The sequence below is a fragment of the Streptomyces sp. NPDC049541 genome, assembly GCF_044465725.1.
Taxonomy (GTDB): domain Bacteria; phylum Actinomycetota; class Actinomycetes; order Streptomycetales; family Streptomycetaceae; genus Streptomyces.
Map to the genome: position 1 here is coordinate 1 of NZ_JBITLY010000001.1, position 226334 is coordinate 226334.

202 protein-coding genes, 4 tRNA genes, 1 other RNA gene and 5 pseudogenes (1 of these 212 running past the window's edge) are annotated in these 226334 nt (G+C 68.5%); 117 read left to right on the plus strand and 95 right to left on the minus strand.

What is annotated here, in order from left to right; all coding sequences use genetic code 11:
* Positions 1 to 978: 978 nt before the first annotated feature.
* Complete coding sequence (locus ACIBW9_RS00005; RefSeq protein WP_398949583.1) at positions 979 to 1470, minus strand: MarR family winged helix-turn-helix transcriptional regulator; 492 nt, start codon at positions 1468 to 1470, stop codon at positions 979 to 981.
* 123 nt (positions 1471 to 1593) lie between these two features.
* On the opposite strand from ACIBW9_RS00005, the gene ACIBW9_RS00010 reads away from it, so the two are divergent.
* Positions 1594 to 2007, plus strand: a complete 414-nt coding sequence (locus tag ACIBW9_RS00010) for an organic hydroperoxide resistance protein (protein ID WP_123965485.1) — start codon at positions 1594 to 1596, stop codon at positions 2005 to 2007.
* Positions 2008 to 2020: 13 nt separating this feature from the next.
* Here the strand turns inward: ACIBW9_RS00010 and ACIBW9_RS00015 are convergent, their stop codons facing one another.
* The 7 genes from ACIBW9_RS00015 to ACIBW9_RS00045 form a co-directional block, all read right to left on the minus strand.
* The gene (locus tag ACIBW9_RS00015; RefSeq protein WP_398949585.1) at positions 2021 to 4252 is read right to left on the minus strand and encodes a CDP-glycerol glycerophosphotransferase family protein; all 2232 of its coding nucleotides are present in this window, start codon (positions 4250 to 4252) and stop codon (positions 2021 to 2023) included.
* 5 nt (positions 4253 to 4257) lie between these two features.
* On the minus strand, positions 4258 to 6456 hold the full coding sequence (locus tag ACIBW9_RS00020; protein WP_398949587.1) for a CDP-glycerol glycerophosphotransferase family protein: 2199 nt from the start codon (positions 6454 to 6456) through the stop codon (positions 4258 to 4260).
* 152 nt (positions 6457 to 6608) lie between these two features.
* Complete coding sequence (locus tag ACIBW9_RS00025; RefSeq protein WP_398949589.1) at positions 6609 to 8816, minus strand: CDP-glycerol glycerophosphotransferase family protein; 2208 nt, start codon at positions 8814 to 8816, stop codon at positions 6609 to 6611.
* Positions 8817 to 8973: 157 nt separating this feature from the next.
* On the minus strand, positions 8974 to 9885 hold the full coding sequence (locus ACIBW9_RS00030) for a carbohydrate ABC transporter permease (protein WP_398949591.1): 912 nt from the start codon (positions 9883 to 9885) through the stop codon (positions 8974 to 8976).
* Complete coding sequence (locus ACIBW9_RS00035; RefSeq protein ID WP_398949593.1) at positions 9882 to 11222, minus strand: carbohydrate ABC transporter permease; 1341 nt, start codon at positions 11220 to 11222, stop codon at positions 9882 to 9884. The genes ACIBW9_RS00030 and ACIBW9_RS00035 overlap by 4 nt, the downstream gene beginning before the upstream one ends.
* A gap of 7 nt (positions 11223 to 11229) precedes the next feature.
* Positions 11230 to 12609: an ABC transporter substrate-binding protein gene (locus ACIBW9_RS00040; protein ID WP_398949595.1), complete on the minus strand. Its 1380-nt coding sequence runs from the start codon at positions 12607 to 12609 to the stop codon at positions 11230 to 11232.
* A gap of 267 nt (positions 12610 to 12876) precedes the next feature.
* A complete protein-coding gene (locus tag ACIBW9_RS00045; protein WP_398952012.1) occupies positions 12877 to 16320 on the minus strand; it encodes an FHA domain-containing protein in 3444 nt (1147 codons plus the stop codon).
* A gap of 369 nt (positions 16321 to 16689) precedes the next feature.
* On the opposite strand from ACIBW9_RS00045, the gene ACIBW9_RS00050 reads away from it, so the two are divergent.
* The 4 genes from ACIBW9_RS00050 (at position 16690) to ACIBW9_RS00065 (ending at position 22077) form a co-directional block, all read left to right on the plus strand.
* Positions 16690 to 18330, plus strand: coding sequence for a serine/threonine-protein kinase (locus tag ACIBW9_RS00050; protein WP_398949597.1), 1641 nt, complete (start codon positions 16690 to 16692; stop codon positions 18328 to 18330).
* A 179-nt stretch (positions 18331 to 18509) separates the two neighbouring features.
* The gene (locus ACIBW9_RS00055; protein WP_398949599.1) at positions 18510 to 19751 is read left to right on the plus strand and encodes a serine/threonine-protein kinase; all 1242 of its coding nucleotides are present in this window, start codon (positions 18510 to 18512) and stop codon (positions 19749 to 19751) included.
* A gap of 87 nt (positions 19752 to 19838) precedes the next feature.
* The gene (gene prfB / locus ACIBW9_RS00060) at positions 19839 to 20945 is read left to right on the plus strand and encodes a peptide chain release factor 2 (RefSeq protein ID WP_398949601.1); all 1107 of its coding nucleotides are present in this window, start codon (positions 19839 to 19841) and stop codon (positions 20943 to 20945) included.
* 340 nt (positions 20946 to 21285) lie between these two features.
* The gene (locus tag ACIBW9_RS00065) at positions 21286 to 22077 is read left to right on the plus strand and encodes a hypothetical protein (protein ID WP_398949603.1); all 792 of its coding nucleotides are present in this window, start codon (positions 21286 to 21288) and stop codon (positions 22075 to 22077) included.
* Positions 22078 to 22182: 105 nt separating this feature from the next.
* On the opposite strand, the gene ACIBW9_RS00070 is transcribed toward ACIBW9_RS00065, so the two are convergent.
* Positions 22183 to 22374, minus strand: a complete 192-nt coding sequence (locus ACIBW9_RS00070; RefSeq protein WP_016438128.1) for a hypothetical protein — start codon at positions 22372 to 22374, stop codon at positions 22183 to 22185.
* 306 nt (positions 22375 to 22680) lie between these two features.
* On the opposite strand from ACIBW9_RS00070, the gene ftsE reads away from it, so the two are divergent.
* From ftsE to ACIBW9_RS00110, 8 genes are all read left to right on the plus strand, one after another.
* Positions 22681 to 23370 carry a cell division ATP-binding protein FtsE gene (gene ftsE / locus ACIBW9_RS00075; protein ID WP_030943440.1) on the plus strand — a complete coding sequence of 230 codons (690 nt, stop codon included), beginning with the start codon at positions 22681 to 22683 and terminating at the stop codon, positions 23368 to 23370.
* Positions 23371 to 23404: 34 nt separating this feature from the next.
* The gene (ftsX, locus tag ACIBW9_RS00080; protein ID WP_398949605.1) at positions 23405 to 24325 is read left to right on the plus strand and encodes a permease-like cell division protein FtsX; all 921 of its coding nucleotides are present in this window, start codon (positions 23405 to 23407) and stop codon (positions 24323 to 24325) included.
* Positions 24326 to 24392: 67 nt separating this feature from the next.
* Positions 24393 to 25571 (plus strand): S41 family peptidase, encoded by a 1179-nt coding sequence (locus ACIBW9_RS00085; protein ID WP_398949607.1) that lies wholly within the window; start codon positions 24393 to 24395, stop codon positions 25569 to 25571.
* A gap of 69 nt (positions 25572 to 25640) precedes the next feature.
* Positions 25641 to 26183 carry an SsrA-binding protein SmpB gene (gene smpB, locus ACIBW9_RS00090; protein ID WP_344402999.1) on the plus strand — a complete coding sequence of 181 codons (543 nt, stop codon included), beginning with the start codon at positions 25641 to 25643 and terminating at the stop codon, positions 26181 to 26183.
* Positions 26184 to 26290: 107 nt separating this feature from the next.
* Positions 26291 to 26685: a transfer-messenger RNA gene (gene ssrA, locus ACIBW9_RS00095) on the plus strand.
* Between the two features lie 161 nt (positions 26686 to 26846).
* A complete protein-coding gene (locus ACIBW9_RS00100; protein ID WP_398949609.1) occupies positions 26847 to 28196 on the plus strand; it encodes a hypothetical protein in 1350 nt (449 codons plus the stop codon).
* Positions 28197 to 28272: 76 nt separating this feature from the next.
* Entirely contained in the window at positions 28273 to 28746 is a 474-nt protein-coding gene (locus tag ACIBW9_RS00105; protein WP_398949611.1) for a hypothetical protein, read from the plus strand.
* Between the two features lie 89 nt (positions 28747 to 28835).
* Positions 28836 to 29822, plus strand: a complete 987-nt coding sequence (locus ACIBW9_RS00110; RefSeq protein WP_398949613.1) for an alpha/beta hydrolase family esterase — start codon at positions 28836 to 28838, stop codon at positions 29820 to 29822.
* On the opposite strand, the gene ACIBW9_RS00115 is transcribed toward ACIBW9_RS00110, so the two are convergent.
* From ACIBW9_RS00115 to ACIBW9_RS00145, 7 genes are all read right to left on the minus strand, one after another.
* Positions 29809 to 32718: a glycoside hydrolase family 3 C-terminal domain-containing protein gene (locus ACIBW9_RS00115; protein ID WP_398949615.1), complete on the minus strand. Its 2910-nt coding sequence runs from the start codon at positions 32716 to 32718 to the stop codon at positions 29809 to 29811. The genes ACIBW9_RS00110 and ACIBW9_RS00115 overlap by 14 nt on opposite strands.
* 40 nt (positions 32719 to 32758) lie before the next feature.
* Entirely contained in the window at positions 32759 to 33766 is a 1008-nt protein-coding gene (locus tag ACIBW9_RS00120; protein ID WP_398949617.1) for a LacI family DNA-binding transcriptional regulator, read from the minus strand.
* Entirely contained in the window at positions 33766 to 36015 is a 2250-nt protein-coding gene (gene yicI / locus ACIBW9_RS00125) for an alpha-xylosidase (RefSeq protein WP_398949619.1), read from the minus strand. The genes ACIBW9_RS00120 and yicI overlap by 1 nt, the downstream gene beginning before the upstream one ends.
* A gap of 11 nt (positions 36016 to 36026) precedes the next feature.
* Positions 36027 to 36851: a carbohydrate ABC transporter permease gene (locus tag ACIBW9_RS00130; RefSeq protein ID WP_398949621.1), complete on the minus strand. Its 825-nt coding sequence runs from the start codon at positions 36849 to 36851 to the stop codon at positions 36027 to 36029.
* Positions 36848 to 37807 (minus strand): carbohydrate ABC transporter permease, encoded by a 960-nt coding sequence (locus tag ACIBW9_RS00135; protein ID WP_398949623.1) that lies wholly within the window; start codon positions 37805 to 37807, stop codon positions 36848 to 36850. Before ACIBW9_RS00135 ends, ACIBW9_RS00130 begins: the two co-directional genes overlap by 4 nt.
* Positions 37804 to 39099 carry an ABC transporter substrate-binding protein gene (locus tag ACIBW9_RS00140; RefSeq protein ID WP_398949625.1) on the minus strand — a complete coding sequence of 432 codons (1296 nt, stop codon included), beginning with the start codon at positions 39097 to 39099 and terminating at the stop codon, positions 37804 to 37806. The genes ACIBW9_RS00135 and ACIBW9_RS00140 overlap by 4 nt, the downstream gene beginning before the upstream one ends.
* Before the next feature lie 237 nt (positions 39100 to 39336).
* Positions 39337 to 40605, minus strand: a complete 1269-nt coding sequence (locus tag ACIBW9_RS00145) for an MFS transporter (protein WP_398949627.1) — start codon at positions 40603 to 40605, stop codon at positions 39337 to 39339.
* A 96-nt stretch (positions 40606 to 40701) separates the two neighbouring features.
* On the opposite strand from ACIBW9_RS00145, the gene ACIBW9_RS00150 reads away from it, so the two are divergent.
* Positions 40702 to 41685, plus strand: coding sequence for a LysR family transcriptional regulator (locus ACIBW9_RS00150; RefSeq protein WP_398949629.1), 984 nt, complete (start codon positions 40702 to 40704; stop codon positions 41683 to 41685).
* Between the two features lie 94 nt (positions 41686 to 41779).
* Here the strand turns inward: ACIBW9_RS00150 and ACIBW9_RS00155 are convergent, their stop codons facing one another.
* The 3 genes from ACIBW9_RS00155 to ACIBW9_RS00165 are packed head-to-tail and all read right to left on the minus strand — an operon-like array spanning position 41780 to position 44242.
* Positions 41780 to 42595, minus strand: a complete 816-nt coding sequence (locus ACIBW9_RS00155) for an ABC transporter permease (RefSeq protein ID WP_398949631.1) — start codon at positions 42593 to 42595, stop codon at positions 41780 to 41782.
* On the minus strand, positions 42592 to 43539 hold the full coding sequence (locus ACIBW9_RS00160) for an ATP-binding cassette domain-containing protein (RefSeq protein ID WP_398949633.1): 948 nt from the start codon (positions 43537 to 43539) through the stop codon (positions 42592 to 42594). The genes ACIBW9_RS00155 and ACIBW9_RS00160 overlap by 4 nt, the downstream gene beginning before the upstream one ends.
* 37 nt (positions 43540 to 43576) lie before the next feature.
* Positions 43577 to 44242: a DUF4097 family beta strand repeat-containing protein gene (locus ACIBW9_RS00165; protein ID WP_398949635.1), complete on the minus strand. Its 666-nt coding sequence runs from the start codon at positions 44240 to 44242 to the stop codon at positions 43577 to 43579.
* Positions 44243 to 44490: 248 nt separating this feature from the next.
* Here ACIBW9_RS00165 and ACIBW9_RS00170 point away from each other — a divergent pair, with 248 nt between their 5' ends.
* Positions 44491 to 45243 (plus strand): helix-turn-helix domain-containing protein, encoded by a 753-nt coding sequence (locus tag ACIBW9_RS00170; RefSeq protein WP_398952016.1) that lies wholly within the window; start codon positions 44491 to 44493, stop codon positions 45241 to 45243.
* Positions 45244 to 45296: 53 nt separating this feature from the next.
* Here ACIBW9_RS00170 and ACIBW9_RS00175 read toward each other — a convergent pair.
* Positions 45297 to 46409, minus strand: a pseudogene (locus tag ACIBW9_RS00175) (hypothetical protein); the annotation flags it as partial.
* A 568-nt stretch (positions 46410 to 46977) separates the two neighbouring features.
* On the opposite strand from ACIBW9_RS00175, the gene ACIBW9_RS00180 reads away from it, so the two are divergent.
* On the plus strand, positions 46978 to 47343 hold the full coding sequence (locus ACIBW9_RS00180) for a hypothetical protein (protein WP_398949637.1): 366 nt from the start codon (positions 46978 to 46980) through the stop codon (positions 47341 to 47343).
* A gap of 657 nt (positions 47344 to 48000) precedes the next feature.
* Here the strand turns inward: ACIBW9_RS00180 and ACIBW9_RS00185 are convergent.
* Complete coding sequence (locus ACIBW9_RS00185) at positions 48001 to 48321, minus strand: hypothetical protein (RefSeq protein WP_398949639.1); 321 nt, start codon at positions 48319 to 48321, stop codon at positions 48001 to 48003.
* Positions 48322 to 48440: 119 nt separating this feature from the next.
* Between ACIBW9_RS00185 and ACIBW9_RS00190 the strand changes: the two genes are divergently transcribed.
* Positions 48441 to 49055, plus strand: coding sequence for a Uma2 family endonuclease (locus tag ACIBW9_RS00190; RefSeq protein ID WP_398949641.1), 615 nt, complete (start codon positions 48441 to 48443; stop codon positions 49053 to 49055).
* Between the two features lie 47 nt (positions 49056 to 49102).
* Here the strand turns inward: ACIBW9_RS00190 and ACIBW9_RS00195 are convergent, their stop codons facing one another.
* Both ACIBW9_RS00195 and ACIBW9_RS00200 read right to left on the minus strand, forming a co-directional pair.
* Positions 49103 to 49420 carry a helix-turn-helix domain-containing protein gene (locus ACIBW9_RS00195; RefSeq protein WP_398949643.1) on the minus strand — a complete coding sequence of 106 codons (318 nt, stop codon included), beginning with the start codon at positions 49418 to 49420 and terminating at the stop codon, positions 49103 to 49105.
* On the minus strand, positions 49417 to 49803 hold the full coding sequence (locus ACIBW9_RS00200) for a type II toxin-antitoxin system RelE/ParE family toxin (protein WP_398949645.1): 387 nt from the start codon (positions 49801 to 49803) through the stop codon (positions 49417 to 49419). Before ACIBW9_RS00200 ends, ACIBW9_RS00195 begins: the two co-directional genes overlap by 4 nt.
* Before the next feature lie 325 nt (positions 49804 to 50128).
* Between ACIBW9_RS00200 and ACIBW9_RS00205 the strand changes: the two genes are divergently transcribed.
* Both ACIBW9_RS00205 and ACIBW9_RS00210 read left to right on the plus strand, forming a co-directional pair.
* The gene (locus tag ACIBW9_RS00205; RefSeq protein WP_398949647.1) at positions 50129 to 51508 is read left to right on the plus strand and encodes a nitrate/nitrite transporter; all 1380 of its coding nucleotides are present in this window, start codon (positions 50129 to 50131) and stop codon (positions 51506 to 51508) included.
* A 116-nt stretch (positions 51509 to 51624) separates the two neighbouring features.
* Positions 51625 to 52785 carry a uroporphyrinogen-III synthase gene (locus ACIBW9_RS00210; RefSeq protein WP_398949649.1) on the plus strand — a complete coding sequence of 387 codons (1161 nt, stop codon included), beginning with the start codon at positions 51625 to 51627 and terminating at the stop codon, positions 52783 to 52785.
* A 62-nt stretch (positions 52786 to 52847) separates the two neighbouring features.
* Here the strand turns inward: ACIBW9_RS00210 and ACIBW9_RS00215 are convergent, their stop codons facing one another.
* The gene (locus tag ACIBW9_RS00215) at positions 52848 to 53378 is read right to left on the minus strand and encodes a DUF1772 domain-containing protein (RefSeq protein ID WP_398949651.1); all 531 of its coding nucleotides are present in this window, start codon (positions 53376 to 53378) and stop codon (positions 52848 to 52850) included.
* Between the two features lie 176 nt (positions 53379 to 53554).
* Here ACIBW9_RS00215 and ACIBW9_RS00220 point away from each other — a divergent pair, with 176 nt between their 5' ends.
* The 6 genes from ACIBW9_RS00220 (at position 53555) to ACIBW9_RS00245 (ending at position 60648) form a co-directional block, all read left to right on the plus strand.
* A complete protein-coding gene (locus ACIBW9_RS00220) occupies positions 53555 to 54154 on the plus strand; it encodes a CGNR zinc finger domain-containing protein (protein WP_398949653.1) in 600 nt (199 codons plus the stop codon).
* Between the two features lie 317 nt (positions 54155 to 54471).
* On the plus strand, positions 54472 to 54993 hold the full coding sequence (locus ACIBW9_RS00225; RefSeq protein ID WP_010039908.1) for a sigma-70 family RNA polymerase sigma factor: 522 nt from the start codon (positions 54472 to 54474) through the stop codon (positions 54991 to 54993).
* 47 nt (positions 54994 to 55040) lie between these two features.
* Positions 55041 to 55814, plus strand: a complete 774-nt coding sequence (locus ACIBW9_RS00230) for an anti-sigma factor family protein (RefSeq protein ID WP_398949655.1) — start codon at positions 55041 to 55043, stop codon at positions 55812 to 55814.
* Between the two features lie 92 nt (positions 55815 to 55906).
* Positions 55907 to 58285, plus strand: coding sequence for a HelD family protein (locus ACIBW9_RS00235; RefSeq protein WP_398949657.1), 2379 nt, complete (start codon positions 55907 to 55909; stop codon positions 58283 to 58285).
* A gap of 324 nt (positions 58286 to 58609) precedes the next feature.
* Positions 58610 to 60022 (plus strand): NAD-dependent malic enzyme, encoded by a 1413-nt coding sequence (locus ACIBW9_RS00240; protein ID WP_398949659.1) that lies wholly within the window; start codon positions 58610 to 58612, stop codon positions 60020 to 60022.
* A 344-nt stretch (positions 60023 to 60366) separates the two neighbouring features.
* Positions 60367 to 60648 carry an HU family DNA-binding protein gene (locus ACIBW9_RS00245; RefSeq protein ID WP_007382399.1) on the plus strand — a complete coding sequence of 94 codons (282 nt, stop codon included), beginning with the start codon at positions 60367 to 60369 and terminating at the stop codon, positions 60646 to 60648.
* Positions 60649 to 61000: 352 nt separating this feature from the next.
* Here ACIBW9_RS00245 and murA read toward each other — a convergent pair whose 3' ends face one another.
* Positions 61001 to 62341 carry a UDP-N-acetylglucosamine 1-carboxyvinyltransferase gene (murA, locus tag ACIBW9_RS00250; protein ID WP_398949661.1) on the minus strand — a complete coding sequence of 447 codons (1341 nt, stop codon included), beginning with the start codon at positions 62339 to 62341 and terminating at the stop codon, positions 61001 to 61003.
* 252 nt (positions 62342 to 62593) lie between these two features.
* Here murA and ACIBW9_RS00255 point away from each other — a divergent pair, with 252 nt between their 5' ends.
* From ACIBW9_RS00255 to ACIBW9_RS00290, 8 genes and pseudogenes are all read left to right on the plus strand, one after another.
* Positions 62594 to 63166 carry a YqgE/AlgH family protein gene (locus tag ACIBW9_RS00255; protein WP_266955832.1) on the plus strand — a complete coding sequence of 191 codons (573 nt, stop codon included), beginning with the start codon at positions 62594 to 62596 and terminating at the stop codon, positions 63164 to 63166.
* 30 nt (positions 63167 to 63196) lie between these two features.
* On the plus strand, positions 63197 to 63478 hold the full coding sequence (locus tag ACIBW9_RS00260) for a DUF3039 domain-containing protein (protein ID WP_078912757.1): 282 nt from the start codon (positions 63197 to 63199) through the stop codon (positions 63476 to 63478).
* A 141-nt stretch (positions 63479 to 63619) separates the two neighbouring features.
* The gene (locus ACIBW9_RS00265) at positions 63620 to 65269 is read left to right on the plus strand and encodes a beta-N-acetylhexosaminidase (RefSeq protein ID WP_398949663.1); all 1650 of its coding nucleotides are present in this window, start codon (positions 63620 to 63622) and stop codon (positions 65267 to 65269) included.
* Between the two features lie 245 nt (positions 65270 to 65514).
* Positions 65515 to 66408, plus strand: a complete 894-nt coding sequence (locus tag ACIBW9_RS00270) for an FAD binding domain-containing protein (protein ID WP_398949665.1) — start codon at positions 65515 to 65517, stop codon at positions 66406 to 66408.
* Positions 66405 to 68138, plus strand: coding sequence for a 2Fe-2S iron-sulfur cluster-binding protein (locus tag ACIBW9_RS00275; protein ID WP_398949667.1), 1734 nt, complete (start codon positions 66405 to 66407; stop codon positions 68136 to 68138). Before ACIBW9_RS00270 ends, ACIBW9_RS00275 begins: the two co-directional genes overlap by 4 nt.
* The gene (locus ACIBW9_RS00280; protein ID WP_398949669.1) at positions 68135 to 70444 is read left to right on the plus strand and encodes a xanthine dehydrogenase family protein molybdopterin-binding subunit; all 2310 of its coding nucleotides are present in this window, start codon (positions 68135 to 68137) and stop codon (positions 70442 to 70444) included. Before ACIBW9_RS00275 ends, ACIBW9_RS00280 begins: the two co-directional genes overlap by 4 nt.
* Positions 70445 to 70525: 81 nt before the next feature.
* Positions 70526 to 70914: pseudogene (locus ACIBW9_RS00285) on the plus strand (phosphotransferase).
* Positions 70915 to 71085: 171 nt separating this feature from the next.
* Positions 71086 to 72261: an SUKH-4 family immunity protein gene (locus tag ACIBW9_RS00290; protein ID WP_398949671.1), complete on the plus strand. Its 1176-nt coding sequence runs from the start codon at positions 71086 to 71088 to the stop codon at positions 72259 to 72261.
* 93 nt (positions 72262 to 72354) lie between these two features.
* Here the strand turns inward: ACIBW9_RS00290 and ACIBW9_RS00295 are convergent.
* Positions 72355 to 72426: transfer RNA gene (locus ACIBW9_RS00295), tRNA-Cys, on the minus strand.
* A 231-nt stretch (positions 72427 to 72657) separates the two neighbouring features.
* Between ACIBW9_RS00295 and ACIBW9_RS00300 the strand changes: the two genes are divergently transcribed.
* From ACIBW9_RS00300 to dapE, 5 genes are all read left to right on the plus strand, one after another.
* On the plus strand, positions 72658 to 72858 hold the full coding sequence (locus ACIBW9_RS00300) for a ribbon-helix-helix protein, CopG family (protein ID WP_048821776.1): 201 nt from the start codon (positions 72658 to 72660) through the stop codon (positions 72856 to 72858).
* Positions 72855 to 73235, plus strand: a complete 381-nt coding sequence (locus tag ACIBW9_RS00305) for a type II toxin-antitoxin system death-on-curing family toxin (protein ID WP_398949673.1) — start codon at positions 72855 to 72857, stop codon at positions 73233 to 73235. Before ACIBW9_RS00300 ends, ACIBW9_RS00305 begins: the two co-directional genes overlap by 4 nt.
* A 125-nt stretch (positions 73236 to 73360) precedes the next feature.
* The gene (locus ACIBW9_RS00310) at positions 73361 to 75163 is read left to right on the plus strand and encodes a DEAD/DEAH box helicase (RefSeq protein WP_398949675.1); all 1803 of its coding nucleotides are present in this window, start codon (positions 73361 to 73363) and stop codon (positions 75161 to 75163) included.
* 300 nt (positions 75164 to 75463) lie between these two features.
* Positions 75464 to 76105, plus strand: a complete 642-nt coding sequence (locus tag ACIBW9_RS00315) for an IclR family transcriptional regulator (RefSeq protein ID WP_398949677.1) — start codon at positions 75464 to 75466, stop codon at positions 76103 to 76105.
* Positions 76106 to 76230: 125 nt separating this feature from the next.
* Complete coding sequence (dapE, locus tag ACIBW9_RS00320; RefSeq protein WP_398949679.1) at positions 76231 to 77331, plus strand: succinyl-diaminopimelate desuccinylase; 1101 nt, start codon at positions 76231 to 76233, stop codon at positions 77329 to 77331.
* Here the strand turns inward: dapE and ACIBW9_RS00325 are convergent.
* Entirely contained in the window at positions 77303 to 78853 is a 1551-nt protein-coding gene (locus ACIBW9_RS00325; protein WP_398949681.1) for a PucR family transcriptional regulator, read from the minus strand. The genes dapE and ACIBW9_RS00325 overlap by 29 nt on opposite strands.
* 122 nt (positions 78854 to 78975) lie before the next feature.
* Between ACIBW9_RS00325 and ACIBW9_RS00330 the strand changes: the two genes are divergently transcribed.
* From ACIBW9_RS00330 to ACIBW9_RS00340, 3 genes are read left to right on the plus strand one after another with little or no spacing between them, the layout of a single operon-like run.
* The gene (locus ACIBW9_RS00330) at positions 78976 to 79746 is read left to right on the plus strand and encodes a chorismate synthase (protein ID WP_398949683.1); all 771 of its coding nucleotides are present in this window, start codon (positions 78976 to 78978) and stop codon (positions 79744 to 79746) included.
* Positions 79743 to 80873 (plus strand): o-succinylbenzoate synthase, encoded by a 1131-nt coding sequence (gene menC / locus ACIBW9_RS00335; RefSeq protein WP_398949685.1) that lies wholly within the window; start codon positions 79743 to 79745, stop codon positions 80871 to 80873. Before ACIBW9_RS00330 ends, menC begins: the two co-directional genes overlap by 4 nt.
* A 21-nt stretch (positions 80874 to 80894) precedes the next feature.
* Positions 80895 to 81686: a PDZ domain-containing protein gene (locus ACIBW9_RS00340; protein ID WP_398949687.1), complete on the plus strand. Its 792-nt coding sequence runs from the start codon at positions 80895 to 80897 to the stop codon at positions 81684 to 81686.
* Between the two features lies 1 nt (position 81687).
* On the opposite strand, the gene ACIBW9_RS00345 is transcribed toward ACIBW9_RS00340, so the two are convergent.
* The 7 genes from ACIBW9_RS00345 to ACIBW9_RS00375 all read right to left on the minus strand — a co-directional run bounded on the left by ACIBW9_RS00345 (position 81688) and on the right by ACIBW9_RS00375 (position 86592).
* Positions 81688 to 82125, minus strand: coding sequence for a type II toxin-antitoxin system VapC family toxin (locus ACIBW9_RS00345; protein ID WP_398949689.1), 438 nt, complete (start codon positions 82123 to 82125; stop codon positions 81688 to 81690).
* On the minus strand, positions 82122 to 82364 hold the full coding sequence (locus ACIBW9_RS00350; protein ID WP_398949691.1) for a hypothetical protein: 243 nt from the start codon (positions 82362 to 82364) through the stop codon (positions 82122 to 82124). The genes ACIBW9_RS00345 and ACIBW9_RS00350 overlap by 4 nt, the downstream gene beginning before the upstream one ends.
* Before the next feature lie 65 nt (positions 82365 to 82429).
* Positions 82430 to 83392 carry a glycine betaine ABC transporter substrate-binding protein gene (locus ACIBW9_RS00355; protein WP_398949693.1) on the minus strand — a complete coding sequence of 321 codons (963 nt, stop codon included), beginning with the start codon at positions 83390 to 83392 and terminating at the stop codon, positions 82430 to 82432.
* The gene (locus tag ACIBW9_RS00360) at positions 83389 to 84219 is read right to left on the minus strand and encodes an ABC transporter permease (protein WP_398949695.1); all 831 of its coding nucleotides are present in this window, start codon (positions 84217 to 84219) and stop codon (positions 83389 to 83391) included. The genes ACIBW9_RS00355 and ACIBW9_RS00360 overlap by 4 nt, the downstream gene beginning before the upstream one ends.
* Positions 84216 to 85451 (minus strand): betaine/proline/choline family ABC transporter ATP-binding protein, encoded by a 1236-nt coding sequence (locus tag ACIBW9_RS00365; protein ID WP_398949697.1) that lies wholly within the window; start codon positions 85449 to 85451, stop codon positions 84216 to 84218. Before ACIBW9_RS00365 ends, ACIBW9_RS00360 begins: the two co-directional genes overlap by 4 nt.
* Positions 85444 to 86091, minus strand: coding sequence for an ABC transporter permease (locus ACIBW9_RS00370; protein WP_398949699.1), 648 nt, complete (start codon positions 86089 to 86091; stop codon positions 85444 to 85446). The genes ACIBW9_RS00365 and ACIBW9_RS00370 overlap by 8 nt, the downstream gene beginning before the upstream one ends.
* 21 nt (positions 86092 to 86112) lie before the next feature.
* Entirely contained in the window at positions 86113 to 86592 is a 480-nt protein-coding gene (locus ACIBW9_RS00375) for an Lrp/AsnC family transcriptional regulator (RefSeq protein WP_389071306.1), read from the minus strand.
* A gap of 128 nt (positions 86593 to 86720) precedes the next feature.
* On the opposite strand from ACIBW9_RS00375, the gene hppD reads away from it, so the two are divergent.
* Genes hppD through nthA form a run of 4 tightly spaced genes read left to right on the plus strand, consistent with a single transcriptional unit; the run spans position 86721 to position 89015 of the window.
* Complete coding sequence (gene hppD / locus ACIBW9_RS00380) at positions 86721 to 87866, plus strand: 4-hydroxyphenylpyruvate dioxygenase (RefSeq protein ID WP_398949702.1); 1146 nt, start codon at positions 86721 to 86723, stop codon at positions 87864 to 87866.
* Positions 87867 to 87879: 13 nt separating this feature from the next.
* Positions 87880 to 88161 carry a hypothetical protein gene (locus ACIBW9_RS00385; RefSeq protein ID WP_398949704.1) on the plus strand — a complete coding sequence of 94 codons (282 nt, stop codon included), beginning with the start codon at positions 87880 to 87882 and terminating at the stop codon, positions 88159 to 88161.
* Complete coding sequence (locus tag ACIBW9_RS00390; RefSeq protein ID WP_398949705.1) at positions 88154 to 88444, plus strand: SH3-like domain-containing protein; 291 nt, start codon at positions 88154 to 88156, stop codon at positions 88442 to 88444. Before ACIBW9_RS00385 ends, ACIBW9_RS00390 begins: the two co-directional genes overlap by 8 nt.
* Positions 88434 to 89015, plus strand: coding sequence for a nitrile hydratase subunit alpha (gene nthA / locus ACIBW9_RS00395; RefSeq protein WP_398949707.1), 582 nt, complete (start codon positions 88434 to 88436; stop codon positions 89013 to 89015). The genes ACIBW9_RS00390 and nthA overlap by 11 nt, the downstream gene beginning before the upstream one ends.
* A 196-nt stretch (positions 89016 to 89211) precedes the next feature.
* Here nthA and ACIBW9_RS00400 read toward each other — a convergent pair whose 3' ends face one another.
* Positions 89212 to 90645, minus strand: a complete 1434-nt coding sequence (locus tag ACIBW9_RS00400) for a tetratricopeptide repeat protein (protein WP_398949709.1) — start codon at positions 90643 to 90645, stop codon at positions 89212 to 89214.
* Between the two features lie 101 nt (positions 90646 to 90746).
* On the opposite strand from ACIBW9_RS00400, the gene ACIBW9_RS00405 reads away from it, so the two are divergent.
* Complete coding sequence (locus ACIBW9_RS00405; RefSeq protein ID WP_398949710.1) at positions 90747 to 92153, plus strand: FAD-binding oxidoreductase; 1407 nt, start codon at positions 90747 to 90749, stop codon at positions 92151 to 92153.
* A 13-nt stretch (positions 92154 to 92166) separates the two neighbouring features.
* On the opposite strand, the gene ACIBW9_RS00410 is transcribed toward ACIBW9_RS00405, so the two are convergent.
* Entirely contained in the window at positions 92167 to 92580 is a 414-nt protein-coding gene (locus ACIBW9_RS00410) for an SsgA family sporulation/cell division regulator (RefSeq protein ID WP_351476044.1), read from the minus strand.
* A 372-nt stretch (positions 92581 to 92952) separates the two neighbouring features.
* Between ACIBW9_RS00410 and ACIBW9_RS00415 the strand changes: the two genes are divergently transcribed.
* Both ACIBW9_RS00415 and ACIBW9_RS00420 read left to right on the plus strand, forming a co-directional pair.
* A complete protein-coding gene (locus ACIBW9_RS00415; protein ID WP_398949713.1) occupies positions 92953 to 94401 on the plus strand; it encodes an RDD family protein in 1449 nt (482 codons plus the stop codon).
* An 89-nt stretch (positions 94402 to 94490) separates the two neighbouring features.
* A complete protein-coding gene (locus tag ACIBW9_RS00420; protein WP_398949715.1) occupies positions 94491 to 95093 on the plus strand; it encodes an RDD family protein in 603 nt (200 codons plus the stop codon).
* A gap of 9 nt (positions 95094 to 95102) precedes the next feature.
* On the opposite strand, the gene ACIBW9_RS00425 is transcribed toward ACIBW9_RS00420, so the two are convergent.
* A complete protein-coding gene (locus tag ACIBW9_RS00425; protein ID WP_398949717.1) occupies positions 95103 to 95390 on the minus strand; it encodes a hypothetical protein in 288 nt (95 codons plus the stop codon).
* Between the two features lie 333 nt (positions 95391 to 95723).
* Between ACIBW9_RS00425 and ACIBW9_RS00430 the strand changes: the two genes are divergently transcribed.
* Entirely contained in the window at positions 95724 to 98075 is a 2352-nt protein-coding gene (locus ACIBW9_RS00430; RefSeq protein ID WP_398949719.1) for an immune inhibitor A domain-containing protein, read from the plus strand.
* A gap of 133 nt (positions 98076 to 98208) precedes the next feature.
* A complete protein-coding gene (locus ACIBW9_RS00435; protein WP_398949721.1) occupies positions 98209 to 98553 on the plus strand; it encodes a hypothetical protein in 345 nt (114 codons plus the stop codon).
* A 102-nt stretch (positions 98554 to 98655) separates the two neighbouring features.
* Here ACIBW9_RS00435 and ACIBW9_RS00440 read toward each other — a convergent pair whose 3' ends face one another.
* Both ACIBW9_RS00440 and ACIBW9_RS00445 read right to left on the minus strand, forming a co-directional pair.
* Positions 98656 to 99246, minus strand: a complete 591-nt coding sequence (locus tag ACIBW9_RS00440; RefSeq protein ID WP_398949723.1) for an isochorismatase family protein — start codon at positions 99244 to 99246, stop codon at positions 98656 to 98658.
* Positions 99247 to 99373: 127 nt separating this feature from the next.
* A complete protein-coding gene (locus ACIBW9_RS00445; RefSeq protein WP_398949725.1) occupies positions 99374 to 100720 on the minus strand; it encodes a nicotinate phosphoribosyltransferase in 1347 nt (448 codons plus the stop codon).
* A 139-nt stretch (positions 100721 to 100859) separates the two neighbouring features.
* On the opposite strand from ACIBW9_RS00445, the gene clpS reads away from it, so the two are divergent.
* The 7 genes from clpS to ACIBW9_RS00480 all read left to right on the plus strand — a co-directional run bounded on the left by clpS (position 100860) and on the right by ACIBW9_RS00480 (position 105612).
* A complete protein-coding gene (gene clpS, locus ACIBW9_RS00450; protein ID WP_030943626.1) occupies positions 100860 to 101177 on the plus strand; it encodes an ATP-dependent Clp protease adapter ClpS in 318 nt (105 codons plus the stop codon).
* Between the two features lie 12 nt (positions 101178 to 101189).
* The gene (locus ACIBW9_RS00455) at positions 101190 to 101792 is read left to right on the plus strand and encodes a DUF2017 domain-containing protein (RefSeq protein ID WP_398949727.1); all 603 of its coding nucleotides are present in this window, start codon (positions 101190 to 101192) and stop codon (positions 101790 to 101792) included.
* Positions 101793 to 102134: 342 nt separating this feature from the next.
* On the plus strand, positions 102135 to 103568 hold the full coding sequence (locus tag ACIBW9_RS00460; protein ID WP_398949729.1) for an amino acid permease: 1434 nt from the start codon (positions 102135 to 102137) through the stop codon (positions 103566 to 103568).
* Positions 103569 to 103668: 100 nt separating this feature from the next.
* Positions 103669 to 104091 (plus strand): Mov34/MPN/PAD-1 family protein, encoded by a 423-nt coding sequence (locus tag ACIBW9_RS00465; protein WP_037710631.1) that lies wholly within the window; start codon positions 103669 to 103671, stop codon positions 104089 to 104091.
* A gap of 79 nt (positions 104092 to 104170) precedes the next feature.
* Positions 104171 to 104272 (plus strand): putative leader peptide, encoded by a 102-nt coding sequence (locus ACIBW9_RS00470; protein ID WP_311736770.1) that lies wholly within the window; start codon positions 104171 to 104173, stop codon positions 104270 to 104272.
* A gap of 105 nt (positions 104273 to 104377) precedes the next feature.
* Entirely contained in the window at positions 104378 to 104656 is a 279-nt protein-coding gene (locus ACIBW9_RS00475) for a MoaD/ThiS family protein (RefSeq protein ID WP_115907918.1), read from the plus strand.
* Between the two features lie 5 nt (positions 104657 to 104661).
* Complete coding sequence (locus ACIBW9_RS00480; protein ID WP_115907919.1) at positions 104662 to 105612, plus strand: cysteine synthase; 951 nt, start codon at positions 104662 to 104664, stop codon at positions 105610 to 105612.
* A 42-nt stretch (positions 105613 to 105654) separates the two neighbouring features.
* Here the strand turns inward: ACIBW9_RS00480 and ACIBW9_RS00485 are convergent, their stop codons facing one another.
* A complete protein-coding gene (locus tag ACIBW9_RS00485) occupies positions 105655 to 106107 on the minus strand; it encodes a type II toxin-antitoxin system PemK/MazF family toxin (protein WP_344402861.1) in 453 nt (150 codons plus the stop codon).
* A 234-nt stretch (positions 106108 to 106341) separates the two neighbouring features.
* Between ACIBW9_RS00485 and ACIBW9_RS00490 the strand changes: the two genes are divergently transcribed.
* Positions 106342 to 107094: an MBL fold metallo-hydrolase gene (locus ACIBW9_RS00490; RefSeq protein ID WP_398949733.1), complete on the plus strand. Its 753-nt coding sequence runs from the start codon at positions 106342 to 106344 to the stop codon at positions 107092 to 107094.
* A gap of 83 nt (positions 107095 to 107177) precedes the next feature.
* Here ACIBW9_RS00490 and ACIBW9_RS00495 read toward each other — a convergent pair whose 3' ends face one another.
* Complete coding sequence (locus ACIBW9_RS00495; RefSeq protein ID WP_398949735.1) at positions 107178 to 108443, minus strand: PTS transporter subunit EIIC; 1266 nt, start codon at positions 108441 to 108443, stop codon at positions 107178 to 107180.
* 159 nt (positions 108444 to 108602) lie between these two features.
* Here ACIBW9_RS00495 and ACIBW9_RS00500 point away from each other — a divergent pair, with 159 nt between their 5' ends.
* The 4 genes from ACIBW9_RS00500 to rdgB all read left to right on the plus strand — a co-directional run bounded on the left by ACIBW9_RS00500 (position 108603) and on the right by rdgB (position 110983).
* Positions 108603 to 108944 carry a glucose PTS transporter subunit EIIB gene (locus tag ACIBW9_RS00500; protein WP_398952019.1) on the plus strand — a complete coding sequence of 114 codons (342 nt, stop codon included), beginning with the start codon at positions 108603 to 108605 and terminating at the stop codon, positions 108942 to 108944.
* A 105-nt stretch (positions 108945 to 109049) separates the two neighbouring features.
* Positions 109050 to 109787: a ribonuclease PH gene (rph, locus tag ACIBW9_RS00505; protein ID WP_398949737.1), complete on the plus strand. Its 738-nt coding sequence runs from the start codon at positions 109050 to 109052 to the stop codon at positions 109785 to 109787.
* Positions 109788 to 109928: 141 nt separating this feature from the next.
* Positions 109929 to 110330 (plus strand): hypothetical protein, encoded by a 402-nt coding sequence (locus tag ACIBW9_RS00510; RefSeq protein WP_398949739.1) that lies wholly within the window; start codon positions 109929 to 109931, stop codon positions 110328 to 110330.
* A 50-nt stretch (positions 110331 to 110380) separates the two neighbouring features.
* Positions 110381 to 110983 carry an RdgB/HAM1 family non-canonical purine NTP pyrophosphatase gene (rdgB, locus tag ACIBW9_RS00515; RefSeq protein WP_398949741.1) on the plus strand — a complete coding sequence of 201 codons (603 nt, stop codon included), beginning with the start codon at positions 110381 to 110383 and terminating at the stop codon, positions 110981 to 110983.
* A 49-nt stretch (positions 110984 to 111032) separates the two neighbouring features.
* Here rdgB and ACIBW9_RS00520 read toward each other — a convergent pair.
* From ACIBW9_RS00520 to bcp, 3 genes and pseudogenes are all read right to left on the minus strand, one after another.
* A tRNA-Leu gene (locus tag ACIBW9_RS00520) sits at positions 111033 to 111116 on the minus strand.
* A 45-nt stretch (positions 111117 to 111161) separates the two neighbouring features.
* Positions 111162 to 111813: pseudogene (locus tag ACIBW9_RS00525) on the minus strand (HNH endonuclease).
* Positions 111814 to 111902: 89 nt separating this feature from the next.
* Complete coding sequence (gene bcp, locus ACIBW9_RS00530; RefSeq protein ID WP_398949743.1) at positions 111903 to 112370, minus strand: thioredoxin-dependent thiol peroxidase; 468 nt, start codon at positions 112368 to 112370, stop codon at positions 111903 to 111905.
* 108 nt (positions 112371 to 112478) lie between these two features.
* Here bcp and ACIBW9_RS00535 point away from each other — a divergent pair, with 108 nt between their 5' ends.
* Together ACIBW9_RS00535 and ACIBW9_RS00540 are read left to right on the plus strand one after the other, a co-directional pair.
* Positions 112479 to 112808 carry a DUF3618 domain-containing protein gene (locus ACIBW9_RS00535; RefSeq protein WP_390699771.1) on the plus strand — a complete coding sequence of 110 codons (330 nt, stop codon included), beginning with the start codon at positions 112479 to 112481 and terminating at the stop codon, positions 112806 to 112808.
* Between the two features lie 54 nt (positions 112809 to 112862).
* Entirely contained in the window at positions 112863 to 113219 is a 357-nt protein-coding gene (locus ACIBW9_RS00540) for a co-chaperone GroES (protein ID WP_266955698.1), read from the plus strand.
* Positions 113220 to 113277: 58 nt separating this feature from the next.
* Here ACIBW9_RS00540 and ACIBW9_RS00545 read toward each other — a convergent pair whose 3' ends face one another.
* Positions 113278 to 115686 (minus strand): transglycosylase domain-containing protein, encoded by a 2409-nt coding sequence (locus tag ACIBW9_RS00545; RefSeq protein ID WP_398949746.1) that lies wholly within the window; start codon positions 115684 to 115686, stop codon positions 113278 to 113280.
* A gap of 203 nt (positions 115687 to 115889) precedes the next feature.
* Between ACIBW9_RS00545 and ACIBW9_RS00550 the strand changes: the two genes are divergently transcribed.
* From ACIBW9_RS00550 to ACIBW9_RS00565, 4 genes are read left to right on the plus strand one after another with little or no spacing between them, the layout of a single operon-like run.
* Positions 115890 to 116690, plus strand: coding sequence for an ABC transporter permease (locus ACIBW9_RS00550; RefSeq protein WP_398949748.1), 801 nt, complete (start codon positions 115890 to 115892; stop codon positions 116688 to 116690).
* Between the two features lie 49 nt (positions 116691 to 116739).
* Positions 116740 to 117504 carry an ABC transporter permease gene (locus tag ACIBW9_RS00555; protein ID WP_398952021.1) on the plus strand — a complete coding sequence of 255 codons (765 nt, stop codon included), beginning with the start codon at positions 116740 to 116742 and terminating at the stop codon, positions 117502 to 117504.
* Between the two features lie 21 nt (positions 117505 to 117525).
* Positions 117526 to 118539: an ATP-binding cassette domain-containing protein gene (locus ACIBW9_RS00560; RefSeq protein WP_398952024.1), complete on the plus strand. Its 1014-nt coding sequence runs from the start codon at positions 117526 to 117528 to the stop codon at positions 118537 to 118539.
* A gap of 33 nt (positions 118540 to 118572) precedes the next feature.
* On the plus strand, positions 118573 to 119406 hold the full coding sequence (locus ACIBW9_RS00565) for a DUF1707 domain-containing protein (RefSeq protein ID WP_398949750.1): 834 nt from the start codon (positions 118573 to 118575) through the stop codon (positions 119404 to 119406).
* Positions 119407 to 119575: 169 nt separating this feature from the next.
* Here ACIBW9_RS00565 and ACIBW9_RS00570 read toward each other — a convergent pair whose 3' ends face one another.
* Positions 119576 to 120940, minus strand: a complete 1365-nt coding sequence (locus ACIBW9_RS00570) for an SGNH/GDSL hydrolase family protein (protein WP_398949752.1) — start codon at positions 120938 to 120940, stop codon at positions 119576 to 119578.
* A 219-nt stretch (positions 120941 to 121159) separates the two neighbouring features.
* On the opposite strand from ACIBW9_RS00570, the gene ACIBW9_RS00575 reads away from it, so the two are divergent.
* Both ACIBW9_RS00575 and ACIBW9_RS00580 read left to right on the plus strand, forming a co-directional pair.
* The gene (locus ACIBW9_RS00575) at positions 121160 to 122467 is read left to right on the plus strand and encodes a DUF445 domain-containing protein (RefSeq protein WP_398949754.1); all 1308 of its coding nucleotides are present in this window, start codon (positions 121160 to 121162) and stop codon (positions 122465 to 122467) included.
* Between the two features lie 97 nt (positions 122468 to 122564).
* Positions 122565 to 124103, plus strand: coding sequence for an MFS transporter (locus ACIBW9_RS00580; protein WP_398949756.1), 1539 nt, complete (start codon positions 122565 to 122567; stop codon positions 124101 to 124103).
* A gap of 2 nt (positions 124104 to 124105) precedes the next feature.
* On the opposite strand, the gene ACIBW9_RS00585 is transcribed toward ACIBW9_RS00580, so the two are convergent.
* The 3 genes from ACIBW9_RS00585 to ACIBW9_RS00595 all read right to left on the minus strand — a co-directional run bounded on the left by ACIBW9_RS00585 (position 124106) and on the right by ACIBW9_RS00595 (position 127708).
* On the minus strand, positions 124106 to 125572 hold the full coding sequence (locus tag ACIBW9_RS00585) for an alginate lyase family protein (RefSeq protein ID WP_398949758.1): 1467 nt from the start codon (positions 125570 to 125572) through the stop codon (positions 124106 to 124108).
* A 73-nt stretch (positions 125573 to 125645) separates the two neighbouring features.
* On the minus strand, positions 125646 to 127172 hold the full coding sequence (locus ACIBW9_RS00590) for a protein kinase (RefSeq protein ID WP_398949760.1): 1527 nt from the start codon (positions 127170 to 127172) through the stop codon (positions 125646 to 125648).
* A 113-nt stretch (positions 127173 to 127285) separates the two neighbouring features.
* Entirely contained in the window at positions 127286 to 127708 is a 423-nt protein-coding gene (locus ACIBW9_RS00595) for a MarR family winged helix-turn-helix transcriptional regulator (RefSeq protein ID WP_398949762.1), read from the minus strand.
* Positions 127709 to 127770: 62 nt separating this feature from the next.
* On the opposite strand from ACIBW9_RS00595, the gene ACIBW9_RS00600 reads away from it, so the two are divergent.
* From ACIBW9_RS00600 to ACIBW9_RS00615, 4 genes are all read left to right on the plus strand, one after another.
* Positions 127771 to 128508: an alpha/beta fold hydrolase gene (locus ACIBW9_RS00600; RefSeq protein ID WP_398949764.1), complete on the plus strand. Its 738-nt coding sequence runs from the start codon at positions 127771 to 127773 to the stop codon at positions 128506 to 128508.
* A gap of 50 nt (positions 128509 to 128558) precedes the next feature.
* The gene (locus ACIBW9_RS00605) at positions 128559 to 128861 is read left to right on the plus strand and encodes a hypothetical protein (protein WP_398949766.1); all 303 of its coding nucleotides are present in this window, start codon (positions 128559 to 128561) and stop codon (positions 128859 to 128861) included.
* A 796-nt stretch (positions 128862 to 129657) separates the two neighbouring features.
* A complete protein-coding gene (locus tag ACIBW9_RS00610) occupies positions 129658 to 133383 on the plus strand; it encodes a helix-turn-helix domain-containing protein (protein WP_398949768.1) in 3726 nt (1241 codons plus the stop codon).
* Positions 133384 to 133669: 286 nt separating this feature from the next.
* Positions 133670 to 134386: a ribosome-inactivating family protein gene (locus tag ACIBW9_RS00615; protein ID WP_398949770.1), complete on the plus strand. Its 717-nt coding sequence runs from the start codon at positions 133670 to 133672 to the stop codon at positions 134384 to 134386.
* A gap of 83 nt (positions 134387 to 134469) precedes the next feature.
* Here ACIBW9_RS00615 and ACIBW9_RS00620 read toward each other — a convergent pair whose 3' ends face one another.
* The 6 genes from ACIBW9_RS00620 to ACIBW9_RS00645 all read right to left on the minus strand — a co-directional run bounded on the left by ACIBW9_RS00620 (position 134470) and on the right by ACIBW9_RS00645 (position 141317).
* On the minus strand, positions 134470 to 135876 hold the full coding sequence (locus tag ACIBW9_RS00620) for an amidohydrolase family protein (RefSeq protein ID WP_398949772.1): 1407 nt from the start codon (positions 135874 to 135876) through the stop codon (positions 134470 to 134472).
* Positions 135877 to 136267: 391 nt separating this feature from the next.
* Positions 136268 to 137044, minus strand: coding sequence for a polysaccharide deacetylase family protein (locus ACIBW9_RS00625; protein WP_398949774.1), 777 nt, complete (start codon positions 137042 to 137044; stop codon positions 136268 to 136270).
* Positions 137045 to 137567: 523 nt separating this feature from the next.
* On the minus strand, positions 137568 to 138992 hold the full coding sequence (locus tag ACIBW9_RS00630) for a non-reducing end alpha-L-arabinofuranosidase family hydrolase (RefSeq protein ID WP_398949776.1): 1425 nt from the start codon (positions 138990 to 138992) through the stop codon (positions 137568 to 137570).
* A gap of 808 nt (positions 138993 to 139800) precedes the next feature.
* On the minus strand, positions 139801 to 140097 hold the full coding sequence (locus ACIBW9_RS00635) for a DUF6247 family protein (protein WP_398949778.1): 297 nt from the start codon (positions 140095 to 140097) through the stop codon (positions 139801 to 139803).
* 137 nt (positions 140098 to 140234) lie between these two features.
* A complete protein-coding gene (locus ACIBW9_RS00640; protein ID WP_398949780.1) occupies positions 140235 to 140471 on the minus strand; it encodes a DUF397 domain-containing protein in 237 nt (78 codons plus the stop codon).
* The gene (locus ACIBW9_RS00645) at positions 140472 to 141317 is read right to left on the minus strand and encodes a helix-turn-helix domain-containing protein (RefSeq protein WP_398949782.1); all 846 of its coding nucleotides are present in this window, start codon (positions 141315 to 141317) and stop codon (positions 140472 to 140474) included. It abuts the gene before it with no gap.
* Positions 141318 to 141536: 219 nt separating this feature from the next.
* Between ACIBW9_RS00645 and ACIBW9_RS00650 the strand changes: the two genes are divergently transcribed.
* Complete coding sequence (locus ACIBW9_RS00650) at positions 141537 to 142169, plus strand: ATP-binding protein (RefSeq protein ID WP_398949784.1); 633 nt, start codon at positions 141537 to 141539, stop codon at positions 142167 to 142169.
* On the opposite strand, the gene ACIBW9_RS00655 is transcribed toward ACIBW9_RS00650, so the two are convergent.
* Positions 142166 to 142861 carry an HNH endonuclease gene (locus ACIBW9_RS00655; RefSeq protein ID WP_398949786.1) on the minus strand — a complete coding sequence of 232 codons (696 nt, stop codon included), beginning with the start codon at positions 142859 to 142861 and terminating at the stop codon, positions 142166 to 142168. The two genes, ACIBW9_RS00650 and ACIBW9_RS00655, sit on opposite strands and share 4 nt — an antisense overlap.
* A gap of 215 nt (positions 142862 to 143076) precedes the next feature.
* On the opposite strand from ACIBW9_RS00655, the gene ACIBW9_RS00660 reads away from it, so the two are divergent.
* Entirely contained in the window at positions 143077 to 144243 is a 1167-nt protein-coding gene (locus ACIBW9_RS00660) for a DNA cytosine methyltransferase (protein WP_398949788.1), read from the plus strand.
* On the opposite strand, the gene ACIBW9_RS00665 is transcribed toward ACIBW9_RS00660, so the two are convergent.
* From ACIBW9_RS00665 to ACIBW9_RS00685, 5 genes are read right to left on the minus strand one after another with little or no spacing between them, the layout of a single operon-like run.
* Complete coding sequence (locus ACIBW9_RS00665; protein ID WP_398949790.1) at positions 144240 to 144710, minus strand: very short patch repair endonuclease; 471 nt, start codon at positions 144708 to 144710, stop codon at positions 144240 to 144242. The genes ACIBW9_RS00660 and ACIBW9_RS00665 overlap by 4 nt on opposite strands.
* Positions 144711 to 144733: 23 nt before the next feature.
* Positions 144734 to 145708, minus strand: coding sequence for a hypothetical protein (locus ACIBW9_RS00670; RefSeq protein ID WP_398949792.1), 975 nt, complete (start codon positions 145706 to 145708; stop codon positions 144734 to 144736).
* 45 nt (positions 145709 to 145753) lie between these two features.
* Complete coding sequence (locus ACIBW9_RS00675; protein WP_398949795.1) at positions 145754 to 146722, minus strand: NaeI family type II restriction endonuclease; 969 nt, start codon at positions 146720 to 146722, stop codon at positions 145754 to 145756.
* A gap of 17 nt (positions 146723 to 146739) precedes the next feature.
* Entirely contained in the window at positions 146740 to 149733 is a 2994-nt protein-coding gene (locus ACIBW9_RS00680; RefSeq protein ID WP_398949797.1) for a Z1 domain-containing protein, read from the minus strand.
* A 51-nt stretch (positions 149734 to 149784) separates the two neighbouring features.
* On the minus strand, positions 149785 to 151338 hold the full coding sequence (locus ACIBW9_RS00685) for an ATP-binding protein (protein ID WP_398949799.1): 1554 nt from the start codon (positions 151336 to 151338) through the stop codon (positions 149785 to 149787).
* A 302-nt stretch (positions 151339 to 151640) separates the two neighbouring features.
* Between ACIBW9_RS00685 and ACIBW9_RS00690 the strand changes: the two genes are divergently transcribed.
* On the plus strand, positions 151641 to 151814 hold the full coding sequence (locus tag ACIBW9_RS00690; protein WP_398952028.1) for a winged helix-turn-helix transcriptional regulator: 174 nt from the start codon (positions 151641 to 151643) through the stop codon (positions 151812 to 151814).
* Positions 151815 to 151848: 34 nt separating this feature from the next.
* Here the strand turns inward: ACIBW9_RS00690 and ACIBW9_RS00695 are convergent, their stop codons facing one another.
* The 3 genes from ACIBW9_RS00695 to ACIBW9_RS00705 form a co-directional block, all read right to left on the minus strand.
* A complete protein-coding gene (locus tag ACIBW9_RS00695; RefSeq protein WP_398949801.1) occupies positions 151849 to 152859 on the minus strand; it encodes a hypothetical protein in 1011 nt (336 codons plus the stop codon).
* 62 nt (positions 152860 to 152921) lie between these two features.
* The gene (locus tag ACIBW9_RS00700; protein WP_398949803.1) at positions 152922 to 154079 is read right to left on the minus strand and encodes an MFS transporter; all 1158 of its coding nucleotides are present in this window, start codon (positions 154077 to 154079) and stop codon (positions 152922 to 152924) included.
* A 29-nt stretch (positions 154080 to 154108) separates the two neighbouring features.
* Positions 154109 to 155581, minus strand: coding sequence for a beta-1,6-galactanase (locus ACIBW9_RS00705; protein ID WP_398949805.1), 1473 nt, complete (start codon positions 155579 to 155581; stop codon positions 154109 to 154111).
* Between the two features lie 247 nt (positions 155582 to 155828).
* Here ACIBW9_RS00705 and ACIBW9_RS00710 point away from each other — a divergent pair, with 247 nt between their 5' ends.
* Positions 155829 to 156605 carry a class E sortase gene (locus tag ACIBW9_RS00710; RefSeq protein ID WP_398949807.1) on the plus strand — a complete coding sequence of 259 codons (777 nt, stop codon included), beginning with the start codon at positions 155829 to 155831 and terminating at the stop codon, positions 156603 to 156605.
* 228 nt (positions 156606 to 156833) lie between these two features.
* Positions 156834 to 156953, plus strand: a pseudogene (locus ACIBW9_RS00715) (hypothetical protein); the annotation flags it as partial.
* A 112-nt stretch (positions 156954 to 157065) separates the two neighbouring features.
* Here the strand turns inward: ACIBW9_RS00715 and ACIBW9_RS00720 are convergent.
* The 6 genes from ACIBW9_RS00720 to ACIBW9_RS00745 form a co-directional block, all read right to left on the minus strand.
* Positions 157066 to 157746, minus strand: coding sequence for a hypothetical protein (locus ACIBW9_RS00720; protein ID WP_398952139.1), 681 nt, complete (start codon positions 157744 to 157746; stop codon positions 157066 to 157068).
* 60 nt (positions 157747 to 157806) lie between these two features.
* A complete protein-coding gene (locus ACIBW9_RS00725; RefSeq protein ID WP_398949809.1) occupies positions 157807 to 160008 on the minus strand; it encodes a glycoside hydrolase domain-containing protein in 2202 nt (733 codons plus the stop codon).
* Between the two features lie 63 nt (positions 160009 to 160071).
* On the minus strand, positions 160072 to 160719 hold the full coding sequence (locus tag ACIBW9_RS00730) for an RICIN domain-containing protein (RefSeq protein ID WP_398949811.1): 648 nt from the start codon (positions 160717 to 160719) through the stop codon (positions 160072 to 160074).
* 91 nt (positions 160720 to 160810) lie between these two features.
* Positions 160811 to 161212 carry a hypothetical protein gene (locus ACIBW9_RS00735; protein WP_398949813.1) on the minus strand — a complete coding sequence of 134 codons (402 nt, stop codon included), beginning with the start codon at positions 161210 to 161212 and terminating at the stop codon, positions 160811 to 160813.
* Positions 161213 to 161268: 56 nt separating this feature from the next.
* Complete coding sequence (locus tag ACIBW9_RS00740; protein ID WP_398949815.1) at positions 161269 to 161691, minus strand: hypothetical protein; 423 nt, start codon at positions 161689 to 161691, stop codon at positions 161269 to 161271.
* 194 nt (positions 161692 to 161885) lie between these two features.
* Complete coding sequence (locus ACIBW9_RS00745; protein ID WP_398949817.1) at positions 161886 to 163331, minus strand: MFS transporter; 1446 nt, start codon at positions 163329 to 163331, stop codon at positions 161886 to 161888.
* A 69-nt stretch (positions 163332 to 163400) separates the two neighbouring features.
* Between ACIBW9_RS00745 and ACIBW9_RS00750 the strand changes: the two genes are divergently transcribed.
* The 4 genes from ACIBW9_RS00750 (at position 163401) to ACIBW9_RS00765 (ending at position 166114) form a co-directional block, all read left to right on the plus strand.
* Positions 163401 to 163940, plus strand: a complete 540-nt coding sequence (locus ACIBW9_RS00750) for a winged helix-turn-helix transcriptional regulator (RefSeq protein WP_398949819.1) — start codon at positions 163401 to 163403, stop codon at positions 163938 to 163940.
* Positions 163941 to 163998: 58 nt separating this feature from the next.
* A complete protein-coding gene (locus ACIBW9_RS00755; protein WP_398949821.1) occupies positions 163999 to 164316 on the plus strand; it encodes a DUF6412 domain-containing protein in 318 nt (105 codons plus the stop codon).
* Positions 164317 to 164406: 90 nt separating this feature from the next.
* Positions 164407 to 165129, plus strand: coding sequence for a YidC/Oxa1 family membrane protein insertase (locus ACIBW9_RS00760; RefSeq protein WP_398949823.1), 723 nt, complete (start codon positions 164407 to 164409; stop codon positions 165127 to 165129).
* A 127-nt stretch (positions 165130 to 165256) separates the two neighbouring features.
* Positions 165257 to 166114: a fumarylacetoacetate hydrolase family protein gene (locus ACIBW9_RS00765; protein ID WP_398949826.1), complete on the plus strand. Its 858-nt coding sequence runs from the start codon at positions 165257 to 165259 to the stop codon at positions 166112 to 166114.
* A gap of 118 nt (positions 166115 to 166232) precedes the next feature.
* Here the strand turns inward: ACIBW9_RS00765 and ACIBW9_RS00770 are convergent, their stop codons facing one another.
* Positions 166233 to 166739 (minus strand): heme-degrading domain-containing protein, encoded by a 507-nt coding sequence (locus ACIBW9_RS00770; RefSeq protein ID WP_398949828.1) that lies wholly within the window; start codon positions 166737 to 166739, stop codon positions 166233 to 166235.
* Positions 166736 to 167809, minus strand: coding sequence for a Gfo/Idh/MocA family oxidoreductase (locus ACIBW9_RS00775; protein WP_398949830.1), 1074 nt, complete (start codon positions 167807 to 167809; stop codon positions 166736 to 166738). Before ACIBW9_RS00775 ends, ACIBW9_RS00770 begins: the two co-directional genes overlap by 4 nt.
* A 110-nt stretch (positions 167810 to 167919) precedes the next feature.
* On the opposite strand from ACIBW9_RS00775, the gene ACIBW9_RS00780 reads away from it, so the two are divergent.
* The 6 genes from ACIBW9_RS00780 (at position 167920) to ACIBW9_RS00805 (ending at position 174441) form a co-directional block, all read left to right on the plus strand.
* Positions 167920 to 169020: an ROK family protein gene (locus ACIBW9_RS00780; RefSeq protein WP_398952031.1), complete on the plus strand. Its 1101-nt coding sequence runs from the start codon at positions 167920 to 167922 to the stop codon at positions 169018 to 169020.
* Between the two features lie 515 nt (positions 169021 to 169535).
* Positions 169536 to 170270: a hypothetical protein gene (locus ACIBW9_RS00785; protein WP_398952032.1), complete on the plus strand. Its 735-nt coding sequence runs from the start codon at positions 169536 to 169538 to the stop codon at positions 170268 to 170270.
* An 85-nt stretch (positions 170271 to 170355) separates the two neighbouring features.
* A complete protein-coding gene (locus ACIBW9_RS00790; RefSeq protein WP_344402802.1) occupies positions 170356 to 171135 on the plus strand; it encodes an HAD-IIA family hydrolase in 780 nt (259 codons plus the stop codon).
* Between the two features lie 100 nt (positions 171136 to 171235).
* On the plus strand, positions 171236 to 171802 hold the full coding sequence (locus tag ACIBW9_RS00795; protein WP_398949832.1) for a hypothetical protein: 567 nt from the start codon (positions 171236 to 171238) through the stop codon (positions 171800 to 171802).
* A gap of 4 nt (positions 171803 to 171806) precedes the next feature.
* Positions 171807 to 172472 (plus strand): class F sortase, encoded by a 666-nt coding sequence (locus ACIBW9_RS00800; protein ID WP_398949834.1) that lies wholly within the window; start codon positions 171807 to 171809, stop codon positions 172470 to 172472.
* Positions 172473 to 173427: 955 nt separating this feature from the next.
* The gene (locus ACIBW9_RS00805) at positions 173428 to 174441 is read left to right on the plus strand and encodes a glycoside hydrolase family 6 protein (RefSeq protein ID WP_398949836.1); all 1014 of its coding nucleotides are present in this window, start codon (positions 173428 to 173430) and stop codon (positions 174439 to 174441) included.
* An 88-nt stretch (positions 174442 to 174529) separates the two neighbouring features.
* Here ACIBW9_RS00805 and ACIBW9_RS00810 read toward each other — a convergent pair whose 3' ends face one another.
* The 3 genes from ACIBW9_RS00810 to ACIBW9_RS00820 all read right to left on the minus strand — a co-directional run bounded on the left by ACIBW9_RS00810 (position 174530) and on the right by ACIBW9_RS00820 (position 179213).
* Positions 174530 to 176467, minus strand: a complete 1938-nt coding sequence (locus tag ACIBW9_RS00810; protein ID WP_398949838.1) for a galactose oxidase-like domain-containing protein — start codon at positions 176465 to 176467, stop codon at positions 174530 to 174532.
* Positions 176464 to 178467, minus strand: a complete 2004-nt coding sequence (locus ACIBW9_RS00815) for a glycosyltransferase family 2 protein (RefSeq protein WP_398949840.1) — start codon at positions 178465 to 178467, stop codon at positions 176464 to 176466. The genes ACIBW9_RS00810 and ACIBW9_RS00815 overlap by 4 nt, the downstream gene beginning before the upstream one ends.
* A gap of 672 nt (positions 178468 to 179139) precedes the next feature.
* Positions 179140 to 179213, minus strand: a tRNA-Lys gene (locus ACIBW9_RS00820).
* 187 nt (positions 179214 to 179400) lie between these two features.
* Between ACIBW9_RS00820 and ACIBW9_RS00825 the strand changes: the two genes are divergently transcribed.
* The 9 genes from ACIBW9_RS00825 to ACIBW9_RS00865 all read left to right on the plus strand — a co-directional run bounded on the left by ACIBW9_RS00825 (position 179401) and on the right by ACIBW9_RS00865 (position 191289).
* Positions 179401 to 180702: a peptidoglycan-binding protein gene (locus ACIBW9_RS00825; RefSeq protein ID WP_398949842.1), complete on the plus strand. Its 1302-nt coding sequence runs from the start codon at positions 179401 to 179403 to the stop codon at positions 180700 to 180702.
* Between the two features lie 106 nt (positions 180703 to 180808).
* Positions 180809 to 181921 (plus strand): SPFH domain-containing protein, encoded by a 1113-nt coding sequence (locus ACIBW9_RS00830; protein WP_398949844.1) that lies wholly within the window; start codon positions 180809 to 180811, stop codon positions 181919 to 181921.
* Between the two features lie 112 nt (positions 181922 to 182033).
* A complete protein-coding gene (locus tag ACIBW9_RS00835; protein WP_398949846.1) occupies positions 182034 to 182639 on the plus strand; it encodes a lytic polysaccharide monooxygenase in 606 nt (201 codons plus the stop codon).
* 90 nt (positions 182640 to 182729) lie between these two features.
* Entirely contained in the window at positions 182730 to 183245 is a 516-nt protein-coding gene (locus ACIBW9_RS00840) for a DUF3592 domain-containing protein (protein ID WP_398949848.1), read from the plus strand.
* A 40-nt stretch (positions 183246 to 183285) separates the two neighbouring features.
* Positions 183286 to 184971 (plus strand): long-chain-fatty-acid--CoA ligase, encoded by a 1686-nt coding sequence (locus ACIBW9_RS00845; protein ID WP_398949850.1) that lies wholly within the window; start codon positions 183286 to 183288, stop codon positions 184969 to 184971.
* Positions 184972 to 185315: 344 nt separating this feature from the next.
* Complete coding sequence (locus ACIBW9_RS00850) at positions 185316 to 186521, plus strand: J domain-containing protein (protein WP_398949852.1); 1206 nt, start codon at positions 185316 to 185318, stop codon at positions 186519 to 186521.
* A gap of 973 nt (positions 186522 to 187494) precedes the next feature.
* On the plus strand, positions 187495 to 189384 hold the full coding sequence (locus tag ACIBW9_RS00855) for a GDSL-type esterase/lipase family protein (protein ID WP_398949854.1): 1890 nt from the start codon (positions 187495 to 187497) through the stop codon (positions 189382 to 189384).
* A gap of 440 nt (positions 189385 to 189824) precedes the next feature.
* A complete protein-coding gene (locus tag ACIBW9_RS00860) occupies positions 189825 to 190679 on the plus strand; it encodes a hypothetical protein (RefSeq protein WP_398949856.1) in 855 nt (284 codons plus the stop codon).
* 97 nt (positions 190680 to 190776) lie between these two features.
* Positions 190777 to 191289, plus strand: a complete 513-nt coding sequence (locus tag ACIBW9_RS00865; protein WP_398952035.1) for a DUF4282 domain-containing protein — start codon at positions 190777 to 190779, stop codon at positions 191287 to 191289.
* A gap of 122 nt (positions 191290 to 191411) precedes the next feature.
* Here the strand turns inward: ACIBW9_RS00865 and ACIBW9_RS00870 are convergent, their stop codons facing one another.
* Positions 191412 to 192164 carry a hypothetical protein gene (locus ACIBW9_RS00870; protein ID WP_398949858.1) on the minus strand — a complete coding sequence of 251 codons (753 nt, stop codon included), beginning with the start codon at positions 192162 to 192164 and terminating at the stop codon, positions 191412 to 191414.
* A gap of 263 nt (positions 192165 to 192427) precedes the next feature.
* On the opposite strand from ACIBW9_RS00870, the gene ACIBW9_RS00875 reads away from it, so the two are divergent.
* The 10 genes from ACIBW9_RS00875 (at position 192428) to ACIBW9_RS00920 (ending at position 200878) form a co-directional block, all read left to right on the plus strand.
* A complete protein-coding gene (locus ACIBW9_RS00875; RefSeq protein ID WP_398949860.1) occupies positions 192428 to 192703 on the plus strand; it encodes a hypothetical protein in 276 nt (91 codons plus the stop codon).
* Between the two features lie 6 nt (positions 192704 to 192709).
* The gene (locus ACIBW9_RS00880; protein ID WP_398949862.1) at positions 192710 to 192859 is read left to right on the plus strand and encodes a hypothetical protein; all 150 of its coding nucleotides are present in this window, start codon (positions 192710 to 192712) and stop codon (positions 192857 to 192859) included.
* 314 nt (positions 192860 to 193173) lie between these two features.
* Positions 193174 to 195462 (plus strand): type IV secretion system DNA-binding domain-containing protein, encoded by a 2289-nt coding sequence (locus ACIBW9_RS00885; protein ID WP_398949864.1) that lies wholly within the window; start codon positions 193174 to 193176, stop codon positions 195460 to 195462.
* 148 nt (positions 195463 to 195610) lie between these two features.
* Positions 195611 to 196432, plus strand: coding sequence for a replication-relaxation family protein (locus tag ACIBW9_RS00890; RefSeq protein WP_398949866.1), 822 nt, complete (start codon positions 195611 to 195613; stop codon positions 196430 to 196432).
* Between the two features lie 119 nt (positions 196433 to 196551).
* Complete coding sequence (locus ACIBW9_RS00895; protein ID WP_398949868.1) at positions 196552 to 196815, plus strand: hypothetical protein; 264 nt, start codon at positions 196552 to 196554, stop codon at positions 196813 to 196815.
* A gap of 138 nt (positions 196816 to 196953) precedes the next feature.
* Positions 196954 to 197541 (plus strand): hypothetical protein, encoded by a 588-nt coding sequence (locus tag ACIBW9_RS00900; protein ID WP_398949870.1) that lies wholly within the window; start codon positions 196954 to 196956, stop codon positions 197539 to 197541.
* A 114-nt stretch (positions 197542 to 197655) separates the two neighbouring features.
* Entirely contained in the window at positions 197656 to 197838 is a 183-nt protein-coding gene (locus ACIBW9_RS00905; protein ID WP_398949872.1) for a hypothetical protein, read from the plus strand.
* Positions 197839 to 197932: 94 nt separating this feature from the next.
* Complete coding sequence (locus ACIBW9_RS00910; RefSeq protein WP_398949874.1) at positions 197933 to 198916, plus strand: DUF932 domain-containing protein; 984 nt, start codon at positions 197933 to 197935, stop codon at positions 198914 to 198916.
* Between the two features lie 82 nt (positions 198917 to 198998).
* Positions 198999 to 199199 (plus strand): hypothetical protein, encoded by a 201-nt coding sequence (locus ACIBW9_RS00915; RefSeq protein WP_398949875.1) that lies wholly within the window; start codon positions 198999 to 199001, stop codon positions 199197 to 199199.
* Positions 199200 to 199303: 104 nt separating this feature from the next.
* Positions 199304 to 200878, plus strand: a complete 1575-nt coding sequence (locus ACIBW9_RS00920; protein ID WP_398952038.1) for a recombinase family protein — start codon at positions 199304 to 199306, stop codon at positions 200876 to 200878.
* Between the two features lie 243 nt (positions 200879 to 201121).
* On the opposite strand, the gene ACIBW9_RS00925 is transcribed toward ACIBW9_RS00920, so the two are convergent.
* From ACIBW9_RS00925 to ACIBW9_RS00965, 9 genes are all read right to left on the minus strand, one after another.
* Positions 201122 to 202174 (minus strand): hypothetical protein, encoded by a 1053-nt coding sequence (locus ACIBW9_RS00925; protein ID WP_398949877.1) that lies wholly within the window; start codon positions 202172 to 202174, stop codon positions 201122 to 201124.
* Between the two features lie 113 nt (positions 202175 to 202287).
* Complete coding sequence (locus ACIBW9_RS00930) at positions 202288 to 202917, minus strand: RDD family protein (protein ID WP_398949879.1); 630 nt, start codon at positions 202915 to 202917, stop codon at positions 202288 to 202290.
* Positions 202918 to 203100: 183 nt separating this feature from the next.
* On the minus strand, positions 203101 to 203616 hold the full coding sequence (locus ACIBW9_RS00935) for a peptidoglycan-binding protein (RefSeq protein ID WP_398949881.1): 516 nt from the start codon (positions 203614 to 203616) through the stop codon (positions 203101 to 203103).
* 362 nt (positions 203617 to 203978) lie between these two features.
* Complete coding sequence (locus tag ACIBW9_RS00940) at positions 203979 to 205661, minus strand: protein kinase (RefSeq protein WP_398949883.1); 1683 nt, start codon at positions 205659 to 205661, stop codon at positions 203979 to 203981.
* 403 nt (positions 205662 to 206064) lie between these two features.
* Complete coding sequence (locus tag ACIBW9_RS00945) at positions 206065 to 208422, minus strand: FHA domain-containing protein (RefSeq protein WP_398949886.1); 2358 nt, start codon at positions 208420 to 208422, stop codon at positions 206065 to 206067.
* A 300-nt stretch (positions 208423 to 208722) separates the two neighbouring features.
* A complete protein-coding gene (locus ACIBW9_RS00950) occupies positions 208723 to 210564 on the minus strand; it encodes a protein kinase (RefSeq protein WP_398949888.1) in 1842 nt (613 codons plus the stop codon).
* A gap of 371 nt (positions 210565 to 210935) precedes the next feature.
* Positions 210936 to 211460 carry a hypothetical protein gene (locus ACIBW9_RS00955; protein ID WP_398949890.1) on the minus strand — a complete coding sequence of 175 codons (525 nt, stop codon included), beginning with the start codon at positions 211458 to 211460 and terminating at the stop codon, positions 210936 to 210938.
* Positions 211461 to 211771: 311 nt separating this feature from the next.
* Entirely contained in the window at positions 211772 to 211981 is a 210-nt protein-coding gene (locus tag ACIBW9_RS00960; protein WP_398949892.1) for an acyl-CoA carboxylase subunit epsilon, read from the minus strand.
* A 406-nt stretch (positions 211982 to 212387) separates the two neighbouring features.
* Entirely contained in the window at positions 212388 to 212807 is a 420-nt protein-coding gene (locus ACIBW9_RS00965; RefSeq protein ID WP_398949894.1) for an NPCBM/NEW2 domain-containing protein, read from the minus strand.
* Positions 212808 to 213884: 1077 nt separating this feature from the next.
* Between ACIBW9_RS00965 and ACIBW9_RS00970 the strand changes: the two genes are divergently transcribed.
* Positions 213885 to 214040, plus strand: a complete 156-nt coding sequence (locus ACIBW9_RS00970; protein WP_398952041.1) for a sigma factor-like helix-turn-helix DNA-binding protein — start codon at positions 213885 to 213887, stop codon at positions 214038 to 214040.
* 231 nt (positions 214041 to 214271) lie between these two features.
* On the opposite strand, the gene ACIBW9_RS00975 is transcribed toward ACIBW9_RS00970, so the two are convergent.
* From ACIBW9_RS00975 to ACIBW9_RS00990, 4 genes are all read right to left on the minus strand, one after another.
* Positions 214272 to 215141 (minus strand): GNAT family N-acetyltransferase, encoded by an 870-nt coding sequence (locus ACIBW9_RS00975; RefSeq protein WP_398949896.1) that lies wholly within the window; start codon positions 215139 to 215141, stop codon positions 214272 to 214274.
* Between the two features lie 82 nt (positions 215142 to 215223).
* The gene (locus ACIBW9_RS00980; RefSeq protein WP_398949899.1) at positions 215224 to 215391 is read right to left on the minus strand and encodes a hypothetical protein; all 168 of its coding nucleotides are present in this window, start codon (positions 215389 to 215391) and stop codon (positions 215224 to 215226) included.
* Positions 215388 to 216515: a radical SAM protein gene (locus ACIBW9_RS00985; protein WP_398949901.1), complete on the minus strand. Its 1128-nt coding sequence runs from the start codon at positions 216513 to 216515 to the stop codon at positions 215388 to 215390. Before ACIBW9_RS00985 ends, ACIBW9_RS00980 begins: the two co-directional genes overlap by 4 nt.
* 439 nt (positions 216516 to 216954) lie before the next feature.
* The gene (locus ACIBW9_RS00990) at positions 216955 to 217314 is read right to left on the minus strand and encodes a hypothetical protein (RefSeq protein ID WP_398949903.1); all 360 of its coding nucleotides are present in this window, start codon (positions 217312 to 217314) and stop codon (positions 216955 to 216957) included.
* Positions 217315 to 217505: 191 nt separating this feature from the next.
* Here ACIBW9_RS00990 and ACIBW9_RS00995 point away from each other — a divergent pair, with 191 nt between their 5' ends.
* From ACIBW9_RS00995 to ACIBW9_RS01010, 4 genes are read left to right on the plus strand one after another with little or no spacing between them, the layout of a single operon-like run.
* The gene (locus ACIBW9_RS00995) at positions 217506 to 217913 is read left to right on the plus strand and encodes a hypothetical protein (RefSeq protein WP_398949905.1); all 408 of its coding nucleotides are present in this window, start codon (positions 217506 to 217508) and stop codon (positions 217911 to 217913) included.
* The gene (locus tag ACIBW9_RS01000) at positions 217885 to 218409 is read left to right on the plus strand and encodes a DUF6879 family protein (RefSeq protein WP_398949907.1); all 525 of its coding nucleotides are present in this window, start codon (positions 217885 to 217887) and stop codon (positions 218407 to 218409) included. The genes ACIBW9_RS00995 and ACIBW9_RS01000 overlap by 29 nt, the downstream gene beginning before the upstream one ends.
* A gap of 7 nt (positions 218410 to 218416) precedes the next feature.
* A complete protein-coding gene (locus ACIBW9_RS01005) occupies positions 218417 to 219271 on the plus strand; it encodes a helix-turn-helix domain-containing protein (protein WP_398949910.1) in 855 nt (284 codons plus the stop codon).
* Positions 219272 to 219280: 9 nt separating this feature from the next.
* Positions 219281 to 219463: a DUF397 domain-containing protein gene (locus tag ACIBW9_RS01010; RefSeq protein WP_398949912.1), complete on the plus strand. Its 183-nt coding sequence runs from the start codon at positions 219281 to 219283 to the stop codon at positions 219461 to 219463.
* Between the two features lie 213 nt (positions 219464 to 219676).
* On the opposite strand, the gene ACIBW9_RS01015 is transcribed toward ACIBW9_RS01010, so the two are convergent.
* Positions 219677 to 220678 (minus strand): hypothetical protein, encoded by a 1002-nt coding sequence (locus ACIBW9_RS01015; protein WP_398949914.1) that lies wholly within the window; start codon positions 220676 to 220678, stop codon positions 219677 to 219679.
* A gap of 91 nt (positions 220679 to 220769) precedes the next feature.
* Between ACIBW9_RS01015 and ACIBW9_RS01020 the strand changes: the two genes are divergently transcribed.
* Positions 220770 to 221084 carry a hypothetical protein gene (locus ACIBW9_RS01020; protein WP_398949916.1) on the plus strand — a complete coding sequence of 105 codons (315 nt, stop codon included), beginning with the start codon at positions 220770 to 220772 and terminating at the stop codon, positions 221082 to 221084.
* A gap of 37 nt (positions 221085 to 221121) precedes the next feature.
* Positions 221122 to 221508 (plus strand): hypothetical protein, encoded by a 387-nt coding sequence (locus tag ACIBW9_RS01025; protein WP_398949918.1) that lies wholly within the window; start codon positions 221122 to 221124, stop codon positions 221506 to 221508.
* Positions 221509 to 221557: 49 nt separating this feature from the next.
* Here the strand turns inward: ACIBW9_RS01025 and ACIBW9_RS01030 are convergent, their stop codons facing one another.
* Positions 221558 to 221776: a hypothetical protein gene (locus ACIBW9_RS01030; protein ID WP_398949920.1), complete on the minus strand. Its 219-nt coding sequence runs from the start codon at positions 221774 to 221776 to the stop codon at positions 221558 to 221560.
* A gap of 359 nt (positions 221777 to 222135) precedes the next feature.
* On the minus strand, positions 222136 to 222336 hold the full coding sequence (locus ACIBW9_RS01035) for a hypothetical protein (protein WP_398949922.1): 201 nt from the start codon (positions 222334 to 222336) through the stop codon (positions 222136 to 222138).
* Between the two features lie 149 nt (positions 222337 to 222485).
* Between ACIBW9_RS01035 and ACIBW9_RS01040 the strand changes: the two genes are divergently transcribed.
* On the plus strand, positions 222486 to 223193 hold the full coding sequence (locus tag ACIBW9_RS01040; RefSeq protein ID WP_398949924.1) for a hypothetical protein: 708 nt from the start codon (positions 222486 to 222488) through the stop codon (positions 223191 to 223193).
* Positions 223194 to 223204: 11 nt separating this feature from the next.
* A pseudogene (locus ACIBW9_RS01045) lies at positions 223205 to 224533 on the plus strand (peptidoglycan-binding protein); the annotation flags it as partial.
* A 356-nt stretch (positions 224534 to 224889) separates the two neighbouring features.
* On the opposite strand, the gene ACIBW9_RS01050 reads toward ACIBW9_RS01045, so the two are convergent.
* The 3 genes from ACIBW9_RS01050 to ehuA all read right to left on the minus strand — a co-directional run.
* Positions 224890 to 224963: transfer RNA gene (locus tag ACIBW9_RS01050), tRNA-Lys, on the minus strand.
* A 105-nt stretch (positions 224964 to 225068) separates the two neighbouring features.
* Entirely contained in the window at positions 225069 to 225827 is a 759-nt protein-coding gene (locus tag ACIBW9_RS01055) for an IclR family transcriptional regulator (RefSeq protein ID WP_398949926.1), read from the minus strand.
* 370 nt (positions 225828 to 226197) lie between these two features.
* Positions 226198 to 226334, minus strand: partial view of an ectoine/hydroxyectoine ABC transporter ATP-binding protein EhuA gene (gene ehuA / locus ACIBW9_RS01060; protein WP_398952042.1) — the 3' end only. The gene runs 634 nt beyond the window's last position; only the last 137 of its 771 coding nucleotides appear in the window; the start codon falls outside the window, past its right edge; it ends in the stop codon at positions 226198 to 226200.

Consider the following 226334-nt stretch of genomic DNA (forward strand, 5'->3'; position numbering starts at 1 on the left):
ACTGGTGGGGGTCCTTCTGCTGCCCTTGGTGTGGGTGTCGCACGAGCAGGCGGGGCAGGTGGGCTGGCTGGTGACACCCGGGTGGGACCAGGCGGGACTGCTGGTGCGGGACTTCGCCTTCGCCCCGGACGGGGCGGTGTTCTGGGTGGCCGTCGCGCTGATGGTGCTGGGGCTCGGGGCGGGCCGCCTCGCGGCGGTGGCGCTCCCGCTGCTCGTGCTGCCTCCCGCGCTCCTGATCGCCGTGTCGCAGATCCGGCCGCTGTTCCACGAGCGGTATGTGCTGTACGCGTTGGCCGGGGCCCCCTTGCTGGTCGCCGCCGGCGCCGAGTGGGTGGCCGGGGCGGTGGGGCGCCTGCGGCTGGGCGGTCGTGGTGTGCCCACCCTCCCCCGCTCTCGGCTTCGCTCGAGCGGGGGGACCCCCCTCGCCCTGCGGAACGACTGCCCACCCGACGACGTGCGGAGCGGCCACCCGCACCACGACGACCGCCGGTGGAGCAGTCACCGCCTGCCCTACGGCCGGCTCGGCACCCTCACCGGTGTGCTGGCCGTCGCCCTCGCGTTCGTCCAGTGCCTCCCTCTCTACCGGCAGGACCGCTCCCCGGCGCACCGCCCCGAGAACCTCGGTGCCGTCGCCGCGCGGGCGGCCCGCGACATCCGTCCCGGCGATCCGGTGCTGTTCCTGCCGTCGAACTGGCGGCTGACGGCGCTGGCCTATCCGAGGGCGTTCCGCCGGGCGCGGGACATCGCGCTGCGGGAGTCCGGGCCCCGGTCCGGGACGCTGAGCGGTGTCGAGACCACCCCCCAGGAACTGCGGCGCAAGCTGGCGGGTGTGGACCGTGTCTGGGTCGTCGCCCAGTCGAGGCTGCTGAGCTCGGGGCTGTTGCCGGCCGACCCGACCGAGCGCGTCAAACTCGCCGTCGTGGAGGAGCAGTTCACCGCCCGCGAGAGATACGTCAGCGGCCGGGTGACCTTCCTCCTCTACGTCCGCCGCTCCGCCGCCTCGGCCTCCGCCGCCGTGGCCGCGTCCAGCCCCCGGGTGAGCTCGTCGAGCCGGGACCGCAGCTCCCGGATCTCCTCCACGTCGAATCCCGTCGCCGCGACGATCCGGCGCGGTACCTGAACCGCCTGTTCGCGCAGGGCGGCGCCCTCCTCGGTCAGCCGGACCTCCACCGAGCGCTCGTCGCGGGCGCTGCGCTCACGCCGTACCAGACCGGCCGTCTCCAGCCGCTTGAGCAGCGGGGACAGGGTGCCGGAGTCGAGCCGCAGATGCTCGCCCAGCTTCTTGACCGGCAGCTCGCCGTGCTCCCACAGCAGCAGCATCACCAGGTACTGCGGATAGGTGAGCCCGAGGTCCTTGAGGATCACCCGGTAGATGCCGCCGAAGGCGCGCGAGGCGGCGTTCAGCGAGAAGCAGATCTGCTGGTCCAGGCGGAGCCAGTCGGTGGTCGGGGTGTCGGGCGCGGTCGTCATGTGTCCAGGATAGCTCTTGCGAGCCATTTAGTTGTGCGCAATTGAATTGTGTGCTCTACTCGTGGTCGTGAGGCGGCCGCCCAAAGGGCCGCCGGAACACGACTCCGAGAGGGATGGTCATCCATGGACGCGCTCTACACCGCTGTCGCCACCGCCACCCACGGCCGCGACGGTCGCGCCTTCACCAACGACGGCAAGGTCGACGTCAAGCTGGCCCCGCCGGTGGAGCTCGGCGGCAACGGCGAGGGCACCAACCCCGAGCAGCTGTTCGCCGCCGGGTACGCGGCCTGCTTCGGCAGCGCCCTCGGCCTCGTCGGCCGCCAGGCGAAGGTCGACGTCAGCGATGCCGCGGTCACCGCCGAGGTGGGCATAGGCAAGCAGGGCGAGGGCTTCGGGCTCAAGGTCACCCTCCGCATCGAGCTGCCGGACACCGTGGACGAGGCGACCGGCCGCAAGCTGGTCGAGACCGCCCACCAGGTGTGCCCCTACTCCAACGCGACCCGCGGCAACGTCGACGTCGACCTCGTGATCGAGTAAGACCCGCCGGCCGTCAGCTCAGCGAGTGCGCCCGCTCCGTCGCGGGAGCGGGCACCGCCGGGGCCCCCTGTGGCTCCGGCATCTTCTCGCCCAGCAGCACCGTCCGTACCACCCGCTCGGCGGCCCGCCCGTCGTCGAACTCGCAGAACCGCTCACGGAAGGCGGCCCTGAGGCCCGCCGACTCCTCGTCCCGCCAGGTGTCCGAGGCGAACAGCCAGGCCAGCTCCCGGTAGGAGCGCGACACATGGCCCGGCGCCTCGGCGGTGATGTCGAAGTAGGCGCCCCGGCTCGCCGCGTACGCACCCCAGTCGTCGGCGTGGACCACGATCGGCCGGTCCAGGTTGGCGTAGTCGAACATCAGGGCCGAGTAGTCGGTGACCAGCACGTCGGAGGCGAGCATCAGATCCTCGACGTGCGGTTCGTCCGTGGCGTCGACGAGCACGCCGCGTGCGTGCAGATCGGCGAGGCCGAGCCCGCGCGCCGTTCCGGTGGCGAGGGTGGGGTGCAGCCGTACGACGAGGGTGTGCCCGGCACCGAGGTCCGCGGCGAACCGCGCCAGGTCGATCCGGTCGACGTGCCCGCCCCGGCGGTAGTCGCGGCGGGTCGGCGCATACAGCACGACCGTGTCCCCGGCCGGGATGCCGAGCCGCGCACGGACGGCCGCACCGTGCTCCGCCGGCTGCTCGACGAGCACGTCGTTGCGCGGACTGCCGGTCCGCAGCGAAGTGAAGTGGCAGGGGTACGCCCGGTCCCACACCAGCTCGGAGTGCCGGTTGGCGACCAGGCTCAGATCCCAGCGGTCGGCGCGGTGCAGCATCTTCGGCACACTGAAGCCGTGCCGGGCACCGGGCTTGGTCAGCAGGTCGGCGCCCATGTACTTGAGCGGCGTGCCCTGGTGGGTGTGCACATGGATCTGACCGGGCCGTTTGGCCAGGGAGCCCGGCCAGTTGACGTTGTTCACCCAGTACGTGGCCCGCGCCATGACCGCGTGGTACTCCCGCGACCCCGGCGTCACATGGTCGGTGCCGGGCGGCAGCGAGTCCACCGCGTCCTCCCGGACCACCCACACCCCGCGGATGTGCGGCGCGAGCTCGCGGGCCTTGGCGTGGATCGCGGCCGGGTCGCCGTGCACACCCGCGTGGTGGGTGGCCGAGTAGACGGCCAGACGGGGATCGAGTGGGAGCCTCGACTGGGCGGCGTACCAGGTGCGTTGGGCCGCCGCCGATGCCTTGCCCACCGTACGACGCCTGCCCGCCCCGGCGATCCTGCGCAGACCGCGGACCCCGCGCAGGGCCGCGTACGACAGATAGGGCGAGCCCGCCAGGAGCCGCATCTCGGTGCCGCGCGGGCCGTCCGGCGGAGTGAAGTCCTCGGGGCAGTGACGGCGGTGGAAGGAACGCATCTCGCGGTAGAAGGCGGAGCGGTCCGACGCCGTCACCCGGTCCTCGCGGGCGAGCACGAACAGCATGTGGTCCAGGGCCCGTTCGAAGAGCAGGGGCCGCGCCCAGGCGAGGTCCTCGCGCTCCTGAAGGAACGCGAACAGGCCCTCGTACTGCGGAAAGATGTCGAAGTGCCTGCGCCCCGGCGTCTTGGTGATCGCGCCCTGCCTGCGCTGCCGGTACTCGACGCCGATCCGGTTCAGACAGGCGATGCGGTCGGCCAGCACCATCGAGCGGTAGGTGACGGGCGCGTCCTCGTACAGGCCGGACGCGTACTGCAGCCCGTGCTCCTGGAAGAAGGCCCTGCGGTACGCCTTGTTCCAGGCGACCAGGAACAGCTGGACGTACTCGGGGCTCTCGCGGAGGCTGAAGACGTCCTGGCCGGCGGCGGCCAGCAGGGCGGAGGCGTCGCTCGGGCCGCCCCGCCCCCACCAGTGGGTGCGTACATGGTCGAAGACCAGGATGTCCGGGTCCTCGGCCGACTTCAGCCGGTCGGCGACCGCGGCAAGCAGGCCCGGCGTGTAGAAGTCGTCGCTGTCGAGGAAGAGGACGTAGTCGCCGCGCGCCTCGGCCAGCCCGGCGTTGCGGGCCCGGCCGAGACCGACGTTCTCGGGCAGGTGCAGCACACGCACCCGCTCGTCGCGTGCCGCGTACTCGTCGAGGATCGCGCCGCAGCCGTCGGGCGAGCGGTCGTCGACGGCGATCACCTCGAAGTCGGGGTGCGACTGCCCGAGCACCGAGTCGATGCACTCGCGCAGGAAGCCCTGCACCTTGTAGACGGGGACGATGATGCTGAAGCGGGGCACGGGTTTCAGTTCCTCACAAGGGCGGGGACCGGGGCCGGGGTGCGCTCGGCGAGCGGGATCACGGGCGGGATCGACTCGGGCGGTTCACCCAGCAGCACCCGGCGTACGACGCGCTCGGCGGCGCGCCCGTCGTCGAACTGGCAGAACCGCTCACGGAAGGCGGCCCGTGCCGCCGTCGACTCCGCTCCCGCCCAGGAGCCGTCGCGGAAGACCCGGGCCAGTTCCTCGGGTGTGCGGGCGACCGGCCCCGGCGGGTGTTCCATCAGGTCGAAGTAGACGCCCCGGGTCTCCCGGTAGACGTCCCAGTCGTCGGCGTACACCACGACGGGCCGGTCCAGGTTGGCGTAGTCGAACATGATCGACGAGTAGTCGGTGATCAGGGCGTCCGCGGCCAGGCACACGTCCTCGGAGGAGCGGTGCGCGGTCACGTCGATGATCCGGCCGGTGCTCCGCGCCGTGCCCCGGTCGTAGAAGTAGTGGGCGCGCAGCAGCACGACCACGTCCTCGCCCACCTCCTCGCAGAAGGCCTCCAGGTCCAGGCCCGTCTCGAAGCCCGTGCGGTAGTCGCGGTGCGTGGGCGCGTACAGGACGGCCGTCTTCCCCTCGGGGACCCCCAGCCCCCGCCGGATGCGGGCCACGTCGTCCGCCGTAGCCGTGTAGTACACGTCGTTGCGCGGATAGCCGTACTCGAGCGTCTCGTGCGCGCCGGGGAAGGCCCGCTCCCACATCTCGGTGGAGTGGCGGTTGGAGGTGAGGTTGTAGTCCCAGCGGTCGATACGGGCCAGCAGCTTGGTGAAGCTGCCGGTCGCCGCGGCCACCACGGGATAGGTCGCCTGGTCGACGCCCATCTTCTTCAGCGGGGTGCCGTGCTGGGTCGACAGATGGACGCTGCCGGGGCGCTTGACGACGGCGTCCGCGAAGTTGGCGTTGTTGACCAGGTACTTGGCGGCGGCCAGCACGTCCCAGTACTTGGTGCTGCCGATGACCGCGTACTCGATGCCCTCCGGCATGGTGTGTTCCTGGTCCGGCTCGACCAGGAACACCGAGCGCAGATGCGGGGCGAGTTCGAGGGCCTTGGCGTGGATCGCGGCCGGGTTGCAGGCATAGCCGCGGCCCCAGTAGGCGCAGTAGACGACCAGGTTGGGGTCGAGCGGACGGCGCAGATTGCGCGCGTACCGCAGCCGGGTGCGGACCATGTGGGGGCGCGGCAGCCGCTCGGCCGCCTTCACCGCCGCCTGGTTGGCCTCCCGCAGGGCACGGAACGCCGAGTACGCCCCGGCCGCCAGCAGCCGGTGCTGCAGGCCGAGGCTGCCGGGCGGCGTCCTGTGGCCGACGGGGCGGTGCCGGCGGTACAGCGTGCTCGCCAGCCGGAAGAAGGCGCGGCGCCTGCCGGACAGCCGCCTGGGATGGGCGGCGGTCTTCAGGACGGCCGCGAAGAGCTGCTCGAACAACGCGTTCAACCGGTCGCCGGGCAGATCCAGTTCGGCGGCGCGGGTGAGGACCAGGTCGGTCTGGGCGAGCAGTTCGAGGTGGTGCTCGCCGGGCAGGGCGAGCCGGTTGCCCTGTCTGCGCACCAGATGCCGTACGACGACCTGGCGCAGCACCGCGGCCTTCTCGGCCGCCAGCGCGACCAGCCCGCCGAAGCCGACATCGGTGAAGTGGCCGTCGGGGAAGCCGATGCACTGCTCGACCAGGAAGGCCCTGCGGTAGGCCGCGCTCCACGCCGGCAGCTGCACGCCCGTCAGCTCGGGCACCTGGTCGGGGGAGAAGGCGCCCGCCGGTGTCCTCGGCAGGAGCAGCGCGGCCGGATTGGTCGGCTCGCCCTCCCACCAGGGCACCCGCTCGTGCTCCAGGTACAGGACGTCCACGTCACCCGTCTCGGCCAGGCGTGCGTCGAGCGCCGCCAGCGCCCCGGGGACGAGGGCGTCGTCGCAGTCGAGGAACAGCAGATAGGTGCCGGTCGCCGCCCGCATCCCGGTGTTGCGCGCCCCGGACAGACCGGCCGTGGGCGGCGAGTGCACCGTGGTCACCCGGGAGTCCCGCTCGGCGTACCCGTCGACGACGTCTGCCGCGGGCGTGCCGGGGCCGTCGCAGACCGGGATCAGCTCGAAGTCGCCGAAGGACTGCGCGAGCACGGAGTCCAGCGCCTGGGACAGCCGGCCTGCCACCCCATGGGACGGGACGATGATGCTGAAGCGGGGCATGCTGCTCTTTCTGTCGATGTGCGTGCGGGGACCCGGGGTGCGTCTCAGCCGAGGCGTCCCGGCCGGCCTGTGGGACGCCAGGTGGAGGGCCGGCTCGGTGTGGGCCGCGACGGGCTGGAGGGCATGCGAACTCCCCGGAGTGAGAACGGCGTTCAGAGGCTGTCGGTGACGGTCAGCGGGCCGCCGGGTTGCGGCACGGTCGGCTGCGGGGAGCGCGTGAGGGCCGCGGCCGCGGAGGGCACGGGGTGGCGCTCGGCGAACGGCGTCACCGGCGGCAGGTCGGTTTCGCCCAGGACGACCCGGCGTACGACCCGCTCGGCGGCGCGTCCGTCGTCGTACGGGCAGAAGCGTTCGCGGAACGCGGTCCGCAGCTGCGTGGAGCGGGAGCCGCACCAGTGGCCGGTGGCGAAGATGTCGATCAACTCGTCCTCGCTGCGGGCGAGGGCGCCCGGCGGGAAGGCCCGCACGTCGAAGTAGGTGCCGCGGACCGCCTCGTACGCCGCCCGGTCCTCGTCGGCCGAGTGGAGCACGATCGGGCGGTCCAGGCCCGCGTAGTCGAACATCAGCGAGGAGTAGTCGGTGAGCAGGACGTCCGAGGCCAGGCAGAGGGACTCGACACCGGGGTAGCCGGTCACGTCGATGATCCGGGCGCCCTTCGGGACGGGGCCGTGGGTGCGGGCGAGGACGACGTAGCGGGGGCCCAGGCGGCGCAGGAGGCGCTCCAGGTCCAGGGGGGAGCGCTGGGTGCGGCAGTGGTCGCGGCGGGCGGGGGCGTACAGGATCGCGACGCTGTCCTCGGGGATGCCGAGGGACTCACGGAGCCGGATGACGTCGTTCGAGGTGGCCTTCTGGAACACGTCGCTGCGCGGGGAGCCGTATTCGAGCGTGGTGTAGCCGCCCGGGTAGACCCGCTCCCAGGTGAGGGTGGAGTGGCGGTTCGCCGACAGGACGTAGTCCCATTTGTCGACGTCGTCGAGGAGCCCTTCGAAGTCCAGGCCGCGCGCCGCGGCCGGGCGTTCCTGGAGGTCCAGGCCCGCGTGCCCGAGGGGGGTGCCCTCCAGGGTCTGGACCAGGATCTGGTGGCGGCGCTTGACCAGGCGGGGCTCGAAGCCGGTGTCGCTGACCAGGTACTTGGAACGGGCCAGGGCCGTCCAGTAGGCGGCCGTGTCGGGCCGGGGGAGCCAGGTCGTGCGGATGTGCGGCGCGAAGGTGCGGAAGGCCTCCTCCAGGGCGCCCGGGTTGCAGCCGTTGTCGTGGCCGTCGTACGCGGTGAAGGCGGCGCGGTCGGCGCGCAGGGGCAGCCGGAGCTGGATGCGGTAGTGCAGGCGCAGTGCCGTCGCCCTTGCGGTGCGCAGGAGTTTGACGGAGAGCTTGACCGTCCTGCGGTGCAGGGCCGCCGCCAGCTGCAGCGATCGGTAGGTGCGGTGCAGGCCCCAGCGGATCAGGGTGTGGCGCAGGCGGGAGCCCAGCGGGAGGGGCGGTCCTGGGGCGCGGTAACGGCGGTAGTGGGCGCGGGCCCTGCGCAGGAACTCGGCGCCCGAACCCCGGGGGAGGCGGTCGCGGTGGGAGAACACCTTCGTCAGGTGGTTGATCATGCGGTGGAACAACAGCGGCCGCCACCGGGCGAGTTGGGGGTGGGCGTCGAGGAACGCGAAGACCCGGTCGTACTGTTCGAAGAGGTCGAAGTGCTTACGGCTGGTGGTGGAGAGGATGCTGCCCTGGCGGCGCTGCCGGTAGTGCACGCACACCCGGTCGAGGGTCGTGATGGACTCCGCGGCCATCAGCACCGGGAACGTCCACGGGGTGTCCTCGTAGTAGCCGGGCGGGAAGGTGAAGCCCTCGCGCTCGACGAACTCCCGCCGGTACGCCTTGTTCCAGGCCACCATCAGCACCTTCAGCAGGCCCGGGCGGTCCTCCAGGCGGAAGGGCGCCGTGCCCTGCTCGGTGAGCTCGTCGGCGACGACGTTGCGGACGGTCTCGCCGGACCAATAGATGCGCGCGTAGTCGTAGACCACCACGTCCGGCTCGCCCGTCTCCTTGAGGCGGTCGGCGATGGCGCGCAGGGCGTGCGGGGTGAGGGTGTCGTCGCCGTCCAGGAAGACCAGGTAGTCGCCGCTCGCCCGCGCGAGGCCCGCGTTGCGCGCAGCGCCCAGGCCCTGGTTCTCGGTCAGGTGCAGGGGCTGCACACGCGGGTCGCGGGCCGCGAACTCGTCGATGATCGCGCCGCTCGCGTCCGGGGAGCAGTCGTCGACGGCGATCAGTTCCAGATCGGGATACGACTGCGACAGCACCGATTCCAGGCATTCCTGCAGATATGCCTGAACCTTGAACGCGGGGACGATGACACTGAACCTGGGCAAGGCACATCCATGGGGTCGGCGCGGACGACGGGGCCTTGCCCGGGAACGGCCGATGGAGTGACTTGGTTACGCCGACTGCGGCATACGGGGGACCGTGGGTGAACGGAAGGGGGCGGGACCGTAACGTCCCACCCCCTGCGGCGCGTTGTCCCCCGGACTATTTGACGGCGCCCGCCATGACACCCGAGACGAACTGCCGCTGGAACGCGAAGAACACGACCAGCGGGATCACCATCGAGATGAACGCGCCGGGGGCCAGGACGTCGACGTTGTTGCCGAACTGGCGTACCTGCGTCTGCAGGGCGACCGTGATCGGCTGGCTGTCGGCATTGGTGAACACCAGCGCCACCAGCATGTCGTTCCACACCCACAGGAACTGGAAGATGGCCAGGCTCGCGATCGCCGGACCGCCGAGCGGCATCACGACCCGGAAGAACAGGCGCAGTTCACCCGCCCCGTCCAGACGGGCCGCCTCCAGCAGCTCTCTGGGGATCTCCGCGAAGAAGTTCCGCAGCAGGAACACCGCGAAGGGCAGACCGAAGCCGACGTGAAACAGGATCACCCCGAAGATCGACCCGAACAGCCCGATCTTGCCGAACAGTTCGGCGATCGGGATCAGGGCCACCTGCACGGGCACGACGAGCAGGCCGACCACGGCCAGGAACCACCAGTCGCGGCCGGGGAACTCCATCCAGGCGAACGCGTAGCCCGCGAGGGAGCCGATCACGACGACGAGAATCGTCGCCGGCAGGGTGATCAGCGCCGTGTTCACCAGGGAGTTGGTGATGTCGCTGTTCTCCAGCAGCTTCTGGTAGCTGTCGAAGGTGAGCGAGGAGGGCTCGGAGAAGACGTTCCACCAGCCGTTCGCGCCGATGTCCTCCGGGGCCCGCAGCGAGGAGACGAGCAGACCGAAGGTCGGCACCAGCCAGAACAGGCCGACGACGATGAGGAACACCCGCAGCAGACCGCCACTGACCCCTTCGGTGAGCCGCGAGCCCAGCGACCTCTTCGCCCTGACGACCGTGACGGGCGGGGCCGTCTTCCTGAGACGTCCGGCATGCGTCGTCATCGCCGCACCTCCCGCTTCAGCCGGCGAACGTTGAACCACATCACCGGAATCACCAGCAACAGCAGGAACACGGCGATGGCGCTTGCGATACCCGGCTGGTCCTCGGAGAAGCCCTTGCGGTACAGCTCCAGGGCAAGCACGTTCGCGTCGTCCTGGGAGGAGTTCGGGGCGATGATGAAGACCAGGTCGAAGATCTTCAGCACATTGATCATCAGGGTGACCGTGACGACCGCGAGGACGGGCGCCAGCAGCGGCACCGTGACCCTTCTGAACACCTGCCACTCGCTCGCCCCGTCGACCCGGGCGGCCTCCAGGAGTTCACGCGGCATCCCCGCGAGCCCGGCCGCGATCAGCACCATCGCGAAGCCCGCCCACATCCAGATGTACGACCCGATGATGGCCGGCGTGACCAGCGACGGGCCCAGCCAGTCCAGGCCGTTGTACGGCTCCTTGAAGTTGCTCGCCGGCAGCCGCAGCTGCGCTCCGTCGGCCTTGGCGGGCAGCGTGAAGGTGCCGTCGTCGGCGGCCTTGGTGGACGCGACCACCTTGCCGTCCTTGACGGCCTCGATCCGCATGCCCGAGTAGCCCAGCTCGGACGGGTCGACCCCGCCGAGCCTGCCGACGCCCTTGCCGCGTGTGAAGTCCTGCCAGGTCGTGCCGGTGATCTTCCCCGGCTCCGGCTTCGCCCGTACGGCCTTCTTGGCGCCGTCGGGCATCTGGTCGGGGGCGACGCCGACGAGCGGCAGCGCGACCGAATCCCCGGTGTGGACCGTCGCCTTGGTGATGAAGCCGCCGCCTTGAGCCGTCAGCGGCGACTGACGGCCCGGATGTGCCTTGGGGAACGCCGAGGACTGGGCGAACGTGTCGTGGACGCCCACCCACACCGCGTTGGCGACGCCCTTGTCCGGGTCCTGGTCGTACACCAGGCGGAAGATGATGCCCGCGGCCAGCATCGAGATCGCCATCGGCATGAAGACGACCAGCTTGAACGCCGTGCCCCAGCGCACGCGTTCGGTCAGGACCGCGAAGATCAGGCCCAGTGCGGTCGAGATCGTCGGCGCGAACACCACCCAGATGATGTTGTTCTTCAGGGCGGTGCGGATGCCGTCGTCGGTGAACAGGGCCTTGTAGTTGTCGAAGCCGGCAAAACCGTCGCCGGAGGAGTTGTAGAAGCTGCGGACGACCGAGTACCCGATCGGGTAGACCACGAGCGCGCCGAGCAGCACCAGCGCGGGCAGCAGGAACATCGCTGCCACGGTCTTCCGGGTGCCGGTCACGCTCTTGCGCTTCGGGGCGGCAGGGGTGGGTGGCACCCCTGCCGTCGTGGCCGACGTCATGGCCGGATCAGCTCCCGCTGCCGTATGCCGCTGCCGCGTCCTTCTCCAGCTTCGCCTGCGTACCCGCGACGTCCGTCGGATTCTTCAGGAAGTCCTGGAGGTCCTTCCACTCACCCTTGCCGGGCGTGCCGCCGAAGGCCTGCGGGGCCTGGTCGGACATGTCGAAGCGGAAGTCGTCGCCCGAGTCGATCAGCGCCTTGGCGATCGTCTGCTGGACCGCGTTCGGATACGCCGAGTTCGGCACGTTCTTGTTCGGCGAGAGGTAACCGCCCAGCTTCGCCTGGATGGTCGCCGCGTCCGGGGAGGCCAGGAACTTCGCCAGCGCCTGCGCGCCCTTGGAGTCCTTGAAGATCACCGCCGCGTCACCGCCGGTCACCACCGGTGCGGTGGCACCGACGGTCGGGAACGGGAACACCTTCGCGTCCGTGCCGATCTTCGCCTTGGTCTGCGCGATGTTGACCTGGACGAAGTCGCCCTCATACACCATCGCCGACTTCGGCTGGTCGCCACCGGTGAAGGTGTTGGTGACGGAGTCGGTGAACGAGGTCTGCAGCGCGCCGCTCGCGCCGCCCGCGACGTAGTCCTTCTTGCCCCAGATCTGGGCGAGGGTCGTGAGCGCCTGCTTGACGGACGGATCCGTCCACTTGATCTTGTGCTGGGCGAGCTGGTCGTACTTCTCCGGGCCGGCCTGCGACAGATAGACGTTCTCGAACCAGTCGGTCCCCGGCCAGCCGTCGGCGCCGGCCACGGAGAAGGGGGTGACACCGGAGTCGTAGATCGTCTGCGCGGTGGTCAGCAGGTCCTTCCAGGTCTTGGGCTCCTTCGCGCCCGCGTTCGCGAAGACCTTGGCGTTGTACCAGATCAGCGACTTGTTGGCGGCCTTGTAGTAGACGCCGTACTGCTTCCCGCCCACCTTCCCGATGTCCTGCCAGCCCTGCGAGTAGTTCTTGGCCAGCTCCGACTGGACGTCGGCGTTCACCGGCTTGGCCCAGCCCTTGTCCACGGCCTGCTTGATGGCGCCGGGCTGCGGAAGCATCGCGACGTCCGGCGGCTTGCCGCCCGCGATCTTCGAGCCGAGGAAGTTGATGATCGGGTCCTGGGCGGGCACGAAGGTGACCTTGGCCCCCGTGCGCTTCTCGAACTCCGAGAGCACCGCCTTGAAGTTCTTCTGCTCGGCGCCGGTCCACACGGCGGCGACCTCGAGACTCACGCCGTTCAGTTTGGGGAGCGTGACGGTGGCGCCGGTCTCCTTGCCGCCTCCGCCGCCGTTGTCCTTCTTGTCGCTGCCGCCGCACCCCGTGAGTGCCAGCGCGAGTGCCGCCGCCAGGAGGGCGGCCGCGGATTTGGCGGCCCTGCGTGTCCGGTTCTTGCTGCTCGTGCTGCGCATCACTGCCCCGTTCTCCGTTCTTCGTCGAACGTCGAGCGCTGTCCCGTGTGATCTGGTCTACGCCTGCGGGAATGGGTCGGCAAGTGTGCGTCCGCTGTCAACCGGGGGATCGTGACCGCCTCGTGACCAGGCGTCCGGCGTTGGTGTGACCGCCCACTGGGGGCTGCCGCCCCCAGGCCCCCGCTGTCGGCCTGAACGGCCTCGTCCTCAAACGCCGGACGGGCTGGGATGACCGACCGCGGCTGAAAAGGACTGGCCAAACAGGACTTACAGCAGCGAAGGAACCTCCGTCGCCGAGACCTCCCGTGCCGCCCGTTCCAGGGCGCTGGCCAGGAGGGCCAGGTCCGTCGGGCCGTTGCCGAGTTCTCGTACGGGTCTGCGGGTCGGGGGGTCGCCCATGCGCTGCCAGTCCAGGGGGACGACCGTGGGGCGGAGGGTGGCCGTACGGGGGATGCGGCCCGTGACGCGGCCGCCCTGGAAGGGGGTCGTCCGGCCGTCGGGGCGGGTCAGGGCGCCGCGACCCGGCGCCGGGTCGTCAGGGCCGGTGCCCGGGGCGTCGAGGGTCACCCGGAGGGTGGCCTTCCGGGCCGGTTCCGTGTCCGCCGTACGGCCGCCCGGGGCGGTTGCGGCCACCAGGTGGACGCCGAGGCGCTCGCCCTCGCGGGCCACCGCCTCCAGCGCCCGCATGACGGAACCCGCGGCCGGGCGGCCGGGCGAGCCGAGAGCGGGGGAGACCAGGGCGTCCAGGTCGTCCACGACCACCACCAGCCGGGGGAGGGGCGGTGCGGCTTCCGTCTGGCGGCGCGCCGCCCCCGGACGCAGCCGTATGGTCGAGCTGGGCGGGGAGTCCAGGTCGCCGGTCGCGGTCGTACCGGTCGCCCGCTGGGCCACCATGCGGCCCGACAGCTCCCGGCCCGTGTGCCACTCGGCGAAGGTGGAGCGGCCGAGCAGCTCGGCGCGGCGCTTCAGCTCGGCGCTCAGGGACTGCGCGAACTCCCGCATCCGGACGGGGTCGTTGGCGGTGAGGTGGGTCGTGACGTGCGGGACGTCCGTACAGACCCGCAGGCCGTCGCCGCTTCCGGAGGTGGTAGCCCCGGCGCTCACGCTGTCCCGGCCGTCCATCAGGACGATGCCCAGCCGGTCGGGGCGCTCGGCCGCGGCCAGGGAGGCGACCACGGCCCGCAGCAGCTCCGTGCGACCGCTGCCCGCGGGGCCCTCGATCAGCAGGTGCGGGCCGTCGGCGGCGAGGTCAGCGCCGACCGGACCGCGCGGACCGGCGCCGAGCACGGCCCAGGCCCGCCCGCCGAGCGCCTGTGCGTCGTCCGCCGCATCCGCCCAACGCGCCATCAGCGACGCCGGGGTGGCCCTCGCGAGCCCCAGCTCGTCCAGCAGCCGCGCCGCCTGGGGCAACGGCACGGACACGCGTGCGTGCCGCTCGGTCCCGGAACCGTCCGTCCTGAGCGGCGCCAGCGCCCGCGCGAACCGCTCGGCCCAGGCGAGCGAGACGGCGTCCACGGCGGCCACCGTGCCGGGGCCTATGGGGCCGGGGTGCGGGTGGGCGGTGGCCGTGGTCACAGGCGCGGGCACGGGCCTGGGCATGGTGTGGGTGTCGGCCGGTGACACCGCATCCGCGTGGACGGCCGGGTCCGCCGGCGCCGGCGGACGGTCCACGGCCCCGCCGCCGGGAGCACCGGAACCGGTCCGCGCCACCCGCATCAGTCGCAGCGCCGTCGCCACGTCCCCGCTCAGCAGCGCGACCGCGCCGCAGTCCCGGAAGGCCGGAGCCACCGCGCACGCCGCCTCGTACGTCTCCGTCACCGGTGACGCGGGCGAGGCCGACACCGTCTCGGCGAGGCAGACGACATGTATCCCGGCCCGCGGTCCCTCCAGCGCCAGCCGCGCCACGGCCTCCCGCACCGCGGCGCCTCCGGGGTCGCCGTCCACGACCACCACGGTGTACGGCCCGGGGAAGCCGTCCGGCTCCTCCGCGCCCTCGTCCGTCCGGGCCCAGGAGGGCCTGCGGGCCTGGGAAGGGACGTCGGGACCGCGGAGCGCCGACCGAGTGCCGTGCCGTGCCTCCGTCTGCTGGTCCTCCAGGCGCCGCAGCAGCTCGTCGGTGCGGGCCGTGACCTGTTCGCGGTCGTAGGCGAGGAGGAGGCGGCAGTCCTGGCCGTGGCCGGGGCGCAGATGGGGGAGCCAGCCGAGCCAGGACCATTCCGCGGTGCGCTCCTCCAGGGGGCGGGAGCGGTCCGCGGCGATCAGGACGATCTCCAGGGCTTCGGGCGAGTGCAGCGCGGCGAGCTGGGCCAGCACCGCGCGGGCCAGCCCGGACAGCCGGGTGCGGGGACCGGCCAGGCCCAGCGCCCCGGCCTCGCGCAGATCCGCGGTCACCGGCACCGCGGGCAGCAGCCCGGAGCCGTCGGGCGCCGCCCGGTCCGCCGTGCCGAGCCGCACCGTGAGCGCCTCCGGGTGCCCCGGCCCGCGCTCCCACAGCCGGGGGCCGGGGCCGAGCGCCGTCAGCAGCAGCGCCGCCGGGTCGGGCCAGGTCTCCGGGAGCTGGGGGGCGGCGGTGCGGGGTGCGGGCCCCGCCGTCGGGTCCTGGACGTCGTCCTCGTCGTACGCCTCATGCTCGGCCATGGCCTGCTCGCCGCGGCCGCCGGCCAGCCGTCGTGCCCATGCGGAGAGCCCCCCGCGCCTGCGCAGGCCCGGTGGCACGTCGGTCCCGCGGAGCGGGGTCCCCTTGCGGCGGCCGGTCTCGGGGGCGTCCGTGCCCTCCGGTGAGTCCCATACGGCCGCGCCGAAGTGGCCTGCGTGAGTGTCGCCGCCCGCTGCGGACGGTCCCGGGGCCCTCATCTCCATCCGCGGTGCGCCGCCCTGCTCGGGCACCAGCGGGGGTTCGGCCGAGCCGTGTCCCTGGGCGGAGGGCATGCCGCGCGAGGGCGTGGCGGAGGGGTCGCCGCCGTCGGCCACGCGTGCGTGAAGCGTCGCTTCGGGCACCCGGGTACCGCTCCCAGGGGCCGCCGGCTCCCGCTCGCCGACGGAGGCCACCCGGACGTGACCTTCCCCGTCCGGAGCCGTCGGCACCCGGGCGCCCGGTCCCCCGGCCGGAGCAACCCGCAGCGCCGATTCGCCGATACGGAGCAGGGCGCCCGGGGTGAAGCGCACCGGGCGGGTGCTCAGGCGGGTGCCGTCCAGGGTCGTGCCGTTCGTGGAGTCGAGGTCGGCGACCGAGACCTGGCCGTCCGCGGCGACCGTGACCGCGCAGTGGAGGCGGGAGACATCGGGGTCGTCGAGCGGGACGTCGGCGTCGGCGGAGCGTCCGATGCGGATCTCGCCGCCGTGCAGGAGGTGCACGCCGCCCGCGTCCGGGCCTGCGACGACATGCAGCTGGGTCGGGGCGTCGTCCAGCTCGGGGTGCGGCTCAGGCTCGGCGGGGGCGCCCAGGGAGAGCACCGCGCCGTCGATCAACGGGGGCTCGCCGAGCGTGCTGCGGCGGTCGTCCAGGCGCTCCGCGCCCGCGTACAGCACCACCGCGCCGCCGGAGGAGGCCGAGGCGCTCGCGTCGCCCGCGACCGCCGAGGCCAGCGCCGACGCCACCGCGGCCAGCGCCGTACCGGCGGGCGCCGTGACCAGTACGTCACAGCTCGCCGTGCGGCCCCGCGCGCGGTCGGGCGGGCCCAGGGGGTCTACGACGGTCAGCCGGATCTGCATCGCCGTCAGCGGTCCCTTCTGCGCGGGTCTGCGCGGGCGCGGACTGCCCCCACCCCACACGAGCACATCGGCCAGTACTGGTACTCGAGGCATCCTCGCACCTGCCACTGACAACGCGCCCGCCGCTCGGGGGCAAGTGATCTTGATTGGTCGGCTCTGCCCGCAAAAGTGCCTGACAGGTGACCTACCGGCGATCGCTTGAGATCGGTCACGTCTGCTTCGGGCAACCGGCGGACCGAGTCGAGCGTCTTTCCTTCGAACATGCACGGGGAGGCGTACGTAAGACGCTGGGACGGCGACAGGTCAGTGCCGCGCACAGCGGCACTACAGTGGGTCGGAACGGTAAGCAAGCAGCAGGGAGCACATGACGTGCGGCCGGTAGGCAGCAAGTACCTGCTCGAGGAGCCGCTCGGGCGCGGCGCCACGGGCACCGTCTGGCGGGCCCGCCAGCGGGAGACCGCGGGGGCCGAGGCCGCCGTGCCCGGTCAGCCCGGCGAGACCGTCGCGATCAAGGTCCTGAAGGAAGAGCTCGCCGGCGACGCGGACATCGTGATGCGCTTCCTCAGAGAGCGCTCCGTGCTGCTGCGCCTGACCCACCCGAACATCGTCCGGGTCCGCGACCTGGTCGTGGAGGGCGATCTGCTGGCGCTGGTCATGGATCTCGTCGAGGGTCCCGACCTGCACCGCTACCTGCGCGAGAACGGCCCCTTCAGCCCGGTGGCCGCATCCCTTCTCACCGCCCAGATCGCCGACGCGCTCGCCGCCAGCCACGCCGACGGCGTCGTGCACCGCGATCTGAAGCCCGCCAACGTCCTGCTCAAGCAGGACGGCGGCCAGATGCACCCGATGCTCACCGACTTCGGCATCGCCCGCCTGGCCGACTCCCCGGGCCTGACCCGCACGCACGAGTTCGTCGGCACGCCCGCGTACGTCGCACCGGAGTCCGCCGAGGGCCGTCCGCAGACCTCCGCCGTCGACATCTACGGCGCCGGCATCCTGATGTACGAGCTGGTCACCGGCCGTCCCCCGTTCGGCGGCGGCTCGGCCCTTGAAGTGCTGCACCAGCACCTGAGCGCCGAGCCGCGCCGCCCGTCCACGATTCCCGACCCGCTCTGGACGGTCATAGAGCGCTGTCTGCGCAAGAACCCGGAGGAACGGCCCAGCGCCGAGAACCTCGCCCGCGCCCTGCGCGTCGTCGCCGAGGGCGTCGGTGTGCACGCGAACGCCGCGCAGATCGCCGCCGCGGAGGCCGTCGGCGCCCTGCTGGCCCCCGACCCGACGCCGGCCGCCGTCCCCGGCTCGTCCGACCCCACACAGGTCCTGCAGCACGGAGCGGGCGCGTACGACCCGAACGCGGCGACCAGCTTCCTGCCCCACACCGGCGGCGCACCGGGCGCCGCCGACCCCACCGCCGTACTCCCGAACACGGGGGCCGCGGACCCGACCGCCGTCATGCCGCCGATGCCCCAGGGGCAGCCCGGGCAGCAGCCCGAGCAGCCGCACCCCTGGCAGAACCAGCTGCGCGCCGCCCGCGACCGCAACGAGCAGACGCAGGTCCAGTACCTCGACCCCGACGAGGACCCGCTGCGCCGCCGCCCCCAGCGGCAGGCCGCCCGCCCGCAGCAGCAGCGCCCCCGGCAGCAGCGACCGCAACAGGCGTACGGCTATCCGCAGCAGCAACAGCCGCAGCAGTACGCCCCGCCGCAGCACCAGCAGCCCCAGCGGTACGCGCCTCCGCAGCAGCCGCAGCAGCCCGCGCGTGAGCCTCGCCGGTCGCGAGAGCCCAGCCCCAACCGGATGAAGATCCCCGGGCTCGGCTGTCTGAAGGGCTGCCTGTTCACGATCGTCATCCTGTTCGTCGCGGGCTGGCTGGTCTGGGAGCTGAGCCCGCTCCAGGAGTGGATCGGCACGACCAAGAGCTACTGGCAGCAGCTGTCCGACATGTTCAGCACCGTGAGCGGCTGGATCGGGAAACTCGGCGACCTCGTCGGCAGCAAAGGCGGCAAGTGAGCAGCGAGCTTGGTGATTTGTCGACACCTGGCGGGTGATTTCCGTCTCTGCGGTGAAGGTTGGCTCCTCGGACGCGTAGTTTTGTCGGCTGGGGGTCTGGGGGCCCGCGGCGTCAGCCGCTGTTGTCAGCGCCCCCAGGAAGGCGCAGCAGCGACACAACGCGTCCCGTAGGAGCAGTCTTGGCACGGAAGATCGGCAGCCGGTACACCGCGAACCAGATCCTGGGGCGGGGCAGCGCCGGCACGGTGTGGCTGGGCGAGGGGCCCGAGGGGCCCGTCGCCATCAAGCTGCTGCGCGAGGATCTCGCGTCCGACCAGGAACTCGTCGGCCGTTTCGTGCAGGAGCGCACGGCGCTGCTCGGTCTCGACCACCCGAACGTCGTCTCCGTACGTGACCTGGTGGTCGACGGCAACGACCTCGCGCTGGTCATGGACTTGGTCCGCGGCACCGACCTGCGCACCCGTCTCGACCGCGAACGCCGGCTCGCGCCCGCGGCGGCGGTGGCGATAGTGGCCGACGTCGCGGACGGCCTGGCTGCCGCGCACGCGGCGGGCGTCGTGCACCGTGACGTCAAGCCGGAGAACGTCCTGCTCGACATGCAGGGCCCGCTCGGGCCCGGCGGCTCCCACCCCGCCCTGCTGACCGACTTCGGCGTCGCGAAGCTGATCGACTCCCCGCGCCGCACCCGCGCCACGAAGATCATCGGCACCCCGGACTATCTGGCCCCGGAGATCGTGGAGGGCCTGCCCCCGCGCGCGGCCGTCGACATCTACGCCCTCGCGACCGTCCTCTACGAGCTGCTGGCGGGCTTCACCCCGTTCGGCGGCGGGCATCCCGGAGCCGTGCTGCGCCGTCACGTCACGGAGACGGTGGTCCCGCTCCCGGGGATCCCGGACGAGCTCTGGCAGCTCCTCGTGCAGTGCCTGGCCAAGGCACCGGCCTCCCGGCTGCGCGCCTCGGAACTGGGCGCCCGGCTGCGGGAACTGCTGCCGCTGGTCGCCGGGATGCCGCCACTGGACGTGGACGAGCCGGACATGGAGCCGACGGACGAGCCGGAGCCGGCGGCCGGGGAGTCGGTCGCCCCGGCCCGCGAACGGGTACGGCGCGGCGCGGTCCCGCTGGTACCGGGCGCGAAGCCGGCCGACTCCAACCGGGACACCCACACGTCGATGAGGGTCCCGGCCCCGGACGAGCTGGCCGGCGGTGCCCGCGGCACCGCCCGGGTACCCCGCGCGACGGGCGCACCGCGGCCGGGTTCCGCCCGGCACCGCGCCGTGACGCGCCGTCGCCGGATGGTGCTGGGGACGGCCGCGGCGCTGCTGGTGGCGGCGGCCGGGGTGGGTACGTGGCTGGCGACGTCGGGTGACGACGCGGGCGCGACTCCGCAGGACTCGAAGCACTCGGCACCGGCGTCGCCGTGACCAGGGTGGTTCGCCTGCCCGCGGTTGCTGGTGCCGCGGTGCTGTAGCCGGACACTCACCGCTTGGCGGAGCCGTTACGCTGGAGGCGTGGCAGTCGTCGATGTATCCGAAGAGCTCAAGTCCCTCTCCTCGACCATGGAGTCGATCGAGGCCGTTCTGGACCTCGACAAGCTGAGGGCAGACATCGCCGTGCTCGAGGAGCAGGCGGCCGCGCCGTCCCTGTGGGACAACCCGGACGAGGCGCAGAAGATCACCAGCAAGCTGAGCCATCTGCAGGCCGAGGTCAGGAAGGCCGAGGCGCTGCGGGGGCGGATCGACGATCTCGCCGTGCTCTTCGAGATGGCCGACGAGGAGGACGACCCGGACACCCGCGCCGAGGCCGAGTCCGAGCTCGCCGCCGTCCGGAAGGCGCTGGACGAGATGGAGGTCCGCACGCTCCTGAGCGGTGAGTACGACTCCCGTGAGGCGCTCGTCAACATCCGCGCCGAGGCCGGTGGCGTGGACGCCGCCGACTTCGCCGAGAAGCTGCAGCGGATGTATCTGCGCTGGGCGGAGCAGAAGGGCTACAAGACCGAGCTCATCGAGACCTCGTACGCGGAAGAGGCCGGCATCAAGTCGACCACCTTCGCCGTGCAGGTGCCGTACGCCTACGGCACCCTCTCGGTCGAGCAGGGCACCCACCGGCTCGTGCGCATCTCGCCCTTCGACAACCAGGGGCGGCGCCAGACCTCCTTCGCGGGCGTCGAGGTGCTTCCCGTGGTCGAGCAGACCGACCACATCGAGATCGACGAGTCCGAGCTGCGCGTGGACGTGTACCGGTCCTCGGGCCCCGGCGGCCAGGGCGTCAACACCACCGACTCCGCGGTGCGCCTCACCCACCTCCCCACCGGCATCGTCGTCTCCTGTCAGAACGAGCGGTCGCAGATCCAGAACAAGGCCACCGCGATGAACGTCCTGCAGGCCAAGCTCCTCGAGCGCCGCCGCCAGGAGGAGCAGGCCAAGATGGATGCCCTGAAGGGCGACGGCGGCAACTCCTGGGGCAACCAGATGCGTTCGTACGTCCTGCACCCGTACCAGATGGTCAAGGACCTGCGCACCGACTTCGAAGTCGGAAACCCCGAGGCCGTGTTCAACGGTGAGATCGACGGGTTCCTCGAGGCCGGAATTCGCTGGCGCAAGCAGCAGGAGAAGTAGCCGAGCGAAGTAACTTTGTCGACTTGCCAACTGCCGCCCCATGGGCGGCAGTTGCTGTTTGTCTGGGTTTTACATCACACTCACAGGTTCCAACTCGCTGTAAACGGCCCGCAAGTGGACATTGCGCACGCAACGCCCTTGACGTTGCTTTGAAAAATGGGAAGGGTAAAGCGCGGCATGCGTATCTCTGGGGCGCATGTGAACCGGGGGAATGTACAGGGTAGTTACCTCCGTCGATCACGGCCCCCGAGCGCCGCCTCAATGACGATGAGCTACTGGGGGTAGCAACCTTATGACGAAGAAGACGCGGCTCCGCGTCGCGCGGGTAGCCGCTGGCGCAGTGATCGCTGCCGGTGCCTCGCTGACCGCCGCCGGTGCCGCTTCCGCGGTGGGTATCGACGTGAACGTGGCCGGTGTCAACGTGGGTGTCAACACCGGCGGCGACGACACCGGGGGTACGGGCGGCGGCCCGTGCGACATTGTTGTCGACCCGACCTGCGACCCCGGCGGCACCACGGGTGGCAGCACGACCGGCGGTGCGACCACCGGTGGCGACACCACGGGCGGCGCGACGACCGGTGGCGACACCACGGGTGGTGCGACGACCGGTGGCGACACCACGGGCGGCGCGACGACCGGTGGCGACACCGCGGGCGGCGCGACGACCGGCGGTGACACCACGGGTGGCGTGATCGGTGGCGTGATCGGTGGCGGCACCACGGGCGGTGACACCACGGGCGGTGACACGACCGGTGGCAGCACCACCGGCGGCGACACGACCGGTGGCAGCACCACGGGCGGCGACACCACCGGCGGTGGCAACGGCACCTCGGGCGGCTCCGGCAACTCCGGGGGTTCCGGCACCGGTCACGGGCACAACGGTGGTGGCAACTCCAACACCAACCCCGACGGCAACACCGGCACCTCCCCCCAGGATCAGGGGACCTCGGTCCTCACGGACACCGGCTCGAACACCGAGACCCAGACCAAGGGCAACGGTCAGCAGCTCGCCGAGACCGGTGCCGGCCAGACGACCTTCCTGATCGTCGGTGCCGCCACCATGATCGCCGGTGGCGTCGGCTTCCGCCTTCTGCCGCGCCTCGTGGGCGGCCGTGGCGGTGCGGCTGCCTGACGGTAGCCGTGTGCACACGGGATGTGTGCAACGACGTACGACGAGGGGCCCGGAGCGTGCATCGCTCCGGGCCCCTCGGGCGTCTCGGTGCCCCTGTGACGCGCTCTACGCGGTTTGGTGCGCCAGTAGCGCGACCGCGGCGATCAGCACTGCCAGCAGTGCGATCAGGGCCATGGGGTTGAGCCCCGCGAAGAAGTTCTCCTGCTGCAGCCGCTCGCGGTTCGCACGGCACACGGGGCACCGGCCCTCGCTCACGGGCGCCGCGCAGTTTGCGCACACCAGCCGGTCGTACGTCATGCGCTCGCCCTCCTTGCGAATACGTTCCACTGGGAGAACGGTTTGTCGTTGCCGAACGTTCCCCTCTCTACTGTGCCAGGTTCCTCCGGAGGTCGCGCGGTTCGCTCCCAGAGGGGTGCGTGGGCTTCGTCTCGCGGCTGCGGGCCGGTGGGGGCTTGTCGCGCAGTTCCCCGCGCCCCTTGAGGGGGCTGCCCTACTCGGCACAAATAGGCACAAGGTCCACCCAACCGCAACCGTAGCCTGCGCTTGTGCACCCGACTCGCGTATGGTCACGCTCATCTACCCCCGGCGACCCGTGGTGCATCCGTGATCCGATTCGACAACGTCTCCAAGGTCTACCCCAAGCAGACCCGTCCTGCACTCAGGGATGTGTCCCTGGAAGTGGAGAAGGGCGAGTTCGTGTTCCTCGTGGGGTCCTCGGGCTCCGGAAAGTCCACCTTTCTGCGGCTGATCCTCCGCGAGGAGCGGTGCAGCCACGGTCAGGTGCACGTTCTGGGCAAGGACCTCGCGCGCCTGTCCAACTGGAAGGTGCCGCAGATGCGCCGCCAGTTGGGGACGGTGTTCCAGGACTTCCGGCTGCTGCCGAACAAGACGGTGGCGGAGAACGTCGCCTTCGCGCAGGAGGTCATCGGCAAGTCGAAGGGCGAGATCCGCAAGTCCGTGCCGCAGGTGCTCGACCTGGTGGGCCTGGGCGGTAAAGAGGATCGGATGCCCGGTGAGTTGTCCGGTGGTGAACAGCAGCGCGTGGCCATCGCGCGCGCCTTCGTCAACCGGCCCAAACTGCTCATCGCGGACGAGCCGACCGGCAACCTCGACCCGCAGACCTCCGTCGGCATCATGAAGCTGCTCGACCGGATCAACCGGACCGGCACCACCGTGGTGATGGCGACGCACGACCAGAACATCGTGGACCAGATGCGCAAGCGCGTCATCGAGCTGGAGAAGGGCCGCCTCGTCCGCGACCAGGCACGCGGCGTCTACGGCTACCAGCACTGACCGCCACGTCCACGGAAAGGCTCAACCAGTCGCCATGCGCGCACAGTTCGTACTCTCCGAGATCGGTGTCGGTCTCCGCCGCAACCTGACCATGACCTTCGCGGTCATCGTCTCCGTCGCCCTGTCCCTGGCCCTGTTCGGCGGGTCGCTCCTGATGAGCGACCAGGTCAGCACGATGAAGGGCTACTGGTACGACAAGGTCAACGTCTCGATCTTCCTCTGCAACAAGAGCGACGCCGAGTCCGACCCCAACTGCGCCAAGGGTGCGGTCACCGACGACCAGAAGAAGGGGATCCTCTCCGACCTGGAGAAGATGACCACGGTCGTCCAGAAGGTCACCTACGAGTCGCAGGACGATGCGTACAAGCACTACAAGCAGCAGTTCGGCGACTCCCCGCTGGCCAGTTCCCTCACGCCGGACCAGATGCAGGAGTCGTACCGGATCAAGCTGAAGAACCCGGAGAAGTACCAGGTCATCGCGACCGCCTTCGACGGGCGTGACGGTGTGCAGTCCGTGCAGGACCAAAAGGGCATTCTGGATAATCTCTTCGGGCTGCTCAACGGCATGAACTGGGCCGCGCGGGCCGTGATGGCGCTGATGCTCGTGGTCGCGCTGATGCTGATCGTCAACACCGTGCGGGTGTCCGCGTTCAGCCGGCGGCGCGAGACCGGGATCATGCGCCTGGTCGGGGCCTCGGGCTTCTACATCCAGGCGCCGTTCATCATGGAGGCGGCGGTCGCCGGGCTCATCGGCGGGACGGTCGCCTGCGGGTTCCTGGTGGTCGCGCGGTACTTCATCATCGACCACGGTCTGGACCTGTCCCACAAGCTGAATCTGATCAACTTCATCGGCTGGGACGCGGTGTTGACCAAGCTGCCGCTCATCCTCGCCACGAGTCTGCTGATGCCTGCGCTTGCCGCGTTCTTCGCGCTGCGCAAGTACCTGAAGGTGTGACGCATGCCAAGAGGGCCGTACGGTCAACCGGCCGTGCGGCCCTTCGCGTTGTCCTAGACTCACCGGCATGTCAGGTCGTGACCTGTTCTGCCAGCCCCGCCGCATTCGCCGCGGGGCCGTCCTGACATTGGTCTTCGCGAGCGTGCTCGTCGCGGGTGCGGCGACCGGTTCCTTCTCCGAGAGCGACCGGAAATCCCCGTCCGGCGCGGCCCGTTCGACCGTGCCCGTCGGCCATCACGAGGACGTGGCGAAGGCGGCGGCGGAGGCCCTGGCCGACGGCAAGTCCCCGATGGAGGCCGCGGAGCGCGCGGTCAGCCGCAGCGGCGACCGCTGGGGTGCCGTCTACTCCGAGGGCGAGTACCAGGAGTTCGAGGAGGCCCTCGACGGCCAGTACACCGGCGTCGGACTGTGGGCCAGGCGCGAGCGGGACGGCCGTATCGAGGTGACCAGGGTGGCCGCCGACTCGCCCGCGGCAGCCGCCGGGATCCGCAAGGGAGACCGGCTGCGCAGCATCGACGGCGAGAGGGTCGACGGGCAGCCCGTCACCGAGGTCGTGTCGTTACTGCGCGGCGACGCCACCGACGCGGCCGCCGGGACGGCGGTGCGGCTGGGCCTGCAGCGCGGCACGCGCGCGTGGATCGAGACCCTGCGCCGCGCCCATCTGTCCACCGATTCGGTCACCGTTCGAAAGCTCGCCGACGGGGTCACCGTGATCAGGATCGCCGCGTTCACCAAGGGCTCCGGCGACTCCGTCCGCACCGCCGTACGGCACGCCCCCGCAGGCGCCGGGGTCATCCTCGACCTGCGCGGCAACTCCGGCGGCCTGGTCACCGAGGCCGTGACCTGCGCCTCCGCCTTCCTCGACGGCGGTCTCGTCGCCACGTACGACGTCAACGGCGAGCAGCAGGCCCTGCATGCCGCCCCCGGCGGCGACACCACCAGACCCCTGGTCGCGCTCGTCGACGGCGGGACGATGAGCGCGGCCGAGCTGCTCACCGGTGCCCTCCAGGACCGCGGTCGCGCGGTCGTCGTGGGCTCCCGCACCTTCGGCAAGGGCTCGGTCCAGATGCCGCGACAGCTCCCCGGCGGCTCCGTCGCCGAACTGACCGTCGGGCACTACCGCACGCCTTCCGGCCGCAGCGTCGACGGCCGGGGCATCACGCCGGACCTGGACGTCACCGCGCCCGGCCAGGCGGCCGTCGAGCGGGCCGAGACCGTGCTCGACGGACTGGGCGACGCCGACTAGACAGCCGTTAAAGGGCTGGCCCCCACACCCCCGCGTAGTGCGAAAATGGACGGCACTATGAGCAAGGGAATGTACGTACCGAAGGAGTCCCAGCCCAAGCAGGGCGGGGCGGCCGCGAAGGCCAGGGACGGCGAGAAGGGCGGCAAGCGCAAGATCGTCGCCCAGAACAAGAAGGCCCGGCACGACTACGCGATCGTCGACACCTACGAGGCCGGCCTCGTGCTGACCGGCACCGAGGTCAAGTCGCTGCGCGAAGGTCGGACCTCGCTGACCGACGGCTTCGTCCAGATCGACCGGGGCGAGGCGTGGCTGCACAACGCCCACATCCCGGAGTACCACCAGGGCAGCTGGACCAACCACTCCGCGCGCCGCAAGCGCAAGCTGCTGCTGCACCGCGAGGAGATCGACAAGCTGGAGTCCAAGGCGCAGGAGACGGGTCACACGATCGTGCCCCTCGCCCTGTACTTCAAGGACGGCCGCGCGAAGGCCGAGATCGCCCTCGCGCGAGGCAAGAAGGAGTACGACAAGCGCCAGACCCTGCGGGAGAAGCAGGACCGGCGGGAGTCGGACCGGGCGATCGCGGCGGCGAAGCGCAGGCAGCGCGGCGTGTAGCCGGTAGGTCGCCGGGAATACGGTGGCATCCGCCGTGGTTGGTTCTGTACGATGGCATCAACACCGGCTGAACCCGGTGTGAGCTGTGAGCATTGAAAACACAACATGGGGATGATCGGTTTCGACAGCGGCTGTCGAAGCAGGGGAAGCGTGTCGAGGAAGCGGCAATGATCTCGTAAACCATATGTCGCAAAAAATAATCGCCAATTCCAAGAGCGATTCTCCCGAGCTTTTCGCTCTCGCTGCCTGATCAGGTAGTGATCGAATAGCTCCTTAATGGGAGTGTCAGCCCGGGGCTGTTCCCGACCCGGATCCTGGCATCAGCTAGGGGACTAAACCTTGATCCCGGTCACGGGGTGAAGAGGGAAACCAAACAGTGACTGGGCCCGTCGGCGACTTGTTCGCGTGATCGCCGGGGCCGAGAAAATCACAGCGAACTGCACACGGAGAAGCCCTGATTCCGCACCGTTGGACGCGGGTTCGATTCCCGCCATCTCCACTCATCCCATGTGGGCTAGGCCCCGTCGCTTCCGAGCGGCGGGGCCTTTGTCGTGTGCACCTTCACAGATCCCACACACGTGCCATAGGGTGATCGCCGCGCCCGGCGGAGCCCGACCACTCCGCTCTCGTGCGCGTCGAACTGCGACCGGGGGGAACCAGATCGTGCGGGAGCAGCTCTGCCCCTACTTCGAGACGTACGACTCCGACTTCGGGCTCAGCGGCCTCACCGAGTTGTTCGCTCTGTCGACGCCGCCGGGCACGGAGGAGAAGGCGCTCGGACTCGTCACGGAGAAGCTCGCCGCGTACGACGGTGAGACGCCCGTCGACATGCCGGGCATCGACCGGCTCAGCGAGGACGAACGCCACATCCTCGGGTTCGACGTGTTCCACGAGGACTTCGGGTATGCCGAGGAACTCCGCAGGGACCTGGGCAAGCTCCTGGACTCCCCGCTCTCCGACGAGGTGCTCGGTGCCGTGTGGCTCGCCGCCACGGGAGGCATGTGGGATCCGCAGGCGCACGGAATCGGCGTGCGCGACTGGCTCGCGCGGATGGACGCGACCTGCGCGGCCCGTCCGCCCCGGGCGGTGGCGGGCCGTGAACCGGGTCCGTCGTGGTCGTTCTGGCGGCTGCCGGCCGTCACCACCGTCCGGGAGGCGATCCTCGCGGAGATCCGGGCGTCCGCCGGTGAACTCCCCGGTCTGGCGCCGGCGCTCGACGAGGTCGCCGCCCGGGCCGACCTCGATCTCGGGTTCCGGCTCTATCTGCGGGCGCTCAAGACGGCAGCCGTGCCGGTCCCGGAGGAGCGCTGCAACAGGCTCTGCGACCTCAGCGAACCGTTCGGATATCCCTTCCCGGTCGTCTACGAGGGGCTCACCGTCGTGTGGCGGCCCCTGGAGGTCGCGCGGCGCCTCTTCGAAGGGGACTTCGGGTTCTCCGGGCTCGCCGGGGAGTTCCACCCGCAGTGGGAGCGGGACGTGCCGGCGCCCGAACTTCTCCACCGGACCGTCGTCGCCGACGGCTATCGCATCCCCGGCGTCCAGGCGCTGGTGCTGTGGGAGGACACCACCCGGCTGCTCCGTTCCCCGCTGTCCGGCGACACCCTCACCACGCTCTGGGTCGCCGCCTCGCACACGGACCCCGGCCGCTTCGGAACCGACGGGCCCGGCTGGCTGCGCCGCATCGCCGAGGAGTGCCGGGAGCGGCTGGCCGAGGTCGCCCCCGAGCACACCCCCGCCCTGCCCCCGGTCCGGGCGGACCTTGCGGACGTGGTCCTGCGTGAACTCCGGGAAGCCGCACCCTTGTTGGAGCCCGAGCAGGCGACCGCCCTGGAGCAGGTCGTCGTCCAGGTCGACCCCGACCTCGGCTTCCGGCTGCTGCTGAGGGTCCTGCACACGGCGTCCGGATCACTCACCAAGCGGCAGTACGCCCGCTGCCGGGCCCTCGGCGAACGCTTCGGCCACGGCGAGGATCACGTGTCCGATGCGATCGAGTACCTCGTCCAGGACGAGTGACCGCCCGACCCGCCCCGCCACGCACCTCTGCACGGTCGTACGACCTCACCCCACCCCACGAAGGACCCACCCACGCATGTTCCTGATCCGTCTCCTGCCCAAGCTGCCCCGCGAGATCTGCCTCGCCGTCATCGGGCTCATCGGCGGTGTCTTCCTCGCCGGCCACGGCATCGTCCAGGCTCACGCCGAACTCACCGGCATGCCCGGGACCGTCCAGGTCAGCGAATGCCGGCGCGCCACCGGAGCGTGGAGCGACCTCTGGGAGGACGGATGGGCCTGTGCCGGGGCGTTCGAGTCCGACGACCACAGTGTGCGGATCCCCGCGGTCGGCATCGACGGCATCCTGACGTCCCCTCCCGACAAGCCCCTCGCCGCCCGCGTCGACGGAGCCTCCGCCCGCACCGCGACCCAGGACAGCTCCGGCCGGTGGAAGTGGCCCGCCCTCACCGGCGTCGTCGTACTCGCCTTCACCGCCTGGCGGATCCGCTCCATCCGCGGCCTGCTGCGCGAGCGCCGAGCCAGCGCGGCCGTGAACCCGGTCCCGGCCTGAGGCCCGCCACGGCGTCCCACAACCGCGGTGCCCGATGTGGTGCCGCACCACATGTCGACGGACCGTTCACGCTTCTACGGTCCATCCCCATGACCCAGACCAGAGCCGCACGTCACCTCACCGTCCTCGCGACCCTCCTCGTCGCCCTGATCGCCGCCTTCCTCACCCCGGGCAGGGCGTCCGCCGCCTCCCTCCAGGAAGTCACCGGCTTCGGCTCCAACCCCGGCGCCCTGCGCATGTTCCGCTACGTCCCCGACGGGCTGCCCGCCGGGCGGCCCGTCGTCGTCGCCCTGCACGGCTGCACACAGGACGCATCCGGGTACGGCACCGGCAGCGGCTGGCTCCAGCTCGCCGACCGGTGGGGGTTCTCCGTCGTGCTGCCGCAGCAGCAGAGCGGCAACAACGCCTCGAACTGCTTCGACTGGTTCCAGAGCGGGGACATCGAGCGCGGCCAGGGCGAGGCCGCGAGCGTCGCGCAGATGGTGGACCGGCAGCTCGCCGACGTCGGCGGCGACTCCTCGCGCGTGTACGTCACCGGGCTGTCCGCCGGCGGTGGCATGACCGCCGTGATGATGGCGGACTACCCGGAGAAGTTCGCCGCGGGCGGGATCGTCGCCGGGCTGCCGTACGGATGCGCGCAGGCCGCCGGATCGCCGTATGTCTGCATGTACGTCGGTGCCACGCAGACGGCGAAGCAGTGGGGCGACCGGGTGCGTGCCGCCCGGCCGGGCTACACCGGTCCCTGGCCCACGCTCACCGTCTTCCAGGGAACGGCCGACTACACCGTCAAGCCCGTCAACATGACCGACCTGATGAAGCAGTGGACCGATGTGCACGGGGCCGACCAGACCGCGGACCTCAGCGACACCGTCGCCGGCTATCCCCACCAGGTCTTCCGGGACCCGGCCGGGAACACCGTCGTCGAGACGTACAGCATCACCGGCATGGGGCACGGGCAGCCGGTCGACCCCGGCAGCGGCACCGCGCAGTGCGGTGCCGCCGGGGCCTACCTCCTCGATGTGAACCTGTGCGCCGCCTACCGGCTCGGGCTCGCCTGGGGCCTCAGCGCAGGGTGAACGTCGACAGGCGCACGCCCTTGCTCAGGACCAGATAGACATCCGTACGGCCCTTCGTCGCGCCCGACAGCTTCGCGGTCACCGTCGTGTAGTCGTACGGCGACGAGGTGCCCGCGAAGTGCGCGGTGCCGACGAGGGTGCCGGTCGGTGAGCCGAGCCGTACCTCCACCGTGCCGGACGACGTCCCGGCCACCCGTGCGGCGAACTCGCCCGCGCCCGGGACGGGTCGTGTGTCCGCGAACTTCAGCCACGCGCCGTCGGAGGCCGCCGACACCGCCGTACCGCTCGCCTTGGACTCGTCGACGAGATCGATGCCGGTGGAGTAGTCGTCGAAGTTCTCCGCGCGGGTCGTCTTCGACAGGTCGCGGGGCGGGATGGTCTCGCCCTTCACCTGCCAGGCGGCCCGGGCACGGATGTCTGCCGACGACGAGCCCACCAGGACGTCGTAAGTTCCGCTCTCCACCACCCACTTGGAGCGGGTGACGTCCCAGTGCGCCAGGTCCGAAGGCCGTACCTGCAGCCGGACCGTCCTCGATTCACCCGGCTTCAGCGACACCCGCTGGAAGGACTTGAGCTGCTTGAGCGGCTGTTTGTCGCGGGAGGTGCGCTGGTGGGTGTAGAGCTGGACGACCTCCGCGCCCGCCCGGCTGCCGGTGTTGGTGACCCGCACCTCGTAGCCGTCGCCCACCCGCCGCAGACCTGAGTACGCGAACGTCGTGTACGACAGGCCGTAACCGAACGGATAGAGCGCCTGCCCGGTGAAGTACTGGTAGGTGCGGTCGGACTTGATGATGTCGTAGTCGAGGATCGGCGGGAGGTCGGCGTCCGACCGGTACCAGGTCTGGGTGAGGCGGCCCGACGGGTTGGCGTCGCCGTAGAGGAGGTCGGCGAGGGCGTTGCCGGTCTCCTGGCCCGCGTGGGTGGTCCACAGCAGCGCGGGGACCTCCTTCTGCAAGGATCCCAGCGTGGTCGGGTAGCTGTTCTCGACGATCACGACCGTGTGCGGGTTGGCCGCCCGCACCGCCTTGACCAGGGCTTCCTGGGTCGGAGCCAGGGCCAGGTCCGTGCGGTCGTGGCCCTCGCGGCCGTTGATCGACGGGTTGGAGCCGACCACCACGACGGCCTGGTCCTTGCCCTTGACCGCGGCGACCGCCTCCTCGACCCCGCTGCGGACCAGGTCCTTCGTGTAGTGGGCGGCCTGGTCCTTGGTGACCAGGCCGAGGGTGCCGTCCGTGCCCGTCGGGCCCAGGTAGACCGGGTTCGACCACCAGGACTCGCCGGTCTCGTAGCCGGCGTAGCGGAGCAGGTACGTGCCGTCGTCCTGGCGCTCCAGCTTGAACTGCTGCTGTACGTACCAGCCGTTCGGCTGATTCTGGTCGTTGACGAAGGTCGACCAGTTGTAGCCGACGTACTTGCCGTTCGCGGCGGAGCGCAGGGTCACGATGCCGGAGCCCCAGTCGAAGACGTCGAACTGGGACCCCGTACCGGAGTCCGCCGTCTCCTTCAGGGGTGCGCCCGCCTCGCCCGTCCCCGCCGTCACGTACTTTCCGGTCGCCGTGTCCTTCAGGGCGATCCGGTCCACGCCCTCGGCGCTCGCGACCGAGGTGCCCAGCTTGGACTCGATGCCGTCCTTCGGGGTGACGGCGTAGGGGAGGGTGCCGGAGTACCAGTCCGTGTAGAGGGTGTCGGCGAGCGGCCCGACGACGGCGGCACTGCCCGTCTTCTTCAGCGGCAGCGCGCCGTCGTTCTTCAGCAGGACCGCCGACTCGGTGGCCGCCTTGCGCGCCAGGGCGCGGTGGGCGGGGCTGTCGATGACGGACGCGTCGATGGAGCCGTACTTCCCGCCGCCGGGGTCGAACTCGCCGAGGCGGACGCGGACGCTCAGCACGTCTCCCGCGGCCTTGTCGACGTCCGACTCCTTCAACAGGCCGGTGGACAGCGCCGACTTGATCGCTGTGGTCGTCGGACCGGAGTCGGTGTCGTTGTCGGTGAAGCTGTCGATGCCCGCCTTCAGCGCCGCCGCGTCGGCCTCGGTCAGGGTGCCGTAGTACTTCTGGCTGCCGACCAGGTTGCCGGGCGCATAGGCGTCCGTGACATTGAGCAGCCGCTCGGGGGTCCAGGTGCGGACGGTGTCGTCGAGGGCCGGATTCACCGTGTTCGGGCGGCCGTTGACCAGGTTGTACGAGGACATCACGCCCGTCGCCGCGTTCGCCTCGATCGCGGGCCTGAAGGCCTGCTCGTCGTACTCCTTCAGCACGCGCGGCCGCAGTTCCGAGCTCGTGGTGTCGCGGTGCTCCTCGTTGTTGTTGGCGAGGAAGTGCTTGATCGTCGGGGCCGTCTTGAGGTGGTCCGGGTCGCCTCCCGTCAGGCCCGTGCCGTACGCCGTGGAGATCGCGCCGGTCAGATACGGGTCCTCGGAGTAGCCCTCCTCGTTGCGGCCCCAGCGCGGGTCGCGCAGCAGGTTGACCACGGGGGCCCACAGGTTGAGGCCCCAGCCCGCGGGGCGGGTCTGCTGGAAGCCGCGTGCCTCGTCGCCGACCGCCGAGCCGACCTGGCGGAGCAGGGCCGGGTCCCAGGTGGAGGCAAGGCCCACGGCCTGCGGAAACACGGTCGTCTTGCCGAGCCAGGCCACACCGTGCAGGGCCTCGGTGCCGGTGCGGAAGGACTGGATGCCGAGGCGGGGGATGGCCGGCTCGTACTGGTGGAGGAGGGAGATCTTCTCGTCGAGGGTGAGGCGGGAGAGGAGGTCGGAGACTCGGGCGTCCACCGACAGGTTCGGGTCGCGGAAGGGGTAGGCCGGATCGTCGGCGTGGGCGGGGACGGTGGCGCCCAGACCCGCGATCAGGGTCAGGGCCGCCAGCAGCGTGGTTCTCTGTTTTCTTCGCTTGCCCTTCATGTCGGCTCCTTCAAGTAGGGCCTTGCACAGGTGAGTTGGTTCAGGCACTGCGTGGCATGGTGCTCGCCCGCTCCGTCAGCCGCGGCGGCAGCAGCGTGGCCTCGGGCACGGCGCTGCCGCCGAGCTTCTTCATCAGGAGCTCCACCGCGCGCTCGCCCACCTCGGCGGAGGGCAGGGCGACGGAGGTGACGGGGACACGGACGGACTCGGCGAGTTCGTCCGGGCAGATGGCGGTGACGGAGAGGTCGCCGGGCACCCGCAGGCCCAGCTGCTCGAAGGCCTCGATGAGCGGTTCGAGGATCGGCTCGTTGTGGACGACGACCCCGGTCAACGCGGGGTGTTCGCGCAGCAGCTGCTCGGCCACCAGTCGGGCGGCCGCGGGCGAGGCCTCGCAGGGGTGCACGGAGGAGGACAGTCCGCTGCGGTCGGCGGCGGCCGTGAAGCCCTGCACCACCCGCTGGGCGAACGCGGTCTGCCGCACGTACACCTCCGGCGGCGACCCGACCAGCGCCACCACCCGGTGCCCGAACCGCGCCAGATGCTCCACGCACGCCTCACCGGCCGCCTTGAAGTCGAGGTCGATGCAGGTCAGACCCTCGGAGTCGGCCGGGAAGCCGATCAGCACGGACGGCCGTTCCAGCGAGCGCAGCAACGGCAGACGCGGCTCACGGAGCTGGACGTCCATCACGATCAGTGCGTCCACCAGCGCTGTGTCCGCCACCCGCCTGAGCCCCTCCTCGCCCTCCTCCTGCGTCAGCAGCAGCACGTCGTGGTCGTGCTTGCGGGCCGTCGTCACCACCGACACCGCGAACTGCATCACCACCGGGACGTGGATGCCCGCCCGTAAGGGGATCACGAGGGCCAGGACGTTCGACCTGCTGCTGGCCAGGGCGCGGGCTCCGGCGTGCGGCCGGTAGCCCAGCTCGCGGGCGGCCGCCTCGACCCGCTGCCGGGTCTCCTCGGAGATCGGGCGCTTGCCGCTGAGCGCGTACGACACGGTGCTGGGGGAGACCCCGGCGTGCCGCGCCACATCGGTGATCTTCACCATCAGCGCAGCTCCAGGGAGAGGAACCCGGTGCCGGCCTGCGCCCGCGCCGTCCGCTCCCCGGCGGCCAGGCTCCACTCCGCCACCGGCTCACTGCACGAGGCCCGCAGTGTGTCCCCTTCGCGTACGACGGTGAAGGTCACGTCCCCCACCTGCACCGTCACCTGCGCGCCCCGCTCCAGGCCGTAGGCCCGCAGGGTGACCCCGTCGGCATGGTCGTAGTCAGGGCGGTCGGCCACGGCGCCCAGCGGGATCACCGTCCCCGGCCGTACCAGCAGGGGCACGCTCAGGAAGCCGTGGCGTTCGCGCACCCAGCGCGGCCCGGTCACCGTCCGCCCGCTCAGGAAGTGCGTCCACGTGCCCTCGGGCACGTAGTAGGACACATCCCCCTCGTCGTCGAAGACCGGCGCGACCAGCAGAGCCGGCCCGAGCATGTACTGCCGCTCCAGATGCGCGCACCCCGGATCGTCCGGGAACTCCAGCACCATCGCCCGCATCATGGGCACGCCCTCGGTGTGGGCGGTGCGCGCGGCCTCGTACAGATACGGCATGAGCTGCAGCTTCAGCCGGGTGAACTGGCGCAGCACGTCCACCGACTCCTCGTCGAACAGCCAGGGCACGCGGTAGGAGGAGCTGCCGTGCAGCCGGCTGTGGGAGGACAGCAGTCCGAAGGCCAGCCACCGCTTGAACAGGGCGGGGGTCGGGGTGCCCTCGAAGCCGCCGATGTCATGGCTCCAGTAGCCGAAGCCGGACAGGCCGAGCGAGAGCCCGCCGCGCAGCGACTCGGCCATCGACTCGTACGTCGCCTCGCAGTCGCCGCCCCAGTGCACCGGGAACTTCTGGCTGCCGGTCGTCGCCGAGCGCGCGAAGAGCACGGCCTCGCCCTCGCCGCGGTGCTTGCGCAGCACGTCGAAGACGGTGCGGTTGTAGAGGTACGTGTAGTAGTTGTGCATCCGCTCCGGATCGGAGCCGTCGGACCACGCCACGTCGACGGGCACCCGCTCGCCGAAGTCGGTCTTGAAGCAGTCGACGCCCTGCGCGAGCAGCGCCTCCAGCTTCGAGGCGTACCAGTCGCGGGCGGCCGGGCTGGTGAAGTCGACCAGCGCCATGCCCGGCTGCCACATGTCCCACTGCCAGACGCTCCCGTCGGGCCGTCTCAGCAGATGGCCGAGTGCCTTGCCCTCCGCGAAGAGAGGGGAGCGCTGGGCGATGTACGGGTTGATCCAGACGCAGACGCGCAGGCCACGCGCCTTCAGCCGGGCCAGCATGCCCTCCGGGTCGGGGAAGACCCGCGGGTCCCACTGGAAGTCGCACCACTGGAACTCGCGCATCCAGAAGCAGTCGAAGTGGAAGACGGACAGCGGGAGTTCACGCTCCCGCATGCCCTCGATGAAGGACGTCACCGTCTCCTCGTCGTACGAGGTCGTGAAGGACGTCGACAGCCACAGGCCGAAGGACCAGGCGGGCGGCAGGGCGGGGCGGCCGGTGAGGGCCGTGTACTTGCGGAGGATCTCCTTGGGGCTGGGGCCGTAGATGACGTAGTACGTCAGCTCCTGGGTCTCGGCGCTGAACTGGACCCGGGACACCGCCTCCGAGCCGACCTCGAAGGACACCTTGCCCGGGTGGTCGACGAAGACGCCGTAGCCCGCGTCCGTCAGATAGAACGGGACGTTCTTGTAGGCCTGCTCGGTGGCGGTGCCGCCGTCGGCGTTCCAGATGTCGACGACCTGGCCGTTCTTGACGAGCGGGCCGAAGCGCTCGCCGAGGCCGTAGACGGACGTACCGACCCCGAGGCCCAGCTGTTCCCGCAGGTAGTGCGCCCCCTCCGCGTTCCGCATGATGCCCATGCCCTTGGGGCCGCTGGAGGTGAGGGTGCGGCCGTCGGCGAGGAAGTCGACGTGCCAGGAGCCGGTACGGGCCACTCGGACCGACAGGGCGCCGGAGGTGAGGGTCGCGTGCTCGTCGTCGTATCCGACCTGCGGCATGAACTCGTGCTGGACGAGGTCGAATTCGGGGCCGCGCGGCTGCTCGCCCTCGAAGTGGGTGAAGGTGAGGCCGATGACGTCGGGCATCGGCGTGTGCGCGCTGATCGTCACGACCGGTCCCTTCAGCAGGTCGCCGCGGTGGCGGATGGGCTGGGTCGGCGCATGGATCTCCAGCGAGCCGTCCGTGGCGGTGACGTCGAGGACCTCGACGGGGTGGGCCGCGGTGACTCCCTCGCGCAGCAGCCAGTAACCATCGGTGAACTTCACGTGGGGGGTCCTTACTTGACAGCACCTACGGCGATGCCGCGGGTGAGGGTCCGCTGGAAGACGAGGAAGAACACGATCGCCGGGAGGACGCCGAGCAGGGCCGCCGCGTTGGTCATCGTGGCGTCCATCAGGCGCTGGCCCTGGAGGACGCCGAGGGCCACCGACACCGTCTGGTTGTCGTTGGAGATCAGCATGACCAGGGGGAGCAGGAACTCGTTCCAGGTCCAGATGAAGAAGAAGACCAGGAGCACGCCGATGGTCGGCCGGCTGACCGGCACGACGATCCGCCACAGCACCTGCCACTTGTTCGCACCGTCGATACGGGCCGCCTCGATGATCTCGCGCGGGAACTGGCCCAGCACCGACGAGAGCAGATACGTGCCGAAGGCCGCCTGGATCACCGTGAAGACGATGATCACGCTCAGCCTGGTGTCGTACAGGCCGGCTTGCTTGGCCAGGTAGTAGATCGGGTAGACCAGCGCCTCCTGCGGCAGCACGTTGGCGAGCACGAAGAAGGCCAGGACCCAGGTGCGGCCCTTGATCCGGCCGATCCCGATGGCGTACGCGTTCAGGACGGACAGGATCACCGCGAGCACCGCCACCGAGCCGCTGATCAGCACCGAGTTGACCAGCTTCTGGCCGAAGTCGACGCGCTGCCAGAAGCTCTTCAGGCCGTCCAGGTACAGGCCCTCGGGCACACTGAGCGGGCCGTGCTGGGAGTACTCGGCCGGCGACTTGAACGCGTTGACGGCGACGATCAGGAACGGGACCACCATGAACAGGGCGGCGATGCACAGCGCGATCAGCACCGGGTAGCGGCGCAGGGCGGTCGTCATGCGCGGTCCCCTTCCTCGTCGCGGGTCTGGAGCTTCAGGAGGACGAGGGCGAGCACCAGGATGATCACCGTGAGGATCGTGGAGATCGCCGCGCCGTAGCCGACCTGGGTCTTCTCGAAGAACGTGGAGAAGGAGAAGTAGGACGGGACGTCCGTCGCGCCGCCCGGGCCGCCCTTGGTCAGCACGTACACAGCACCGAACACCTTGAGCGCGGCGATCGTGCACCAGGTCAGGACGACGTAGATCTCCGGGCGGATCTGCGGCAGCGTGATGTGCCAGAAGCGGCGCCACCAGCCCGCGCCGTCCAGCTCGGCCGCCTCGTACAGCTGCGGGTCGACGCGCTGCAGGCCCGCCATGAACACCACCAGCGGGAAGCCGATCTGCACCCAGACCATCACCCCCATGACGCTGTACAGCGCGATGTCGGGATCGCCGAGCCAGTCCTGCTGCCAGCTGCCGAGACCGACCGCCTTCAGCAGCTCGTTCAGGGAGCCGTTGTCGGGGGCGAGGATCCAGCTCCAGACGATCCCGGCGACCGCGATCGGCAGCACCTGCGGGAGGTAGAAGCAGGCGCGCAGCACCGCGGCCCACCTGGATCCGAAGTGCTTGCCGATGTAGTCGAACAGCGCGGCCGCCAGGACGAGACCGATCATCGTCGGTACGGCCGCCATGGCGACGACCATGAACAGGCTGTGCCGGAACGACGCCCAGAACTCCGCATCGTCCATCAGTTCGCGGTAGTTGGCGAGCCCGGTCCACTTGGGGCTGCCGATGCCCTGCCACTGGGTGAAGCTGACGCCCGTGTTCATCAGGAACGGGACGAGGATGATCGCCGTGAAGGCCAGGATGCCGGGGAGCAGGAACAGGGCGTACGAGTCGCGGGTACGGGGGCGGCGCGGGCCTGCGTCCGGGGGCTTGCCGACGGCCCGCGCACCCCGTTCGACGGTCACCGTCATTTCGTCGGCGCGCCCTTGTCGTAGGCCTGCTGCAGTGCGCTGAGGTAGGCGTCCGGTTTCTCGCTGCCCGTCATCAGCTTCTGCGTCTCGGAGACGAGGACATCGTAGAAGCCGTTCACCGGCCAGTCCGGGTAGAAGGCCAGGCCGTCACGCCCGCTGAGGGTGTTGAAGTTGGCGATGAGCTGCTTGGACTTCGGGTCCGTGATGGCGGAGGTGTCGGCCGCGACCGGGATGCCGCCCTTGTTGCCGAGCAGGTTCTGGATCTTCTTCGACATGGTGATGTCGATGAAGTCGTAGGCCAGGTCCTTGTTCCTGGCGTTCTTGGGGACGACCCAGATGTTCCCGCCGGAGCCCAGGGTCAGGTTCGAGCCGGGCCACAGGCTGGTGTCCCAGTCGAACTTGGCCTCCTGCTGGAAGCGGCCGTACCACCAGCTGCCGGAGAACAGGATCGGCGCCTTGCCCTGGATCCAGGAGACGCCCGCGTCCTCGGCCTTGGTGCTGGTGGACTTCTTGCTGATGTAGCCCTTCTTCACCCAGTCGGCGAAGGTGTTCGCCGCGTAGGTCCAGGCCGTGTCGTGGAAGTCGGTCTTGCCCTTGTACAGCTCGTACTTGTCGACCCAGGAGCGGTCGGCCTTGGAGAGGGCCAGCTGGTAGAGGTACTGCTGGGCCATGTACTCGGCGCCCGCGTTGGCGAGCGGGGTGACGCCCTTGGCGACGAACTTGTCCATGGCGGCCGTCAGTTCGTCGAACGTCTTCGGCTCGGTGATCCCGTACTTCTTGAAGAGGTCCTTGTTGTAGAAGACCATCGTGTACTCGGCGTAGTTGGGCACGCCGTACCAGTTGCCGGAGCCCATCACGCCGTTCGTGTCGTACATGCTGGTCGTGCGGACGCCCGCACTGAGCTTCTTGTCCCAGCCGCGCTTGGTGGCCTCGGCCGTCAGATCGGTCAGCAGGCCCTGTTTCGCGAGGACGCCCGCGGTCGCGTTGCCCTTGTTGTACTCCATGATGTCGGGCACGTCCGAGGAGTTCAGGATCATGGGCGCCGTCTTCTGGATCTGTTCGAAGCCCTTCTCCTCGAACTTCACCTTCACGCCCGGGTGCTTCGCCTCGAACTCCTTGATCGCCTCGTTCCAGGCCACGCCCATTGCGCTGTCGGGGCCCTCGTAGTGCCAGAGCTTCAGCGTCTTGGCGTCTGAGGATCCACTGTCCGAGCCGCCGCATGCGGTGACCAGCAGCGATCCACCGAGGAGCGCGGCCGTGACCGTCATCACACGCCTTCGTGCCGTCAACATCCCGTGCCTCCAGGAGAGCCGGATGGGTATCGAGGCGTCACGCGGCGAACGGATCCGTGAATCCGGGGTCGTCGAATCGATTCGATGCGTGACGTCGAAGCGCTTCGACGGGCGAAGGTATGTGCACCCGGAGGGTGCGTCAATGGCTTGCGCGAGAAATGCTCCGCGGGGTGGCGGTGACGGGTCGTCGATTGTCTGCGGCGTCGTCGTGGTTTGTCGCGCAGTTCCCCGCGCCCCTTACGGGGCGCGGTGTGCACCGGCGATCAACAGTGCCGCGGCCGCTGCCGTCACCGGTACTCCGAATCCCGCCGTCGGAGACAGGTGGTCCACCAACTGGCCGCCGGTTGCCGAGCCGCAGGCTATTCCGCCGAGCAGGCCGGTCACTGCGAGGGTCATGCCCTCGTTGAGGTGGGCCTCGGGGGTGCGCTGTTGGACCAGCGTCATCGTCGTGACCATGGTCGGGGCGGTCGCCATGCCCGCGACCAGCAGCGCACCGGCCAGCAGCGGGAGCGAGCCGGTGAGGGCGGCGGCGAGGAGGGGGAGGGTCATCAGGGCGGTCATCGCGGCGATGCACCACGGCAGGCGGGCATCGGCGGGACCGGTCGGCTTGAGGGCTCCGTACAGCAGGCCCGCCGCGCACGAACCGGCTGCCTGCAGCGCGAGCACGAGGCCCGCTGCCGAGCGGTGTCCCTGTGCGTCCGCGAACGCGATCGTGACGACCTCCATGGAGCCGAACACCGCGCCCATCGCCAGGCAGACGGCGAGCAGCGGGGGCATGCCCGGCGCGCGGAACGGGGATCTGGCGCGTGCCTGGCGCCGTACCGGCGGCTCGGTCGAGCGCTGCGCGGTGAACAGCAGCATGCCGGTCAGCAGCAGCACAGCCCCGACCAGCGTGCCCGCCTCCGGGAAGAACGTCCCGCACAGGAAGGCCGCGAGGACCGGGCCCAGCATGAAGCAGATCTCGTCGGCGGCCTGTTCGAAGGAGTTCGCGGTGTGCAGCGCACCGTCGTCGCCCTTCAGCAGGTGGGCCCAGCGGGCGCGGGACAGGCCGCCGATGTTCGGGGTCGTCGCGGTGGCGGCGTAGCAGGCGAACAGGGTCCAGGCGGGGGCGTCGAAGTGCACGCAGAGCAGGAGGGCGAGGGAGCCGAGCGCGGCGATCACCGTGGCGGGTACGCCGATCCGGGCCTGGCCGTACCGGTCGACGAGCCGCGCGGTCCACGGCGCCACCACGGCCGTCGTCGCGAGGCCGGTCGCGGTGACGGCGCCGGCCAGGGCGTACGAACCACGCGCACCCGCGAGCATCACGACCGCGCTCACGCTGAACATGCCCATGGGGAGCCGGGCCAGCAGATTCCCGAACGTGAAGGCACGGGCGCCCCGGGTGGCGAAGAGGCGGCGGTAGGGACCGGGCGGGCGGTTGCGGGTACGGGGGCTGAAGTCGACGGCGACGAGGGTGTCGGCGGTGACGGTGAACAATGGGGCCCTGTGCGGAGTCGGTTGCGGCATGGGCACTACGGTCGCCCGGAGGCGATCAAGGGGTCCAACACCTTCTCCGCACTTATTCACGCACCTGTGTGGTAAGTCCTGTTGTAGGTTCACCGGATGCCCGCGCCCAGCCGTCTCGACCCCCGCCTCCTGCGCGCCTTCCTCGCCGTCGCCGAGGAACTGCACTTCACACGCGCCGCCGTCCGGCTCTACGTCGCCCAACAGGCGCTCAGCCGGGATGTGCGGCGTCTGGAGCGGGAGTTGGGGGCCGAGCTGTTCGTGCGCAGCACCCGGCAGGTGACGCTCACGGCCGACGGCGAGCGGCTGGTGCCGTACGCGCGTCGGGTGCTTCAGGCGCAGGACGAGCTGCTGGCCGCGTTCGGGCAGGCCAGGCCGCTGCTGGTCGACCTCAACTACCGGGGCGCGGCCACCGCGCGCCGTGTCCTGCACCGGGCCCGCGAACTCGCCCCCGACCACGAGTTGATGGCGCGTTACGAGAGCGGGCTGACCGGCGCGGCGGAAGAGCTGCTCGCCGGGCGGCTGGACGCGTCGTTCGGCCGTTTCGCAGGCCTGGATCCGGTGCTGCGGGCCCGGCTGGAGCACCAGCCCGTGCGCTACGAGCCGATGGCGGTCGTGCTGCCCGAGGACCACCGGCTGGCGGCCCTGGACGCGGTGCCGCTCGCCGCGCTGGCGGGGGAGACGGTGTACGCGGGGGCGGGAAATCCGCGGACACCGGAGTGGACGGATCTCGCCCGCCGGCTGTTCGACGGCCGGGGCATCGAGATCGCGCCGCCGGTTCCGCTGGCCGTGGGGGAGGAGGAGTTCGAGCGGATCATGGCCAAGACGCGCAACCCGATCCTCGCCGTGGTGGATTTTCCCGCCATGCCCGGGAGGGTGCTGCGGCCCCTGATCGATCCTGTGCCGCTGTCGCCGGTGTCACTTGTGTGGCGGAAGGGGCTGGTGCACCCGGCATTCGATGCGCTTCGACGGGCGGCGGCCGAACTCTCGGCGGAGGAGGCGTGGCTGCGGGTGCCTTCTGATGGATGGTTTCCCGCCGTCGACGCAGACGTCATGCCCGCCGGGGCCCGGCGGAAGCGCTGACCGGACACGAACGGGCGGCGCACTCCGACCTGTTGTCGGTGTACGCCGCCCTGGGGTGGGACGGTGTGCGGGGTGGCCCGCGGTGTCATGGCGGTTACTTCGGGTCGCTGTTGAACTTCGACGCCGACCAGAAGTAGCCGAGGACCGCGAGGCCGACGCACCAGACGATGGCGAGCCAGCCGTTGTGGCCGACCGGGGTGCCGAGGAGGAGGCCGCGCAGGGTCTCGATGGCGGGAGTGAAGGGCTGGTACTCGGCGATCGGCTGGAACCAGCCCGGCATGGTGTGCAGGGGGACGAAGGTGCTGGAGATGAGCGGAAGGAAGATCAGCGGCATCGCGTTGTTGCCGGCGGCCTCGGCGCTCGGGCTGACCAGGCCCATCCCGACCGCGATCCAGGTGAGCGCCAGGGCGAACAGCGCGATCAGGCCGAAGGCCGCGAGCCAGTCGAGGACGGTGGCGTCGGTGGAGCGGAAGCCGATGGCCACGGCGACCGCGCCGACCAGGACCACGCTCGTCACGCACTTCAGGACGCTGCCGATGACGTGCCCGATGAGCACCGAGCCGCGGTGGATGGCCATGGTGCGGAAGCGGGCGATGATGCCCTCGGTCATGTCCGTGGAGACGGACACCGCGGTGCCGATCGTGGTGGAGCCGACGGTCATCAGCAGCAGGCCCGGCACGAGGTAGGCGATGTAGTCGGAGCGGTCGGCGCCGCCGCCGAGGCCCGCGCTCATCGCGTCACCGAAGATGTAGACGAAGAGCAGCAACAGCATGACCGGGGTGAGCAGCAGGTTCAGCGTGAGCGACGGGTAGCGCCGGGCGTGCAGCAGGTTGCGGCGCAGCATCGTGGACGAGTCGCGCACGGCGAGGGAGATCCGGGCCGGGCGGACGGCAACGGTGGGGGTGCTCATCGCAGGGCCTCCTCGGGCCGGGTGCTGCTGGTCAGGGCGAAGAAGACGTCGTCGAGGTCGGGGGTGTGCACGGTCAGCTCGTCGGCCTCGACGCCGGCCGAGTCCAGCCAGTCGAGGATGGAGCGCAGTTCGCGCTGGCTGCCGTCGCTGGGGATCTGCAGGGCGAGGGCCTCGTCGTCCCGGGCCGCCGTACCGAGGGCGGAGGCGGCGCTCTGGTACGCGGCCGGGTCGGTGAAGCGGAGCCGGACGTGGCCGCCGGGGACGATCCGCTTGAGCTGGGCGGCGGTGCCTTCGGCGGCGATCTTGCCGTCGTGGAGGACGGCGATACGGTCGGCGAGCTCGTCGGCCTCCTCCAGGTACTGGGTGGTGAGGAAGACGGTCACGCCGTCGTCTGTGACGAGGTCGCGGATGATCTGCCACATGGTGTGGCGTGAGCGGGGGTCGAGCCCGGTGGTCGGCTCGTCGAGGAAGATGATCCGCGGACTGCCGACCAGGGTCATGGCGATGTCGAGGCGGCGCTTCATACCGCCTGAGTAGGTGGAGGCGGGCTTCTTCGCGGCCTCCGTGAGGTCGAAGCGCTCCAGCAGTTCGGCGGTGACCTGCCGCCCCTCGCGCCTGGAGAGGTGGTGCAGGTCCGCCATCAGGAGCATGTTCTCCTCGCCGGTGATCAGGTTGTCGACGGCGGAGAACTGCCCGGTGACGCCGATCGTGGCGCGCACGGCCTGCGCGTCGGTGGCGAGGTTGTGCCCGCCGACGCACAGGTCGCCGGCGTCGGCGCTGATCAGAGTGGACAGGATCTTGACTGCGGTGGTCTTGCCGGCGCCGTTGGGGCCGAGCAGTGAGAAGATCGTTCCTTCCGTGACGGCCAGGTCGATGCCGTCCAGGACGGTCTTGTCGCCGTAGGACTTGCGCAGCCCGGTCGCCGCGATGGCCAGGTCGGTCATGGGGAGTGCTCCTTCAAGGGCTGAGAGGCCGCGAGCGTCAGAGGCTGCGGGCGGTGATGTCGCCGGAGGTGGTGGTGGCGCGGATGTCGAGCTCGGCGGTGCCGTCGTTCTTGAGGGTGTTGCTGATACGGCCCTGGCCGGTGCCGGCGTCCAGGACGGCGGAGACTCCGGCGGCGGCGCCGACCGAGATGTCGCCGGACTGGGTGCGCAGCGTCACCGTGCCGCGCACGGCCTCGGTGATCCGGATGTCACCGCGTGCGGTGCTGATCTCGGCGGGTCCGCCCAGCCGGCCGACCTCGACATCGCCGTCGACCGCGGTGAGGCGCAGGCTCGCGGCCTCGTCGATCTTGACCTGGCGGTAGGCGCCTTCGAAGACGACGTCACCGAGCCGGCCGACGGTCCGCAGCTCGGCGCTGCCCGCCTTCGCCTCGATCCGGGAGCCGGCGGGCAGCTGGACGGTGACCTCGACGGCTCCGGAGGGGCCGAGGTACTGGTTCTTCACCGGCTTCGCCGCGATCCGCAGGACACCGTCGCGGTAGTCGGCCTCCAGCTGCTCGGCCGCCTTCACATCGCGGTTCCTGGAGGCGTCGGCGGGCCGGATCTCGACGGTGGTGTCGGTCCGGTCGGCGGCGATGAACTCGACGCGTCCGGCGGGGACGTCGAGGACGGCGGAGACGGCGACGGGGGTGTCGAACTTCTGCATCGTGCTCTCCTCGTGTGCAGCGGGCGCTCGGCCGGCTCGTTTTTTCTGATGATGGAAAAGCTACGTTGCGTTCGAGGATCAGGCAACAGACCCGTTGCGCAGAAACGCAGTAACTGCAGGTTGCGGCAGGTAAATCGTTGCAACGGTTCAGAATTTAACGCAACGTCCGCTCCCCTCTTCGTTGCAATGGATTGAGAATGAACGCTAGAGTGGGAGGCGCCGAACAGGCCTGTACGAAGGAGAAGACGATGCCGGGAGGCAGACTCACCCAGCAGGACCGCCAGCAGATCGCGCTGGGACTGGCCGACGGACTCGCCTACGCGGAGATCGCCCGACGCCTGGACCGCCCGACCTCGACCATCACGCGCGAGGTGCTGCGCAACGGCGGGCCCACCGCCTACCGCGCTGAGATCGCCCACCGCGCGACGGCACACCGCGCCCACCGCCGCAGGCGGACCGCGCCCCGCAGTGCGCAGGCGTCCCCCCAGCCCTACGGGCGCGATGCCGAGGCGGTGCGCGCGTACGAGGAGACGCTCACCACCGTCTTCGTGCAGTCGGGCACGCCGCAGATGATGGCCCGGGTGCTGGCCGCCGTCTGCCTCAGCGACGCGGGCAGCCTCACAGCCGCCGAACTCGTCGAGCGGCTCAAGGTCAGCCCGGCGTCCATCTCCAAGGCGGTCGCGTTCCTCGAGGAACAGGGCATGGTCCGGCGGGAACGCGACGCACGCCGCCGGGACCGCTACGTCGTCGACTCCGACGTCTGGTACCAGTCGATGATGGCCAGCGTCCGCAGCACCGCCCAGGTCGCCGAGACCGCACGGCAGGGCGTAGCCATCCTCGGCCCCGGCACCCCGGCCGCCGTCCGCCTGGAGAACATCGCCCGCTTCCTCGACTTCGTCTCGGAAGCCATCGCCCGCGCCGCGAATCAGGCCCGGGACGTCCTCCATGTGCGGCCCGAAACGGGGGCGGACGGCAGCGCGGAGCCGAGCCCGGATCGCTGACGGACAACAGGTCGTCCGCCGCGCTGCCGGTTACCGCACCGGCGGTCTATGGGTCAGCCGATGGCGATCCGCTTTTGCCAGTAGTCGTTGGGTCCGACCGCCTCCGTGCCGGTAGCGGTGACCGACGTCCTGCCGCCCGCGTGGAAGCGGATCGAGCCGTCCGCGCGTACGGACCAGATGTCGGGGATGCCGTCCTTGTTGGCATCGGGTGTGCCGTACAGGAACGGCTTGTCGCTGCTGGACCAGCCGGAGGCGCCGTACTCCGAGTCCAGACCACCGGACGAATTGGCCGCCGAGGCAAGGGAGTTGATGTCCACTCCGCCCGCGCTCGCCGCCATGCCCTTGCGCAGCAGGAGGCGGCCGGAGGCGTCCGAGCGATAGACCAGGTCGGCGAGTCCGTCGCCCGAGACGTCCTGGGCGAGGACGATGTCGCGGTCCTTCCAGGAGGAGGCCGACAGGCGGATCGCCTGGTCGACCGTCGCGCCGTGGTAGCCGGTGAAGGCCCACAGTTCGTCGTCGGTTCCGGCGGAGTTCTTGACCGTGGCGAAGAAGTCCGTACGGCCGTCGCGGGTGATGTCGCCCGCCGCCACGATTTGCGTGAAGGAGGCGGGGCTGGGTGCGCCGGACGGCAGGAGGATCTCCCGGCGGCGGTCGGTGTTGACCGCGCCGTAGCCGTCGCCGGGGTAGACCCACAAGCGGTCTTCGACCCGGACCACGAGGTCCTGGAGGCCGTCGCCGCCGTAGATGTCACCGTTGTGGGAGATCAGCGCGTCCTTGAAGTGTCCGTTGGAAGCAGCTACGTAAGGCGGCAGGTCGTCGCCGTTGGGGTCCTTGTCAGGGTTGGCGCGGTAGGCGCCCGGCATGGAGTAGTCGAGGTCGCCGGTGCCCTTGGTCAGGTCGTCCTTGTCCGCTTGGGACGGGTAGAGGGCGAGATTGCCGGCCTCCGTGACCGCCATCAGGTCGGGGAGCTGGTCACCCGTGAAGTCGCCGGGTTTGTCGGCCTGGTCGCGCGGGGTGACGTAGAAGAAGTACTTGGTCGGCTCCGACACGTTGTCCGCGCTGTCGACCGCACGGACGTAGAGCACGTTGGGCCCGGCAGCCGGAGGCTTCGCGTTTGTGATGGCCGCGCTGACGCTGGTGGACGTTCCCGCCGTGCGGGTCATACTGCCCGTGGGTTCAAGGCGCCGCGCATGCGCGGCGCGGCGCCCGCCCGGTCCGCGCGCCGCCGCTCCTGCCTTCGTCCCGCTCCGGCGCCCGGCCCGAACGGGCGCCGGAGCGCAGCAAGTTGCGTCACACCGAAAAGACTCATGGGGCTCCGCCCCACACCCCGGCCCTCTCTCGGAGGGGGCCGGGGCTTGTGTTTGTCTGCAGGTACGTCGTAGTGCGGAAAGGTGGGTCGCGGGGTGGGTCCCTCCTCGGCCGGCCACCGGAGGCGTACCAGGAACCTCCAGGGGCCGCCAAGGCCAAGCGCAAGCGTCACGATGTGAGCCTTGGCGGCCCCTGGAGAACCCTGGTACGGCGAAGCTGCCCGACCGAGGAGGGACCCACCCCGCTCTGGCTGGACTCATGCGGAGGTTCGGTCTCAACTACTCAGCCGAGCCCGAGTGGTTGACGGCAACGCTGACGGCAACCGGGGCGGACATCAGCGCACACCAGCAGACGGCGACGGACTGACAACTCGCGGCCGACCTGCGAAAACCCAGCTCGGAAGAGCATGTCCTCCACACGTACTATGTGCTGACGGGGGAGACTCCGGTCCTCGTTCACAACAGCAACTGCGGCATTCATGCATCTGTCGCCTACCAGGACTGGGCGACGAAGGGCGCTCACATCCATGTTGGAAACATGGAGGTTCGGATCTTCCCGAACGACAAGGGAGGAATCGGAGCCGAGCCAATTCGCCTGAGAAATGGAACCGCGAGTGCGAAGGATGTTCAGAAGGTTCTCGACGAAATCCACTCCAACCCCAGCCTCCGGGCCGACATCATCCAGAAGGCCACCAGAGTGAGAGAAGACATGAACGCCGGGGCGTACGGGATGCAGCAGAATCGCGCGGCTGAAATGCACTTCCTCATCAAGAACTTGGAGAAGATGGGATGAGCGCTCTCCGGTTCTGCGCCGATGTCCTGGAGCAAGGTTTGGTCTGCGGCGTAGGGATTGATTCCCGCCCCGCGGATTGGGACGAGGCGCTCGGTGTCGACTACCTGCAAGACGTCAGGAAGGGCAGGATGCGCCGTGACTTCGGGCTTGTTGAGCTCTCGTTCCTGAGGCTCTCCGGGGAGTGGCTGTGTACTGAAATTAGCATTCAAGTGCACCGGCTCAATTCAACTCCCGACCCAGTGATCCCGGGTGCCATCGAGAGCCTCTATGGAGAATTCGAAAGTCGAGTTTCTCTGGACTCTTTGTCTGGCTTGATAGCTCGCGAAGGAGTTCACTTGGCATCCATTGAGGATCAGTCTCGGGATTGGTATTCGAGATTTACTGCGGAGGAGTCGTCCGCCATCGTTCATGTCGTTTCTGGGTCGAATGGCCCGGTTGGCGACTTGAATGCAGGAGACGTCTGGTCGATTTCCATCTCACGTGACTACGCCCGGTGGCGACTTCCCGTCTCGTAGAGGGCATCTTGATGGGAGGCTCTGCTGAATCGTGCGCTCGCACGGTTCCCGGGGCAAGGTATGCGCCAGCAAATATGAAGCCTCGTCAGGCGACGCCTGGCGGGGCTTCTGCGTGGGGTGACGGCAGTAGTTGATGGCAACGTCAGCGCACGGGGGCGGCGCAGGGTGGCGGTTCGTCGCCGTCGACCGTCCCAGTGGCTTCCGGGCCGATGAGCGCGGTGCCAAGGGCATCGATGGCGTTCCGCTGGAGGCGGAGCCTGACGTGGGCGTAGACGGTGGCGGTGACGCCGATGTGGGCGTGGCCGAGGAGTTTCTTGATGACGGCGAGTTCGACAGCCTGTTCCAGAGGGTAGCGGTCGAGTGCCTGAGTTCGTGGTGGCGGAGGGCCGGAGCCCGCCCGCCGATGTCCAGGGCCCAGCTCGCGGTCCATCGCGCTGTCCGACTCCGAGCTCCGAAGCTTCACCAGCGGATTTGCCGACGGCCCCGGCGACCGCCGTGGCATCACTCGTTGAGGTGAGCCGGCCACCATTTTCCTTGGGTACGCTGAACCGACAGTCGAGACTCCGTCCCATGGGAGCACCGATGAGCGCCGCATCCGACGACGGGCCGGCCGACGAGCCCGCGTACCGCTGGCCCGTCCCGCCCCCCGGGGGCTGGACCGCGGACGACCTCGACCGGATTCCGGGCCTCCCGCCGCACACGGAGTTGATCGACGGGAGTCTCGTCTTCATGAGTCCGCAGACCGCATTCCACGTTCGGTGCATGCGCCTGCTTGAGCACACTCTTCTCGGACAGGCGCCGGATCACCTGGATGTCATGCGGGAGATGACGGTCAAGCTGGATGCGAAGAACCGGCCCGAGCCGGACATCCTGGTTCTCCCGCTGGAGGCGACCACCGGACCCGACCAGACCTGGTACAAGCCCGAGGACGTCATCCTCGCCGTCGAAGTCGTCTCCGACGACTCCCGCGAACGCGACCGTGAGGTCAAGCCCCGCAAGTACGCGGCGGCAGGTGTGCCGCACTTCTGGCGGGTCGAGCAGGACGACGACAAGGGATACCCCGTCGTGTACGTCTATGAGCTCGACCCCGCCACGAAGTCCTACGGCCTGACCGGCATCTTCCACGACAGGCTCAAGGTCTCCGTGCCCTTCGACATCGAGATCGACCTGACGGCCGTAGACCGCCGCGGTCGGTGAGTGTCGGTGACTTCGCACCCCTACCCGTAGCCGTGGGGGACGTGGATCTAGGCGACTACGACCCGGGTCCCGTTGAAGTTGGCCACGATCTCCAACTCCCCGCCCAGGGCTGCGACGTAAGCCGCGACCGTTCCCAATTCTGTTGACGCCGTCCTGCCGCGCTCGATGGCGGAGACCCGCTCCTGCCTCACATGCATGCGATCGGCGATCTCGCGTTGTGTGAGCCCGAGTTGCCGACGCATCTCAGCCAGTCGGTGGGCTCGTGCCTCGGCCACCATGCGGCGGGCTCCGGCAGCGATTTCGTCAAGGTCGTCGGGGTCGAAGATCTCGTGCTTGACCTCGTCCCAGGAGTGGAAACTGGTCACTTCTGTGTCCCCTTCTCATGGCGCCGGGCCAGATGAACCAGCCACAAGGCATAGCGTTCTTCGGCGAGCGGGATCGCGTGCCGGTACCACTCTGTCCATTGTCCGGACTTGTCACCCGCAACCAGCAGGACGGCGTTGCGCTCCGGGTCGAAAGCGAACAAGACGCGAATTTCTGTGCTTCCGCCGGACCCAGGGCGCAGTTCTTTGAGGTGGTGCAGGGAGGAACCCTTGATCCGATCCACCAGAGGCCGTCCGAGGTCAGGGCCTTCTTCCGTCAGTGCCTCGATCGCCTGACCCACAAGCCGTGCTGTGGTGCGGTCGTCCTTGCGGAGTGCGTGCAGCCAGTCGCGCACCTCCCCTGTCATTTCAAGACGCCAGGTCATGGGTGACCTTCGTGTAGTACGTAGCCATACTAGTACCCTGAAGTACTGACGGCATCGGGGCGTGAAAAGTCGATCCGAGTCACCCGGTGGGGTGATCCGTACCGGGACGTGTCAGCGACCCTTCACAGAGACCTCTCCGTGATGCGGAGCTCTTCGTAACGCACGGCCGCAGAACCTCTCATCCCCGCTCCGCCCGGGGTGAGAGCAAAGTTCCTTTCCGGTCACCCAGTGCCACAGGCCGGAAACGCTGCCTCCCTACCTTCGGGACTCATCACCGCTCAGCTGCCCCAAGCACGACCGAGCCCCGGAGCACCGTGGAGGCGTCATGACAGCCCCTAGCACAGCCCCCGCACCCAGCAGGGGAGGCCGCTGGATCCAGCAGTGGGATCCCGAGGACGAGACCTTCTGGAACGAGACCGGAGAGAAGGTCGCCAAGCGGAACCTCTACTTCTCCGTCCTCTCCGAGCACATCGGGTTCTCGATCTGGACCCTGTGGTCCGTGCTCGTGCTGTTCATGGGCCCGGAGTACGGGCTCACCCCGGCCGACAAGTTCCTGCTGACCTCGATGGTCACCCTGGTCGGCGCGGTCGTCCGCGTCCCCTACACCTTCGCCGTCGCCATCTTCGGCGGCCGGAACTGGACGATCGTCTCGGCCAGCCTGCTGCTCATCCCGACGATCGCCGCGTTCGCGGTGATGAAGCCGGGCACGTCCTTCGACACCTTCCTCTGGATCGGTCTGCTGGCCGGCATCGGCGGCGGCAACTTCGCCTCCTCGATGACCAACATCAACGCCTTCTTCCCGCTCCGTAAGAAGGGGTGGGCGCTCGGCCTCAACGCGGGCGGCGGCAACATCGGCGTGGCGGCGATCCAGCTCGTGGCCCTCGCGGTCATCGGCGCGAGCGGCGGGCCGCGCGTGCTGCTCGGGATCTACATCCCGCTGATCGTGGTCGCCGCCGTCCTCGCCGCCCTGTTCATGGACAACATCGAGAACGTCAAGAACGACACGGGCGCCGCCAAGGACGCCGTGAAGGACGCCCACACCTGGATCATGTCCGTCCTCTACATCGGGACGTTCGGCTCCTTCATCGGCTACAGCTTCGCCTTCGGGCAGGTGCTGACGAACCAGTTCGGCCGTACGCCGCTGCAGGCCACCTACCTCACCTTCATGGGCCCGCTGCTCGGCTCGCTGATCCGTCCGTTGGGCGGCTGGCTCGCCGACAAGTACGGCGGCGCGAAGATCACGCTCTACAACTACATCGCCATGGGCGCTGCGACCGCCGTCCTGGTCGTCGCCAGCATGCAGAAGTCGCTGCCGCTGTTCGTCGTCGCCTTCGTGGTGCTGTTCTCGCTCGCCGGCATCGGCAACGGATCCACGTTCAAGATGATCCCCGGCATCTTCCAGACGAAGGCCCTCGCCAAGGGGCTGGAAGGTGAGGAGGCGGCCAAGTACGGACGCCGGCTCTCCGGCGCCTCCATGGGCCTCATCGGTGCGGTCGGCGCGCTCGGCGGCGTCGGCATCAACCTGGCCTTCCGGCAGTCCTTCCTCTCCTACGGCTCCGGCACCGGCGCATTCGTCGCCTTCCTCGGCTACTACGCCCTCTGCTTCGGGGTCACCTGGGCCGTATACCTTCGCCGCCCGGCCACCGCGACGCAGTCCGAAGCCGCCACAGAGGCGAAGCCGCAGCTCAGCTACGCCGAGGTGTGACGTAACACCAGCGACATGAAGCCGAACCGAGCCTGTCACGCACCGTTGACAGGCTCGTTCGGCATGTAGGTACCGCACTACTGCATGTACGACGACTCGAGTTCGGGACGAGAGCCATGTACGAGGAACAGCAGCGACCAGACCCGGGCCGGCAAAGCCCCCTGGCCGGATTCACGGTGGGCGTGACCGCCGCCCGCCGTGCCGACGAGCTGGGCGCGCTGCTGCAGCGACGGGGAGCCGCCGTCCTGCATGCACCCGCCCTGCGCATCGTGCCGCTCGCCGACGACAGCGAACTGCTGGCGGCGACGAAGGACCTGATCGGCCAGGCGCCGGACGTGGTGGTGGCCACGACCGCCATCGGCTTCCGCGGGTGGGTCGAGGCCGCCGAGGGGTGGGGGCTCGGCGAGCCGCTCCTCGACCGGCTGCGGCACGTGGAACTGCTCGCGCGCGGGCCCAAGGTCAAGGGCGCGATACGGGCCGCCGGGCTGACCGAGGAGTGGTCGCCGTCGAGCGAGTCCATGGCCGAGGTGCTGGACCGGCTGCTCGAGCAGGGCGTCGACGGGCGCCGGATCGCCGTACAGCTGCACGGCGAGCCGCTGCCCGGGTTCGTGGAGTCGCTGCGGGCCGCGGGAGCGGAGGTCGTCGGGGTTCCGGTGTACCGGTGGATGCCGCCGGAGGACCTGGCGCCGCTGGACCGGCTGCTGGACGCGGCCGTCTCCCGGGGCCTGGACGCGATCACCTTCACCAGCGCGCCCGCCGCCGTGTCGCTGCTGAACCGGGCCGAGGAGCGCGGGCTGTTGCCCGAGCTGCTCGCCGCGCTCCACCACGACGTCCTGCCGGCCTGCGTCGGCCCGGTCACCGCCCTGCCGCTGCAGGCCCACGGCGTCGACACGGTCCAGCCCGAACGCTTCCGGCTCGGTCCGCTCGTCCAACTGCTGTGCCAGGAGCTGCCGAACCGGGCGCGGTCCCTGCCCATCGCCGGGCACCGGGTGGAGATCCGTGGCCATGCGGTCCTCGTCGACGGCGATCTCAAGCCCGTACCGCCCGCCGGGATGTCGCTGCTGCGGGCGCTGTCGCGGCGGCCGGGGTGGGTGGTGGCCCGGGCCGAGCTGCTGCGGGCGCTGCCCGGTGCCGGGCGGGACGAGCATGCGGTGGAGACCGCCATGGCTCGGCTGCGGACGGCTCTCGGTGCGCCGAAGTTGATCCAGACGGTGGTGAAGCGGGGGTACCGGCTGGCGTTGGATCCCGCCGCTGACGCGAAGTATGCGGACGTGTGACCTGCGGGCGTGTCTGGGGGGCTCCGCCCCCAGACCCCCGATCGGCCTGAACGGCCTCGTCCTCAAACTCCCCCACTCTCGGCTTCGCTCGAGCGGGGGGACCCCCACGACGGGCTGAAAGCCGTCCTGCCGTAGAGCATGAGCGCCCGCACCAAGCACCCCACCGCCACCGTCGACACAACCGCCCGCACCACATTCCACGCCACCCACACATGCTCGAAGTGCGCCCGTGCCGCCGTCGGATCCTTCATGTTCGCCAGGTCGTTGTTGAGCGGGATGTTGACGGCGACCGTGGTGAGGAAGCCGAGCGCGTAGGCCGCCAGGGCCGCCCACACCCACCAGCGGTACGGCTGCCCGCGCAGCTGCCACGAGGACACCGCCGCCAGCAGCGCCCCCATGAAACTGAGGAAGAACACCGGGTTCTGGATGACGTCGTTGATGTTCCGCATGACCTCGACGTAGACCCGGTCCTCGCTGCGGGCCAACGCCGGCATCACACAGCACGCGAAGATGTAGTAGACGCCTGCGATCAGGCCCATCGCGACCGTGGCCGCACCCAGTACGAATCCCGTGCTCCTGCTGTGGGGTGTCATGCCCTCCAGTCAACGGACGGCTGCGCGCCCGGAACATCGCCGAGAAGCGCAGCCGCATAAGCAGGCGTCCACCCCACCGCAGGTACGAGGGGTTCCGGCCGCGCGAGCGGGAAGGCACTGTAAGAGGGATCGGTTGCTTCAGCCCTCAGGTTCCCGAGCCAGGCGGTGACAGGCACATGGCACTGGGTACGGCCACGGTCGCGTACGAGCTGCGGTTCGACGCCGGGCGGATCTGTCTCGACCTCCTCGCCACCACCCACCCCGAGGAGCGGTTCGACTCCCTCGAGGTGCTGTGCGCCTGGATCACCGGGGCCGGACTGGTCCCCGCGACCACCCCGCTGGCCCACGCCGACCCGTCCTGGCTGACCCGCTTCCGTGAACTGCGCGGACAGATCGGGCAGTTGGTGCACGCAGGACTCGCGCCGGCACTGCTCAGGCCGTCGTACGACATCGCGCTCGCCCGTGTGAACGAGATCGCCCGTGTCTCACCTCCCGCCCCGCGCGCCGTGCGTGGCGAGGACGGCTCGCTCGTACGCGAGTTGGACGGTCCGCCCGAGTGCGCGGCGCTGCTCGCCGCGATCGCCCGGGACGCCGTGGAGCTCCTCACGGACCCCGTCGCGCGGGCGGGACTGCGGCAGTGCGAGGGGGACAACTGTCCGATCGTCTACGTGGATTCGTCCCGGGGGCGCAGGAGGCGCTGGTGCTCCAGTGAGGTCTGTGGGAACCGGGAAAGGGTGGCCCGGCACCGTCGGCGGGCGGCTATGGCGCGCGCCTGACGTCCGGTATGCGGCTTCTGTGGAGGAGCCGTCGAAGTGATTTCGATTACACACCGTTTACCTCATCCGTGACATGGGCAGCGGTTGCGATCTCGCCAATGTGGCGGAAATGTAAAGATCACGAGGTGGGAATGTGCTCCCATGTCCACCTCGTCACGTCACTCAGAAGAAAACTGTCATCTCACGTTGAACATGACCTGGCCCACATCCGTACCCGTGGAGGAGCGACCGACTGGGGGAACCCCCGGACATCGGAGGTGGGCGTGCGCAAGGATTCCGTCGTGGCCAATGAACGTGGATCGAGGGCCCGACATCGCATGTCCCAGCCCTCGGAACCTGATGAGGAGCTGATGCGTGCGCTCTATCGCGAGCACGCCGGACCTCTCCTTGCATACGTACTGCGCCTGGTCGCCGGAGACCGGCAACGCGCCGAGGACGTGGTCCAGGAGACATTGATCCGTGCCTGGAAGAACGCCGGTCAGCTCAATCGGGCGACCGGATCTGTACGCCCCTGGCTGGTGACGGTCGCGCGCCGCATCGTCATCGACGGCCACCGCAGCCGGCAGGCCCGGCCGCAGGAGGTCGATCCGTCGCCGCTGGAGGTCATCCCCGCGGAGGACGAGATCGACAAGGCGCTGTGGTTGATGACGCTGTCGGACGCGCTGGACGACCTGACCCCGGCTCACCGGGAGGTGCTCGTCGAGACGTATTTCAAGGGGCGTACCGTCAACGAGGCCGCCGAGACGCTGGGCATTCCCAGCGGCACGGTGCGGTCCCGGGTGTTCTATGCCCTGCGGTCGATGAAGCTGGCACTGGAGGAGCGGGGGGTGACGGCGTGATGAGTGTTTACGGGGGAAACCAGGGATTCGGTACAGGTGGTTCGGGTATGTCTGGCTCCATGATGGGATCTCCGGGCCCGAGCGAACACGAGACGGTCGGCGCCTACGCTCTCGGCATCCTCGACGACGCCGAGGCAACCGCTTTCGAGGCACACCTCGCGACCTGTGAGTGGTGCGCCCAGCAGCTCGACGAGCTGGCCGGGATGGAACCGATGCTCGCCGCCCTCGCGGATCTGCCGGGGACCGGTTCGCCCGCGATCGGGGAGTCCCTGTCCGCCAGGCCCAGCCCGCGGCTCGCGGAGAAGCTGGTCGACGAGGTCGCCGAGCGCCGGGCGCAGAAGCGCCGCAAGGGCTTCTACCTGGTGGCGGCCGCGGCAGCGCTGATCATCGGTGGCCCGCTGGGTGTCATGGCGGTCAACGGCGGCGGTGACTCGGGTACGACCGCCACACCGCTGGCGGCCGGAGCCAAGGCTGCCTTCGGCACCATCTCCGACAAGGTCTCGGCCACGGACGCGTCCACCAAGGTCAAGGCGACCGTGGCGATGGAGCAGAAGGACTGGGGCACCTGGGGTGTCGTCGAGCTCAGCAACGTCAAGGGCCCGCTGAAGTGCTCGCTCATCGCCGTCGGCAAGAACGGCGAGCGCGAGACCATGTCCTCCTGGTCGGTCCCCAAGTGGGGCTACGGCATCCCGAACGGCAAGACACCGGAGGCGAAGGAACCGCTCTACGCCCAGGGTGGCGCGGCCCTCAAGCCCAATGAGATCGACCACTTCGAGGTCATGACCTTCCAGGGCAAGAAGCTCGTCCAGGTCGACGCGTAGTTCTCGTGGAGATCGACGCGTAGCTTACGTAGCTTTGCCGGGTCCCCTTCGCGTACGGTTGACGGCTGCCATGCACGTCAGAAGGGGGCCCGGTGGCCGCTCAGGCTCAACCCGAAACCGCCGTCGGCTCGGATCACGACTCCGTACGCGACCGAGAGATCAGCGTCGAACAGGAACACCTCGACCGGGTGTACCGGCGACTCGAGGAGAAGATCCACGAGGCCGAGTTCCTGATGAACGACGCGGCCAAGCGCGGTCAGGTCGGCACGCCCGGCGCCCTCGCCGAGCGGGACGCACAGGTCTTCCGGGCCGGAATCCATCTCAACCGGCTCAACAACGAGTTCGAGGACTTCCTCTTCGGGCGCATCGACCTGCTGCTCGGCAAGGACGGCAAGAAGGGGCCCGACGGCGCCTACACCGCCGTAGAACCCGCCGAGGGTGCCGTGCGGGACGACGACACCGCCGACATCGCCGAGACCCTGCACATCGGCCGGATCGGGGTCCTGGACTCCGAGTACGCGCCGCTCGTCATCGACTGGCGGGCACCCGCCGCCGCCCCCTTCTACCGCTCCACCCCCGTCGACCCCGGGCGGGTGGTGCGCCGCCGTGTCATCCGCTCCAAGGGCCGCAAGGTGCTCGGCGTCGAGGACGACCTGATGCGCCCCGAGCTCAAGGCCTTCCTCGACGGCAACGAGCTGCCCGTCATCGGCGACGGCGCCCTGATGGCCGCCCTCGGCCAGGCCCGCAGCCACACCATGCGGGACATCGTCGCCTCCATCCAGGCCGAACAGGACCTGGTCATCCGCGCCCCGGCCGCCTCCGTGACGTATGTCGAGGGCGGTCCGGGCACCGGCAAGACGGCCGTGGCACTCCACCGCGCCGCCTACCTCCTCTACCAGGACCGCCGCCGGTACGCGGGCGGCATCCTGATCGTCTCCCCGACCCCCCTGCTCGTCGCCTACACCGAGGGTGTCCTGCCCTCCCTCGGCGAGGAGGGCCAGGTCGCCATCCGCGCGATCGGCTCGCTCGTCGACGGTGCGGAGGCCACGCTCTACGACTCCCCGTCCACGGCCCGTGCCAAGGGCTCGTACCGCATGCTCAAGGTGCTGCGGAAGGCGGCGCGCGGGGCATTGGAGCTGGGGCCGGCCGCCGACCCCGGACGCGCCGCCGCCGGCCAGCTCGCCTTCGGCGAGGACGCCACGGACACGTCCGCAGCCCCCGCCGGCCCGCCCACCCGCCTGCGGGTCGTGGCCTTCGGCCGCCGTCTGGAGTTGGAGGCCGCCGAGCTGAACCGTATCCGCCAGGCCGTGCTCGGCGGCACCGCGCCCGTGAACCTGCTGCGCCCCCGCGCCCGCAAACTGCTCCTCGACGCCCTGTGGGCGCAGTCCGGCGCGGCCGGCCGCCACACCGACCCGGAGCTGGCCGCCGAACTGCGGTCCTCCTTCGACGAGGACGTGTCGGGCGAGGACAGCTTCCTCACCTTCCTGGACGCCTGGTGGCCCGAGCTCACGCCCAAGGCGGTCCTCGCCGCCATGGCCGACGAGCGGCGCCTCGGCCGCTGGGCCCGCCGGATCCTCAACCCGGGCGAGGTCCGCAGGGTCGCCCGCTCGCTGCGCCGCGAGGGCCACTCGGTGCACGACATCGCCATGCTCGACGAGCTCCAGTCGATCCTCGGCACCCCGGCCCGCCCCAGGAAGAAGCGCGAACTGGACCCGCTCGACCAGCTCACCGGCCTCGAGGAGCTGATGCCGGTGCGTGAGGAGTCCCAGCGCGAGCGCGCCGAGCGGCTCGCCCAGGAGCGCACCGAGTACGCCCACGTCATCGTCGACGAGGCCCAGGACCTCACCCCGATGCAGTGGCGCATGGTCGGCCGCCGCGGCCGGCACGCCACCTGGACCGTCGTCGGCGACCCGGCCCAGTCCTCCTGGTCCGACGTCGACGAGGCCGCTGAGGCCAGGGACGAGGCCCTCGGCACCCGCCCCCGCCGCCGCTTCGAGCTCACCGTCAACTACCGCAACCCGGCCGAGATCGCCGAGCTCGCCTCCAAGGTCCTGGCCCTCGCCATGCCGGGCGCGAAGTCACCGTCGGCCGTACGGTCGACCGGCGTGAAGCCCCGCTTCACCGTCGTACGCGACTCCCTCGCCCAGTCCGTCCGCGAGGAGGCCGCCCGTCTCCTCGACCGCGTCGAGGGCACGGTCGGCGTCGTCGTCGCCATGCAGCGCCGCGAGGAGGCCGCCCGCTGGCTCGCAGGGCTCGGCGACCGGGTGGTGGCCCTCGGCAGCCTGGAGGCGAAGGGCCTGGAGTACGACGCGACGGTCGTCGTCTCGCCCGCGGAGATCGCCGACGAGTCCCCGGCCGGCCTGCGGGTGCTGTACGTCGCCCTCACCCGCGCGACCCAGCAGCTGACCATCGTCTCGACCGACCGCGACGACCCGGACACGAACGCCGTCCCCGACCTGCTCCGGGACTAGGGGCTGCTCCATCGAAGTTAAGAACCGGATGAACTCTCGGCACGGGAATGGCCTTACGGGATCTGTTTGTTAGCCTTGGTGTGGCACCGGCCCGATCCAAGCCCCCGGGCCCAACCTTCGTCGCTACGAGCGACCACTTGCCGCGAGGCGAGCATGGCGGGCCGGTGTCACTGAGCTGCGAGAGGCCCGCGTCACCCTGTGACGCGGGCCTCTTTTGCCATGAACAAAACGATCGCAATCCGGAGCGGCTAACGCCTACTCGGCAGTAGGTGCGACCATCGGACGGCATACCCAGCGTCACGGTGAAAGCAGAGGAAGTCGGCCATGGCAACGGCGCCCAGCGTCTCCTACTCCATTACGGTCCGGTTGGAGGTGCCCGCGAGCGGAACCGCGGTCTCCCAGATCACCACCGCCGTAGAGTCCCACGGAGGCTCGGTGACCGGCCTCGACGTGACCGCCTCCGGCCACGAGAAACTCCGCATCGACGTCACCATCGCGGCGAGTTCCACGGCCCACGCCGACGAGATCGTCCAGCAGCTGCGCGGTATCGAGGGCGTGACCCTCGGCAAGGTCTCCGACCGTACGTTCCTGATGCACCTCGGCGGCAAGATCGAGATGGCGTCGAAGCACCCCATCCGCAACCGTGACGACCTCTCCATGATCTACACGCCGGGTGTGGCCCGCGTCTGCATGGCGATCGCCGAGAACCCCGAGGACGCCCGCCGCCTCACCATCAAGCGCAACTCCGTTGCGGTCGTGACGGACGGCTCGGCCGTGCTGGGCCTCGGCAACATCGGCCCCAAGGCCGCCCTGCCGGTCATGGAGGGCAAGGCGGCCCTCTTCAAGCGGTTCGCCGGCATCGACGCCTGGCCGCTGTGCCTCGACACCCAGGACACCGACGCGATCGTCGAGATCGTGAAGGCGATCGCCCCGGGCTTCGCCGGCATCAACCTCGAGGACATCTCCGCGCCCCGCTGCTTCGAGATCGAGGCCCGGCTCCGCGAGGCCCTCGACATCCCTGTCTTCCACGACGACCAGCACGGCACCGCGATCGTCGTCCTCGCCGCCCTGACGAACGCACTCCGCGTCACCGGCAAGGCAATTGAGAACATCCGGGTCGTGATGTCCGGCGCCGGCGCGGCCGGTACGGCCATCCTCAAGCTGCTGCTCGCCGCGGGCGTCAAGAACGCCGTCGTCGCCGACATCCACGGCGTCGTGCACACCGGCCGCGAGGACCTGCGGGAGGCCGCGGTCGACTCGCCGCTGCGCTGGATCGCCGACAACACCAACCCTGAGGGCCTCACCGGCACCCTCAAGGAGGCCGTGCGCGGCGCCGACGTCTTCATCGGCGTCTCCGCCCCGAACGTCCTCGACGGCGACGACGTGGCCGCCATGGCCGACGGTGCCATCGTGTTCGCGCTCGCGAACCCCGACCCCGAGGTGGACCCTGCAATCGCCCGGCAGACGGCGGCCGTTGTGGCCACCGGCCGCTCCGACTTCCCGAACCAGATCAACAACGTGCTGGTCTTCCCGGGCGTCTTCCGCGGTCTGCTCGACGCCCAGTCCCGCACGGTCAACACCGAGATGATGCTGGCCGCCGCAACCGCTCTCGCGGACGTGGTGACCGAGGACGAGCTCAACCCGAACTACATCATCCCGAGCGTCTTCAACGACAAGGTCGCGGGCGCGGTGGCCGGTGCGGTGCGGGAGGCGGCGAAGGCCGCGGCGGCGTCGTAAGGGCTTGCAAGGGCTTTTCCGGGGGCTGTGAGGATCGCCACGGCAAGGCCTTGCACCGGCGCGTCGTGGAACCTGACCCTCCTGGTCGCCGTTTATCGTGTCGGCCAGGCTCAGGCCCTCTTTTCGTGTGACTCCCAAGGGTGTTCTCACGACTCCTGCGGGTGCCGGATTGGCTTTCGCGCCGCAGGTAGGGGCAGGATGCGTCCCTGGGCGCGAGGGGTCTGACCACGGACCCGGGCCCGGGGCCTCTCCGAGGACCCTGGCAGCATCGGCTTCACCGTGCCCGATATGCGGCTCCGCCGCGTGGCACGCCTCAACGGCAAGAAGAACACGGGAGTAACAACATGAACCGCAGTGAGCTGGTGGCCGCGCTGGCCGACCGCGCCGAGGTGACCCGCAAGGACGCCGACGCCGTGCTGGCCGCGTTCGCCGAGACCGTCGGCGAGATCGTCGCCAAGGGCGACGAGAAGGTCACCATCCCCGGCTTCCTGACCTTCGAGCGCACCCACCGTGCCGCTCGCACCGCGCGCAACCCGCAGACCGGCGACCCGATCCAGATCCCGGCCGGTTACAGCGTCAAGGTCTCCGCGGGCTCCAAGCTCAAGGAAGCCGCCAAGGGCAAGTAAGCGCTCCGCTGCGAGCGCCGGGCAACTGCAGGCCTTCTCTCGGCTGACGGGACCGCCGTGGCTGGTCGCGCCCGCGCGGCGGTAGCCGCATGCAGAGGCAGCCCCGCGCCCCTTTCGGGGCGCTCCACAACGCCGATGGGGCGGTCACCCGGACTTGGGTGACCGCCCCATCAGCGTTCGTACGACTGTGGTTCAGCCGAGCGCCTTGCCCGGCAGTTCCACCTTCGCGCCGAGCTCCACGAGCTTCTCCATGCTGTGTCTATCCGGGGGCTGTGACATAGCGGCTCCGCCGCGGGCCCCCGGACCCCAGGCTGGAAGCGGTGTTGCCCCTGGGCCAGTCGGCAGGCTGAGGTCAGCCGAGCGCCTTGCCCGGCAGTTCCACCTTCGCGCCGAGCTCCACGAGCTTCTCCATGAAGTTCTCGTAGCCGCGGTTGATGAGGTCGATGCCGTGGACCCGGGACGTGCCCTGGGCCGCCAGCGCGGCGATGAGGTACGAGAAGCCGCCGCGGAGGTCGGGGATGACCAGGTCGGCGCCCTGGAGCTTCGTCGGGCCGGAGACGACGGCCGAGTGCAGGAAGTTGCGCTGGCCGAAGCGGCAGTCGGAGCTGCCCAGGCACTCGCGGTACAGCTGGATGTGAGCGCCCATCTGGTTCAGGGCGGACGTGAAGCCGAGACGGGACTCGTAGACCGTCTCGTGGATGATCGACAGGCCGGTGGCCTGCGTGAGGGCGACCACCAGCGGCTGCTGCCAGTCCGTCTGGAAGCCCGGGTGCACGTCCGTTTCGAGCGCGATGGACTTCAACTGGCCGCCGGGGTGCCAGAAACGGATGCCCTCGTCGTCGATCTCGAAGGCCCCGCCCACCTTCCGGTAGGTGTTCAGGAACGTCATCATCGAGCGCTGCTGGGCGCCGCGGACATAGATGTTGCCCTCGGTCGCCAGCGCCGCGGACGCCCAGGAGGCGGCCTCCAGGCGGTCCGGGAGCGCGCGGTGGTTGTAGCCGCCGAGCCGGTCCACACCCGTGATGCGGATGGTGCGGTCGGTGTCCATCGCGATGATGGCGCCCATCTTCTGCAGGACGCAGATCAGGTCCTCGATCTCCGGCTCCACGGCCGCGTTCGAGAGTTCCGTGACGCCCTCCGCGAGGACGGCCGTCAGCAGCACCTGCTCGGTCGCGCCCACGGACGGGTACGGCAGCCGGATCTTCGTGCCGCGCAGCCGCTGCGGTGCCTCCAGGTACTGTCCGTCCGCCCGCTTCTCGATGCGCGCGCCGAACTGCCGCAGCACCTCGAAGTGGAAGTCGATCGGCCGACCGCCGATGTCGCAGCCGCCGAGACCCGGGATGAACGCGTGTCCGAGGCGGTGCAGCAGCGGACCGCAGAACAGGATCGGGATACGGCTGGAACCCGCGTGCGCGTCGATGTCCGCGACGTTCGCGCTTTCCACATGGGACGGGTCCATCACCAGCTCGCCGGGCTCCTCACCCGGACGGACCGTCACGCCGTGCAGCTGCAGCAGTCCGCGTACGACACGAACGTCCCGGATGTCCGGAACATTGCGCAGTCGACTCGGTTCACTGCCCAGCAGGGCGGCGACCATTGCCTTCGGTACGAGGTTCTTCGCACCGCGGACACGGATCTCGCCCTCCAGCGGGGTTCCGCCGTGGACAAGCAGGACATCGTCGTTGACGGTCATGTATCTCGCGTTCCGATGAGTGGGGCAGGGGCCAGAAGGGAAAGGGTAATCGCCGCCCACCCCCCTTCTGTAAGCCCAAGGGCGGCCCGGCTACGTCATAGCTGTGTCACAACACGAACCGTTCCCTGGTGGGCACATGCGGTCACCGGCCCTCCCGTGCGCCCGGGGTGCTTCATTCCTCCCTGAGCTGCATTCACCCGGTAACCGCCATTGCCTCCCCACGCGGAGGCAAGATGCGGGATCATGTCTGCCATGACCGAGGTGTCCTCGCTCACAGGGCGGTTGCTCGTGGCAACGCCCGCCCTGGCGGACCCGAACTTCGACCGTGCGGTGGTGCTCCTTCTCGACCACGACGAGGAGGGCTCCCTCGGTGTCGTCCTCAACCGGCCCACCCCGGTGGACGTCGGCGACATCCTGGAGGGCTGGGCGGATCTCGCGGGTGAACCCGGAGTCGTCTTCCAGGGCGGCCCGGTGTCCCTCGACTCGGCCCTCGGGGTCGCCGTCATCCCGGGCGGCGCGACCGTCGACGGGGCGCCGCTGGGCTGGCGCAGAGTGCACGGGGCGATCGGTCTGGTCGACCTGGAGGCGCCGCCCGAGCTGCTCGCCTCGGCCCTGGGCTCCCTGCGGATCTTCGCCGGATACGCCGGCTGGGGCCCCGGCCAGCTGGAGGACGAACTGGTCGAGGGCGCCTGGTACGTCGTCGAGTCCGAGCCCGGCGACGTCTCCTCGCCGTCCCCGGAGAGACTCTGGCGCGAGGTGCTGCGCCGCCAGCGCAACGAGCTGGCGATGGTGGCCACGTATCCGGACGACCCGTCGCTCAACTGATCCGTGTGACCTTCAGTACCCTTGGCACTTATGAGCACTCTTGAGCCCGAGCGCGGGACTGGTACGGGGACCCTCGTAGAGCCGACGCCACAGGTGTCCCACGGCGACGGCGACCACGAGCGCTTCGCCCACTACGTCCAGAAGGACAAGATCATGGCGAGCGCCCTCGACGGGACCCCCGTCGTGGCGCTGTGCGGCAAGGTGTGGGTGCCCGGCCGCGACCCGAAGAAGTACCCCGTGTGTCCCATGTGCAAGGAGATCTACGAGTCCATGGGCGCCGGCGGCGACAAGGGCAAGGACGGCGACAAGTAGTCCTGCCTTCGGCCCGAGGCGGGTGGTCCCGCCTCCGGCTCCGGCTCGGCGAGGCCCCGGGGCGCGTTACGGCGCGTCTGCGGGGCCTCGGTCCGTGTGCATGAGGCCCCGGCCGGCCGGCCGCTTCCCGCAAGGACCCACGTGACTTCACAGACGGAACTGATTCCCGCGCCGCGCAGCCTCGTCACCGGTGCCGGTGAGGTGCGGCTGAAGGCCGGTTCACGGCTTTACGCCGGTACGGCGACGGAGGGCGTCGGCCGCTGGCTGCGCACCGTCCTGTGGCAGGCCACCGGGCTGCCCCTGCCGGAGGGGCGGGACCTCGACGACGCACACGGCGACGGCATCGCGCTGCGGCTCGATCCGGGGCTCCCTCCCGAGGGGTACCGCCTCGTCAGCGACCGGAACGGCGTCCTCGTCGAGGGCGGCAGCGCGGCCGGTGTCTTCTGGGGCGCCCAGACCCTGCGGCAGCTCCTCGGCCCCGACGCCTACCGCAGGGCCCCGCTCGACCGCGACCGCACCTGGGCCGTGCCGCACCTCACGGTCGAGGACTCCCCCCGCTTCCGCTGGCGCGGTCTCATGCTCGACGTCGCCCGGCACTTCATGCCCAAGGAAGGCGTCCTGCGCCACCTCGACCTGATGGCCGCGCACAAACTCAACGTCTTCCACTTCCATCTGACGGACGACCAGGGCTGGCGCGTCGAGATCAAGAGGTACCCCCGGCTGACCGAGATCGGCTCCTGGCGGGGGCGCACGAAATTCGGCCACCGGGCCTCACCGCTGTGGGAGGAGAAGCCGCACGGTGGCTTCTACACCCAGGACGACATCCGCGAGATCGTCTCCTACGCCGCCGAGCGGCATATCACCGTCGTCCCCGAAATCGACGTACCCGGCCACTCGCAGGCCGCCATCGCCGCATACCCGGAACTCGGCAACACCGACGTCATCACTGCCTCCTCCACGGGGGACACCGCCCTCTCCGTCTGGGACGACTGGGGAATCTCTGCCAACGTACTCGCCCCCACTGACAACACCCTGCGGTTCTACGAGGGGGTGTTCGAGGAACTCCTCGCACTGTTCCCGTCGGAGTTCGTCCACGTCGGCGGCGACGAATGCCTCAAGGACCAGTGGCGGCACTCGCCGGCCGCGCAGGCCCGCATCAAGGAACTCGGGCTCGCGGACGAGGACGGGTTGCAGGCCTGGTTCATCGGCCACTTCGACAAGTGGCTGACCGCGCGCGGGCGCAGGCTCATCGGCTGGGACGAGATCCTGGAGGGCGGGCTCGCGCCGGGCGCGGCCGTGTCCTCGTGGCGCGGGTACCAGGGCGGGGTCGCCGCGGCCCGGGCCGGCCACGACGTGGTCATGTGCCCCGAGCAGTACGTGTACTTGGACCACCGCCAGGCGGCGGGCGAGGACGAACCGGTGCCCATCGGCTACGTGCGCACCCTGGAGGACGTCTACCGGTTCGAGCCCGTTCCACCGGAGTTGACCTCCGCGCAGGCGGAACATGTGCTCGGCACGCAGGCCAATGTGTGGACCGAGGTGATGGAGGACCCCGCCCGGGTGGACTACCAGACGTACCCGCGGCTTTCGGCCTTCTCGGAGGTGGCCTGGAGTGCGCTCCCCGCCCCGGCGGAACGGGACTTCGCCGGCTTCGAGCGGCGGATGGCCGTCCACTACCGGCGACTTGACGCCCTGGGCGTGGGCTATCGGCCGCCCACCGGGCCACTGCCCTGGCAGAAGCGTCCCGGCGTGCTCGGACGGCCGCTGGACGGGGCTCCCCCGAACAGGTGAGTGAGCTCCCGAACAGGTAAGGCAAAAACGTCGTAAGCATCACCGAAGAGTGGCAATTCGTGCGCACCGGTGATGCCGTACGAAAACGGACCATCTCCCTGGTGAAGTGGGCGAATGCCTCCTAGCGGACCCCCGTCTTCGGGGCTTGCGAAGATGTGCCAGAGTTGCCACGTCCGCCCTGTCAGCACGTACCGTACGGCAGCACAGGTGGGACCAGGTGGGGCAGCGGGAAGGGGCAGCCGGTTTTGACCACGCACGCACCGCAGGCGGCGCAGGCCGTCACGCTGCCCACGACGCTGGACGAGGCCGTGGCGGCACTCACCGCCGTGCCCGCCGCCGTCCCGGTGGCCGGCGGCACCGACCTCATGGCAGCCGTCAACTCGGGGCAGCTCAGGCCCGCCGCACTGGTCGGTCTCGGCAGGATCAGCGAGATCCGCGGCTGGCAGTACCAGGACGGACACGCCCTGCTCGGCGCCGGGCTCACGCACGCGCGCATGGGGCGCCCGGACTTCGCGGCCCTGATCCCGGCGCTCGCCGCCGCCGCGCGCGCCGCGGGCCCGCCGCAGATCCGCAACGCGGGCACCCTGGGCGGCAACATCGCATCCGCGTCCCCCACCGGGGACGCGCTGCCGGTGCTGGCCGCCCTGGAGGCGACACTGATCATCGCGGGCCCGGGCGGAGCCCGCCGGGAGATCCCGGTGTCGCACCTGCTGGCCGCGGTCGACATGCTGCGCGCCGGCGAACTCATCGGGTACGTGCGCGTGCCGCTGCTGCACGCGCCGCAGGTCTTCCTGAAGGCGACCGGCCGGACCGGCCCCGGACGCGCGGTCGCGTCCGTCGCGCTCGTCCTCGACCCCGCCCGGCGCGGAGTCAGGTGCGCCGTCGGAGCCATAGCGCCGATGCCGCTCAGGCCCCTGGACGCCGAGCAGTGGGTGGCCCGGCTCATCGACTGGGACAACGGCCGGACGATCGTCCCGGAGGCGCTGACCGCCTTCGGGGAGTACGTCGCGGCGGCCTGCATCCCCGACCCCGTTCCCGAACCGGACGGCACCGTCCCACAGCTTCCGCCCGCCGTACTGCATCTGCGGCGCACCGTCGCCGCGCTGGCCCGACGAGCACTGGGGAGGGCGCTGTCGTGACCGACGACCAGCACGGAGAGGGCACACCCCACGGCGGCGGCCGCTGGGACCCGCTGCCCCAGGGCGACTACGACGACGGCGCCACCGCCTTCGTGAAACTCCCCGAAGGGGGCATCGACGCCCTCCTGGCCTCCGCCGACAGTCCCCTCGCGGCGCCCGGCCACGGCTATGTGCCCCCGCCGATAACGGCCGATCCCGGCGCGGGCGCGGGGACCGACCCGGCGGCGACCGGCACCTGGCACGTGCCCGCCGACGGCGCCCGATGGCCCGACCCCAACGCCGTGCCGCAGGACACCACGGGTGACCGGTTCTCGTACAACCCGGCAGCCACCCAGCAGTGGAACTTCGAGGAGACGGCGACCCAGGAGCCCGCCCCCGCGCCGGGCCACGATGTGACCGGGCAGTGGTCGATCCCCGTGGCCGGGGGCGACCTTCCGGACGAATCGGGTGAGTTCACCACGTCGTCCCTGGTCCAGCAGTGGGGCGGCACTCCGCCGGCCACGCTCCCGGGCGGCGCCCCCGCCCCCTGGGCGACGGAGGCCGCGGGACAGCCCTGGGGGCAGCCGCAGACCGAGGAGCCGGCGGCGCCCGAGGAGGGCCCCGGGCAGGCGTACGAGCAGCCCCCGGCCCACACCGGCGGCCGGTCCGCCGAGCACGCCGGCGCCGGGCACGCACCCGTGGAGCCGGACGCGGCCGCGCACGAGTCGGAGAACGCGCGGGCGCACCACCCCGAGCAGTCCGGCCCCCAGGCCGACGAATACGGCGCTCCGTCCGCCGACGCCCACTCGGAGACCCCCGCCGACGCAGCCGCCTCACAACCCGCGCACGGGCCGGGTGAGGCCGCCGGGGCGGCAGACAGTGCCCAGGGGGCCGCAGAGGCGCCTGAGGGGGCCGTGGAGCCCCTCACGGAGCCCGCGGCGGATGCCGGGCCGGACGGCGCCGGACCGTCCGCGCCGACGACGGCCGAACCCGCCGCCTCCAACGCACCCGACGCTGCGGACACTTCGGGCAATTCGGTCGACCCGGACGCGGCCGACGGCTCCGACGCCGAAACCGCCGACGAGGCCCAGCCGCCCCCCGGTGAGGAGCATCCCCTCGCCTCCTACGTCCTGCGCGTCAACGGCGTCGAGCGCCCCGTCTCCGACGCCTGGATCGGCGAATCGCTGCTCTACGTGCTGCGCGAGCGGCTCGGTCTCGCGGGCGCCAAGGACGGCTGCTCCCAGGGCGAGTGCGGGGCCTGCAACGTCCAGGTCGACGGACGCCTCGTGGCCTCCTGCCTGGTGCCCGCCGTGACCGCTGCCGGCAGCGAGGTCCGCACCGTCGAGGGCCTCGCCGTCGACGGACAGCCCTCGGACGTGCAGCGGGCGCTCGCCCGGTGCGGCGCCGTGCAGTGCGGTTTCTGCGTGCCCGGCATGGCGATGACCGTGCACGACCTGCTGGAGGGCAACCCGGCGCCGACCGAGCTGGAGACCCGCCAGGCCCTGTGCGGCAACCTGTGCCGCTGCTCCGGCTACCGGGGCGTCGTGGAGGCCGTCCAGGAGGTCGTCGCCGAACGCGAGGCGCACTCCGAAGCTGACGCCTCCGAACAGGACGGCGACGCGGCACGTATCCCTCACCAGGCGGGCCCCGGAGCCGGCGGTGTCAACGCGTCGGCGTTCGAGTCACCCGGGTTCCCCGCGCCGTCGGGACCCCATGACCAGGCGTACGGACAGGACGGAGGCCAGGCGTGAGCAACGAAGCCGCCACCGCGACCACCGCCGCGGAGGCCGCACCCGCTCCCGAGCAACTGCCGCACGGCCTCGGCGCCTCCCTGCCGGCCGCCGACACCCGCGCCAAGACCGAGGGCACGTTCCCGTACGCGGCGGACCTGTGGGCCGAGGGCCTGCTGTGGGCCGCCGTACTGCGCTCCCCGCACCCGCACGCGCGCATCGTGTCCATCGACACCTCCCACGCGCGTGAGATGCCGGGCGTACGGGCCGTCGTCACCCACGAGGACGTTCCGGGCACCGCCCGATACGGGCGCCGCAGCGCCGACCGGCCCGTGTTCGCCTCCGAGGTCGTGCGCCACCACGGCGAGCCCATCGCAGCCGTCGCCGCCGACCACCCGGACACCGCGCGGATGGCCGCCGCGGCCGTCATCGTCGAGTACGAAGTACTCGACCCGGTGACCGACCCCGAGCTGGCCTTCGAGGCCGAGCCGCTGCACCCCGACGGCAACCTGATCCGGCACATCCCGCTGCGGCACGGCGATCCGGACGCGGCCGGCGAGATCGTCGTCGAGGGCCAGTACCGCATCGGCCGCCAGGATCCGGCCCCCATCGGCGCCGAGGCCGGCCTCGCCGTGCCCCGCCCCGACGGCGGCGTCGAGCTCTACCTCGCCTCCACCGACCCGCACGCGGACCGCGACACCGCCGCCGCCTGCTACGGCCTCGAACCCGAACGCGTCAAGATCGTCGTCACCGGGGTCCCCGGCGCCACGGCCGACCGCGAGGACCAGGGCTTCCAACTCCCGCTGGGCCTGCTGGCGTTGAAGACCGGCTGCCCGGTGAAACTCACCGCGACGCGCGAAGAGTCCTTCCTGGGGCACGCGCACCGCCACCCGACTCTGCTGCGCTACCGGCACCACGCCGACGCCGAGGGCAGGCTGGTGAAGGTCGAGGCGCAGATCCTCCTCGACGCGGGCGCGTACGCCGACACGTCCTCCGAGGCCCTCGCGGCCGCCGTCGGCTTCGCCTGCGGCCCCTATGTCGTCCCGAACGCCTTCATCGAGGGCTGGGCCGTACGCACCAACAACCCGCCCTCCGGCCATGTGCGCGGCGAGGGCGCGATGCAGGTGTGCGCCGCGTACGAGGCCCAGATGGACAAGCTGGCGAAGAAGCTGGGCATGGACCCTGCGGAACTGCGCCTGCGCAACGTGATGGCCACCGGGGACGTACTCCCGACCGGCCAGACGGTGACCTGCCCGGCCCCGGTGGCGGAGCTGCTGCAGGCCGTCCGCGACTTCCCGCTCCCCCCGCTGCCCAAGGACACCCCCGAGGACGAGTGGCTGCTGCCCGGCGGCCCCGAGGGCGCGGGCGAACCGGGCGCGGTGCGGCGGGGCGTGGGCTACGGCCTGGGCATGGTGCACATGCTCGGCGCGGAGGGTGCCGACGAGGTCTCCACCGCGACGGTCAAGGTCCAGGACGGCGTGGCGACCGTGCTCTGCGCGGCCGTGGAGACCGGCCAGGGGTTCACCACGCTGGCCCGCCAGATCGTCCAGGAGACCCTCGGCATCGACGAGGTGCACGTCGCGCCCGTCGACACCGACCAGCCGCCCGCCGGCGCGGGCTGCCGCGGTCGGCACACCTGGGTGTCCGGCGGTGCGGTGGAGCGCGCGGCCAAGATGGTCCGCACCCAGCTGCTGCAGCCCCTGGCGCACAAGTTCGGCATGTCCACCGAGCTGCTCCAGATCACCGACGGCAAGATCACCTCGTACGACGGTGTCCTGTCGACCACCGTCACCGAGGCGATGGACGGCAAGGAACTGTGGGCCACGGCCCAGTGCCGACCCCACCCGACGGAGCCGCTGAACGAGGCCGGTCAGGGCGATGCCTTCGTCGGCATGGCGTTCTGCGCGATCCGCGCGGTCGTCGACGTCGACATCGAACTCGGCTCGGTACGGGTCGTGGAGCTGGCGCTCGCCCAGGACGTCGGCCGGGTCCTCAACCCGGCCCAGCTGGCCGCCCGTATCGAGGCGGGCGTGACGCAGGGAGTGGGCATCGCGTTGACGGAGAACCTGCGCACCGCGCGCGGGTTGATCCGCCACCCCGACCTGACGGGGTACGCCCTGCCGACCGCCCTGGACGCCCCGGACATCCGGATCGTCAAGCTCGTCGAGGAACGCGACGTGGTCGCCCCCTTCGGCGCGAAGGCCGTCAGCGCGGTCCCGGTGGTCACCTCCCCGGCCGCCATCGCCTCCGCCGTACGGGCCGCCACGGGCCGCCCGGTGAACCGGCTGCCGATAAGACCGCAGGCCGCCGTGGTGACCGACCGGTGACCTTGCCGGGTGGCGTGTCCTTCGCGTGAGGGGCGTCGTCCGCATCACCGGCGATGGGGTACCTCCCATGCCCTTTAGGCAGTGGGGGAGGCGTCCGGCAAGTCGACCGTGGCGCAGGCGCTGGCGAGCGGCTGCCGCGGGCAGCACATGTGCGTGGTGATGTCTTCCGCCGCATGATCGTGTCCGGGCGCGAGGAGTACGTCCCCAGGACGTGGTGCCGGGCCGGGAACTGACCTCGTACGTCGTCTGGTGCACACGCGGCCCCTGGACGTCGTCGTACTGGCTCCGAGTCCCGAGGCCGTGGCGGCGCGGGCGAAGACGGGCTACGGCGCGTGGACGGTCGAGGACCTGGACGGGGCGCTGCGTGCGGGCACCCCCGGCTCGGACCGTGGCTGGACAGCTCGGAGCTGACGGTGGGGGAGACGGTGGACGCGATCCTCGCGGGGCGGGAACGGGCGAGGGTGCGCTGAGCGTCCTGTGGTCCGGGGCGTTGTCAGTGGCGGGGCGTACTGTTCTGAGCAGTGGGAGCGGCTGCCGGAGTCGTCCGGCGCAAGGGCGCATGCCCGGTCGCGCCCCACACGGGGACTGTGAGCAGACACATGCGCCGAGGCACATGTGACGAAGCACATGCGGGGGAAGCAATGAGCACGACCGGTGCCGCCACGGCGGTGATCACGCTGACCGAGGACCAACTCGATCCGTACGTCACGCACGGGGCGACGCGCCGCTGGCTGACGGGGCCCGGACTGCCCGGCGACAGCGGCCTGTTCACCTTCGAGGAGCTGGTCCGGGAGGGCCTGCGGACGGTCGGGGACTCCACCGGCGACCCCGACGGCCGCCTGGCGGCGGAGCTGCGGGACCAACTGGTCATAGGGGCGCTGCTCGACCCCCGGGGCCTGGAGACGGAGTCGGTGCTGCTGGACGGCGCGACGGGGGAGGTCGCGACGACGTACTTCCTGCACGACCGTCCCGACCTGATGGACAGCCGCCCGCTGGCACCGTCGCTCGGCACGCTGGTGCGGTTCGCGACGGCGGCGGACGAACTGGCGGGGCTGCGCGGCCAGTTCGCGTCCTACGCCGGCCGTTTCGGCCCGAAGGCGGCGGCGGAGGCGTCACGCCATCTGCTGGCCGTGTTCGAGGAGGGCACGGACGGCGAGGTGCCGCCGTTCTGGAAGATGGCGGCCCTGATCCGCCCCCTGTCCCTGGTAGCGGGTCCTGGAACGGCCTCCGGACTTGCTCTCGACCTCCCGACCCGCCTCCTGGACGGGGAGTTCGGCCACGGCAAGGTGTGGCGCTTCGAGGACGTCGACTTCCCCTCGACCCTCACGCACGAGCCGACCCGCCGCTTCCTGCGCGACACGGGCCTGCCGGAGGACGGCGTGTTCTTCCACCTCGACACGGACGTCCCCCTGCCGACCCTTGCCGAGCATTACGCCTACCAGGGCCCGGACGGTTTCGATCCCGCCCGGCTGCCGCACCGGGCCTCCCACCTGATACGGCTGGGCAACCTCATCGAGGACAACAGCCTGGTGGTGGACGGCGAAACGGGCGCGGTCCTCAACTGGAGCGAGTCCGAAGCCACCCTGTACCCACTGAACACGGACGTCTCCACCCTGGCCTTCACCCTCTGGCTCCTGCACCGCGAGAGGTCCATCGACGAGGACCTGGCGGGCGAACTGACGACGGATGCCTACGACCAACTGGCCTCGACGATGATCCACACCCTGTCGGCCATCGACCCGACCACCCTGACGACGGAGCCGGGCCGGCACTACTGGACGGAGGCGTTCCAGGACGAGGCGGGCGGGGTCCTGTGACCGCGAGGGGGAGTTCGGGACAGGCGGCCGGAACACGCTGAGGGCGGCACCCTCAGCGGGTGCCGCCCTTTGGTTGCCTCGTCGAGGCCATTGAGGCCGTGGCGGGAATTGAACCCACGTACCTCGCTTTGCAGGCGAGTCCCTAAGCCACTCGGGCACACGGCCGGGTCGATGCGGAGCGCCTGGCTCCGTTCCGAACTCGGTGAAACGACCGTACGGCGGGGCCGGGAGGGGGCTCAAGGGAAACACGGGGGCTGCAACGGGACTGCCATACGGCGTTCATGAAAGGGCGGCGGCCGACGGGGCCGGGGCGCATCCGGTGGCGTTCGCGGCTCAGGGCTGCGTGCCCAGGCTGAGCGGTACCAGTCTGGCCCCAAGGGGTGGTACTGTTTTGGTATGGCTATGAACCTGCGTCTCCGCGACGACCAGACGGAAGCCCTGAAGCTGCGCGCTGAAGAGGAGGGAACCAGCATGCACGCCATACTGCTGAGGGCCGTGGACGACTACTTGGCCAGGACGGCTCACGAGGCGCTGGTTCGCAAGGCCGCCAAGGAGCAGACGGCCAAGTGGGCCGAGCTGCTGGAGCGGCTCAAGTGACGTATGTCTATCTGTCGGCCGAGGACGTCCTGGCCATCGCCGAGCTCGCCGTCGATGACCAGAACGTTGTCGTACGCGACGCCGGTCTGCTGGAGTCGGCCGTGCATCGCCCCTCGGCCGCCATGTTCGGGCAGGAGGCGTACACCGATCTCTTCGACAAGGCCGCGGCGCTCCTGCAGTCACTCGCGATCAATCACCCCTTCGTCGACGGCAACAAGCGCACAGCGTGGACGTCCTGCGTTGTCTTCCTGGCGATGAACGACGTGCAACTACGACCGGACATCGATGCCGCCGAGCGTCTGGTCATCGGCGTGGCCACGGGCAGCCTGGACGAGGTCAAGGTCATCGCCGAGGCGCTGCAGAGCTTGGCCGAGTAGCCGATGTGACGTGAGTCCCACCCGCGGGCGTCGCGGCCTCGTCCGCGCGTTGACCCCGTCGGCCCGCCGGTAGGGTGGCCCGGTTGTCATACCCAGCCGAGCCGCCCGACCACCCCACGGAGACCGTGACTACCACCGCCGCCAGCTCTGCCTCGCACTCCCACCATCTCTCTCCCGCCTTCCCCGGCCGCGCCCCCTGGGGCACCGCCAGCAAGCTGCGTGCCTGGCAGCAGGGGGCGATGGAGAAGTACGTCCAGGAGCAGCCCCGCGACTTCCTCGCCGTGGCCACCCCCGGCGCCGGCAAGACGACCTTCGCGCTGACGCTCGCCTCCTGGCTGCTGCACCATCACGTCGTGCAGCAGGTGACCGTGGTCGCGCCGACCGAGCATCTGAAGAAGCAGTGGGCGGAAGCGGCGGCGCGCATAGGCATCAAGCTGGACCCCGAGTACAGCGCGGGCCCGCTCGGCAAGGACTACCAGGGCGTGGCCGTCACGTACGCCGGTGTCGGTGTGCGGCCCATGCTGCACCGGAATCGGGTGGAGCAGCGCAAGACGCTGGTCATCCTCGACGAGATCCATCACGCCGGTGACTCCAAGTCCTGGGGCGAGGCCTGCCTTGAGGCCTTCGAGCCGGCCACGCGGCGGCTCGCGCTCACCGGTACGCCCTTCCGCTCCGACACCAATCCCATCCCCTTCGTGACGTACGAGGAGGGCAACGACGGGATCCGGCGGTCCGCCGCCGACTACACCTACGGCTATGGGAACGCGCTCGCCGACCATGTCGTACGGCCCGTCATCTTCCTCTCCTACAGCGGCAACATGCGCTGGCGCACCAAGGCCGGTGACGAGATCGCCGCCCGGCTCGGCGAGCCCATGACCAAGGACGCGATCAGCCAGGCCTGGCGCACCGCCCTCGACCCGCGCGGCGAGTGGATGCCCAGCGTGCTGCGCGCCGCCGACCAGCGGCTGACCGAGGTCCGTAAGGCCATCCCGGACGCGGGCGCGCTCGTCATCGCCTCCGACCAGGACTCCGCACGGGCCTACGCCAAGCTGATCCGCGAGATCACCGGCAACAAGGCGACCCTCGTCCTCTCCGACGACGCCGGCGCCTCGAAGCGGATCGACGAGTTCAGCGGGAGCAACGACCGCTGGATGGTCGCCGTCAGGATGGTGTCGGAAGGCGTCGACGTGCCACGCCTCGCGGTCGGTGTGTACGCCACCACCATCTCCACCCCTCTCTTCTTCGCCCAGGCCGTCGGGCGCTTCGTGCGTTCGCGGCGGCGCGGCGAGACGGCGTCCGTCTTCCTCCCCACCGTCCCCGACCTCCTCACCTTCGCCAACGAGATGGAGGTCGAGCGCGACCACGCCCTCGACAAGCCGAAGAAGGAGGGCGAGGAGGACCCGTACGCCGAGTCCGAGAAGGAGATGGAGGAGGCGAACAAGGAGCAGGACGAGGACACCGGTGAGCAGGAGGAGTTCTCCTTCGAGGCACTGGAGTCCGACGCCGTCTTCGACCGGGTGCTCTACGACGGCGCCGAGTTCGGCATGCAGGCCCACCCGGGAAGCGAGGAGGAGCAGGACTACCTCGGCATCCCGGGGCTCCTCGAACCCGACCAGGTGCAGCTTCTCCTGCAGAAGCGGCAGGCCCGGCAGATCGCCCACAGCCGCAAGAAGCCGGACGCCGAGGCGGACCTGCTGGAGCTGCCCGCCGAGCGCCGGCCCGTCGTCTCGCACAAGGAGATGATGGAGCTGCGCAAGCAGCTCAACACCATGGTCAGCGCCTACGTCCACCAGAGCGGCAAGCCCCACGGCGTCATCCACACCGAGCTGCGCCGCACCTGCGGCGGTCCGCCGAGTGCCGAGGCCACCGCCGGACAGCTGCGGCAGCGCATCGCCAAGGTGCAGGAGTGGGCCACGCGCATGCGGTGAACGGCCGTTGTGTGCCGGAGCTGTCGCGCCGTACGTATCGGGACATACGCAGGTACTCCCTCCCCGTATGTGCCCGGATTCTGGACGGAGACTTCCGCTCAGCGAACCCCCTTCGCTACTGTCCGGCTACGCACACGCCCCGTGGCAGCGCCGCCGCGGAGCGCAGCCGTGAAGCGACGCGGCCCGGCAGCGGCCGGGCCGCCGGCCGATCGGCGGCCTCTGTTGCGCGTCATCGACGGGACTCGGTGACGCACCGCCGCGCGGAGGTCGCCGACCTCACCACTTGGAGGAGTGGGCGTCGTGACCGCGGAGACCTCTCAGACGCTCGACCGGGGACTGCGAGTCCTCAAGCTGCTGGCCGATACGGACCACGGGCTGACCGTCACCGAGCTATCCAACAAACTGGGCGTCAACCGGACCGTGGTGTACCGGTTGCTCGCCACGCTGGAACAGCATGCCCTCGTACGGCGTGACCTGGGTGGCCGCGCCCGGGTCGGGCTCGGGGTGCTCAGGCTCGGCCGGCAGGTGCATCCGCTGGTACGGGAGGCCGCGTTGCCGGCGCTCCGGTCGCTGGCCGAGGACATAGGCGCGACGGCCCATCTGACCCTGGTGGACGGGGCGGAGGCGCTGGCCGTGGCCGTAGTCGAGCCGACGTGGACGGACTATCACGTGGCGTACCGGGCCGGGTTCAGGCACCCCTTGGACCGGGGCGCCGCGGGCAAGGCGATCCTTGCCGCGCGGGCCAAGCCGACGGGGGACTGCGGGTACACGCTGACCCATGGGGAGTTGGAAGCGGGGGCCAGTGGCGCCGCGGCGCCGCTCCTCGGCGTCACGGGGGTCGAGGGTAGCGTCGGTGTGGTGATGCTGGCCGACGCGGTTCCGGAGCGGGTCGGGCCGCGGGTGGTGGACGCGGCCCGGGAGGTTGCCGAAGCCCTTCGCTGAGCCGCCACCGGGTTGGCCGATGGGCCAAATCGCTCCCGGCACCTCTGGCCGATCCTCTCACCGCTGTCCGCCCGTCCGCCCGCATCATCAGGGGCCAGGCAGCGCAACAGCGGAGAGGACGACCAGTGGACGCAGTCAGCAATCGGGCCGGGGTCGGGCAGCAGACAGGCCCGCTCGACCTCACCGCGGATGTCGTCGCCCTCACCCGCGCCCTGGTCGACATCCCCTCCGAGAGCGGGCAGGAGGGCCGGATCGCGGACGCCGTCGAGGCCGCCCTGCGGCCCCTTCCGCATCTCACCGTCGAGCGGACCGGCAACTCGGTTCTCGCGCGCACCGACCTCGGCCGACCCCAACGAGCGCTCCTCGCAGGGCACTTGGACACCGTCCCGGCCGCCGGAAACCTGCCTTCCCGGCTCCACGACGACCGCGTCCACGGCCTCGGCGCCTGCGACATGAAGGGCGGCGTCGCCGTCGCCCTCCGCCTCGCGGCCACCGTCCCGGCCCCCACCCGCGACCTCACGTACGTCTTCTACGAGTGCGAGGAGGTCGAGGGCGACCGCAACGGGCTGCACCGGATCGCCGCCGAGCGGCCCGAGCTCCTGCGAGCGGACCTGGCGATCCTCATGGAACCCTCCGACGCGGGCGTCGAGGCCGGCTGCCAGGGCGTCCTCACCGCCGACATCGTGGTGCGCGGCGCCCGCGCCCACACCGCCCGCTCCTGGATGGGCGTCAACGCCGCGCACCTCGCCGCCCCCGTCCTGCAGCGGCTCCACGACCACACGCCCGAGCGGGTCGTGATCGACGGGCTGGAGTACCGGGAGGGGCTGAGCGCGGTCGCGGTACGCGCCGGGGTCGCCGGGAACGTCGTACCGGACGAGTGCGTGATCACCGTCAACTCCCGCTTCGCGCCCAGCCGTTCGCCGCAGGAGGCGGAGGAGTACGTGCGCGGACTCTTCCCCGAGTACGAGGTCCGCGTCACCGAAGTCGTGCCGGGCGCCCTCCCGGGGCTGGACCGCCTCGCTGGTCTCGTCTCCGCGCTCGACGCCTCACCCCGCCCCAAGCTCGGCTGGACGGACGTGGCCCGCTTCGCCGCGCTCGGCACGCCCGCCCTCAACTACGGCCCCGGAGACCCGACGCTGGCGCACACGGCAGGGGAGTATGTGCCGGTCGAGCACCTGCGCACCTGCGAGGAGCGCCTCAGGAAGTGGCTCCTTCAGGCCCTTTGAGCCCCGCCAGCGTCCTCAACTGGAGCCACAGCACCAGCCGTTCGTCGGGGTCGTCGAGGTCGATCCCGACGTGCTGCTGTGCCTGCTTCAGACGGTAACGGCAGGTGTTCGGGTGCACGGCGAGCAGCTTCGCCGCGCCCGCCATGTCGCAGCCCGCGTCGAACCAGCTGACCAGCGTGCGCGCGTACTCGGTGCCGTGCTGCTCGTCGTACGCCAGCACCCGACGCCACGCCCCCGCGCTCAGCTCCCGCCGCTCGCCCAGCACTTCCGCGAGCCGCAGCAGCGTCACCCGCGGGCGCACCTCGTCCACCGTCGCCACCGGCAGGTCGGGTCCGAGCACCCGCAGCACCAGCTCGGCGTCCTCCCGCGAGCCCACGACCTCCGCCGGCCCTTCCACCACCCCGCCCAGCGCCGCCCGCACCGGCACCCGCAGTGACTGTCCGGCCCGCGCCACGATGTCCTCCGCCAGCCTCTTGTGCCGTGCGCCCGGCCCGGGCAGGACCGCGTACACCACCCCGTCGACCAGCACGCACCCGTGCCGCCCGTAACGGGCCTCGCACTGCAGTCGTACGACGTCCAGCAGGCGCAGGGCGGTCTGCTCGGCGTCCGGGAGGCTCGCGGCGTCCAGTACGAAGGCAGCCACCCGGACCGCGCCCTCGAGTCCCAGCCGGTCGAAGGCGGTCGACGGGTCCGCCGTGCCGTCGAGCAGCCGGCGCAGCAGATCGCTGTTCTGGTGGCGGGCCAGTTCCTGCGCCGCCCGGGCCCGCAGCAGGAGCAGGGCCGCCGTGGAGGCACCCTGCGTCAGGGTCTCCTCGGCGTCGGGAGCGAGCGTGCCGTCGTCGACCACCCAGACCGAGCCGAGCGTCTCGCCGCCCGCGCGGACGGCGATCGCGAGACGCGGCAGGTCGCCCTCCCGGAGCGCGGGCATCCGTACCGGCCCGGGGGACGCGAACAGCGCCCGGTACTGCTCGCTGTTGGGTGTGCTGGCCGGCACCTGGAGGCCGAGGATGCTCTGCCGCCGGTCCTCGTCGACCGGCTGGCCCGGGACCGTGGAGTAGGCGAGGATCCGCTGGCGCGGGTCCTCCACGGCCGTCGCACCGCCGGTCGCCGCCGCGACCGCGTCCGCGAGTGCGAACAGGTCTCCGAGGCCGTTCACCGACGGTGCGGGCCGGGCCGCGATCGCCGAGGACAGCAGCAGGTGGACCTGGTGCCAGGCCGCGTCCTCGTCGACCGACAGCAGCGCGAGGCCGTGCGCCCCCGCCTCACCGACCGGCCCGTCCGGACCGCGTACGACAAGGCCGGTCATCCCGGCCTCCGCGGCCGTCCGGACGAGCGGACCGGCGGCCGCCGCCCGCACGCCGACGGCCAGCAGCAGCGCGCCCGGCGCATGCGGCATCGGGGCCTGGGCGTCGTACAGGAGCACCTCGGTGACCTGGGCGGCGAGCCCGTCAGGGGCCGTGTGCAGGCGCAGTGCGGGGCCGCCGACGACGTCCAGGAGGTCGCCGAGGGTGCAGGCGTCCATGGGGCTCCTCACGTGCGGGGTTGCGGCCGAACGATCGTGATTGGCCGATTCCGAAACGAACGTACGCATTCCTTGTGCAGACGCACAACCCGGAGGGGTCGCCTCCCCTCGAAACTCGACCCATGACCCTCGACCGCCCGCCCGGAGTGAGCATCCGCACCGTCCACGACGTCACCGGCCTCGCCGCCGTCGCCGACTACTTCAGCGAGGTCTGGCAGACCCCGCGCACCGCCCCGCCCTACCCGGCCGAAGTGCTGCACAGCCTCGTCCACGCGGGCGGCGCCGTGCACGCCGCGTACGACGGAACGCGGCTCGCGGGAGCGTCGGTCGCGGTGTTCGGGCCGCAGGGGGACGCGTACTCCCTGGTCGCCGCCGCCGACCGGGGGCTCGGGTACGCCGTGAAGCAGGCCCAGCGCGCCTGGGCCCTCGGCCTCGGCGCCCGCACCATGCGGTGGACCTTCGACCCGCTGGTCGGCCGCAACGCCCGCTTCAACCTCGCCAAGCTGGGCGCCACCGGCACCGAGTACCTCGTCGACTTCTACGGCCCCATGTCGGACGGCGTGAACGACGGCGACGAGAGCGACCGGCTGACGGTGACCTGGGAGCTGGCGGCGCCGACCCCCTCGTACGAGACCACCGACCGGGACACCGCCCCCGGCACCCACACCGCCCCCGACGGCGCGACGCTCGCCCGCCGTGACCCGGCCGGCCGGCACATCTGGTGCCGGGTCCCGGACGACATCGTCCGGCTCCGCGCCGCCGACCCGGAGCTCGCCCTGCGCTGGCGGTATGCCGTCCGTGAGGTGTTCACGGAGGCCTTTGCGCAGGGGTTCACGGCGACGGGGATGTCCCGTGACGGCTGGTACACCCTTTCGAGAGAGGCAGCGGCATGAAGCTGGCACGCGTGGAGATCGTCCATGTGGAGATCCCGCTGGTCACCCCGTTCCGTACGTCCTTCGGCACGATGACGACGAAGGACACCTTCCTGCTCCATGTCGTGACCGACGCGGCGGAGGGCTGGTCGGAGTTCGCCGCCGACCCGGAGCCGCGGTACTGCTCGGAGTTCGTGGCCGGTGCGGAGCTCGTGCTGCGGGACTTCCTGCTGCCGCGCATCGCCACCCTGCCGCAGCTCACCGTGGCCGCGCTCGCCCCCGCCATGGCGAAGATCAAGGGCCATGAGCTGGCGAAGGCCACCCTGGAGACGGCGGTCCTGGACGCGGAGCTGCGCTCGTACGGCATGCCGCTCGCCACCTACCTGGGCGCCGTGCGCGAGCGGGTCCCCGCGGGGGTCTCCGTCGGCATCAAGGATTCCGTCCCCGAGCTGCTGGACGACGTCGAGCGCTACCTCGCCGAGGGATACGTCCGCATCAAGCTGAAGATCGAGCCGGGCTGGGACGTGGAGCCGGTCCGGGCGGTCCGCGAGCGCTTCGGGGACGCGCTGCCCCTCCAGGTCGACGCCAACACGGCGTACACCCTCGCCGACGCCGAGCATCTGCGGCGCCTGGACGCCTTCGGGCTGCTGCTGATCGAGGAGCCCTTGGACGAGAACAACCTGTACGCCCATGCGCAGCTCCAGAGGCGTCTGCAGACGCCCGTCTGCCTCGACGAGTCCCTGCACAACGCCCGTGATGCCGCCTCCGCGATCGCGATGGAGGCGTGCCGGGTCGTCAATGTGAAGCCCGCGCGCGTGGGCGGCTATCTGGAGGCCCGCCGCATCCACGACGTGGCGCACGCGCACGGGGTGCCCGTGTGGTGCGGCGGCATGCTGGAGACGGGAATCGGCCGCGCCCCCAACCTCGCCCTGGCCGCACTGCCCGGCTTCACCCTCCCCGGGGACACCTCCGCCTCCAGCCGCTACTTCGCCGAGGACATCACCGAGCCGTTCGTCCTCAAGGACGGCCACCTGCCCGTCCCCACCGCGCCGGGGATCGGCGTCGAACCGCTGCCGGACGCACTGAGGCGGTTCACCAGGGAGAAGCGAGACCTGTACGTGAGCCGACCGACACCTGGCCGGAAGTGACCGTCACGTTAGATTGATCCCGTGCTCTCTCGCCTCACACGCCCCCAGGCCCTCGCCGTCTGCGCGCTGCCCGTCGTGGCGCTGATCGCCACCGCGGTCCTCGCGCCGCTGCCGTTCTCGCTGGCGCAGCCCGGGCTGACGGCGAACGTGCTCGGGGACAACAAGGGCACCCCGGTGATCACCATCTCGGGGGCGAAGACCCGGCAGACGAGCGGGCAGCTGCGGATGACGACGATCGAGGCGACCAACCCGGACGCGCATGTCTCGCTGAGCGATGTGATCAGTGCCTGGTTCGCCACGGACCGGGCCGTCATGCCGCACGACTCGGTGTATCCGAGCGGGCAGTCCACCAAGGAGATCGAGCAGCACAACAGCGCGCAGATGAAGCAGTCCCAGAACGCGGCGACCCGGGCCGCCCTGGACTATCTGCACCTCAGCGACAAGAAGGTCAAGGTCACGCTGAAGCTCGCCGACGTGGGCGGCCCCAGCGCCGGGCTGCTGTTCACCCTCGGCATCATCGACAAGCTGGACGGGAACGGCAGCGGCGGCGACCTCACGGCCGGGCGCACCATCGCCGGTACGGGGACCATCGACGGCGACGGGACGGTCGGCGCCGTGGGAGGCGTGGCCCTCAAGACGCAGGCCGCGCGCCGGGACGGCGCGACCGTCTTCCTCGTCCCGAAGGCCGAGTGCTCCGACGCCAAGTCCGAACTGCCCAAGGGCCTGCGGCTGATCCCGGTGACCACGTTGAGGGGTGCGGTGAACGCACTGGTGGCGCTGGAGACGGGCAAGGGGTCCGTCCCCAGCTGCTGATTCAGTCGGTGTCCTCCAGGGGGTGCCGCCAGCGGAGGCCGGGGAAGCGGGCGAAACCGCGGTCGACCGAGTACAGCGTGGCCCCGTGCTCTATGGCGAGGGCGGCGAAGTAGGCATCCGGTACGAGGCTCCCGCGAGCCCCGGCCTTGAGGCACAGGCGCTCGAAGATCTCCCGGTGCCGGGGCCCTTCCTGGACCGGCGTGGCGACCGGTGCGCTGCGCACGTCCCGGAGGAACTCCAACGCTCGCTCCGGCTCGCTCGGCGGCTGGTAGATCCGCTGGTGGGTGACGATGCGCAGGAAGCCGCTGTCGATCACACCGTTGTACCCGACGGGTTCGTCGCCCCGCAGCCGCTCGATGAGCCATGCGTGGTAGCGGTCGTGGTCCTTGGCGTCCTCGCGGAACGCGTACACGAGGACGTTCACATCGCAGATGATCATTCGAGGCCGTCCATGAGGTCGCGCACGGACGCGTTGTCGTCGAGATTGACGCCGGGGCGCACCCCTCTGCCGCCGGGATCAGTGGTGAGCTTGACGATGTTCTGCGCCGCCGCCACATCCCGCGCGAACGACGCCCGCAGCGCGTCCTCTATCACCGCACTGACCGTGACGCGTCTGCGCGCCGCCCGCAGTTTGGCTTCCTGGATCAGGTCCTCGGAGAGGTCGACTGTTGTCCTCATGCATACGAGCGTAAGGCGACTGCATCATGATGCGCCAGGATGAATCGATGATGCGCACGGTTGACCTACTTCACGAAACCCTCCGCCTTCATCCACCCCAGCGCCACCTGATGCGGATCCTCCCCGTCCACATCCACCTTGGCGTTCAGCGTCCGCGCCACCGTGTTGTTCAGCCTCTTCGTCACCGGGTCCAGGACCTCGGCGATCGCCGGCCACTTCTTCAGGGTCTTGGTGTTGATCTCCGGCGCCACGTTGTAGTTGGGGAAGAACTTCCTGTCGTCCGCCGTCACCGCCAGGTTCATGGACTTGATGCGGCCGTCGGTGGTGAACACCTCGCCGTAGGTGCAGCTCCCCTTCTGCACCTGGGTGTAGATGATCCCGGTGTCCATCTGGGTGACGTTCTTCGCGGGCACGCTCATCCCGTACGCCTTCTCCATGCCCGGCAGCCCGTCCGTCCGGTTGGCGAACTCGCTCTCCACACACAGGGTCACCGCGCCCGGGTTCTTCTTCGCCAGCGCGGCCACGTCGGACAGCGTCCTGGTGCCGTACTTCTTGAAGTTCGCCTGGTTCATCGCCAGCGCGTAGGTGTTGTTGAGGGACGAGGGCGGCAGCCAGGTCAGGCCGTGCTCGAGGTCCGCGTCGTGCACCGCCTGCCACTGCTTGTGCGGGTCGGGGATCGGCTCGCTGTTGCCCTGGTACGTGATCCAGGCGGTGCCCGTGTACTCGTACATGGCGTCCACGTCGCCGGTCCTGACCGCCTCGCGTGCGCCGATCGAGCCCTGGACGCCGGTGCGGTCCAGGACATCCGCCCCGGCAGCCTGGAAGGCGATGCCCATCATCGCGCCGAGAATGAGCTGCTCGGTGAACGACTTGGACGTGACGGTCAGATGGGCGCCGTCGAGCGGCCTGCCGTGTCCGACGGAGCCGGGCTGCACGGCGTCGACCATGGGGGAGCCGCTCTGCAGCCCGCACCCTGACGCGGTCACCAGGACGGGGATCAGCAGCAGACAGGTGGACCGCCGACTCATGTCCCCACCTCCAGCCCCCGTGGTCGCAGCAGGAGTTCCGCCAGTGACGCCAGCCAGTCCACCAGCAGTGCCAGGACGACCGTGAGGATCGAGCCCAGCACCAGCACCGGCATCCGCTGGTTGGTGATGCCGGTCGTGATCAGCACGCCCAGGCCGCCGCCCCCGCCGAAGGTCGCCAGGGTCGCCGTGCCGACGTTCAGGACCAGTGCCGTACGGACGCCCGCGAGGATCAGCGGTACGGCCAGCGGGAGTTCGACCCTGGCCAGCACCCCGAGAGGGGACATACCGATGCCGCGGGCCGCCTCGAGGAGCGTCGGGTCGTTGGCCTTCAGGCCGGCGATCGTGTTGGAGAGGACCGGGAGCACGGCGTAGATGATGATGCCGATCAGGGCCGCCTTCGTGCCGGTGCCCAGCCAGATCACCAGCAGGGCCAGCAGGCCGATCGCTGGGGTCGCCTGCCCCATGTTGGCGATCGCCATCGCCACCGGGGTGCCTCTGCGGAACGCCCTGCGGGTGAGCAGCACGCCCAGCGGGATCGCGATGATCAGCACGAAGAAGGTGGAGATCACGGTGAGCTCGACGTGCTGCCACAGGGCCTTGGAGACCTGGCCGCCCGAGAGCGCGTTCTCGGAGATCGAGTCGAGGTCGGCCTGCCGGAACCACAGCCAGGTCGCGAGCAGGACGGCGACGAGCACGGCGGGCAGGAAGGTCAGCTTCTGCCAGGTGATGCGGGGCTTCGGGGGACTCGGCGGGGGCGGTGGGGTCTCGCCCTCCTGCGCAGGCTCCTCCTCTTCCAGCCCGGGTTCCTCCAGTTCGGGGGTGGTCATGCCTTGGTCACCCCTCCCGGGCCCTCCTGCTCGGCGTGTGTCTGGGCGGCCCGCAGCTCCTCCAGCTCGTGCCGGGCCTCCAGCGCCTCCAGCCGGTCCGCCTCCATCAGCTCGTGCACGGAGTTCATGAGCGTCTCCACGTCGACGACACCCTCGTACTCGCCGCGCCGCCCGGTGACCGCGACCCGCCCCGCGTTGTCGGTGAGGACCGCCTCCAGGGCGTCCCGGAGCGTGGCGTCCCTGGTCACCGTGTCGTTCACCAGCGTGCCCGCCCGGGCCAGCGAGCCCCGCGCCCGCATGAGGTCGCCGCGCCTGAGCCATTTGTAGGGGCGGCCGCGCTTGTCGAGCAGCAGGATCTCGTTGGTGCCGCTGCCGCGGAGCCGGTTGAAGATCTCCTGGAGCGGGTCGTCGAGGGTGACGGTCGGGTAGTCGGTGATCTCGACGTCCCGCACGCGGGTGAGGTTCAGCCGCTTCAGGGCGGCTCCCGCGCCCACGAAACCGGACACGAAGTCGTCCGCCGGGTTGGTGAGGATCGCCTCCGGGGTGTCGAACTGCGCGATGTGGGAGCGTTCGCGCAGCACGGCGATGCGGTCGCCGAGCTTGATCGCCTCGTCGAAGTCGTGCGTCACGAACACGATCGTCTTGTGCAGTTCGTGCTGCAGCCTGATCAGCTCGTCCTGGAGATGGTCGCGGGTGATCGGGTCGACCGCGCCGAACGGCTCGTCCATCAGCAGGACCGGCGGATCGGCCGCCAACGCCCGAGCCACACCCACGCGTTGCTGCTGCCCGCCCGACAGCTGCCGCGGATAGCGGGCGCGGAACTCGACCGGGTCGAGACCGACGAGGTCGAGCAGCTCTTCCACCCGGGAGCGGATCCGCACCTTGGGCCAGCCGATCATCTTCGGTACGAGGGCGATGTTCTGGGCGACCGTCATGTGCGGGAAGAGCCCCGCCGACTGGATCGCATAGCCCACCCTGCGGCGCAGCTTGACCGGATCAATGTCGGTCACGTCCTCACCGTTGATCCGGATGCGACCCCCGGTCGGCTCGATCAACCTGTTGATCATCTTGAGTGTGGTCGACTTACCGCATCCGGACGGGCCGACGAAGACGACGAGCTCGCCCGCCTTGATCTCCATGTTGACGTTGTCGACAGCGGGGCTGGGGTTGCCCGGATACCGCTTGGAGAGGTGCTCCAGCTCGATCGTCGCCCCATGGGTGGCCTCAGGCACGGATCCCCCTGGGGATGGTCAGCCGTCCGATCAGGACGTACGCGGCGTCGAACAACAACGCGAGGACGATGATCCCGATGGTGCCCGCGAGGACCTGGTTGAGCGCGTTCTTGCTGCCCAGCGAGCCGATGCCACGGAAGATCTCGTTGCCGAGGCCCGGCCCGGAGGCGTAGGCGGCGATCGCGGCGATGCCCATCAGCATCTGCGTCGAGACCCGGATCCCGGTCAGGATCGGCGGCCAGGCCAGCGGCAGCTCGACCCGGACCAGCCGCATCAGCCGGGACATCCCGATGCCCCGCGCCGCGTCCACCAGCGACGGGTCGACCCCGCGCAGGCCCACGATCGAGTTCCGCACGATCGGCAGCAGCCCGTACAGCGTCAGCGCGATCACCGTGGGCGGCACGCCCAGCCCCACGATGGGGATGAGCAGACCGATCATGGCGAGCGAGGGAATGGTCAGGATGGTCGACGTGGACGTGGTCGCGAGGCTGCCGGCCCAGGTGCTGCGGTAGGTGACGATCCCGATCAGCACGCCGATCACGGTCGCCACGACCATGCACTGGAAGACGGCACTGGCGTGCTGGTAGGCGTCGGTGAGCAGCTGCTGGTGCCGGTTGCCCACGTACTCCCAGAAGCTCACCCGCTCACCCCCGGCCGTCGGCTAGGTCCTCTCGACGTCCTGGGCCGCCTGTTCCACCAGCGGGATGATCCGCAGCGGAACCGGGTTCTCCATCACGATCGCGGTGGCGGCCCGGACAATGCCATCAAAACCGACGACCAGGTCGATGACCCGCTGGAGATCGGCGTTGGAGCGGGCCACCAGCCGGCACAACATGTCCCCGCTGCCGGTGGTGGTGTGCAGCTCGAGCACCTCGGGCACGGTCGCCAAGTGCGCCCGGACGTCGGCCCCTTGGCCCTGCCGGATCTGCAGGGTGGCGAAGGCGGTGACGGGATACCCGAGGGCCGCCGGGTCCACCTGCGGTCCGAACCCGCGGATGACGCCATTCGACTGAAGCCGGTCCAACCGCGCCTGCACCGTCCCGCGCGCCACCCCGAGCCGCCGGGACATCTCGAGGACCCCGATCCGCGGCTCCCGCGCCAGCAGCACGATGATCCGGCCGTCCAGACGGTCGATCGCCACAGACGCCTCCCTGGTGTGGTGGTCATCCTGTACAGAAACCCGGGGGATCCCTGCCGCTGACTGAACATATTGCCCAGCAGAAAAAGAAACTATTGCGCACCTTGCCGTACGGGGATGAGGCTGCCGCTATGACGCAGACCACACACCACACTCCCGACACCGCCCGGCAGGCCGACCCCTTCCCGGTCAAGGGAATGGACGCGGTCGTCTTCGCCGTGGGCAACGCCAAGCAGGCGGCGCACTACTACTCCACCGCCTTCGGCATGAAGCTGGTCGCGTACTCCGGACCGGAGAACGGCAGCCGCGAGACCGCGAGCTACGTCCTGGAGAACGGCTCCGCCCGCTTCGTCCTCACCTCCGTCATCAAGCCCGCCACCACCTGGGGCCACTTCCTCGCCCGGCACGTTGCCGAGCACGGCGACGGCGTGATCGACCTGTCCATCGAGGTCCCGGACGCCCGCCGCGCCTACGCCTACGCGATCGAGCACGGTGCGAAGAGCGTCGCCGAGCCGTACGAGCTGAAGGACGAGCACGGCACGGTCGTCCTCGCCGCGATCGCCACCTACGGCGAGACCCGCCACACCCTCGTCGACCGCTCCGGCTACGACGGCCCCTACCTCCCCGGCTTCGTCGCCGCCGCCCCCATGGTCGAACCGCCCGCCCAGCGCACCTTCCAGGCCATCGACCACTGCGTGGGCAACGTCGAGCTCGGCCACATGGACGAGTGGGTCGGCTTCTACAACAAGGTCATGGGCTTCACGAACATGAAGGAGTTCGTGGGGGACGACATCGCCACCGAGTACAGCGCGCTGATGTCGAAGGTCGTCGCCGACGGCACCCTCAAGGTGAAGTTCCCGATCAACGAGCCCGCCATCGCCAAGAAGAAGTCCCAGATCGACGAGTACCTGGAGTTCTACGGCGGCGCGGGCGTCCAGCACATCGCGCTCAACACGAACGACATCGTGCAGACGGTCCGCACCATGCGCGCCGCCGGTGTGGAGTTCCTGAACACCCCGGACTCGTACTACGACACCCTCGGCGAGTGGGTCGGCGACACCCGGGTGCCGATCGACACGCTGCGCGAGCTGAAGATCCTCGCCGACCGCGACGAGGACGGCTATCTGCTGCAGATCTTCACCAAGCCGGTCCAGGACCGTCCGACCGTCTTCTTCGAGCTCATCGAACGGCACGGCTCGATGGGCTTCGGCAAGGGCAACTTCAAGGCCCTGTTCGAGGCGATCGAGCGGGAGCAGGAGAAGCGCGGCAACCTCTGAGTAGTCTGGCCGCATGGCCAGGATCAACGACGTGGGCGGCACCCAGGGGTTCGGTCCGATCGACACCACCGACGACTCCGAACCCTTCCACGCCGACTGGGAGGCGCGGGTCGTCGGGCTGTTCAACACCCTGCGCAAGCAAGGGCTGTTCAACACCAACGAGTTCCGTGACGCGATCGAGTCGATGCCGCCGGGGGAGTATCTGGCGGCCTCGTACTACGAGCGCTGGTTCACGGCGATCGTCGCCCTGCTGGAGCGCAAGGGCGTGATCGAGGCGGGTGAGCTGGATGGCTGAGGGCCGCTTCGCCCCGGGCGCCCGCGTCCGCACCTTCCTCCACGACCCGCCCCACCACACCCGGCTGCCCCGCTACGCGCGCGGCAAGCGGGGCGTGATCGTCGAGCCCGAGGGCCCGGACGAACTCCCCGACATCAGCGCGCGGGGCCGCGGGGACGCGCCCGTCGAACAGATCTACGCGGTCCGCTTCGAGGCCCGCGACCTGTGGGGCGAGGGCGACCACCAGGTCGTACTGGACCTGTGGGAAAGCTATCTGGAAGAGGACCGTGACGATGAGCGGTGACCACGCCGACGCGACCATCGCGCGCCGGGTGCGGCGCCTTGAGACCCTGCTGGAGGAACGGGGTGTCCTCACGGGCGAGTTGATCGACGAGGCGATCGACGCGTTCCTCGCCGAGTCGTCGCCGGCGAACGGCGCGCGGGTCGTCGCCCGCGCCTGGACCGACGCCGACTACCGGGCGCGGCTGCTGGCGGACGGCACCGCGGCGGTCCGCGAACTCGGCTTCATGGAGGGCTCGTACCAGCGGCTGAGGGTCGTCGAGAACACGGACACCACCCACAACGTCATCGTCTGCACCCTCTGCTCCTGCTACCCGCTGCGTCTGCTCGGCCCGTCCCCGAGCTGGTACAAGTCCGAGGCCTACCGCTCCCGCGTGGTGCGCGAACCCCGCGCCGTCCTGGCCGAGTTCGGCCTGGAACTGCCCGCCGACACGGAGATCACGGTGTGGGACTCCAGCGCGGAGACCCGCTACATGGTCCTCCCGCGCCGCCCCGAGGGCACGGACACCCTCGACGAGGCCCAGCTCGCGGCCCTGGTCACCCGCAACGCACTGATCGGAACAGCGGCCGTCTGACGAGCCGGTGGTCCTGGAGGCCCGAGCGGCCCTGGCGAAGCAGGCTGCGGTCCGGCAGCGCCCTCAAGGGGCGCGGGCTGTATTGATGTGCGGCTCCGCCGCGTGGGCGCGACCAGCCACGACGTGCCTGCAGACGATCGACGGCCGATCCGCCGCCTCGCTGCGGAGCCGCAACTCGGCACAGCCCGCAGAGCGCTTACTCGTCCTCGGCGCTCGGGCTCCCCGTCGGCACCGGCTCGTCCGGCGGCTCGCCCAGCGCCCCCAGCGCCTGCTTCGCCAGCGGTACCCGGAGCGGCGAGAAGTACGGGTTGATCCGCAAGGCCTCCTGCAGATGCCGCCGCGCGGGCCAGACCAGGTCCAGCTCCTGCTCGATCATGCCCCGGTGGTACGCGTACAGCGCACTGCGCACAGCGCCCCCGTGCGCCTTGTCCGTCGCCGCCATGGCGAACCTCAGCGCCCCCTTGTCGTCCCCGGCCATGTGCAGCGCCCACCCCAGCGCGTCCGCCACCTCGGTCCCCGGCTGCCGACGCCACTCGGCGCGCAGCAGCCGCACGGCCGTCCGCGCGTCCCCGTGGTCCGCCTCGAACACACCGCGCACCAGGTCGTCGTCCACACCGCCCGCCACCTCGTCCCGCACCCGGGCGCCCAGCACGTCGTACTCCGCGCGGGCGGCATCCGCCATCCCCAGCGACTCGTACAACTCGCCCAGCTCCAGGGCGTACTGGGGGCAGGGCTGCTTGTCGAGCGCCACCCGGTACGCGTTCAGCGCCTCCGTCGTGCGGCCCAGTGCCGCCAGCGTCCTGCCCTGCCCGGCCTGCGCGGCCCGCTGGTCGGGGTCGAGCCGAACCGCCGCCTGGAAGTGCCGGAGCGCCTCCTCCAGGTCCCCGCGCTCGAAGGCCAACTGCCCGGACCGCTCCAGCCATGCCGCCTGCTCGACCGGTGTGCCCGCGGCCGCCGCCGCGTCCGACAGGGCGGCCGCGGCGTCCTCCCGCCAGCCCCGGTCGCGGTAGAGGGCCGCGGCCCGCGCCCGCACGGCGGCCGCCCCCGGGTGCAGCTCCAGCAGCCGGTCCAGTGTCTTCTTGGCCGCCTTGTAGTCGCCGAGGCCGGTGTGGGCGTCGATCAGCAGTGGATACGTCGTCCACCGCTTCGGCGCGAGCTTCAGCGCCGCCACGCCCCAGGTCCGCGCCGACCGGAAGTCCCGGCGCGCGTCCGCCAGTGCCGCCATGCCCGCCCGCGCCGCCGCGTTCCCCTGCTCCCGGACCTTCAGCGAGGTCCGCAGCGCCCGCTCGGCCCGTGGATAGTTCGACGCGTCCGCCGTGCGCCGCCCCTGCTCGACATAGGCCGTCCCGAGCACCGCCCACGATTGCGCGTCCTTGGGGTGCGCCCGCACCCGGGCCTCGCGCCCCGCGATCAGCATGGCCAGGTCCGGCAGCGCGGCCGGCACCCCGGAGGTCACCGCCGTCAGCGCCTGCGCGCCCGGCGCCGGCGCGGGCGCCACCGGGCGGGGCACGGCCGGCCGCTCCCAGGGCCACAGCGCCAGCGCCCCGCCGAGCACCGCACACCCGGCGACGGCGGCGATCAGCACCCGCCGGACCGCACGCGGGCGGCGGCCCTCCGCTTGCTTCTCCATGGCGATCACTGTGCGTCATCGCCGTCCATACGACGAGCACATCCCGGCGTGCGTCCGGTGCCGTGGACGGGGTTCACACCGATGGCCCCGGGTGCGACGCTGTGATCATGAGCCGTATCGAAGCGCCTCGCGACGAAGCGACCGGCAACCTCGTCGACCGTCTGCTGGGCGGTCTGCCCGCCGAGGCCGTCCTGACCGACCCGGACGTCACGGCCTCCTACGCCAACGACATGGCCAGCTTCTGCCCGGCCGGCACCCCCGCGGTGGTCGTGCTGCCCCGCACGGTCGAAGAGGTCCAGCACGTCATGCGCATCGCCACCGAACTGCGCGTCCCGGTCGTCCCGCAGGGCGCCCGCACGGGCCTGTCGGGCGGCGCCAACGCCTCCGACGGCTGCATCGTGCTGTCCCTGACCAAGATGGACCGCATCCTGGAGATCAACCCCGTCGACCGCGTCGCCGTGGTCGAACCGGGCGTCATCAACGCGACCCTGTCCCGCGCGGTCGGCGAACACGGCCTGTACTACCCGCCGGACCCGTCCAGCTGGGAGATGTGCACGATCGGCGGCAACATCGGTACGGCCTCGGGCGGTCTGTGCTGTGTGAAGTACGGGGTCACGGCCGAGTACGTGCTCGGCCTGGAGGTGGTGCTGGCCGACGGGCGGCTCATGTCCACCGGCCGCCGCACGGCCAAGGGCGTCGCCGGCTACGACCTGACCCGGCTCTTCGTCGGCTCCGAGGGCTCGCTCGGCATCGTCGTCAAGGCGATCCTGGCCCTCAGGCCGCAGCCGCCGCAGCAGCTCGTGCTGGCGGCCGAGTTCGCGTCCGGCGCCGCCGCCTGCGACGCGGTGTGCAAGATCATGGCGGGTGGCCACGTACCGTCGCTGCTGGAGCTGATGGACCGTACGACGGTGAAGGCGGTCAACGACCTCGCGCACATGGGCCTCCCGGAGACCACCGAGGCCCTGCTCCTCGCGGCCTTCGACACCCCGGACCCCGCCGCCGACCTCGCCGCCCTCGGCGCGCTGTGCGAGGCGGCGGGCGCCACCCAGGTCGTCCCGGCCGACGACTTCGCCGAGTCCGAACTCCTCCTCCAGGCGCGGCGGTTGTCACTCACCGCGCTGGAAGCCGTCAGCGGTACGACGATGATCGACGACGTGTGCGTGCCCCGGTCCAGGCTCGGCGACATGCTCGAAGGCACCGAGCGGATCGCCGAGAAATACCAGCTCACCATCGGGGTCGTCGCGCACGCCGGCGACGGCAACACCCATCCGACGGTCTGCTTCGACGCCACCGACCCCGACGAGTCCCGGCGCGCCCGCGAGTCCTTCGACGAGATCATGGCGCTCGGGCTCGAACTCGGCGGCACGATCACCGGCGAGCACGGCGTGGGCGTCCTGAAGAAGGAGTGGCTGGCGCGCGAGATCGGCCCGGTGGGGGTGGAGATGCAGCGGGCGGTCAAGCAGGTCTTCGACCCGCTGGGCATCCTGAACCCGGGCAAGCTCTTCTGACAGCCGGACTGCGTCACTGGGCGAGCAGCTGGTCGAGCGCGGCGTCGATCCCCAGCTGCTCGCCCTCAGTCCCCGGGGGCACCACCCGCAGCGTCCGCTCCAGCCAGGCCGACACCTGAGCGGCCGGCGCCTCAAGGAGGGCGTCACCGTCGGGTGAACTCAGCGCCATCAGAACGACGCTGCGGCCCTCCGACTTGGTCGGCCACACCCGCACGTCGCCGTGCCCACAGGCCCGGAAGACGCCCTCCACCAGGAGGTCGCGGGAGAACGTCCAGTACACGGGGTTCTCGGAGTTGATGTGGAAGGTGACATGGACGGCGTACGGGTCGTCGGTGCGGTAGCCCAGCCGGGCCGGCACCGGAATGCTCCGCTCCGGCGACAGGATCAGTCTGAGCTCCAGCTCGCGTTCCACCACGGTGTAGTGCATGTCGTGCGGTTCCTCTCTCGGGCAGGTGTACGGGGCCCTGCGGGTGGGCCCGTACACGTGGAGAGAGGAGAGGGGCGCGAGCATTACGCGGGTTCGGAGAATTTTTTTCCGGACCTGTGAGGACGGTGCACGGCGTTGCCGGCTGTGCTTTCCCGGTGGCTGTGACATCAGCGGCTTCGCCGCGGGCCCCCGGACCCCCAGCCGAAAGATTCGTGGCGGCCCCCGAGCGCATCGGGTCCGACTCGTGTGAAGTACATGTACGAGGTTGCCCGGAAAGGGGTGGGACTGGCGGGACTGTCGGTGGGGGTTGCGCCCGTCTGATAGATGTGGAGGCCCCCATATTCACCCCCGAGCAGATACGGGACGACGGACATGAGCGCCCCAACCCCGGCACCCGGTGACAACAGGCCCCGCGAAGGGTATTACCCGGACCCGTCCATTCCCGGATATGTCCGGTACTGGAACGGTGCGTCCTGGGTTCCGGGCACCAGCCGTCCGGCCCCGACGGACGGCGAGTCGCTCGCCCCGCCGCCCGGCAGCGACCCGGCTCCGGTCGAGGAGACGGGACCGCACTTCTTCGACGAGGACCCCGTGCCGCAGTCGGCCCCGGCCCAGCACGGCAGCCGTCCCGAACCCGCGGCGGCCTGGGGCGCCGACAGCTCCCGGCAGTCCGGCTTCGGCGGCGACCAGGACCGCCGGGTGTCCTGGGGCAACCCGCAGTCCGCTGACCCGCGCCTCGCCGACGGCGCCCCCGCCCAGCCGGACGGCCAGGCGTCCCGCACCGACGGCACGGCGACGATCCCGCCCGCGAACCCGGAAGCGGACGCCCCGGCCTCCGGTGGCACCTTCGTCTTCCGCAGGCCGACGGCCCCGACCGGCGAGAAGGAGCACCCGGCAGCGGCCGGCCACGGCATCCCCGGCCCCGGTGGTCCCACGGCCGACGAGGGCACCATGACGTTCCGTGCGCTGTCCCAGCGCACGGGCAGGCAGGGCGGGGCGCAGAACGGCAGCACGGGGGCGCCCGGTTTCGGCGCGGGCAAGGCGGCCGCCGACCGCGCCGCAGCGGCGCAGCCGCAGCCCGCCCCCTCGGGCCCCCAGCAGGCCACCCCGGTGATCCCGCCGCAGGGCGGCGGCGCCCGGCCCGCAGCGGCCGCCCAGCCCCCCGCCGCGTCGGCGCCCGCCCCCGTCGCCACCCCCATGACCAGCGGGCCCGGCGGCGGCCAGCACTCCTGGGCGCAGCAGGTCCACCGGCTCGCGGGCGCCGACGAGGACCAGCCCGTGGCCCCCTGGAAGCCGCCGGTCGAGGACATCTTCCAGGCGGCCGCCATGCGCCAGGCGGCGGCCCGCCCCGCCGGTCTCGGCAAGCGGCTGGCCGCCCGGCTGCTGGACACCGTCGTCCTCGCAGGCGTCACGGCGGTGGCCGCCGTACCGCTCGGCGCCAAGGCGGTCGACCACGTCAACCAGAAGATCGACGAGGCCAGGCTCTCCGGCCAGACGGTGACCGTCTGGCTGCTGGACGGCACGACCTCGGTGTACCTGGGCATCGTCCTGGCCGTACTGCTCGGCTTCGGCGTCCTGTACGAGGTGCTGCCCACCGCCAAGTGGGGCCGCACCCTCGGCAAGAAACTGCTGGGCCTGGAGGTGCGGGACATCGAGGCGCACGAGCCGCCGACCTTCGGCGGGGCGCTGCGCCGCTGGCTCGCGTACAGCGTGCCCGGTCTGCTCGGCGTCGGGGTCGTGGGCGTCCTGTGGTGCCTGTTCGACCGTCCGTGGCACCAGTGCTGGCACGACAAGGCCGCGGGTACGTTCGTCGCGGGCTGACCGCATACGACGTATGCACCAGGTGATTCGGTACTCCGGACGGCCGTTCGCCGGATGCGGAGGCGGGAGGTTCGCGGTCCACTCGGGCCATGAGCAGCGAACCGCCCCCCGGATCCGGCGGACCGCCGGAGGACGACCCGTTCAGGAAGTCACCGTACGACGCCCCCGGCGGCGGCGGGCAACCCCCGCCGTACGGCGGTGACCCCTACGGCGGCGGCCAGTACCCCACCGACCCCCTCGCCGGTATGCCCCCGCTCGCCGACAGCGGCAGACGCACGCTCGCCCGGATCATCGACCTGATCCTCGTGGGCATCGTCGTCTGGCTGCTCACCTGGGCCTTCAACGTCCACGAGTACGACGTGAACGGCAACAACCTCTCCTACACCAAGTCCTTCGCGCAGTCGCTGATCGCCGCCGTGCTCTACATCGGCTACGACACGTATCTGATCAGCAGGACGGGACAGACGCTCGGCAAGAAGTGGCTGAGCATGCGCGTCGCCAACCTCGACAACGGCTCCACGCCCTCCGTACAGACCTCACTGACCCGCGCGGCGGTGCTGTGGATCCCGTTCGCGTTCTGCTGCGCGTGCATCTGGACCGCGATCGCGGGCGGCTGGAGCTACTTCGACCGCCCGTACAAACAGGGCCTGCACGACAAGGCCGCCAAGACCGTGGTGGTCAGCACCCATTGAGGCGGCAGGTCAGGACGCGGCGCGCTCGTGCACGGGCTCGGAGGCCGCTGCGGCGACCGTGGCCGGTACGGGGACCTCCTGCTCCGCCTCCACGGTCGCGGGCTGCCGGACCGCGACCACCTTCGGCCTGGGCAGTGGGACCGTCATGGCGACCAGAAGCCCGAGGGCGAGTGCCGCGCAGGCGATGACCGCGATCCCCACGCCCGAACTCGTCTGCGACAGCAGCAGCATGGCGAGCGTCGAGAAGATCACGGTGCACGAACCGTAGACGAGCTGGGCGGGCGTCGGACGAGGCATGGCAATCGTGTCCTCGGAAGTGGGGGTACACGGGGGAGTCGGCCTGGGTTTCTGCCGATTTCCGGGCAGTCCGCCAACCGACTCTAATCGCGTGCATGCCCGAGTGGAACGAACGGTAAGCGTGACCTAACCAACAGTGCCGGTGCACAGGGGGCGCACGGAGTCATGGCGTCCATCAAGTGGACGTTCGAACGCGCCGGTCAGGGTGTCCGCAAAGCGAACTTCAACTCCGCATAGTGTAATTGTTGTGTCCAAGTCAAGGTCTGTTTTTTCTTACCGACCTCTAGTCAAATTGCGTCACTTGACTTGCCACCTTGACCAAGAGGAACTCAAGTGACCCCAAAACCCTGGACGTTCAGAGCAACCGCGGTCGGCGTCGCGCTCGCGGCGGCCACCGCCACGTTCTCGACGTTCGCCATGGCCCAGGCCGCCGACCCGGCCGCGACGGCCACCCGTGACCGCCATGACCCGGCGGCGGTCAGGAGCATGGAGCAGGACGACCTCGACGGACCGCTCTCCAGGACCCGGGACGCCCAGCGCCAGGAGGCCCTGAGCCAGGTCATATCGGGGCAGGCCCAGGTCAAGGACCGGGGCGGTTCCCAGGTCGTCCAGCTGAAGGGCAGGAAGGGCGACCGCAAGTACGTGGAGCTGGGCCGGGAGAAGACCGACAAGATCTTCACGATCCTGGTCGAGTTCGGCGACCGAATAGACAGCACGTACGGCGGCACGGCGGGCCCCGCGCACAACCGGATAGCCCAGCCCGACCGGGCGAAGGACAACTCGACCGCCTGGCAGGCGGACTACGACCGGCAGCACTTCCAGGACCTCTACTTCGGCACCGGCACCGACTCCATGAAGTCCTTCTACGAGAAGCAGTCCTCGGGCCGCTACTCGGTGGACGGCGAGGTCGCCGACTGGGTCAAGGTCCCCTACAACGAAGCCCGTTACGGCAACAACGCCTGTGGCTCCACCAACTGCCCGAGCGTGTGGAACGTCGTCAGCGACGGCGTGAACGCGTGGGTCGCCCAGCAGAAGGCGGCCGGCAAGTCCGACGCCGACATCAAGACGGACCTGGCGAAGTTCGACCAGTGGGACCGCTACGACTACGACGGCGACGGCAACTTCAACGAGCCCGACGGCTACATCGACCACTTCCAGATCGTGCACGCCGGCGAGGACGAGTCCGCGGGCGGCGGCGCCCAGGGCAAGGACGCGATCTGGGCGCACCGCTGGTACGCGTTCGGCAGCGACACCGGTGTCACCGGCCCCGCGGGCAACAAGCTGGGCGGTGCGCAGATAGGCGACACCGGCATCTGGGTCGGCGACTACACCATCCAGCCGGAGAACGGCGGACTCGGCGTCTTCGCCCACGAGTACGGCCACGACCTGGGCCTGCCCGACCACTACGACACCACCAACGCCGGGGAGAACTCGACCGGTTTCTGGACGCTGATGTCCAACGGGTCCTGGCTCGGCCGCGGCGAGGACACCATCGGTGATCTGCCGGGCAACTTCAACGCCTGGGACAAGCTGCAGCTGGGCTGGCTGAACTACGACACGGCGAAGGCCGCGACGAGGTCGAAGCACAAGCTGGGTGTCGCCGAGTACAACACCAAGAACAAGCAGGCGCTCGTGGTCTCGCTGCCCGACAAGGCGGTCACCACCGACGTGGTCACCCCGGCACAGGGCGCGTCCCAGTGGTGGAGCGGCAGCGGCAACGACCTCAAGAACACCCTGACCCGGACGGTCGACCTCACCGGCAGGACCAAGGCCACCCTCACCCTCGACGGCTACTACGACATCGAGGCGGGCTTCGACTACCTCTACACCGAGGTGTCGACCGACGGCGGCGCCAACTGGACCCCGCTCGACGGCACGGTGGACGGCCAGGCCATCCCGCGCGACGGCAGCGGCAAGCCGGCGCTGACGGGCACGGTCGACGGCTACAGGAAGCTGTCGTACCCGCTGGACGCCTACGCGGGCCACAAGATCGGCCTGCGCTTCCGCTACCAGACCGACGGCGGTGTGGCGCAGAAGGGCTTCGCGGCCGACGAGATCACGGTGACCGCGGACGGCTCGGCGCTGTTCAGTGACAACGCCGAGAGCGCGGACCCGGGTTGGACGGCCACCGGCTTCTCCCGCATCGGCGCGTCCTTCACCAAGGACTACAAGCAGTACTACATCGCCGAGAACCGCCAGTACGTGTCGTACGACAGGACCCTGAAGGTCGGCCCGTACAACTTCGGCTTCTCGACGACCCGTCCGGACTGGGTGGAGCACTACCCGTACCAGAACGGCCTGTTGATCTGGAAGTGGGACACCTCGCAGCAGGACAACAACACCAGCCAGCACCCCGGTGTCGGCCTGGTCCTGCCCGTCGACTCGCACCCGACGGCGCTGAAGTGGTCCGACGGCACGCTGATGCGCAGCCGTATCCAGTCCTACGACTCGCCGTTCAGCCTGTACCGCACGGACGGCATCACGCTGCACAACGCGGACGTGGTAACGAAGCTCCCGTCCTCGAAGGGCGTGCCGGTCTTCGACGATCACGCGAGCACGTACTACGACGAAGCGACCCCCTTCGCCGGTGTCAAGATCACTGACACCAACACCAAGATCAGGATCGTCAAGGAGGCCAAGGACGGCTCGACGATCAAGATCGAGGTCGGGCCCGCGGTGAAGTAGTCGACATTTCCGCAGGTCAGAAGCGTATCGGCGGTGACCCCCTGGCGGGTCGCCGCCGATCGTGTTTAGGTGCGTCCTGTGCTTCCCTTATTGACACCGGTAACGACATCGACTCGCACGGGGGTGTGACTGCATGGCCGCAGGAGGTTTCTGCAAGCTGCCGACAGGCAGCGTGGTGGTGGCGCTGAACCTGCCCAGCCCCACCGCCGACGGCACGGGCTGCATACGCTTCCTCGTGCACGCACAGAACCGGGCGCGCGCCCTGACCAGGCTGCGCAACCTGGGCATGCGGGCGGTCTACCTGCGCGGCAACGCCGCCCCGCCGACCCCCGACGAGATCACCGCGGTCCTGCACCACCCCGACGGCCTCATATGGCGCACGGCACCCGACAACGGTGTCGTTCCGGGATCGGAACTCCCCCAGGAGCTGTGGCACCCGGTCAGGGCCCTGCTGAGGCGCCCGACGGCTCCGGCATGACCTGACGGCTTCGGTAGCGCCCCGTAAGGGGCGCGGGGAACGGCGCGACCAGCCACAACGGACCTGCAGGCGCCTGACGGCCTATCGCGGCACAGCGAGGCGTCAGGCAACCACGGGTTTCCCGGACAACTCCACACCCGCCGAGCGCAGCTCTTCGAGGGCCCGCTCGGTGGTGTCCTCGGCGACCCCCGCGGTCAGATCGAGCAGCACCTGGGTGCGAAACCCCTCCTTCGCGGCATCCAGCGCGGTGGCGCGCACGCAGTGGTCGGTGGCGATCCCGACGACGTCGACCTCGTCGACCTGACGGGCGCGCAGCCAGTCCGCGAGCTTCACGCCGTGCTCGTCGGCCCCCTCGAACCCGCTGTACGCCGCCGCGTACGCCCCCTTGTCGAAGACGGCGTCGATCGCGCCGGAGGCGACGGCGGGTGCGAAGTTCGGGTGGAAGCCGACGCCCTCGGTGCCCGCCACGCAGTGCGCGGGCCAGGAGTGCCGGAAGTCGGGGTTGTCGGCGAAGTGGCCGCCGGGTGCGATGTGGTGGTCGCGGGTGGCCACCACGTGCCGGTAGCCGGAGCCGCCCGCCTGCCCGATCAGCTCGGTGATGGCGGCGGCCACATCGGCACCGCCGGCCACGGCGAGGCTGCCCCCCTCGCAGAAGTCGTTCTGCACGTCAACGACGATCAAGGCGCGGCGCATGGTGGGTGTCCTTCTCGACGATGGGGTCGGGGGAGGGGCGCGGGCCCGGCCATGGAACTTCCGAGCGTATTGAGTTCCCGCCCGGTAGGGGAGGGGGCGTCACGGGGCGTATCCGGCGGCACCTGCTTTAGCTACCCGAGCGCCCGTGGACGTACTCCGTCGGAATGACCGGTTCCCCGCGCGAGAGCTGGGTCGCGGACAGCGGCAGACCGGCGCGCGCGGCCGTGTGCCGGTCGCGTACGACGTCCAGCGGCTCGCGCGCCACCACGTCGCCGCCCTTGACCAGCTCGACCAGCAGTTGCCGGTCCGCCAGCTCGGCCGGGACGGTGCCGGTGCCGACGACCTCGGCCTCCGCGACGCCGTCCGCGTCCAGGCGACGCGCGGCCCACTTGCGGCCGCCGATGGACGTCTTGCCGCCGCTGGACTTCTTCGCCACCGGCACCAGCGGCGCCTTCGGGTCGTCGGACTCGGCGCGGGCCACCAGCTTGTAGACCATCGAGGCCGTCGGGTGCCCGGACCCGGTCACCAGCTGCGTCCCGACGCCGTACGCGTCCACGGGCGCCGCGGCCAGCGAGGCGATGGCGTACTCGTCGAGGTCCGAGGTCACGATGATCTTCGTGGCCGTCGCGCCCAGCTCGTCCAGCTGCTGCCGCACCCGGTGCGCGACCAGCAGCAGGTCGCCGGAGTCGATGCGCACGGCACCCAGTTCGGGCCCGGCGATCTCGACGGCCGTGCGGACGGCCTCGGCGACGTCGTAGGTGTCCACGAGCAGGGTGGTGCCCCGGCCGAGCGAGTTCACCTGGGCCTGGAAGGCGTCCCGCTCCCGGTCGTGCAGCAGGGTGAAGGCGTGCGCGGAGGTCCCGACGGTCGGGATGTTGTAGCGGAAGCCGGCCGCGAGGTCCGAGGTGGAGGCGAAGCCGCCCACGTACGCGGCGCGGGAGGCGGCGACGGCGGCGAGCTCGTGGGTGCGCCGGGCGCCCATCTCGATCAGCGGACGGTGCCCGGCGGCCGAGGACATCCGGGAGGCGGCCGCGGCGATCGCGGAGTCGTGGTTGAGGATGGAGAGGATCACCGTCTCCAGCAGCACGCACTCGGCGAACGACCCCTCGACCCGCATGATCGGCGAGCCAGGGAAGTACACCTCGCCCTCCGGATAGCCCCACACGTCACCTGAGAAGCGGTAGGAGGCCAGCCACTCGAGGGTCGCCTCGTCGACGATGTTCCGCTCGCGCAGGAAGCCCAGGACGTCCGCGTCGAAACGGAAGTTCTCCACGGCGTCCAGGACCCGCCCGGTGCCGGCCACCACGCCGTAGCGCCGCCCCTCGGGCAGCCGCCGGGTGAAGACCTCGAAGACGCTTCGCCGTTCGGCGGTGCCGGCCTTGAGGGCGGCCTGCAGCATCGTGAGCTCGTACTGGTCCGTGAAGAGCGCCGTCGAGGGAACGTCCACCGGCAGCCCAAGGTCCGCTACGTCCACCACAGCTCTCCTAGCTATGACTCTTCGGGTGCCCCCAGGTCGGCCGGGGGTTCGGGGGTTGTCCCCCGATGTGTGCAGCATGGCAAGAGATGGTACACCCCTTTGTGTCAGTGTGACGATTTGTGGGGCCCGTGGCAGCATGGGCTGTGTGACGTCACCCGCTCCCCTTGAGATCGAACGGACCGAATCTGCGGAAGAGGTCTTCGCCGTACCCGAGCCGGACGTCCCCTGGGTCACGATCGTCCACAACGACCCGGTCAACCTCATGAGCTATGTGACGTACGTCTTCCAGACGTACTTCGGCTACACCAAGGACAAGGCCACCAAGCTCATGCTCGATGTCCACCACAAGGGCCGGGCGGTCGTCTCCAGCGGCACTCGCGAGGAGATGGAACGCGACGTGCAGGCCATGCACGGCTACGGACTGTGGGCCACCCTCCAGCAGGACCGGAAGTAGCGACTCAACCTGATGCCAGGAACCTTCGAACCGCTCCCCGGCGGCGGCGCGGCCGTCGCGCTCGACGACGTCGAGATCTCCATCATCCGGTCGCTGGCCGTCCAGCTCCTGGAGCTCGTCGGTCCCGGCCCCGGCGAGGACGCCCCCGACGACCCGCTGGCCGAGCTCTTCGCCGAGGGCCCCAGCGAGCCCCCGAAGGACCCCGTGCTCCGGCGGCTCTTCCCGGACGCCTACAGCGATCCGGAGGGCACCCCGGGGCCCGAGGAGGCGGAGGAGCAGCGGGCGTACTCCGCCGAGTTCCGCCGCTACACGGAGAACGACCTGCGCGCCGGCAAGCGTGAGAGCGCCCTGGCCGTCATCCGCTCCCTGGACGCGCTCACACCGGCCGGTGACGGCGGGGCGATCCTCAAGCTGTCCGTCGAGGAGTCCCGGCAGTGGCTCGGCGCCCTGAACGACCTGCGCCTGGCGATCGGCTCCCGGCTCGAGATCACCGACGAGGACGACACCGACCTCCTCTACCGCCTCCCGGACGAGGACCCGCGCAAGCCGATGGTGATGGCGTACCTGTGGCTGGGCGGTCTCCAGGAGACGCTCGTATCGACCCTTATGCCCTGATCCGAGGCGTTCGGCGTTCGCTCAGAGGACGCTCAAATCCGGATAACGATCACATCACCGCTGCGGCCAGATGTGCCCGTCTTGTGTCCCCTATGCCCCCTTTTTCTTGTGGGATGCGCCACATGTCACGCCGGTGATCAACATTGCGGCCGTGATAAATCTTCACGACCGCCCGGCGAACACCACCCATGTTCGGCCGGGTGCGCCACCGAGCCGGCGGATCGCCGGCCAGGCACGGGCGGGTCCGCAAAACCCGCCCAGCTCCATCATCCGGGGGGATCGAGACCCGATCCGGGGCCGACGAGAGGCCCGGGGTCGGAATGGAGAAAGGCGCACCACCACATGACCTCCGCTCAGGTCGGTACGGACAACGCCCCCGACGGGGCCGAAGAGGGGTACGAGCGCGGGCTCGGCAGCCGTCAGGTCCAGATGATCGCGATCGGCGGCGCCATCGGCGTCGGCCTCTTCCTGGGTGCCGGGGCGAACATCGCCAAGGCCGGCCCCAGCCTCATCTTCATGTACGCCCTCGCGGGCGTGATCATCTTCTTCATCATGCGGGCGCTCGGCGAGCTGCTCCTCTACCGCCCGGTCTCGGGCTCCTTCGCGGAGTACTCCCGCGAGTTCCTCGGCCCGTTCTTCGGCTACTTCACGGCCTGGACGTACTGGCTGATGTGGGTCGTGACCGGCATGGCCGAGCTGACGGCCGCCGCGATCTACGTCCACTACTGGTTCCCGCACATCCCGCAGTGGACGACCGCCCTGGTCTTCCTGGTGATCCTGTTCGGGGTCAACCTGATCTCCGTGAAGCTCTTCGGCGAGCTGGAGTTCTGGTTCTCGATGGTCAAGGTCACCGCGCTGATCGGCATGATCGTGATCGGGCTCGGCGTCCTCACCTTCGGCTTCAGCGCCGCCGGTGACACCGCCTCGGTCGCCAACCTCTGGCAGTTCGACGGCTTCTTCCCCAAGGGCGTCGGCTCGTCCCTGATGACCCTGCAGGGCGTCATGTTCGCCTACCTCGCCGTCGAGCTGGTCGGTGTCACGGCCGGCGAGTCCGAGAACCCGGAGAAGACCCTCCCCAAGGCGATCAACACCCTGCCCTGGCGCATCGCGCTCTTCTACGTCGGCGCGCTCACCGTCATCCTCTGCGTGGTCAAGTGGACCGAGTTCGCCGAGGGGGTCAGCCCCTTCGTGAAGGCGTTCGCGCTGATCGGCATCCCGGCCGGCGCCGGCATCGTCAACTTCGTCGTCCTGACCGCGGCCCTGTCCTCCTGCAACTCGGGCATGTACTCCACGGGCCGCATGCTGCGCACGCTGGCCGACAACGGCGAGGCCCCGCGCGCCTTCGCCAGGCTGTCGGCCTCCAAGACGCCCGCCCTCGGCATCACGGTCTCCGTCGCCTTCATGGGCATCGGCGTGGTCCTCAACTACATCGTCCCGGAGAAGGCGTTCGGCTATGTCACCTCGGTGGCCACCGCGGCCGGCATCTGGACCTGGCTGATGATCCTGATCAGCCATGTCCTCTACCGCCGCGCGGTCGTCGCGGGCCGGCTGCCCGCCTCGTCCTTCCCGGCGCCGGGCGGCGCGGTGTGCTCGTACGTCGCCATCGTGTTCCTGCTCTTCGTCACCGGTCTGATCGCCTACGACGCCGACTCCCGCGTCTGCCTCTACGTGATGGCCGGCTGGGCGGTCGTCCTCGGCATCGGCTGGGCGATCCTCAAGGCGAGCAACCCCGAGGTCACGCATCGGCGCGAGCCCGAGCTGGAGAAGGTCGGCTGACCCGGCTCCCTGTTCGGCATCCGGGCCGTCCCGTACCACCCATCGGTACGGGACGGCCCATCTGCTTGTCCTGGTGGTCCCCCTGCTTATCCTGACGAGCATGCTGACCATCACCCAGGCCCTCGTCGACCAGATCGTCGCGCACGCGCGCAAGGACCACCCCGACGAGGCGTGCGGCGTCGTCGCGGGCCCGGCCGGTTCGGACCGCCCCGAGCGGTTCATCCCGATGCTGAACGCGGCCATGTCGCCCACGTTCTACGAGTTCGACTCCGGCGACCTGCTCAAGCTCTACCGCGAGATGGACGACCGCGACGAGGAGCCGGTGGTCATCTACCACTCCCACACCGCGACCGAGGCCTACCCCTCCCGCACCGACATCTCCTACGCCAACGAGCCCGGCGCCCACTACGTCCTGGTCTCCACCGCGGACACCGACGGCCTCGGCGACTTCCAGTTCCGCTCGTACCGGATCGTGGAGGGCGAGGTCACGGAGGAGGAGGTCACGGTCGTGGAGGCCTACTGATCTCGCGGTTCGGTCGGAATTCGTCCAGTATTCGAGATCACACTCCGGGACCGGCTCCGGGAATCGATACGATGACCCCATGGTTTTCCACGACGTGAGCGACAAGACGCCGGGCATGCTGCTCGTGGCGCGGCTGCACGTCGACCTGTGCAGGCTGCAGAGCGCCATCTGTACGCGCTGATCCCTGCCGCCGTACGGCCGTGAGCCGCGGCGCCTTGTGCACCACAAGCTCCACTGCGCTGCCGCGCGCCCACCGACTGACTACTCCCGACAGGAGCCCTGAGCCATGGCCATCGAGGTCCGCATCCCCACCATCCTTCGCACCTACACCGCCGGCGAGAAGGCGGTGGAGGGCAACGGGGACACCCTCGCCGAGCTCTTCGCCGACCTCGAGACCAGGCATGCGGGCATCCAGGCCCGCATCGTGGACAACGGCGAGCTGCGCCGCTTCGTCAACGTCTATCTGAACGACGAGGACGTCCGCTTCCTCGAGGGCATCAACACCAAGGTCGCCGACGGCGACAACGTCACGATCCTGCCGGCCGTGGCCGGCGGCATGGCCTGATCCGTATGCGCTACGACTCCCCGCTGGCCGCGGTGGGCAACACCCCCCTGGTGCGCCTGCCGCGGTTGTCGCCGTCCGAGGACGTCCGCATCTGGGCCAAGCTGGAGGACCGCAACCCCACCGGCTCGGTCAAGGACCGCCCGGCCCTGCACATGATCGAACAGGCGGAGAAGGACGGCCGTCTGACCCCGGGCTGCACCATCCTGGAGCCGACGAGCGGCAACACCGGCATCTCGCTCGCCATGGCCGCGAAGCTCAAGGGCTACCGCATGGTGTGCGTGATGCCCGAGAACACCTCGCAGGAGCGCCGCGACCTGCTCGGCATGTGGGGCGCGGAGATCATCTCCTCCCCGGCGGCGGGCGGCTCCAACACCGCGGTGCGGGTGGCCAAGGAACTCTCGGCCGAGCACCCGGACTGGGTGATGCTCTACCAGTACGGCAACCCGGACAACGCGGGCGCCCACTACGCGACGACCGGCCCCGAGATCCTCGCCGACCTCCCCTCGGTCACCCACTTCGTGGCGGGCCTCGGGACGACGGGGACGCTGATGGGTGTCGGCCGCTTCCTGCGCGAGAACAAGCCGGACGTGAAGATCGTCGCTGCCGAACCGCGCTACGACGACCTGGTGTACGGGCTCAGGAACCTCGACGAGGGCTTCGTGCCGGAGCTCTACGACGCCTCCGTGCTGACGACCCGCTTCTCCGTCGGCTCGGCGGACGCCGTCACCCGCACCCGTGAACTCCTCCAGCAGGAGGGCATCTTCGCGGGCGTCTCCACCGGCGCGGCCCTGCACGCGGCGATCGGCGTCGGCAACAAGGCCCTCAAGGCCGGCGAGAGCGCGGACATCGTGTTCGTCGTGGCCGACGGCGGCTGGAAGTACCTGTCGACGGGCGTCTACACGGCGGCCACGACGGAGGAAGCCATCGAGACGCTGCAGGGTCAGCTCTGGGCCTAGTCCTCTAGGCCTTCGTGAGCCCCCCGGCTCATGGCGCAGGACTCATGTAGCCAGGTGTCGGACCTGGTCCCACAGGACCGGGTCCACCACACCCACCCGCCGACGGAACTCCCACACCGGCACCTCGCGCAGCTCGTCCGTCTCCAGGAAGCTCGCGCGCCCCTGCGCATCACCGACGGCCCCCGGCGGCAACGGGATCACCCCGGCCCGCTCGTCGTGGTACTTGCTGGTGATCTTCGCGACGACCGCCCGCTCCCCGTGCACCACCAGCACCAGACAGGGCCGGTCCTTGTTGCCCGGCCGGTCCTCGTACGGAACGTTCGCCCACCAGATCTCCGCGGGTCTGGGCCGCCCGCCACCCCGCACGCCCGGCCGGCCCGGCGGCCGCGTCCGGCGCCCCGAGGGCCGCCGCCCCCGCCCCCAGCCGTCGACGAGCGTGGCGACCAGCGCGAGCAGTATCACCGCCGCGAGCGCGAGCCACCATGACGTGTCCATACGAAGACGTTACCGGCGCACGATCAGCGCCGCGCGCCCTCTGTGCAACCCGTGCTCGCCCTCTCACGCCTCACCCGCCCCGCTTCCAGCCGAACCGGTGACACCACAGGTGAGTTCGCCCACAACAGCCCCTGCCTGAGGAGCGACCGGACGTTTTGCGCCTTACGCTCGACGGACCGCACGACCCCCGTTCTCCTTCCCGGAAAAGTTCCCGCCAGCGGAGGTTTCTGCTTCATGAAGCTCACCGTCGTCGGTTGCTCGGGGTCGTTCCCGTCCGCGGAATCGGCCTGCTCGAGCTACCTCGTAGAGGCCGACGGCTTCCGGCTGCTTCTCGACATGGGCAACGGTGCCCTTGGCGAGCTGCAGCGCCACTGCGGTCTCTACGACCTCGACGCGATCTTCCTCAGCCATCTGCACGCCGACCACTGCATCGACATGTGCGCCTACTTCGTGGCGCGCTACTACCGGCACGACGGCGGCCGCTGCGACCCGATTCCCGTCTACGGACCCGAGGGAACGGAACACCGGCTGACCACCGCCTACGCTGACACCCCCACCGCCTCCTCCATGAGCGAGGTCTTCGACTTCCACACGGTCAAGCCGTCCACGTTCGAGATCGGCCCGTTCACGGTGCACACGGAACGCGTGGCCCATCCCGTGGAGGCGTACGGCATCCGCATCGAGCACGGCGGGAAGTCCCTGACGTACTCCGGCGACACGGGCACCACCACCGTCCTGGACGAACTCGCCCGCGACACCGACCTGTTCCTGTGCGAGGCCGCCTTCACACACGGCAAGGAGAGCATCCCGGACCTGCACCTCAACGGCCGCGAGGCGGGCGAGACGGCGGCCCGGGCGGGCGCCCGGCGCCTGGTCCTGACCCACATCCCGCCGTGGACCGACCCGCAGGTCAACCTGGCCGACGCCCAGGCGGTCTTCGACGGCCCGGTGGCCCTGGCGGCGCCGAGGCAGACGTACGAGATCTGAGGGCCACGAGATCCAGCGCAGCGAACATGCGGAAGGCTCCCGGAACCAGGGGTTCCGGGAGCCTTCGTGCGCCGTGCGTGAGGCTACTTGGCCTCCGCCTTCTGCAGTTCCGCCAGTTCCTCGTCGGACTCGCGGCCCGGCGTCGGCAGGTTGAACTTGATGATCGCGAAGCGGAAGATCACGTAGTAGAGGACACCGAAGCACAGGCCCACGAGCATCAGACCCCACGGGTTGGTCGCGATGCCCAGGTTCAGGCCGAAGTCCACCACGCCCGCCGAGAAGCCGAAGCCGTCCTTCATGCCGAGCGCCCAGGTCAGCGCCAGGGAGACACCGGTGAGGACCGCGTGGATGGCGTACAGGACCGGCGCGATGAACATGAACGTGAACTCGATGGGCTCCGTCACACCCGTCACGAAGGACGTCAGCGCGATCGAGAACATCATGCCGCCGACCACCTTGCGGCGCTCCGGACGGGCGCAGTGCACGATCGCGAGACAGGCCGCGGGCAGACCGAACATCATGATCGGGAAGAAGCCGGTCATGAACTGGCCCGCGCTCGGGTCGCCCGCCAGGAAGCGCGCGATGTCACCGCTCTTGCCGTGGTAGTCGCCCGCCTGGAACCACGGGAAGGAGTTCAGCAGGTGGTGCATGCCGATCGGGATCAGCGCACGGTTGGCCACACCGAAGATGCCCGCGCCGACCGCGCCCGACTTGACCAGCCACTCGCCGAAGTTGTGCAGACCCGTGCCGAGGACCGGCCAGATGTAGCCGAAGACGATGCCGATGACCAGGCCCGCGAAGGCCGACAGGATCGGAACCAGGCGCCGGCCGCCGAAGAAGCCCGCCCAGTCCGGCAGCTTGGTGCGGTAGAAGCGCTGGTAGAGCAGCGCGACCACGAGACCCATCACCACACCGCCGAGCACCTTGGCGTCGACCGGCGCGTTCACCATGACGACCTTGCCGTCGACGGCCGTCGCCACCTTCGGCAGGTTCTTGTCCGTGAATGTGCCCAGCACGTTCTTGAAGACCAGGTAGCCGACGACCGCGGCCAGCGCCGTCGAGCCGTCCGACTTCTTGGCGAAGCCGATCGCGATGCCCACCGCGAACAGCAGCGCCATGTTGTCGAGGATCGCGTTGCCGCCCGCCGCCATGAACCCCGCGATCTTCGTGAGGAACGTGGGGAAGGACGGGCGTCCCAGCATGTCCGTGTTGCCCAGCCGCACCAGAAGGGCGGCGGCGGGCAGAACGGCCACCGGCAGCATCAGGCTGCGGCCGATACGCTGCAGCACAGCCATCGCGCCGGGGCCCTTCTTCTTCTCGGCCGCGGGAGCGGCGCTGGCCGTGGTCACAACTTCCTCCAGGGGGCAGAGCGCCGCCCGGGGACAGGGAAGAGGACGGCGGCAGCGCTGGTCTGAACCATTGTGGAACACTCAGTGGTTTAGACCTGTGGTGTAGACCTGTTGTAGCACGGTGAAGGCCGGATAAGGAACCCGCTGTTTTCTGGTGCCCTGTCAGCCCTCGGCGGCCGGACGCGGTCCCGGGTTGGCGACCACCTCCCCGGTGGTGTAGACCAGCTACGGGCGACCGACAGCCACACCGCGCGTGAGGAGACTGACATGGCCAGCAAGGCTGAGAAGATCGTTGCCGGGCTCGGCGGCATCGACAACATCGAGGAGATCGAGGGCTGCATCACTCGGCTGCGCACCGAGGTCAGCGACGCCTCACTGGTCGACGAGACCGCCCTGAAGGCCGCCGGCGCCCATGGCGTCGTCAAGATGGGCACCGCGATCCAGGTCGTCATCGGCACCGACGCCGACCCCATCGCCGCGGAGATCGAAGACATGATGTGAACCGACGTGAGATGAGCCACGGCCACCCCGGCCGGCACTCACTCGTTGGGGCCCCTTCCCACCGCGGGAGGGGCCCTTTCCGCTCGTACGGCTAGGCTCATCGCCATGTCTCGAATCGACGGCCGCACCCCCGAACAACTCCGCCCGATCACCATCGAACGCGGCTGGAGCAAGCACGCCGAGGGCTCCGTCCTCATCGCCTTCGGCGACACCAAGGTCTTCTGCACCGCCTCCGTCACCGAAAGCGTCCCCCGCTGGCGCAAGGGCAGCGGCGAGGGCTGGGTCACCGCCGAGTACTCCATGCTGCCCCGCGCCACCAACACCCGCGGCGACCGCGAGTCCGTACGCGGCAAGATCGGCGGCCGCACCCACGAGATCAGCCGCCTCATCGGCCGCTCCCTGCGCGCGGTCATCGACTACAAGGCACTCGGCGAGAACACCATCGTCCTCGACTGCGACGTCCTCCAGGCCGACGGCGGCACGCGCACGGCCGCGATCACCGGCGCATACGTCGCCCTCGCCGACGCGGTCGCCTGGGCCCAGGGCAAGAAGCTGATCAAGGCCGGCCGCCAGCCGCTCACCGGCACCGTCTCCGCGGTCTCGGTCGGCATCGTCGGCGGCATCCCGCTCCTCGACCTCTGCTACAAGGAGGACGTGCGGGCCGACACCGACATGAACGTCGTCTGCACCGGCGACGGCCGCTTCGTCGAGGTCCAGGGCACCGCGGAGGCCGAGCCGTTCGCCCGCGAGGAGCTCAACTCCCTTCTGGACCTGGCGGTTTCCGGCTGCTCGGAACTCGCTGTCCTCCAGCGCAAGGCACTTGATACGGTCCTCGAAAAGTAAAGGACGCACCAAGCGGAACGGCGGCCCGAGGCAACCCCGACGCCCGTCCCGGCGTCCCTACGAATGCGGGCGCACGGCACACCACCGTGCGCCCGACCAGTACGGGGGGCCCACGGGCCTGGACACGGAGGGACCACAGTCATGGCCGCGAGCCGAGGCCGCCGCATCACCGTCACCATCGCAGCGCTGGCAGCCACAGTGCTGACCGCGGGCCTCACCACCGGCTGCGACGCCGTCGACAAGGCCCTGGACTGCGTCCAGACCGCCGACACCATCGCGGACAGCGTCACCAACCTCCAGCAGGCCGTGGAGAACGCCTCGAACGACCCGACCCAGCTCGACGAGTCGCTCGCCTCCATAGACAAGAACCTCGACAAGATCGGCGACAAGACCGACAACGCCGACGTCAACAAGGCCGTCGACGACCTGAACAAGGCCGTGAGCAACGTCCGTACGGCGATCAAGAACGGCGACAAGACCCCGGACGTCAGCCCCGTCACGGATGCGGCGGGCGAACTCACGAAGGTCTGCACGTCGTCCTGATGCCGTGACGGGTGGGCCGAGGCGGCGTGGGAGCCGGAATACTGTTCGGCATGACGCGCTTGATCCTCGCCACCCGCAACGCCGGAAAGATCACCGAACTGAGGGCGATCCTCGCCGACGCAGGCCTCAGCCACGACCTGGTCGGCGCGGAGGCCTACCCCGACGTCCCCGACGTCAAGGAAACGGGCGTGACGTTCGCCGAGAACGCCCTGCTCAAGGCCCACGCCCTGGCACAGGCGACGGGCCTGCCCGCCGTGGCCGACGACTCGGGCCTCTGCGTCGACGTCCTGAACGGCGCCCCGGGCATCTTCTCGGCCCGCTGGGCCGGCAAGCACGGCGACGACAGGGCCAACCTGGACCTGCTGCTGGCCCAGCTCTCGGACATCGCGGACGAACACCGGGGCGCCCACTTCGCCTGCGCGGCGGCACTGGCACTGCCGGACGGGACGGAGCGCGTGGTCGAGGGGCAGCTGCGGGGCGTGCTGCGGCACACCCCGGTCGGCACGAACGGCTTCGGCTACGACCCGATCCTCCAGCCGGAGGGCGAGTCACGAACGTGCGCGGAGCTGACGCCGGAGGAGAAGAACGCGATCAGCCATCGGGGGAAGGCGTTTCGGGCACTCGTGCCGGTGGTGCGAGAGCTGTTGGGCTGACGGTGATGAAGGCCCCCCTGCGTTCAGGTGGACCTTCGAATCAAAAGTGTGCGGCCGGAGGGACTCGAACCCTCAAGGGATTTCTCCCACAACATCCTAAGTGTTGCGCGTAGGCCAATTCCGCCACGGCCGCTTGCGCGCTCATGCTACCCGGCGAGGCGGCTTCGTGGTCGAGGGCCTAGGCGGCTCTACGGCCACCTCGGCACCAGGTGTTGGTGATCGCATGGCAATGGGGGCAGAGCAACCGCAGGTTTTCGCGCCGGTCGTCACCCCAGTCCCCATTGACGTGATCGACCTCCAACGTCATGGGCTTCCCGAGCCACTCGGGGCCTGTTCCGCACTCGGCACACTCCTCGGCTGGGCCCACCTCCAAAAGCGCCCGGCGGAGCAGATGGGTCCTGGTCCGGTGCTGGCCGTCGTGCTGGATCAGGATGTCCTCGGCGCGCCTGAGCGGAGTGTGCCTGGCCCGCCGCGTTGATGGGCCTGCCCAAGGAAATGGGCGGTGTCGAGACCGTCCTCGGTCACCCAGCATCGGAGCTGAGCGCGCAACCTGCTGTTGTACGGCTCCATCCCGAGAGCACGCGCCGTATCGGCGATGGAGTCGCTCCTGCGACCGCTCGGCGCAACTCGTCGGCGGCTGGTCTGGCGGGCACTCCGCTCGCCCGCCTCTGGCGGGGCATGTGCGAGACGTCGATTCCGAAGTGGTCGAAGCGCCGGAAGAGATGACGGCGCAGTTGGCCGTATGGCCGGGTGCCGAAGAACGCGATGACCTCGTCGATGTCCGCACACCGGGCGGCGGCTTCTGTCAGCCGTTCCCGGGTGTACTGCACGCCGCCGCTATCGGACAGTCACGCCCGAAACGTAAAGCGGCTCGCACCGGGGTGTCCCAGTGCGAGCCGCCCAACGGCAGAAACGGACCTCAGATCCCCAGATCCCTGATGATCTTGGCTACGTGCCCCGTCGCGCGGACGTTGTACAGCGCCCGCTCGACCTTGCCCTCCTCGTCCACGATCACCGTGGAGCGGATGACGCCCATGTAGGTCTTGCCGTAGTTCTTCTTCTCGCCGTACGCGCCGTAGGCCTCGGTGACCGTCTTCTCCGGGTCGGCCGCCAGCGTGATCTTCAGGGACTCCTTCTCGCGGAACTTCGCCAGCTTCTCCGGCTTGTCCGGGGAGATGCCGATGACGTCGTAGCCGGCGCCGGCCAGCAGTTCCAGGTTGTCGGTGAAGTCGCAGGCCTGCTTGGTGCAGCCGGGCGTCAGGGCCGCCGGGTAGAAGTAGACGATGACCTTGCGGCCCTTGTGGGCCGAGAGGGACACGTCGTTGCCGTCGGCGTCGGGGAGGGTGAAGTCGGGGGCCACGTCCCCCGGCTGGAGTCGCTCGCTCATCGAACCAGCGTAACCGGGGGTCCTGACGGTGCAGGGGCGGGCGGAACTGACAGACTGTCCTGAACAAGTAGCAGCAGGCAGGCACCAGGCGACTTCGGAGGCCCCACGGTGGCGGACACGTCGGACACCAGAACCCCGGCGCAGATCGAGGCGGACATCAGGCGCCGCCGCGAAGTGCTGGCCGAGACGCTCGACGAGATCGGGGTGCGGGTGCATCCGAAGACGATCGTCGGCGACGCCAAGGCCAAGGTCGTGTCGAACATCGACCAGACCCTCGGGCGGGCCTATGTCGGGGTCAACAGGGTCGTGAGCGATGTGAAGGCGCAGTTCGTGGACGAGGAGGGCGCGCCCCGGCTGGAGCGGATCGTGCCGGTCGCGGTCGTCGCGGTGGGACTGGTCGGGCTTCTTGCGCTCGGGACCCGGCGGCGCAGGGGCTGAGCAAGCGCCGACCCGGCGGCGTACGGACGGGGCAAAGGCAGGTAGGTTCAAGGCGTGAGCGCCAAGAGAAACGAGCACAGCACCCAGCACGACAAGCTTCCCATCCGGATGCTGCACGACCGAGTCCTCGTGCGGCAGGAGACCGGTGAGGGTGAGCGCCGCTCCGGCGGGGGGATCCTGATCCCCGCCACGGCGGCGGTCGGGCGTCGGCTGGCCTGGGCCGAGGTCGTAGCGGTGGGCCAGAACGTACGGACCGTGGAGCCGGGCGACCGGGTCCTGTACGACCCGGAGGACCGGGCCGAGGTGGAGGTCCGGGGCGTCGCCTACGTGCTCATGCGCGAGCGTGACCTGCATGCCGTGGCCGCGGACCGGTTCGAGGGGTCCGAGGACACGACGGGCCTGTATCTGTAGGAGCCGTCCAGCGGCCGAAGAGGGCTGGTGACCGTCGTCACCAGCCCTCTTCGTCGTGTCAGGTCGGAGGTCCGCCTGTGCCCGCCGACGTGCCCACGTCGGTGCCGGCCGTGGTGTCGCCGTCGGTCGTGCCCCCGGCGTCCGTGCCCGCCGTGGTCCCGCCGTCCGTCGTGCCGCCGTTCGTGTTGCCGCCGGTCGTGGTGTTTCCGCCGTCGGTCGGGCCCCCGTTGGTGTTGCCGCCCGTGGTGCCGCCGTTCGTGGTGTTGCCGGTGGTGTTGGTCCCGCCGTTGGTGGTGCCGCCGTTGTTCTGGCCCTGGGTCTGCCCCTGGTTGTTCTGGCCGTTCGTGGGCGTGGGGCCGGTGGTGCCGCCCGTGCCCGGCTGCTGCGGGGGCTCGGTGGTGGCGGGCGGCTCCGTCTCCTCGGCGCCCTCCTGGAGCTGGAGGTCGAAGTCCGTGGCCGGCTTCCCCTTCAGGGCGTCCTTCGTGTATTGCGCCCAGATGTCTCCGGGCGGGCCGCCGCCGTTGACGCGGGGCAGGCCCAGCGCGCCGTACAGCGACTTGTGGGCGGCCGTGACCGGGTCCTGGCCCATGACGGAGACGACGGTCGCGAGATCGGGTGTGTAGCCGGCGAACCAGGCTGCCGTGTCCTCCTCCGCGGTGCCGGTCTTGGCGGCGGCGGGGCGGCCCGCATCCTGGGCCGCGGTCGCCGTGCCGTTGTCGACGACGCTCTGCAGGATGGAGGTGGTGGTGTCGGCGGCCTCGCGGCTGACGGCCTTCGTGGTGGTGTGCTTCGGCAGCTCCACGACGTCCTTGCCGTCCTTGGTGATCGAGTCGATCATCGTGTACGTGCCGTGCTCTCCGTGGTTGGCGAGCGTCGCATAGGCCTCGGCCATGTCGAGGACGCTGGCGGTGTTCACGCCGAGCGCGATGGAGGGCGTCGCGGTCAGGTCGGGGGTGTCGGAGGGGATGCCGAGTGCGACCGCCGTGTCCTTCACCTTGTCGGGGCCCACGTCCACGGCCATCTGCGCGTACACCGAGTTGACGGACTTGTCGGTGGCGGTGCGCACGGTGATGTCGCCGTACGACACCTCGTCCTCGTTCTCCGGTGCGTAGCTGCCGCCGCTCCAGCCCTGCACGGGTCGCTTGTTGGTGCCGTTGTAGTAGGTGTTGGGCGTGATGGTCTCGCCGTCCTGCGTCGTGGAGTGGTTCTGGACGGCCGCGGTGAAGACGAAGGGCTTGAAGGTGGAGCCGACCTGGAAGTCGCCGCGGGTCGCGCCGTTGGTGTACTGCTTGACGTAGTCGATGCCGCCGTACATCGCGACGACCTTGCCGGTCTTCGGGTCCACGGAGGCGCCGCCCGCGCGGACGTAGTTGTCGGCCTTGTTGTTCTTCTTGTCGAGCTTGGAGATCAACTTGTCGTTGACGGCCTTCACGAAGGCGTTCTGCTTGCTCTTCTGCAGGGTCGTGGTGATGCGGTAGCCGCCGGCCTCGAGGTCGTCCGTGGTGACGATCTTGTTCTTGGTGAGGTAGTCCCTGATCGCGGTGACGATGTAGCCGCGCTGTCCGGACATGCCGGTGGAGACGGTCTGCTCCTTCGGCATCGGGAACTTCAGGCCGGCCCGCTCGGTCTCGCCCAGCCAGCCCTTCTTGACCATGCCGTCCAGGACGTAGTTCCAGCGGGCCACGGCGGCCGCCTTGTTCTCGGGGTGCGCGATCACGTCGTACTCGCTGGGGGCGTTGACGAGCGCGGCGAGGTAGGCGGCGTGGGCCGGGTCGAGGTTGGTGGCGTTCTGGCCGTAGTAGGCCTGGGCGGCGGCCTGGATGCCGTAGGCGTTGCGGCCGAAGTAACTGGTGTTGAGGTAGCCCTCGAGGATCTTGTCCTTGGGCTGTTCCCGGTCCAGCTTGATCGAGATGAAGAACTCCCTGGCCTTGCGGGTGAGGGTCTGCTCCTGCGCGAGGTAGTAGTTCTTCACGTACTGCTGGGTGATCGTCGAGCCGGACTGCTTGCCCTTGCCGGTGGCGGTGTTCCAGGCGGCGCGCAGCATCGCCTTGGGGTCGATGGCGGACTCGGAGTAGAAGTCGCGGTCCTCGGCGGCCAGGACGGCGTGCTGGGCGTCCTTGGAGACCTGGGCGAGCGTCACGTTCTCCCGGTTGATGTCACCGTCGCGGGCGATCTGGGAGCCGTCCGCGTAGAGGTAGACGTTGGCCTGCTTGGTGGCGAGGGCGTTGGCCGGCGGGATCTTCACCAGTGAGTAGCCGAGGAAGAACAGGCCGATCAGCAGCAGTGTGCCGATGACGAAGGTGCCGAGGACCATCCGCCAGGTCGGGACGAGCCGGCGCCAGCCGGTGCGCCTGGGCCGCTTCGGCTTCCCGCCGCCCGGCACGGCAGCGCCCGGCTCGGCAGCGCCCTGCGGCCCTCTCTGTGCCCAGCCCTGGTTCGGCTGCTGCGGCTGCGGCTCGTCGCTCATCTCGTGCACGGACTCCTGTTTCGCGTCGTACGTTCCCGTACGCCCTCGTACGCCATCTGCGCCCCCTCTTGAAGACTCTCGCACCATGCGTTCCGTTCCCGGATCACGGCACGCGTCCCCTCGGGAAAATGCGTGGCGTACGTCACTACCAGCGGACTAGGCTCCTGCGCTTCGGTGTCGGGCGGTCCGGGAGGTTGACTGACGTGGGCTCGGGACGGTTGTACGCGGCCGTCGTAGCGGGCGGTTTCAGACGTTACGCGACGTATCGGGCGGCCACTGCGGCCGGGGTGTTCACCAACACCGTCTTCGGTCTGATCCTCGTCTACACGTATCTGGCGCTGTGGGACGAGAAACCGCACCTCGGAGGGTACGACCAGGCGCAGGCCGTCACCTATGTGTGGGTCGGGCAGGCGCTGTTGGCGACGCTGGCGATCGGGGGCGGCGGGGTCGAGGGCGAGTTGATGGAACGGATCCGGACGGGTGATGTCGCGACCGACCTGTACCGGCCCGCCGATCTTCAACTGTGGTGGCTGGCGGCCGACGTGGGGCGTGCGCTGTTCCAACTGCTCGGACGGGGAGTGATCCCGTTCGTGTTCGGTGCGCTGGTCTTTCCGGTGGCGCTGCCGGCGGACCTGGCGACCTGGGGTGCGTTCCTGGTGACCCTGCTGCTGGCCATGGCGGTCGGATTCGGTATCCGGTACTTGATCGCGCTGTTGACGTTCTGGTTGATGGACGGCACGGGTGTGACGCACATGGCCATGCTCGCCGGGTTCTTCTGCTCGGGGATGGTGCTGCCGCTCAACGTGTTCCCGGGCGCGCTCGGCGAGGTCGTACGGGAGTTGCCGTGGTCGGCGCTGCTGCAGAAGCCGGCGGACGTGCTGCTCGGGGAGGCCGATCCGTGGGGGACGTTCGCCTTCCAGGGGGCGTGGGCTGTGGTGCTGCTGGGGGCCGGGCGGCTGCTGCAGTCGGTGGCGACGCGGAGGGTGGTCGTTCAGGGTGGCTGAGGTGAGCCGGGTGGTGGACGGGCTGCGGGCCTACCGCCTGATCGGCGGGATGTGGATCCGCTCCACGATGGCGTACCGGGCGTCCTTCGCGATGACCACGTTCGCCAACTTCGCGGTGACCGCGCTGGACTTCGTCGGGATCCTGCTGATGTTCTCGCGGGTGAAGGTGCTGGGCGGCTGGCCGCTGCCCGAAGTCGCCTTCCTGTACGGCCTTTCGAGTGTCGCCTTCGGGTTCGCGGATCTGGCGATCGGCTCGATGGAGCGGTTGGGGCAGCGGGTGCGCGACGGCACGCTGGACACGCTGTTGGTACGTCCGGCGCCGGTGCTGGCGCAGGTCGCGGCCGACCGGTTCGCGCTGCGCCGGCTGGGGCGGATCATGCAGGGCGCGCTGGTGCTCGGGTATGCGCTGGCCGCCGTCCACATCGACTGGACGCCGTTGAAGGTGCTGTTGATGCCGGTGATGGTGCTCAGCGGGGCGGGGATCTTCTGCGCGGTGTTCGTGGCGGGCGCCGCCTTCCAGTTCGTGGCGCAGGACGCGTCCGAGGTGCTGAACGCGTTCACGTACGGCGGCGCGACGCTGCTGCAGTACCCGCCGACGGTCTTCGGCCGGGAGCTGGTGCGCGGGGTGACCTTCCTGCTGCCGCTGGCCTTCGTCACCTGGCTGCCCGCGGCCTATGTGCTGGGGCGGCCGATGCCGGTCGGGCTGCCGCAGTGGGTGGCCTTCGCCCCGCCCCTGGTGGCGGTGGCATGCCTCGCGCTGTCCGGTCTTGCATGGCGGGCCGGGCTCAGGTCGTATCGGAGTACGGGGAGTTAGCAGGTGGGTGGCAGGGTGACGATGGACGCCTTCATTGAAGTGGACCGCGTCGAGAAGGTCTTCGACGTACGCAAGAAGACCGGCTTCCTCAAGCGCGAGCGGCGGCAGGTGCGGGCCGTCGACGGCATCTCCTTCACGGTGGCGCGCGGCGAGATGGTCGGCTACATCGGCCCGAACGGCGCCGGGAAGTCGACGACGATCAAGATGCTGACGGGGATCCTGACCCCGTCCGGCGGGCGGCTGCGGGTCGCGGGCATCGACCCCTCCCGCGAGCGGACGCGGCTCGCGCACCGTATCGGGGTGGTGTTCGGGCAGCGAACGACGCTGTGGTGGGACCTGCCGCTCATCGACTCGTACAAGCTGATGCACCGCATGTACCGCATCCCGGACGCCCGTTACCGCGAGAACCTCGACCGCTGTGTCGAACTCCTGGAACTGGCCGATCTGTTGGACGTACCCGTGAGGCAGCTCTCGCTCGGCCAGCGGATGCGCGGTGACATCGCGGCGGCGCTGCTGCACGACCCGGAGGTGCTGTACCTGGACGAACCGACGATCGGCCTTGACGTCATCTCCAAGGCCAAGGTGCGGGGATTCCTGCGCGAGTTGAACGCCGAGCGGGGCACCACCGTGCTGCTGACCACTCATGACCTCCAGGACATCGAGCAGCTCTGCTCGCGGGTGATGGTCATCGACCACGGGCGGCTCATGTACGACGGTGCGCTCGCCGGGCTGCACGAGGTGGGCGAGAGCGAACGCACCCTGGTGGTGGACCTGGAGCGGGAGACCGCGCCGATCGACGCGGCGCCCGCCCGGGTGGTGAAGGTGGAGGGGCCGCGGCAGTGGCTGGCGTTCCCCGCGGGGGAGTCGGCGGCGGCGCTGGTGGCGCGGATCGCGGCGGAGTACCCGCTGGCGGATCTGTCGGTGCGGGAGCCGGACATCGAGGACGTGATCGCCAAGATGCTGCGTTCATTGGGGGACACCCCCAAACCCCCGTCGGGATCGGCACCGGATCAGGCCGAGAAAGCGGTCTCGTAGCCGCGCGGCAGGCGAACTCGTAGGCTGCCTTGTATGACCGACGACGCCGCAGTCCCGGAGCTTCGCGCATCCGACGCCGATCGTGAACGAGTCGCCGAGGTCCTGCGGGACGCCCTCGCGGAGGGGCGTCTCGACATGGAGGAGTTCGAGGAGCGGCTGGAGGCCACCTACAAGGCGCGGACGTACGGTGAACTCACGCCGATCACCCGTGATCTGCCGGTCGCCGGGGTGACCCCGCCGCCTCCCGTGTCGCTGGTCAAGGAGCCGGAGCCGAGCGGGAGCTGGGCCGGGCGGATCGTCGGCGGTGAGGGGTCCTCCTCGTGGGCGGTCGCCGTGATGTCGGGGTTCCAGCGCAAGGGGCGCTGGACCGTGCCGAAGGTGTTCAACTGCTTCGCCTTCTGGGGCGGCGGGGAGCTCGATCTGCGCGAGGCGAACTTCGCGGACCGCGAGGTCGAGATCAACTGCGTTGCCATCATGGGCGGGATGAACATCATCGTGCCGCCCGGTGTCGAGGTCGTGGTGCGTGGCATCGGGATCATGGGTGGGTTCGACCACAGCGAGGAAGGCGTGCCGGGGGAGCCGGGGGCGCCTCGGTTGATCGTGAACGGGTTCGCCTTCTGGGGTGGGGTGGGGATCGAGCGGAAGCTGACCCGGGAGGAGCGGCGGCGGCTCAAGGAGGAGCGGCGGCAGGGGAAGCTGGACCGCAAGGGGGCGCACCCGCTGGGTGAGGGGTTCGCCGATCACCGCCGGATGCTGGAGGAGCATCGGGAGTGGCGGCGGGATCTGCATGAGGAGCGGCGCGAACGTCACGAGGAGCGGCGCGAGCGGCAGCGGGAGCGGCGGGATCGGCGGCGGGGCGAGTACTGAACCGGCGGTGGGCCGGCCTGAGGGAGGTTCGCTCACGGCGCTGGCCGGTGCCGCCTGCGCCCACCCGTGCCGCCATTAGGCGGCACGATCGCCCGCAGGCTGGGGCGGTGCGGCTGCCCCCCGCAGGCTGGGCTGGGTGGCGCGAATGCCCGCAGGCCGGAGCGGTCGGCTAAAGCTCCGCCGGTGCCGAGCCCCTGAGTTCGTCCAGGTCGAAGGCCTCGGCCATCCTCGCGAAGCCCCTGTCCGTCGGGTGGAGGTGGTCGCCCGAGTCGTAGTCGGAGCGGAGGCGGCGCGGGTTGTACGCGTCCCGGAGCGCCTTGTCGAAGTCGACCACCGCGTCGTAGATGCGGCCCGAGCGGATCTCGGCGTTGATCTCCTGACGGACTGCCTCGCGGGCCGGGGTGTAGCCGCGGTGGCCCTGGAACGGCATCAGGGTGGCGCCGATGACCTTGATGCCGTGGGAGTGGGCCTCGCGGACCAGGGTGCGCAGGCCGTCGAGGATCTTGTCCGGCTCGGCGAGGCGCGGGTTGCGCAGGATGTCGTTGACGCCGAGGTCGATGACGACGACCTTGACGTTCGTACGGGCGAGGACGTCACGGGAGAACCGGCTGAGCCCGCTCTGGTTGTCGGCGGGGCGGCCCAGGCCGCTCGCGAGGACCTGGTTGCCGCTGATGCCCTCGTTGACGACGCTGTAGCGGGGAAGGTCCTGGCCCGACCTGATCGCCGAGCGCAGCCGCTCCGAAAGGACGTCCGTCCAGCGGTGGTTGGCGTTCTGCGTGGACGTTATGCCGTCGGTGAGGGAGTCACCGAACGCGACGACGCTGCCCTCCGACTCGTTGCTCAGCACGTCCAGCGCGGTGAGATAACGCCAGAACGGCGTCTGCTCGGTGTAGCCGGTGCCGGTCACGTCCTCGGTGAGGTCGCCCTCGGCGACGTAGGAGATCTGGCGTGCGTGCCGGTGGTAGGTGACCGGGCCGGACGGGGTGGGGGAGTACGTGGTGACCAGTACGTCGCTGCCCTCCGGGATCACGATGCGGACGGCGTCGCTGAGGACCTGCCGTCCGGCCGGGACGACGACCGTGGTGCTGCCGCCGAAGGTCAGCCGCCGCATGGTGTCCGCGGAGGCCGCCGCGGTGTCGGGGGCGAGTGCCACGGCGATCGAGGCGTGTGTGACGGTCAGCGCCGTCCGGCCGTAGAGATTGGAGAGCGTGATACGGGCACTCGTACCGCCCACGCTCGGGTGCACGACGTTGCGGACCGAGCGGCCCGCCATGCCGAACGCCTCGGTGCCGGGCTCGGCACCGGCCGGGGAGGCCGACCAGGAGCCGACCCAGACGCCGGTGGACGCGGGCGCGGCGAGGTCGCGCGGGGCGCCTGCCCTGCCGAGGGCGTTGGTACGGGTGCTGCCGTCGTCGGCTGCGACCCCGACGTATATGGCGGTGGAAAGGCCCACGATCATGGCGATGATCGCAGAAAGCAGGGCGCTGTGTCTTATGGGGGACACCCCCATGCCCCCCACGTGACGCTTGGTCATGCGGTGCGGGTCTCCTCGGAAAAGTGGAGCCCGAGGCTCCGAAGTGATCATCCCCATGATGCGGCATGGGAAGAGGGGTGGCCGAACAGGACCCCCCTTTGGGCCACCGGAGTTCACGAAGAGCCTTCCCCTCCTGACAGACGCCGGGAACTCTCGTTTTGTTCCAGTAGTCGGTCAGGAAGGGACAATGGTGCAGGGGATCACGAACGGGTGGAGTGTATGGAGCGCACGAATCCGGTGGGCAAGGGTGTCACCGCCCGCACGATGACGACGTTCAGCGCCGCCGACGAGGAGAAGCAGCGCGGGGTGCGCCGCATGAAGCTCATCGCGGCCGGGCTGCTGCTCTTCGTGGCGCTGGTGTACGCCCTCGCCAAGTGGGCGGAGAACTCCGGGGCGGGCCCCTGGGCGGGCTATGTCGCGGCGGCCGCCGAGGCGGGCATGGTGGGCGCGCTCGCCGACTGGTTCGCGGTCACCGCCCTCTTCCGGCACCCGCTGGGCCTGCCGATCCCGCACACGGCGATCATCCCGACCAAGAAGGACCAGCTCGGGGTGTCCCTGGGCGAGTTCGTGGGGGAGAACTTCCTCTCCGAGGACGTCGTACGACAGCGGCTGCGCGCCGTCGGCATCGGCAGCCGGCTGGGCGTGTGGCTCGCCGACCCCGAGCACGCGGACCGGGTGACGGCCGAGCTGTCGGCGGCCCTGCGGGGTGCGCTGACCGTGCTGCGCGACTCCGATGTGCAGGCGGTGGTCGGCGAGGCGATCACGCGGCGCGCGGACGCCCAGGAGATCGCACCCGGCATCGGGAAGATGCTGGAGAAGATCGTCGCGGACGGCGGCCACAAACGGGTCGTCGACCTGATCGTGACGCGGGCGCACGACTGGCTGGTCTGGCACGACACGGAGATCATGGAGGCCGTCCAGGGCGGTGCCCCCGGCTGGACGCCCCGTTTCGTCGACAAGAGGGTCGGCGAGCGCGTCTACAAGGAGCTCCTCCGCTTCGTCAGCGAGATGCGCGACATGCCGTCCCACCCCGCGCGCGGAGCGCTGGACCGGTTCCTGTCGGACTTCGCCTCCGACCTGCAGTCCGACACCGACACGCGCACGCGTGTCGAGCGGCTCAAGGGCGAGGTCCTCGGCCGCGGCGAGGTCCAGGACCTGATCGCCTCCGCCTGGACCGCCGTACGATCCATGATCGTCTCGGCGGCGGAGGACGAGCGCAGCGAGCTGCGCCTGCGTGTGCGGGCCTCGCTGCTGTCGCTCGGCACGCGGATGGCGTCCGACCCGAAGGTGCAGGCCAAGGTGGACGGCTGGGTGGAGGGCGCGGCGGTCTACGTGGTCACCACCTACCGCAAGGAGATCACCTCCCTGATCACCGACACCGTGGCCGGCTGGGACGCCGAGCACACCACCCGCAAGATCGAGGCGCACATCGGCCGCGACCTGCAGTTCATCCGGATCAACGGCACGGTGGTCGGCTCACTGGCCGGGTTGTTGATCTATACGGTGTCGCGGGCGCTGGGGGCTTAGGGGAAGCCTCTCGGAACGGGCGGGGCAAGCCGGCCCGGGCGTAGAGCGGCGGCGCCAGGGCACCCGACCGGGGTTCCGCTCAAGGAGGAGGGAGCCCATGCCCAGCGCCCAGCCCGGCGGCAGCGTCACCGCCGCAACCGGCCACACCGTGACCACCGACATCCCCGCCCGCCTCGACCGTCTCCCATGGTCGCGCTGGCACTGGACGATCGTGATCGGCCTCGGCACCGTCTGGATCCTCGACGGCCTGGAGGTCACGGTCGTCGGCAACATCGCCAGCCGGCTGTCCGAGTCCGGCAGCGGCCTGCCGATCTCCTCGGGCCAGGTCACCGGCATCGCGGCCGCCCTGTATGTGGCGGGAGCGTGTGCCGGTGCCCTGTTCTGGGGCCGGCTGACCGACAAGTGGGGCCGGAAGAAGCTCTTCATGATCACCCTGGCCGTGTATCTCGCGGCCACCGCCCTGACCGCCGTCTCCTTCTCGAGCTGGTGGTTCTTCGCCTTCCGCTTCCTGACCGGCTTCGGCATCGGCGGCGAGTACGCGGCGATCAACTCGGCGATCGACGAGCTCATCCCGGCGTTCTACCGCGGTCGCGTCGACCTGATCATCAACGGCAGCTTCTGGCTCGGCGCCGTGGGCGGCTCGCTGCTGTCGATCGTCGCGCTGAACACCGCCATCCTGCCGAAGGACGTGGGCTGGCGGCTGACCTTCGCGCTCGGCGCGCTCCTGGCCTTCGTGATCCTTCTCGTACGACGGCACGTCCCGGAGAGCCCACGGTGGCTGCTGATCCACGGCAGGGACCGTGAGGCGGAAGAGATCGTGACGTCGATCGAGGAACAGGTGGAGGCGGAGAAGGGCCGGCCGCTGGACCGCCCCGAGGGCGAGATCACGATCCACCAGCGCCGCAGCGTGACCTTCGTGGAGATCGCCCGCACGGTGTTCTCCGACTACCGCCGGCGCTCGGTCCTCGGCTTCTCGCTCTTCATCGGCCAGGCCTTCCTCTACAACGCGATCACCTTCGGCTTCGGTGCGATCCTGACGAAGTTCTTCGACGTCCCGACCGACGACACCGGCTACTACTTCGCGGTGATCGCGGTCGGCAACTTCTGCGGCCCGCTGCTGCTCGGCAAGCTCTTCGACACGGTCGGCCGCCGGGTGATGATCTCGTCCACGTATCTGATCTCGGGCCTGCTGCTGTTCGGCACGGCATGGCTGTTCGACCGGGGCTCGCTGAGCGCGGGCACGCTGACGGCCTGCTGGTGCGCGGTCCTGTTCTTCGCGTCCGCGGGAGCGTCCAGCGCCTATCTGACGGTCTCCGAGGTCTTCCCGATGGAGACCCGCGCGATGTCCATCGCCTTCTTCTACGCCCTCGGCACCGCGGCCGGCGGCATCAGCGGCCCTCTGCTGTTCGCCGACCTCACCGGCACGGGCAAGGTCGGCGACACGGTCCTCGCCTTCCAGATTGGCGCGGCCCTGATGTGCGCGGCGGGCCTGGTCGCGGCGTTCCTGGCGGTACGGGCGGAACGCCGCTCCCTGGAGGACATCGCGAAGCCGCTCACGGCGGCGGCATCGACGGTGACCGGGAAGGCCCGGTCGGCGAAGGAGGGGCAGGGCAGGTCGCGACCGGCCACGGCGTAGGGCTACCGGGCGCCGCCCTGCGGGACCCGGTCACGGCGCCGCAGGAACAACACCCCGCCGGCGACGGCGGTGACCCCCGCGGCGGCCGCCCATCCCACGACGTCCCCGGAACCGGTGGCGGCGAGGCCGCCGCCGGCCGGGGAGGCGGTCGCGGTGGCCGCCGTCCGGGGCCGGGTGCCGGAACCGGCGTCGGAGGCCGAGGCCGAGGCCGACGGTGTGGGAGTGGCGGCGGTCACCTCCTTGTCCCGGGTGAACGCCAGCGTCCCGAAGCCGAGTTGGTCGAACCCGCCGCTGTTCGGCCCGTAGTCCCCGCCGCCGCCCTCGGGCGCGGCCTTGGCGGCGATCCGCGTGAGGTAGGTGGCGGACAGTCCGCGCCGCTTGGTGTAGTGGTTGGCGATCATCGCCCAGACCGGCCGCATCTGCGCCGGGTCGGCGGGGGCGACCTGGGTGGGGGTCTGTATCCCCGGCCTGCGGTCCACCTGGGCGTAGGGGGTGTACGGCACGTTCCCGCCCAGGCTCCACTTGGCCACGTACTGGGCGCCCTTGAGGAAGCGGTTGTCGTCGTACCCGTACAGGTCTATGCCCTGGTTCCAGGCCATCTCGCAGAAGGTGCCCATCAGCCCGACGCCCATCAGTGAGTGCCCCTGGTCGCGCCCGGCCTCCATCCACTCGGCGAGCCCGTCGTCGTGCACGACCGGGATGGCGTGCCTGATCGAGCCCATGCCGGCGCCGTGCTTGAAGTACTCGACGGCCCGCTCGACCTTGCCCTGGTCGTCGCAGAAGATGGCCGTGGCCAGCGCGCAGGCCATGTTGCACAGGTCCCAGTTCGGCCAGTAGTGGGGGGCGGGGGTGCCGTTGTTGTGCTTGACGAGGAAGTCCTCACTCACCGAGCAGAAGACGTCGACCAGCATCCTCTGGAATCTCTCGAGCTGGAAGTCCTTGTGGTCGCGGACGAGTTCGGCCGCGTTGGCGGCCTGGTACCCGTAGATCCCGGCGGCCAGGAACCGGTCGGCGCTGCCGGAGACCTTCGTCAGCTTCGCCGACCAGGCGTTGAGGATCGCGACGGCGGTGTCGGCGTGGGCGCTGTCGCCGCTGACGTGGTAGCGCAGGGCGTTCTGGTACGCGGCGTGGATGTCGTTGTAGAGGATCCCGTAGTTCTGCGGCCATGTGCTGCGGGGGCGCAGTTCCACGCCCCGGTACACGACGGCCTGCGGATTGGGCGTCCAGTCGCTCTGTGAATGCCGGTTGGCGGTCAGCTTCGCGTACCCGGCGGTGTAGGGGGAGGCACCGGCCTTCACTTCGGCGGCCATACGAGCGAGGTCGGCGCCGGTGTGGAGGAGCCCGGGATGCACGAAGGCCCCGCCCGCGGCCACCGCGGGGGTGGCGACAGGGGTGAGGCCAACGGCTCCGGCCGCGGCGCCCGTGGCCTTGAGCACGGTGCGGCGGCTGATCTGTCGTGTCACATGCATGCCACGGAGACGGGCGGGGCGGCGCCCGATAACGAAAAGTGGCGGGCGCCACAGTGGAGCCCGCACCATGGGACTACGACGCCGAACCGGGCCGGGCCCCGTTGACGGCCGTGTCGAACGCCGGACGGTACTCGCCCCATTGGGCGTTGGGAGCGGAGAGGTAGATCACGTACTGCGTGCCGTCGGTGCCGGCGAAGGCCAGTTCAGCCGCGCGGTACTTCCGGGCCCTGCCGTCGAAGGTGAACTCCCAGTACCCGGCGGGATGTCCGCGGAAGGTCGTCCTGGTCATCCGGACGCGTTCGTAACCGGGGTTGTCCCGGCGGGTCTGGTCCTCTTCCGTGTCCCGCCAGTGCTGCACGGGGTCGGAGCCCGCGAACTGGACGACGTTGACCCTCAGCCCCACCAGGCCGGACCGGTCTATGTAGCCGACCTCGCCGCCGGGCAGTGTCTTACGGGTCCAGCCGTCCCGTACGGGAACGGAGATGCCGGTGTCCGCCTTCACGAGGTGGTAACCGGCGGGCACGGCGGGGACTGTGGGGTCGGTGCTCGGAGATGCAGACGGCGTCGGGGCGGTCGTCCGGGAGGTGTGGCCGCCCCGTGCGTCCGCGCCGCCCTTGAACCACCACAGCGCGCCGCCGGCCACACAGGCGGCGAGCACCACCGCCGAGACCGCCAGCAGCGCCGTACGACGGCGGTTGCCGCCTCCCTTTCGAGCAGGAGTCTCGACCGTGCCGACGGGTTCCGGGCGTGTGGGTGGGTCGAGGGGAGCGGTTCGGGTGGCTGTCACGTCGCCGAGGCGGCGTTCGACCTCGTGTACGCCCATGCGCTGTTCCGGCTCCTTGAGGAGCAGGCCCTCGATCACCGGGGCCAGGTCGCCGGCGTTGCGCAGGGGCTCGTAGGGATCGGTTGCAATGGCGTACGCGGTTTCGATGGGGGTGGGGCGCTGGAACGGGTGGTGGCCCTCGACCACCTGGTACAGCGTCGCCCCCAGGGCCCACAGGTCGCTGGCGGGTCCGGGCCCGGTGCTCGAGGCCCTGAGGCGCTCGGGTGCCAGATAGCGGATGGAGCCGATCAGCTCGCCGGACTTGGTCAGCGAGGAGGTGGTGCCCGACTCCATGGCGATCCCGAAGTCGGTGAGGACGATCCGGCCGCCCTCGGCGAGCAGGACGTTGCCGGGTTTGACGTCCCGGTGCAGGACCCCGGCGTCGTGGGCGGCGCGCAGTGCGGCGGCCATGGCGCGGCCGATCCGGGCGGCCTCGTGGGGCGGCAGCGCGCCCCGGCGCTTCAGGACGTCGCTCAGGGTGGCGGAGGGGACGTACTCCATGACGATGCAGGGCAGTCCCTCGTCGTCGACGACGTCGTGCACCACGATCACATTGGGGTGGGTGATACGGGCGGCGCTGCGGGCCTCGCGCCGGGTGCGCTCGTGGAGGGTGCGGACCTCGTCGTCGTGCAGGTGCGGCGGGACGTGCAGCTTCTTCACGGCGACGTGGCGGCCGAGCAGCCTGTCCTCGGCACGCCACACGGTGCCCATGCCGCCGCTGCCCACCCGCTCGACCAGCAGATAGCGTCCGGCGACGAGCCGCCCAAGATCGGACACCGTGTCTCCTTCTGATCCCCGTCCGAACTCCTTCCGCGCTTTCCGTTCGCGAATGAGGGAGATCGAACAGGCACGATAACGCATGCGATCGAACGGGCGGGGCGGCCGCTCGGTCAGGGGCTTCCGGCCGTTCCGTTCAGGCGCTGCAGCAGTTCCAGCAGCGTCGCCCGGTCCCGCTCGGGCAGCGGCGCGAAGCACTCGGCCAGCACTTCGTCGGCCACCTTGTGGCCCGCCCTCAGGACCCGTTCGCCCGCCGCTGTGAGGTGGTGCTCCATGCGGCGCCCGCGACCGGGCCGGCGCTCGACCAGGTCCTGTGCGGTCAGGCGGCCCACCAGCGTGCCGAAGGCCTGCTCGGTCTGGAAGGTGGCCGCGGCCAGTTCGCGTGCCGATGAGCCGGGCGTACGGCTGATCGCGCGGAGCGCGTCCCACTGGGCGAGGGTCGTGCCGACCGTCGTCAAGGCGCTGTCCAGGGCGCGGTGTTGGCGGTACTGGGCCTGTTTGACCGCCCGGCCGAGGAGTTGCAGGTCAGCATGCATGGAAGGAGTTTAGCCGAAAACTAAGCTAGCTTAGCTAAGCATCTTTAGTTAGCCTCTCTGGCATGACTTCAGATCACAGCTCCGGTCGTCCTGTCCTCGTCCTGCACGGCGGCGGAGGCCCCGCCACCGTCGCCGGAATCGTCCAGCACCTTTCCCCTGTCCACCGCGTCTTCGCTCCCGTCCACCCCGGCTGGGACGGCACCCCCCGCCCCGACTGGTGCACCGGCGTCGACGATCTCGCCCTCTCCTATCTCCATCTCCTCCAGGACCACGACCTGCGCGACGTCCTGGTCATCGGCTCATCCCTCGGTGGCTGGATCGCGGCCGAGACGGCCGTACGCGACACCGCGCAGCGCATCAGCGGGCTCGTGCTGATCGATGCCGTCGGTGTGCACGTCGAGTCCGAGCCGATCGCCGACTACTTCGCCCTCGACCCCCGCGCCGCGGCAGAGCTCTCCTGGCATGACCCGGACCGCTACCACATCGATCCCGCCGCGCTGCCCGCCGACCGACTCGCCGTCCGGCAGGCCAACATGGCCACCATGCGCATGCTCGCCGGCGACCCGTACATGCACGACCCGAAGCTGCTGCAGCGGCTGGGGCGGGTGCAGACGCCAGCACTTCTGGTGTGGGGCGAGAGCGATCGGATCGTGACGCCCGGATACGGGGCCGCGTACGCCGCCGCCTTCGGCAACGGGCGGCTCGAGGTCGTCCCCAAGGCCGGGCATCTGCCGCAGATCGAGCAGCCCGAGGCCACCCTCGCCCTCATCGACGACCATCTCCGGCGAACGGCCCGGTAAAGGGCTCGGCTAGCCTCGGGGCACATCAGTCAAAGCGGCAGGAGGCAGACATGGCCAGGGTTCCCAGCGCGGTGGTCGCCGCGGGCGGGCTCGTCGGTGGGTACGGCGTGGCCCGCTGGACCAAGAAGCGGCAGCTGGGCGGGGCCGTGCTCGCCTTCGCAGGGGCCGCGGCCGCGACGCAGTGGCGGCAGCAGGCCGGCGCGAAGGCCGCGGGGGCGCTGACCGCTGCGTATGTCGCCGCCTTCGGGGCGTCTCATCCGTTGGCCAAGAAGGTGGGGGCCTGGCCCGCAGTGTTCGGGGTGGCCGGCGCGGTGGCACTGGCGTCGTGGGCGGTCGCCGACCGGCGCGGGTAGCTCCGCCGGTCGGGCCGGGATGGGTCGTCTTCGGGATGCGGCGCCGTTGTGGCTGGTCGCGCCCAGCCGGCGGGGCCGCACAACCAGCGGCACTCGGGCTGCGCAGGAGGCGAAGGAGGCGGCAAGATCCGCTCAACCACCCCTGTTCGCATCCTTCGGTCCGCCCGTAATCACCGTCCTCCTCTTTGCCATTGGGGCATTGCCGTTCGCGTTGAGGGTGACCAGGAGGGGCCCCCGCAGCCGACCCGCTGGGCCGTGTCGGGTTCGCAGCAGCGGTCGCCGCGCACCGTGCCGGACGGGACTGCAGACTGACGTCGTTGAGCGTCGACCGCCCCTGACGACGCCGTTGAGGTCTCCTTGGCGATCCGTCCCCTGCACCACCCGCTCGGCGCGGATGTCAGGCAATACGCCTGGCTGCGCGCTCCTGAGGCCGCCCCGCTCCGCCCCGCCCGGACAGGAAGGCAAGCCCTCTCCCGTCCCGTATCCGCCGGCCGCCGCCGCGTGAAGCGCGTGCAGGAGCGGGGCTGAGGGCCGCTCCGCAAGTCGGACCCGACCGCGTCGAGGACGTGCGCGGGCCGCGGACCCTGGAAGACGGAGCCGCTGGTTGTTGCCGCCGCCATGAGCCCACTGATGCACGAGAGTGATCGAGAGCGGTCACTGCCGTCGGGGTCGTGTGCGGCCTGGGTTTGCACCTCCGGCGAACATCACAGTCGGAAAGGGTTCTCGCCCGAGGGGGCGAAAGGTACCTTGTGCCGCTGATCAGCATGTTCTTCATGTATGCGAAAGAGGCTTCGCCGTGGGGCGTCCCGAACTACCGGTCGACCCGGCGGCCGGACCCGTGCAGCGACTCGCTCATGATCTTCGGGAGCTGCGCCGTTCGGCGGGTGGCGTGTCGTACCGGGCCATGGCGAAGAAGGCCGGCTTCTCGGTGACGACCCTGGCGAAAGCGGCGAGCGGCGAGCGGCTGCCGTCGCTGGCCGTGCTCCAGGCGTACGTCCAGGCATGCGGCGCCGACCCCGCTCCGTGGGAGGCACGGTGGGCGGAGGCCGAGGCGCTGGCCGGGGAGGAGAGGCAGGAGGATGCCGGCGCCGCGCCGCCCTACCGTGGCCTCACACGTTTCGAGCCGGACGACCGTGAGCTGTTCTTCGGCCGGGACCGGCTGATCGACGAGCTGAGCGAGCTGGCGTGCGGGTGCCCGTTCGCCGTGGTGTTCGGGGCGTCGGGCAGCGGCAAATCCTCCCTGCTGCGGGCCGGTCTGATTCCCCTGCTGCGGGAGAAGATCGCGGAGCAGGGGCGTACGGCGGTACTTCGGATCCTCACTCCGGGAGCCCGGCCCGCCACCACCTACGGACATCTGCTGACGCCCGAAGCCGACGAACCGGAGAGCTGGGTGGTGGTCGATCAGTTCGAGGAGGTCTTCACCCTCTGCCGCGAGCGCGCCGAGCGGGACCGCTTCCTCGACCTGCTGCTCGCCGCGCGCGACCCGGGCAGCCGGCTGCGCGTGCTCATCGCCGTACGGTCCGACTTCTATGCGCGGTGCGCCGAGCACCCGCGACTGGCGGAGGCGCTGCACGGGAGCGGGCTGCTGGTCAGGTCCATGACCGCCGACGAGCTGCGCGAGGCGGTGATCGGCCCCGCGCAGGCGGCCGGGCTCATCGTGGAGCGGACGCTGACCGCACGGATCGTCGAGGACGTGCTCGACGAGCCCGGCGGACTGCCGATGCTGTCGCACGCCCTGCTGGAGACCTGGCGGCGGCGCAAGGGACGGATGCTGACCCTGGACGCGTACGAAGCGGTCGGCGGGGTGCGCGGCGCGATCGCGGCCAGCGCCGAGGAGGCGTACGGGGAACTCTCACCGGCACAGGCACACGCTGCCCGGCACCTGCTCCTGCGGATGGTCGAGCCCGGCCAGGGCAACGCCGACACGCGCCGCCCACTCAGTTGGGAGGAAATGGCCGGGTGGGAGGACCCCGAAGTGCGGGCCGTCGCCGGGCGGCTGACCCGGGCCCGGTTGCTGACCACCGACGACGACGGAGTGCAGCTCGCCCACGAGGCGCTCATCACCTGCTGGCCGCGGCTGCGCGAGTGGATCGACGCGGACCGGGAGCGGCTCCGCCACCACCGGCAGCTGACCGACGCCACCCGCACCTGGCTGGAGCACGACCGCGACCCGGGCACGCTCTACCGGGGCACCCGCCTGGCCCGGGCCGAGGAGCTGTTCGCGGGCGAGGACCGCGGTTACGACGGTCTGACGTCCGAGGAGACGGCCTTCCTGGTCACCGCGGTGGAGCAGCGGGCGGCGGAGGAGCGGGCCGCCACCCGGGCCCGGCGCCGGAGCCGCACCCTCGCCGTCTCGCTCTGCGCCGTGCTGGCGGTGGCCCTGGTCGTCGGCCTGACCGCCCTGCGACTGCGTCAGGACGGCGAGAAGCAGACCACCGACACAGCGGCCCGCCGAGTGGCCGCGGTCGCTGAAGCGCTGCGCACCACCGACCCGCGCACCGCGATGCTGCTCGGCGTCGCCGCATGGCGCATGTCCCCGCTCCCGGAGTCCCGCCGAGCCCTGCTGGGCGCGCTGGCCCAGCCGGAACTGGACAACTTCACCGATCCGGCGGCGGGTGACTCCTCGGCGCGGTTCCTCGACGTCTCGGGGCGCACACTGCTCAGCACCAGCGACAACACCACCTGGCGGACGTGGGATGTGGGCATCCACCGCCGTATCGCCTCGGGGCCGCTACCTCACGGGGCGGTACTCGCCGCGGGTCCGGGCGGCCGCGTGCTCGTCATCCAGACCGGCCGGCACACCCAGCGGCTGTGGGACACCCGAACGAGGCGCTGGATCGGGGATCCCCTGCCGTTCGAATACAACGTGAGCTTCGGGGCGAGTGGCCGCGACTACCTGGTGACGAGCCTGTTCGACGACCGGGCCGGGCTCTACTCCGCCACCGACGGCCATCTGGTCTTCCGGACCCCGTCGGCCGGCAGCGGAAAGCGCGCCACCGCGGCGGCCGACGACCGGCTGCTGGCCGTCTGCCCGCACGGCCGGGCCCCGCAGGTCTGGGACACCTCCGCGCGCAGCGTCCGGTCCGGTGCCTGGACGAGCGCTCGCGGCGTCTGTGATGGTGACCGCACCCTCCTCGGCCTCACCGGCGGCCGGCTCCTCGCTCTCTCCGGGGACCGGGTGCGCGTGTGGGACACCACGTCGGGACGAGAGCTCGCCGACGTCGCCCACCCGGGTGCCGTCGGCGCTGTCGTGAGCGCGGACGGCTCGTTTCTGGCGACCGGCGGCGGCCAGGAGATCAGAGTGTGGCGGCTGCCCAGCCACGGCGCCCCCGTTTTCCGGCACTCCTTGGACAACGAGCTGCTGTCCGGTCTCGCCTGGGACTCCTCGCGGCACCTGCTGCGGTACCTCGAAGGGGGCACGGTGCACACCCTCGACCTCACCACGACGCTCACCCGCGCGTGGCGCACGAGTCCGCTCGCCGGGGTCCGGCTCAGCCCCGACGGCAAGACGCTCGCCACCGCCGAACGTATCGGTGACCGCTACGTCTTCCAGCTGCGGAGCACGCGCGACGGCCGTCTGCTGCGCACCCTGCCGACCCCGTCACGTCCCCTCTTCCGCACCGGCATACCGACGGTCCCCGGGGACATCACCGAGCCCTTGCTGTCCTTCAGCGCCGACGGCGGCTCGTTCGCGTACGGAGTCTCCGCCCCCTGGGACACGGCGCCTCAGCGTCTGACGGTGTGGGACGTGGCCGCCGGACACGCGAAGACCACGGTGGACCTGGCGACGGCGTCCACGGCGTCCACGGACGCGATCGCCCTGGGGCCGGGCGGTCGTACGCTCCTCACCGCACGTTCGACCGACCACGGCTACTTCAACGAGACCTGGGACACCATGCGGCAGCGCAGGACGGCGCTCCTCCCCGGCCCGGGCGGCGGTCATCCGGCCGTCAGCCGGGACGGCGGGCTCCTGGTGACCGACAACCGCGTCGTCCGAGCGGGCCGGTCCCACGTCCAGGACCTCGTCCAGCACGACGACATCGAAGCGATCGCCTTCGCTCCCGACGGCTCCAGAGTGGCGGCCGGCGACGGGACAGGGCGAGTGGCCCTGTGGGACGGCGACCTCCGGCACCGGGCGGGCATCCTGAGGAACGTCTTTCTGGCGCCCGTCGATCCGTCCACCAACTCAGCCGAGACGGTCACGGCTCTCGCCTTCAGTCCGGACGACCGCACGCTCGCCGTGGGCGGCAACGCGGGGACCGTCCAGCTCTGGGACCTCGCAACCCAGCAACCTCTCGGTCCCTCTCTGCCCACCCCCGGGGGGAGCGTCGACACCCTCGCCTTCAGCCCGGACAGCACCCTGCTGTACGCGGGCGGCGAGCACGTCCCGCTCCAGCGGTACATAGTGGATCCAGACCGAGCGGTGTCCCGTGTCTGCGCCCGTGCCGGGAACGCCGAGCTGACTCGTGCGCAGTGGCGCACCTACGTTCCGGACCGGCCGTACAGGCGGGTCTGTCCCTGACCGTCTCCGGTGCCGTGACGACCGGGCAGTCGCCGTGCGCCGGTGGCGTCCTGCGTCAGCGTGTCGCCCGCCAGATGTTGCTCGGAGGTGTCGATACCGTCATGCCGTCGTAGGCGAAGGCCAGTGAGGTAGAGGCGTGGAGCGACGACGGCCTTATGTCCGGACAAGTAATGCGGAACTCGACCCTCCGGAGTTGTACGCGGCGGCAGAAGGGGCCTGCCGGACAACCTCCCGGCTGTGAGCGTTGGTCGTGACATCGCTGCACGTCGAACAACCGGAGCACGCCATGCCCACCAGCGTCCTGATCGTGGTCGTCCTGTCCGTCCTTCTCGGGATCCTGGTGTTCTTCACGGTGCCCAGGGACACCGGGGCATCCGCCTCGGCGGCGGCGGACCAGGCGACGATCAACGCCGAGACCGTCGCCGACGGGAAACACGTCGACTTCCCACAGGTCCGCTGGAACATCAACCGCGGCTCGGGCGCCTATCTGGCCATGCTCGACCAGCTGCGCAACCTCGCCGAGACCTCGGCCGGCGGCCGCGTCGCGCCCGACGTCGGCACCGAGGTGAACGTCGCCGCCACCGGAGACACGGACAGCCAGAGTTTCGCCGACATCGTGATAAGCAGCGACCACCACACCCTCGCGGTGCATGCGATCGTACGGCTCAGCGACTTCCACATCGTGCGGTTCTTCTCCAGCGACACCCCGCACAACTCCGTCCTGAACCTCGCCTCCGAGGAGGGCTACGAAGCCCTCGCCCGCCTCGCGAACCAGTGGCTGACCGCCGTCAACCTGAGCGAGTGCAGCCTCGAGAACAGCCTCTGGGAGCTCGGCACCCACGGCACGGATCGCACCGCCCAGGCGCGCGGCATGCTGCGCTACCTCATCGCCATCACCGAGGCATCCCGGTTCCACCCCATCGCCAACCGCATCGCGAACGGCATGGACAACGGGTCCGACGTCTTCGTCACCGCACAGGAGATCGGCCTGATACGCAACTAGTGCTCCGGGCCTCGGGTACTGTCTCGCACTTGGAGCCCCGCAGGCGAGTCCCACGACGTGGGGCACAGGGCATGGGGCCGGGGTCATGGGTGTCCGCCGCAGCCGCAGCCCGTCATGGTCGCCCCCTCCTGGGGCGGCGGGGTCTGTGCGGCGGCCTCTTCCACCGCCGCGAGCAGTCGGCGGCGTTCCTCCGGCGGGATCCACCTGCCGTCGACGACCACCCCGTGGATACGGCGGGTGTTGCGGATGTCGCGCAGCGGGTCGGCGTCGAGGACGAGCAGATCGGCGGCCTGTCCGCGCGCCAGGGTGCCGACGTCGGCCAGGCCGAGGGTGCGGGCCGCGTCCCGCGTGGCCGAGCGCAGCGCCTCGGCCGGAGTGAGGCCGGCCGCCACGAGCAGCGCCAGCTCGTCGTGGAGGGCGAAGCCCGGGACGAGGTAACCCGTGCCGGTGTCGGTGCCCGCCGCCAGCCGTACGCCCGCGCCGTGCAGCTCGCTCACCAGCCGGAGCCGGTGCGCGAAGATCCCCCGGATCTGCCGGGCCTGCTCGGCGGTGCGCCCACCGGTCAGGGCCGCCAGCTGGTCCGGCCAGCTCTCCACCTGCCAGGCGGGCAGGTACTTCCACTCCTCGGCCCGGGACGGAACGTCCTCGGGCAGCTCCAGCGTGCGATGCACGCTCAGCGTGGGGACCACCGCGGTCCCGTGCGCCGCGAGGCTCCGGAAGAGGGCGTCCGCCCGGTCCCGGTCGTAGCCCTGCACCGCGCGCCATTCGAGGGGATGCACCTGCTGGAACCAGCTGTGGTAGCGGGACAGGCTGCTGGGGTCGCGCGGGTCGATCCGTACGGCGGCCAGTCGGCGCCGTATCTCCTTCTCGTGCCGTGAGGTCGCCAGGAGCAGGGCGTGCAGGTGCTCGATGGTGCGGTGGCCGGCCGCGCTCGCCTCCGCGATCCGTACGGTGTCGGGGCAGTGCCCCAGGTGGGGGATGCCCTGGCGCCGGGCCTCGTCCGCGAGGGCGAAGTAAGCCTCACGGGACAGCCGGGAGTACGCCTTGACGAAGTCCGCGCCCTCCCGCTTGACCCGCCGTACGGCGCGCCGGGCCGTGGCCGCGTCGTGCACCTCGATGGTCGGGCCCACGTCGGCCGCCCACAGCGAGGGCGCGCCGTCGACGATGGGGCTGCCGATGACCCAGCGGGGGCCGAGCAGTGCGCCGCTGCGGATCTTCTCCCGCCACTCGTGGTGGACCGGCTTGCCCCACATCTCCCGGACCGTGGTGACGCCGGTGAGGGCGTACAGCGCCGGGACCACCGTCTCCGGGCCGTCGCTGTGGGTGTGCGCCTCGATCAGTCCCGGGATCAGGTACTTGCCGCTCAGGTCGACCGTGCGCGTGCCCGGGCGGAGCCGGGTCCGTGCGCTCGGGGCGAGTGCGGTGATACGGCCGCCCTCGATGACGACCGTCATGTCGGGGGCCGGAGGTGCTCCCGATCCGTCGATCACGGTGGCGTGGGTGAACGCCAGCGGTCCGCCGTCGGCACCGCTTCCGCCCCTTGCCCCGGCCGCGCGCGCCGTACCTGCACCCCCCGTGCCCGCCAGCGCCGTACCCGTAACGGCGGCGGCCCCGGCCAGGAATCCCCGCCGGCCCATCCCACGGCGTGCCCCAACTGCCCCTTCGGACATGCTGTTTCCCCCTCCTGCTCCTGCTGGTGAACCTGCCGACTGTGTCCGCCGACCACCACGACTGTGGCGGACATGGGGCGATCGGACAGTGCGGCCAGGCGGTGCATATGGGGGTGGTGCTGGGTCCACCGAGGGAATGTCGGCTCCCAGGAGCCGGACCTCGCGAGGCGGCGACGGGTCCAAGGAGGCGGACGCTTCGCGCGTCCGTCAGTCACCTGTAGATCTTGCCGGGCTCGGCTTTGGAGGGAGCGAGCAGCTGGGAGACGGTCACGAAGGTGTAGCCCTGCTTGCTGAGCGCCTTCAGGATGGAAGGCATGGCCGGCACGGTGCCCTTGTGCAGCGGGTGGAGCAGGATGATCCCGTCGCGGTCGGCGCCCGCGAGCACGCGCTTGGTGATCAGCGCGGTGTCGTCCGTCTCGTAGTCCTTCGCGGTCACCGTCCACAGCACCTGCGCCATCCCCAGTTCCTTCGAGACCTTGGAGACGCGGTCGTCGGTGCGGCCCTGGGGCGGGCGCATCAGCGTCGGCTCGCTGCCGGTGAGGGTGGAGATGGCCTTCGCCGTGCGGCGCAGTTCGTCGCGGATCTGCGCATCGGAGACATCGGTCAGCACCGCGTGCGTCCAGGTGTGGTCCCCGATCTCGTGGCCTTCCTCGGCGATCCGCCGCACCACGTCCGGGAACTTGGGGATGCGCCGGCCCTCGAGGAAGAACGTCGACGGCGCCTTGTACTCCTTCAGGAGGTCCAACAGCCGGTCGGTGGGTTCGCCCGGGTTGCCGTCGAAGGTCAGCGCGATGCACTTGACCTTCCGGCAGTCCACCTGCCCCGACGGTACGACCGCTCCGGACGCGGCCCGGTCCCGTTCCTCGCGCGGGGAGACCGTCTCCATCTTGTTCGCCTGGATGACCATGGCGACGGTCGCCGTCACGGCCGCCACCACGGCCAGGGTCAGGAGTATGAGCAGGCGAGGTCGTCTCTTCAGGATCTTCACCCCAAGGAGAGGACTTCAGCGCCGGAAAAGTTGCCCAGCGGCCTCGGTAGTGAGGCAGAACACATGTGCGCAGCGCGTTTCCAGTGAGCCGGGCGCCGCCTCGGCTGTGATCAGCTGCAGCGCCTCTGCAACGTGCTCAGCTGCCGACGACGGCGCCGGGGTGCTTCTCGCCGGGCACTGCCCTCTGCTGCGGCCGCCCGCCAGGCGGGCCACCTCGACTGCCGCCTGCGCGACGCCGGCCTGGACACCATGTCACCGCGGTCCGCGCCCAGGCCCGCGAGCAGGCGCAGCCCGTCCGCGCCGCGCACTCGGTACCGGGGCGCGGTGCCGTGTACCGCCGCTGAGGCGCGGGGGCCTCGACGGCGGCCGGGCCGGGCTGAGCGAGAGGAATCCCGGCCGATACTCGGCCGGGATTCCTCAAGGCGGTGAGTACCGGTCAGCGGGTGGAGCCGCCCACGCCGTAAACCGCGGGTCTACACGTCGGAGGACCACACCGCATCGCGATCACCGTGGATCCGGCGGGTCAGCGCTGCAGAGTGAGGAGACCCGGCCGCCACGGCAGCAGGTTGTAGGGGGTGTCCGGCGGTGTGTTGGGCGACAGGCCCTGGTAGAGGAGTTGCAGGTTGCAGGGGTCGATGGTCTTGGTCTGGTCGGGGTTGTTGCGGACCAGGTCACCGTGGCTGATGTCGTTGGTCCAGGTGGCGCCGCTGTTGGCCTTGCCCGCGAAGGGGTTGGACTCGGTGGCGGCCTGCGGGGTCCAGGAACCATTCAGGCTGGTGGCGGTGAAGGAGCGGAAGAAGCGCTGCTCGTTCACACCGCGCGCCTCGACGATCATCAGGTACTGGTTCTGACCCTGGACCTTGTACACCTCCGGTGCTTCGAACAGGTTCTTCACCGTGTCGCTCATGACCGTCGTGTACGACGAGCCGAAGCTGCCCGGGAAGTTCCCGATCGGCATGCTCGCCCGGTAGATGCTGCCGTTGTCACCGGCGAAGAACAGGTACATGTTCTGGCCGTCGGCGATCAGGGTCTGGTCGATCGGGGCGGCGCCGCCCGGGAGGCTGCCGGTGAACAGCGCCTGCGGCGCGGACCAGCTGTTGGGGTTGGTGGGGTCGCTGGAGGTGCGGTAGAAGAAGGGCCACTGACCCCACTGGGACGCCAGCACCCAGATGTTCTTGGGCGCGAAGTAGATCAGGGTGGGCGCCACCGTTCCCTGGTTCATCCCGGTCTGGCCGGCCGACGCCATGTCGGACCAGTTCGTGAAGGGAGCGAAGCCCATCGAGCCGTATGACCCGGATTGGTTGACGGTCGAGCCGTAGACCAGGTGCTTGCCGTTGTACGTCACATTGGTGAAGTCCTTCAGCGAGACCCAGCCGTTCGCCGGCTGCGCCAACGGACCGGTCGAGCTCCAGCGGTACGTCGACGGAAGAGAACACGTGCCGCCTGTCCCGGACAGGCCGGTCCACTTCTGGTTGCTGCCACCGGTGCAGTTCCAGAGCTGCACCGCCGTGCCGTTGGCCGTGGCTCCGCCCGACACGTCCAGGCACAGCCCGGACTCCACGCCGACGACCGTGCCGTCGGAGTTCACCCGCCACTGCTGGTTCGTGCCGCCGTTGCAGGACCAGATCTCCACCTTGGTCCCGGCCGCGGTGGCGTGGCCCGGAACGTCCAGGCACTTGTTGCCGTACACGGTCAGCTGACTGCTGTCCGTCAGCGTCCACTGCTGGTTGGCTGCGCCGTTGCAGTCCCAGATCTGCAGGAACGTGCCGTCGGTCTGGCTGGCGCCCGGTACATCGAGACACCGACCGGCACCGACGCCGCGTAACGCGCCGCTGGTGGCGGCCTGAGCCGGGCCTGCGACGAGCAGCGCCGCCAAGGAGACCAGGATTGCTACCGCGGCGGCGAGCACTGCAGAGGGATGTCTGCGGCTGAAAATACGTCTGCGCATGGAGACCTCGTCATCCTCGAGCAAGCGGTTCCGGTTGACCCCGGCGGGGGCTTTGCGGTTGGGCTGTGCGGACTGTCGATGCGGTGCAGCTGTGGCGGCGTTCGCTATTCCGAACAAAGGTCGAAGAGCCGAGCAACCGGATCATAGAGAACCCCTGATCGGCGTCAATACCTCTCACACAATTCGCGCGTCGAAAACATTCGCAGGCTGAAATCGGGCGGTCTCACGTTCCGTGGGGTGCGGCCTCTGGTCCCGCCTGCGGTGGGTCTGCGGAGGTCACGCGCCATCCGCCGCAACTCTCACCCGCCGCTGCCGTGTTCGTCGGTCGGGGACGGTGACGAGTGCGATGTCGCCCAGGCTGCGCGCGTCGCTGGACCGGCTGGTTGTATGCGGCGGACCGGGCCGGAAACTAGGGCTGCGACAGCCTAGGCCGGGAGACTCAGCCTGCTGTCATTCGAAGGTGTGTCCGTCCTGGGCTGCACGGCCGACTCAGCAGCCGGGTTCGCCATGCCGACTGCGAGGAATCACTCAGCGGGAACGCCATCGTCCGGAGTCACCGAGACGATGGCCACGGTGGGAGGAGGTGGGGCTGGTGTATAGACGTATGCCACTGCCAGCCCTGGCACTCCGTCCCGGGGTTCGATCCTCGTCTTGCGGACTTCGCTTCCGTCCTGACGAGGCGCGCCGAGCAGGACCCCGAGTCTGGGTACCCGTTCCAGCTCCTGCCGGAGCGTCTCCAGCGCCTCCTCGGCTCCGAGGGCTTTCGCCCGGTCGGCCGCCCGTACTGTCACGGCCGCGATCACACCACTCACCGTCCCTGTGCCTCCTGCTTCAACCGCGCCGCGAGGTCAACGCCCTCCTGCACGGCGATGTCGAAGTCGGGGTCTTGGTAGAGACGGATCCTGCCCCGGTAGTCGACGATCACCGCCGCGACAGCGTTGAGGTCCGTCTCCGACGACGCCTCCAGTGCACGCTGAAGATCCGCTTCGAAGGACTCCCGGTCGCCGGGAAAGCCGTGCCCGGACCGTAGAGCAGCTCGAATGTCACCGATGGTCTTCAACGGCAACGCCGCAGGCCCGGGCGTTTCCGCGTACTGTGCGCTCACGATCCTCTGCTCCTTGCTGTCTGCTGTCCTATGAAGGAGTGTCCTACAGCGGTACCAGTGCCGCCGCGGAACTGCCTCGTCAGTGCGCCAAATCTCCGGACTCCTCCAGGAAGGCGTCTCGGTGTGAGGTCTCGTCACTAACGGTGAAGCGGGCTCTCCCTTCCCACGCCGCTGGCGTTCGTCGAAGAGGCCGCCAGGAAGCTGGCCCACGCCTTCGCGGAGACCGTGAGGTGTTGGTGCCCAGGTCGCTTCGAGTCCCGAATGAGCACTCCGGACGCTATGAAAGCGGCCTCTACGCACTCGGTCGTGTTGGCGCCGCTGTATGACGACTTGAACCAGGCGAGCTCGGAGACAGGCTGGGGGCCGATGGACATCTACAGCTCCTTGCGGGCGCGGTGGATCATGGCTGAGGAAGCTTCCATGTCCAACGCTTGTGCGCGCAGGTACTCGAACGCAAGTCTGTATCGCTCCAGTTCCTCGTCCTTCTCCAGGAAGAGGGAGCCAGTGTGGAAGTCGACGTATACGACGTCGAGGGCCGGCTCGGTGCTCCCGATGATGACGAAGCTTCCGAGTGCGGCGCCGTGGGCGCCCTTGGAGAAGGGCAGCACCTGAAGCGTTATGTGAGGTGACTCATTCGCTTCGAGTAGCCGGTCGAGCTGCTCCCTCATCGTTGCCGGTGACCCGACGACGCGGCGGAGCACGGACTCGTCGAGGATTGCCCACAGTTTCAACGGTTTCGGGCGGGTGAGGATCTCTTGCCGCTTCATACGGATGTCGACCAGCCGCTCGATCTCGGCCTGCTCTAGGGGTACTTCGTTGGCCTTCTGCAGCGCGGAGCTGTAGGCACGCGTTTGCAAGAGACCAGGGACGTAGACGCACGAGAAGTGGCACTCGCGCACGGCTTCGTCCTCAAGCGTGAGCAGCAGGTTCATGCTCTCTGGAATGTCGTCAGCGAAGGAACTCCACCAGCCTTGTTGCCTGGCGTCCTTGGCCAGTCCAACAACGGCCTTGCGCTCAGCTTCTGTCGCCCCGTACTCACGGCACAGCGCGTCGATGACGATCCACTTGACGGGCCCGGACTGGGTTTCGTATCTGCTGACCGTCGCCTTGGATACGCCGACGAGCTGCCCGGCCTCCTCAAGTGTCAGGCCCTTTCGGGCACGCAACTTGCGCATCGTTGCGCCCAGTTGGCGACGACGGGTTGTGGTCCGTTCGGGCATGCGGCTCCTTCGCCATGTGTCGGGCGGCAGGCCCGGACATCCCATCAGGCTAGGCAGTTGCGACGCCCCCCTGCGCCAGATTCACCCGATAGATTCTCGTGAGAAGTTACACGGTGAGAGTTCTCTGTGTCATGCTCGCCCTCAGACCGCTACGCAGTGCAGCCGTACGGACACGGCAGGCGCAGCATGTGCGTGGCTTGGGAGGGAGGAGTGGTCCGCATGCCTGGCTACGAAGTCACCGAACCCCGACTCCGCTGTGTCCTGCCCTTTGAGGCGGCGCCGGCGGAAGTGCGCTTACTGCGGAAAGCCGCCATCACGCAGCTGAGCCGGTGGGGAATGCCCGTGGTCGCTGACGAAGCAGAACTGCTTGTCACCGAGCTGGCAACGAACGTCGTTAAGCACGTCGGCGAGGGCGCGCCCGCGAGTCTGATCCTTGAGTGGCGAGGCGAGCGTCTCCGCCTTGAGGTGCACGACAAGAGCCAGGCAGTACCATCGCCGGCCTCGGCGGACTGTGCCGCCGAGTGCGGTCGAGGCTTGCACCTGCTCGCGGCCCTGGCAGTCGACTGGGGCACGGTGCTGACCGCGGTCGGCAAGGCCGTCTGGTGCGAGATCCCAATCGGTGCAGGGCGCCCCTGCCGACGCCTTGAGCGGGCCGCCGAAGTACTTGAGAGCTATCAAGGCGCCAGCGGCGGTCTTGCTCTGCGGGGGAGCAGGCGGGGTACCGGACTTGAGGAGTCAGCAGTCGAACTGATCGCGGACTTGCTTCACTGGACTGCTGCTCGCGGCCACGATCCAGACGACATCCTCGATCGTGCTCAGATGCACTACGAGGCCGAAGCGGATGCGGCTTAGTGGGCGGCCTTCTGAGCAGACTTGCGTATCTGCTCCCGCAGAGCGGCCGGTGTGCGCCACGATTCTCCGGGACGGCTCCTGTGGCACATGCGGTGGCAATTGGCGCACACGCAGGCCAGGTCGTCGAGCCTGGTCTCCCGAGTGCCGGAGACGTAGAGGGGAGTGACGTGATGCACTTCGATGTAGCCCTCGCCCAGGTCTCCGTAGGTGTGGGCGAAATCGAAGTCGCAGACCTCACACCGAAGCGCGCGCCCGTGCCGTTGCATCTGCTTGATCTTCAGCATGCGCAGTTTCGGGTCCCGCTCGCGAGCAAGCAAACGCCTGACGAGGAGCCGTCCCTCAATCGCTGTGGCTCCCGTGTCGTCAATCTCGTCGGGCTGCGCAGGGACTCTGTACAGCTCACCCGAGGCGATGCCCTCTTCTATTGCGTGGGCGGCCTGGAGCATCTCGGCCTCACGAGCCATGAAAGCCTCCACCATGAGCCGCGTGGGCTTGCCGCACCGAGTGGGTTTCCCGGAGTAGGAGACGTGGTTCGTCGCGAAGTCCGACGTCTTGCGGCTGACGCTGTCGGGGGACCGGAAGTCGGGAAGCGCTCGCTCTTCAGGGCTGTGAAGAGGCAGAGACCGAAGCAGCTCAGACAACTCCTGGACCTCGCGCTCCCTGGTGCGCAACTCGCGCCAGCCGTTCTTCACGACGAGTGCTCCAGCCAGAACGAGTTCGTCTTCAGCCCACGTAGGTGCCCTCATGAGCAATATCGTATGAGTGTTCGGTGTCGCGGAGGGTGCGTTCAGCGAAGCGCGGGGCGTACTGCACACTTGGTGAGGTCTCGTTGTCAGTGGGGTGTGTCACCCTCAGTGATGGCAGATTGCGAGATGTGTCTGCCGCTGTACGGCTGTAAGGAGGGGGCATGACCCACACGAAGGAACCCGAAGACGCCAACGCGTTGGGGTCGGGGCGCGACTTCACATCAATCGAGATCTGCGCCGGAGCGGGGGGACAGGCCATCGGACTCCATCAGGCAGGCTTCAGACACCTGGCCTTGATCGAGATCGACAAGTACGCCGTGGCCACGCTGCGCGAGAACATTGAGGTGCACCCGAAGTGGGAGTGGGAGCGCGACAACTGCGACGTCCTATGTCAGGACGTGCTGGAGTTTGAGCCCGAGCGTGATCTGAAGAAGAGCGCAGGCCTCTATCGCCAGGGTGAAGTTGATCTGCTGGCTGGCGGTGTGCCGTGCCCGCCGTTCTCCCATGCAGGCAAGCAGCTCGGGGAAGACGATGAACGTGATCTCTTCCCCCGTATTTTGTCCCTGGCCGAGCTGATCCGCCCCCGAGCCGTGATGATCGAGAACGTCCGCGGACTCATGGATGCCAAGTTCGATGACTACAGGTCGCGGATCCGGGCCAGCCTTGAGGAGATGGCGCCCACCGACGACGGCCTGCCTGGCTATGAGGTCGTGGGATGGGAGGTGTACGAGGCGGAGAAGTTCGGCGTACCGCAACTCCGGCCCCGCTCCATCCTTGTGGCCTTCCGAAGGGATGTCCTCAAGGACCTGAAGTACGAAGCCCCTGCGCCCAGTGCCAAGAGAGTCTCGGTCTTCAAGGCGCTGGAGAAGACGATGCTGGAGCGCATCCGGCCTTTTGAAAATGGGCCTCTGGCCGCGCAGGCGCAGCGGGTCTTCGATGACTGGAAGCGGGATGCTGCCAAGGACGTGGCTCCCACGCTTGTCGGTGGCTCCAAGAAGCACGGGGGCGCCGATCTCGGTCCCAGCCGGGCTAAGAAGGCATGGCGAGCGCTGGGCGTCTCGGGCATGGGCGTGGCTAACGAGCCCGTGGACGGTAAGCCGACAGGCACTGAGGACAGGGATCTGTTCGGCGACGACGGTCCAATGCTTACCGTGCGGCAGGCCGCCATCATTCAAGGGTTCCCGACGCGCTGGGACTTCAGTGGAGGGAAGACGGCCCAGTACCGGCAGGTCGGAAACGCGTTTCCGCCGCCTGTTGCGAAGGCCATTGGTGAATCGATCATTGACGTGCTGAGGGCAGCACGGGAGCGCGACCAGAAAAAGGTTTAGCTTTCCGGCTTCGCCTTCCTGGCGGCGTTGCGGCGCTTCTCGACCTCGGCTGCGATACGTGCGGCGCAGTCTGCAGAGGGCTCATGCTCCCAGAATCGGAGCACCGTCCAGCCTGCCTCTTCAAGGCGCTGGTCGGTGTCCCGGTCGCGGGCCATGTTCCGGGCAACCTTGTCCGACCAGTAGCCGGGGTTGGTCTTCGGCGGAACGTAGTGCTCTGGGCAACCGTGCCAGTAGCAGCCGTCGATGAATACGGCCACCTTCGCCGGCCCGAAGACCATGTCCGCTGTCCGGCGAAGGCCCGGAAGCGGCTTAGCGGCGACTCGGTAGCGTAGGCCCTGGGCGTGGACGAGCCGCCGGATGAGCCACTCCGGCTTGGTGTCCCTGTTCCGGATGGCCTGCATGTTCCGTCGTCGTGCCGCGGATGACGCCCAGGAGCCGACGGGAGGTTCCCAGTCTGCTTGGGTCATGTCCGTGGCCTCCCGGTCCTCACTCACAAAATGTCGCCGCTGTTGCGAAGGTCGTCGACTAGGGTATCCAGGCCCTTCAGAGCTGATGTCCGAGCTCGGGAGGTCCCTTCTTGACGGAGTGCTTCCAGACTGGGCCAGCGTTCGAGGGGTGAGACGCCTGCCGGAAGCTCGTTCACTGCCATCCAGGAACCGACCCAACCAGGGCACAAATGGTAGGTGCGATCTTCGATGCTCTCTCGCGTTACCTTTTCCGCGCGGGGGAATTCGGCAGTCGCAAGGGCGTATGGAACATCAGGGCGATAACGAGTCAATGGCACCATCTGTGCCGCTTCAGTTCCTCGGTCGGATCGCCAGGACCACTTAGATGATAGGGCTGCTACGAGCCGTCCGCCATCATCGATGATCAGGATGTCGCTTTTCCTGCCTCCCACATCCCTGCGCATATGCAGTCCGCGAATATGAGTAAGCGGGACTTCATGACGGACCTGCCAGCCGGACGGCAAGCTGTTTCTTAGGAAGTAAATGAGGAGGTCGCGGAACAGGGCTCCCCGTGTAATGGGGTGCAACTCAAGAGGTCTGTTGAGAGTGATTCCTCTGGTGCTCACGACATGCGTCCACAGCGAGAGTACGGCTAGTTCGGCTGACGTGCGTCGACGATAGCCGTGCCCTCGTTCTGCGTCTTTAACCTTGTCGTCCAGGCGGAATGTTCTCACTTCGGGGGCCCAGGCAATGGGTCCGGAGGTGTGAGATGCCCCGTCAAGGCGGAGGCCAGCGGAGTCATATGCTGTGTAGCCGGCGTTTATCAGCCAGGCTGGGTTCCAGCCGAGCTTCTGACGCTTGACTGCGCCTTCAAGCGTTTCACTCTCATTGAGTTCAATCTTGGCGGCGTCAGCAAGCTTGGAGTCACTCCAGCACAGTCCGAGAATGACTGCGCTGATGGCTTCCGGGTCGGCGAGGTGCTTGTCGACGAGATCCTGTTGATCAGGCGTGAGTGGCATAAAAGTGTTCCGGGTAACGGCTGATTGCGTTATTGAGGGCGCGGGCTAGACGAGCTTTGTGTGGGACGGAAGCAGTGGGGCAGGCTCTGGAGGGTCATCTTCATCGGCAACTGCCCAGTTTTGGCCGTCAAGTTCAATTTGGGGGCCGACTGCGTGGCGCGCGACTGCTCGCGCCACGCGCACGCTCACAAATTCTCCCTCGCCCGGTTCTGGTAGTCCAAGCTTCTTCGCAACTGCCCGGTGACTGTCGTAATCGCCCATGATGAGGATGCCCTCGGGCCTGAGCGCCGATCGTGACCCTCCGTTGCCGCGTACCCGCTTCATGTAGTCCTTCTGCTGGGCCACAGTCCGCACTACGTTACGGCTGATGCGTCGTTTCTGAACGCGCCGGAACAGCTCGTTGAGCCGTTGCTGGCCGGACTGCGGTGCGAAGACTGCGTCGCGCTCGAATGGGTCCATGTGGAGGAGTACGTTCTCCGGAAGTTCCGCATTGCGCCAAAGCCAGTGGATTTTGTCCCGATGTATGGCTTTTATGGTGAGCTTGGCGTCACGGTTGCTTCCTTGGTTCAGCCACTCTTCCCGTACCCGGAAGAGGCCAGCGCTCCAGCGACTCTCCTGGTCGTTTGCCCATACGAGCAGGCAGAGATGGCCCCTGGCCTCGGGTGGGATCATCCAGCCGCCGAAGCTCTGCGAGTACTTGCAGTCCACCTCGATCTCGGCGATCTGGTAGTCCATCGCCTTGCCGTCTGCGAACTTGAACTCTCTCTGCAGATTGATCTCGACAAGAGTGCCCGCGTGGGTCCTCTCGGTCTTGTACAAGGATTCCCAGGCGAAGCGTCCTGTGTTCTCTCCGTTCAGCAGCTGATCAATCGTGTTCCGAAGCACTGCTGCGAATCGTTCCCCCGAGGGGTCCATGCGAGTGATCTCAGCGTGTACGGCCTGGAGCTCGGCGTCGAGTCGCAACTCGTCCGCCAGGCGGATGCTCTGTGCGGTATGTATGTCGATGGGCAGCAAGTGATCCCCCCCCAGACTCAACTAAGCGGAATCGTAGCGTTATTGCGGTGCCGGGAGTCTTTCGCGCGGAACCGCACCAGGCGGCGGTCCGAGCTCATAGCTGAGTTCGGCGGGATCAGGGTGAAGGCCATCACGATCTTTGATGGGTCGGCTGATCCGTTGCGGACGACCCCGTGGACGTCGCTGTGCTTGTAGCCATCGACGACGGGGTACAGGAGGATGACCCCAGTTGCGGGCCCGACTTCGCCGTTCTGGGCAGCGTGCAGACCGAGAGGGGCGGCCGCGTTGTCGATGAGACGCTGTGCTGCGGTGCGGTGTTCGACGCTGGCGATGCGCCCGAAGGAGGTCTTATCAGCCTGCCGCTTTCGTCGGACCAGGGAAAGGGGGGCGGAGCCGAGGATGCTGGCTTCGACACGTGTGCTTGCGGCCAGGCGGGGCGAGATGAGCAGCCAATTGTCCACCTTGGCCAGCGAGCCGTCGAGCTGCCTCAGATAGGTCAGGTGAGGCTCGAAGTAGCGTGGACGCTCCCACTCAAGCTGGGACAGGACACCCAGGAGATCGTCGTGAGCAATGATCCCGGTGAGTGCTTCGAAGGTACGCGTCAGCGCGCTTGAGCTGTCTGGCGGATTGCTGAACGTCACCGGCGTCGTAGCGAGTGCGTCCAGAAGGGGGCGCCAGCGTTCGGTGTTTCGCTTGTGAGCCGCACTGTTGTTCAGCGGGTATGAGGCGGGCTCGATGGGACGCCCGGGGGATCGGATCTCTACGAGTTCCGCGTTGAACATCTTGTTGCGTGCGGACGGTCTGACCCAAGGCAGGTGTTGTGCGACAAGCGGGGGCACCTCCATGGGTGTCAGTTGGGGCTGTCCGTCGACCACCGTGGCGTACTGGGACAGCTGCTCTCGAAAGGTCTCCTCGTCGCGGCAGATCGCTTCATATGCTTCATACAGATCCACGGATTTGTCGCGGCCGAAGGGCTCTTCCCTCCCGATGTAGAGCCTGACCAAGTCCTGATAGCCAGGCCTGAACCCGAACCAACGCCCCATCTGCATCAGCGTGTCCGCCTGTTGGGTAGTACGCCGGTAGTAGGTGATGGTGAGGCCCTCCACAGTGAAGCCACGTGACAGCTTCGTACCGCCCACGAGGATCTTCCAGACGTGCAGGGTCCGGTCGAAGTCGAGGTCGAGCTGATCGAAGTAGCGATCGCTGTCACCGTTCACGACAATGACCGGCTGGCCGTTTGAACCGATGCGCCGCCGCGCCTCGCTCACGTAGGGACGAAGCTCCTCGTACGTAGCCGGCGACGGGAGGCCAGGTGCACGTGCCTCGCTCACCGGGATGATGTCTGTCGCCCATAGAGAAGCAAGTCGTTCATGGCCGGCCGCGGAGCTGTATCCCGCCTGGTGCCACATGGAGTTGATGCGCAACGCGAGGTCGGCGTGATCGTCCTTGCGTACGGATTGATGTACGAGCATCGTGTGGTGCCGGAACGGGCCTTCTGGAACGCCGTGGTCGATCCGATAGAGCTTGAGAGCACCGGAGAGGACGAAGGCGTCCATGGCCTCCTGGAGGCGGTCACCCGTCGACTCGTATATGCCGCGGACGTGTGCCTTCTCCTGGGAGTTGGCGAATGTCCGCTCATCTTCCGCTACCGGAGAGTCCAGATCGTGGAAGTCCTGAGCTCCCATGTAACCCGTCGGGCGTGGAAGTGAGATCAGGAAATCGCTCGGGAAGATGTCTTCGTCATCACCAGGGTCAACGAAGACATTGGCGAACGGAGTTGCCGTATAACCCACGTACTGCGCCCGCGGGAGCAGCCCCAGGAGCTGAGAGATCAGCCCGTTGATCGCGGTGCGGTCGGGTTTGCCCGCCTCCCACTTCTTCGGGTCCAGCGTGTTCACGGAAGCCTGGTCGGACTCGTCGTCGATGATCAGGGCGGGGAGTTCGCCGAGCAGGCCGTGGATCTGCTTGAGGTCTTTGACGAGCTTGGTGAGGACGGACTTGTTCTTTTTCACCACCAGCACGCGGGCCGCGGTGTGATGGAGGTTAGCCGGGTCGTGCAGCGGGCGGGTGGGTTCGCGCTTCTCGAATTCCAGCGCTCGGATGCCCTGGGCCAGGCTCTTGTAGTCGTCGTCCCGGGTCGTCAGGCGCTCGATGTCGAAGGCGCCCAGGGCGGAGGGGCGCCCGCCGTGCTGGACGAAGTCGGGCCAGTCGGCGTCGTCGTCGCTGACGTAGTCGATGCCGACGAGGGAATCCAGATCGGTGATGTCGGCGCCGCGCAGGATGTTCTCCTGGCCGATCAGTTCCATGTCGAGGCGGCGCTGGGTCTGCGCGCGCAGGAGGTTCAGGGTGCCACCGAGGACGACGACCAGGCGGTAGCCGGCGTCGATGGCCTTGGCGGTGACTCCGGTGAAGTTCGCTGTCTTGCCCGACTGGACGTATCCCACGACGAGGCCCTTCGCCTGCCGGGCTGCGGGCTGTTCGGGGTCGGTGAGGCGTTCGACGACCGCTCGGCTTGCCTCGTCCAGGCCGGCTATCGCTGCTTCCGACCAGCCCTTGGCGCGGAGCTTCCCCTCGTACGACGTCCAGTAGAAGGACCGGGCGGCCGTGCGCTCAGGGGTGTACCAGGGGGTGAACTCGCGGGTGATCACCGTGGGGCCGGGGAGCTTTGCCACGGGAACCACGTCGTCCAGTGCCTTGCGCAGATCGCTGCCGAACCGCAGACGGTCGTACACGACCGTCCGTCGTTCGTCGGTGCGAGCGGGGGTGCCGAGTGCCCACTGAGGGTCCTCCGCGAAGTCCCAGGCGGTGAGGTGGCGGCTCCAGAGGGCGGTCAGTGCGTTGTCCGCACCGACCAGGCTCTCGTGGAAGCGCTCTTCGCTGAGATCGGCGTCCGGATGGTCCTCGTCGGCGGCCAGCGCGGCCCAGCGTTCGAAGTGCTTGGGGCCGTTGACCATGCCTGCGAGAGCGGAGGCATGGATGTCCAGGAGAACGTCGGCGGGGGTGTGGCTCATGTGCGGGCCTCAATCAGCGGTCAGTGGAGACGGGGCGAGTGCCGTACGGCGTCAGGAGAACGCCTGGTTGCGCCGTAGGCGATGAGCGTCCGCGGAGGCGAGGAGGATGGTGTTCCAGTAATCCATGCGGTCCTGGCGGCTTCGCTCCCAGCGTCCAAGCCCGAAGCAGTCCTCAAGAAGTAGATACAGCAGGGTTTTTGTGACCGGAGCGTCGTTCGCGCCGCCCCGTCGGCCGTCGTTGAAGTCCTCGCGGTAGTCCTTGTTGAGGATGACGCCGTTGTTCTCCCGGTCCAGGTCGAAGAACCGGTCCCGGGGAAGCGATCCCCAGGTGAAGGTGATGGGTTCCTCGCCCGGTTTCTCCGGGAGTTCTTCCTTGATGACCCGCTTGACCCTCGGGTCCAGGCCCTTTCCTGGAGGGGTGACCGCTTTCCGGACGATTTCCGTGCGCCTCGAACCGTCCCGATAGGCGGCTTCGGCGTCGCTGAGGTACTGGTGGAAGGTGTTTCCGGCGGCGTCCACTGCCTTGTCCACGCCGAGAGTGAAGGCGGGGGTGACCGTGACCCGTTCCTTCTTCACGTCGAGACTCAGGACGCTGTTCTCGTGCGAGGGGAGATCCACGGCGACTCGGGCCAGTACGAGATGCCCTTCGGGATTGCGCAGGCCGTTCCAGCCGCCCGCCTGCACCAGGCGGTCGTTCCGGTAGAAGTAGAAGCCCTGACGCTCCGCGAGCGCGCCGATCTGCCGGAAGCCCGCCTGCTTCGACTTGGCCGGCCAGATGTGGGCGGTCAGGCGCATGTCGCCGATGCCCTCCACGGGCGCGGTGAACTGCCGGGGGTACCCCTTCTTCCCGGGCACCTTGTACCCGAAGGGGTCGAGCGCCTCTACGCTGATGTGGTCCACCTCTTCGCCGAGCTCGTTCGCGCTGCTGCTCACGTCCCATACCGCTATGTCCAGCTGGAGACCACGCTGCAGGAAACGGTGGAGGTAGAGGCCGAGGTGGGTTTCCAGGCGGACGATGGCCTGTGAGAGGTACTGGTCGCTCTGGCCCGGCGTCACGGTTTCGAAGGCGCGCACCCGGTCCCACCGTACGACCGTGCCCTGCCACTCGATGATGCCGTCGTACCGGTCGACGAGATCCTGTGCGTAGCGCGGGTCGACGGTGTCGCAGCGGAAGCTGTCCTCGATTCCCTCGGCGGTGAGGCGGCGGCCCGCGGCGCGGCTCCGCTTCGTGCGACTGACCACGGTGAGGGACGAAGCATGCGAGAGCGAAGCGGCCTTGAGACCGGTGCCGTACATGCCGAGGGCGTGATCGCCGTAGGTGCGGCGCCTACCGACCGTCATCGCGTCATCCAACCCGGCCTCGTCCATTCCTCTGCCGTTGTCGATGATCAGCAGCGTCAGGATCCGCTCGGCGTCACGCAGGAAGTGCACGACGATCTTGTCTGCGCCCGCGTCGATCGAATTGTCGATCAGGTCTGCCACGGCGACTTCGAAGCCATAGCCCTGGTTGGTCAGAGCCCTGCCGTAGCCGGCGTCCGGCGGCAGATGCGTGCTGCCGGTGGTGGGGACGTCGTACTGCCAGACAGTGCCGGGTTCGTAGGGCATGGTTCCCCCGTGTGCGCGCAGATCAGGGCCCAACCACATGGTGGCGGCCCGTCAGTTCATCGATATGTGTGACGGTACTGCAAAGGTTGGACATAGGGGTGGTTGACCTGTGAAGTAGTGAGATAAGTCCCGTATTTTCCAGGGGATCTGAGCGTGAAGCTTGCCGTCGAGGCCGCCCGCTTCCTTGGCACTGTCGTGCCTCAGTGGCCCGCCTCAAAGGCGCCTCGCGTCGCCTTCGGCGATGGCCCTGCGGGCCACCCTTGACCCGGGCAGCTCTGGCGCGGGGTGGAAGCGAGCGGGTGATGGAGCGCAATGGGCTCGTCGAGCGGCGGGCGCATTCGACCGCTCCGCCGCGGGTGGAGTGCACCCTCACCCTGGCGGGGCAGGGGCTGCTGGCGACTGTTGATGGGATGTGTGTGGACATATCAGCACTTCCAGCGCATCGAGGCCGGCCGGTGGCGCTTCGACGAGGGTGAAGGCGGCTGACGGGCGGCCAGGCGGCCGATACTGCTACGCCCCGTGACACCCCTCATAAACCCGCCCCGACCCACACCAACACCCAGCCCCCCGCTGCGGCGGCCACTCCACAGCGCGCCCCCGGGCCGCCAGCGTCGTCGCATACTGCGGCAACAGCTCCGCCTCCCCAGGCGAAGCCATCTCCGAGGCCGCGAAGGCCTCATAAGAAGGCACCGTCCCCGTCACGATCCCCAGGTTGGGCGTGCCGGAGGCCGCCAGCTCCCGCAGTGACCCCTCTATCGTCGCCAGGTGCTCCTCATGGGAGGGGTACTCGGCGGCCAGACTCGGATACGCCTCCACCAGTTCCGACAGTTCCCCCGCCGGCCAGTGCAGCACCGCGACCGGGAACGGACGGGACAATGCCTCCCGATACGTCCCCAATTCCGCCCGTAGACGCGAGATCTCCGCCGCAAGCTCCGCAGGGTTGTCCGAGCCCAGGGACCACACCCGTTTCGGGTCGTGCAGTTCGTCCAAGGACACCGGGGACGAGTGGTGCAGGTCCGCCACCGTGTCCCATTCGTCGTGGGCGACGCCCAGCATCCTGCGTACCCGGTGGCGGCCGAACAGCAGTGGGTGCGTCGAGTACGGGGGTTCCTCCACGTCCGTCAGGAGCACACGCGCCCCCTCCGTGAAGGTCTCCTCAGCCGCTTCCAGCTCGTCGTGGGCCTCCAGGGACTCCGCCACGATCACCCAGGGGGCCGGGTCGCGCGGGGACGCTGCCCGGATGCCGTCGATGATCGCTCGGGCCTCGGCCTCGTGGCCGTACTCCCACAGGTTCGAGGCCTTGAGGGCTCGTACCAGGTAGGGGTTCTCCAGGCCCGCCTGGGAGGACAGCAGGCGGTCGTAGAGGGTGGTCGCGGCGGGGCGGTCGCCGGCCAGTTCCAGGTGGGCCGCGGCCTGGAGGAGCAGGGCCTCGGCGTCCTCGGGATACAGGCCGGCGGTCCGCTCCAGGCGGGCCGCTTCGGCGGTGTGGTCGACGTTCTCGGCAGGCGTGTCGGGGCGCATGAGGGAAACCGTACTGCCCATCCGTGGCGAAGAAGAGGTATGTGCTGGTCAAAGGGCGGGGATCACGCGGCCCCCTCGGTACGCCCGCTCGCCGCCCACACCATCGGCACCAGCGCGGCCGCGACGATGCCCGCCCCTACGTACAGCGGAGCCGTGTAGCCAAGGCCCGCGCTGATCGCGAGCCCACCCAGCCACGCCCCCACCGCATTGCCCACATTGGACGCCGACACGTTCGCGCTCGCCGCCAGCGGGACCCCCTGGGCGTGGTCCGTGACGCGGGTGATCATGCCCGGGACCTGGGCGAAGCCGAACACGCCCGTGAGGAAGACCAGGACCACCGAGGCGGCTGCGCTGCCTGCCAGCAGGCCGAACACGGCGAGCGTGGCCGCCAGCGCCGCCAGGGACACGATCAAGGTCACGTCGCGGTTGTGGTCCGCGGCGCGGCCGCCCGCCAGGTTGCCGAGGACCAGGCCGCTGCCGTAGACGACAAGGAGCCAGGCCACGTCCGTGGCCGAGAAGCCCGTGACCTCGGTGAAGGTGTACGCGAGGTAGCTGAAGGCGCCGAACATGCCGCCGTAGCCGAGGGCGGTCGCGGTCAGGGTCAGCCAGACCTGGCGGGAGCGCATCGCCCGTAGCTGCCCTGTCAGGGAGCCCTGCCGAGCCACCGACTTTCCCGCCCACCCCGGCACCAGGACCGCGATCGCGACCGCCGCGACCACCCCGATCCCCGTGATCGCCCAGAACGTCGCCCGCCAGCCCCAGTGGTCGCCGACCAGGGCGCCGAAGGGGACCCCGAGCACGTTCGCCACCGTCAGGCCCGCGAACATCACCGCCACCGCCCGCGACGCCCGTTCCGGTGGGACCAGGCGGCGGGCGACGAGGGAGCCGATGCCGAAGAACGAGCCGTGGCACAGGGCGGCGATCACCCGTCCCAGCATCATCACGGGATAGTTCGGCGCGAGGGCCGAGATGAGGTTGCCGAGGACGAACAGCACCACCAGGCCGGTGAGGACCGGCTTGCGGGGCAGCCTCGCCGTCGCGGCCGTCAGCGCTATCGCGCCCACCGCGACGGTCAGGGCGTAACCGGAGATCAGCCGGCCCGCCGCGGCCTCCGACACGGCGAGGCTCCGGCCCACCTGCGGCAGGAGCCCCGCGATCACGAACTCCGTCAGGCCGATGCCGAAACCGCCGAGCGCGAGCGCGACCAGCCCGGCGGGCATCCTGCCGGAGGGAGCGGAGGGCGCGGACGTCAGATCGTCACCCCGTCTATCTGCAAGGTCTGTACCGCCTTCCCCGCCATCGACACCGACACCGACTTCCCGCTCAGGAACGTGTCCGAGTACGACCTGTACAGGTCCCCGCCCGTCGTCACGGTGTTCCAACGGGGGACCAGATCGCCCGAACCGCCGGTCACCGTGGTGAAGTTGGAGAGGTTGAAGGTGAAGGTCTGGGCCGAGGTCGAGGTGTTCAGTGCCACGATCACCAGGCGTTTCGCGCTGGAGTCGTAGGCCGCGACCGCGTTGCTCACGCCCGTGTCGAGGATCTTCATGCCCGGGCGGATGTGCCGGCTGAACTGGGCCATCGTGTAGTACTTCGTCTGCACCGCGCCCGCCTGCAGCGTGCTCGCGTCGTACGCGATCATCGCCCAGTTCGTCGACGGGTCCATGACCTGCCAGTAGACCCAGGCGGTGGGGTGCAGCCAGCGGAAGTCGTAGAGGAGGTTGAAGGCGAGCGTGTAGCCGGTGCCGTCGTTGTCGCCGGTCTCCGAGTTCCACAGGGCCTTGCCGGCCGTCGTCACGACATCCGAGTACAACAGGTCCCTGCGGCCGCCCGAGCCCTGGTAGCCGTGGACGTTGACCCGGTCCACATAGCCCTTGGTCGTCGAGGAGAAGGAGTTCCAGGTCGTGCGGGCGAGGTCGTAGCTCGTCTCGTCCGAGGCGGAGATCTTCGTGCTCGTCAGGCCTCGCTTGTCCAACTCGCTGCGCACGTACGGCAGTACGGCGGACTGGACGGTCGAGTCGATGTGGCAGCCCTCCTGGGTGCCGGTCGCCGTCCACCAGTTGGAGCTCGGCTCGTTGAAGGCCTCGACCGTCGCGAAGTTCACGCCCCAGTTGTTCTTCGCGTAGAGGGCCACCGCCGCCAGGTGGGAGGCGTGCTGGCGGTAGTTCCAGGACTGGAGGTTGTTGCCGCCGTCGGAGGCGCCGGACGGGTTGTGGTTCAGGCACATCCACCACATGGGGGAGTTGGCGAACAGCTCGGTGGTCGCCCCGCGGGCCACGGCCTTCGTCAGCATCGCGCGCTGGGTGGCGTCCGCCGTCCACTTCCAGGCCGAGGACGTCGGGTCCTCGTTGCTCCAGTCCTGCCAGTAGCCCTCGATCTGCTTGAACGCCGGGATGTTGGGGGAGGCGACCATGCTCGCGCCGCTCACGGTGTTCCAGCTGCAGGCGCCCAGGTTGTAACGGGCGATGTTCAGGCCCAGGCCGGGCAGCGAAGTCCCGTTGTACGTCGTCGACTTGGTGGTGAAGAAGATGTCGGCGAAGTCGTCCCGCGCGCCGAACACATTGGCCCACCAGGCCAGGGAGGTGCCCCAGCCCTCCCAAGTGCCGTACGACGTGCCGGGGTTGACGGCGATCGTGGCGTCCGCGCGTGCGGTGCCGGTCGCGAGAGCGCTGCCGAGGAGGGTGCCGCCCGCTGCGGTCAGCAGGGTTCTGCGTCGGATCATGGCTTCTCCGCCTTCGCTGGGACCTGGCCCGTCAGGTCACTGGAGGGAAGCATCGGGTGTGACGGGTGGGGTTGTCGAGGGTTGTGGCAGCCCTTTCTAAAACCGCTGTACGAAGTGCCGAACGGTCCCTGTCGTACGGCTCTCGTACGGCTGTTGTACTGCTGTCCCAAGGCCGGCGCCGTGCGGGTCTGGTGACTTCGGCCTCCCTCCCTTATCGTGCGGGCGGCCCGGTGAAGGAGGCGTAGGGATGCGCGTTCCGGTCGTGCAGCACACCACCCGGCGGCAGCGCGCGCGCCGCCGACGTGCGCTGTGGACCGGTGGCGAACTCCTCGTCACCGCGGGCCTCGTGCTCCTGCTGCTCGTCGTCCACCAGCTGTGGTGGACCAACCGGGAGGCCAGGCGCGGCGCCGAGCGCGAGGTGGAGGCTCTGGAGCGGGAGTGGCGCGACGGGGCCACCGACAGGGGCGACGACTCCGGTACGTCCGTCCCGGCCGTGACGCCACGGCCGCGCACCGGCACCAGCACCCGCGAACAGACCGCCACTGTGCCCACGCAGCGCCGCCCCTCCTGGTCCCAGGCCTATGCCGTCCTCGCCATCCCCCGCCTGGGCCTGCGGGTCCCGGTCGCCGAGGGCGTCAGCAAGCAGGATGTCCTCAACAAGGGGTACGTCGGCCACTACCGCGGCACCGGGCAGCCCGGCCAGGTGGGCAACTTCGCGCTCGCGGGGCACCGGAACACGCACGGCGAGCCGTTCCGCTACATCAACCGGCTGCGGGCCAAGGACCTCGTGGAGGTCGAGACGAAGACCGCGACCTACACCTACGCCGTCGACAAGACGCTCCCGCGGACCTCGGCCGGTGACTCGGGTGTCGTACGCCCGGTTCCCCGCTCGATCGTCGAGCCCGGCTACGGGTACTCCGAGCCCGGCTACTACATCACGCTGACGACCTGCACCCCGGAGTACACGTCGAGGTACCGGTTGGTGGTGTGGGGGAAGCTGGTGTCGATGCGGCCTCGGTCCTAGGTCAGTCCTAGGTCCTGTCTGGAATTCGGATCACGATGCGGTGGATCGTCTGCGCACCTGAGGCCCGGCCTTGATGGATCGTCAGTCATTGCGCGAGGCGATCTCACCGACGAGCAGTGGGCCCCGATCGAGCTGGGCGGCGCCTGAGGCGTCGCGTGGAACGCGGCCCTCGCTGGATCGGTCTTCCTGGTGACGGCGTCCACACGGGCAGTTCACCACGGGGGATCCATGCTGAACTTCCAGTTGCTCGGCGCGGTCTCCTGCGGGGGTGGATCCACCAGTGAGCTGGCGCGGCGGCTCGCGGTCTCCGCCGCGGCGGTGTCCCAGCACACCGCGGCCCTGCGTGAAGCGGGTCTGATCGTCACTCGGGGCCACGGGCGGGGCGTTCATCACAGCCTCACCCCGTTGGGGGTGTGTCGCTCGACGGCGGGCGCGGCGCTGCCCCGGCGGCTGCCGCGCTTCAGCAGCCCAGGGCCAGTACGCCCGCGCCTTCTCCGGGAGTGTGACCCGCCCGGCGAATCCGGTCGGCGACCTTCGAAAGAAGGGGGTCGGCCGGTGCGACGCCGATCTCGAAATGTGCTTCGTACGAGCGACGGAAAGTCCCGCCCCACCGCACGACGTTCTCGCACTCCTTGAGGATGTCTGCGACGACGGCGCGCTGTTGCGGGAACATGCCGTCCGTCGCTCCGGGCGGATAGGCGCCGGGGCGGATGGCCACAGCGGTGCCGGAGGCGTGGTTGGTCAGGTGTCCTTGGAGGGCCCGTCCGGGAACGCGATAGCCGATGACCTCGTCCTGGACGAGAGTGTCGATCTCGTAGTGGTAGCGCCGCAGGACGTACTGGAGGACTGTCGAGACCTCTCCGAGGCGCAGCGCGACGCGGACGGCGCTGCCGGCGACGGTCTGGGTCCAGATGGAGCCGCCGATGTCGGCGCCCTTCTCGACGGGCCAGCCGTTGGCGCTGTGTGCTCCGGTGATCGGACGGTCGCCTTGGTGGCCCGCGGGCACCTTCGAGGAGGGAGAGCCGTCGGGGGCGGCCGCGGCGGACGGGGCGGACATGGCATCGAGACCGGTGGCGATCACCAGGCCGACGCCGGTCGTCACCACCGACCGGCGGGACGGTCTTCTGCCGGGTGTGGGCATGATAGGGGTGCCTTTCGTCGGTCGGATCGGGAGGGTGGTGGCGGGCCACGGGGTGCCGGGTCAGGCGCGCAGGGGCGCGTTGTACTTCTCGAAGACCCTGTACATGCCGATCATCGCCTCGCCGTAGGGTTCGGCCTCGACGCCTGGTCCGTTGTACCGGGCCATGACGCGCTGGCTGTTCTCCTCGCTGTAATCCAGCCCGGGGCGGGGCAGATGCTTGTCGTCCGCGCCCCAGACCAGCGCCGCCGCCATGGACTGGATGTTGTAGACGTCGTCCGTGTTCAGCTTCTGCCAGACGGCCCAGATGTCGTCTCCCTTCGTCGGGTCCATGAGGGTTCCGGAGATGATCCGCTGGTTGATGCTGTAGTTCCGGCCCTTGATGGCGGTGGCCGCCTGGATCTGGCCGATCCCGGTGCTGCAGTCGTCGCGGCCGGTCGGGAGTCCACTCGTGTAGTGGAGCCTGACGGCGTCGTCCGCGACGGGGTCGGCGATGTTGAACTTGCGCATCTCCCAGAGCAGTGGGCACTGGATGAGGGCTTTGCGCATCCTGTAGTGGCGCGCCAGTTGTGTGGTCAGCCAGTCGAAGCCGATCAGCGCGTCCAGGCACTCGGTGGTGGTGCGGACGGTGCCGTCGTTGCCGTTCGGGCCGCCCTTGTCCGGCACACCGAGACTGTTCAGGAAGTAGTTCTGGATGTCGGCGAGCAGGGCGTCCCGCCGGGCTCTGTCGAAGCCGACATCGAGTGCGGAGTCGTCGGATTCGTCGTCGAAGGTGTTCTGTCCCTCGTCAAGACCGGAGACGATGTTGTTGTCGATGGAGATCAGACCACTGCCGGAGCCGACGGAGATCGTGGAGATCTGGTCGAACGACCAGTCGAGGGGGTGGGGGTAGCCGAGGTTTCCCGAGAATCCGGTGGACATGTCGCACAGGAAACTCGCCGATGTCAGGCGCTCCGCCGCGACCCGGCTGCAGACGTTGCGGGGCCCGTAGATACCGATCTGGAACTCGCGCCCGTACTCGTCCATGGTGGCCTTGATGCCGCGGAAGTGCGGGATGATGTGGTCGGTGACCTGGTAGTCCAGGGCGTCGAAGTCGACGGCGAAGTAGATTCGCGTACCGGACCGGAATCCATAGTGCCGGGCGCGCTGGATCGCCGCGTGGGCGTCGGCGATGCCTTGCTCCCGCTTGAAGTAGGCCGCCTCTCCGCCGTACGTCTGATAGATCGGGAAGACGCTCAGGCCCTGGGAGGCGATGAGCCTGGTTTCACCAGGTCGGAGCCGCTTGTCCAGGCTTGAGCCCGCCACGTTCGACAGATAGCGGCCGACATGGCGGTAGCCGGCTGCGTAGAGGGCCTTGGCGCGTTCGAGCGTGACCTCGGTGACCGTGTCGCAGGCCGTGCCCGCACGGGTGTTGTCGCCGGTGGACACCAGCAGCGAGGCCCATGTCTGGAAGTCGCCACGGCCGGTCTCCGGCAACCGTACGAAGCGCTGGAAGTCGCGTGTGGCGGCGGCCAGGTCCGGGCCGAACCCGTCGACGAGCCGCACGCCGGGCCGCCTGTTGAACAACATCGCCGTGCTGAAGAGGTTGACCCACACGCCTTCCTGGCCCTGCGAGACGGGATGATCCCGCAGCCCCTGCTTGGTGGCCGGGCCGAAGACGCCGTTGGCGACGTCGTCGCTCATGCCCAGCTCGAACTGGATGGCGTAGAGGAGGGCCTTCTGGACGTCCCGCGAGAAGTTGCCGTCGCAGGGGATGATGAAGAAGTTCCGGCGGCCGGTATAGCGGCCGTTCAGCCATTGCTGGGCATAGCGGATCCAGTCGTTCCCGCCCTCGACGACGACGTACGGGTCCATGGTGAGCAGGGCTTTGAAGACCTTCGGTGTCACACCGTCACCGGGGTAGACGGTACCGACGCCCATGTCCTTCTTGAGCCGGGTCACCGATTCCGAGACGAGCCCGGAGTAGTCCCCGTTGATCCGGTCGCCGTCGTAGCCCTTGCAGTACAGCCCCGCCTGAATGATCTTGCAGATCTGTTCGTGCGGGGTGCCGGCGTTGAAGACGGGGAACTTGGACGTCAGGGCCGACAGGGTGGCCGGTCCGAAGGTGTCGGACAGCGTGGCCAGGCCCAGCTCGTACTGGAGGGCCCGGGTGAGCGCGTACATCACGCTCCAGCCCGTCTTCCCGTTCTCCTCCACCTTCGGGATGCCGGACACGTTGTAGGAGTTGATGAACTTCTGTGCAGCCGTCACCATGGCGTCCGCCACGTCGTGCCCCCTCGTCGGTGATCGTCGGCCTGTCCTGGAGCGGTGCCGCTCGGTGCCGCGGCGTCAGACCCAGTCCTGGTAGATGCCCCCGTTGCAGCTGGTGGTGCGGAATCCGCTGTCGTCGCTGTCGTCGATGCAGCGGCCGGTGGCCTGGTTCTTGAAGGTGAGCCGCACGTTGTGATGGCGGCTGATGAACCAGCTCACGTTCGTCGAACTGTCGCAGTCCTGGGTGTCGAACCCTCGCGGACCGTCGTAGAGGCATCCGTCGGTCACCAGGTTCCGGAAGCGGCGTGTGCCGTCGTTGAAGACGTGCACCTCCCACTTCTGGTAATCGCCGCCGTTGCACGGGAAGGTGCGGAACCCATGGGCGCTGTCGTCCATGCACCGGGTGGTGCCCAGGCTCTGGAAGGTGTTCACGACACGGAGGGTGGCGATCGGCCCGCTGGACGCGGCCGCGGTGCCGGCCGTACCAGCGGTGGTGGCCAGCGCCCGGCGCACAGGAGCACGGACGTCAGCAGTGGCGTGATGGACTTTCTCATGGCCATGGGCCTTTCCCTCATGGGCCACCGTGATGATCACGGTGGCGAAGACGACACCGGTGTACGGGCAGGAGTACGGCGTTTCCCCAGGAGACGGTGCAGCCAGGGCGATCAACGCCTCCATCAACTGCTGGAAGGTGCCCTGCCCGACGCAGATGCGGAAGCGGCACATCACCGCGGATCCACCGGACCGTGAAAGGGTCCAGCAGCGTGCGGACGGACCCTTTCCGCAGGCGCGACGGACTCTTCTGCAAGAGCCAGGGTCAGGCGTACAGCCTGACGGAGTTCGTCGGTGTGAGGTCCGTCCACAGACCGCCCCCACAGTTGTTGATGTTGAGGTCCCACGCCACGCTTCCTGTGCCGTTGTACCCCGTGAAGCCCTTGACGCCCGCGCCGCCCGTCTGGCAGTTCAGCACGGTGTAGTCGCCGATGAGGTTGTGCACGTTGTAGGTGCCGTAGTAGTAGAAGTCGTACACCTTCGGGTGGTTGGGGCTGTCGTCCCAGATGTCGCCCTGGTAGATGCAGACATGACCGGTGTTGCAGGCAGCGGTCTGCGCGGTGCGGGGTGACAGGACCGGGGCGGCGGACGCGGCCGTGGATGCGGTGACGACCATGGGGACGGCCAGGCCCAGACAGGCCAGTAGCGCGACGAGGACGCGACGCATGGTGATCTCCTGACGGGAATGCGTGGGGCGGGTGGGGGGTGCTTGCTGCGCTGTTCTCACCGGCACTGCGGTACGTGCGGCTGCCATTGCGACGGCGAACCGGTCGTCACGTACCAGTCGTTGATGAATCCGCCGTCGCTGTCGAAGTCGAGCGCGAACCAGTAGCGGTCGCCGTGGCCATCCGCGTCGCCGTCGCCCGTGGTCCAGCAGGCGAGCATCATGGTCTGGCCGTTGTAGTAGCGGTGCCCGGTGGTGCCCGAGCCGTAGCTCGGCCCGTTGTGGGAGGCCAGATAGGACCCGGCGGATATGCCGGTCACCGACGCGCACCACACCGTGTGCCCGTCGTGGTCACAGGCCCAGCCCGCGGCCGAGGCCGGCGAGGCGGCCGTGCCCACCGCGACGGCGGCCAGCGCCAGCGTGCAGGCCAGCGCGGCGGCGCGACGGCGTACGGGTCCCGCCTGGCTGACGTGACTCTTCATGGGTGTCCCCCGATCGTCGATTCCGCGGCGCCTCAACGTAGGTGCGGCCCGAAGGCGGCCGCAAACACTTCGAAGGCCGTCGAAAGGTGCCGGACCGACCGGCTCCGCCACATCGTGGAACGCGGGCCGTCGTACCGGAACCTGAGACTTCTCAGGGTGACTTGAGGGTTCTCAGGGTGACTTGGGGGCGGGCTCTACGCCCGGCCCCGCTCGCGCAGCACCAGCACCGCCACCGCGGCCGACAGCGCCAGACCCGCCGACACCAGCAGGGCGATGTTCGCTCCGTGGCCCAGGCCCCCGCCCGAGGACGTGACGATCGCGATCGTCAGGGCGACGCCCGCGCAGGAGCCGATGTAGCGGAAGGTCTGCTGGGCGCCGGAGCCCATGGCCGCGCGGGCCGCCGGTACCGACTCCACCGACAGCAGGGGCAGGGCGGCGTTCAGCAGGCCGCTGCCGATGCCGCCGAGGACCAGGCCGGGCAGGAGGCGCTGCCAGGAACCCGAGTCGATCGCACCGAGCATCGTCAGGACGCCCGCCGCGTGCAGGGCGAAGCCGACGGCCAGCTGCCGGCGGGGCGGGACGCGGCCCGCGAGGCGCTTGGCCTGCAGCGCCACCGTGAAGGACAGGCCGGACCAGAGCAGGAACAGCCAGGCCGTGTCCATGGGGGACAGGCCGAGCGCCTGCTGGAACAGGACCGGCAGGAAGCTGAACAGGCCGATCACCGCGAGGCCCGTGAACAGACCGCCCGCGGACGAGGCCAGGAAGCCGGGGCGGCGCAGCAGGCTCAGGTCGATCATCGGGGTCGCGGTGCGGTGCTCCACCAGCGCGAACACGGCCACCAGCACCACGGCCGCCAGGAACAGCAGGCCCACCTCGGCGCGCAGCCAGCCGTCCCGGCCGAGAGTGAGGGCGGCGACCAGGGAGACCAGGGCCAGGCCGAAGGTCAGCGCGCCCAGGATGTCCGGGCGGCCGCCCCTCGGGGAGCGGGATTCGGTCAACGTACGTGTCCCCAGGGCCGCCACGATCACCGCCGCCGCGCCCAGCACGCCGTACGCCACCCGCCAGTCGGGCATCGCGCCCGCGACGAGTGGCCCCGCCGCGATGCCGCCGCTCACGAAGGCTCCCCACACGCCGGTCGCGTGGAGCCGGCCCCGGGGGGTCGGGAAGGCGTGCACCAGCAGGCCAAGGCTGCTTGCCAGGATCGCCGCGCTGGCGGCCCCCTGCGCTATCCGGGCCAGCGTGAACTGCAGGGTGGAGGAGGCCAGGGCGCCGAGGGCCGTGGTGATGCCGAGGGCGAGGGTGCCGATGAGGAAGATACGGCGGCGGCCGTAGTCGTCGGCGAGGCTGCCGGCGACCAGGAGGAGCGCGGCGAGGCCCAGCGGGGTGCCGTTGATCAGCCAGGCCTGTGCGGAGAGCGGGGTGTGCAGGGCGATCGCCGTGTCCCGGAGCGTGACCACCGGGGCGGTGTACGTCATGAGGGTTACGGCCGTTGCCGCGCTGGTCAGGGCGAGGGTGGCGCGGGGGTGCGGGGGTGCTTCCGCGGGCGGGGCGGGCTGTTGTGCCTGCGCCGCGCCGCCGGCCGCCTCCTGTGCCTCGGCTGCTTCGGTTCCCGTGAGAGTTCGTTCATTGAACCTAGTCATGTCCTGAACCGTAGCATCCTAGGTTCGGTCATTGAACCAAGCTCGCGAAAAATGGTTACAGTGGGCGTCATGGCACTCGGCAAGGACTACGCGACACAGGAGTGCTCCATCGCCCGCGCGCTGGAGATCGTCGGCGAGCGGTGGACGCTGCTCGTCATCCGCGACGCGCTCTACGGTGTGCGCCGCTACAACGACTTCCTCGTCCACCTCGGCATCCCGCGCGCGGTCCTCGCCGCCCGCCTCCAGTCGCTGACGGCGGAGGGGATCCTGGAGAAGCGGCGCTACCAGGAGTCGCCGCCGCGGGACGAGTACGTCATCACCGAGCGCGGCATCGCCCTGTGGCCGGCCCTCCGCTCCCTCGGCCTCTGGCGCCGCGAGCAGTACGCCGAGACCCAGCTGCGCTACTTCCGGCACGCCGACTGCGGCACCGAACTCGGGCCGTACGGCGAATGCCCCGCCTGCGGGGCCGTCGTACCCGTCGAGGACGTCCTCATGGAGCCGGGCCCCGCACTCGACCAGAACCCGGCGGATCCGGTCAGCCGGGCGCTGCTCAAGCCGCGGAGGTTGTTGCAGCCCCTGGAACTGCCCGTCGAGGGCGGTCAGGTATAACCGAGACAGACGAACAGCACGGACGAGTGGCAGTACGGACGCGCAGGAGGGGGCAGTCATGATCCGCAGCCGGATGTCGCTGCGCCCCGTCGCCGTACTGCTGCTCTTGCTGCTCGTCCTCCAGGTCGCACTGCTCGACACCGGCAGCCTCACCGCCACGGTCGCGCTCGCCGCGACCGCCGCGGCCGGCTCCGCGCTCGCCGCCTGCGCCCTGCTCACCGCGCGCTGCGCCCCCGCGGTGCCGCCCACACGGGTGCGTACGGCCATCCGCGACCGCGCCCGCCGTACCGCGTTCCTGCCGCAACGCGACCCCGACGCCAAGGGGCGCACCCGGCCCCGAGCCCCCGGATCCGCCCTTCCGACGACCGCCGCGTAGGGCTCACTCACACACGTAGCGGGCCCCGCGCGGGTCGTCATGCCGCCCTGTCCCAGTACCGGCACGACGAGACCCCCGGAGGGCTCACCCATGTCCGTTTTCGCTGTCTTCGCCGATCTGGTCGGACACTTCGCCGACCTGCTCCAGCCGCTGTTCGGCGCCTCGGCGGCGGCCGCCGCCATCGTCCTGTTCACCGCTCTCGTACGACTGCTCGTGCATCCCCTGTCCCGGGCCGCCGCGCGCGGGCAGAAGGCCCGTACCGCACTGCAGCCGAAGATCGCCGAGCTGCGGAAGCAGCACAGGAAGGAACCCGAGAAGCTCCAGAAGGCGGTGCTGGAGCTGCATGCCGAGGAGAAGGTGTCACCGGTGTCCGGCTGCCTGCCGTCCCTGCTGCAGCTGCCGGCGTTCTTCCTGCTGTACCACCTGTTCTCCAGCACGCACATCGGCGGGCAGTCGAACGAACTGCTCACGCACCAGCTGCTGGCCGCCCCGCTGGGCGGGCGGTGGGCGGACGCCCTCGAGGGCGGTGGGGTGTTCGGGGCCGCGGGGCTCGTCTATCTCGGGCTGTTCGCCGTGGTCGCGGTCGTGGCCGTCTTCAACTACCGGCGTACCAAGCGGATGATGGCCGCCGGCAACCCTCTCCCCGTGCAGGACGGCGAGTCGGTGCCGGGGCTCGGTGCCGTCAGCAAGGTGATGCCGTTCATGTCCTTCTTCACCTTGTTCACGGTGGCCGTGGTGCCGCTGGCCGCCGCGCTGTACGTGGTCACCAGTACGGCGTGGAGCGCCGTGGAGCGGGCGGCCCTGTACTCCTGACCCGGTGGTGACGGTCCAGTCCGTGAACCGGGTATTGCGGACTGGACCGTGACCTTGGAGGATCGACCAGTCCTCCGATGGCTGCACCCATCGGTCGGGCGCCCCGCGATCGAGGGAGAAAGTGATCATGAAGCTGCTGCGAGTCGGTACGGCGGGAGCGGAGACGCCTGCGCTGCTCGATGCCGAGGGGGTTCTGCGGGACCTGTCCGGTGTCGTGACCGACATCGACGGGACGTTGCTCGCCGACGACGAGGCGCTCGGCCGGATCCGCGCCGCCGCCGACGCCGGCGAGCTGCCCGTGCTGGACGCCACCGGGCTGCGGGTCGGGCCGCCGGTGGGGCGGATCGGCAAGATCGTGTGCATCGGGCTGAACTACCACGACCACGCCCGCGAGACCGGGGCCGAGCCGCCCGCCGAGCCGGTGATCTTCTTCAAGGCCGCGGACACGGTGGTCGGGCCCCATGACACCGTGCTCGTGCCGCGGCGGTCGGTGAAGACCGACTGGGAGGTCGAGCTGGCCGTCGTCATCGGGCGTACGGCCCGCTATCTGTCGGACGACGAGGATCCGCTGGCGTACGTCGCCGGATACGCGGTGGCGCACGACGTGTCCGAGCGGGAGTTCCAGATCGAGCGGGGCGGGACCTGGGACAAGGGGAAGAACTGCGAGACGTTCAATCCGCTGGGGCCGTGGCTGGTGACGACGGACGAGGTGGACGATCCGCAGGACCTGTCGTTGAAGCTGTGGGTCAACGGGGAGTTGAAGCAGGACGGGACGACAGCTGAGCAGATCTTCTCCGTGGCGGAGGTTGTTCGGTACGTCAGCCAGTTCATGACCTTGTACCCGGGGGATGTGATCAATACCGGGACGCCGGCGGGGGTTGCCATGGGCGAGCCTGAGCCGAAGCCGTATCTTCGGGCCGGGGATGTTGTGGAGCTTGAGATTTCGGGGCTTGGGCGGCAGCGGCAGGAGTTCAAGGACGCCTAGCCGCTCCGCTGGGAGAGCCGGGGAACTGCGGTGATTCGTCGTCTGCGGGCCGTCTGTGGCTGATCGTGCAGTTGCCCGCGCCCCTGAAAGCGCGCAGCTCCCCATGGCTCCAAAAGGGTCACCCCTTATGCAGGAACTCCTCCAAGGCCTCCACCACGAAACGGTGGTCTGCCAGTTGCGGCAGGCCGGAGACCGTTACCGCGCCGACGACGCCCACGCCCAGGACGTTGATCGGGAAGGAGCCGCCGTGGGCCGCGTACTCGTCGGGGTTCAGGCGGGAGGAGTCCTCGAAGGTGGTGCCCTTGGCGCGGAAGCGGGCGCCCACCAGGTAGGAGGCGGAGCCGTAGCGTTCGACCACGCGGCGCTTGCGGGTGATCCAGGCGTCGTTGTCGGGGGTCGAGCCGGGCAGCGCCGCGTGGAAGAGCTGCTGGCCCGCGCGGTGGATGTCGATCGCGACCGGGGCCTGGCGCTCGCGGGCCATCTCCACCAGCAGGGAACCCAGCGCCCAGGCGTCCTCGTAGGTGAACTGGCTGAAGACCAGGTGCCGTTCCTGCGCCTCCAGTTCCTCCAGAGGCGGGGTGAGTTCCGGGTGGAACTTCGGGGTGATCTCCTGGTTGTGCGTCACAGCGCCACCGCCACTCCGTCGCGGGCCGAACGGCGGGCCGCCTCGAGCACATCGAGGGCGGCGGCCGCCTCCAGAGCGGTCACCGGGTTGGGACCGTCGTCGTTGAGGGCCCTGGTCACGGCCGCATAGTAGGCCGGATAGTCGCCGGGAAGGGTGGGTTCGACGCGGCCTCCTCCGGTCAGCGGGGACTCGCCGGATCCGACGCGGCCCCACAGGGACTCGGGTTCCGTGCCCCAGCCGGCGGTCGTCTGAGGGCGCATGCCGTCCCGCAGGGCCGCCTCCTGGGGGTCGAGGCCGTACTTGACGTAACCCGCCTTCGAGCCCAGCACCCGGAAACGCGGCCCGAGTTGGGCGGTCGTGGCGGAGACGTACAGGTGGGAGCGGACGCCGCTGGTGTGCGTGACGGCGATGAAGGTGTCGTCGTCCGTCTCGGCGCCCGGCCGGCGGATGTCCGACTCGGCGTAGACCTGGGCAGCCGGGCCGAACAGGACCAGCGCCTGGTCGACGACATGGCTGCCGAGGTCGTACAGCAGACCTCCGATCTCTGCGGGGTCGCCGGACTCGCGCCAGCCGCCCTTCGGCTGTGGACGCCAGCGCTCGAAGCGGGACTCGAAGCGCCATACGTCGCCCAACTCACCCTCGGCCAGCAGCTTGCGGAGGGTCAGGAAGTCGTTGTCCCAGCGGCGGTTCTGGTAGACGGAGAGCAGCAGGCCGCGGTCCTCGGCGAGGGCGGCCAGCCCGCGTGCCTCGGCCGCCGTGCCCGCGACGGGCTTGTCCACGACCACCGGGAGGCCGGCCTTCAGGGCGGTGGTCGCCAGCGGGACATGCGTCTTGTTCGGGGACGCGATGACGATCAGGTCCAGCTCGGCGGCGCGGTCGAACAGCTCGTCGGGGGTCGCCGCGATCCGTACGTCCGGGAACTCGGTGCGGGCCTGCTGCTGCCGCTCCGGGTTGGAGGTGACCACCGTGTCGAGGGCGAGGCCCTCGGTGGCGGTGATCAGCGGGGCGTGGAAGACGGAGCCCGCGAGGCCGTAGCCGACGAGGCCCACGCGCAGAGGGGTGCGAGTCATGCCCCCCACTTTCGCAACGCTGTTGCCAAAGTGCAAGCGCGGGGGAGAATGGGGGTGTGGACAGGACGAACGCAGGGGCGGCGGCAGGAGCAGGGGCCGGACGGGCGGGCATGGCGGGCTCCGGCGGCGTCAATCTGCCGGGGTTGCGCAGCCACAACACGGCGCTCGTGCTCGGTCTGCTGCGCACGGCAGGGGAGGAGGGCATCAGCCGGCTGGAGCTCGCCGAGCGCACCGGGCTGACCCCGCAGGCAGTCAGCAAGATCACCGCCCGGCTGCGGGACGAGGGGCTGGCGACGGAGGCCGGTCGCAGGGCGTCGACAGGAGGCAAGCCCCCTACGGTGCTGCGGCTGGTGCCCGAGGCGGGCCACGCCGTCGGGCTGCACCTGGACCGCGACGAACTGCGGGCGGTACTGGTCGACCTCACGGGGGCCGTGCTGGGGGAGCGGCGCGCCTCGCTGGACCTGGGGGCGGGGGCCGAGGCCGTCGTCGCCGCGGTGGCGGGGGAGGCGGGCGCGCTGATGATGGAGGTCTCGGGCGCCGGTTCCGTCCTCGGCGTCGGTGTCGCGCTCCCCGGTCCGCTCGACCACAACCGGGGTGTCCTGCACCGCGTGACGGGATTCCCCGAGTGGAACGGCTTCCCTCTGCGGGACGCGCTCGCGCGGCGGCTCGGGGGGCCGGTCGTCGTCGACAAGGACACCAACGCGGCCGCGCTGGCACTCGCCGTCGAGGGCGAGAGAGGGTCCTTCGCCTATCTGCATCTCGCCACGGGGCTCGGCGCCGGGCTCGTCATCGGCGGCGCCGTGCACCGGGGGGCCCGTACCGGGGCCGGGGAGTTCGGGCACCAGGTCGTCCAACTGGACGGACCGCCGTGCGGCTGCGGCAACCGCGGCTGCATCGAGGCGCTGTGCCTGGCCGCGATGGCACGCGGCGCGGTCGACGAGGCGGCGCACGTTCTCGGCATCGGCGCCGGCAACCTGGTCGCACTGCTCGACATCGACCTCGTACTCCTCGGCGGCCGCACCGTCATGGCCGCCCCGGACGCCTTCCTGCGAGGGGTGCGCACCGTCCTCGTCGAACACGCCGGCCGCCTCGGTGAGCCCCCGGTACCGGTCCGACTCGCCTCCGGCGGGGTAGCGGAAGGAGCGGCACAACTGATCCTGGCAGGACTATTCAGCCCACCCGGGCTTGATCTTTCACCGGGCCGGGCTTGATCCTTCAGCCACCCGGGCTTGATCTTTCACCGGCCCGGGTTTGAGCCTTCCGCCGTCTGGGCTGGATTTTCCGCCCGCCCGAGCTCGAAGCATTCCGCCCTCCGGGCTTGACCTTTCAGCCGTCCGGGCTTGATCCCTCACCCGGGGGCGGGCTTGACCTTTCTGCCGTCCGGGCTTGATCCCTCACCCGGGGGCGGGCTTGACCTTTCTGCCGTCCGGGCTTGATCTTTCACCCGGGGGCGGGCTTGAGCTTTCTGCCGTCCGGGCTTGACCTTTCAGCCGGCCCGGGTTTGATCCTCCAGCCCGTCCGGCGTTTGAGGACGAGGCCGTTCAGGCCGAAAGCGGGGGTCTGGGGGCGCCAGCCCCCAGGGTCGGGAAGGGAAGGGGCGGCGGGGGCGAGACACACGCGTGCGTCCGGCGGCAGCCCCGCCGCATGCGCTGAACGAGCGGACCTGACCCCCCGCACGGAGCGGCACCGCTCCCCGCCGGCAGGCAAAAGGCAGACTCACGTGTCCATGCGACCCTGCACGCCCGTCTCCCTCTGCCTGGCGGCAGCCGCCCTGCTCCCCGCGGCACCCCCCGCGCACGCGGCCGACGCCACCTGCGCCGCCCCCGACGCCCGCCGCTTCCCCCTCACCACCCGCATCCACGGCGGCCCGGACACCTACGAAGCCGGCGGCGGATACGGCATCTGGTATCTGGACCTCACCAACACCACCACCCGGACCTGCACAGACATCCACCCGGTCGTCGTGCTCGTCGACGACCGGCACGAGCTGACGCCCTCGCAGCCCCACCTGGAGTTCTACGACGGCACCCACCCGCACCCCGTCCAGTTCGAGACCACCGACGAGGACGAACTGGTCGGGCCCTTCGACGACGGCTTCCCCGGGTTCACCGTCGGCCCCCGACAGACCGTCACCGTGAAGATCCGCCTCGCCATCACCTCGGACGCGGTCCCCAACCAGGTCACCGCCGACGCCGCCGTAGTCCAGCGGCGGGGCGACGACGGCGACTGGGTCGGACAGTCCAACGACTACGCCTTCCGCATCCACAACGACGCGAGCCCCACCCCCGGCCCCACCACCACGGGAACCGGCACCACCCCGCCCAGCCGCGCCCCCCGCCTCCCCTTCGCCGACGAACTCGCCCGCACCGGCCTCGGCACCCCCGGCATCGTCGCCACCGCCGTGGTCCTCGTCACCGGCGGTGCGCTGCTGCTGGCCCGCAGACAGCGCAGGCGCCGCTGAGACGCCCATTCCCCAAGATCCGGCCAGTGTCTACGCTGGGGGCGCAACAGCACCGCGTACATGCGTACGGCAGGAGATCCCGCACATGGCAGAACGCAGGCCCATCGAGTCGTGGCTCACCGACATGGACGGTGTGCTCATCCACGAGGGCGTACCGATCCCCGGCGCCGACGCCTTCCTGAAGAAGCTGCGCGAGTCCGGCAAGCCCTTCCTGGTCCTCACCAACAACTCGATCTACACCCCGCGCGACCTGCACGCCCGGCTGCGCCGCATGGGTCTGGACGTGCCGGTCGAGTCCATCTGGACCTCGGCCCTGGCCACCGCCCAGTTCCTGGACGACCAGCGGCCTGGCGGCTCGGCCTACGTCATCGGCGAGGCGGGCCTGACCACGGCCCTGCACGACATCGGGTACATCCTCACCGACCACGAGCCGGACTACGTCGTCCTCGGTGAGACCCGGACGTACTCCTTCGAGGCCATGACCAAGGCCGTACGGCTGATCAACGACGGTGCCCGCTTCATCTGCACCAACCCGGACGAGACCGGCCCCTCCACCGAGGGCCCGCTGCCCGCCACCGGCGCGGTCGCCGCGCTGATCACCAAGGCGACCGGCAAGAAGCCGTACTTCGCGGGCAAGCCCAACCCGCTGATGATGCGGACCGGTCTCAACGCCATCGGGGCGCACTCCGAGACCAGCGCGATGATCGGTGACCGCATGGACACCGACGTACTGGCCGGGATGGAGGCCGGAATGCAGACGTTCCTGGTGCTCACGGGGCTGACCCGGCCCGAGCAGGTCGAGAACTTCCCGTACCGGCCGTCCAAGGTCGTGGACTCGATCGCGGACCTCGTAGACCGGGTCTGAAACCTGAAACCCTGCTTGACCCATTCGGAGCAATAGGGCCCCGCTGAGGATGCGGGGCCCCGGCCCGCGGGGGACTCTCCAGATATCTGGAGGTTTCACGATGGGTTCACTACGTCTCACTCTCTGCACCGGGGTCCTGGCCGTCTGCGCCTTCACCCCGCCGGTGTACGCGGTCGACGCGAGCGGAGCCGGCATCTCTGTGAGCCCCTCGTCCCCCGCACCGGGGGCGGACGTCGTGCTCCGGGTGACCGGCTGCTCGGCGAAGGCGGGGAGCGCCGCGTCCAGGGCGTTCGTCGCGGACGTGCGGCTCGCGGGCGCCGACGGCACCCTCACCGGGAACAGCCGTGTCCGCGCCTCGGCCGAGCCCGGCTCCTACGACGTCAAGGTCACCTGCGCGGGCACCGTGACCACGGGCAGGATCACCGTCGTATCCCCGTCCGCTTCCCCGTCCCCGTCCCCGTCCCGGTCCCAGCCGGCCTCGCACCTCGCGGCGTCCCCCGTCGCCCCTGTCCATGCGGGCGGCGGTGGCACGGCGCACTTCGCCACCGTGGACGTCCGCGAGGCCGGTCCCGGCACGGGGCAGGCGGTGACCGGGCTGGTGCTCGTGGCCGCGGCCGCGGGCGCCGTCGCGGTCCTGAGCGCGCGCCGGAGCCGCGGAACGGACTGACCCCATGTCCGACGACCGACACACCTCCGGCTCCGGGCGCCTCCTGACGGGCCTGACCTGGGCGGCGCTGCTGTTCGCGCTGTGGCAGTGGGGTGTGCAGGTGACCGACGTACGGCAGGACACATCCGCACCCGCCACCGGTGACATGGGCGCGGTCGGACGGCCGCCGGACACGGAACTCCCGCCCGCCGCCCGCCCGTTGGGGAACGCGCTGCCACAGCGCATCGACATTCCCGCCCTGGGTGTCCAGGCGCCCGTGGCGCCCCGCGGCCTGGACCGGCAGGGGGCGATCGAACCGCCGCCCTTCAACCAGGCGAGCACCGTCGGGTGGTACGCGGCCGGTACCCGCCCGGGCGCCGCCGGGGCCGCGCTGATGGTGGGTCACCTCGACACCCAGACCAGGCCCGCCGTCTTCTACAAGCTGGGCTCCCTACGACCCGGCCAGACCGTCCGCGTCACCCGCGACGACGGCAAGGCCGCCGAGTTCACCGTCGAGGACGTCCAGATCCAGAACCGCGACCACTTCGACGCCCGCCAGGCCTACGGACCACGCCGCCCCGGCCGCGCGGAGCTACGGCTGATCACCTGCGGCGGCACCTTCGACCGGGACACCGGCAACTACACGGCAAACGTGATCGTCTCGACCTACCTCACGGGAACCACTCACTGACCACCCGCACCCGTCCCGGCCGGCGGCCTGCTCCCCCTCGCGCGGCAATCCCGAGTACCGGCACACCGGGGACCGCCCGCACCTGGCCCGGTCGGCGACCCGCTCCCCCTGGAGGCGCCGACCGGGCTGGTCCTCAACCGCGCGTGCACGGGCTGCGGGAGTGCTGCGCCATTCCGGGGGCTGCCCCTGGACCCTGGCAGAAGCGCAGGTCGCCGGGGTGCCCGTCGCGGCCGTCTCGAGGCAATCCCGAGTACCGGCACACCGGGGACCGCCCGCACCTGGCCCGGCCGGCGACCCGCTCCCCTGGAGGCGCCGACCGGGCTGGTCCTCAACCGCGCGTGCTCGGGCTGCGGGAGTGCTGCGCCATTCCGGGGGCTGCCCCTGGACCCTGGCAGAAGCGCAAGTCGCCGGGGGTGTCCGGTGCGGATGTCGCGAGGTAATCCTGAGTGCCGCCACACCGGGGCCACCCGCCCCTGTCCCGGTCGGCGGCCTGCTCCCCCTCGCGCGGCAATCCCGAGTACCGGCACACCGGGGGCCGCCCGCACCTGGCCCGGTCGGCGGCCTGCTCCCCTGGAGGCGCCGACCGGGCTGGTCCTCAACCGCGCGTGCACGGGCTGCGGGAGTAACCCGGCGACCGGCGCGGGAGGTCATGGGGCCACATGGGCAAGGACGGCCCGGGGGCTGGGGCCGTCTGACAAGACTCTAGAACGGATGAGCGCCTGAGCCTAGAGGTTGGATGACGCCAGGTTCCAGTGCGGTGGCTCTCCGTCATATGTGCTGATGGGCGGCGGTTCTTGGGGGTTCTACGGCGGCCCTGCGGACCGGCCGGGTGCTGCCGTGCCCGCCCTGGCAGGGGGCTGTAACAGCTCGCCGACAAGGTTCGGGCGATCTCGTGGGCGAGGCGGGCCGTATGTCAGGATTGAGACTCGGACCAGTGCACCCAAGGGGGAGTTGGATGTACGGCAAGAGGGGGGCCGGGATGAGGGCTTCCGCGGCGGTGCTGGGGGCGGCGCTGCTGGTCGCGGGATGTTCCTCCGGAGGCGGCGACGACAAGAACGCCGGCGCGAAGATCACCCAACAGCCCAAGGACAGCGACCCGTTCTGGGTCAACCCGGACGGCAACGCGGCACGTCAGGTCGCCGCCTACGCCAAGTCCGGCAAGGACTCCGAAGCCGAGCAGATCCGCAAGATCGCCGAGCAGCCGACCGGCGAGTGGATCGGCCCCGAGAACCCCGAGCAGGAGGCCCAGGGCTTCACGGAGGCCGCCGACAAGGCCGGCCGCACGGCCCTGCTGGTCCTCTACAACATCCCGCACCGCGACTGCGGCCAGTACTCCCAGGGCGGTGCGGCCGACGGCAACGCCTACCGCGCCTGGATCGACGGCGTGGCCACCGGCATCGCGGACCGCGCCGCCATGGTGATCCTCGAGCCCGACGCCGTACTGCACCTGGTGGACGGCTGCACCCAGCCCCAGTTCCAGGAGGAGCGCTACAGCCTCCTCAACTACGCCGTCACCAAGCTCAAGTCCCTGAAGAGCACCAAGGTCTACCTGGACGCGGGCAACGCCGGATGGGGCCACCCCGACCAGATCTTCCAGCCCCTCCAGCGCGCGGGCGTGGCCCAGGCCGACGGCTTCTCGGTCAACGTCTCCAACTTCTACTCCACCCGGGACTCCATCGCGTACGGCAAGCAGCTGTCCGCAAAGGTGGGCGACAAACACTTCGTCATCGACACCAGCCGCAACGGCAACGGCCCCTACACGGAAGGCAAGCCGGACGAGAACTGGTGCAACCCGCCCGGCCGCAAACTGGGCGAGGCCCCGACGACGAAGACAGCAGATCCGCTGGTGGACGCCTATCTGTGGGTCAAACGCCCGGGCGAGTCCGACGGCACCTGCAAGGGCGGCCCGAAGGCAGGCGAATGGTGGCCGACTTATGCATTGAAGCTGGCGGAAGGGACGAGTTCTTAAGGGGCGGGGGCTGTGACATCTGCGGCTCCGCCGCGTGGTCCGACAAGCCACAGCGCTCCCGCGCCCAAAAAGAACACCCGCGGGAGCGCTACGGCACCCTCACCCACTGCGCCTTCGACGGCGTCCCCTGATCGTCGTCGACGAACAGCATGTACCACCCGGACGTCACGAGATTCCGGTTCTTCGGCACGGTAACCGTGATCTTGTTCCCGGAGACCTTGTAGTCCAGCGCAATGGACCGCTGATCCACGTCCGTGACGTGAGTGGACGCACTGGGTCGAATCAACCGCACCTTCTTGATCGCCGAAGCCTGCGGAGACATGAACGTCCCCGACTCACCCCGAGCAATGGTCTGCGGTCCTCCGGACAGCGCCGGCCGCGAATCCCGGTAAAGATAGGGCGGGGTGTAAATCTCGATCCGCTGCTCGAACTTCCCCGGCTTCGTGTTCGCCTTGTCGCCGTACAGCGAGTCCGATCCGAAGAACATCACCCGCCCGTCCGGCAGCAGAATCGACCCGGAGTGGTAATTCCGCCCCACCTCGGGATCGGCGACCCGCTGGAACGTATTGGTGTCCGGGTGATAGAGCCGGGCCTGCAGGATGTTGGAGTCGCTGCGCCCGCGATAGTCCTCCGACCCGCCGGACACCAGCACGGTGTCGTCCGGCAGCACCGAGGACTGCGGATACCGCGTCCCCTTCTCCAGCGTCGGCCCGTCCACGAACTTCGGGCTGCTGTCCTTCAGATCGATCAGCCGCGTCTTGTTGCTGGACAGCTTGGACTCGCCGACCCCGCCACCGCCGATCACCATGAACTTCTCGTTCTGCGCCGGAGGCAGCAGCACGGTGCCGGACGTCTCCATCTCGTTGGCGTCGCTCAGCCCGGGCAGATTGGTGAACTGGTTCGTGTCGACGTCCCAGATGCCCGGAACACGGCCGACGTTGTCGGGTCCGTACCCCGCATTCGAACCCGAATAGAAGATCTTGCCGTTCTGCATCAGGAACAGCGCCGGGTATGTCGGGAACTGCCGGATCTTCGACGTGTACGTCCACTTCTTGGTCTTCGGGTCGAAGATCTCGTTCTTGCCCGGCACCAGCTGCCCGATGTCGTCGAGCCCGGACACACTGAGGATCTTGCCGTCCGACAGAGTCGTCAGCGTCGGATACCAGCGCGCCTCGTTCATCGGGTCGACCTTGACGTACTTCTCGGCCACCGGGTCGAACTCGAAGGCGTCCCGGATCCCCTGGAAGTCCTTCTTGTCGAGGGCGAGTTTCTGCGCGATGCCGTATGTGTTGCGTGCGTCGGCGCCGGTCAGGCCCTGGATCCGGTAGTTGTCCTGGGTTCCGGTCTCGTACTTCGATCCACTCTTCTTCGCCTCGACGTAAATACGGCCGAGCCCCGGGTCGTTGCGCAGGAACTTCCCCGTCTTCGGGTCGAAGACCTTCTTCGCGCGCGGCACGAGCACCGGGTCCTTGGACACGAAGGTCTTGCCGTTCTCCTTGCCCGTGAACGCCGTTCCCGCGGGCAGGGTCATCGGCTTGTCCGGGTTCTCGTTGTGCACCACCATCAGGCCGCCGGCCTTGGTGACATCACCCTTCAGCTTCTCGTACCGCTTCGTCCCGCCCGCGATCAGCAGATTGCCGTTAGCCAACTGGGTGTGGCCGGTGCAGAACAGGTCCTTGGGCGTCGGGATCTTCTTGATGGTGCCCTTGACCGGGTCCCAGATCCGGGTGTCGAACTTCTTCGCGTTGAAGTTGTCCTGGTTGTTGCCCGAGCCGGCGATCAGCAGCACCTTGCCGGTGCGCAGCAGCGCCGCGTGAATGGTGTCCTGGCGGAACTCCGGCGGGAACTCGATGATGTCCCAGTGCCCGTTCTTCGCCTTGTACTCGGGTCTGTTGATCTTGTACTGGTGGTATTTCTCGGTGCCGACGCGGTAGAGCCACGGCCCGTTCATCCCGGCCAGCGCGAGCACCACCGCCGTGCCGATCGCGAGTCGACGGGCCCGGCGGCGGCCTGCACGGTCGTTCATTCCTTACGTCCCCCAAATCCACCGAGAGCGATCTGCATCGTCTGGTCACCGCCTGCGCCCGAGCCCCCGGACGCGGCCCAGCTGGGCTTCTGACCCGAGCCGTGCGGCGACTGCGGCACGTGCTGCCCGGGCAGCGGCTTCGGCTGGTACGCCGCCGCGGGCGCCGCCGAGTCCTGCGGCTCCTCGTACAGCGGTACGGGCGGCTGCTTCTTCGCCTGCCTGAGGCCGTACCGCCAGGCGAAGATCGGCGACGCGGTGATCAGCAGGGCGAAGGTGGCCCAGGTGATCATCGCCGGGTGCGAGTGCCCGAGTGTGAGACCGGCGGCGATCGAGCCGCCGAAGACCAGGATGAAGAACAGGTGGATCCGGAAGGTCCCGAACAGCGTGTCCGGGCTGGCCGAGTCGCCCTTGGGGGTCACCACGAACTTGCTCTTGCGGCGCAGCACGGTGTCCATCAGGGAGCGTGCGTAGATCGGCGCCGAGAGGGCCGACATCACCATGCCCGCCACACCGCCGGAGCCCTCGGGCTCGTGCGGGGAGACGTTGTGCCGGCGGTTCCAGACATACAGGCCGATCTGCAGCGCGGAGGCGTTGCCGTACAGCATCAGCCAGACCGTCGGGTCGATGTTCACACCCGAGGCGCCCAGACCCAGGAACAGCGCACAACTCAGCGCCGCCAGGATCCAGTTGAGGGCCGACATCGGGTAGAAGATGATCATCATCGTGTAGTTGAAGAGCTTGCCCGGAGGCAGCGAGAACCAGCCCTTCCAGTACTGCTTCAGGATCGTCTCGTACGTGCCCCGGGACCAGCGCAGCTGCTGCGTGAAGAAGTCCGTCCAGGCACCCGGGCCCTCGCCCACCGCGAGCACGTCCGGCGTGTACACCGACCGCCACTTCTTGCCCGTCGCCGGGTTCCGGTGCCGGTGGATCTCGAAGCCGGTGGCCATGTCCTCGGTGATCGAGTCGTACAGGCCGCCGATCTGCTTGAGCGCCTTGATCCGTACGGCGTTCGACGTACCGACGAACATCGGGGCGCCGTAGCGGTTCCCGGCCCGCTGGATGAGGGCGTGGAAGAGGAACTGCTGGGATTCGGCCGCCTTGGTGATGGGGTTGTCGTAGTTGCCGTACACCTGCGGGCCGATGACGAAGCCGACGTCCGGGTCGCGGAAGAAGCCGAGCATCCGCTCCAGGTAGTTGGGCAGCGGCACGTGGTCGGTGTCGACGGAGGCGAAGAAGTCGTAGTCGTCGCCGTGCGCCTCCAGCCAGGCGTTGTAGTTGCCGTGCTTGGTCTTGGCGCGGTGCGGGCCCTTCTTCTGGTTCCACTTCTCGACGCCCTTGCGGGAGAAGTGGTGCACGCCGAGGCGCTCGCAGACCGCCTTCACCTCGGGGTCGTCGCCCTCGTCGAGCAGCCAGACGTGCAGAAGCCCCCGGTGGCGCAGCCGTACGGCCGCCTCCAGGGTCTTCGTCACCATCTCCAGGGGTTCCTTGCCGGGCACGTACGTCGTGATGAACGCGACTCTCGTGCCGGTCTCCGGCACCACCGGGATGGGGTCGCGGGCGACCAGCGTGGCGTGCGCGTTGGACAGCACGTTCATGCAGCGGAAGAACTCGATCAGACCGATCGAGACGAGCATGACGACGTCCAGCGTCGGCAGGAAGCTGAAGGCGGGGTAGTCGCGCTCGGTCCAGTGCTGCGGCTGCAGCAGCCAGCCGAGCAGGATGAGTGAGAGCAGCGGCGCGGCGCCCAGCATCAGGGCGGCGCGCAGCCGGTGCGGCTCCTGCGAGAGCAGCGAGCGGTACTGCACCTTGTACGGCTTGTTCGGGTCGGGCTGGGTGAGGGGACCGGCCAGCCGGCTGTAGTGCTCGTAGTCGTATCTCGGAAGTGTCTTCTTGATGCGCCGGAACTGTCCTGTCGTGCTGTTCCGGTGGGACTCCACCCTGAGTTGGGCTGTTTCTGACGGGTCGAAGTTATGCCGGGCGCCCGTCGGCGTCGACGTCATGAGTCATCCCCCCACACGCAGGTCGCTGCGTGTCGTGTCGGTTCCTTCCGCCCGCGGTCGAGTCCCCCTCGACTCTCCACGGGCGAATCAGTGACCGGCCGCAGTCACCACACTTTCCACACCCAAAGACATGGAACCGCGACCTTCCGGTTGCATGATGCCCCCCTCGGCATCCGCTCGTGAACGGGGCCCCTAATCCCCGCGAACCCGGCAACCGCTTACTTGCCCCCCAACTGCCGCGTACCCGCAGCATCTTGGAAAACAGGGTTCTACGGCGTTCGTCATGATCGCAAGATGCGAAACGCGGTGTTTACCGGTCATACGCGTTCATTGTGGCGTGCGTGGGGATCCTGTGGACCAGTTGCGGACGGCAGGGCGCGGACAGTGCCGCAGTGCGCTCTCCTGGCCTCCTCCGCCCGTCCTGGGCAGAGGGTGGCGTGAACGGTGCGGTCGGTGTCCGCGAGGCCGACGCCTCCTTGCGCGGCCCGGTGTTCCATACGGTTCACGAGGGCGCCGAGTTCACTGAGTCCGGAGATCAGGCGCTCCGCGAGATGTACCGCAATGGGTCGTTTGGCGGCTGCAGCGCCGCCGTGGCTGCTCGCGTCCCTCCGGGGGCGCTGCCCTCCCGGCACGCGAAAGGCCCCCCGCGGTTGCGAGGGGCCTTGCTGTCTGTGCGCCGCCAGGGACTCGAACCCCGGACCCGCTGATTAAGAGTCAGCTGCTCTAACCAACTGAGCTAGCGGCGCCTGCTGACGTCGTAACTCTACCCGACGGTCGGGGGTGCTCCGGACCACCCGTCCCGGTGGCCCCGGGGGTCACGGGCGGCGCTTGTACATCATTCGGACCGTCAACATGCGCGTCGGGAAGAGGGTTGGGAAACTGATCATCGTGGACAGGCCCGGTCATTTTCATCTGGAGTGTGAGGGGAATCGCATGGCGACTCCGGTATTCGAGGAATTCGATCCGGCGAACGACTGCGACTGCCCGGGATGTGCGCACTGGCGGGGTGTTCTGCCGTATTCGCGGGCGGTACGGCATCCGGCGGCCCGCCGCGTCGTGATCGTGGCGGCCGCCGCGTCCGCGGCCCTCGGCGCGGGGCATGTGGCGCCGGCGCTCGCCGCCCCTCAGGTACCGCCCGGACCGGGCGTTTCCGCAGGCAGCGAGGTTGCCACCCCGCAGGGGCGGCGGGCCCCGCTGCACGGCAGGGGCGGCCCGCCCGAGCCCGCAGGTGACGTCAAGGCACCCCAGACCACCCGCGCGGAGATCATCACCCGGGCCAAGAAATGGGTCGACGCGAAGGTGCCGTACAGCATGGAGGCCTACTGGTCCGACGGTTACCGACAGGACTGTTCGGGTTATGTCTCGATGGCCTGGGGACTGCCCGGAAACGAATGGACGGGCACCCTGGGCAAGTTCGGGGAGCGCATCAGCAAGGACGAACTGCAGCCCGGTGACATTCTGCTGTTCCACAATCCGCAGAACCCGGAGCGGGGCTCGCACGTCGTCATCTTCGGCGGCTGGAAGGACTACACGCACACCTCGTACCTCGCCTACGAGCAGCGTCCCCCGCAGGCCCGCCGCAAGGAGACCCCGTACGCCTACTGGCACCAGTCGAACCGCTACGTCCCCTACCGCTACAAGGGGCTCAAGGAGGACCCGGCGCCCGGTCCGGACAAGCCGAATCCGCCGGTCGTCGCGGCGCCGTACCCGGGAGCGGCGTACTTCGGCCCCGGCGCGAACAACAAGTACGTGACCCAGCTCGGGCAGATGCTCGTCGCGCGCGGTGCCGGGCAGTACTACGCACTGGGCCCCGGCCCGCGCTGGTCGGACGCGGACCGCCGGGCCACCGGGGCCTTCCAGCTGGCCCAGGGCTGGAACGGCGCGGAGACCCGCGGGCTGCCGGGGCCGCAGACCTGGGACCTGCTGGTGTCGGGCAAGGGCAAGGACATCGCTCCGGTCGACGCGCCGGATCCACAGATGCCGTCGTCCCACGGGGTGCCGGGCTATCCGGGTCGGGCGATGTTCCGCCCCGGCGCCTCCAACCCGTACGTCACCCAGTTGGGGGACCAGCTGGTGAAGAAGGGGTTCGACAAGTACTACACGGCCGATCCGGGGCCGGACTGGGACGAGGAGGACCGGCGCAACGTCGAGGACTTCCAGCGTTCCCAGGGCTGGCGGGGTGGCGCGGCGGACGGCGTTCCGGGCCCGGAGACCTGGCGGCGGCTCTTCTCCTGAGCGCTTCCGGCACTGCCCGCTCCATCTGATCCCGAGCGGTTTGGCTTGACCCATCTGTTGTGACGCATTTGTTGTGACGCATCTGGCGCGGAGGCTGGAGGCACGCATGAGTACGACGACCACTTCACAGACGCCCGAGTCCGAGGGGCCGGGCAGACCCGGTCGCCTCATCCAGAACGAGGCGACCACCGAGATCCCCGTCCATCTGCTGTTCCGTGACGAAGCGGCCCCGGTGTCCGTGCCGCTCAGGCCGACGGTGGTCGGCCGCCGGCAGGCGACCGGCGAACAGCCGCGGTTCCGTCGTCCGACTGCGGTGAAGCCGCGGTCCGCGCCCGAGGTCGACCCCGACCTGGGTGAGCGGCCCGCCAGGGTGCTGCCCGCGACGGCGGGCGTCCTCGCCGGGGCCTGCGGGGCGGCCGGCTGCGTGGCGACCTCGTGGTGGGCGGGCGTCCTGCCGTCCCTCGCGGTGTCGGCGCTACGGCTGCCGGCCGACCCGGGCGCCGGGCTCGGCCCCGCGCAGTGGGCGGCCTACGCGGGCGCCGCGGCGCTGGGCTTCTTCGGGTTCGGCGGACTCGCGCGCGGCCGGACCGGACGGGCCTGGGTGCTGGGGCTGTACGGCCGCTACCGGGGCACCGTCCGGCGCACCGGCCTGATGTGGGTGAACCCGCTGCATCTGCGCCGCCGGGTCGACGTACGGCTGCGGCACTGGCGCAGCGAGGAGATGCCCGCGGCCGACGGCAACGGGGTCGCGCTGCGGGTCGTGGTGCTGGTGGTGTGGCGGGTGCGGGACACGGCACGGGCGGTGCTGGGCATCGAGGACCACGAGACCTATCTGCGCGAGTGCGTGGAGGCGGCCCTCGCGCGGGTCGCGGTGGAGGCGCCCGGTGCGTCGAAGGGTTCGGTGGAGGCCGTCACGGAGGCGCTGACCCGGCTGACGGCGGCGGATGCCGAGCCGGTCGGGCTCGAGGTGTTCTCGGTGCAGCCGGTCCGGGTCGAGTACGCCCCCGAGGTGGCCGCCGCGATGCAGCGCCGCCGTATCGCCGCCCTGGACGCGGAGCACCGCGCGACCGTGCTCACCTCGGTCGTCGACTCGGTGGAGGACACCGTGACTCGGCTGACCGTGCGGGGCCTGGTGGAACTGGACGACTACGAACGCAAGGCGCTGGTCAAGGACTTGACGGTGGCGTTCTGTGCCGGGCGGACGGAACCGGGGCCGTGACGACTCGGCCATGTGTTGGGCATGGACACGGCCAACAATCGGCAATAATCTGAGACTTGGTCTAGACCTGCACGCCTCATGGAACCTCCCCACGTTCTTCAGGAGCGGCAGCATGCGCAAAAAGACCAAGTGGTACGCCGCCGCGCTCGGACTCACCACGGCAGGAGCCCTCGTGCTCTCCGCCGGGGGTGCGAGCGGCCACGGCTACACCGACCTCCCCGTCAGCAGGCAGAAGCTCTGCCAGAACGGCACCGTGACCAACTGCGGCGAGATCCAGTACGAGCCGCAGAGCGTCGAGGGCCCCAAGGGCTTCCCCGCCGCCGGACCGGCCGACGGCGCCATCTGCTCCGGCGGCAACGCCCGCTTCTCCCAGCTCGACAGCCCGAAGACCCCCTCGGGCGGCGCCTGGCCCACCACCAGGGTGACGGGCGGGCAGAGCTACACCTTCCGCTGGCAGTTCACCGCCATGCACGCCACCACCGACTTCAAGTACTACGTCACCCGGCAGGGCTGGAACCAGAACCACAACCTGGCCCGCTCCGACCTGAACACGACACCGTTCCTGACGGTGCCGTACAACGGGCAGCGGCCCCCGGCCACCCTCTCCCACAGCGGCACGCTGCCGTCCGGGCTGAGCGGCCACCACGTCATCGTCGCCGTATGGACGATCGCGGACACCGGCAACGCGTTCTACGCCTGCTCGGACGTCAGGTTCTGAGGATTCCTTGAGCCAATGGCGCGGTCGGCGTGGGTAGGTTCCTGCCACGCCGACCGAACGGGGGCGGCGTACCAAGACCGGGGGACCCCCATGGACGTGATCTTCTACCTCGTGCCCAGCCTGATCCTGGCTGTGGTCCTCCTCGGCGCGTACACCGTGCTGCGTCGCGCACTGCGGATCCGTAGCGCCTGGAACAGCGGGCTGACGGCCGAGGGGCGCTGTCTTCGGATGTTCACGACGACCCACGGTGGCGGCGGCGACACGTCGGTGAGCACCACGCTGCACCATGTCTACGAGTTCACCGCCCGCAGCGGTCGCGTCGTCCGCTTCGAGGAGCGGGGCGGGCCGGCGACGGTGCTGGAGGGCGACTTCGTCACCGTCTACTACAAGGAAGACGACGAGGCCGTCGCCACCGCCAAGGCGCCGCGGCGGGCCGGGCTGGCGGCCTCCACCGTCGGCGTACTGGCGTTCCTCGGAGTGATGGCCGTGTTCTGCGTCGGCTTCATGGTCACGTACCACCAGACGTCCGAGGGCTTCGGCTTCGGCGAGGGTAGCGACGACACCACCAACACCGTCGTCGTCGACGGTGTCACGATGACCCCGTGACCCTCCACATCTGACGGCCCATCAACTACCGTGCTCGGCCATGCAGTCCAACAGGCGCACGGTCGCGGAACTGGTAGCCGAGCGGTGGGGCGACCACCGGCCCGGGCTGTGGTGCGAGGAGCGGGTGCTCACCCACCACGAGGTGACCGCGGGTGCCGCCGCCCGGGCGGCCCTGCTGGCCGATCTGCTGCCGCCGGGCGCCGAACCGCATGTGGGTGTGCTGCTCGACAACACCCCCGAGTACCCGCTGTGGCTGGGCGCGGCAGCACTCGCGGGAGCGGCGGTCGCCGGGATCAACCCCACCCGCCGGGGGCCGGAGCTGGCCCGCGACATCCTGCACACCGAGTGCCGGATCGTCCTCACCGAGCACGCCCACCTCCCACTCCTCCGCGACCTCGAACTGCCCGGCGTACGTCTCCTGTTGACCGACAGCGAGGAGTACGACAACCTGCTCGCTTCGTATACGAACGCCGCACCGGACGCCTCCCGGGCCACACCCGACGACCGTCTCCTCCTCTATTTCACCTCGGGCTCGACCGGCGCCCCGAAGGCCGCGATCTGCAGCCAGGGTCGACTGGCCGCGGCGGGAGCCTCGCTGGTCGGCCAGTTCGGGGTCCGCCCCGACGATGTGCACTACATCTGCATGCCCATGTTCCACGGCAACGCGGTGATCGCCGACTGGGCGCCCGCGCTGGCGGCCGGCGCGGGCGTGGCACTGCGGCGGCGCTTCTCGGCGTCGGGGTTCCTGACGGACGTACGGAAGTACGGGGCGACGTACTTCACGTATGTGGGGCGTGCCGTGCAGTACATCCTCGCCACCGAGGAGCGCGAGGACGACCGGGAGAATCCGCTGCGGCTCGGCTTCGGCACGGAGGCGGGGGCGGTGGACGCGGCGGCCTTCGAGCGGCGGTTCGGGGTGCGGCTGGTGGAGGGGTACGGGTCGTCGGAGGGCGGGGCGGCCGTGCAGTGGTCGCCGGGGACACCGGCCGGGGCGGTGGGGAAGGCGGCGCCCGGTCTCGTCGTACTCGACCCGCGGACCCGTGCGGAGTGCCCGCCCGCGGTGTTCGACGCGGCCGGGCGGCTGCTCAACGGGGACGAGGCCATAGGGGAGCTGGTGAACCAGGGGCCGAACCCGTTCGAGGGGTACTGGCGCAACCCCGCGGCGGAGGCCGAGCGGCGGCACGACGGCTGGTACTGGACCGGCGACCTCTTCTACCGGGACGCCGACGGCTACCTCTACTTCGCCGGCCGCACCGACGACCGCCTCCGCGTCGACAGCGAGAACCTGGCGGCCGCGATGATCGAGAACATCCTCGCCCGGTACGAGGGCGCCGACGCCGTCGCCGTGTACGCCGTGCCGGATCCGGTGACCGGGGACCAGGTGATGGCGACGATCGCCGGGAGCTTCGACCCGGCGGGTTTCGCCGCCTTCCTGGCCGCCCAGCCCGACCTCGGCACGAAGATGGCACCCAGGTTCGTACGGGTCGTGGACCGGATGCCGGTCACGGCCACGAACAAGATCCACCGCGCCCAGCTCAGAAAAGAGGGCCTCCACTGCCCCGACCCCCTGTGGTGGCGCCCCCCGACCGCCCGGACCCCCACCTACCGAAGGCTGACCCAGAACGACCGGCGAGCCGCCGAAGCACCTCCGACTGCGGGGGAGACCTCGCCTGAGGCGGCGGGTGGCAGTGCCCCCACCGTGCGGGGTGTCATAGCCGGGGGCTGACTTCTTCACCCTGCGGCCGCGGCAGCCGCCGGTAAAGGGGGGTGTGGGTGGCGAAGCCCCCACCACGCGCGGCGAAGCCGCGCAGAAACGACGATGGCGAGGCGGTTCGCGCTTTCCGCGAACACACCTCGCCCATCGCCATCGTGCGCCGCCAGGGACTCGAACCCCGGACCCGCTGATTAAGAGTCAGCCGGAAGACGATCCGGGTGATGACGAATGAGTCCGGAATCGTTCATTTTCGCAGGTCACCCGGCACGTGATGCTGTCGGTCCCATCCGAGCCAGTTCAGCTTCGTCCGGCGTCGCCGTTAGCCCCGCGCTAGCACGCCAGGTCCGAGCGTCGTCATGAAGACCTCCTCGATCGACCTGTACGCCGTAATCGGGGTCCCAGAGGATGCGGACCAGACAGCCATCCGCAAGACTTTCCGCAGCCGCATGCGCCAGATCCATCCCGACCGGCGCCCACCGGGTGAGGCAGAGGCGGCCCATGAAGAGATGGTCCTGCTCAACCTGGCGTACGAGACGCTGAGTGACCCTGGCAAACGCGCCATGTACGACTTGGATCGTCGCGCTGCCCGCAACGCCAAGCGAGAGCGGTACCGCGAACCACCTCCACCGCCGCCTCCGCCCCCTCCACCACCAAAGCCCCGGGTCATCGTGCTCGATCCCGAGGTGGTGGATTTCGGGTCTGTCTCCATCGGTGAGATGCCGCCCGATCAGGTCATCACGGTGAGGTTCAGCGACAACTCGACCATTCGTTACGCGTGGGTACTGACCGGCTGCGGAGACTTCTGGCAGGTGGTCGAGCCGCGGCCATATCGCGACGTCTCAGCGGTGAGGCTGCGGCTTCGAGTCCGACCGCTGTCAACCCATGATGCGCCTGGCCTTCACAGCGACCGGATCCGGATCATGGTTGACGATCTCATGATGGTGGTGCCGGTCTGTATCAACGTGGTGGCAGCGCCTTCGCCGCCCCCTCCGCCTCCACCACCGCCAAGGCCCCGTGCCATCGTCCTCAACCATCGGTACATCAACCTGGGGCCGGTGTGGGCCGGCGGCGAGACCCCGGAGCAGGTAGTAGAGGCCCGCTTTGATGACGGTTCCCCCATTGGCGTCGCGCGCGTCCTCACCACGGCAGGCTCGTTCTGGCACGTCACGTCTCAGCGCAGCTTGCGTGGCGCCACCTGCCTGACCATCCGCATCAAGGGCGGGCCGGTCGCGCCTGACCGTGCGCGAGGCCGGTTTACCGAGCGTCTGCAGATCCAGCTGGACGGCATCACCGCAACCGTGGGCGTGACCGCCTTCATCACGACGCCACCTGCACCTCCGCTGACGCTCGCGAACTGGCGGAACTTCCGGCTGACCTGCCTGGGCATGATCATGCTGCTCAGTCTGTTGGTGCTAGTGGGCTCTCTCTTGTTCGCCGGCGTGTACGAGCTGCTGAATGCAGCTCCCTGGGACACGAATCAAGGTCACCATCCGCCGACCACCCACGCCGCGGGCCTGGGCGTTGGCCCAAGACGGCCTGGTTCCCAGGCCAGTATTCCGTGACAGACCTGACTGGCTGGCGTATCCACGCTCCGCGTGCTGCGTTCACCTGGTCCTGCGGATGATATGGCTGCAAGCTGCCGATTCACGACTCCGATGCTGCTTGCCGGTAACAGTGTCCAGGCACGGCCACATAAATCTGCAAGAGACGATTTCCACGTGAGGGCAGGGTGCAATGAGTGGTCGCGAGAAATAATTCTTCTGCCGCTGGCCCGTTTGCCCAGAATCTGCTGCGTCACCCGAACGGTCTCCGCCAGGTTGCGATAGGACTCGTCCGGGAGTTTTATCGAAATTCGGTGTGGTTGGCGGAGCGCTGTGGGATATGTGGGTGATCGGTGCCCTTACCAGCAGGTGAGGTCAACTGGGGCATTCCACACTTGCGCTTAAGGCGATCTTTCTAGAAGGATGGAACTCTATGCGCTTTCCGAGGGAAGTAATTGGACTTGTGATAACGCCAATTGCTCTGCTGGCATTGGCTGCTTGCGCATCATCCGGGAAGAGTCGAACGGAATCCACGCCAACCGAAAAGTCAACGTCAGTGATGCCCAATAGTTCCGGCGGGATCAGTCTGGGGCAAGCTATAGCGGCGTTCGACCAGGCGGCGCGGAGTGCAGAGACTAGCGGCTATTCTGACCCAACTCTGTGCCAGAAATTGCGTGACGCCATCACTCCTCTGGCAAGCGCCATAACGGTGACGGAGAACAATTTACCGAAAGTCTACAAAGAAGCGCAGGCGGTCTACACCCCGGCAGAAAACGCTGCTGCCGACTGTGATGCTGGTCCTAAAGCTAATCGCGAGGCTGCTGATTTCATCAAACTGTTCAGACAGAATTTACCGGCTCTGCAGAAGGCTCTTGCTCGGAATGGGCAATCCCTCAGTAGGCAAGCTCCTGACGGGCCTTGCCACTCGATCGAAGGGCGCAGGGTCCCAGCAAATTTTCAATCCTGCTAACGCTGCTCAAAAATGAGAGGCCCGATGCGTTCTTCATTCAGCGCCCGAAGGGCTTCCTTGCGCCGCGGATGGCTACTGGCTGCCGTTATGTTGGTTCTGGCCGCGATGGGCAGCGCATGGATGTCAGATAACAGGAGCGCTACTTCGTCGGCACGCCAGCACGCCATAGCTGCTCCAACCGCCAGAGAAGCCGCGCACCAGATCGGCCCATGCTCGGCCGATCTGGCCTATAGCCAGATGCTGCCACCCAACGGCGACAATGTCATCAATATGCGCGACCTCTGCACCGGCAACTTCCGCCAAATCAAGACTGGTCGGCAAGCGGCAGTCAGTGTGCCAAGTCTTAGTCCGGATGGATCTATGGTGGCTTACAGCAGCGGAAACCTGGATCAGCCGGAATCGAGGCTGTACGTCGCTGACACCAAAACCGGCGCTGTGAGGGAGCTCAGACATCTGGCCGGTGCCATTCTGTCGCCGGTGTTCTCGCCCGACGGAAAGACCATTGCCTTCCTGCACGGAGCGCCGCCGGATAGTCAGCCGGGCATCTACACGATCCATAGGGACGGCACCAGCCTGCAGCTTGTGCTGCCAGCTACCAAGTATGACCAGAATCAGGCCACGCATCTTAATTGGACGCCGGACGGGAAGGCGCTTATTTACCCGGAAGCTGGCATCCACCGCGCCAATCTTGGCGGCAGCGAGCCAAGCACTGTGTGGTCCGGTCAGGGATTTACGCTCACGGGACCGGCCTTCATTGGTTCGAACGGTAACACCTTCTATTTCCAAGGCCAGAAGGGGACGAGCGGGGGCATGAGCCAGCTTTGGTCATGTCCCCTGGAGTGCAAGACGCCCAAACAATTGACCCAGGTGACGCAGCAACTGCGCGGCTACACGCTAGCCGAGTTTGGAAATAGTCTGTATTACTCCGTCTCGCGGGGGCCGGATCCATCGGGGGACACCGACGTCTATGCGCTCAACCTGATCAACAACAGGACGAGTCGGTTGTTCTCCGCCAAGAACGCGAGTGACATCACCACGCCGCTGGTGTCCGGAGCGGACCGCCGTAACATTGTCGCCCTGGGGGACTCATACAGCTCCGGCGAAGGCGCGCCAGTAAAGTCTGCTGACGGCAAGGTCCGCTACATTGCGGGTACCGACACTGACACCAACAAGTGCCACCGCTCCATGGCGGCCTATCCCGTGCTCCTTCACGAAGAACTTAACCATGATTTGGGGCTTGAGTTTCATGCCTGCAGCGGCGCGACGATTAAGGATTTTTGGGAATCCTTCTACGAAGATCGGCGCAAAAATCCCGAAGAAGATCCGCAGCTCGAATGGATCAATTCAAGAACCGAGATCGTCACGCTCACTATCGGAGGTAACGACGTGAGCTTCGCTGACGTGATGGACTATTGTGCACGCCAATACGGGAAGGGGGCTGAATCTCCCTGCAAGAAGACTTGGGAGGGGGCGGTCCGTTCCGGTATCAATAATCTAATTGCAAAAGGGTCGCGCCATGATGACCTACCAAGTCTGTATGCCGAAATTCGTCGCCGAGCATCCGAAGCACAAGTCTTTGTTATTGGGTACCCACGATTCTTCCCGGCTGATCCACCGGATTCGTGCCCGACAGGTGTCCCCGTGCGCACGTTCTCGCGCTCAGATATGCGCTGGATTAATTCCGAGATTGCAAATCTCAATGACCAAATCAAGAAACTGGCGGAGTCGGCGAGTTTTACCTTCGTGGATGTGTTCGACTCGCTCAAGGGTCATGAAGTGTGCACGAACAAGTCGTGGATCAACAGAGCGCTAGTGCACTGGAAGCTCGATCCAAATAAACAGGTGCAGAGTTTTCACCCCAATGTGGCTGGGCATAAGGCTATCGTCGGCGTCGTAGTCAGATACATCCGTTGACAAGCGCCTCCATGTTGATCAAGATCTAAACATGGGTATTGAAGCAGTGCTATTTTTCGGGGTGGGTTTGATCGCGCTGGGCATGGCTCTCGCCGTGTTGAGGCGGTGGGGGTCACCAAAATTGCAACGACGCCCCGAGTGGCGAATAATTGTGGCCATCGTGCAAATAGGGGTTGTGATCACCTTTCTCTATTGGGTCGCCATAGTAAGCCTGTGGCATAGCGTATAAAAGTGGGGCATCAGCCCCTTTTTACTGGAAATTCTTGCGCATGGCGTCGCCTCGTCGAGAGCGTTGCACCCGGCGCCTCAGATGCCCGTCCTTGTGCGCTGAGCTGCCGCGACGCGTCCGGTAACCTGCCGCAGATGCGGCCACGGCGCCCCAGACGGAGCATGGAAGGTGGAAGCTGCTCGATCGACACTCCGTCGCCTCGGGACTGCCCATGACAGACTCGCTACGACTCCACTGCCCCAACGGGCATGAGCTTGAGGCTAACCAGCCAGCGTCCAAGTTCTGCACCGCGTGCGGCGCGCCCATGGTCATCACGTGTCCCAATGGCCACGAGGTCGAGCCTGCTTCCTACTGCGTCGTGTGTGGCGCGGCCTTGCCCTCCACCGGACTGACGGCCTTTGGTGGCGAAGGCACCAACACCGCTCCCTACACCGAGGCCGGCGGCGGGTCCCCACCCGAGGTGCTGCAACCGATAGGCCCAGGGAAGCACCGACGTAGGCCGTCTAACCGTGCCGTCGTCGGCGGGGCGCTCGCCGCCGTCATCATCGGGGTCGGGGCGTACTTCGGTATCACCCAGCTGACGAGTTCGGGCACGGAGAAACCGGCCAGCGTGACCTCGACAGGGTCACTCTCACCGTCCAACGAGGAGCCTTTGCCGTCAGCACCGGTGGAGACCGAAACCTTGCCGTCCAGCGAGGATTCCTTGCCCGCATCGCCGACAGCACCGTCGCAGACGCCGCAACCCAGCAGACCTGTCGCGCCGCCGCCATCAGCGACGGCCGGCCCGGGAGACACCGTTGAGGCGTACTTCGCTGCTATCAACGCCGGTGATTACAAACAGGCTTGGGACCTGGGAGGAAGGAACCTCACCCACGGGTCGTACTCGGCCTTCGTGAAGTCATTCGAGGGCACCGCTTACGACTCGGTCACCGTCGTTTCTGTTGCCGGCGACACCGTGGAGGCTGAACTCGACGCAACGCAGACGGATGGAACCCACCGTTACTTCGCCGGCACGTACACCGTCCGGGGCGGGGCCATCGTCGCGGCCAACATCCAGAGCCAATGACCGTCAAAAGCCTCCTCCACGTCGGGAGCGTGTGGATCCGGCCCGAGTCGGAGGCTGTGCGGGGATGAGGTCCGGGACACAAGGAGCGTGACGGATGATGTCGGAACGAATTAGCTGCCCTGAGTGCGGTGCATCGATAGTGTCAACTGCCGCTTTCTGCCCAGAATGCGGCCACCGCCAGGCGACGCCCGGTGCTGGCGCCGCGACGCCCTCCTCAGGGCACATCCCGGCTCCGCCCCCGCCGCCCGGACGGCCGCCCACCGGCGAGCCACCAGCGGGCGCCCCGCCGCCGCATTTCGGCCCGCGACCAACACCCGCGAAAGGGTTCTGGGCGGGGCTGTTCGACTTCGGCTTCACCACCTTCGTCACGCCCAAGGTCATCAAGTTTGTCTACGTGGTGATGACGATCATCATTGGGCTGAGCTGGATCTACTGGCTGTATGAAGGGTTCCATGCCTCGTCCGGCCTGGGCATTCTGGTACTGGTCTTCGGCCCCCTGATAGCGCTGTTCTGGCTCATCGTGTATCGGATCATGCTTGAGCTCGCGATGGTGATATTTCGAATAGGCGCCGACGTTCACGCGATCAACGAGCGCAGTGACCTGGAGTAGGCCGCAACACCCAACCGCCCCAATTCCGTTCACAGGAGATCAAGGGCACAGGTACGTGCGCTGCCACTCTGCAGATGACACGCCCTTCGCAACCTCGGCGATAGCTTGAGCCAACGGTGTCTTCAGCTTGGCGCGGGTGCTGTTCGCCCACTTCTACTTCCGTGCCTGCGGGACCAACTGAGGATGTACCGCGCGTGCTCTCCGCACCAGCGGTACACCACTTGCGAGTTCAGCGGCAGCTCAGGGTCGTGCTCACCTCGGGCCTGGATGAGCGGCCCGAGGTAGCTCACGAGTTTATTGACCGTGTTGAGCGGCAGGCAGGTGGTCGCAGCGAGTGACTGGTAGTCGGTGGCTCGTCGAGCGGCGATGCCTCCGGCCAGGCAAGCCGCAGTGCGTCCCCGGCGGCCGCGGCCGAAATAGTCGTTGAGTGATGGGCAGACGAGACGCTGGCCGATCGGGAACTTCGCCTTCGGCAGGGTGCGGCCGGCTGCCGCGATCTGGACGGCTTCGACAGGTGGTCCGAAGCCAGCAGCCTTCTGGACGACGCCGACGACCTCGGGTTGGGTGATGGCTTCTTCGAGGTGGTCGCGCTCGATGCCATGGCCATGAAGGGCCATGACCATGGGGGCGCTGCGGTTGCTCTCGCGTAGGAGTTTCAGAACATCCAGGCCGTCGAAGACGTACTCATAGGCCGGGTCCATCCAGATCAGGTCGGCTACGACGACATCGAAGCGAACCCGGCCCACGATGGCGTGGTGGACGGCGGCTGGATCGGTGGCAACGACGATATTGGCGTGCGGGAGTGCTTCCGTCAGGACTGAGCCGAGAAGTTTGCCCAGCGCGGAAGCGACCAGGACGCGCAGCCCGTCTTCCACAAGGCTAATGGTCAGTCAGGTTGCAGAGATCGGCAAGTTCTTGCTGGTCAGGCGAAGAACCGGCAGAGCTCGACCGGTCTGGCTGGGGAAATGTGCATTGCCCTCCTGTATCTCCCCCGGTGGAGGGCCATCCTGAGCTCACCGAATTCTTCGGTGAGAGCGGCCCCGCCAGACCCGTGGCCGTGTGGCCTCTCTCGGCATCCCCTTCGGCCCGCTTCCGCACTACCCGTGTGTCTTGGGCCGCCTGCATCGAGGAACGCACCATGGAAGAACACCCCGCCTTCGCTGGCCCTGACCTCCACGTTGCTGAGCTGAAGGCGACCATCGCTCGGTACGAGGAGCTGCGCAGCAGCACGCAGCTGAGCACCGCGGCAGTCACGACGGCCGGCTGCCGGCTGCGGGCCATGATCATGGCCAAGCAACTCATCAGCACGGAGCCGAGCGAGCTGCTGGAGGCGGCTTACGCCGAAGCCTCAATCGTCCTAGGCCTCCTCGAAGACCTGGCAGAGGCACTGGCTGAATTCGACAGCGAGGTGTAAGCCGTCATGTCACCCCACGAGCAGCAGGGCCTGCGGGTCCTGGCGGTGGCCTTGGCCATCATCCTGGCGGGTCAGTTCCTGAGCGGCGTTTTCCCCTACCTCGTAGCCGTCGTGCTGCTGGGCCTGCTGGCCGCGCGGTTCTTCGGCCGCCGGTAACGGCAGAGAACACCGCCCGAACTAAGGTGTCGGGAATTCCCCGAGATGTGCGGCAATTAAGTCGCCAAAAGGCGCATGAAAATCGCGCCGCTACCAGATATAGAGCCCTATTGTCATTGACTTTATGGCTCTATTAAAGTATAATTGTTAGGCAAGGTCGCAATGGCATACGTTGCACTTTGCGGTATTACCCCCTCTTCCGCTGACGCGGATATGTGTAAGTGCAGGAGGGGGATGGCTTACCAAGCCGCACAACACAACCACCGCATCCAGGCCGTTCGCGGCTCACGTCCTTCGGTTGACGGAGGACGCTCATGAGCGACGCGAACCTGCTGACCGCGAGTACCGCGCTATTCGGCGCAACCATCGGATTTATTCAGTTCCTTCGGTACCGTGATCAGCTTGCCCGGGATTCCAGCCGTGTCACCTACCGGCTGGGCTTTCCACGTGACCTCACCATGGTGCAGGTAACGGCCTTTATGCACGCCCTGACGCGGCTTCGGCCGACACGCGGTTGGCTGTTTGGTCGTGACAGTGCGGTCTTCGAGTGGGTCGGCCACCCCGGCGCTGTCGAGTGCCGGTTGCGGTTGCCCGAGCACCAAGCCGATGTACTGCTACGGCAGCTCCGCGGCGTCGTGCCGGGCCTGCGCACCAGTCTCATGACCGAAGCCGGTTTGCCGCCTGCCCGGTGGCTACGGCGAATGAGCCTGACTGCCACCCATCGGCCGCTGCGCACCGAGGCGCCCGAGGCATTCGCCACGGGCCTGCTCAGCGCTTTGCAACCGCTCGGCCGTGATGAGTCGCTGGTCTACCAGTTGGTGGTCTACCCCGTCCGTACGCCGCGGTTGCCGCTGATGCGGCAGCCCAGCAGCACTCCGTTCGGCACCTTGCCGCCGTGGGCTCACTCGCTGGGTCGACTACTCACTGGTGCACCAGCGGCTACGGCCGACAAGCAGGCCGCGGCCGACTTCAAGGCCAAGGCCGCCGAGCCCTGGTTCGGTGTCGTCGGCACCGTGGGAGCTGCTGCTGCCAGTCAGGCCCGTGCTCACTTCCTGGTGGGCCGCCTCATGGCCACGCTGCACCAGCTCGACAGCCAGGGTGTAGCGATAGTGCCGCGCTGGCTGCCCCGGCGAGCCGCCGCGTGGCTGGCCCGTGCCGAGACCGGCCTGGGGACTGCTCCGGTGCTGGTCAATGCGAGGGAGGCCGCCACGTTGCTGGGCTGGCCGCTGGCTGGTCCGACGGTGCCAGGTCTTGCTTTGAGTGGCGGCCGGATGTTCCCGCCGGTCGCTGAACTGCCCTCCAAAGGCCGGGTCCTGGGCACCGCTACGTACGACGGCATGCAGCGGCCGATCGCCATCGCGCCGATCGACTCGCTCATGCACACGTTGGTCACCGGGCCGACTGGCTCTGGCAAGTCCACGCTGCTGCTGAACGTCCTGACTCAGGACATGCAGGCTGGCAGGGGAGTCATACTTCTCGACCCCGGTGGCGATCTTGCTCGTGATGTGGCCGATCGCATCCCCGAGAACCGAATCGGCGACCTGATCTACATCGACGCCGCCGACAGCCGACCAGTGGGCATCAACCCCCTGGCCTGCGCTCCGGAAGACGCCGAGCTGGTAGCCGATCAGCTACTGGAGCTGATCAAGGCCAACGCAGACAGCTGGGGTCCGCGTCTGGAAGAAGTCCTCAAAGCCAGCCTCGTACTGCTGGCCGCCACCCCCGACATGAGCCTCGTCGAACTGCCTATGGTGCTGACCGACGACACGTTCCGCGCTTCACTGTTGGCTCGCCTGAGCCCTGCCTTCGCCCCGACTGTGGGAGCGTTCTTTTCCCGCTTCGACAACTGGAGCGAAGGCGAACGCGGCCAAGCCGTCTCGGCCGTCATCAACAAGGTGTCGCCGCTGACCGACCGCCGCCAGCTCCGCGCCATGCTCGGCCAGTCCAAGCCCGCCTGGACCATGCAGCAGGTCATCGACCAGGACAAGATTCTGCTGGTCGCGCTGCCCTCCGGTCTGGCTGGCTCGTATGCCGTCGACCTCCTCGGTGGGCTCCTGGTGGCCATGGTCTGGAACACCGCCATGCGCCAGGCCGCCGTGGTCCGCGAAAACCGCCGCCCGACGTTTCTCTACATCGATGAGGCCGCCCGCTTCCTGCGATCAGGCGCTGACCTGACCGACATGTTGGCCCGCGCTCGCGGTCACTTCCTCGGCATCATCGCCGCCCTCCAGCACATCACCCAGGTCCCGCCCCACCTCCGCGCTGCCCTGCTCAGCGAGGCCCGAACCAAGGTCGTGCTTCAGCCCGGAGCCGATGACGCCGCCACCTTGGCTCGGGCTCTCGGACCGCTGGTCAAGCCAGATGATCTGCTCACGCTGGAGCCGCGTACAGCCGTGGCCACCGTGGTCGTCGGTGGTCGGGTCACCGCGCCGGTCACCATCGCCACGCACCCGCCGCCTGAGCCGACGGGCTGGGGCACGACGGCCCGAGCGGCATCACGTTTGACGTATGGACGAGATCGCGACGAGGTCGAGCAGGAGATCGCCGACCGCCAACGTCGGGCCCGCCCCAGCGGCTTCAAACGGTCCCGGTCCGCTCCCTGAACTTGTCAAAAACCCTGTCGCCAAATGGCACGAGTCGTTGTCGCTCCGTACCTGGTCAACCCCGCTTTCTGACCCAACGGCGCGTATGAATCTCTGCCCCTTCCCGTACACAAACCCACTGTTCAACCTGAAAGGAGCATCGAACCTTATGCCTTTCATCACTCGCCCTCTTACCGGCGGTCGTCTTGTTCGAATCGGTGTTGCCCTGACCGACCGCGAACGCCACATGCTGACCGAACTCGCCACCGTCTACGTCGCCACGACTGCTCAGCTTGGACGGCTGGTCTTCGGTGAGCACAAGCCCGCCACGATGGCTCGTCTTGGACAGCGACACGTCGAGCGCCTGGTTCGTTTCGGCCTGATGCGCCGACATGCCAACCGTTCTCGTGACCGCAAGGTCGGTGCCCCTGGCTACGTCGTCGTACTGACTTCCGCAGGTTGGTCTCTCAGCGGAGCCGCCGAGGCCGACCAGCGCCCACGTCAGCGCCGTAGCTGGATGCCGAGTGACGCCTTCCTTGCCCACCGCCTGGCTATCTCCGAGCTGTACGTCCGCCTGACAGAACACGCTCGCAGCGGCGGGCCGGCTGTACGACAGTTCGCGGCCGAACCCGATGCCTGGCGTCGCTACTCCGGTTTCGCTGGCGAACGCCTGGTCCTCAAGCCCGACGCCTTCACCCGCCTGGTGACGGCCGGACAGGAGCTGTTCTGGTTCGTCGAGATCGACCGCGGCACCGAAGGACTGCGCTTCATAGCCGACAAGATCAGCAGCTATCACAGCTATGCGCTGTCGGGGGTCGAGCAGTCGCACTGGCACGGCGTCTTCCCGGGCGTGCTGTTCATCGTCCCGACCGCCGCCCGAGCCAGGGCCGTCCAGCACATCATCGACCGCCAGCCCGATCAGGACTTCCGCAGCCTGCTCTTCGTGGCCAGCGAAGCAGACGCCCTACCGGTCCTGGCGACACCACCCTGACCAGCGACCATTCACCGCCGTCCGAACTTCATTGAGAAAGGAGCCGCCATGACATTCGTCAAACCGTCCACGCCCACACAGCACCAGCTCACGGGCCGCAGCGCTAGGGAGGTGATTCGTTGAGAACCAAAAACCCTGAATCACCGGCCTACCTCTTCGGCCACCTGCCGTACTGCTCCGATTGCATTCATGAACTATTTCTGCCCTTCGACCTGATCAACAACGACCCGACCGTCGAGCAGGTCCTCGACTTCGTCGCCCGCGAGCGCGGCATCAACCGCAGTGACGAGACCAGCTTCAGCGCCTACAGCTTCCCCAAGCTGCTCCAGCGCGACGAGCTGCTGGACGGCGAACGCTGCCAGCGCTGCACACGCCGCCTCTAACGCGGCTCACGGCAGACGTCCACTTGACCGGCCACCGAGGGGGTTGGCCGGTCGGGCGGGCGTCTGCCCGGGGCCCCTTGAGCGCCTGAGCCTCACCACCGAAATCAGCGCTCGCACCTTTCACAAAGGAGGTCAGCCATGTCAGAGCTGACCGTCGAGATGCTGCGCAGCCTCGCGCCGCAGGATCTCGCCACCCACCTGCCGGCCCCCGTCTACTCCGGGGAGCAGGCCGGTGTCATCCTCCGACTCGTCGACACCGACCTGATCGAGTTCTACTTCGCCGGTCGCGTCACCACGTACAGCACTCAGCTGCTCCAGATCCGGCCCATCCCCGACCCGGCCGTTCGCGAGGCCACTCTGCGCGACGCCATCGAGGCCCTGGCCATCTGCCGCAAGGTGGCCATCGAAAAGCACGCCGAGCAGCACCGCTCGCACGAGCTGATGATGGACGCCATCCGGCAGTACGCCGTTGACCGGCACGAGGATGGGGACATCTGCCGCGAAGGTCTGAACGACTTCCTGGCCAACTTCGGTCTCGCCACATACGAGACCCGCGTCCGGGTCGAGTACACCATCAGCGGCAGCTACGAAGTCGATTCCAGCAGCGAGGCTTCGGCTGAAGAGGACGCCCTGAAGTACCTCCAGCCCAACCTGTCGGGCCTGGACGACGTCGATGGCGACACCTCCACCTACGAGGTCTCGGGGATCCAGGTCTCGGAGCTGTAGCCCGCCCTGGGCTGCTCTCGAAGACGGCCCATCCGGCACCAGCGGCGGGCAGCCCCGCCTGTCGCTGGTGTCTCTCCTCAATTCCCTGACATCCCCACAGAGAGGAGTCATGCCATGGACCTCACCCTGAAGATCACCTTCGAGCCCGAGGACGGCTCGGACGTACTGCTGGCCCGGTGCTGGCTGGCTGAGCAGATCAAATTCTTCACCGGCCTGCCCGTCACCGGCTACGCCGACGCCCTCCACCCAGCAGCCACCTTCCACATCACCGAGCTGACGTACGTCGACACCAACTGACCGCACCTTCCACATTCCATCCGGGGAGCCCGGGGCACCACCAGGTGTTCAGGCTCCCCGGTCCCATTTCTCGACCTATGAAAGGACGCCCGTCATGCCTGCCAACGTCGAGTCGATGTTCTCCGTCAGGGAGATGCCCTGGCACCGCGAGGGCCTGGTCCTGGACCAGCACCCCACCACCTGGGACGAGGCGCGGCAGCTCGCCGGCCTGACCTGGGACCCCATCACCGAGGCCGTCTACGAACTCCGCGGCATCGATGAGACTGGCCAACCGCTGTACGAGCCGATCAAGGGCTGGCAGCGCATCGCCCGCTCCGACACCAGCGCCACCCTGTGGATCAACCGAGACACGTACGCCGTCATCGATCACGGGGAGATGGGCGAGATCGTCGAAGCCGTCCTGGCTCAGCCCAACGTCAAGTGGGAGACCGCTGGCGTTCTCGATGAGGGCCGTTCCGTCTGGTGCCTCGCCCTGCTCGACGAACCCATCGTGCTGCCCGGCGACGACACCGTCACGCTGCCGTACCTGGGCATCACCAACCGGCACGGACTGCCCGGAGGCTGCACCGCCCGCGCGACCGCCGTTCGCATCGTCTGCGGCAACACCTTCCGTGCTGCCGAGCTGGAAGGCGACCGCACCGGGACCACCTTCTCGTTCGTGCACAAGCGTGGCTGGCGCAACCGGGTGGACGAGGCCCGCGACGCTGTCACTGGCGCTCGCCGCGAAATGCGGGCCTACGAGCAGCTGGCCCGCGAACTGCTGACGCTACCCATCTCTACCCGGCAACGCGAGCTGTTCGTCCGGGAGTTCATTCCCATGCCTCCCGCGGGTCTGGTGACCGACCGGGTCGCCAGCAACGTCGAGGAAGCCCGCCAGGCCATCCGAGCAGTTCTGGCGTCTCCGACTACTGCTGCGGTTGCCCACACTGCTTACGGCCTCGTACAGGCCGCAGGCGAGTACCTCGACCACGTCCGGCGTTCCCGCACCTGGGAAACCAGACTCAACCGGACGCTCATCCGGCCAGAGCCACTCAAGGCACAGGCGTTGAAGCTGGCGCGGGAGGTGGTGCTCGCCTGACGGTTACTGGACGCTCAAATTCTGGCCCGGACCGGCTTCTGCTGGTCCGGGTTTTCTCATCACTTTATCGAGGGTTTTTATCATGCCAACCAATATGCGGACTCAAGCTCAGCGACTGGACGAACTCCAGTCCATCCTGCGTGACGACTACGGCCAAGACTTTGAGCTGGCCGATGTCGCAGAAATTGCCGACTGGCTCGGACGGTTTTATACCGCCTTAATCAAGCTGGCCGTGCAGCGTCGAGTGGCTGAGCATGAAGCCGCCAAGGGTGAAAGCTCTTGATTAATTCTGGAGAGGTCGCATAATAACCGGGCGGGGAACCCATTAACTATCCGGCATGTTCCGGAGAAGGAGGTTCTACGAGTAAGGATTTAAAACGAGCCGTCATCCTAGTCAGGGTGTCGAGCAAAGAACAGGAGCAAGAAGGCTACTCGCTGCAAGCCCAGGAGCGCTTTCTGCGCGACTACTGCGAGCGAGCTGGCCTGAAGGCTGTTAAGCCATTCCATATTTCCGAGACGGCATCGAAGGTCGATCAGCGTAAGACGTTCAACGAGACCATGGTCTACCTGAAGAAACACCAGATCTTGCACTTTGTCTGCGAGAAGGTGGATCGCCTGCTGCGAAACTTCAAAGACACGGTCATGGTGGAGGAGTGGCTAGAGGGCGACGACACACGCCGGCTGCACTGTCCCAAGAACTCGCTCGTGCTGCACAAGAACTCGTCCTCGCAGGACAAGTTCGTCTGGGGCATGCACGTGGTGGTAGCTAAGAACTACACCGACAACCTGAGCGAGGAAGTGCGAAAGGGCCAGTTGGAAAAGCTACGCCAAGGCTGGCTGCCCGCTGTCCCACCGCCCGGCTATGAGAACGTACTGGAGGGCGGTAAGCGGGTCCAGAAGGTCGTGCCGACAGTTGCACCACTCGTGGTTGAGATGTTCAAGCTGGCCAAGACGAAGCGCTACACGGTGAGGTCGTTAGCGCGTGAGATGACCAAGCGCGGGCTGCTGATCGATGGTAAGCCGATCAAGGGTGACCGGGTCTTCCGGATGCTGCACAACCCGTACTACGTCGGCGTGATCCGGTGGAACGGCAAGCAGTACCCCGGCAGCCACGAGCCGATTGTCTCGGTGGAGCTGTTTGAACAGGTGCAGCGCACGCTGTCTCGGAGTGCCACGCAGATTCAGCACTACCGCAAGCACCATCCTCTGTTTCAGGGGCTGGTGACCTGTGCGGCCTGCCAGGGGCTGCTGGTCTGGGAAACCGCCAAGGGCTACTGGTACGGCAAGTGCCCCAAGCCGCGGTCATGTAGCCGGCGGCGCTTCATCAGGCAAGAGGTAGTCGAGCAGCAACTGGCTGGTGCCTTAAGTCGGCTCAAGGCACCACGGCCGCGCCTGACCGCATGGTTGAAGAACGAGCTTGAGGACGGCCTACGCTCCCAGATCTCGCTACAAGAGGCGGCTGCGGAGGGTCTCAAGCAGGAAGAGGGCCGGATTAAGAACAAGCTGACGATCCTGTACGACGACCGCCTCGAAGGCCGAATCGATGTCGGTGAGTACGATATGAAGGCGGTCTCGCTTCACGCCGAGCAGGCCGACATTGCTCGGCAGCTCATGTCGCTGGAAGCGGAGGATACGTCGTACCTTGAATCCGCCTTCAGCTTCGTTGAGATGACCCAGCGGGCGGCCGACGAGTTCACGAAATCCACGAACGGCGACCGCAAGCGCGAGTTGATTAGTGAGCTGTTCGACAAGCTCATTCTGGATGGTGAGCAGCTCCAGCCGCAGTACAACCGTCGTGCTACCTGGCTACTGACAGAAATCCTGCCGATGACAGGCTCCGGAAACGATAAATTCGGACAAGGCGATTTCGGCTCTATAGAAACGAAAAAAGCCCCTATTGGGGCTCCTCGTTACTCTTGGCGGGCAGTCGCTAACAGTATTCGTACTCTGTTTAACCAGTAATGTCAATGGCTAATTGGCCCTTTGGGCTGCAACTCACCAGTTTCCCCGCCTGGAGGAGGTGTAGTCTAGGGGGCAATTGGCCATCAAGTAAGAGCTGCATGTCGAACGAAATATCGGCGTAACAGGATCCTGGTTTTTGGAGCTGGTCGGGCGTGACCGGCGTGATGATCCCGTGGCGTCGTGGGTGTCAGTTCGTCGACGGGCTTTCCTGCTCGGCGACCCCGACGAAACTAGCCCAGGAGATCAAGGCCCTTCCAGGCCCACCCACTCCTCGTACCTCACGCGGTAGGAATGCTCGCCCCACTGAACGGTTCCCACGCCGCTAGTCCCGTCTTCATGCCCGGGAGTCAGAGACGCACCATCCAAGGTGTGGTCCCATCCGCTTGCAGTGACCGTCAGGGACACCGGCTGGTACGGCCTGCCAGCTCTCCGGTCGTCGATACTGAGATGAACCCACGGTGTGCGCCGCACGCCCAGCAACTCGTCTCGTTGCACTGAGTCGCCGATGGCAACATTGAACGAGGACATGTGGCAGACGGTGAGGTTTCTGCCATCGGCCAAGTCCATCCCAAGGCATCCAGTTCTTCTATCTTGCCACCTGACGATTCCAGGTGCCGGAGAATATACGTTCGGCGAAACAGTCGTACCCTCGGTTGGTTCAAGATCGACGGCGAATAGCTGGTTCTGGCAGTGATCGGGTCCTCTCCCAATCACGCAACCGCCTTCCGTATTGTGATACCCCTGAACGACATGGTACGGGGCTTGAGCTTCACCAGATTCGTGATGGAATGGATCGGTCAACGCTGTGGCGGGAATTCCCTTGAACAGCTTGACTCTTATCGAACCTGCGTTATCCACCAAGCAGCGATCATCATCATTGATTCGCAGATACACTGAACCGCTCTGCGACGCATGAAGGATCTTACCTTGAGCCACCGGCATTGCAGTGGCATCGTCCGTTCCGTCCCGTGCGTACAGGGTCCCATAGGGGACGTGGTCGTTCAGTTTGCATCCTTGATAGATTTGACTGTCTACCGACGGTGCGTAGCCACTGGGCCCAACCGTTGGGAAAGATCGGCGATCTACCGTCCAGCCACCACTCAGATAGGAGACCGTGTAGGTTTCACCTTCCTCGACCTTGAACCCTGTGTCTTGCCACCCATCGGTGGCCGAAACCCGAGAGATCACGATCGGCCCCTGGCTCGGCGCAGCGCCTGCCGAATCAACAGGTGCTAGAAAAGCAGCGGTCGTGGCTACAGCAAGCCAAGATGCCAGCTTTTGAAGATGGAAAGTCACTGGCCCACCTTCTTCGCGAAAAGCTCATTGAGCAGGTGTATCCACGTTCGTCGTGAGGTCGATCGACGACGAACTGACCTTGATCGCCGAGCTACGGACGACAGTGCTCGTCGTCATTCACCTCTGGGTTCGGGCGGGGCGCCCCGGTGCGGCCACCCATCCTCCACCGTTGCGGTCGCGCTGTCCTGGCGCTGAACGGGGCGGAGCAAGCCTTGCCGGTCGCTGACGACTAGCGTGGAGGCCAGCTTGTCCCACAGTTCCTGCCGGTTGCGGTCCCAGAACAGCCAAAAATAGAGAATGAAGAATGTGAACGTCGCGAGAATCGCGACGATCGGCTTCGCTATGAACTCACGAAAGAACATCCGCCAGAACTGAGCCGTTCGCGGTTCACCGATGTGGACTACTCTCATTTGAAGTAGCTGCTTGGCAGGCGTCTGACCCTGCGGGAACAGGAAGAGTGCCCAAATGAGCCACCCGATCCCTGCGGTGAAGACCAACAGGACTCCCTCCAATAGATATCCACCAAATCGAAGACCGATGGTGGACAAGGGGAGCCCTTTGGGAAGGAAGAGGACCTGCCCACAGAACTGACAGGAGAGTTCGCCTGTTGCCGCCTGCCCACATGCACTACAAGCGGCAGGCGCTGGAGGGGGTGCGTAGCCCGGTCGGCTGGGCCATTGGACTGGCTCGGGCTGCTTGTCAGTATTCCGGTCTTCTATGTCGCGATCTGGATTCTCAACCATAATGGCCTCTCCCAAGGTGTCAGGTCGTCATGAGGTGAGCGACACAAGGGCCAGGGCTTGACGGCGAGTTGCTAGTCTCGGGGCTGTTCCTTAGGTGTCGTACCGCGTGAGGTGGCCAGAGCCGCGGGGGGCGCCGAGCAGCCCGGGCGTCATGGTTTCAGGACCACACTGCCCAGGGGACCGTCAGCAGAAGGGAGCCCCTGGCGCGTTGGCCCAGAAGGAAAGGAACGACCAGGTTTGGGCTCCGATGCGCCCGTCGACGACGATGTCGGCACATCGCTGGAAGTCCTCTGTCGCGGATTGCGTGACCCGGCCAAAATCTCCGTCCTCGTCCAGGCCGACGCCCATGGCCTGATTTAGGTAGCACTGGGCTTGTTGGACTGCTGGCCCGGATGACCCTAGGTGAAGACTCGGTCGGCTATCGGTGTAGTTGCATACGTCGTCCGGTCCCTGAGTCACGAAGTTTGGTGGATGCTTCAACTGGTGTGCGGCCTGGGTGCTGGTGACCGCGGCCGTCGCAGAAATGCCGTGCAATGCCGCTACAGCCGGTGCTCCTGCAAGGGAAATTGGAAGAGCCAGGGCCGCTGCGGCGGTTAGCACACGTCGCATCCTGATCACCTCCGGGGAGGGTGCCCTCTTCTCATCGTGCGCTTCCCTCACCCGGGCTGCATCTCGGGCAGGGCTGCCGTTGATGCCCATCGAATTTGGATGTGGCTCCACTCGTGTTCGTCGCAATCTGGTGTTGCAAACTGTTCGCGCCTACCGATGTGGTGCAGGGTGCGAGGGGCTCGTGAAGTCGCCGGTGTGAACCTAACCATCCTGCCTGAACACCGCGCTGGCGACGGCGCGTTGTGCGGCGGCATCCGGTCTGCGGTCCGGGTGGCGAGGTACTCCGCCCAATCGCGTTTGGCGTAGGCGACCCAGCGGACAGGTCAGAGAGGATCGGGCTGGGGAGATCAGCGACGAGGCCGGCCAGTGCCGCGTTGTGGGCGGTGCGGACCGGGATGTCGTGGTGGCCCAGTTGGCGGCCGAGGGTGAGACGGAATGCCGTGCCCTGTCTGTCAGATCCGATCCGAGGTCCGAGTGGGAAGCCCATATCGTTGAGCAATCGGATTCCATCGTCGAATGAAGGCGTTTTTGGCCGAGGTTGCTTGGTAGCTGGCGGCGCTAGCTGAGTTGTAGTTGTCGTCATGCGGAGTGCTCCCTGGCGCACATCCGCCGTTCGCCATCGCATCGGCCCAAGCGGCGTATGCGGTGTCCGCGTCTTGGCTGTGCTGCCAAGCTGTACGCAGGTATGTTGCCGCGTCGGCGCCGCCGGGGATTTGAGACAGGTCAAGTGCGTCAAGTTCGCTGATGAGTGTGGAGCGCTCCTGCTCGGCGTTTTTCAGGTCTGTGCTGGCGGCGGAGACCGTTGCTGAAGATCTGCACGCCTGCACGGCATTGACGGCGCCGATCACGCTTCGCCGGGATTGCGCGCTCCGATCGAGCAACTGGTCCATGGACTTGGCCTGGCCTGCCGCCGCCGGAGGGCTTGGGGAGGGGCTTGCGGATGAGGTGGGTTGCCCGGATTGCGAGGCGCTTGGTCTGGTCGTCGGCGGGGAGGTTGAGGGCTTGTCGCCGCCCCTGGAGGTGAGTGCCCAGACCAACCCTCCGACTAGCACTGTCGCCATCACAGCTGCGAGCGTGATCAGCAGCCAGGTGCGGCGAGCTGGACTGGTGCCCCGTGTTTCTGCCGGGTATGAGTCTCTGACGGTCGGAGCTGTGTCCGCTGACGGGGCGCCCGGTGCATTTCCTCGCGGGGGCGTCGAAGAGGTCGACTGGGTGGGCTGGCCCGCGAGCACTTCACCAGCCGATTCCGTTTCCTGGGGAGGCACCGCTTGGGTGGCGGGATGTGGCTCGTGTGGGGCTACCGCTCCGGCAGCCACTTCTTCCAACATGCGCTGAGCCTGGGGTGCGGTGGGCCGTGCATCCGGGTCCTTGCGCAGCAGCGCCTCGATGACGGAAGTCAGGGGGCCGGCGTGGCGGGGCTCGGGCAGCGGGTCTGAGATCACGGCTTGCAGCGTGCTCAGGGTAGAGGTGCGGCGGAACGGCGACTCGCCCTCGACGGCGGCGTACAGGGTTGCGCCCAGGGACCAGAGGTCTGAGGGCGGACCTGGCCGGTGGCCCGTAGCACGCTCGGGGGCGAGATAATCGGGTGAGCCGACGATATCGCCGGTGTGGGTAAGCCCGGGAGAGCCTTCCAGAAGCGCGATGCCGAAGTCGGTGAGGACAACCCTGCCGCTTCGCTCCAGCAGCACGTTGGCCGGCTTGACGTCGCGGTGTAGTACCCCGAGCTGATGGGCCCTGTCCAAGGCGGCCAGCACCGCTGTCCCGACCTGTGCGGCATCCCGCGGGAGCAGGGTTCCCTCGGTGGCGATGACGTCCGCGAGGGACTGGCCATCGATCAATTCCATGACGATCCAGGGCCTGTCGCTCTCCTGCAGGACATCGAAAACGGTTATCACGCTTGGATGTCTGATCCGAGCCGCGGCCCGCGCTTCCTGCTGCATGCGGGTGTGCAGGACGGACCGCTCTTCTCGTGACAGGTCGCTTACGCTGACTTCCTTCACCGCAACTTCGCGATCCAGCAACTCGTCGTGAGCTCGCCAGACCGTACCCATGCCCCCATGGCCGAGTTGCTCGACCAACTGATACCGCCCAGCAAGCAGCCGTAGATCTCCCCTATCGGCGGGTGACTGCTTCATGGCTATCCCTGTCCGCGCCCAGTCCGGGGCCACGCCACACGAAATGGAAACAGGGGCACGGACGTACCTAGAGCGCCAGCGCTGAACTGGCTCGGCCGCTGTGTTGACCCGATAGGCCACAGGTCAGATCTGTTGAAATCAGCACCATCACGGCTCCACCCCTGCGAATCCCAGCCCCAGGGACGAGCTCATACTGAATTCTCTCGCTTCCGCTCGTCATCAGCCACCCGAGCCGATAGGGATTGGCCTCGGTCGGTGCAGCCGCTGGGCTTCTTCGGAAGGACTTGAAGTCCCAGTAGGCAGCGCGGAGTTTGACTTCGGTGGGCCATCGGCTACATGGTGCCTGGTCCTCGCCGTTGTTATGCGGTGGTACTCCTGGCTATGCGTCCCGGGACAGGTGCGCTTACTTCCTCATGGTGGCGGGTTCCTGCCGCCGCAGCAGGCTGTAGACGATGAGGCCGAAGATGATCGCGAGGAGGATGAGCATGCCCATGTTCAGCAGCCATGCCGCAGAGGTGTGATGGAAGAATGGATCGGCATTCATCTTGGGGTCCTCGGGGAGGATCGAGGCGAGCTGAATGGTTCCGGCCATCGCGGCGAACGCCCACCGGGAGGGCGCCAGCCACGCCAGTTGCTCGATCACGTGTGCGCCGCTCACCTTCAGAAAGCCACCGCAGAACACCAGCTGGACAATGGCCAGGAGCACGAGCAAGGGCATGGTCACCTCCTCTTTGCGTACGAGCGCGGAGATGAGCAGGCCGAGCATCATGGCTGTGAAGGCCAACAGGACCACGGCGAGCGTGATCTCGGCCAGCGGCGTTATGAGAACTCCATGACCCCCTGGTGCGTGCAGGTCGACGCCGGCGAGGGCAACCACGGTGAGCATGGCAGCCTGGACCGCCGTGATGGTACCGAGAACGATGATCTTGGAAAGCAGATACGCCGATCGCGACAGGCCGACGGCGCGCTCCCGCTGGTAGATCACGCGTTCCTTAACCAGCTCGCGCACTGCGTTGGCCGCGCCCGTCAGCACGGCGCCGATACACAAGGTGAGTAGCGCACCCAGCGCCGTATGGCGGGTCAGGTGGCTGCCGGCGGTGAGCCGGGTCAGGCTGCCCATCACGATCGGAAGCGCGATCATCACGCTGAGGAAGGTCCGGTCGGCGCTGAGAACGGCAGCGTAGCGCTTCACTAGCGTCCGCAGCTGTGCCCCCCAGCTCTGGCGGCGCGGAGGGGTGCCCGTCAGGCTTGTCCCAGACCGGATCATGGACGACGCCTGGACGCTGAGGTTCTCTATGTATCGCTGGTGGACGCGTGAGCTTTGGTATTCATCCGCCCATGCACGGTCGCTGTCTGCCTCGAACGCCTCAAAAGCCTCCGGCCAATCGTCGAAGTCAAAGAAGGGCAGGGCGTCGTCTGGAGGGCCGTAGTAGGCGACCTTGCCTCCGGGCGTGAGAACGAGCAGCCGGTCGCAGAGTTTGAGACTGAGCACGCTGTGTGTGACAACGATGACAGTGCGACCGTCGTCTGCGAGGCCGCGCAGCATGTTCATCACGGAACGGTCCATGCCGGGGTCGAGGCCCGAGGTGGGCTCGTCGAGGAAGAGCAGGGACGGCTTGGTCAGCAGTTCAAGCGCCACACTGACGCGTTTCCTCTGGCCGCCGGAGAGGCTGTGGATCGGCTGCTCGATGCGGTCTTGAAGGCCCAACTCTCGAGTGACCTCTTCGACCCGGTTCTGCCGCTCCGCCAAGGCTGTGTCCTGCGGAAACCGCAACTCGGCCGCGTAGCTGAGGGCACGGCGCACGGTGAGCTGCGCGTGCAGGATGTCGTCCTGCGGGACTAGGCCAAGACGTTGGCGGAGTTCCGCGTAGTCGCGGTAGAGGTCACGCCCGTCATACAGCACTGCGCCGCGGTCGGCGGGCCGCACACCGGTGAGGGCGTTGAGAAGGGTGGATTTCCCCGCGCCGCTGGGGCCCACGATCGCGAGCAGGCATTTCTGCTGGACGGGGAAGGACACCTCATGGAGGAGCTCGTGGTCGGTGTCGATGAGCACCGTGAGGTTCTGCACGTCGAGGGAGATATCGCCGGTGTCGACGTACTCCTGGAGCTGGTCGCCGACCAGGCAGAACGCTGAGTGACCGATACCTATGATGTCGCCTTGAGCGACCACGGAGCGGTGAACGGGTTGGCCGTTGAGGAAGGTTCCGTTGTGACTGTCAAGGTCGACAACCTCGTAGCTGCCGTCGGGGTGCGCGCGCAATTCAGCATGCTGCCGGGAGACGATCAGATCGTCGATGACCAGGTCGTTGTCGCTGCTGCGGCCAATGCGCACCGTCCGTGAAGGCAGCGGCCGCACACTGGTCGGCTCACGAAAAGTGCCCGTCGCGGAGGACATGAGCACACCCGAAGGCCCCTCCGCCGAGTGGCCCGCCAGTGGGTGCGGCCGGGCGGCGATGACGATGCGCGGCCCGTCGTCGATGCTGCCGAGGCGGATGACACTGCCTGGCCACAGATCCCCCGCCCGGACCTGGCGTCTGTTGGCAAAGGTGCCGTTCTTGCTGTCCAGGTCCTCGATGGTCCAGCGACCCTCCTCGGCACGCAAGACCGCGTGATGCCAGGAAACACGGGCATCGTCGAATACGACATCGCTCAGCGGGTCCCGTCCGACGAGGTACTCCCGGTTCGGAAGCATCACCGTGGTACCCGCGTCGGTTTCGAGGAGGAGTTCGGGCGCGGTCGCCGCGCCAGGCCGATCTCCCATATGAAAACCCTAATCGGCGATCCTTCCCTGCGCCTGATGAGCACGCCCGCACCGCTCGGGCACACCACTGCGAGCAAGTACTCGCGCCCTGGCCCGCACGGTCCTTGACTGCTCCACCGTCTTGCGAGTCTCGCATTCGGCACCCGGATGCGACCTCGTGGACGGCCAGCGGCGAGACAACGGGCTGCTCGTGCGGCGCATGTTCCCCAGCGGGCCACCGCCCGGCTCGGCGCGCGTCTGATGGGGGCGTGCCGGGTGCGCACAGTCGGTTCGGGGACTGTCAATAGATTGGCTGGCCCCCTATGAAGATTCAGGTACAACACTAGCGGTGAGTTTGCGACGGTCAAGTCTATATACGGTGCACATTAGGTAGTGGAATCCCTGTTTCCATGTATCCTCATCGGGCAGAATCGCTCTTACTCCGTAAGTGCTGGAACTGTAAGCGGAGCCGTATTTTTGGCTACATTCGTCGCTTGCTGATAGCTCTGCCGAGTAGGACCTGTCAGAGGGTGCATGCCAGAACCCCACCGCTTGCTCATTGTGGGGAGAGTCGCACCCGGACAAATAAGCATTGTACTCGGTTTTGTTTTCTTTGACCTTGTAGCAATCGCCTGTTTGTGCGTTCTGAGGCGTGATCGCGTCGTTAAGCTTGCGGAAGGGGCCCACTGATTCGTAAATGTTACCGGCTCTATTGAAGACGATGCATGCAGTGTTGTGTACTCGGCTTTTCCAGCCTTGATCGGTGGGTGGCAATGCGTAGGGTCGGGCGTCGGCCATTTTGTTGACTGTGTTCTTCACATCTGACGCGCATCGGTTGTAGCCATTTGCTTGGGCGTCCGAGACTGACGTCGCAGAATCGGAAGTGAGCACTTGACCATCAGGAACAGTATTCGCACAGTCCACCAGGGTTATCTGCGGCGCTTGTGCAAATTTTTCACCAGTCCAGTGAGCTGTGACGCAGTCGCCGGGGTGTAGTTCCTGGGTGAGCCCTACAGCTGCTCCGTAGGGCATCGCTGGACCAGTCTGAGTCCTGGAGAAAGAGGGGCTATGGCTGGAGGAGGGATTGTTGGAGCCACCAAGACCGGCCACTAGTGCCCACGCTCCCAAACCGACAACGAGCAACGCTGCAGCGGCTAGGGCGATGTTGCGGCGTGTCATATGCGACGCAGGTGTGGGAGCTGGCTGTGGAGGGGTGGGTGGGGGCTTGGGGGTTGATGGTTGCTTGATCGGCTGCGGCATCTCTGTGATGGTCTGCCGTGGAGCTCGCTGGCTCTCGGTTGTCAACTGGCGGAGAAGGAAGGCTGCGTCGTCTGCTCGGAGTCGCTGCGCGGGATCTTTGGCAAGGAGCTTTAGCAGCACGGGTGCCAGGTCCCCGGCACGGGAGGGCGGTGTCGGCACGTCGGTGAGCACTGCGGTGAGCGTCGCCACGTATGAGCTGCGGTCGAAGGGCCCATGGCCCTCGACCGCGTAATAGAGCGTGGCGCCGAGGGAGAACAGGTCCGCTTGCGGCGTCGGCTCTGCGCCGCGCGCGCGTTCGGGTGCCAGGAAGCCGGGTGTCCCGACGATCCCGGAGGCGGTGGTGAGCCGTGGTTCGCCGGCGTCTCGTTGGAGTGAGATGCCGTAGTCGCTTAGCAGGACCCTTCCAAGCCCGGCAGGGCGGGGACCTTGTGGTTCGGGGAAAGTCAGTAGGATGTTGGAGGGTTTGACGTCCCGGTGCAGGATGCCCAACTGGTGCCCTGTCATCAGTGCATCGAGCAGGGCCACGCCGAGCCTGGCTGTGTCCTCTGGTGACAGGGGCCCATTTTCGCCGATTATGACTTCGAGGTCGCGTGCACCGGGCACGTGCTCCATTACGATCCATGGCAGACCAGCGTCCACGATGCAGTCATAAATCGTCACAACATGAGGGTTTCCCCGCAGTCGAGCGGAGTGCCGCGCTTCGCCCCTGGCTCGGGCGATGCGCGCATTCAACTCATGCTCGGGAATCTCCGGAGGCACAGAGATCTCCTTGAGCGCGACATCGCATTCCAATTCCTCGTCATGGGCCAGCCACACGCGCCCCATGCCACCGGCCCCCAGATGGCGCGTCAGGCGATACCGCCCGGCGATCAACCGACCTGCAGCGTCATGCCTCTCTGCCATGCCTACCCTCCACCAAACGAAGCAGCGAGCCAATTGCCTCCGCGGCCTTCGGGATGAGCTGCCTGCGGCCAAGGCTGTCCGTGAGTCGCGTTTGTCTGATTCCGTTCCGGTGGCTACCTGCCGTTACGCAGGCAGACAAGCTTGAGTCAGGAGAGAGACCGGTGGCTGCGGGAAATCGCTGCTCGCGTCCCTTCAGATGGCTGGGATGGCGTACCGGCCTGCGCTACGGTGTGCGAGCTTTGTGAAGTCGTGCCCCGATTCTTTCATCGACACGCCCCAGTGACGAGAGAGGCGTCTGCTGGCGGGTGCGGGTGATCACGTATTCCGTACCAAGATCAACGGCTGCCCACCCGTCCACCGGGCGTGCACTACTAGGCCAAGTATCCGGTCAATCTGTCGCCTGCATGCAGGTCCTTGATCTGCAGAGAGCAGCTCACCGCGGTAGCCGTGACCCTGCTCGCTGAGGCTGCGGCCCTGAACGCCAGCGGAGATCCGTCAGGCAACCCGGACACGGCGATCCAGTACGACAAGCCGTCAAAGGGCCGGCTGGAGAGCAGTACACCCTCCGGCGACCTCACCCGGAGCCTGGTAGTGGGGGCGCCAGGAGTGGACTCGTCCCAGGAGGCTCCGCTTGGAACTCCCCAGATGTAGTTGGGGCGCTCGCTGTACCCCACGAACTGCGCACCGTCCGGGCTCACGATCTCCAGCGTGAGCGTGACGTCCTTGAACGTCACTTCCTTGTACGACGTGGACGTCAGCACGTCGATGTTCAGCAACGCGGTGGCGTGCGGCTGTGGGAAGCTTGCGACCGACTCGGTGTAGGACCGAAGATGCACGTTTCCGACGCTCACGACATCGGAACGGCATTCTGGGTCGTCCCTCACGAAACTGGCCATTGAGCGGCCCCTTTCGATGTCTGAAGGCCCTCACGACACGGCCATGGGTGCTATCCACGGAGTCGTCCGAACCTTCCGGACGATTTTGCTTTGCGCGTCTGTCTTACGGCACAACTCCATGCAAGCATCGACCGGGCCGTAGTGCCATTCGGGCAGGTAGGCCACGGCCTCGCCATCTTTCCGCCTGAGAGTAGGAGGGGTGTGGCCGTCACCCTCGGCCATGGAAAGGCGAGGGTCAGCCGTCCGTCCATCGACCCGGGCCCGACAGGGCTGAGGAAGACGACATCACCCCGCTGCTCCACGAGAAATAGTCAAGGAAGTCGGGTGTCGGGGGGTGTCCGCCAGGAGGTCGCCGGCACGTGGCTGTTCCAGGACCGGTCCCAGTGGGCTCGGGAAATCCTGCGTTCCGGTTCGGCCCGTCGCGCGGAATTCGCGTTACCAAGCGCACTCAGGACGACGGCGAGGGCTGCCATTTCGAGTTCACTGGGCTGGCCACGGTGGATATGCAGGTGATGGGGCATCTCTTCACGTTGCTCCGACCGGCGCGGCGGTTCATCTCCAAATCCGCCATCCGGGTGACCGTGTCGGTGGCGGCTGAGCCGTTCGGTCGGCGACGGGTCACCGTCGCGAGGTCAGATTGTTGTGAGGACGACGACCGGAGAACGAGAGGGAGAGGGGTTTTATAGTTGATGGGCACATGTAAGCACAGAGCCTGAGCAGATCTTAACGACGAGAGGTAGGTGCTACGGAGAGGATGATCAATCAGGTAGGTCACCCCTTGGCGAAGTGCCTCGCTGGCACCGAGCTCTTACCAGTTTGTCGTCATGGGCGGAGTGTATGCCGATGCATCATATGGCACAAAGGATATTATCTCCACCCGTTGTCTAGTGTCCAGCGAAATCCGGCACGAGAACTTGGCTCGGTGCATCAAGACAATTGCGCATTACCCCAAATGGCTTCGTCGAAGTGATAGCAGTGTTGCGAGATGGAGAACGAGCTCACCAGCTTGAGGCGTCGCACATTTCGCGTATCAACAGTCACCTTACGTGCAGGCCCGGCCGTAATCTCCTTTTGAACTGCGAGCTTACCGTCGGCATACACTTCAAATGTCACGCTGAGGTCAGCGGCGGAGTTATCGTCACTTAGGCCCATCCAGACAGTGAATGACTTGTAGCCACTGCCGACGCTGTATTCCCACTCTTTCGACTGTTCACTCTCTGAACAGAGTTCCTGATATTGAGCCACGCTGTGACGATAAGGGACTTTATTGACGATCGCGGACACTGGATATGCGCCGATCCCTTGCGCTGAAGCGGGCTTCATACTACTGAGATAGAGCGTCGGCACATCTGCACGGGGCGCAGGCGAAGAGGGAGCCACATCGTCTGGGGGAGCAGTGGCAGACGTTGACGAACCGTTGCTCGGAGTTGGGCCCGCGCTTGTTGCCCTGGTCATTGGAGTGGGGCTATCGCTGTCCGATGGTGCTGCACTTGTTGAGCTACTTTCATCGCCCGCGATGAATGGGGCGGCCATGATAAGTCCACCGAGCATCACAAGGCCCCATGCAAATAGCAGGAGACGCACACGATGCTTTACTACATCAGTCTCCGATATTTCGAATGACCCTGCTTTGGCGCGCCCCTTCATTGCAACCACAAGGAGCAGGTAGAGCCCTGGGAGTAGGAAAAGAGCCCCCACTGGCAAGCCCGCGAACCTGGCGTTCAATATGCACCCCCGATGTCAACAGGCAGGGGCGTCCCCTCGCCCTCAAGCATCGTGGCACGCACGACTGAGGCTGTCAGTAGGTTGGACGGTCTCAAAGACGGGGGCTTGATGAGCACCCGTCGCGTCGAACTGGTGAGCGTTTCGGAAGGATGCCAGGTGACCGCATCGCACGGTACTGACCTGTCTATGGGGAAGAGGGAGGCCTCCGGCTGGCGTGTGCGATTGGGGGCTTGGCTATGCGCGGCCCGGTACTTACTCGGCGGGGAGTCACCGGGCGAGGAGAGACGCATGCATGAACGACACGAACATGTCGTTAACCCTCTGCCCGCCGGTCTATCGTCTCGCGACGGGCGCGCTTGGCAACCGCAACTACAGGCAGGCTCAGTCGACGTGACTCAGAGCTTAGTCGTCATCTTCATCGTCGTCCCCTTGATCGTAGGGCGCCTCTGTGCTTGATGAGTCCGTATCAATATGCCCTTCCGAATCGGACTCGACGTAGACGTGATCACCGTCGGGATGCTCGGCATCCCACCTCATCTCGAACTCTTCGGGAGTCTCGGCGCCTGTAGTTGACATATTGCACCACCAATACCAGGAAAGGAGGGTTTATAGTGGATGTATTAAAAATCAGGCCATGTTGTGAGTAGTGACAAACAATGGAAACTGGAGCTTGAGCAGCATCTTGGCGCGATACCGCCAATGCAGCAACAAATACTTTGTTTGCGCTTCGGGCTTAGAGGTGAGCGCGCCCACGCGCTGGATGAGGTCGTTGAGCTGCTGGCGCTTAGCCGTCATGAGTTACGACAGCAGGAGGCGAGAGCCTTGAAGCGACTTCGTCGTGATCGTGCCGCGTAGTGTTCTGCTTCTAGTCTCTGACTGACTTGCTCGTTGAGCAAGTCCGCGCTGATTCTGGGAGCTGGCTCGTTGTCGACTGGCAGACGCAGCAACGCCCGGTGGAAGGCGTGGAGCGGTTGCATGAGGCGCTTAGTGGCTTTTTGGGGCATTCAGTCCCAGGTACCGAAACCTCCGTCTCGACTGTCACGTGCTGGAATTGGCCGCGTGAAGCTGGCCCGAAGGTTGGGAAAGTCAGGCGACCTGCCAGTAGGTGAAGCCGAGCGACGTCAGTCCTTCGGACCAGCAGAGGCGATCGGAAGGCCCTCCGGCCTCCGTTTGAAGGAGCTGGTAGTCGGCCCCGTTGACCTGCCCCCAGTGCATTGCAGCTCGCCAGAGCAGCCGTCCCAACCCTTCGCCGCGGTGCTCCTGGAGGACACCGAAGTACTGCGGCATCAGTTGAGGGGTGCCGATCGCGTCGGGACGGATCTCCATGGGGCCGATGGCGCCGACCACCCGACCGCTCACGACAGCGGTCAAGACTGGTCCGACCTTCCCAGCCTGCATCTGGCCATAGAGGAAGGCGAAGCCGTCCGACGTCATCTCCTCGGCGAAGCCGGCGAAGGTGCCTCGTACACCCGCCGGCCACTGGTCGAAGGGGCGGACTGGGCCGTCGGGAGCCGGGCAGATAGCCGTCCTGAAGTTCTGGAGCTGGATGCGCGTACCGCGGCCGTCCGGAGCTTCGGGACCAAGGAAACGGACGATCCGCGCCTTCGCTGCTCCATGCTCAACCGCCAGCGTCTGCGCTAGCTCGGTGGCTGCAGCGACGCTCTCTGGCTCGATGCCATACAGATGGATCTTGACCGTGCCAGCCCCGCGCTGGGACAGCGTGGGGATGAGCGTCTCAGTGGGCCGATGGACGATGTCCTCGACGAGCACGATCTCGTCCTTGGCCTCGGACCAGCGGATGTCCTTGTCGTAGCGCAAGAACCATCGGTCAGTGGAGGCTGCGGTCAGGGTGTCCGTGAACAGGTCCTCGGTAAGGACGGACGGATGGACCGGCCCGATCGTCGGCACGTAGGGCGCCAGCACCACCGGACGTAGCCAGTCCCACCGGAATCGCATGTGCTCAAGGTACTCATTTCGCGTGCAGGGCTCAGGCCCTGGCGTGGATGCGCCAGGACCTGAGCACAGATCACCGGGTAGGTCAGTTCGGGTTGTCGTCGCCAGCCGCGCAGGAGCAGGCGCTGCCCTCCATCAGGGCGTCGGCGTCCGGCTCGATGACGAGCGCCGTGTTCGCGACGAGGCTGGAGGGCAGAGCCGGGCGGACGGCCGGCGGGCGGCTGTTGAGGATCTGTACGGGAACGGGACTCATGAGTGCACCATCTCCTTGGTGTCTCCGTGCTGGCAGTAGGTGTTCAGTGGTGCCTTCGCCTCCTGGTAGACCTTGGCGAGCGGTCGGCACACCCGGCAGGAGCCGGAGAGCGAACAGCCCGAGCAGCCACCGGTGCGAAGCATGAGCCGATCGGAGATGGCTCCGAGTCGGCGAAGGCCGTCGAGACCCTCGGCCATGAGGTTGATCTGGTCGTCGCGGCCGATCTTGCAGATCGAGACCATGGCGTGCGGGTCGGCGTGGAAGAAGGTCACTCCCGCGTTGCATCCCTGGAAGACCGGTCGCTTTCGCAGGTGCTCCGTGGACTGGACGAGCAGGGGCTCGCCGGTACCGGAGAAGGTCGGCTGCATGTTGGTGTAGACGTGGTGGTCGAGGCCCCAGCTCTGGACCAAGGCCACCATGGCGTCGACCTCGTGGGCGTTGTCTTCCGTGACCACGACGGACACTCGCAGCGGTAGGCCGGCATTTCGAGCGGCGGCCATGCCTCGCTGGAAGTTCTTCCAGGCGCCCTTGCGTTGGGTGAGTTCGTCGAAGGACTCCTCCGTGGCGCCGTACATGCTGACGACGACGCGGTACGGCGGGCAGTCCCGGAACAGCCGCAGCAGCTCGGGCTTCCATAGGCGCGAGGCGTTGGTCGAGATCGTGAGCATCATGCCCTGGCGGTAGGCGTACCGGTACGCGCCCTCGAAGTCGGGATCGACGGTCGGTTCGCCGCCCGTGATCTGGAGCCACAGGACTCCGGAGTCGCGGAAGATGTCGATCAGCTTGACCTTGTCGTCCCAGCTGAGGCCGGCCAGGGGCCGTTCACCGAGATAACAGTGCTTGCAGCCGAAGTTGCAGTAGAGGTTGATCTCCCAGCTCGCCCGGGCGAAGGCGAGCTCGGTCGGCTCGCGCACCAGGAGCGCCGTGCTGGCGGTCTGGCCGTCCAGGTCGAGGCCCCAGGCTTCCGCCGCGGTCGCCGTCAGCCAGTCGGGTATGCGGTCGTCGGTCCGGACACGTTGCCGTACGTCTTCGTAGTGGTCGGCTGGCAAGCGCACACAGGCGGCGCTCCCTGGTCGGACGGCCAGGTGGCCATCCAAGAACGGGCTGACGATCAGCTGGTGCATCCGATACCTCCTCGGGCTAAGTCCCACCCCGGCTCGTACGGGGGAACCGAGCCGGGGTGGGAGCTATATGGCAGGACGTGCGTCCCGCTGCTGGTTGTAGGAGCGGACGACCCCGCGACACCACACGCAGCAGTCCTCGCACGCGAAGGCCGGGGCCGATAGGCCGCCTGCTTCGACGGGGCCTACGAAGATCACGAGCTGATCGGAGCGACTGCAGAGCAGACATGTGCCCCTGACCCACTGGCGAGGGGTCATGCCCCGGCCTCGATGCGCTCTTCCCGCGTCCGCGTAACGACGAGCTGGTCCGGATCGTCAGCCAGCCACTCGGAACGAGCAGCGGTCCTGAGAATGGGCACGCCATGGCTGACGTCCGTCACGATCGCTCGGCATCCGGGCTGGTACTCGACCTCGTCACCCACGCCAGGCAGTTGTCTGTCAGTCACCGCGGTACCCCGCCATTCCTCTCGACGTAGACCCACAGCAGGCGCCGGGTGAGGTTGGCTACGTCGCGCATGAAGAAGAAGGCCGTGAAACTCGCCGTCTGTCTGCCGGGGCGGTTGGTCAGCTCCAGCAGCTTGTACGCCTGACGAAACAGGCCCATGACTTCGTCGTCGTCGTTCGCGCCCAGGTCTTCGGCCAGGAGCAAGCTCAAGAGACCGACAACCCTCGTCGTCTTGAAGTCGATGTCCTCACGGGTCGACGTGCTCAGCTCCATTTTCAGCACGCCATCGGTTACGTCCGAGATCACCTCGACATCGATGGGCAAGCTGTCGACGCCGGCCTCGGGTTCCTCGGTCACGCTCGCCACCACGCTTCTCCCCTCGACGCTCCTGCGCGGACTTGGGTTCGAGAACGACCGTAGAGCGGCCGCCGTCCAACTCCCAAGGAGATTGCGCGAGTTTGCAGTAAGCCGATTGACGGGTCCGAACGGCTCGCCGACGATCGACGTGTCGCGCAAACCTGCGCAAGACAGCGGACGGGAGAGCAACCATGAAGCTACGGTTCCTTGGTAAGAACTCCACCCCCGGAGACAGCCCCACCCTGTACGCCAGTGACCAGGACAGCTACGTCATCCAAGGCTGGAAGGTCTTCGCCAACGACCTGCTCATGCAGCTCGATGTACCGGACGGACAGACCGCCGTAGAGGTGCCGACCGAGCTGTTCGAGCACCTGACCAAGGACGGCCAAGTGTCCGGCGAGATCCGGAAGTTCACCGCCCCGATCATGCTCGTCACGGAACAGGGAACCTGCGTACTCCAGGGCCCGGAAATGCACGATGCTGAAGCCTTGAGCCAAATGCGCATGCCTGACTATGAGACCTGCATCGAGGTCCCCAAGTCCTCGATCACGGCCCTGCTGGAGGAAGACAGTGGACCTGATCACCCCCGCACAGCGTGACGAGCTGTTCCACAGCTTCGAACGCGACGCCTTCCACCTTGAGCTGCGGGACGACTACGGATCTCCTGTCGAGGACACGCCGTACGCCCGGTGGCAGCGGGGCGAGCCGGATGACTACGCCTGGCTCGACCCGTGGATGACGCTAATGAAGCGTGTCACGGTTGAAGGCAAGACGGTGCGCCGCGTCCGGGTGATCACAGAGCCGCACTCTCAGTACGTCGGGTGGGAGCACTCGCTGACCCACCTCAACATCGAGGCCGGCGAGGACATCCGATGGCTACCGCGGCACCAGTTGCCCGAAGGCATCACGTTCCCCGTCGCGGGCAACGACTGGTGGCTGTACGACGACCGCCTCCTCGCGGTCGGTCACTTCGATCGGGAGGGCCGCGTCCTGGGCTCCGAGGTCATCGAGGACCCTGACACCGTGGCCGCATGCATCCGGGTGCGCGACCTGCTCTGGGCCGAGGCCATTCCACACGCCGAGTACAAGCCCTGACCCATCAGTGAGCAACCAAGCACAAGAAGCACGAGAGGCACTGGGTGCCCAGCTGCGCGGATTCCGGAAAGATGCGGGGTTCGCGAGCGGCCGGGCATTCGCCGTGGCCACCGGGTGGGCTGAGTCGAAGGTCTCGCGGCTGGAGAACGGCAAGCAGAACCCCAGCGAAGACGACATCCGCACTTGGTGCATCAAGACCGACAGGCAAGAGCACCTCGCCGACCTGATCGCGACGGTGCGGCACATCGATGAGCTGTGGCTGGAGTGGCGCCGGCAGCTCCAGACCGGCGCGGAGCAGCGGCAGAGGAAGGCACTGCCGGTCTACGCCAAGACCAAGGTCTTCCGCATCTGGCACCCGACGCTGGTGTGGGGAACCCTCCAGACGGTGGAGTACGCGGCGGAGACCTTCCGGCAGGTCGTTGATTACTACGAGATTCCCGACGACGCGGAGGCCGCCACCGCCAAGCGGCTGGAACGACAGCAGTACCTGTACCGAGGCAACCGGATCTTCAACGTCGTGCTCGGCGAGCAGGCGCTCTACACGAACTTCGGAGGACCGGAGGTGATGAAGGGGCAGCTCGACAGGTTGCTGGCGGTGATGCGGCTTCCCCGCTTGAGCCTGGGCATCATCCCGCGCTCCGCATCCATCGGTATCTGGCCCGGCAACTCCTTCTCCATGTTCGACGACAAGCTCGTTCTCGTGGAGACCTACTCGGCGGAGTTCTCCGTCACCCAACCTCGCGAGATTGAGCTGTACACCAAGGCCTTCGCCCTCTTGAAGCAGTCAGCGGTCTACGGCACCGCCGTCCGTGACCTCATTCTCACTGCCATCCAACACTTCGATCAGATGCCGAGCGACTAGGAGATCACCATGCAGCGCGTGACCCCGAACTGGCGGACCAGCTCCTACACCGGGACCGAGAACTGCGTTGAAGTAGCCGACAACGTCCCGACGGCGGTGATGGTGCGGGACACGAAGGACCGCAGCTGTGGCTTGCTGGCCGTCCAGCCGACGACCTGGATGGCCTTCGTCGAGTTCGTCAAGGAGAGGTAGCAGCCCGTCGCCCGACCTGACCAGCCTGGGATCGATGAAGGGGGCCGTCGATGAACGCTCAGCCCCCAGATGATCGCGACGAGCGCGCTCTGCGCGATCCGAGCGACGTGATGCCACCGGCCTTCTGGGCCTTCCATGAGCTGTACCACCACGCCTGTCGGACTAGCTGGTTCAAGGCTTCTCGACATAAATCCTGTTCATGGCCGTATTCCCTCAATGGTCGCGGTGAGGCATGGCAGTGTGGCGCATTTCATCGGGAGATGGTGGGTGACGATATTGAGGCGAGTGCGGATAGATCACAACACCCAGGCTCGGTGTGATTTCCCGAGCTGGTGGATGACAGCTCGGGGTGGCATCTTTGGGAGTGAGCAGAACGACGGGCTGCCTGAATGAGCCACTAACAGCTGTTCCGTCATACGTCCCGCTGCAGCCGGAGAAACCGCCCATGGTCAGCTCCTGTTGCCCACCAGTGAGTCTGACTCGCACTGGTATAGGTTCGATCACACGAGGGTCGCTTGGCGATTTGGGTGCTCCAACGAGGAAAATGAGAGCAATCAAGCACAGGGCGAACAAGGCTCCTGCCCAAGCCAATGCTTTCACGAGCAGATCGTAGCGGTACTCGGCCTGTCTAAGCTCTACAAAGGTGACGAGCTGCTCTGCTGCTGACTCGATTCGATCTCGGGGAGGCGGAGGGTTCACCACTCCCAATCCCTCTCCCCGATACAAGTGGTACAGATTAAGCACCGAATCAATACCCAAAGCAGCAAGTACTTCTCCGCGATCCTCAACGTATGAATAGATGTGCGGTTCTCTTTTCTTTCGGTGAAGAAAAGAGAGCGGAGTTCTTTGCGGTTTATTCTGTTGGGCTGCTCTCTGGTTGACATAGTCCCGTTCGATATCGACCAGCCTGCTCAACGTCATGGGCGTGCATACTAGAATGCGTGCAGCTCGCTGCAAGATGAAACCCACAGTGCCCAAAATTGTAAGCGCGAGCAGCGCTGCTAGTACTTGGCTTAGCCTTCCACGGATCTGAGAGATTTCCTTTAGCTGTAGCCCGGCAACGACGATGGCAGCCACGGCTGCTGCAGCTGCCATCACCCACTTAGCAGAGGTGCGGATGCCGTCCGTGGCGCGCACATGGTCCAGGACTATGGGCGGGTGTGGTGTGTCGGCAGGTTCCGTCGGGTTGCCTTGACCCTCACCTTGTGTGCTCATAGAAGAGAGGTAAGCACGAGGTAAGCCACGCGGCCAGATAAACGGCTCCCTCAGGCGAATCGGCAGAGGGTAATCGAAGGGCGCAGCAGTTATGAGCGAAGATGGACGCTACGAGGTTGGACCGCCAGATATCGGGTTGGCCAATCCGAAAGTGGTATCTATTCAAGATTTTCTCCAGGACACCAATGGGCTAGTTGAGTCTGTCAATGAACAGGGGGTGCCGATTGCTATTACGCGACACGGGGAGTTCCTTGCTCTGATGGTTCCACTAGCTGGCGCTGGCCTCGTGCACATCGAGAGTGACGAGAAGGTGAGACAAGCGTTCATGTCGCGACTCGATGAGGCGCAGCATTCTGGGCCTGCTTCTGCGAAGGAACTGGAAGATCTTGACCGTAACCTCAAATAGTGTTAGAAGGTAACTCTACGGTCAGAGTGAGGTGCGCATGAGCATGGGAATCAAAGTTGAGCTATCCAAAGACTTTACGCGATCACTGCATCAGCTTGCTCACGAAGGGGAAAAGGAGCTGGCCGAGGAGATTCGCCAGTTCGCATTGAATAGCATTCCTGTGCACAGCAAGAATGACTGTGATGACGGGTACCTTAAAACGGTCAACGGCGAAAGTAAGTTTTTCCTGGCGCGTCGCGTCATCACACGCCAGCAGCGTCTGCAGTTGAGGGCTAACCCCAAGCCAGATGATCCGGCAGCGGCCTATAACTATGTTATCGGGTACTGCGAAGTGGATAAAAGTAAGCGCCTGGTTTGCGTTTTGCTCCATAATCGTGAGCTTGCTCAGTGGATCGTGTCGGGCCTGTGCGGCAAGAATCACTGAAGTCAAGGATAGGAAAAAGGCCGGCAGTTAGCACCGCCAGCCTAGTTTGTTAGTGATCGCCCACTTCTGGGGCGGGGCAGGTATGTTCCTCGAAAAGCTGACCTGAAGCAAAGCGCTGAGTTACATCTTCTTCGACTGAGCGGATTTCCTCTTCGGTAAAACCTTGCTCTATCATCTCGCGACGATGAGCCGCAATGTTGCGCTCAATTATCAGCTTATTTTGCACAAACCACTTGAAGTCACTCATGAGACCTTCATTGCTGGCCATTTCGAACTCCCTCTCGCTAGGGTGTGTGCGCCCCGGTAGGCGAGACGGAGGAGCACTGCGTGACTCCAGGCCTCGACGATCAGTCGCTCCAACCATCGCGTCAGATGGCCTGAGCGGACATACTGACTGATGAGTCTGGATCTCGTCCACCATGTGTACCCAGCATCAAGATCATAACATATTTGTTGAACTTTCAACATTCCGCCTTTGCGTGGAGCGCCTTTACTCTCCGGACGCCGGGCACGCCCAGCGAACCGCAGCAGTGGGTGTGTCGGCGGCTCCGGGGCCGCGCCCGTCCACTCGGAGCTTCAAAGGCGCGTGCGCTGGCTCATGCGCCGCGCGTCGGCGCTGGTGGCTGTCTACTGATCGCCGGAGAGGCCCAGGAGTTGCAGGAGCGGGGCGGTAGGCACCCGCCAGGTCGTCCCGACGCGTACCGCAGGCACCGGGAACTCGCCGCGGCGGATCAGTTCGAAGGCTCGCGTGCGTCCGATGCCCAGGGCGCGGGCGGCGGTGACGAGGTCGATGGCGACCGGCAGTCCCAGGAGCTCATCCCGGCTCATACCGACCATGAGGCTCTCACCTCACCTGCTTGTGGTGTGCTCTGTTCTAAGAGCAGATGATCCGCCCTGGTTTGTTACAAGTCAACCGCTCTTGTTCGTGAGCAGACCAGGACGTACCGTTGAGACACTTCCACGCCCGAGGTGACCTCATGGAACGGACGCCACACACGCTGCGGCAGGTGCTTGGAGCGGGCCTGAGACAGATCAGGAAGGCTCGAGGTCTGAAGCAGGAAGAGGCTGCTGCACTGCTTCAGCAGCACGGTCTGACGACTTGGATTCGTGGGACTGTCGCGCAGGCGGAAGTGGGGGCTCGGCGCATAGCGCTCGAAGAGGTGCTGCTGCTGGCTCTGGCGTTCGAGGTAGCTCCGGCCGACTTCGTTGCCGGGGATCCGGATGACGTGATCGAGGTGTCGCCTGGGGCCCGGCTCACGGTTCGGGCGGTCAAGGCGTTGCTGTCCGGCAGTCCGGCCGCCGTGCAGGCCCTGCCAGAGCAGGCAGTGGAGATCACCGTCGCGGCGACGCTGGCCGATCGGACGTCTGACTTCCTGGCGGAGGTTCAGCGATCTGGGCGGGCGGACCCTGCTCTCGTGGAGCGGGCGGTCGCCAGTGTCGGCGAGGCCGAACGGCACGTAGCCCGCAAGGTCGGAACGTCGCCGGAGTGGGTCAACCTGGTGGCGCTGCAACGGTGGGACCGGACCTTGTCACAGGAGCGGGACCGACGACTTCAGGAGCGTCGGCCCGCGGCATCCGAAGGACAGCTGGCCACCCTGCGAGGCCACGTCACCCGCGAGCTGCTGACGGAGCTGGAACACGACCTGCGCCGGGCCAGTCCTGGCGACGCACAGGCGGCAAGGTAGAGGCGTACATCATGCAGGGCACCACCTATAAGCGCTGCAAGTGTCCGGCCCGCTACAACGCGGCCGGTAGGCGCCTGGCCTGTACGAAGAAGCACGGCACCTGGTCCTACGTCGTCGACGTGCCGCTGTCTGATGCGGGCCGTCGCGAGCACGGGCGGCAGCAGATCACCCGCGGTGGCTTTGCCAGCCAGACCGCCGCCTCGGCCGCATTGCGGCAGGCGATCCAGCTGCTGGGGATACCCGAAACTCCCGATGACACAGGCCGGTTGGAGATCGTCGCGCTCATCCGGGACCACTACCGCCGCTATCAGCAGCTCCCCGACTATGCAGATGTCCGTCGCCGCTTCAGCGCCGGCGTCTCCCTCACCGTGCAGCAGACCACCGGCGAGTGGCTCGACGAGTGGCTGGCGGGCAAGCGGAAGCTGGCGGCCAATACCCGCCGGTCCTACGCCGGGTTCATCGAGCGCTGCTTGAAGCCCCAACTCGGCGCCATTCCACTGGAGAAGCTTCGCCCAGCTCAGATACGGACTGCGTACGACGCCATCGTGGCCGATGCCGCCAAAGGTCCGCGCCCGATCGGCCCCGCGACCCTCCAACGCATCCATGCCACGCTCCGGGCGGCGCTCAACGCAGCCGTACGGCAGCGGCGCATCATCGACAACCCGGCGCTGGCCGTCGAAGTGGAGAGAGCGCCCCGACCGAAAGCGGTCGTCTGGACCGCCCCACGGGTCATTGACTGGATGGCCTCCGGCCGGCGCCCCAAGGTGGCCGTGTGGACGCCCGAGCAGACCGGCGCCTTTCTCGGCCTCATGACGGCGGACCGGCTCTACGCCTACTACCACCTGTTGGTCTTCCGGGGACCACGGCGAGGCGAAGGCATCGGGCTGCGGTGGCCGGACGTGGACCTTGAAACCGGCGCGATCGCCATCGTCCACCAGATCGTCCAGGTGGGCTGGGAGACCGCTGTCAGCCGGCCCAAGGATGACAGCGACGGGGTCGTGGCCCTGGACTCCATCACGGTCGCGGTTCTGCGGGCGCACCGCCAACGTCAGATCGAGGAGCGGAGGCTGCTGGGTCTGGCCTGGACCGACAGCGGCTACGTCTTCACGACCGAGACCGGCAAGCCCCTGCACCCCGACTACGTCAGCCGCCATTTCGTCCGGATGATCAAGCGGGCCAACACCCTCCAAGTTGGAGATACCGGCCTGGCCATTGAGGACGTCCAAGCGACGCTCGGCCTCACGATCGACGGCCACTTTGGGCCGCTAACGCGACGGGCTGTGGCTGGCTTCCAACGGGTGCGCGGACTCAAGGTCAACGGCATCGTCGACCCACACACCTGGTACCAGCTCTTTCCCGAGCACCCGCTCCGGCCGTACCCGCACCCTGGCTATCTACCGCCGGTCCGTCTACATGACCTGCGGCACCTGGCCGCCACGCTGGCGCTCGCTTCTGGAGCCGAAATGAAGGTGGTCTCCGCCATGCTCAGGCACTCAACCATCCAGATCACGGCCGACACCTACGCCGCGGTGCTGCCGGAGATCGCCCGCCAGGCGGCCGAAGCCGCTGCCGCACTCGTTCCCCAGCCACCCACTGAGCAGCCGGACGACGGCGGCGTTAGCCCCTCGCTAGCATCCGACTCCGAAAACGACCAAGGGCACCCTTCCGAAGGGAAGGATGCCCAGGTCACAGACTGTGCGCCGCCAGGGACTCGAACCCCGGACCCGCTGATTAAGAGTCAGCTGCTCTAACCAACTGAGCTAGCGGCGCCTGACTCGCGCCGACCGCGTTTCACGTTTCCGTGCCCCGCGGTGGCGACGAAGAAAATAGTACCTGGTCCGGAGGGGTGCTCCGGACCACCCTGCCGGTGAGGGCCTAGATCGCCAGGGACAGCAGTACGGGCGCCGCGTTCCGGTTCAGGGTGTCCGCGGCCTGGCGGAGGCGGTGGGCGTCCTCGACGGGGAGGGAGAGGGCCAGGCAGCCGACCGAGGAGCCGGCGCTGATCGGGACGGCCGCGCAGACCGTGCCGACCGCGTACTCCTGGAGGTCCAGGTGGGGCACGGTGGGCGGCTGGGACTCCAGACGGGAGAGCAGGAGCCGGTCGCTGGTGATCGTGCGCGAGGTGAGGCGGGCCAGCTTGTGCCGGGAGAGATGGTCGCGCCGGCTGTTGTGGTCCAGCTGGCCGAGGAGGCTCTTGCCGATCGCGGTGGCGTGGGCCGAGTAGCGGAAGTCGACCCACTCGTTGACCACCGGCGTGGTCGGGCCGTCGGCGTACTGGGCGATCTTGACCTCGCCGTCCACGTACCTGCTCAGGTACACGGCCGCGCCCACCGAGTCGCGCAGCCGGTCCAGGGTGCGCTGGAGCTTGTCGCGCAGCGCCTGCTCGCGCCCCTGTGCGGAGCCGAGGCGGGTGAGCGCGTCGCCCGTGACGTAGGCGCCGTCGGTGATCTGCTCGACATAGCCCTCGCGGCGCAGCATCCTCAGGAGGGTGGTCAGCCGCTCCGGGGTGAGGCCGGTCAGCCTGGCGAGCTCGGTGTCGGTGACTCCGGTGCTGTGCCGTGCCACGGTCTCCAGGACGCGCAGGGCGTCCTGGGCCGAGTGGTACGGCGCGGTCGGCTCGTGCTTCAGCGCCACGGTGGTCCCCCTGCGCTCGCTCTACAACTGGGCCGTATTGCGGACAGTGAATCTCTTCCACGATAACGGTCAATCGGCTTGTTGTGAGCGGTTGTTGACGAGATTAAGACCCCGGCGCACGGCTCTCAGCAGGGGCGCAGGCACTCTGGCATATGCCTTTGTCATGCCCCGGAGCCCGGACCTCGGAGATTGAATCGTGTTCAACCCCTGAAGCGGCGACATCGCGCCGGAAATTTCTCCGCCCAGGGCTCGGGGCGGGACGGTCGCCCGCTGGGGGAGCCTCGGCGGACGGCGCGGCGGTGGCGGCCGGGCTCGCCGTGCCCAGCAAGGCGAGGGGCCGTCCACCCTTCACGCGACCGCTCCCGACCGCTTACAGAACCGCGCTCAGGAACTGCCGAGTGCGCTCGTGGTCGGGCTCGGTGAATATCTTCTGCGGCGAACCGGACTCGATGACCCGGCCCGCGTCGAACATGAGCACATCATCCGAAATGTCCCGCGCGAAGCTCA

Excerpts from the sequence above, each read along its gene's own strand:
- ACIBW9_RS00035 (WP_398949593.1), bottom strand. The coding sequence starts at position 11,222 with ATGACGTCGGCCACGACGGCAGGGGTGCCACCCACCCCTGCCGCCCCG.
- ACIBW9_RS00720 (WP_398952139.1), bottom strand. The coding sequence starts at position 157,746 with ATGCCCACACCCGGCAGAAGACCGTCCCGCCGGTCGGTGGTGACGACC.
- ACIBW9_RS00110 (WP_398949613.1), top strand. The coding sequence starts at position 28,836 with ATGACCCAGACCAGAGCCGCACGTCACCTCACCGTCCTCGCGACCCTC.
- ACIBW9_RS00105 (WP_398949611.1), top strand. The coding sequence starts at position 28,273 with ATGTTCCTGATCCGTCTCCTGCCCAAGCTGCCCCGCGAGATCTGCCTC.
- ACIBW9_RS00510 (WP_398949739.1), top strand. The coding sequence starts at position 109,929 with ATGGCCGCGAGCCGAGGCCGCCGCATCACCGTCACCATCGCAGCGCTG.
- ACIBW9_RS00595 (WP_398949762.1), bottom strand. The coding sequence starts at position 127,708 with ATGCATGCTGACCTGCAACTCCTCGGCCGGGCGGTCAAACAGGCCCAG.
- ACIBW9_RS00020 (WP_398949587.1), bottom strand. The coding sequence starts at position 6,456 with ATGCCCCGCTTCAGCATCATCGTCCCGTCCCATGGGGTGGCAGGCCGG.
- ACIBW9_RS00120 (WP_398949617.1), bottom strand. The coding sequence starts at position 33,766 with ATGGTGAAGATCACCGATGTGGCGCGGCACGCCGGGGTCTCCCCCAGC.
- ACIBW9_RS00740 (WP_398949815.1), bottom strand. The coding sequence starts at position 161,691 with ATGAAGAGTCACGTCAGCCAGGCGGGACCCGTACGCCGTCGCGCCGCC.
- ACIBW9_RS00390 (WP_398949705.1), top strand. The coding sequence starts at position 88,154 with ATGGCTGAGGGCCGCTTCGCCCCGGGCGCCCGCGTCCGCACCTTCCTC.
- ACIBW9_RS00680 (WP_398949797.1), bottom strand. The coding sequence starts at position 149,733 with ATGAGCCACACCCCCGCCGACGTTCTCCTGGACATCCATGCCTCCGCT.
- ACIBW9_RS00810 (WP_398949838.1), bottom strand. The coding sequence starts at position 176,467 with ATGAACGACCGTGCAGGCCGCCGCCGGGCCCGTCGACTCGCGATCGGC.
- ACIBW9_RS00750 (WP_398949819.1), top strand. The coding sequence starts at position 163,401 with ATGGCACTCGGCAAGGACTACGCGACACAGGAGTGCTCCATCGCCCGC.
- ACIBW9_RS00470 (WP_311736770.1), top strand. The coding sequence starts at position 104,171 with ATGGTTTTCCACGACGTGAGCGACAAGACGCCGGGCATGCTGCTCGTG.
- ACIBW9_RS00835 (WP_398949846.1), top strand. The coding sequence starts at position 182,034 with ATGCGCAAAAAGACCAAGTGGTACGCCGCCGCGCTCGGACTCACCACG.
- ACIBW9_RS00880 (WP_398949862.1), top strand. The coding sequence starts at position 192,710 with ATGTCACCCCACGAGCAGCAGGGCCTGCGGGTCCTGGCGGTGGCCTTG.
- ACIBW9_RS00580 (WP_398949756.1), top strand. The coding sequence starts at position 122,565 with ATGCCCAGCGCCCAGCCCGGCGGCAGCGTCACCGCCGCAACCGGCCAC.
- ACIBW9_RS00985 (WP_398949901.1), bottom strand. The coding sequence starts at position 216,515 with ATGCACCAGCTGATCGTCAGCCCGTTCTTGGATGGCCACCTGGCCGTC.
- ACIBW9_RS00210 (WP_398949649.1), top strand. The coding sequence starts at position 51,625 with ATGTACGAGGAACAGCAGCGACCAGACCCGGGCCGGCAAAGCCCCCTG.
- ACIBW9_RS00735 (WP_398949813.1), bottom strand. The coding sequence starts at position 161,212 with ATGCGTCGCGTCCTCGTCGCGCTACTGGCCTGTCTGGGCCTGGCCGTC.
- ACIBW9_RS00570 (WP_398949752.1), bottom strand. The coding sequence starts at position 120,940 with ATGACCAAGCGTCACGTGGGGGGCATGGGGGTGTCCCCCATAAGACAC.
- ACIBW9_RS00915 (WP_398949875.1), top strand. The coding sequence starts at position 198,999 with ATGCCAACCAATATGCGGACTCAAGCTCAGCGACTGGACGAACTCCAG.
- ACIBW9_RS00070 (WP_016438128.1), bottom strand. The coding sequence starts at position 22,374 with ATGACGTACGACCGGCTGGTGTGCGCAAACTGCGCGGCGCCCGTGAGC.
- ACIBW9_RS00945 (WP_398949886.1), bottom strand. The coding sequence starts at position 208,422 with ATGGGAGATCGGCCTGGCGCGGCGACCGCGCCCGAACTCCTCCTCGAA.
- ACIBW9_RS00245 (WP_007382399.1), top strand. The coding sequence starts at position 60,367 with ATGAACCGCAGTGAGCTGGTGGCCGCGCTGGCCGACCGCGCCGAGGTG.
- ACIBW9_RS00410 (WP_351476044.1), bottom strand. The coding sequence starts at position 92,580 with ATGCACTACACCGTGGTGGAACGCGAGCTGGAGCTCAGACTGATCCTG.
- ACIBW9_RS00170 (WP_398952016.1), top strand. The coding sequence starts at position 44,491 with ATGCCGGGAGGCAGACTCACCCAGCAGGACCGCCAGCAGATCGCGCTG.
- ACIBW9_RS00670 (WP_398949792.1), bottom strand. The coding sequence starts at position 145,708 with ATGCCACTCACGCCTGATCAACAGGATCTCGTCGACAAGCACCTCGCC.
- ACIBW9_RS00115 (WP_398949615.1), bottom strand. The coding sequence starts at position 32,718 with ATGAAGGGCAAGCGAAGAAAACAGAGAACCACGCTGCTGGCGGCCCTG.
- bcp (WP_398949743.1), bottom strand. The coding sequence starts at position 112,370 with ATGAGCGAGCGACTCCAGCCGGGGGACGTGGCCCCCGACTTCACCCTC.
- ACIBW9_RS00190 (WP_398949641.1), top strand. The coding sequence starts at position 48,441 with ATGAGCGCCGCATCCGACGACGGGCCGGCCGACGAGCCCGCGTACCGC.
- ACIBW9_RS00475 (WP_115907918.1), top strand. The coding sequence starts at position 104,378 with ATGGCCATCGAGGTCCGCATCCCCACCATCCTTCGCACCTACACCGCC.
- ACIBW9_RS01020 (WP_398949916.1), top strand. The coding sequence starts at position 220,770 with ATGAGCGAAGATGGACGCTACGAGGTTGGACCGCCAGATATCGGGTTG.
- ACIBW9_RS00240 (WP_398949659.1), top strand. The coding sequence starts at position 58,610 with ATGGCAACGGCGCCCAGCGTCTCCTACTCCATTACGGTCCGGTTGGAG.
- ACIBW9_RS00555 (WP_398952021.1), top strand. The coding sequence starts at position 116,740 with ATGTGGATCCGCTCCACGATGGCGTACCGGGCGTCCTTCGCGATGACC.
- ACIBW9_RS00765 (WP_398949826.1), top strand. The coding sequence starts at position 165,257 with ATGAAGCTGCTGCGAGTCGGTACGGCGGGAGCGGAGACGCCTGCGCTG.
- menC (WP_398949685.1), top strand. The coding sequence starts at position 79,743 with ATGAAGCTGGCACGCGTGGAGATCGTCCATGTGGAGATCCCGCTGGTC.
- ACIBW9_RS00875 (WP_398949860.1), top strand. The coding sequence starts at position 192,428 with ATGGAAGAACACCCCGCCTTCGCTGGCCCTGACCTCCACGTTGCTGAG.
- ACIBW9_RS00785 (WP_398952032.1), top strand. The coding sequence starts at position 169,536 with ATGCGACCCTGCACGCCCGTCTCCCTCTGCCTGGCGGCAGCCGCCCTG.
- ACIBW9_RS00860 (WP_398949856.1), top strand. The coding sequence starts at position 189,825 with ATGACAGACTCGCTACGACTCCACTGCCCCAACGGGCATGAGCTTGAG.
- ACIBW9_RS00155 (WP_398949631.1), bottom strand. The coding sequence starts at position 42,595 with ATGAGCACCCCCACCGTTGCCGTCCGCCCGGCCCGGATCTCCCTCGCC.
- ACIBW9_RS00690 (WP_398952028.1), top strand. The coding sequence starts at position 151,641 with ATGGAGCGCAATGGGCTCGTCGAGCGGCGGGCGCATTCGACCGCTCCG.
- ACIBW9_RS01040 (WP_398949924.1), top strand. The coding sequence starts at position 222,486 with ATGGAACGGACGCCACACACGCTGCGGCAGGTGCTTGGAGCGGGCCTG.
- ACIBW9_RS00465 (WP_037710631.1), top strand. The coding sequence starts at position 103,669 with ATGCTGACCATCACCCAGGCCCTCGTCGACCAGATCGTCGCGCACGCG.
- ACIBW9_RS00955 (WP_398949890.1), bottom strand. The coding sequence starts at position 211,460 with ATGGCCAGTTTCGTGAGGGACGACCCAGAATGCCGTTCCGATGTCGTG.
- murA (WP_398949661.1), bottom strand. The coding sequence starts at position 62,341 with ATGACCGTCAACGACGATGTCCTGCTTGTCCACGGCGGAACCCCGCTG.
- ACIBW9_RS01010 (WP_398949912.1), top strand. The coding sequence starts at position 219,281 with ATGCAGCGCGTGACCCCGAACTGGCGGACCAGCTCCTACACCGGGACC.
- ACIBW9_RS00705 (WP_398949805.1), bottom strand. The coding sequence starts at position 155,581 with ATGATCCGACGCAGAACCCTGCTGACCGCAGCGGGCGGCACCCTCCTC.
- ACIBW9_RS00350 (WP_398949691.1), bottom strand. The coding sequence starts at position 82,364 with ATGAGGACAACAGTCGACCTCTCCGAGGACCTGATCCAGGAAGCCAAA.
- ACIBW9_RS00385 (WP_398949704.1), top strand. The coding sequence starts at position 87,880 with ATGGCCAGGATCAACGACGTGGGCGGCACCCAGGGGTTCGGTCCGATC.
- ACIBW9_RS00420 (WP_398949715.1), top strand. The coding sequence starts at position 94,491 with ATGAGCAGCGAACCGCCCCCCGGATCCGGCGGACCGCCGGAGGACGAC.
- ACIBW9_RS00855 (WP_398949854.1), top strand. The coding sequence starts at position 187,495 with ATGCGTTCTTCATTCAGCGCCCGAAGGGCTTCCTTGCGCCGCGGATGG.
- ACIBW9_RS00790 (WP_344402802.1), top strand. The coding sequence starts at position 170,356 with ATGGCAGAACGCAGGCCCATCGAGTCGTGGCTCACCGACATGGACGGT.
- ACIBW9_RS00485 (WP_344402861.1), bottom strand. The coding sequence starts at position 106,107 with ATGGACACGTCATGGTGGCTCGCGCTCGCGGCGGTGATACTGCTCGCG.
- ACIBW9_RS00225 (WP_010039908.1), top strand. The coding sequence starts at position 54,472 with ATGTCCCAGCCCTCGGAACCTGATGAGGAGCTGATGCGTGCGCTCTAT.
- ACIBW9_RS00695 (WP_398949801.1), bottom strand. The coding sequence starts at position 152,859 with ATGCGCCCCGACACGCCTGCCGAGAACGTCGACCACACCGCCGAAGCG.
- ACIBW9_RS00300 (WP_048821776.1), top strand. The coding sequence starts at position 72,658 with ATGGCTATGAACCTGCGTCTCCGCGACGACCAGACGGAAGCCCTGAAG.
- ACIBW9_RS00085 (WP_398949607.1), top strand. The coding sequence starts at position 24,393 with ATGTCAGGTCGTGACCTGTTCTGCCAGCCCCGCCGCATTCGCCGCGGG.
- ACIBW9_RS00255 (WP_266955832.1), top strand. The coding sequence starts at position 62,594 with ATGACCGAGGTGTCCTCGCTCACAGGGCGGTTGCTCGTGGCAACGCCC.
- ACIBW9_RS00970 (WP_398952041.1), top strand. The coding sequence starts at position 213,885 with ATGCAGCAACAAATACTTTGTTTGCGCTTCGGGCTTAGAGGTGAGCGC.
- smpB (WP_344402999.1), top strand. The coding sequence starts at position 25,641 with ATGTACGTACCGAAGGAGTCCCAGCCCAAGCAGGGCGGGGCGGCCGCG.
- ACIBW9_RS00415 (WP_398949713.1), top strand. The coding sequence starts at position 92,953 with ATGAGCGCCCCAACCCCGGCACCCGGTGACAACAGGCCCCGCGAAGGG.
- hppD (WP_398949702.1), top strand. The coding sequence starts at position 86,721 with ATGACGCAGACCACACACCACACTCCCGACACCGCCCGGCAGGCCGAC.
- ACIBW9_RS00815 (WP_398949840.1), bottom strand. The coding sequence starts at position 178,467 with ATGACGTCGACGCCGACGGGCGCCCGGCATAACTTCGACCCGTCAGAA.
- ACIBW9_RS00435 (WP_398949721.1), top strand. The coding sequence starts at position 98,209 with ATGGCCGCAGGAGGTTTCTGCAAGCTGCCGACAGGCAGCGTGGTGGTG.
- ACIBW9_RS00205 (WP_398949647.1), top strand. The coding sequence starts at position 50,129 with ATGACAGCCCCTAGCACAGCCCCCGCACCCAGCAGGGGAGGCCGCTGG.
- ACIBW9_RS00030 (WP_398949591.1), bottom strand. The coding sequence starts at position 9,885 with ATGACGACGCATGCCGGACGTCTCAGGAAGACGGCCCCGCCCGTCACG.
- ACIBW9_RS00650 (WP_398949784.1), top strand. The coding sequence starts at position 141,537 with ATGCCTGGCTACGAAGTCACCGAACCCCGACTCCGCTGTGTCCTGCCC.
- ACIBW9_RS00325 (WP_398949681.1), bottom strand. The coding sequence starts at position 78,853 with ATGGACGCCTGCACCCTCGGCGACCTCCTGGACGTCGTCGGCGGCCCC.
- ACIBW9_RS00745 (WP_398949817.1), bottom strand. The coding sequence starts at position 163,331 with ATGACTAGGTTCAATGAACGAACTCTCACGGGAACCGAAGCAGCCGAG.
- ACIBW9_RS00145 (WP_398949627.1), bottom strand. The coding sequence starts at position 40,605 with ATGCCGCAACCGACTCCGCACAGGGCCCCATTGTTCACCGTCACCGCC.
- ACIBW9_RS00975 (WP_398949896.1), bottom strand. The coding sequence starts at position 215,141 with ATGCGATTCCGGTGGGACTGGCTACGTCCGGTGGTGCTGGCGCCCTAC.
- nthA (WP_398949707.1), top strand. The coding sequence starts at position 88,434 with ATGAGCGGTGACCACGCCGACGCGACCATCGCGCGCCGGGTGCGGCGC.
- ACIBW9_RS00885 (WP_398949864.1), top strand. The coding sequence starts at position 193,174 with ATGAGCGACGCGAACCTGCTGACCGCGAGTACCGCGCTATTCGGCGCA.
- ACIBW9_RS00775 (WP_398949830.1), bottom strand. The coding sequence starts at position 167,809 with ATGACTCGCACCCCTCTGCGCGTGGGCCTCGTCGGCTACGGCCTCGCG.
- ACIBW9_RS00755 (WP_398949821.1), top strand. The coding sequence starts at position 163,999 with ATGATCCGCAGCCGGATGTCGCTGCGCCCCGTCGCCGTACTGCTGCTC.
- ACIBW9_RS00585 (WP_398949758.1), bottom strand. The coding sequence starts at position 125,572 with ATGCATGTGACACGACAGATCAGCCGCCGCACCGTGCTCAAGGCCACG.
- ACIBW9_RS00840 (WP_398949848.1), top strand. The coding sequence starts at position 182,730 with ATGGACGTGATCTTCTACCTCGTGCCCAGCCTGATCCTGGCTGTGGTC.
- ACIBW9_RS00660 (WP_398949788.1), top strand. The coding sequence starts at position 143,077 with ATGACCCACACGAAGGAACCCGAAGACGCCAACGCGTTGGGGTCGGGG.
- ACIBW9_RS00800 (WP_398949834.1), top strand. The coding sequence starts at position 171,807 with ATGTCCGACGACCGACACACCTCCGGCTCCGGGCGCCTCCTGACGGGC.
- ACIBW9_RS00950 (WP_398949888.1), bottom strand. The coding sequence starts at position 210,564 with ATGGCAGAGAGGCATGACGCTGCAGGTCGGTTGATCGCCGGGCGGTAT.
- ACIBW9_RS00890 (WP_398949866.1), top strand. The coding sequence starts at position 195,611 with ATGCCTTTCATCACTCGCCCTCTTACCGGCGGTCGTCTTGTTCGAATC.
- ACIBW9_RS00215 (WP_398949651.1), bottom strand. The coding sequence starts at position 53,378 with ATGACACCCCACAGCAGGAGCACGGGATTCGTACTGGGTGCGGCCACG.
- ACIBW9_RS00345 (WP_398949689.1), bottom strand. The coding sequence starts at position 82,125 with ATGATCATCTGCGATGTGAACGTCCTCGTGTACGCGTTCCGCGAGGAC.
- ACIBW9_RS00290 (WP_398949671.1), top strand. The coding sequence starts at position 71,086 with ATGAGCACGACCGGTGCCGCCACGGCGGTGATCACGCTGACCGAGGAC.
- ACIBW9_RS00480 (WP_115907919.1), top strand. The coding sequence starts at position 104,662 with ATGCGCTACGACTCCCCGCTGGCCGCGGTGGGCAACACCCCCCTGGTG.
- ACIBW9_RS00150 (WP_398949629.1), top strand. The coding sequence starts at position 40,702 with ATGCCCGCGCCCAGCCGTCTCGACCCCCGCCTCCTGCGCGCCTTCCTC.
- ftsX (WP_398949605.1), top strand. The coding sequence starts at position 23,405 with ATGCGCGCACAGTTCGTACTCTCCGAGATCGGTGTCGGTCTCCGCCGC.
- ACIBW9_RS01025 (WP_398949918.1), top strand. The coding sequence starts at position 221,122 with ATGAGCATGGGAATCAAAGTTGAGCTATCCAAAGACTTTACGCGATCA.
- ACIBW9_RS00455 (WP_398949727.1), top strand. The coding sequence starts at position 101,190 with ATGCCAGGAACCTTCGAACCGCTCCCCGGCGGCGGCGCGGCCGTCGCG.
- ACIBW9_RS00010 (WP_123965485.1), top strand. The coding sequence starts at position 1,594 with ATGGACGCGCTCTACACCGCTGTCGCCACCGCCACCCACGGCCGCGAC.
- ACIBW9_RS00845 (WP_398949850.1), top strand. The coding sequence starts at position 183,286 with ATGCAGTCCAACAGGCGCACGGTCGCGGAACTGGTAGCCGAGCGGTGG.
- ACIBW9_RS00700 (WP_398949803.1), bottom strand. The coding sequence starts at position 154,079 with ATGCCCGCCGGGCTGGTCGCGCTCGCGCTCGGCGGTTTCGGCATCGGC.
- ACIBW9_RS00165 (WP_398949635.1), bottom strand. The coding sequence starts at position 44,242 with ATGCAGAAGTTCGACACCCCCGTCGCCGTCTCCGCCGTCCTCGACGTC.
- ACIBW9_RS00160 (WP_398949633.1), bottom strand. The coding sequence starts at position 43,539 with ATGACCGACCTGGCCATCGCGGCGACCGGGCTGCGCAAGTCCTACGGC.
- ACIBW9_RS00935 (WP_398949881.1), bottom strand. The coding sequence starts at position 203,616 with ATGGGCATCAACGGCAGCCCTGCCCGAGATGCAGCCCGGGTGAGGGAA.
- ACIBW9_RS00330 (WP_398949683.1), top strand. The coding sequence starts at position 78,976 with ATGACCCTCGACCGCCCGCCCGGAGTGAGCATCCGCACCGTCCACGAC.
- ACIBW9_RS00645 (WP_398949782.1), bottom strand. The coding sequence starts at position 141,317 with ATGCCCGAACGGACCACAACCCGTCGTCGCCAACTGGGCGCAACGATG.
- ACIBW9_RS00575 (WP_398949754.1), top strand. The coding sequence starts at position 121,160 with ATGGAGCGCACGAATCCGGTGGGCAAGGGTGTCACCGCCCGCACGATG.
- ACIBW9_RS00400 (WP_398949709.1), bottom strand. The coding sequence starts at position 90,645 with ATGGAGAAGCAAGCGGAGGGCCGCCGCCCGCGTGCGGTCCGGCGGGTG.
- ACIBW9_RS00685 (WP_398949799.1), bottom strand. The coding sequence starts at position 151,338 with ATGCCCTACGAACCCGGCACTGTCTGGCAGTACGACGTCCCCACCACC.
- ACIBW9_RS00560 (WP_398952024.1), top strand. The coding sequence starts at position 117,526 with ATGGACGCCTTCATTGAAGTGGACCGCGTCGAGAAGGTCTTCGACGTA.
- ACIBW9_RS00630 (WP_398949776.1), bottom strand. The coding sequence starts at position 138,992 with ATGCGCAGACGTATTTTCAGCCGCAGACATCCCTCTGCAGTGCTCGCC.
- ACIBW9_RS00900 (WP_398949870.1), top strand. The coding sequence starts at position 196,954 with ATGTCAGAGCTGACCGTCGAGATGCTGCGCAGCCTCGCGCCGCAGGAT.
- ACIBW9_RS00710 (WP_398949807.1), top strand. The coding sequence starts at position 155,829 with ATGCGCGTTCCGGTCGTGCAGCACACCACCCGGCGGCAGCGCGCGCGC.
- ACIBW9_RS00200 (WP_398949645.1), bottom strand. The coding sequence starts at position 49,803 with ATGACCTGGCGTCTTGAAATGACAGGGGAGGTGCGCGACTGGCTGCAC.
- ACIBW9_RS00940 (WP_398949883.1), bottom strand. The coding sequence starts at position 205,661 with ATGAAGCAGTCACCCGCCGATAGGGGAGATCTACGGCTGCTTGCTGGG.
- ACIBW9_RS00605 (WP_398949766.1), top strand. The coding sequence starts at position 128,559 with ATGGCCAGGGTTCCCAGCGCGGTGGTCGCCGCGGGCGGGCTCGTCGGT.
- ACIBW9_RS00490 (WP_398949733.1), top strand. The coding sequence starts at position 106,342 with ATGAAGCTCACCGTCGTCGGTTGCTCGGGGTCGTTCCCGTCCGCGGAA.
- ACIBW9_RS00135 (WP_398949623.1), bottom strand. The coding sequence starts at position 37,807 with ATGACGGTGACCGTCGAACGGGGTGCGCGGGCCGTCGGCAAGCCCCCG.
- ACIBW9_RS00665 (WP_398949790.1), bottom strand. The coding sequence starts at position 144,710 with ATGACCCAAGCAGACTGGGAACCTCCCGTCGGCTCCTGGGCGTCATCC.
- ACIBW9_RS00910 (WP_398949874.1), top strand. The coding sequence starts at position 197,933 with ATGCCTGCCAACGTCGAGTCGATGTTCTCCGTCAGGGAGATGCCCTGG.
- ACIBW9_RS00830 (WP_398949844.1), top strand. The coding sequence starts at position 180,809 with ATGAGTACGACGACCACTTCACAGACGCCCGAGTCCGAGGGGCCGGGC.
- ACIBW9_RS00360 (WP_398949695.1), bottom strand. The coding sequence starts at position 84,219 with ATGACCACCCCCGAACTGGAGGAACCCGGGCTGGAAGAGGAGGAGCCT.
- ACIBW9_RS00865 (WP_398952035.1), top strand. The coding sequence starts at position 190,777 with ATGTCGGAACGAATTAGCTGCCCTGAGTGCGGTGCATCGATAGTGTCA.
- ACIBW9_RS00995 (WP_398949905.1), top strand. The coding sequence starts at position 217,506 with ATGAAGCTACGGTTCCTTGGTAAGAACTCCACCCCCGGAGACAGCCCC.
- ACIBW9_RS00960 (WP_398949892.1), bottom strand. The coding sequence starts at position 211,981 with ATGCCCCATCACCTGCATATCCACCGTGGCCAGCCCAGTGAACTCGAA.
- ACIBW9_RS00045 (WP_398952012.1), bottom strand. The coding sequence starts at position 16,320 with ATGCAGATCCGGCTGACCGTCGTAGACCCCCTGGGCCCGCCCGACCGC.
- ACIBW9_RS00615 (WP_398949770.1), top strand. The coding sequence starts at position 133,670 with ATGCCCACCAGCGTCCTGATCGTGGTCGTCCTGTCCGTCCTTCTCGGG.
- ACIBW9_RS00545 (WP_398949746.1), bottom strand. The coding sequence starts at position 115,686 with ATGAGCGACGAGCCGCAGCCGCAGCAGCCGAACCAGGGCTGGGCACAG.
- ACIBW9_RS00425 (WP_398949717.1), bottom strand. The coding sequence starts at position 95,390 with ATGCCTCGTCCGACGCCCGCCCAGCTCGTCTACGGTTCGTGCACCGTG.
- ACIBW9_RS00760 (WP_398949823.1), top strand. The coding sequence starts at position 164,407 with ATGTCCGTTTTCGCTGTCTTCGCCGATCTGGTCGGACACTTCGCCGAC.
- ACIBW9_RS00640 (WP_398949780.1), bottom strand. The coding sequence starts at position 140,471 with ATGTCCATCGGCCCCCAGCCTGTCTCCGAGCTCGCCTGGTTCAAGTCG.
- ACIBW9_RS00440 (WP_398949723.1), bottom strand. The coding sequence starts at position 99,246 with ATGCGCCGCGCCTTGATCGTCGTTGACGTGCAGAACGACTTCTGCGAG.
- ACIBW9_RS00140 (WP_398949625.1), bottom strand. The coding sequence starts at position 39,099 with ATGTTGACGGCACGAAGGCGTGTGATGACGGTCACGGCCGCGCTCCTC.
- ACIBW9_RS00980 (WP_398949899.1), bottom strand. The coding sequence starts at position 215,391 with ATGAGTCCCGTTCCCGTACAGATCCTCAACAGCCGCCCGCCGGCCGTC.
- clpS (WP_030943626.1), top strand. The coding sequence starts at position 100,860 with ATGGGCTGTGTGACGTCACCCGCTCCCCTTGAGATCGAACGGACCGAA.
- ACIBW9_RS00905 (WP_398949872.1), top strand. The coding sequence starts at position 197,656 with ATGGACCTCACCCTGAAGATCACCTTCGAGCCCGAGGACGGCTCGGAC.
- ACIBW9_RS00930 (WP_398949879.1), bottom strand. The coding sequence starts at position 202,917 with ATGGTTGAGAATCCAGATCGCGACATAGAAGACCGGAATACTGACAAG.
- ACIBW9_RS00230 (WP_398949655.1), top strand. The coding sequence starts at position 55,041 with ATGTCTGGCTCCATGATGGGATCTCCGGGCCCGAGCGAACACGAGACG.
- ACIBW9_RS00460 (WP_398949729.1), top strand. The coding sequence starts at position 102,135 with ATGACCTCCGCTCAGGTCGGTACGGACAACGCCCCCGACGGGGCCGAA.
- ACIBW9_RS00005 (WP_398949583.1), bottom strand. The coding sequence starts at position 1,470 with ATGACGACCGCGCCCGACACCCCGACCACCGACTGGCTCCGCCTGGAC.
- ACIBW9_RS01030 (WP_398949920.1), bottom strand. The coding sequence starts at position 221,776 with ATGGCCAGCAATGAAGGTCTCATGAGTGACTTCAAGTGGTTTGTGCAA.
- ACIBW9_RS00795 (WP_398949832.1), top strand. The coding sequence starts at position 171,236 with ATGGGTTCACTACGTCTCACTCTCTGCACCGGGGTCCTGGCCGTCTGC.
- ACIBW9_RS00825 (WP_398949842.1), top strand. The coding sequence starts at position 179,401 with ATGGCGACTCCGGTATTCGAGGAATTCGATCCGGCGAACGACTGCGAC.
- ACIBW9_RS00130 (WP_398949621.1), bottom strand. The coding sequence starts at position 36,851 with ATGACGACCGCCCTGCGCCGCTACCCGGTGCTGATCGCGCTGTGCATC.
- ACIBW9_RS01035 (WP_398949922.1), bottom strand. The coding sequence starts at position 222,336 with ATGAGCCGGGATGAGCTCCTGGGACTGCCGGTCGCCATCGACCTCGTC.
- rdgB (WP_398949741.1), top strand. The coding sequence starts at position 110,381 with ATGACGCGCTTGATCCTCGCCACCCGCAACGCCGGAAAGATCACCGAA.
- ACIBW9_RS01015 (WP_398949914.1), bottom strand. The coding sequence starts at position 220,678 with ATGAGCACACAAGGTGAGGGTCAAGGCAACCCGACGGAACCTGCCGAC.
- ACIBW9_RS00565 (WP_398949750.1), top strand. The coding sequence starts at position 118,573 with ATGACCGACGACGCCGCAGTCCCGGAGCTTCGCGCATCCGACGCCGAT.
- ACIBW9_RS00220 (WP_398949653.1), top strand. The coding sequence starts at position 53,555 with ATGGCACTGGGTACGGCCACGGTCGCGTACGAGCTGCGGTTCGACGCC.
- ACIBW9_RS00600 (WP_398949764.1), top strand. The coding sequence starts at position 127,771 with ATGACTTCAGATCACAGCTCCGGTCGTCCTGTCCTCGTCCTGCACGGC.
- rph (WP_398949737.1), top strand. The coding sequence starts at position 109,050 with ATGTCTCGAATCGACGGCCGCACCCCCGAACAACTCCGCCCGATCACC.
- ACIBW9_RS00780 (WP_398952031.1), top strand. The coding sequence starts at position 167,920 with ATGGCGGGCTCCGGCGGCGTCAATCTGCCGGGGTTGCGCAGCCACAAC.
- ACIBW9_RS00040 (WP_398949595.1), bottom strand. The coding sequence starts at position 12,609 with ATGCGCAGCACGAGCAGCAAGAACCGGACACGCAGGGCCGCCAAATCC.
- ACIBW9_RS00730 (WP_398949811.1), bottom strand. The coding sequence starts at position 160,719 with ATGTGCCGCTTCCGCATCTGCGTCGGGCAGGGCACCTTCCAGCAGTTG.
- ACIBW9_RS00260 (WP_078912757.1), top strand. The coding sequence starts at position 63,197 with ATGAGCACTCTTGAGCCCGAGCGCGGGACTGGTACGGGGACCCTCGTA.
- ACIBW9_RS00850 (WP_398949852.1), top strand. The coding sequence starts at position 185,316 with ATGAAGACCTCCTCGATCGACCTGTACGCCGTAATCGGGGTCCCAGAG.
- ACIBW9_RS00355 (WP_398949693.1), bottom strand. The coding sequence starts at position 83,392 with ATGAGTCGGCGGTCCACCTGTCTGCTGCTGATCCCCGTCCTGGTGACC.
- ACIBW9_RS00805 (WP_398949836.1), top strand. The coding sequence starts at position 173,428 with ATGTACGGCAAGAGGGGGGCCGGGATGAGGGCTTCCGCGGCGGTGCTG.